This is a genomic window from Exiguobacterium sp. s95, from assembly GCF_018618655.1.
In the GTDB taxonomy this organism is placed as follows: Bacteria; Bacillota; Bacilli; order Exiguobacteriales; family Exiguobacteriaceae; genus Exiguobacterium_A; species Exiguobacterium_A oxidotolerans.
Map to the genome: position 1 here is coordinate 115,344 of NZ_JACSMM010000003.1, position 189,705 is coordinate 305,048.

Here is a 189,705-nt window from a genome sequence, read left to right on the forward strand (position 1 = left end):
ATTTCCAATCCATAAGACAAGTGCGGTTGCGATGGCAGCTGTTACACCTGCGTTGATGACATCACCCGTACCGACGAATAAAAAACCGGCTGTTTCCGTCCGTGTTGCGACACCTGAACCGACGACGGTCGCTAGACCAATCGAGGCGGTTTCGATTGGAGTCGTCTTGAATTGCATGGCGACGGCAACACCGATGACCATCGGTAGCAAGCGCATCGCAATCGTAGTCGAGTCGATGATGTGTTGAGCGGGCGCGAAGTAAGGTAATAATGCTTTGGCGAGTTCGCCGAGCAGAGCACCTGGGATTAGTGCAACTAAAATTCCGATACTGAGTCCGTTCAGTACATGGATACCGAACTGACGATTGATTCGTGTTGTAGAAGATTCGATGGGAATACACTCCTTATGTAATGCTTTTGTGCATAACAGCATAAAAGCTATGAATTGTTTTTTATCTTACGCGACAGGAAAGAACACGTCAAGAAGAAATAGGAATTTTCTGTGAATTGATGAGTGCATTCTGTTCGCACTCCGTGAAAAGGACTGGTAGAGTAAAAGGGTAAAAGATATTAGAGAGGATGAATGAAATGGCAGAACAACAAATCGTTTTAGCAGAAAGACCTGAAGGACGTCCGACGCGTGAAACGTTTCGGTATGAATCAATCGAACTAAACGCACCAGACGCGGGACAAGTCTTGCTCGAGACACTCTACATTTCAGTTGATCCATACATGCGCGGGCGGATGAATGATGCACGTTCATACTCGCAACCATTTGAGCTGGACGCACCGGTTCAAGGGGGTGTCGTCGCGAAAGTCATCGAGTCACGTAGTGATGCTCTTAAAGAAGGGGATATCGTCGTCGGAATGCTCGACTGGGCAACGAAACTTGTTGTCGATGCAAAAACTGTTCGGAAAATTGATGCGTCGCTCGCACCTGTATCGACAGCGCTCGGCGTACTCGGTATGACAGGGATGACGGCTTACTTTGGTTTACTGGATATCGGTAACCCGCAGCCAGGTGAAACGGTTGTCGTGTCGGCTGCGGCCGGGGCTGTCGGATCAATCGTCGGTCAAATCGCCAAAATCAAAGGTGCTCGTGTCGTTGGAATCGCGGGAAGCGATGAAAAGACGACCTACCTAAAAGAGCAACTTGGTTTTGATGAAGTCATCAACTACAAAACGGAAGACGTCGGCGAAGCGCTCGACCGCGCATGTCCGAGTGGGGTCGATGTTTATTTTGAGAATGTCGGAGGCGAGATTGGGGACGCGGTCATTGACCGTTTGAATCCGTTTGCCCGTATTCCGGTCTGTGGCGCGATTTCTGGATATAATGAAAAAGAGAACATCGGACCTCGCGTACAATCAAAATTGATTGCTTCACGGGCACGGATGCAAGGCTTCTTAGTCGGGGATTATGGAAAACGTTTCAAGGAAGCGGCAGAACAGTTAGGGAAATGGGTCAGTGCCGGTGAATTGAAATATGAAGAAACGATTTTTGAAGGTTTCGATAACGTTCCGGATGCATTCCTAGGTCTGTTCGATGGTTCGAACACAGGAAAGTTACTCGTGAAACTGTAAAGTGTAGACTTTGTATGTAAAAACGTACTATCTAAAAGAAGCGTCGGACGATTCGTAATTGAATCGTCCGACGCTTCTTTTTTTAGGTACGACGTGTAACGTCGATCATGATTTTTTTTGATCGTCTTTCAATTCTTCTAAATCTGGATCGGGGTGTTGTGTCTCAGCAGGCTTGATGCCGGGGTCTGATGTTTCAGCCGGTTCAGGATCTGGGTGAAGACCGACGTCTGCCTGTTCATTTGGTAAATTCTCTTTTTTTTCATTCATGGTAAAATTCATTCCTTTCTCTTTTTCGAATCTTCTTAAGATTTACCCGTCTATCTGATTCTGAAACTAATGAAGTGCTCATCATATTTTATTGCCTAATTATTCAAAAGTAAGTCACGAACAAACTACAGTCCATGCCAATCTGTCATCTTCTCAACTGGAATGTAAGGAAATACTGGAGAACATTCATCAACTCTTTACAAAAACCTTGCAAGGGATTTAAGTGCCCTTTGAACTGCTCTCGTAGACTGAAAAGAGATCAAGCAGGAAGGGTGTTTTGAACGTGAATGGACAACAGTGGAAAAGAAAAGTAACGCAACAGCTAAGTTGGGTCCGTGCTGAACAACAGCGATTGAAGACGGAACCAGCAGCGAGTTCGACTGCGTTCGAGACATTACAACGGTTAGGATCGTTGGGAACGGCTAAGACGATTCGTCCGTCAAACAAGCCGGTTGAAACAAAAACGAAGCGCTATCAAGAAGAGAGTAATCAACAATTACTCGATACGATTGACTACCAATCGATTCCGCTTCGGAGTCAGTCACGTTACTATGAGCCGCGACCGCTTGAAGTAGCTGTCGTCTGTTCCGAGTTCATGCATGCCTATTATCAAGATGCGTTCCATCTCCATTATGTGAATGCAGACACGTTTGAGGATGTCTTTAGTCGTAAAATCGATCTCTTTTTAGTCATCACGTCATGGAAAGGCTTGCAGGGGGGTGACTGGAAAGGGGTCGCGACACCGAAATCGAAAAAAAGAACATTACTCCTCCAGATGATGCGAGAGGTGAAACAGCAAGGGATTCCGGTCGTCTTCCAGTCAACGGAAGACCCGAGTAACTTCGACCGTTTCAGTGAGCTGGCAAAACAAGCCGATTATGTGCTGACATCGGACGAAGCGATGCTTCCGGAATATCAAGTGCTTTGTGGCCATGACCGGATTGAAGCGGTCTCGTTCGGTGTGAATCCGCTGATCCATAATCCGCTTGGCGCGACCCGAAGCCGGAAAAATCATGTGTTGTTCGCCGGGAGCTGGATGGCGAAGTATCCAGAACGTGTCAAGGATACGGAAGTGCTGTTCGATGGGGTGATGAGCTCATCGCATCAGCTTGATATCGTCGACCGCAACTATCACCTCGGCTTACCGGACTATCATTTCCCGGACCGGTACGTCAAACGGGTTGCCCCTGCGATTCCGTATGATGCGCTTCAGCAGGTGAGCAAATGTTACGACTGGGTGTTGAATCTCAATAGCATCAAATACAGTAAAACGATGTGTGCGCGCCGGATTTTTGAATCGCAGGCACTTGGGAATCTAATCATTTCGAATTATAGTATCGCCGTCAACAATCTGTTTCCAAACGTATTTACAGTTCACGATCAACAGGAAATCAAAGCAATCGTCGAACGGACATCTGAAGAAGACATTGAGCGATTGCGTGCTGAAGGAATTCGTTCCGTCATGTCGAGTCACACGGTGTTTGACCGGGTCGATCAATTGGCGCGGATGTTGAAACTCAATCAACAACAACCGGCGCGTCGCCTGCTCGTCGTCTTACGCAATCCGACACCGGCTCTTGAACAGCAGATTGCCAAGCAATCGATTGAAGCGGATGCTATTTGTCACCTGTCCGAGTTGACGGAAAGGGAATATGGAAAAGCCGATCTTGTTGCCCTGCTCGACGGCGGCGAGTCGTACGGGGAATATTACCTCGAAGATTTACGCAACGGCTTTAAGTTTGCCGATGCCGATATCGTCCGGAAATCGCTCAGCGGACAAGCCGCTTATGAAGTCTTTGAGACGTCAGGCGCAGATACCGGAGCGATGGTCTGGCGGGAGCATGTCCCGTTTGAACAGTTTGTCAGCGGAACGTTATCCGGACGGACGCTCATGCTGGATCGCTTCGAGTGGAATGAACAGTATCAAACGAAGCCGCTCCTTGCGCCGGTCTTGTCAGTCGTCGTGCCGATTTATAACAACGGCCCTCATTTGATGTATAAGTGTTTTGCGAGCTTGAAGCGGATGAATCGTTTTGACGAAACGGAAATCGTGCTTGTCGACGACGGGTCGACGGATTTCGGGACGATTCAAGCCGTCGAACGAATTGGACGGCGACACGGGAACGTGACGACTTACTTCTTTGAAACAGGCGGGAGCGGAAGTGCATCACGTCCTCGTAACAAAGGTGTCGAACTGGCGCGTGCCGACCGGGTGGCCTTTTTAGATCCGGACAATGAAGTGCTCAGTGACCGTTATGCGGAGTTGTTAGATGAGCTTGATCAAAATCCGACGCTCGATTTTGCAGTCGGTCATATGAAAAAGTTAGCGGAGAAGACGAGCATCATCGCCTTGCCGACGATTCGGAAAAAGGGACGAACCGTTTGTGAAGACCCCCGTGCCTATCTGCTTGAACATCGTTTTGCCGTGCAAAGCATTCAAGCATTGGTCGTCAAGCGCGATTTCCTCGTCAAACATCAGCTGGAACAGGTCGTCGGAGCCGTCGGTCAAGACTCGTTATTTTTCCAAGAGATGATGTTACGGGCGGAGCGTGTTCTGCTTGTGAACCGCGTCGTGCATTATTATTACGCGGCAGTCGCCGGCTCGACGGTTAACTCGTTGACGGTCCGCTTCTTTGAGCGCAGTGTCCTCCGTGAACGGGCACGAGCAGAGAAGTTTGCAAAATATGGTGTGCTCGACCAATACAAGACGAAACGTTTTGAGCATTTCTTCGAACACTGGTATTTGGTCAAGCTGCGCCAATGCAGCGATAAGGACTTTGGACCAAGTGTTGCCTTATTACGGACGATTGTCGGGTTTTACGAACCGATTCAACTAACGGCACCGTTAGTCCGACAGTTTGTTGAATTAGCGGATGCGGGTAAGACGGATGCGATTCAAGAATTATTATTAGAGGAGGTCACGGCATGACGAGCACAGCAGGAATGAAACGACCAAAGGATCAAGTCCGCGCCGCCTATTATGACCAGTTAGGGGTCGCGTTCGGAAAAAAGGTCCGGGCGCGCATCCACTGGATAGTACGTGAGGCGAAGGGAGAAGACATCCTTGATGTCGGGTGCTCAGGGGGACTCGTCCCGATTTTACTCGGACGCGAAGGGAAACGTGTCACAGGAATCGACGTCTCTCCGGAAGCAATCGCTGAAGCAACGTCTGCGTTAAAAGAAGAAGCGGCATCTGTCCAATCCGTCGTCATGTTCAGTGAAGCGAACATCATGTCTTTTTCAGCAAACCGGCAATTCGATACGGTTTTGATGACGGAAGTACTCGAGCACATCGGTGAACCGGAACGGGTGATTCAGCAGGCATATACACTCGTCAAACCAGGTGGACGTCTTGTCGTGACCGTTCCGTTCGGCGTTAATGATTATGCCGATCATAAGCGGACCTATTATTTGAAACGACTTGTCGAACAAGTAACACCTTATGGCACGATTGAAAAAATCGAACGGTTCGATAAGTGGCTTGGCGTGACGCTTGTCGTTCAAGAAGATGTACAACCGGCCCGGATGTTGTCTGCAGAAGAAGTCGACTGGCTCGAAGATTCGTTTGAGACTGTCGAGCGGATGCACCTAGCGGAAGTCATCCGTCTAAAACAAGTCAACAAGCGGCTGGAACAAAAAGTGCAACACGTAGCGGAAATTGAATTGCGGATGGTGGAACAATCGAATGAACAGGTGAAACTGGAACACCAAGTAAGCGAGATGAATCAACAGCTGGAACAACTTGCGCACCAATATACGTTAGTGCTCAAACGTTACGAGGAGGCACTCGTTTCGAACATGGAAGTGCTGGAGGCGAATGAAGCATGGAAATCAAAATACCGGTCACTCGCAAATTCAAAATTAGGAAAAGTCATCGTCCGTTACTGGAAGCTCAGACGAAAACTATCACGAAGACAGGCAAGGCGTCGATGAACGTGTTGATGATTTGTCAAAACTTCTATCCGGAAATCGGAAGTGCTGCGAATCGGATGAAAAATATTTTTAAACGGATGGAACAACGGGGCAGTGACGTCCATGTCTTGACGTCGGAGCCGCTTTATCCGACGGCGGAACTCTATACGGATGCGATGTTTTGGGACGAACCGACGCTTGACGCCGCGCACATCACACGGATTCAACCACGCGATGTCCGGGCGACGACTAATTTGTGGAAACGACTCCACCTCTTCATCGAACAGTTTTTCTTAGCGATCAAAGAAGTGCGGCAAGATCCAAAACAGTACGAATATATCTATGCGACAACACCTTCGATTTTTATGGGACTGGTCGGTGTCGTCGCGAAACATGTCAAACAGGCACCGCTGATTTTAGATGTCCGTGATTTATGGCCGGAATCACTCGTCGGTGTCGGCATCACGAAATCACGCCTGTTATTGAGACCATTGTACTGGCTTGAAAAATGGATGTATCATCAAGCGGATCAAATCGTCATCAACAGCGAAGGGTTTCGGTCCTATATCGAACAGAAGGGGATTGACGCATCGCGTATTCACTACATTCCGAATTCGATTGAAGAAAATGAGTGGTTGATTAAACGGCGTCATGTCTCGGAACAGGTCCGCGTTGTCTACACGGGAAACATCGGACTGGCGCAAGATGTCTTTTTATTACTTGATGTGGCTGAACGGTTGATGGTCGACAGAAACATTGAATTCCATGTCGTTGGTTACGGATACCATAAGGAAAAATTCGAGAAGTTGATTGCGGAGCGGAAACTGACGAACATCCACTTCATGAACGCGATGCCGCGTTGGGACGCATTGAAACAGCTCGCTAAAAGTGACATCGCCTTTGCGACGCTTGTCGAGAGCACGGCATTTGACACGGTCACACCAGGGAAAATCATCGATTATATGGCGATGGGATGTGCCATCGTCGGCGCTGTTTCCGGACATGCCGCAAAAGTGATTGAAGCATCGGGTGCTGGTGTCGTATCGCGTGACCGCAGCCGGGACGAGATCGTCCGGCAGATTCGTCATCTCGCAAACAATCCGGAAGAACGGGCATTGATGGGACGCTCTGGCGTCTCCTACGTCCAAACACATTTTGACTGGGAACAAAATGAAGAGCGACTGTTTGAAGCGATTCGTCAAACTTGTCAACAGACAGTGGAGGTGAAGGGATGAAACGTGTCGGAATGTTTGTTTGGAACACTTTTACGAACGATGCCCGTGTGTTAAGGGAATGTACCGCCCTTGCTGATGCTGCGTATCAGGTCGACTTGTACTGTTTAAATGACGGAACGTTACCGAAAATCGAGCAGCATCCAGCAGGTTTCCGCATTCTTCGGATTGATCGCACACCACCACTTGCCGGTGTGCTGTCGCGTTTTCGGAAACGGTCACCGGTTACGCTAGTCGCGGCTATCGGAGTGTTGGTACTGATTCCGTGGTTGATTCCCGTCTTGCTCATGCTCTATCTGTTACAAAAAAGCCGCTTTTTACGCTATGCGCTTTATAACAGCTTTGGCATCATCCGGATGACGCGCGCCGCAAGACAGCGTCAATACGATGTCATGCACGCCAATGATTTAAATACGTTACCGCAAGCGATTTTAGCAAAACGTCAGGCAAAAGTCGTCTATGATTCACACGAAGTGCAAACCGACCGGACAGGATACGGAAAGGGACAAGGAATCCTTGAGCGTATCCTGTTGCGTTTCGTTGATTGGACGATGGTCGAAAATGATACAAGAGCGGATTATCACCAGCAACTGTACGGAAGCCGGCCGACGGTTCTTCATAATTATCCGTTTTATCAGGAAACGATCCCGGCGGCACGTTCGCTGCACACAGAACTCGGTCTCGACCGTGCGGAACCGATTTTGCTTTATCAAGGCGGGATTCAAGAAGGGCGCGGACTGGAACGATTGATTGAGGCGATGCCATCCGTGACGAACGGAACTTTATTATTTGTTGGCGATGGTAAAATCAAAACACATTTGCAACGCTTAGCCGCGGAATCTTCAGCGCGTGAGCGGATTTATTTCATCGATAAAGTACCACTAAATCAGTTGCCGAGTTATACAGCGGCAGCGACGATTGGGTTCCAAGTCTTACAAAACGTCTGCTTTAACCATTATTCAGCCTCATCGAATAAATTATTCGAATATATGGCAGCACTTGTCCCGGTCGTCGCGGCAGACTTACCAGAAATTCGCCGGGTCGTCGAAACGGAACAGGTCGGTTTGATTGTCGATGTCGAGTCGCCGGAGTCGATTGCGCAAGCCGTCAATCGCTTGATAGCGGATGATTCGTTACGCAATCAGATGAAAAGCCGAGCGGAAGAGGCGAGAAGACGGTACAACTGGGACGAGGAAAAACAACATCTCTTAGCGGTATATGCGGCTGTTTCAGCGGGAACAGCACCTGAAGTCAATTAAAGTTACAGCTAATACCAAGTGAAACCACACAAATGGAGAACGTTTGATGTGGATATGGTCGGTATCATACAAGGTTCGTCAACGTGTTCGTCGATTCTTTACAACCTTTACGTAAAGTACAGAAAATACGGCGAATGTAAGGTCTGTGAAGAATGGTTTAAGAGATGGTTAGAACCATTGGAAACACTAGGAATTGTCGGTATGGTCTAGGTACAGCCACGTCATGTTCGATGCAAGGTTTGGCGTGAACTACACACTAGATGGAGGAATGACAAAATGAAACTTTGTACAATCGGACTTGGATATATTGGATTACCTTCTTCTGCGATGTTCGCAGATCACGGCACAGAAGTAGTCGGTGTCGATATCGACCCGCGAATCGTTCAAATGTTGAATGCAGGAGATATCCATATTGAAGAACCAGGCTTAGAAGACGTCATCAAACGAGTCGTCGCGAACGGTACGTTCCGTGCGACATTAACGCCGGAACAAGCTGATGTCTTTCTGGTTGCCGTTCCGACGCCGAACCTTGACGATACGTACAAATCATGTGACTTGAAATATGTCATTTCAGCAGTACGCAATCTGCTGCCACACTTAGAAAAAGGGAACGTCGTCATCGTCGAATCAACAATCGCACCACGGACGATGGATGACCATGTACGACCATTGATTGAAGAAGCGGGCTTTAAGATTGGCGAAGACGTGTTCGTCGTCCATTGTCCGGAACGGGTTTTACCGGGACAAATTCTTCATGAATTGATTCATAACAACCGGATTGTTGGGGGACTGACGGAAGCGTGTGCCAAGGCCGGGGCCGCTGTCTACCGGACTTTCGTCCAGGGAGAAATCGTCCAAACGGATGCGAAGACGGCAGAGATGTCAAAGTTGATGGAAAATACATTCCGTGACGTCAACATCGCCCTTGCGAACGAATTAACACAAGTGTGTCACCAACTTAAAATTAACGTCCTCGATGTCATTGAGATGGCAAACATGCACCCACGCGTTAACTTGCATCATCCGGGACCGGGTGTCGGAGGACATTGTCTTGCCGTCGATCCGTACTTCATCGTCGCGAAGGCGCCGTCGCTTGCACGAATCATCCATACGGCGCGTGATACGAATGTCAACATGCCCCGTTTCGTTGCGGATCAAGCAGAACGCCTCGTCGCCAACCGTGTCCGTCCGAAAATTGCTGTCTTCGGTGTCACGTATAAAGGAAACGTTGATGATATGCGGGAAAGTCCGGCAGTCGAAGTCATCGAACAATTACTAGATCGTGGACTCGATGTCGCAGTCTGTGATCCGCACGTCGAACGCTCGATTTCGTCACGGTTTACATTAGTCGACGAGATTGAAGCAATCCAAGGAGCCGATCTTGCCCTGGTCCTTGTCGATCACGATGAATTCAAGGCATTTGATTCACGTCGTCTGAAAAACCAAATGCGGACACCGGTCTTATTCGATACGAAAGGCGTCGTCGGAGAGCTTGAAGATATCATGGTCCTCAACTTTGGTAACTTGCATACACATAACACGATGAAAGTAGACGCTGAAGCGATATGAAGAGCGTCCGTACCGTCCTCAATGAGTTGAAAGATCATCTTTACCTGATCGTACGCCTTTCACTCTATGAGACAAAAAGCCAATACAGCATGCAATACCTCGGGTGGTTTTGGGAAATCATGACGCCGCTGTTGCAAATCGGTGTCTACTGGGTCGTCTTCGGTTTTGGCATTCGAGGTGGACACCCGGTTGACGGGATTCCGTTTGTCTTATGGTTAGTCAGTGGATTGATTGCCTGGTTCTTTATCGGAAGTACGATTCCGAGTGGGTCCCGTTCCATCTATGGACGGGTCGCGCTCGTCTCAAAGATGCATTTCCCGTTGAGTACGATTCCGGCCTATGTCATTTTGGCACAATTTTATCGGCACATTGCGATGGTCCTCCTGACAATCATTCTTGGAGCTGCCTTTAGTTATTTTCCGGGATGGCATACGTTCGAACTGTTGTACATCATACCGGCAGGAATCATTTTCTTATATGCGGTCTCGCTCCTGTTGTCGGCGCTCGCGACGATGGTCCGGGATGTCCAAAACATGGTCACATCAGGCATGCGGATGTTGATGTATTTGACGCCAATCATGTGGGTCCCACCCGATCATTCCATCTTTAAGACGTTGTTGATGATCAATCCACTCGTCTATTTGATCGAAGGGTATCGTTCAGCCTTAATCGGAACGGGGTATTTGATGGAGCATCTTTGGTACGGCTGTTATTTTTGGAGCATTACCGCAGTGATTTTAATGACAGGTGCAACCGTCCATATCCGATTCCGTCGTTATTTCATTGATTATGTGTAGGAGGAACGAAGATGAGTCATGTCGTGTTTGAAAATGTCTCGAAGCGATACGTCTTGTATTCGCGTCCGATTGATAAGTTAAAAGAGGTTTTATTTGGCAAGATGAGCGGAAAGCCGTTCTATGCCTTAAAAAATGTATCGTTTTCAGTCGAACAAGGTGAAATCGTTGGTGTCGTCGGCATCAACGGAAGCGGGAAATCGACGTTGTCACATCTCCTTGCGAACGTCACGCCTCCGACGTACGGGCAGGTGACGTTGCGTGGTAAGTCAGCCTTAATTGCCATCTCGAGCGGATTGAACAATCAGTTGACGGGGCGCGACAATATCGAGCTCAAGGGGCTGATGATGGGACTGAACAAAAAACAAATCCGAATGATCACTCCAGACATTTTAGAATTCGCCGACATCGGGGAATTCATCGACCAGCCGGTCAAAACGTATTCGAGCGGGATGCGGGCCCGCTTAGGGTTTGCGATTTCCATCAACATCAATCCAGATATCTTGATTATCGACGAAGCCTTATCGGTCGGCGATCAGACGTTTACGGAAAAATGCTTGGATAAGATGCGCGAGTTTCGTGATCAAGGGAAAACGATTTTCTTCATCAGTCATTCGCTCAGTCAGGTCAAAAGTTTTTGTTCAAAAGTCTTATGGCTCGAATACGGCGAAGTCCGGATGTTCGGACCAACCGCAGAGACGATGGCGGAGTACAACAAGTATCTCTACTGGCATAAACAGTTATCGAAAAAGCAAGTTGCCCATTACGTGGCAAAAAAACGGACAGGACGAAGTGATGAAATCGAACGGTCCGTCCGTGGCGAGACGATTGAATTGTCATCATGAATAAGGAATAGGGGATGGAATGTATGAAAAAAGTCATGCTTGTATTTGGAACGAGACCGGAAGCGATTAAAATGGCGCCCGTCGTCAAAGCACTTGAGGCGCGCGAAGGTGTCGAGCCGATCGTCGTCGTCACGGCGCAACATCGTGAGATGCTTGATCAAGTCTTGGAGTTGTTCCAGATTGTTCCCGATCACGATTTAGATTTGATGCGTCCACGGCAAACACTCGAAGAAATGACGGCACGGATTTTGAATGCGATGCGTCGTGTCCTCGAAAAGGAGCAACCCGATCTCGTGTTAGTCCATGGGGATACGACAACGACGTTCGCTGCTTCGCTCGCTGCTTTTTACCAACAAATTCCGGTCGGACATGTCGAGGCGGGATTACGGACCTACCAAAAATATGCACCATTCCCGGAAGAGATGAATCGTCAATTGACAGGTGTGCTGGCTGATTTTCATTTTGCACCGACAGATCAAGCAGCGGAAAATCTCCGACGCGAGCATAAACAGACACCGATCATCGTGACCGGGAACACCGTCATCGATGCGCTCAAGACAACCGTCTCGTCCGACTATACGCACCCAGTCTTAACGGACTTAGAGGCGAGCGGACGCAAGTTAATTTTACTGACCGTCCACCGGCGCGAAAATCACCTCCAGCTGTCGCACATCTTTGATGCCATCGAACGGTTGGCAGAGACGCATGCAGATATTGAAATCGTCTACCCCGTCCATCCGAACCCAATCGTGCTCGAAGCGGCGGAGCAATTGAAACACCATCCGCGCGTTCACTTGATTGACCCACTCGATGTGTTTGATTTTCATAACTTAGCGGCCCGGGCAACGTTTATTTTGACAGACTCCGGCGGTATCCAAGAAGAAGCGCCATCGCTCGGTGTACCAGTACTTGTTCTGCGGGAGACGACAGAACGGCCGGAAGGTGTTGCAGCCGGGACATTAAAACTTGTCGGGACAAATCCGGAACGTATTTTTGAGATGAGTCATCGCTTATTGACGGATGAAGAAATGTATCAGGGGATGGCACAGGCCGCGAATCCTTACGGTGACGGTCATGCGGCGGAACGTATCGTTGACGCGATCATGAGCGAGGTCCCGGTATGAGAACAGCACGTACGTTTCATTTAGCAAGTTATCATTTTTTTCCGCAGGGAAGTCAAGAAAAGATTCTGTTAGAAGACGAAGCGGTTGGTGTGTTGTTCGATTTCCAGGCGGCGACGGATGCGGATAAATTGTATATCCAATTGTTTGATCAAGGTTTCCAGTATCCGCCGTCAAAGCTGTACCGCCAAGATGCCGCTTTCGGACAGGCGGACGTCATTCATGTGACGTGTCGTTTTGAAACCGATGTTCCTTGTCAAGTCCAACTCTTTAAGATGCAATACGGAAATAAAAAACGCATGGGGTCGGAGTCGGAGTTCGTCATGCTCGACGGGGCAACTGATCTTCAGATTCAACTGGAGCGGATGAAAGGGGCACAGTATTTTAAAATTGCCTTTAAGTTTCTCGTAGCAGGTGACGTCCGGATCCAACTGACCGAGTTGAAGATCGCTGAACGTATTCAACTGAAACAGGAGGATCCTCACTATGCTGTTTAGTTCGACGATTTTCTTATTTGTGTTTTTACCGGTCGTCCTGCTTGTCTATCATCTAGTGCCACGATTTTTTCGTAACGGCTGGCTCCTTGTAGCGAGCCTTTTCTTTTACGCTTGGGGAGAACCGAAGTTCGTTTTACTGATGTTCGCGAGTATCCTGATCAACTATTTGTTTGCCCTGATGGTCGATACGTACCGGCACCGTGTCGGCATCAAACCTGTCATGGCGAGTATGGTCATCACGAACCTCGCTTTACTCGGGTGGTTCAAGTACAGTGGCTTTTTCATGGCGTCTTTGAATCAAACGTTTCAGGTGGAACTGTTTGTTCCGGAAGTCGTGTTACCGATCGGGATTTCCTTCTTTACGTTTCAGGCGATGAGTTACGTCATCGATGTCTACCGGGAAGCGGGGAAAGTCCAAAAAAACCCGCTTGATTTAGCTTTGTATATCGCGTTATTTCCGCAATTGATTGCCGGGCCAATCGTCCGCTACGAGACGGTCGCAAATGAAATCAACGATCGGCAAGAGATATTACCTGATTTCGCACTTGGTGTCCGCCGCTTTATTATCGGGTTGTCGAAAAAATTGATTTTAGCGAATGGCTGCGGGCAAGTGGCAGATGCCGTCTTCAAGATGAATGATTTGTCGATGGGTCTGGCATGGATCGGCATCATCGCCTATGCGCTACAAATTTACTTTGATTTTTCGGGATATAGCGACATGGCGATTGGACTCGGACTGATGTTCGGATTTCATTTTTTGGAAAACTTCAACTATCCCTACATCGCGAAGTCCGTCTCGGAGTTTTGGCGACGTTGGCATATCTCACTCGGCTCATGGTTCCGTGATTACGTCTATATCCCGCTTGGCGGCAATCGTGTCTCACCGCTCAAACAGTATCGAAATCTTGCAGTCGTCTGGATGCTGACGGGCCTCTGGCATGGTGCGAGTTGGACGTTCGTCGCCTGGGGTGCGTACTACGGGATATGGATTATGCTCGAGAAAGCATTTCTCGGGAAATTATTACGCCGTGTCCCCGTCATTTCGACGATTTGGACATTCATTCTTGTGTTAGTCGGCTGGGTCTTTTTCCGTGCAACGACATTTCCGGACGCACTCGAGTACTTGCGTGCGATGTTTATCCCGACAGAAGTGTGGGATGAACGTGCCAGTTACCAGCTCGTCCAAAATGGTGTCATCTTACTGCTTGCCGCGTTTGCTGCGACACCGCTACCAAAAATACTGGGTCAGTGGATCGTCGAACGGCTCGGGAAAGTCGGCCAGACGATTCAGTATGGCTATGCGATGTTGTTACTGTTTCTTGCGACATCTGCCCTCGTCGCGAGTACCTTCAATCCGTTCATTTATTTCCGTTTTTAAGTAAGGAGGAATCAGCATGGCACATGCGCCACTCAGACCAGACAAAGACCAGAGGCCACGAAAGAAGTACTCGTTCGAACGACTGATGATGGCGGCGACGGCAGTCAGTTTCATGGTCATCCTGACGATGGTTGGTCTTGGGACGGTCTTGAAACAGGACCGTGTCATGTCACAACTTGAAAATCGTTCGCTCGCAAAATTGACGCCACCAACGACAGCAACAGTCGTCAGTGGGGCATACATGGGAGAACTCGAAAAGTATTTTACCGATCAATTGTTGCTTCGTGGGACACTCGTCGAAACACAAGCCCGCTTGTCAAAAAACGTCTTACGCCAACCGTTTCGAAATGGCATTTATACGGCCCCGAATGACTACATGATTGAGTCGAGTCAGGCACAGGTGACACCGATTCCGGACGGTTTTAAGAAATTTGTTCAAGCCGTTGATCGACCTGTCTACATGGCACTAGCTCCTTCAAAGACGGTCGTCGCTGAGAAGAACGGGATTTTACCCGACTATGTCGCGTCGAACGCGACAGTCCGGTACAAAAAGATGGTAGAAGGGTTTGATCAGGCAGGGATGACGAACATTTCGCTCGACCAGTTGAAGCTGTCCGATTATTTTAAAACGGATCATCACTGGAACATTGACGGAGCTTATTTTGCCTATCAGCAAATCGTTCGTCAGTTGCAAGCGGACAAGGTATCGATTAAAGAAGTACCGGTCGCGTCAAACGCCCGGAAAGTATCCGGGCACGAATATTATGGATCACTTGCCCGGAAAACGACCCTCGCCTATGCAACGACCGGCGATACACTTGCCTATTACGATGGAAGCCAGTTCGACGGGATTGATGTGTGCTACGACAACACGTGCCAGCAACCGGTCATCGATGAAAGCTATATCAAGGAAGCAGGTGATTATGCCGACCGGTATGAAGTCTTTTTACGGGGCAACCATGGCATCATGTCGATGCGGTCGGACGTAAAGGGACCAAAACTGCTTGTCCTGAAGGATTCCTTTGCGAATCCTGTCCTGCCGTTTCTCGCCCGAAGTGCGAATCTCGAAGTCGTTGATATCCGGTATGTCAATGCAACATTTGATGTGTCAGAATTCGCAAAACAACAACAAGTCGACGGTGTACTCTTCTTGCATAACTCGAATATCACCGGTCTGATGAAGACGTATCAACAGAAACTGTGAGGAGGTTAATGATGGAATCACGGATGAAGAAAAAGCGACCGAATCCGTTCTTGCGAGTCGCGAGTGTGCTTTTGTTACTAGTCGTCTTGATTGCGAGTGCGACGACCGGATACGCATTTTTAAAGCTCCAACAAACTGCTGATGCATTGATTACTCCACTAAAAGGTGAGCAAAAATTACCACTTGAAGTCATGCAACCTGTCCATGTTTTGTTGATTGGTGTCGATGAACGGAAAAATGATCCGGGTCGGGCCGATGCAATCATGTTGTTATCGTTTAATCCGAAAACAAAACAAGCGAGTTCACTTTCGATTCCGCGCGATATGCAAGTCACGTTAGCAGATGGACAGACGACAAAAATTAATCATACGTATGCCTATGGTGGAGTCGAAGAGACGCTTCAGACGGTCGAAAAGACGTTTGACGTCGAGATTCCGTATTACGCTAAAATCAACATGGATGGACTGATTGAACTCGTTGACGCCGTTGATGGTGTGACGGTTGATAATCCGTCTGCCTTTAGTTGGAACGACCGTCGGCTTCAAAAAGAGTACAAGAAAGGACAGATTGAACTGGACGGTCTCGAAGCGAGTGGTTACGCCCGGATGCGGAAACAGGATCCGCTCGGGGATATGGGACGGCAAATCCGGCAACGGCAAGTTCTTGAGTCTGTCGGAATGAAACTTGCAGGTCCGAACATTTTAACGAAGCTCGAACAACTCAGTCAGGTCTTAGAGGATAATTTCAGTACGAACATTACGTTTTCTGAAGCGACCCAACTGGCACAAGAGAATCAAACCGGTTTCAAACACTTACAATCCTTGAAAATCGACGGCGAAGGGTATATCGCAAGTGACGGCATTTGGTATTTCTTCGCCTCGGATGCGTCGATGCGGGAAACGAAACAAGCACTCGAAGCATTGATGAAGGGATAACACAGACTGTGGAGTTGTCGTTTTCTTCACTTTGTAGACAAAGTGGCGAGAATTAAAAGCGTCTTCCGTCTTGAATCGCTTCCAAAGCGGCGCGTAAGGTTGCCGCTTTGAAGACGAGTCGAGACAGGGAAATGTGACAGAACAGCCTACCCATGCAGGTTTTTTAAGTTTCATAAGCATTTGATCGATATAGGATTGATTTTGGACTGACTTATGAGTCAGCCCTTTTTTGTTCTGGTCCGAAAGGCTTATTTTCTTTAGTTAACTAAAATATACTTTGACAGTATGGGAATTCGTGTGGAAAATGGAAATGAAAACGATTACATACATTCAAGGAGGATGGAACATGAATCGATGGAAATCAGTCTGGGCAGTTGTGCTAACGTTTGCACTAATTTTCAGTTTACTCCCAGTGAACGGATTAGCGCTCGAAAAAGGCAAATCGACGCTCGTCATCATTCACTACAAAGAAGATAAAACGTCAGAAAAAGATTGGAATCTCTGGCTCTGGGCGAATGGACCGGATTACTTCCCGAACAAGGCGCACGCCTTTAACGGAGAAGATGCATACGGAAAGGTTGCCGCTTATGAATTCCCGGTCGACCAACCAGAAAAAATCGGCTTTATTGTCCGTGATGATAACTGGAACAAAGATTCCGGTTCTGAAAATGACCGATTCATCACAAAAGACATGATTAAAGATGGTGTCGCGGAAGTGTGGATTGCATCCGGAAGTAAAGACGTCTCACCGGTCAATCCGACAGACGGGGCGGACGTCGAATCAATCAAAACGAACGTCCATTATTATCGTTATGACAACGATTATGAAAAATATGGAGTCTGGGCATGGCCGAATGCGGCAGATGGACAACGGGTTGAATTTAATCAACAAGATGAGTTTGGTGCTGTCACAACCGTGTCGCTTGCGAACCCAACGAAACAACGACTCGTCGGGATCATTCCGCATATCGAAGGCTGGTCTGAAAAAGACGGGGCGGATCGTTTCTTCTATGCCGGAGCAAAAGACATCTGGTTAATCGAAGGGGATCAAACAATCTACTACGGAAAACCGGAAATTGACCGGACACCTAAGATTACGAGTTTCCTCGCAGATGACTTTAAGAAGCTGACGCTCAAAACGAACGCGCCCGTCTCAGCAGACGATATCGGACAATTTTCGTTCACGGGACTCGTCAATCCGGTCGTCACACAACTTGACGCGAAGACACTTGAAGTAACGGTTTCGTCCGACATCGATTTAGCAAAGATCGTGACTGTGACACATCCTGTCTTCGGTGAAGGTGTGCTTGAAGCAGGACAGGTCTTACGTTCTGATGCCTTTGATCAAAAGTATGCCTATGACGGTAAGTTAGGTGTGACGTATAAAAAATCAAAAACGACGTTCCGTTTGTGGGCACCAACCGCTCAAACGGTCGAGCTCGAGTTATACAAGTTACCAAAACAAGCAGCAGCAACAACAAAGGACATCACACAAGAAATCGAGATGAAACGTGGTGATCGTGGCGTCTTTACCGTCACTGTAAAAGGTGACCTCGACGGGACAGGCTACACATATGAAGTGAAACATGCAAAAGATACGACGCGTGCCGTCGATCCATATGCGACAGCTGTTGCTGTCAATGGGGATCAAGGTGTTGTCGTTGATTTAAAGGAGACGGATCCGAAACGCTGGACGAAATCAAAGATGCCGCTTAAACAAGCGACAGATGCCATCATCTATGAAACCCACGTCCGTGATTTGTCGATGTTTGATGTGACCGGTTCAAGATATGATTCAGGAATTAAGCAAAAGGGGAAGTACCTCGGAGTAGTTGAACGTGGAACACGTTTAATGAAAGATGGCAAGAAAACGAAGACGAAAACAGGACTTGATCATCTCAAAGAACTTGGCATCACACATGTTCAGTTCATTCCAGTGTACGACTTCAATACGGCTTCCGTCGATGAGACGAATCCGCTAAAATCATACAACTGGGGATATGACCCGAAAAACTACAATGCACCAGAAGGTTCATATGCGACGAATCCATATGACCCGAAAGTCAGAATCACAGAGATGAAACAGATGATTCAAGGTCTTCATGACAATGGGCTACGTGCCGTCATGGATGTCGTCTACAACCATATGTTCGACGCCAAAGCATCGAACCTCGATAAAATCGTCCCGGGTTACTATTACCGTTACACAGCGGGTGGCGATTTAGCGAACGGGACGGGTGTCGGGAATGATACAGCGTCAGAACGCCAGATGATGCATAAGTTGATCGTCGACTCCGTCGGATACTGGGCAAAAGAGTACCACTGGGACGGTTTCCGGTTTGATTTGATGGGGATCCATGACGTCAAGACGATGAATGCCGTCAAAAAGACGACAACTAAAATCGATCCATCAATCCTTGTTTTTGGCGAAGGGTGGAGCTTGAACACACCACTTCCTGAAACAGAAAAAGCGAATCAGACAAATGCAAAACAAATGCCGGGCGTCGCTCACTTCAACGATAACTTGCGTGATGCGCTTAAAGGAAGTGTCTTTGAAGATACGGATGCAGGATTCATTAACGGGAAAACAGGTCTTGAAACACGCATTAAACGCGGAATCGTCGGTGAGATTGCGTATAACCAAGACATCACAGGATTTGCAGCAGAGCCGAATCAAACCATCACGTATGTGGAAGCACACGACAACCATACGTTATGGGATAAGTTGAACTTAACGAACCCGAACGATACGGATGCGACGAAAACGAAAATGCACCGCCTGGCGTCAAGCATCCTGTTGACGTCACAAGGGACGACGTTCATTCATGCCGGTCAAGATTTCATGCGGACAAAGGGCGGCGACCATAATTCGTATAAATCACCGGATTCCGTCAACCAACTCGACTGGAAACGGAAGATGGATCGTCAACAAGACGTCGATTATATGAATGGCTTGATTGAAGTCCGGAAAGCAAATCCGGCACTTCACCTCGGATCAGCGAAAGACATCAGACGGTATTTGACGTTTGTCGATACGATGGAGCAAGTCGTCGCGTATCAACTTTCAGAAGATGCACCACATCAAAAAGCAGAGTTGTTCGTTGTCCATAACGCAAAACGCGCTGCGGTGAAGCTGACGCTTCCGAAAGGAAAGTGGAAGTTGATTGTCGATGGTAAAACAGCAGGGACGAAAACACTTCGAAACGTTTCAGGCAGCATCACGGTGGATCCACTCAGTTCATTTGTTCTAAAAAAATAACAAGATACAAAAAGGTCGTCCTACCATGAGTGATTCACGGTAGGGACGACCTTTTTTCATCAAGCGGAAAACTTACGCGTAGCGCTCGTCTTCGACTTCCTTATCTTTTAAGTTACCTTCTTCCGATTTCGCTACGATGACGGCACAAGCAGCGTCACCAGTGACGTTGACGGCAGTCCGCATCATGTCGAGTAGACGATCGACCCCGATGATTAAGGCGATTCCTTCGACGGGAAGGTTGACCGACTGGAGGACCATCGTCAGCATGACGAGGCCGACCCCAGGCACACCAGCTGTTCCGACAGACGCGAGAACGGCAGTCAAGACGACCGTCGCGAGTTGTCCTGGTGTTAAATCGACATTATAGACTTGCGCGATGAAAACGGTCGCGACCCCTTGCATGATTGCTGTTCCGTCCATGTTGATCGTCGCACCAAGCGGTTGAACGAAACTTGAGACAGACCGTGGTACTTTAAGTTCACGTTGCGCCGTTTGCATCGCGACCGGAAGTGTTGCGTTCGACGAAGATGTCGAGAAGGCGAACATCATGACGGGTGCAAACTTCTTGAAGAAGAAGATCGGATTCATTTTTCCGATCAAAGAGACGGCAGAACCATATGTGAATAATGAATGAACGATTAATGATAAGACGACGATCGACATATACGCGAACATTGCTTGTAATGATTTAAGACCTAATGAACCAACGGCTGAAGCGATCAAGGCGAAAGCTCCGAGCGGCGCCATTTTCATGACGAGTGTGATTAAGTACGTCATCAAGTCATTGCCTTGTTCGATGAACGAACGAAGCGTTGCTGCTTTCTTACCTAAGAAAGTAATTCCGAACCCGACGAACACACTGAAGACGATGATTTGGAGCATGTTACCTTCCGCCATCGCCGTGATCGGGTTTGTCGGGAACATCCCGACGATCGTATTGATGATACTTGTATCAGGAATCTCACCGGTTGCCTTTGAGAGTCCTTCCGTCGAGAAAGTACCACGTTCGCCCGGTTTGATTAATAAGGCAAGACCAAGTGCGATGATGATTGCAACTGCTGTCGTCGATAAGAAAAACCCGATGGCTTTTCCGCCGACACGACCCAATTCTTTTGGGTTCCCGAGACCCATGACACCGAGGGAAATGGAGAAGAAGACGATCGGTACAACAAGCATTTTAATCAGGTTCAAGAAAATCGTCCCGATTGGTTGTAAGGCATACATATTTAATTTTTCGTAAATCGTCTTGTCAGGTAGAGCGGCTAGGACAAGTCCTAAGGCGATACCGATGAGAAGACCCCAGATGACTCGTTTTGCTTCTTTCATAAATAATACCAACTCCTTTTTCAGATAACTGTTTATATTTTGACACATCATTCACTGTTTTGACAAAACATTTTAATGATTTTAAGAAAGCGCTTACAAAAAGTGCCGCGTTTTTTTAGGTAAAACAGATGAATCTGTTGTAAATAATGGGACGACATGAGACTATAGAAAGGAACAAAAAGGAACATATCAAGGATGTAATGAGAACATGTCAATCAACTATTGACCATTCTGTACATTCCTACTATAATGTTATATGACGTGTCTGACACGTTTCCTTTAGTCGGTAATATCGGAGGGAGGGAAAACTAGTGGAAACTCGTGTACGTAAAAATGAATCACTTGAAGACGCACTTCGTCGCTTCAAACGTGGTGTTTCAAAAGATGGTACGCTTGCTGAAGTTCGTAAACGTAAACACTACGAAAAGCCAAGTGTAAAACGTAAGCTTAAATCGGAGGCTGCGCGTAAGCGTAAGAAGTTCTAACGTTAGAGAGGGTGTATCCTCATGAGTCTTCAAGAGCGTTTGACAGCGGATATGAAGGAAGCCATGCGTTCGCGTGAGAAAGATCGTCTGACGACGATTCGGATGGTGAAGTCGTCCCTGCAAAATGAAGCGATTAAACTCGGTAAGCAAGAATTAACTGATGAGGAAGAGCTAACTATACTCTCACGTGAGATGAAACAGCGCAACGACTCCCTCCGAGAATTCGAAAGCGCTGATCGTCACGACCTCGTCGAGAAGATTCAAGCAGAGATTATCGTGCTCGAAGCTTATATGCCAAAACAACTTTCTCAAGAAGAAGTTCAGGAAATCGTTGATGCAGCTATTGCACAGACGGGTGCCTCTGCTCCTTCTGATATGGGGAAAGTAATGGGTGTCGTCATGCCGCAGCTTAAGGGCAAGGCGGACGGTGCTTTGATTAATCGACTTGTTAAACAACAATTAAATTGATCAATTTTGAAGGTATCCCTTGGGATACCTTTTTTATTTGTTTTTTTGACACATATTATCGGAATAATTAGAAATTAAAAGAGTTGTGAAACCTTTTAATGGGTGAAAGCGTATATAATAAGAGTAACAAAGAAATGTGTTTCAAAAGGGGAGAAGCGTCTGATTCTGATAAAAAGGGGTGAACGGAGTAATGTCTTTTAGCTTAGGGATGATTTTAGCGGTCTTCTTGGTCGGTGTCGTCATGTTGCTGATCGAAATATTCGTCACAGGATTCGGTATCTTTGGAGTTGTGGGTATCGGTGCTGTCCTCGCGAGCCTGATCATGGCGGGTGCGACGGTCGGTCAAGTCGGCCTTGCGATAGGTCTATCCGTATTTTTGTCGCTGGCGGCAGGATACTGGGCATACCGAAGAATCAAATCCAACCAGTCATTGTTATGGAGAGGTTTGATTTTGACGGATTCGACATCGTCGGAAAAAGGGTATTTGTCACATGAAGAGAAAGTTCAACTCAATGGCAAGGAAGGTATCAGTTTGACGCCTTTACGACCTGCTGGAACGATTGAAATCGATGGGAATCGGATCGATGCAGTGACTGAAGGGAATTTTATCGGCTCTGGTGAGCGAATTATCGTCAAAGAAGTGACACACGGACGCGTCGTCGTTCGAGTCCAAACTACGAAGGAGGAGTCAATCACATGACACCTGAACTGTTAACGGTCCTACTCATATCCGGAGGAGTCTTAATCTTCCTCGCAATTTTCTTTACGCTCGTTCCAATCCCACTGTGGATTAGTTCTTTGGCGGCCGGCGTCCGCGTCTCGATTTTCACACTCGTTGGAATGCGTTTACGTCGCGTCACACCATCTAAAATCGTCAATCCGTTAATTAAAGCCGTCAAAGCTGGCTTAAACTTGAATACGAACCAACTTGAAAGTCATTTTCTTGCCGGTGGTAACGTTGATCGTGTTGTCAATGCGTTGATTGCCGCGCATCGTGCAAACATCGAACTTAGTTTCGAACGTGCGGCCGCGATTGATTTGGCAGGACGAAACGTGCTTGAAGCAGTACAGATGTCAGTTAATCCAAAAGTCATCGAAACACCATTCATCGCAGGTGTTGCGATGAACGGGATTGAAGTAAAAGCAAAAGCAAGAATCACAGTCCGGGCTAACATTGACCGTCTTGTCGGTGGTGCGGGTGAAGAAACAGTCATCGCCCGTGTCGGCGAAGGTGTCATTTCGACAATCGGTTCGTGTCACGATCAAAAAGAAGTGCTTGAAAATCCGGAAATGATTTCACGAACGGTTCTTGCGAAAGGCCTTGATTCCGGTACGGCGTTCGAAATTCTATCAATCGATATCGCGGACATCGATATCGGGAAAAATATCGGTGCTGTTCTTCAAACGGATCAAGCGGAAGCGGATAAAAACATCGCCCAAGCGAAAGCGGAAGAGCGTCGTGCGATGGCGATTGCGAGCGAACAAGAAATGAAATCACGTGTCGAAGAAATGCGAGCGAAAGTTGTTGCAGCCGAAGCGGAAGTCCCGCTTGCGATTTCGGAAGCGCTTCGTGACGGAAACTTCAGCGTGATGGATTATGCGAATTACCTCAACGTGACAGCAGATACGAAGATGCGCCAGGCAATTGGTGGTCAGTCTTCGCCGAATGACTCACAATAAAGGATGATGTAGGATGGGAAGTTTAATCTGGGTCGGTTTAATGGTGGCATTTGGCGTCATCTCTGTCATTTCTAAAGCGGCAGATAAAAGTAAAGCTAACCAACCGACAAGGACGCCATCAAAAGAGTTTGGGGATTATGTGAAGAACATGGTGGGGCAGGCGGAAGCGATGACGAAGGATGATGCACCGCCGGCTGTAAAAAAGAAACAGCAACGTCCGCTGTTAGAAGATCGTCGAACGGACATGCAACGGCATACGGATCGTCAGCTGGTTTCTAAAACGAGTACGAATATCGGAGAAATCAAGGGGTCAATCGCCGAAGGAGCAATCGGGACGAAAGCGGTCAAGAAAACAGGGATGCAAACGACGCAAGAAGAAGCACGTCGTGCCATCATCTGGAGCGAAGTCCTCGGTCCACCCGTTTCAAAACGTAAAACAAAAACACCCCATTCATAAGAACAGGTCAGCTTCCTAATTTTAAGGGGAGCTGACCTTTTTAGGTGTTTCAACAAGATGGGTTTTTCTTTCCATCTATTATTAGGAAATGCTAAAGTAGAAGAGAATAGATTTGTGGCGATGACATACTGTTGTCCATCATTAGGAGGCCAATCATAACGTGATATTTAATGAAAGAATTCCATTCGCATTCTCGAATTCAGATCAGACGCAAGCATTCGTTGGACCGAATGATGCGGTGCTTAAAACAATGGAGGCAGAACTTGATGTTCAGCTCGTTCATCGAGGTGATGAATTGATTGTTCAAGCAGAAATGGAGGACTCGATTAGACTGGCGACACAAGTCATCGGCGTTCTCACGCAGCTCGTGAATCGTGGGGCAGTTTTAACGGAGCGTGACGCAACAAGTGCAATTCAATTGGCACGACAAAATCGAGTCGATGAATTACTTGAATTATATGACACCGTCGTTCATACGAATCATAAAGGCAAACCATTACGTGCAAAAACACTAGGTCAAGCACGTTATGTACGCGGGATTGAGAAATACGATTTAACGTTCGGAATCGGACCTGCTGGGACAGGGAAAACGTATTTAGCTGTCGTCATGGCGGCGAAAGCCCTGAAAGAGGGGCATGTGAAACGGCTTGTCCTTACACGTCCTGCTGTTGAAGCTGGTGAAAGTCTAGGTTTCTTACCGGGGGACTTAAAAGAAAAAGTCGATCCTTACCTTCGCCCGTTATACGATGCGCTCCATGATGTGTTAGGTGTCGAACATACGGCGCGCTTATTAGAGCGCGGTGTGATTGAAATTGCTCCACTTGCCTACATGCGTGGACGAACGCTCGAACATGCCTTCGTCATCTTGGATGAAGCTCAAAATACGACAAAAGAACAAATGAAAATGTTTTTGACGCGACTCGGATTTCATTCGAAAATGATTGTTACAGGAGATTTGACGCAAGTCGACTTGCCTCGGGGAAAAGCCTCTGGATTGCAAGAAGCCTTGAATTTGTTAGGTGATGTTCGAGGCATTCATTTTGAACACTTCAGTTCTGCTGATGTCGTTCGTCATCCACTTGTCCGGAAAATCATTGATGCGTACAGCCAAGAAATCGGCTGAAACTCAACCATGAAAGTAAGGGGAAGGGGACTAAGACATGCGGAAAATAGGACTGTGGATCAGCTTGCTGACGATTGGATTTTACATCATCGTGTCAACGATGATGTATGTGTCCGTTCGTCCGGAAGCTTTGGCGGCAGAAGCCTTCTCTATCGCGGAAGAAGATATCCGATCTCCTTTGACCATCGAAGACCGTGAAGCGACCAGACAGATTAAAGAAAATACCGTAGCTGCGATTGACAGTCAGTATACGGTCAAAAAAGAATATGCATCGCAACAAATTGATAAGGTGGAACAACTCTTTGCGAGCTTAAAAGGTATAACGAAGGCAGAAGACATCGGACGTATTAAGCAGCGGCTTCGAAATACAGAGGCGGCTGATTTATTGAAAGATGATGAATTGCGTTTGCTTGCGACGTCTTCTTCGTCCGTTCGAAGCACGACACGTGACGCGGTGATTACGGCAATTGAAGAAGCAATGAAACAGCGGATTTCTTCTGAGGACGGAGAGTTAGCAGAAGCGCGTGAGAATGCACGGCTCGACATCGACCGAACACCATTATCTTTTTCATTAAAAGCGGTCAGTAAGGCATTGACCGATCAATTGATTGTCACGAACTACGTGTATGACCCTGAGAAGACGGAGCAATTACGAAATCAAACGAGCGATAAAGTCGAACCTGTCATCATTTCTGAAGGGGAGGTTATCGTTAAGCGTGGTGAAGTGATTTCGCAAGATGAATACCGTCAGCTTAAGCTTGTCGGATTGATCTCTGACCGGAAGTCGTTCAAACCATTGTTAGGAACGTTACTTTTGAGTGGTTTAATGACGTTGCTGTTATATGGATTCATCGCTCGTTCAAATCTTCGATACGCGAAGATGGGTAAAGTACGTTTGTTCGGTCTTGTCTATCTTGTCGTGATTTTGCAACTTGTCGTGACATACGGAATGGCGTTTTTGGCAGAGGATATCAATCCTGTACTGTACTTGTTGACACCGACGGCATTCGCGGCACTCGTTTTACGAAATTTGCTGAATGAACGAATCGCCTTGTCCAGCACACTCTTTATGGCGCTTGCCGGCACATTTTTCTATAGCACGAACCAAAACTTTAGTTTTAACATTGCGATTTACTTAGTGGTAGGCGGACTCGTCGCGACATTCTTTTTACAATCGAGTTTGTCACGACGACGGATTTTCTTGAGTAGTTTAATGATTTCTGCTGCGAACATCGTTGTCTTCTTTACCTTCTTATTGATGCGCAGTGGGCAACTTGAACTTCAGGAAACGCTAACGTTAACGGCGTTTGCGATCGCGAGCGGCGTATTGAGTGCTATCTTCGCGATTGGTTTGTTACCATTTTTAGAAATGACTTTCGGAATCTTGGCTCCGACACGGTTATTAGAACTGTTAAATCCTACACATCCGTTATTAAAGAAATTACTGGTCGAAGCACCAGGAACGTATCATCATAGTATGATGGTCGCGAATTTAGCTGAAACGGCATGTGAAGCAATCGGGGCAGATGGGTTACTTGCGCGAGTTGGTGCTTATTATCATGACCTTGGGAAAACCCGCCGTCCGCTTTATTTCATCGAAAATCAACATGGCCGTAATCCGCACGATCGATTGACACCAATTGAGTCGGCGCGTGTTATTTTAGCGCATACGGATGATGGAGTAGAACTCTTACAAGAAGCAAAAATCCCGGGGGCAATCGTCGCGATTTGCCAAGAGCACCACGGTACGTCGTTACTCCGCTACTTCTATGTAAAAGCAACGGAGCAAGGTGAAGTCAACGAAGCGGAATTCCGTTACAGTGGACCGAAACCACAGACACGAGAAGCGGCAGTCATCATGATTGTGGATTCGATTGAAGCAGCTGTCCGCTCGATGAAGTCTCCGACTGAAGAGGGGATTCGTGATCTTGTCTCGAAAATCATTCGAGAGAAGATGCTCGACGATCAATTCGCGGAATGTGACATTACGACACGTGACATTTATCGTGTCGGGGAAAGTGCGTGTCATACGCTTTCGGGATTGTTCCACGAACGGATTGAATATCCTGAATTAAAGAAAGAGGAAACGAAATGAATACTTATATGACAGACGAGGGAAACTTATTGAGCGAGGAACAGCAGCGCTTAGTCGAATCGATTCTTATTTATACTGCGAAACAAGAAGAAGTCGAAGTCAATAGTGAGCTGTCCGTCACATTCGTGACGAATGAAGAAATCAGAGAAATCAATCGCGACTGGCGTGGGAAAGATCAAGCGACGGACGTCATTTCATTTGCGATGGATGAGCTCGGAGAAGATGAAATTGACTTTCAATTACTAGAAGACGAACCCGTTGTACTGGGTGATTTAATCATTTCCGTCGAACGGTGTCGGGAACAAGCGGCTGAATATGGAAATCGGTTTGAGCGGGAACTTGGTTTTCTAGCCGTCCATGGTTTTTTACATCTGTTAGGGTATGACCACATCGAAAAGGCAGATGAAGAAGTCATGACAAAACGTCAGGAGGAAATTCTACATCACTTCGAGTTGTATCGAGGCGAGTTGTGAAGTCCTGGTGGGTTCCGTTTGTCCATGCGCTAGCGGGCATCCGACAAGCCGTTCGAGAAGAACGACATATGAAAGTTCATTTTGTTCTCGGACTAGTCGTCACGATTGCATCATTTTATTTCCCACTTTCGTCCGTTGAACGTGCCATCTTATTTTTAACGATCGGTACCGTTCTAGGTGCGGAAATGCTGAATACAGCTTTTGAAAGAACGGTCGATTTAGTGACGAAAGAGTGGCATCCGTTAGCCAAGGCGGCAAAAGACATCGCGAGCGGTGCAGTTTTAGTGTTGGCGCTTACATCAATTGTGATTGCACTATGCATCTTCGTCCCATATTTGGTACAATAAGAATCCGGCCTTTTTTGGCCAACAAAGTTGCTAAAAGGGGAAAAATGACATGAAAACAGAACAATTACTCGAACAAGCTAAAATTGCACGCGAAAAAGCGTACGTTCCATATTCGAAGTTCCAAGTCGGAGCTGCTCTCTTAACAAAAGACGGACAAGTGTTCCACGGGTGTAACATCGAAAACGCTGCTTACGGTCTCTGCAACTGTGCAGAGCGGACAGCCGTCTTCTCAGCATGGGCACAAGATGCACGTGAATATGCAGCGATGGCTGTCGTAGCTGACACGGAAGGTCCAGTAGCACCATGCGGACAATGCCGCCAAGTCCTGTTCGAAATGTGTGATGCAGATATGCCAATCTATTTGACGAACTTAACAGGTGATGTCACAGAAACAACCGTTGGCGCATTGTTACCAGGTGCGTTCACGAAGGGAGATCTCAATGTTTAAAGAAGGATTTAAATCGGGATTCGTCTCGATCATCGGTCGTCCGAATGTCGGGAAATCGACGTTTTTGAACCGTGTCATCGGTCAAAAAATTGCAATCATGTCAGATAAGCCACAGACGACACGAAACAAGATTCAAGGTGTTTACACAACGGATGATGTGCAGACGGTCTTCATCGATACGCCAGGAATTCATAAACCAAAGCATAAGCTCGGTGACTTCATGATGAAAGTTGCGACAAACGCTTTGCGTGAAGTCGATGCGATTCTCTTCATGATCAACGTGACGGAGCCAAAAGGAAAAGGCGACGACTTCATCATCGAGAAGTTGAAAGGCCTTGATACGCCAATCATTCTCGTCATGAACAAGGTCGACTTGATTCATCCGAATGACATTCCGCCAATCATTGAGTCGTATAAAGACGAATTAGAGTTTGCAGCGGTCGTGCCGATTTCTGCTCTTCAAGGTAATAATGTTGAACCGCTCCTCGGTGAGGTTGCGAAACTTTTACCAGAAGGACCGATGTATTATCCGGCCGATCAAGTAACGGATCATCCGGAACGCTTTATTATCTCGGAAATGATTCGCGAAAAAGTCTTACAAAAAACACGAGACGAAGTACCGCATTCGATCGCAGTTGCGATTGATCAAATCAAAACACGTGAGGACGGCAATATGGTCGACGTCCACGCGACGATTTTAATCGAACGTGATTCGCAAAAAGGCATCATCATCGGGAAACGTGGGGCACTCCTCAAGGAAATCGGGTCTGAAGCACGGACGGACATCGAAATGCTTCTCGGAACGAAAGTCTATTTGAACCTATGGGTCAAAGTGCAAAAAGACTGGCGTAACAAAGCCGGACAATTGCGTGAACTCGGCTTCCGCGACGATGAGTATTAAGCGATGATTGATAAGGCGGAAGGGCTCGTATTACGAACGGTCGTGTATGGTGAATCGAATAAAATCATCACGTTGCTGACGCGTGAATACGGAAAGCTCGCCGTCATGGCTCGTGGTGCGAAGAAACCGGGTAGCCGGTTTAATGCAGCAAGTCAGCCGTTTATTCGGGCGGTCTATGTCTACCCGAGGTCACGTGGACTCGGTCAATTAAAATCAGCGGATGTCATCACCGGGTATTCACATATCCGGCAAGATGTCCTCTTGATGTCATATGCGATGTACCTGCTCGAACTTGCGGATAAGGCACTTGACGAACGCGTCGCCTATCCGACGCTCTATGATTTATTCGTCGACGGACTGGAGGCGATGGACGAAGGACTTGATCCGGATGTCGTATCGTTCATTGTTGAACTACGCTTGTTGCGTCATCTTGGTATCGCTCCGCACTTAAACGGCTGTACGATTTGCGGGAGTACGGAAGCACCTTTCGCCTTTTCGCTGAACCATGGCGGACTGCTCTGTAAGCGCCATCGTCATGAAGATGAGTATGCCGTATTCTTGCAGGAGTCAGTTGCAAAGATGCTCTATGTCTTTTCCGTCTATGATTTTTCACGGATCGGTACGGTCACGGTCAAGCCGGAAACGAAACGATTACTGCGTCAAATCATGGATGCCTACATGGAACGTTATAGTGGACTTCGGTTACGATCGAAGCGCGTTCTCGATCAATTGCTCAACCTTGAGAATGATTGACAGACTACGCGTACGTTCGGTAGAATAAGTGCGGAAGAACTAACTAAACGAACACGATGAGAAAAAGGAGTAGCACCTCCTCTTCATTCAAGCGATTCCAGGATAGTGTGAGCTGGATATGAAACGGGTGTGAACGGCATTTTTGAGTGTTCCCGTAAAAGAGTGGCATGCTACGCATGCAAGTAGGGTGGAACCGCGGGCTTGTCTCGTCCCTATGTACAACCATGTTGTACATAGGGACGTTTTTGTGTTTCCTTATAAATTTTGGAGGTGGATCTCTTGAAAATGACAGTACAAGACATGATTTTGACGTTACAGAAATTTTGGGCGGAACAAGGTTGTTTGACGATGCAAGCATATGATGTAGAAAAAGGTGCCGGGACGATGAACCCGATGACATTCTTACGGAGCTTAGGACCAGAACCGTGGAACGTTTGTTATACAGAGCCGTCACGTCGCCCGGCTGACGGACGATACGGGGAAAACCCGAACCGGTTGTATCAACATCATCAATTCCAAGTCATCATGAAACCGTCTCCTGACAACATTCAGGAACTCTACTTACAAAGTCTAGAACTCCTCGGCATCAATCCGCTTGAACACGACATTCGTTTTGTCGAAGACAACTGGGAAAACCCGACGTTTGGTGCAGCAGGTCTTGGCTGGGAAGTCTGGTTGAACGGGATGGAAATCACGCAATTCACATATTTCCAGCAAGTTGGTGGAATTGAGTGTAATCCGATTGCAGTGGAAATCACGTATGGTATCGAGCGTCTCGCGTCGTATATTCAAGATGTCGAAAGTGTCTTTGACTTAGTCTGGACGGACGGGTTCCGCTATGGCGATATCTTCTATCAACCAGAATTCGAACATTCCAAATATACGTTCGAGACATCAGATGTTGATTTATTGTTCACATTGTTTGATCAGTATGAAAAAGAAGCGAACCGGGCGCTCGACGAAAACCTTGTGTTCCCGGCGTATGACTACATCTTAAAATGCTCACATACCTTTAATTTGCTCGATGCAAAAGGAGCGATTTCCGTCACGGAACGAACAGGATTCATCCACCGTGTCCGGAACATGTCGCGCCGTTGTGCTCAAAGTTTCATCGAAGAGCGGGAACGTTTAGGTTTCCCATTGATTAAATCGAAAGCTGGTGAATCACATGCATGAATTATTACTTGAAATCGGTCTCGAAGAAATGCCGGCACGCTTCGTCTTGCAGTCTGAAACACAACTGAAGGAACGTGTAACGACATTTTTGACAGAAGCACGGATTACATTTGATACAGTCGAAGCCTTTTCAACACCGCGCCGTCTCGCTGTTCTCGTTAAAGGAATCGCGGAACGCCAAACGGATTTGGAAGAAACGTTAAAAGGACCAGCTAAACGAATCGCGCAAGATGCGGACGGGAGCTGGACGAAAGCGGCGGAAGGATTTGCTCGTGGAAAAGGATTGACGACAGATGATCTATTCCTTGGTGAAGAAAAAGGAGTCGAATACATCTATGCGACGCGTAAGGAAGCAGGACAAGAAACAGCGACGTTATTGACGGGGCTAAAACAAGTGATCGAGGCGATGAACTTCCCGAAAAACATGCGCTGGAGTACACAACCGCTCCGTTACATGCGTCCGATCCGTTGGTTGATTGCCTTACTTGACGATCAAGTCATTCCGTTCGAAGTCGCATCAGTCGAAACAGGACGGACGTCACGTGGCCATCGTTTCCTTGGTCAAGACATCACGATTTTACGTCCGAATGCGTATGTCGAAGCATTGGCTGGTGAGCATGTCATCGTCAGTTATGCAGCACGCCGCCAAATGATTGAAGAACAAATCGAAGCACTAGCACAATCAGAACAATTCGAAGTACCGATCGATGCGTCACTGCTTGAAGAAGTCACGAACCTCGTCGAATATCCAACTGCCTTATTCGGTGCGTTTGACGAAGCGTACCTTGAATTGCCGGAAGAAGTCTTAATCACGACGATGAAAGAGCACCAACGCTACTTCCCTGTAAAACGTAATGGTACGTTACTGCATTATTTCGTGACGGTGCGTAACGGGAACGCGCAACACATCGAGAACGTCGCCCGCGGAAATGAAAAAGTCATTCGTGCCCGTCTTGCCGATGCGCAATTCTTCTACGAAGAAGATAAGAAAGCGGATATCGACGCACAAGCAGCCCGTCTCGACAAAATCGTCTTCCATGAAAAACTTGGAACGACGGGTGAAAAAGTTCGCCGCGTACGTGAGATGGCGCTTGCGCTTGCAGACCGCTTCTCAGCCGACAGAACGAAAGTCGATCGTGCCGGTCATATCTATAAATTCGATCTCGTCAGTCAGATGGTCTATGAGTTCACGGAGCTCCAAGGTTTGATGGGCGAGCGTTATGCAAACATGAAACAAGAAGACAAGGAAGTCGCAGCGGCGATCCGCGAGCACTACATGCCACGCTTCGCTGGGGATGAAAGTCCGGCGACACCAACCGGGACGCTACTTGCCGTCGTCGATAAGTTGGACAGCGTCGCTGGCTTCTTCGGTGTTGGTATGATTCCAAGCGGTTCTGCCGATCCTTATGCGTTACGCCGCCAGGCTCAGGGAATCGTCCAAGTCTTAGCGGATCGCAATATCCAAATGACACTCGTTGAACTGATTGATTTCGTAGTGACAGCTCAAATTAAAGCAGGTCTTTATCAGACAGATGCAGAATCAGTAAAAGTGGCGATGCAAGAATTCTTCAGTCAACGCCTCAAGTTCCGTTTATCGGAAAAAGGGTATCGTCATGACGTCGTTGAAGCAGCACTTCAACTTGATATGACGGTCGGAGCGAATGAAAAACGAGCAGCAATGCTTGAAGCGGCGACGCAACGGGACACATTCAAGAAAACAGTCGAACAGTTGAGCCGTGTACTCAACATCTCGAAAAAAGCGGAAACGGTCGTTACTATCAATCCGGAGCTCTTTGAAAATGAAGCGGAACGTACTTTACATGAACGAATCGAACAGGTCATTCCACAAGTCGCAGCGGCAGTAGAGCAATCTGATTTCGAAACAGCGATGGGCGCACTTGAATCAACGGTTCCAGCCATTACAGCCTATTTTGATGGGACGATGATCATGGCAGAAGACGATGCGATTCGATCGAACCGTTTAAGCGAAATGAAACGTTTCGCGGACGCGATTCAAGCGGTCGCACGATTCAATGCACTCACTTTAGTGTAAACAAAGGACGGATGAGCCGATGAAGTTAAATGAACGGCAGAAAAAGATACTCCAAATCGTCAAAGAAAATGGTCCGATCACAGGAGAGCAAATTGCGTCCGAGCTCTCCTTGACGCGGGCGACATTACGACCAGATCTCTCGATTTTGACGATGACAGGAATGCTCGAAGCGCGTCCGCGCGTCGGGTATATGTATGTTGGTAAAAAGAACGCCTCGATGCTTCATGAGAAACTCGACACGTTGACAGTCGGCGAGTTCATGTCTTCTGCCAAGGTGATTCATGAGAGTATGACCGTTTACGACGCAATCGTTCACTTATTCTTAGAAGATGTCGGTTCGCTCTTCGTCGTTGGCAATGATCATGCACTCGTTGGTGTCTTATCACGAAAAGACTTTTTACGAGCTGCAATCGGGAACCAAGAACTCGATTCATTGCCCGTTAATATCATCATGACGCGGATGCCGAACTTGACAGTGTGTGAGAAAACGGAAACATTGATCGGGGCCGGGATGAAGTTGATCGAAAAACAAATCGACTCGATGCCTGTCGTTGAAAACAGTGATGGCATCCTGAAAGTCGTCGGACGGATGACGAAGACGAACATGACGAAAGTACTGGTCGCGTTAGCAAGAGATGAAGAAATTTAAGAGGAGGCTCACAGATGAGACAACGTATTTATGTAGTCAGTGATTCAGTGGGTGAAACGTGTGAACTTGTTGTTCGTGCAGCAGCGATTCAATTTCCGGAGCGGGCGATTGAAACAGTCCGGATCCCATTCGTCGATGACGATCAAGTGATTTATGATCTCGTTTTGCATGCGAAAGAAGAGCGGGCGACGATTGTTTATACGATCGTCCATGCGAAGCACCGTCGTTTGCTTGCGGAGACGGCGAAGGCTCACGAAGTCGAAGCAATCGACTTACTTGGACCGTTGCTTGATACGATGGAAGATCGACTCGGGATGCAACCTAAAGAAGAGCCAGGGCTAATTTATCGTTTGGATGAGGAATACTTCCGGAAAATCGAAGCAGTCGAATTTGCCGTCAAGTATGATGATGGACGCGATCCGCGTGGTATCAAACGGGCTGATATCGTCTTGATTGGTGTCTCACGAACGTCGAAGACTCCTCTCTCACAATACCTTGCTTTGAAACGGTACAAAGTTGCGAATGTTCCTCTCGTTCCGGAATCTGTACCACCAGAAGAACTTTTCGATATTCCGAAAGAAAAGTGTTTCGGATTATTGATTTCTCCTGAGAAGTTGATTGATATCCGGATGGAACGGTTACGTTCGCTTGGTTTGAAACCGGAAGCTGCCTACGCACAAATCGATCGCATCAATCGTGAACTTGATTATGCGAAAAAATTGTATGAGCGGATTGGCTGTCAAATCATCGATGTGACAAATAAGGCAGTTGAAGAAACAGCGAACTTGATTTTGACTGGAATTTCAGGAAAGGCACATGACTAGTCAAGAAAGTACTTGCGTAGTATACTAGTCTAGCTGATAAATGAGATGATGCAATTTTTCCAATGAAACGGAACGAGTATTCGTTCCGTTTCATTGCGGGTATATATATAAGAGTTGAGAAGAGGAGGTGGGACGATTGAAAAGAATTCCGGATGAACTGGTCGATCAGGTTCGCCAAGCGACGGATATCGTTGAACTAATCTCTGAACGTGTAGAATTAAAAAAACAAGGGAATCGGTATTCAGGGTTATGTCCATTCCATTCAGAAAAATCCCCCTCTTTTTCGGTCTCGCCTGATAAAGGAATGTATTATTGTTTTGGTTGTGGAGCGGGCGGAAACGCCATCACCTTCGTCATGGAAACGGAAGGGATGAGTTTTCCGGAAGCCGTCTCGAAACTCGCTGATCGAACGGACGTGACATTACCGGAGTTCGAGCGATCTGATCAGACTGAATCGACACCAGATCAAGAAAAGAAATACCGGATGCGTGAAGCGCATCGAATCGTTGCTGATTTGTACCATGAAGTCATGTTACAGACAGCCGCTGGTGACGCCGGTCGTGAATATCTTGAAAAACGGGGAATTGGCGAATCGGCGATGCGTGAATTTAAACTCGGCTATGCTCCAGACCAAGAACGTTTTACAGTCGACTCCTTGACCCGGCGTAATTTTGACTTGGATGAAATGGTGGAAGCTGGATTGATTTCTGTAGGTAGAGATGGCGATTATCGCGATCGATTTAACGGCAGGGTCGTCTTTCCGATTTCAGATCGTGATGGCACGGTTGTTGGATTCAGTGGACGCTCCATTGATGGAAGAGACCCGAAGTACGTCAATACGGCAGAAACACCGCTCTTCAATAAAAGTGAATTACTGTTCGGTTTTGCACAAGCACGGGGCGCGATGCGTAAAAATAAACAAGTTGTGCTCGTAGAAGGCAATTTAGATGTTGTACGAGTCGCTCAAGCGGGTATATCCTATACCGTAGCCTCTTTAGGAACGGCCTTAACTCCTGTCCATGCACAAAATCTTGGACGGATCGTCGATGAAGTCATTATTTGCTATGACGGAGACAAAGCCGGTCGGGCAGCGACGATTAAAGCATTACGTCTTCTTGAAGATGTTGCGGTAGATTGTTCCGTCATTCGGCTACCGGATGAAGAAGATCCGGATTCGTACATCGGAACTCATTCCGAAGAAACATTTATTCGTCTAGTGGAACAAGAACGGGTTTCAAGTCTTGAATTCAAATCTTTTTATTTTCGTCAAGGAAAAAACTTGCGATTAGAAGGAGAACGCGTTCGATATATTGAAACTATGCTTGAGGAGATTAATCGGACAACGAATCCTCTGCTTCGAGATATTTATCTTGGTAAGCTAGCGGAAGAATTCCAGTTATCGAAAGAATCGTTATTGTCACAAGTGAAACCGTTACAAGCACCTAAAGTAAAGCAGGAACGTCGCGTCGAACGACAAACGAACGTCGCAGCACCTCAAGACCGAACATTTACGAACTGGAAGCGGGCAGAACGTTTTTTACTTGCTTACATGATTCGGTCAGAGGAGGTTGGAATGGAAGTCCGAGATCAACTCGGAGTCGATTTTAATGATCCGGCGCATCAGCTGATCGCCGGTAAATTATATGAGTTTTATGGAGCAGGTGCTCCGGCAAATCCGGACCGCTTCTTGACGATGTTACAAGATGCATCGCTTCAACGAATCGTCGCCGATTTAGAGTTTATGCTCATGCCGGAGTACGATCCGGATTTGTTGAGTCATTATATACGCGCCGTTCAAAATGAACGACAACGACGGACACTCGATGAAGAGAAGTCACGTTTGAATCAACAAACAGATATCCGTGCTCAAGCGGAACTAATGCAGGCAATCATCGAACGGAAACGACGCTTAAAAGATCGATGACCTGTTGCATGATGTGGAAGGAGTGTATGGTTCGATGGCAGAAAAAGCAAGATCAGAAGCAGAAATACTCCGTCTCGCGAAGGATGAACTAATCGCGCTCGGACATAAAAATGGGGAACTATCGCATCAAAAAATCGAAGATAAGCTCAGCTCATTTGAATCGATGGATGCGCAACAATTTGAAGAGTTTCTTCAATTGTTAGAGACTGAAGGTATCAAAGTAAACAACGATGGTACGGGTGACGATAAAGAAGAGGCGGATTTAAACGATCTCTCTGTCCCACCAGGTGTTAAAATCAATGACCCTGTCCGGATGTACCTGAAAGAAATCGGTCGTGTCGATCTCTTGAATGCAGAGGACGAAGTCGAACTTGCAAAACGAATTGAACAAAACGATGAAGAAGCGAAAAAGCGTCTTGCTGAAGCGAACTTACGTCTTGTCGTCTCGATTGCAAAACGTTACGTCGGACGTGGTATGTTGTTCCTCGACTTGATTCAAGAAGGAAACATGGGATTAATCAAAGCGGTCGAGAAATTCGATTATACAAAAGGATACAAATTCTCGACCTACGCAACATGGTGGATTCGTCAGGCGATTACCCGTGCGATTGCTGACCAAGCACGTACAATCCGGATTCCGGTTCATATGGTCGAGACGATCAATAAATTGATTCGTGTTCAACGTCAGCTCCTACAAGACTTAGGACGTGAACCGACGCCTGAAGAAATTTCAAAAGAGATGGAAATCACACCTGAGAAAGTACGTGAGATTTTAAAAATCGCTCAAGAACCGGTGTCACTCGAAACACCAATCGGGGAAGAGGACGATTCGCATCTCGGTGATTTCATTGAAGATCAAGACGCAACGGCGCCTCAAGACGCAGCTGCGTATGAATTATTGAAAGAACAACTTGAAGATGTCCTCGATACATTGACGGACCGGGAAGAAAACGTGTTACGTCTTCGTTTTGGTCTTGATGATGGTCGGACACGGACGCTTGAAGAAGTCGGTAAAGTATTTGGTGTTACGCGCGAGCGGATTCGTCAAATTGAAGCGAAAGCTTTACGTAAACTTCGCCACCCGAGTCGTTCAAAACGTCTGAAAGACTTCTTGGATTGATTTTAAAAGTGTGAAGAAAATATGAAAATTTGGTGAGAAGGAAGAAAAAGTTTTGTTTTTTTCTTCCTTCTCTGTTTTTTTTACAGTAGAATAGTAACGGGGAATACCATTCAGTCACCAACTTGGTTGGGTATAGAATATGGGGGGAAATCCAAATGCGTAATCCATTAGTACCGTTCGCAGCGATTGCGATCATCGCAATCATTGCCATGATTTCATTGTCATACTTTGGCGTAGATCAGGCGAAAGAAGCTGAAAAGGGTCCATCAACAGCTGAAATGAAGCCAGAAGATCTATTTGCATCAAAAGGATGTACAGGATGTCACGGCGGCAATCTCGAAGGCGGAGCAGGTCCGAACTTAACTAAAGTCGGTGCGAAGCTGAAAGAAGAAGAAATCAAAGACATCGCTATGAATGGTAAAGGGCAAATGCCTGGGGGTCTTGCTAACGACGAAGAAGCCACTGTTTTAGCGAAATGGCTTGCAGAAAAGAAATAAGTCAAAAACATCTGTCTCTTCTCCGAGATAGGTGTTTTTTTCTTGTACGAATTTGGGAAAAGCCATACAGCACGGTATTTCTTTTTTGGGCTAAGTCAGCTATTTTAAAAAGAGATGGATTAGAAAGAGGAAGGATGACATACATTGCAAACACACGTCACATTAGATCAACGATTAAAAAAAGTAGTCTCATATATTCCACAAGGAGCAGTCCTCGCGGATATTGGTTCCGATCACGCATTCGTCCCGTGTTATTGTATCCAACAAGGCTTAGTCGAACGTGCCATCGCAGGCGAAGTCAATGTGGGGCCGATGGAAGCGGCACAAGGGCAAGTCGCGCTTGTTCAATTAGACGAACAGATTGAAGTACGTCTCGGGAGTGGTTTGACGGTTCTCACTCCAGGAGAAGTAACGGCTGTGACGATTGCCGGCATGGGTGGAACGCTCATCGCAACGATTTTAGAGGAAGGGAAGGCGCATTTATCGGGCGAAGAACGCTTGATTCTTCAACCGAACGTCGATGCTGTCGATGTTCGAAAATGGTTACTTGAACATGGATATGCGTTACTATCGGAAGCCATCGTTAAAGAGAATGGAAAGATTTACGAGATTCTCGTTGCAGAAAAAGGAGAAGAAATGATTTACGCAGAGGACGCGGACATCCGGAAGTGGGAATTGTTATTTGGACCGCAACTCATGCGAGAAAAAGCACCTGCTTTCATTGAAAAATGGCAAGCAGAACAACAAAAGCGTCAATTTATTTTAGAACAAATGCAGCGTGGGAATGACTCGGAGCTCCTCCAAGAAAAAATCACGACAATCCGCCGCTTGATTGAAAAAATGGAAGAGGTGACGAGCTGATGGCGAACGGTCAATTCATTATCGAACAGTTCGAAGCATTTTCACCGAAAAAATTTGCGATGCCGGGGGATCCGATCGGTCTACAAATCGGAACGCTGAATAAAGACGTGAAGCGTGTCATGGTGACGCTTGACGTCTTGGAGTCGGTCGTCGATGAAGCAATTGAAAAAGGCATCGATTTAATCATTGCCCATCACCCGCCGATTTTTAGTAAATTAGCGCAAGTCAACGATCAATCGGCGACTGGAAGAATCGTCATGAAGTGTATCGAACATAAGATTGCCGTTTACGCGGCACATACGAATCTCGACGTAACACAAGGCGGTGTTAATGATTTGATGGCAGAAGCCATCGGACTGACCGACACAACGGTTTTGTCACCTACATTTGAAAACGCGGTCTATAAGCTTGTTGTCTTCGTTCCGCAAGAAGCCGTACAACAGGTATCAGAAGCGCTTACGAAGGCAGGAGCGGGACAAATCGGTGCTTACAGCGCCTGTCAGTTTCATAGTGTAGGGACTGGGCAATTTAAACCTGAGACTGGGACAGTACCTTACATTGGCAATGTCGGACAAGTCGAACGAGTTTCTGAAGTCCGAATTGAGACGATCGTTACGGAACTGAATCAAAAACAAGTGATTCGTGCGATGAAAAAAGCGCACCCCTATGAAGAAGTCGCTTATGATATCATGCGCCAGGAGCGGACAGCTGAGCCGTTAGGGCTTGGCAGAATCGGTTACCTCGAACGACCAGTGTCGTTACGTCAGTTCGCAGAACATGTCCGTGATGTGTTCGGTGTTGAAAACCTGCGTTTTGTGGGAGAATCGGACCGCCTCATAAAAAAAGTCGCCGTACTCGGTGGAGACGGCAATAAACATGTTTCAACAGCGGCGTTTGCCGGGGCAGATGTCCTCGTGACGGGCGATCTGTACTTCCACGTCGCCCATGATGCAATGGCGTTCGGCTTGGCAGTCGTCGATCCTGGACATCACGTCGAGTCAGTCATGAAACAAGGCGTCGTCAATGAGCTGAAGAAACGTTTTGAGGAACGAAAAATCCGCGACGTCGAATTGGTCGTCTCGACGACAAATACGAATCCATTCAAATTTTTATGAACGCAAAAAACCGTACTGCACTTTAAAGTGCAGTACGGTTTTTTGCGTGTAGACAAAGTGATATCGGAAGATAAAAGCGTCTTTTTTCGTTGCTTTCCTCGGGAGAGGCGTAAGCCGTTGCTCCTTAGTCCTCACGGCCGACGAGCAGGGTCTTGCCTGCCTCTGAAAGTGCGTTGAAAACGCACTTTTCCCGTAGGAGTCAACGAAACATGAAGCTTTTTAGGTAATACCGTGACGGAAATCCAGGCATGCTGACGGTTTAAAGTGAAATCCGTCTTGAATCGCTTTAGAACCGCGAAAAGCAATCGGTCGCGACCCTGCAGCTTTGCTGTAACGGCGCGGAACATTGCCGCTTTGAAGACGAGGCGAGACAGGGAAGCGCGAACTGATAACATCTCGCTATAGAATTTTAGTTCTTCATAAGAGTTTGTCTACATTTAAAAACCGTACGGAACCTTAAAGTTCCGTACGGTTTTTAAATGTCTATTACAAGATTTTTACTTTTGGTAAAATCCGACGCAATTCAAGAAATGGTGTTTTATCATGTGTGCTGATATCAGCTGGGTCATACTGCTGTAAGAAATCGATGACTTTTTTCGTGATTGGTGTTGGTGTAGAAGCACCTGAAGTGACACCGACTTGATTCACGCCTTCGAGCCATGTTAAATCAAGTTCAGTCAAATCACCGATACGATGAGCTGGGGTACCTGCGATATCAAATGAAACTTGTGCCAAGCGATTCGAGTTGTTCGAACGTGGATCGCCGACGACGATCACAAGATCACAATCGCCCGCTTGATCGGCGACAGCTTCTTGACGGACTTGCGTCGCGTTACAAATTTCATTATGGACTTCGACGTGCGGGTACTTTTTACGGACATGTTCCATTAAGGCCTGGACATCCCATTGGCTCATCGTCGTTTGATTCGTGACGATGATTTTTTTGGTTGATAAGTGGGCAGGCAATGCTTCGATGTCTTCGACTTTTTCAATCAAATGGACATGTTCCGGAGCGACGCCAACTGCACCTTCTGGTTCCGGGTGTCCGTGTTTTCCGACGTAGATGACTTCATAGTCATCAGCGACGACAGTCCGGATTAAATCATGTGTGCGCGTGACATCAGGACATGTCGCATCGACGACTGTTAATTTTTTTTCAGCAGCGCGCGCATAGACGGCAGGTGAAATTCCGTGCGCTGTAAAGATGACCGTTCCTTCTTTAATGGTTTCGAGTGCTTCAAGACGATCAGGACCATCAACTGTCAAAACACCCATTCGTTCAAATTCATGTGTAACGTGAGCATTATGGACGATCATACCGAGAATATGGATAGGTCGTGGCAAGTTTTCATTCATTGCGGCTTGTTGCGCTAACTTCATCGCGTCAACGACACCATAACAATAACCACGAGGGCTGATTTTTTTTACTAACATAAGTGTTGATTCTCCTTTAGCGTAGAAAGAATGATTAGTTAGAGTGTACCATTGATTGCAGATGATTGAAAATAGAGGAGTCTATTCAAGAGTGATAACATGATATACTAATTGAGTTGTAAAAATCATGGAGAAGGAGGCAATACGTTGGAGACAAAAAAGATGATGCGGTCTTATTTCTTTCAAATCACCGCTGTTTTGTTTATTCTAATTTGTCTGGTCATCGCGGCACTTGCTTTCACAGCTGACCGTGTGACGATTTCACGGGTTGAACAGCAAACGGAAAAACAAAGTGAAAACAGTGTTGAGGTCTCGAGCAACGCACTCCGTGATAGTATCGGGAATTTACATGAAGAAATCATGGGTCTGCAATTGAATGTCGACAATATGAATGAATTAGAACGAGTCGTTCGCGAAACGAACTTACTCGATATCGATACGGGTTTTAAGAGTTTCTTCTACTATGATTTAAAGACTAAAAAATTCACATGGTTTTCTAGTGAAGATCGACGCATCCGAAATTCAAAGATTCTAGAAGATGATGATTTTCTTCAGGCCTTGACGAGTACAGACTTTCATATGAGTAAACGATATCCGTTACAGTCGGATTATCTCACGTATATGTATGTTCCGGTTCGTAACGGCAGTGAACGGGTTGGAATTTTTGGTGGTGGATTAAGTCTGATGAATTCACTTGTCTTTCGAAATTCACTCGAATCGTTCGACGACGAAACGATGGCCTATCTTTTTAACAGTAAAGGAGAGCCACTCGCGACTTCGCGAAACCTCGTGACCGACAAAGAACGTGTCTTGACTCAAAGTGTCGTCGACCGGGCATTTCAAACGGTAGAACCATACGATATCTTCAGTACGAACAAAGACATGTATTATTTTGCACGTGATTTAAAAGTGACGGATTGGAAAATTCTTGTTCGGACACCCCGGAGTGTCTTTTACGAACCCGTGTATACGACACGGCAACAATATCTTGTCATCGCAGCGTTGACGCTCGTCCTCAGTCTAATCGTCGGGTACCTCATGTCACGTCAACTGACAGCACCCTTACTCGAGCTCGTACAAAAAATCGAAAAAAGCACGACGCCACAACCGATTGAATTGGAACGATCGGGGTCGAACGAAGTAAAAACATTAGTGTCTGCTTACAATGAGTATGCCCAGCGGATGGAAAACGCGCGAGTCGAACAATTGAGTCAACAACAAGCGATGTTACACCAAGAAAAATTAGCCTCGCTCGGTCAGCTCGCGGCAGGAATCGCGCATGAAATCCGCAATCCATTGACGCCAGTCAAAATGACGCTCCAACTTTTGACGGAGCAAGAGAACAATAGTCCGGAAATGTTGGCGTTAGCCTTATCAGAATTAGATCGTGCCAATGCAATGATTGAGACGATGCTCGACCTCTCTAAAGGTGGCGGCGAGGTATTAAAGATGTCGATGATTGACATGAACGAATTCATGAAAAAATTTAAATTCATCATGGAAGCAGAAGCGCGTTTACACGCCGAGACATACGCAGAAGCAGCAGATTGTAAAATTTATACGCCGGCGCATATGCCGAATCTCTATGCCTCTGAAAACGGTTTGTCACAAATCTTGTCGAACTGTGTTCGTAATGCCTTACAAGCAGTGCAGTCGCGTGGTGCAGATGGGATTTGTCATTTGCATCTACACGTCTACACGAATCAATTCGTCTTCATTGTTCAAGATAATGGTGTCGGCATGACAGAACCCCAACTCGAAACGATTGGGCAAGCTTTTAAGACATCAAAAGCGGATGGCAATGGTTTAGGTCTCTATATGTCAAGTCGCATCGTTCGTGAGCATAATGGAAAAATTGAGTTCGACAGCAAGGTTGGTGTCGGTACGACAGTCCAAATTCATTTACCGCGAGGAGGAGACCAGGATGAAGTTTAATAAGTCATGGTTGCTCGTCCTCTTTGTTTGGACGGCCTCAATCCTGCTGATTTCAAATCTGTTCGTAGGTCAGGAGGAAAATCCTGACCGTGACGTTGTCGCCTTTACGATCGTCAACGATAAACATGAATTCGCCCAACGGTTGATTACAGCATTTAAAGCCGAGGCAAAAGCAAATAAGTATGAAGCCGTCGTGGCGACGTCACATAACTCCCGCATCAGTGAACGAGAGCAAATTCGTGAATTCATCAAATTGAAGGTCGACGCGATATTTATCACGACGTTTGACGATGTTTATATTACGAGCGCATTAGAAGAAGCAGAAAAAAATGGGATTCCCGTTTTTGCGATTGACCGATTGATTCGATCTGATGCAGTCGTCAGCTCGGTGACGTCGAACAATCAGATGATTGGTGAACAACTTGCTTCATATGTCAAAAACGAACTGATTAGACGAAATGGAACTGCAACAGGAAAAGTCGTTGAAATTACGGGGACGACGAACATACACACGACGAATGAACGGCATACCGGATTCGTTAAAGGAATCGTGACAGAACCCGGGATATCGATTGTCAATTCAGCAAGTGGTGACTATGATCCGGTGACATCAGAACGCGTCATGCGTCGGATCATCGAGTCCGGTACGGAATTCGATGCGGTCTACTGTCACAATGACGATATTGCGTTAGGTGTGCTCGAAGCCTTGAAAAAAGCAGACATTTCCGGAAAAATAGTTGTCGGAATCGACGGGAATCGTGCTATATTAGAAGCTGTTGACATGAAATCGATGGATGCGACGGTTGTCCAGTCCGCTGAAGAGATGATGCAAGTCGCCTTCAGCGCGTTGAAGCTTCATACGAAAAATAAAAAAATTCCAGATCGTTTCTATACGTATTCTTATCTGTATGACGGTAGTAGACCCATACCCATGTTGAACTAAGTAAATAGATGATAAAAGTGACACAATCACTTTTAGTTGTTTAAGCAGGAGAAAGGAAGGTGACGAAGATGAATGGATTTACCCATTTTGATTTGCACCCGTTCGTCGTCGAAGCACTCGAAGACGCACGTATTAAAAAACCAACGGATATTCAATCACGGATTATTCCGGCTGCCCTTAAGGGTCGCGATATCATTGGTCAATCACAAACTGGAACAGGGAAGACCTTGTCATTCCTCTTACCGATGGTTCAAAACATCAATCCAGAATTACAAGAAATGCAAGCAATCATCGTTGCACCGACACGTGAATTAGCATGGCAAATCCACGAAGAATTAAAATCAATTCTCGTGAAGAACCCAGACTATATCAAAACGAGCCTCATCACAGGTGGGATGGATCGTGAACGTCAAATCGGGCGCGTCAAAGTTTCACCACAAATCGTCATCGGGACGCCAGGTCGCATTTTAGACCTCTTTAAAGAGCAAGCGTTAAAACCGCACTTCGTCAAAAACTATGTCATCGATGAAGCCGATCAGATGCTTGACATGGGCTTCTTACCAGAAGTGGACCGGATTGCCCAAGCACTTCCTGAGAAACTTCAGATGATGGTCTTCTCAGCGACGATTCCTGAGAAACTTCAACCGTTTCTCAAGAAGTATATGAACAACCCACGTTATGCACATGTTGATCCAAAACAACAGACGGCGAAAAAAATCGTCCATCATACGGTTCCCGTCAAGCACCGTGATCGTTCAGACTTAGCGTTGAAATTAGCGAAAGCACTCAACCCGTACATCTGTCTCGTCTTTACAAACACGAAAACAGAAGCGATTGAACTTGAAGCATCGTTCCTTGAAGCAGGCTTAAATGTCGGTTCACTTCACGGTGACCTACCCGCACGACGCCGGAAACAAGCAATCAAAGAAATCAACGAAGCGAAATTCCAATACGTTATCGTAACGGATTTAGCAGCACGCGGCATCGATATTTCGGGTGTCTCACATGTCATCAACCACGGCATTCCGAAAGATCTTGATTTCTACGTGCACCGTGTCGGACGGACGGGTCGAGTCGACCAAGAAGGACTTGCGTACACGTTGTTTGAAGATCATGAGAATGGTTCAATCAACCGTCTTGAAGACCGTGGCATCGAATTCATCAATGTCGATGTCAAGAGTGGTCAAGTCAGCGAAGTCAAAGAGCGTCGTCGTGCGAAACCACACATGAAGACGGCTGTCTCGAAAACGGCACATAGCCGTTTATCAGGTGAAGCGGCTAAAGCGAAAAAACGCGTCAAACCTGGCTATAAAAAGAAACACCAGTATAAGTTAAAAGAAACAGCAAAACGTGAGCGGATTAAAGAACAGCGTGGCGTCGGACGTGCAGAACGTAAGGCGAATGCGAGTAAATCAAAATAAGTCACGTTTCCCTACGGATGAGAAGAAGCTTCTCGTCCTAGGGATTTTTTGTTTTTTTTCCGACGTTTGGTACACTGTAAGTAGAGCGAAAGGTGGAATACAGGATGAAAATTGGTTCACACGTCTCCTTATCGGGGAAAAAGATGTTACTTGGTGCAAGTGAGGAAGCGGCGTCATATGGCGCGACAACGATGATGGTGTATACAGGAGCACCTCAAAATACACGAAGAAAACCGATTGAGGAATTACGGATTGCAGAAGGATTATTGCACATGGAGGCAAATGGGATTGAAGAGATTGTCGTCCATGCCCCTTATATCATCAATCTTGGCAATACGACGAAACCGGAAACCTTTGAATTAGCCGTATCATTCTTGGCAGAAGAAATTCGACGCGCGGAAGCACTTGAAAAGGCGCAACATATCGTCTTACACCCTGGTGCCCATGTCGGTGCCGGTGAGGATATCGGAATTAAACGAATCATCGAAGGATTGAACGAAGTCTTATCTGGAAATGAAAAAGTAAAAATCGCACTCGAAACGATGGCAGGGAAAGGGTCTGAAATCGGGAAGACGTTTGAAGAATTGGCACAAATCATTGATGGGGTCACACACAACGACCGCTTGTCGATTTGCCTCGATACGTGTCACGTCCATGATGCAGGATATGACATCGTCCACGATTTAGACGGGGTACTCGAACGGTTTGACCGGGTCGTCGGTCTCGATCGCCTTGGTGTCATCCACGTTAATGACTCGAAAAACGTCCGTGGTGCGAAAAAAGACCGTCATGAAAACATCGGTTTTGGTGAAATTGGATTTGACACATTACATCGGATCGTCCATCATCAAGCGCTTGCTCATTTACCAAAAATTTTAGAGACACCGTATATCGGGCTTGATCCGAAAAAGAAAGTGGCACCCTATAAAGAAGAAATCGCGATGTTGCGGTCAGGGAACTTTGATGCAGAGTGGCGATTACCGCTCATCGGAACATCCATTTAAACGAGAGAGGTGTAAGGACGTGTGCCATCTACTAGTCGTTGATGAATCAGATTTTGCTTTACGGCAGGCGGTCGTTCATTATTATGAAACGAAGGAACCCTTTTATTTACCAGCAGATTTAGAAGCGGGTGAAGAAGTTTTTTTAGCGACAAAAATGGGGATAATCGCTTATGCGGAAACGTTGTTCAGTGAATATACGACACGCCCATCTGATCCTCACTGGCGAGTAGAGGCAGACGGAGTCGAGCGGACATACGCGTGTCTTGATTTAATTAGCGTCGACTTACATCATCCGTTACTTGGCACACCACTGACAGATTTGAAGGTTGAATCGGGGATGGTTCAGGTGAGTGTTCGTCAACGCTTTGTCGAAGCGTGGCAGTACGGGTATTTCGAAACCGACGTTACGACGATTGAGGAAGCGAAGCAACGCAGGCAGGAGAAATTTCATGAGCGGAATCATATCGGTCAGTTAGCGGAAGCTTGCGAACATTGTGGACAAAAAAACCAGTCCATTTTAGAGTGGCATCAGGAAAACAATCAGTTCCTGACGCTCTGTCCTTCATGCCATCGTTTAGCTCATCAAAGGTCTGAGTCCTTGATCGATGTTGCGGCAACCTCAGATGAACCGTAAGAAAGTTGATAGTGACAAGATGTTCACACATCGAATCACTACCAGCTTTTTTTTATTATAGAAAAACGTGTTATAATCAACAATGATAATTGTTATCAATGAAAAATGTATCAGATGGGGGAACCATAATGATTGATTTAGCAACGATTCCAATCAACAAACCCGTTGTTATGACCAACTTAAATAAAATCGAGGATCGATTACGAAGACGCTTACTCGCGCTTGGTTTTTATGAAGGTTGTCCAGTCGTCGTCAAGAGACGGGCGAGCTTTCAAGGTCCTTTGACAATAGAACAAAGAGATCATCATCAAATGATTGCGATTCGGCGCAGCGATGCAAAAAAGATTGAGGTGTATTCACCATGACGCAACGGATTGCTTTACTCGGTAACCCGAACACGGGGAAGACGTCATTATTTAACCGCTTGACCGGATCATATGCCCATGTCGGCAACTGGTCGGGGGTAACGGTTGATAAAAAAATCGGGAAATTACACGGTGGGGGGGGACAGCTAGTCGATTTGCCCGGCGTCTACGATTTGGACCCGCTATCGGCCGATGAAGCGGTCGTCGCCCGTTTTTTAATGGAAGAACAATTCGACGCCATGATTAATATCATCGATGCATCGCAGTTAGAGCGGAACTTGCAATTGACGGCACAGCTGCTTGAGATTGGAAAACCACTTCAAATTGGATTGAATATGATTGACGTCGCGACTAATCGGGGAACACAGATTGATGCGAGGGCACTCGCGACGGCACTTGGGGTAGAAGTATTTCCGATTGTCGCTCGGACTGGAGACGGCTGTGATGTCTTATTAACATCACTCAAGACAGAAGCCGTTACTCCACTGCATATTGACTACGGAGAGGCAACGGAACAGGCGATTACAGAAATTATGGAACAAGCATTGCTGCAATTGAACGAACGCTGGATGGCTGTTCAATACTTGGCTGGGAATCGTGTTTTTGTCGAACACCTGGAGCGACGTTCGTCTTCAATTATCGAAATTCGAAAACAACTCGAAGCTCAACTCGGTCGTTTCATTCATGCCCACATTACAGAGTGTCGCCGAAACTGGGCAATCGCGATGCGAGCGAGTGCTGTCGTCGAGGAAAAGACGGATCAAAAATCGTGGACCGACCGGATTGATGCAGTCGTTACGCATCCGATTTTCGGGTTACCAATCTTTTTCGCCGTATTGTATGGATTATTTCATATCACGTTTAATTGGGTCGGCTCTCCGTTATCGGACCTCTTATCGGCCTTCATCGAAGGACCGCTCTCAGCAGGTGTTGTATGGATACTAAGTGCAATCGGGGCATCTGGATTCATTCAAGATTTATTAATTGATGGCGTCATTGCAGGGGTCGGCGGTGTATTAGTGTTTGTCCCGCAAATCTTCGTCTTGTTTTTCTTCATCTCGTTTCTCGAAGATTCAGGGTACATGGCCCGCGTCGCGATCGTCATGGACCGTTTCATGCAAATGGTTGGCTTGAACGGGAAAAGTTTTATTCCGATGATCATCGGCTTCGGCTGTAACGTTCCTGGTATCATGGCAGCACGTTCGGTCGAAGAAGAGCGGGAACGACTTGTGACGATTTTCATCTCACCGTTCATGTCTTGCTCGGCCCGACTGCCGATTTATGCCGTATTCGCCGGTAGCTTTTTTGCGAGTAATCAAGCATTGATTGTCTTATCACTTTATATTTTAGGAATCGTACTTGCGCTGATTGCGGCAAAAGTATTTTCAAAAATCCTAGCGGCCGAAGATGCGACAAGTCTCTTCATGGTCGAACAACCACCATACCGGGTACCGCAATGGTTGACGTTATGGCGGAGTACATGGCAAAAAGGAAAAGGGTTTGTTCGAAAAGCCGGTACGTTCATCTTTGGGGGATCAGTCGTCATTTGGTTGCTCGCTTATACGGGACCAGCTGGATTCGATGTCAATATGAATGATAGTTTTCTCGCGATGATTGGTGGAGTGATTGCAATGCTCCTCGTTCCAATCGGCTTTGGGACATGGCAGGCAGGTGCTGCCTTAATTACCGGATTTTTGGCGAAGGAAGTCGTTGTTTCAACGATGGCAATCATCTATGCCGTCAATGAATCAGAACTCGGTCGTCAGTTGTCAGGGCAGTTCACGCCACTCAGTGCCTATAGTTTCATGGCATTCGTATTACTGTATGTTCCGTGTCTCGCGACCGTCGCCGTCATTCGACGTGAAGTCGGAAGCGCGAAGCTGACGTGGGTTGCAAGTCTCTATGGATTGTTCGTCGCCTATGGTGTCTCCTTCGTCATTTATCAAACAGGGCTACTACTCGGTTTTTCATAAGCTTGGAGGGAATTACATGCATCTTGTCGATATTTTGATTGGATTGATAATCTTTGGATACGCAGGTTATTCTTTAGTTCGTTTTACGAAAAAGGCGAAAAAGGGAAAATGTGCGACGTGTGAAGTAGAACCAACGTGTAAAACAGCTTGTGATGATGTGAACTGGGATCATGTCATCGCCGAAGCATTGAAGAAATAAAAAAACGTTCGTCTCGTCCTAAAAAAGGGATGAGGCGAACGTTTTTTTGTTTCATTAAAACGGCCAACGATCGGCAACGAATAGAAATACTTTCATTCCGAGGAAGACACCAAAAATTCCGACGATTGCGGGGAAGACAGGTGGTGCCGGGATTGGTAATTTAAGAGCGGTAAAGACGACACCACAAATGATGCCGGCAAGTAGTGATAATAAAATTTGTTGTAGCATGAGTTCCAGTCCTTTCTTCATATAAAAAAACGCTTACACTTTCATTATATGAAGATGTCTGACGTTAAACAACATTTATTTTTGAGGTGATTGTGGCTCGAACGAGATTTTATCTTCCTTTCGTTCAATGGCAATCCATTTGTGTTCGAGTGGGTTTTCGAATGATGGTTTTGATTTTAATTTGTCGTTCGTATAATGTTGAATCAAGATTTGCGATTCACATGCTTGTTTACCACGCGTGACGTAAGCGTATTCTCCATCCGCCCCTTGTTCCCGTGCTTTGATATTGTCCGCCAGTGTCATCGCGAGGCAATCCTTCAAATACTCTTTATGATCTTCATCGATGATCGGGAATAAGATTTCAATGCGTTTGCGCATATTTCGTGTCATCCAGTCGGCACTCGAACAGTAAATCAGTTCTTCTCCGTTATGGTGGAAATAAAAGATTCGTGAGTGCTCCAAGTATCGATCGACGACAGACGTGACTCTGATGTTTTCTGAAACACCTTTGATTTGTGGACGGAGACAACAGACGCCACGGACAATCAGTTCGATGCGGACGCCGGCACGTGATGCTTGATAGAGCTTCGTGATGATTTCTTTTTCCGTCAAACTGTTCATCTTCGCGACGATTCGACCGTTGCCATGTTTTTTATGAAATTTGATTTCGTCATCAATCAATGATAAGAATTTTTCAAGCATCGAATTAGGGGACGTGTGGATCGCATTCCATTTCGGCTGTTCCCCGTATCCGGATAACCAGTTGAAGAAGTTTGTCGCATCTTCCGCTAATTGTTCGCGGACGGTCAATAGACCGATGTCGGTATAGAGTTTCGCCGTTGAATCGTTATAATTCCCCGTCCCGAGATGGACGAAGCGTTGAATTCGTCCTTCTTGAAGGCGGACGATCAAGGTGATTTTGGAGTGCGTCTTTAAGTCACTATACCCATAGATGACGTGAGCACCGACTTTTTCAAGTTGTTTTGCCCACTCGATGTTCTTCGCTTCGTCAAACCGGGCTTTCAGCTCGACGAGAACGGTAACCTGTTTCCCATTTTCGACGGCTGTCTTTAAAGCTTTAATGATAGGGGAATCCCCTGAGACACGGTAAAGCGTTTGTTTGATTGCGAGTACGTTCGGATCATTAGCTGCCTGACCAATCAGACGGACGATTGGATCGAACGTATGGTACGGGTGATGTAACAAATAATCGCGTTGTAAAATCTGATCGAATAAGTTTTTCGATTGTTCGAGCGCAGGTGGTTCGACTGGCATGATCGTTTGATAGATCAAGTGGTCGTACTCGACACCGATTTGACTATAAAAGGCGAAAGCGAACGTTAAATCGATTGGACCGTCGACGGCGAAAATATCGCGATCTTGTAAGTCGAGCACGTCGCGCAACATGTTGAGTAGTTCTGTATTGATGGCATTTTTTTGAATCTCGAGACGAATCCCTACCCCCCACCGGCGTTTTTTTAATTCCTTTTCAATCAGTTTTAAAATGTCATGTGTCCCTTCTTCATGAAACGGGAGGTCGGCATTTCGCGTGATGCGAAATGGCATCGCAGACAGGACACGATAACCTTTAAAGAGCGAATCGATGAAGGAGATAATGACATCTTCGAGTAAGATGACGGCCGTCGTCTCTTCATCGTCGACCGGTAAATCGACGAAACGCGGTAAGACGGCAGGGACTTGGACGAGCGCTAAGTTCCGCTTTGAACCATCCTCTGCTTCGAGTGCAGTCGCGATATTGAGCGACTTCGATGATAACATCGGAAAGGGGCGATAGGCATCGACTGCGACCGGTGTCAGTACAGGGAAAACTTGATCACGGAAAAACGCCTTCACATATTCGGACTGAACTTCGTTTAATTCCTCGTGCTTTAAAAAGAAAATCGACTCTTTCTTTAAAGCAGTACTAATTTCCTTGAATGCCTCATATTGCTGTTCGACGAGCTCTTTTGTTTTCGCGGCAATTGCGCGCAGTTGCTGCTTCGGCGTCAACTGCTGTTTGTTTTCCGGCTTGTTGAACCCGGCCAGGACCTCATCCTTTAATCCACCGACACGTACCATATAAAATTCGTCCAAGTTGGAGCTGAAGATTCCTAAAAACTTCAATCGTTCCATCAACGGATTTCGTGTATCTAAGACTTCTCCGAGCACACGTTCATTAAACTGGAGCCAACTGATTTCGCGATTATTAAAGTAGTCTGGAGAATCGAATTTCATGAAGTAAGACTTCCTTTCGTTTGCAGTTCAATCGACTGGTCGATGACGCGTTCGAGATGTTTCTTTTGTTTTTCGGCTTTTTCGACTTCAAATCCATAATCATGATCACCCGTATCGAGCGTCAGGAGCAGGGCCTCGTTTTCAATGTGCAGTTCGACACTGTCGACGGCGCGACGCTCCGTCACGTCGAGTGCATCGGCAAGCTTAAGAAGTGATCCAAGCAAATCGAACCGCTCGATTGATTTATCGGAAAACCAATCTTTAAATGGTTTCAAGAGTTGTTGCATCCGTTTGGACGATGAATAAGAGCTGACGAGCGCGAGCGCAAGCCGATCTTTATGCGTCATGCCTTTCAAGTCCGTATTCGTCAATAAATAAAAGGTCTGGTTCGACCGCGTATCTGGATTGATATACTGTCCGCAGTAAAGCAGACGACTCGCTGAATCAAGTAATCGTAAATCGGCGGCGCGTTCCGGAATGATGTCGAGTGAGACGAGTTGACGATATAGTGATTTAGCGAGCGTGCCGAGGTAATTCATCCGATCGCGATTGACTTTATAATCACTTTCGAGTTGAAACAGACTTTCTTCGCGGACGTTTTCAACACGGCGTTGGTTACCTTCGTGTAAGTCGTACTCATAGACGAGTCCTTCGCGCAAACCATAGTTACTCATCACGAATTGGTCGGCCTCGATATGTAACGCGAGTTCGTGAATCGCAATCAGGGCAGGTAGGAAGATATCGACTCGATCTTTTGATAACCCTTCAATTTTCCCAAGGTGTTTTGGTGACTTGTCTTCAAGCTCGTCAACGAGTTTTCCGAGTTCTTTTGTCCGGACTTGATATTGATGGATCCCGTGAAGTGGATAATCGAGAGTCGACTGATGGATGCGGACGAAGTTTCGGGCAGAACCACCAACACCGATCAACGGCAATTTTTTTTCTTTAAGCCAAGGAATTTCAGCGAACTGCTCTTTTAAGAATTTAATCAATTTCTTTTGTTCACTTGAGGTCATCGTCTCACCGGAGATGAACTGGCGTGTCAACGTGACGGCTCCGAACGAAAAACTGTGATAGGCGACCATCTCGCGATTTTCGATCAACGTCACTTCCATCGAACCGCCGCCGATATCGACGGAATAACCATCTGTCAAGAAGGTCGAGTTAATGATGGCGAAATAGCCATAGTAGGCTTCTTGCTCGTCGGATAGGATACGCATCGAAAATGGAGTCGTCTGGTCAACAGTCTCAACGATCTCCTGGCGATTCGTGGCATTTCGAATGGCAGCTGTCGCGACGCAGAACGTTTCTTCGACGTTATGCGTCAAACCGATTTCATGAAACCGTTGGAGTGTGTCAGATAAGATGTCGATTCCCGCTTGATCGAGTGCTCCGTCTTGATCGATATGAGCGGATAGTCGAGCGACCACCTTCACGTTAATTTTTTCGATGTAGCGACCTGAATCGATTGGGTGGAAGATGACGTAACGGATCGAGTTCGATCCGATGTCGATGACTGCTAATTCGTTTTTCAAAGATATCCCGACTCCTTTCACATATAGTAAACTGTTCCCGAAACGATACGGTGAGAAACGGGAGTGTATCTTTCTTTATTGTACCTTGTGACTAACTGAAAAAACGATAACGTTTAAAAAAGTTACATCAGTTGCGTCAGTCAGGGAGCGGGGCTATAATGGAAAAGTTGATAAGACGTAATTATTCCGTTTTAAAAAACGGAAGGAGTGAAGACAAATGAATGAACCGATTATTGAGATTAATCAAGTAACGTACGATTACCCGGATCGCCGTGTATTGAACAATGTGTCATTCACAGTTGAGCAAGGACAATTTCTCGCCATCGTTGGCGAAAATGGATCCGGGAAGTCGACGTTAATTAAATGTATGCTTGGGCTGTTGAATCCGAAAGGATCGATTCGCCTGTTCGGACAAAATCAGTCGAATTTCAATGACTGGTGGCGGATCAGTTATGTCTCGCAAAAGGCGGCTTCGTTTAACTCCGGTTTTCCTGTGACGGTCGCTGAAGTCGTCGAAATGGGGCTGTACGCGAAAAAAGGGTTATTTCGCCGTGTAACGAAACACGATCGTGAAAAAGTGAAAACGGCGCTTGAGACAGTCGGTATGTGGGAGCGGCGCGACTCGAAGGTCGGTGATTTATCGGGGGGGCAACAACAACGCGTCTTTATCGCGCGTGCACTCGTCAATGATCCGGACTTGATGATTCTCGATGAACCGACAGTCGGTGTCGACCAGCGGTATGTCAAAGAATTTTATGAAATTTTAGAAGAACTACGACGTGATAAGAAGCGGACGTTTGTCCTCGTCACCCATGATATTCATTTTGTCAGTAAGCTCGTCACGGACGTCATTCATCTCGTGGACGGACGTCTTGGTTGCAACTGTGGTATTAAGGAATACTGGGAACTTGATGAGCAGACGATTCGTTCGCTTTACCCGGTACCGGGACGCGTGCTTATCCATGAAGGGGAGGGCGTCCAGTGATTGAAGCCTTTATGACATTAAAATTTTTACAGTACGCACTCGTCGCAGCAGTCTTGATTGGGTTTACGGCCCCGTTGATTGGGTCGTTCGTCGTCGTACGCCGGATGAGTCTCATCGCCGATGCCTTGTCTCACGTCACACTTGCTGGAATTGCACTCAGTCTGTTGATTTCAGGAATGGTCGCAAGTTTATCCAGTTTGAACCCTCTTTACTTAGGGATTGTGACGGCCGTCATCGCGGCGTTGACGATTGACTGGTTGCGCGCGAAATATAAACATTTTCAAGAACTTGCGATTCCGATCATCATGGCGACCGGGATGGGACTTGGGGCAATTTTTATCAGCTTGGCGAATGGATTTTCAATGGACTTAGTGTCCTTTTTGTTCGGAACGGTCTCGGCTGTCACATTGACGGATGTCTATACCATTTTAATCGTGACGGGAATCGTTATCTTGTTCGTCATCGCTTTTTATAAGGAATTACTTTTTTTATCCTTTGATGAAGAACAGGCGCGTGTCTCGGGTATTCGTTTACGTCTTGTGCATATCTTATTTATGATTGTCGTAGCGCTCGTCATTGCAATCAGTATGCGCGTCGTCGGCATTTTACTCGTCTCTAGTTTAATCACATTACCCGTCGCAGCGGCGCTTCGTTTTGCAAAAAGTTTCAAGACGACGATTTTGTTTGCGATCATCTTTGGTGAAGTCGCGACGGTCGCCGGGTTGATTCTTGCCTATCAATTCGATTTAGCACCTGGCGGAATGATTGTCATGCTTGCTGTTGCTGAACTCATCATCGTGATGTTAGTGGAACGGTTTTGGATTGGAGGAAAAACGCATGCAGAAACAGATCGAACAAGCGCGTGAACAAATGAAAGCTTCCGGATTCAAAGCGACGCCAAAGCGGCTTGATTTACTGGCGTATCTCTTTGAAGCGAACCGGTATGTCAGTGCTCGAGAAATCGCGGAAGAATTACGAACCTCTCATCCGTCGCTAAGTTACGATACGATTTACCGTAACTTAAACGACTTTGCGGAAATCAATATTTTAGAAACGACGGAACTCGACGGTGAAATGAAATATCGTGCTGCTTGTCAGTCGGGACAACATCATCATCATTTAATTTGTCGCGCTTGTGGAAAGACGCAAACGCTGAACGTGTGCCCGATGGAATTAATGTCACCAATCAAAGCGTCTGGTTTTGAGGTTGAAGATCATAAGTTTGAAATCTATGGTCGGTGTGCCGATTGCCAATCTGTCTGACTCAGAATAACTTCTTCTAGAGGATCATATGAGGATGAAGGGGAACAAGTTGATTTTGAACAAAACAATCAAGAAAAAGGGATTGCCATACTTAAGTGGGCAATCCCTTTTTTGGTTTCAGGATCGACTGCCTTTGTTGCATAGTTCGGTGGAAAACGGGAATAGGACGAACAGAGGTGATTGGAATGATCTATGATGCAAATGAAGCAAGACAAATTGATGAATGGGCACGGACGTCGGGGCTGCCGGTCGAAGTGCTGATGGAACGGGCCGGGCAACATGTCGCGGCCGAGATGAAGCAACGGCATACCAAGACGGACCGAATTTTAATCATTTGTGGGACAGGCAACAATGGAGGGGATGGATACGTCATCGCCCGTGAGCTGATTCGAGACGACTATGACGTGACGGTCCAAGCTCCGCTTGGTCCAACCAAGACGGAGACGGCACGGCTCCATGAAACGTATGCTGAAAAATTTGGTGTCATCGCAGAGCCACCTTGTGGACAATATGATGTGATTATCGATGCGCTCTTCGGAACAGGGTTTGATCCGAAACGAATCAATGAGGTGACGGAAAAAACCTTTGACTTGGTGAAAGAACAGCGTCAGCAAGGAGCAATCGTTTATGCGATCGATGTACCAAGCGGAGTACCGTCTGATGCGGCAACCGATTTTTCTTTGGAAGCGGTTCAAGCGATGCAGACGTTTTGCCTCCACGCCTATAAACGGTCCGCCTTTTTACTGAAGACCGCACCGTTTTATGGAGATGTCGAGCTCGTCGATATCGGATTACCGAACGCAGCGGAATGGGAACTGTTCGAGGAACCGATCGACAGTTTGTTTGAACGGCAACACGATGGACATAAAGGGACCTATGGCACGGCACTTTTGATTGGCGGAAGCGAGACGATGCCGGGTTCGATTCAACTCGCGGCACGGGCGGCTTTACGAACCGGTGTCGGAAAGTTACAGGTCGCAACAGTCGATTCAGCAAAAATTGGATTATTAATCAACGCGCCGGAAGCGATGGTGCTCAATCAGACGACGGAAACGATTCAAGCGATGCTTGATCAAGTGACGGCTGTCGGAATCGGACCGGGACTGACTTCGGATAAAGTAGCGGACTGGATTGAACTGGCTTTTACTAAAGATATTCCCGTTGTCCTCGATGCGGCGGCACTGATTCGCGAAGAGTATCCAGAACGGCGAGCCCCAATCGTTGTAACCCCACATATCGGTGAGTTTGCCCGAATGACGAACAAAGCGGTCGCAGACATTCAAGATGATTTATTTGGAGCAGCGTCGGACTATGCGATGCTCCATCAAGTGACGGTTGTTTTGAAATTGCATGTCATTTTGGTCGCTAAACCGGACGGGGGAGGATACGTCATTTCCGGGGCATCGAGTGGACTTGCAAAAGGCGGCAGTGGCGATACGTTATTTGGCTTGATAACCAGTCTGCTCGCCCAACGTGACTACCACGATCAAGGATCGGTTGAGCATTTAATCGCCATGGGAGTCGCTTGGTATGCACGGGCTTCTAAGCGGATCGAACAACGCATCCATCCAAGTAGTATCGTTGCGACGGATTTGATTGATGAATTGGCACGACGAACCTAACCTTTTCTTAGCGTAGACAAAGTGATGGCGGGAGATAAAAGCGTCTATCTTTTTCGTTGCGTTCTTCGGGCGAGACGGACAAACACGTACTTTTCCCATAGGAGTCAACGAAAACGAAGCCTTTCAAACTGTGACGCAGTGAAAGACAAGTCATGCAAAGATTTAGAGCGCGTACCCGCTTCCAAAGCGAAAGGCAACATTCCGCGACCCTGCAGTGAAGCGAAGCGGTGCGGAATGTTGCCGCTTTGAAGACGAGTCAAGACAGGGAAGCGCGACATGCCTTCATACCCATCCGACTCCTCAAGTTTGTTTACACCCTAAAATCACTTCGAAAAAGAAGTGATTTTTTTTATTGACCTATGACTGTATTACAAGTATCATACAGTCATAAGGTGTATTAGTGTTTTAATACAGTATAACGATGGAGGTGGCAACATGCCGATGCAATTCGATCAACGGAGTCCTGTCTACCTACAAGTCATCCGGTGGTTTAAAGAACGAATCGCGACGGAAGAGTTGAAACGTGGTCAGGAGATTCCTTCACGACGCGAAATCGCTGCTCAACTAGGAATCAATCCGAACACTGCTCAAAAAGCATATAAGGAAATGGAGGAACAACACTTGATTACGACTGAACGAAATGTCCCGAGTAAAATTACGATGGATCCGGAAGTTGTCTCGAAGGTCCGGGCGGAATTGTTAAATGAAGCAGTCGAACAGTTTGTGCATTCAATCCAGGCGATTCAAGTCCCGCTTGATGAAGTCGTCATGAAAATCGAACACCTATACGAAACGAAAGAACGGGGGAAAATCGATGCTTGAGGTACATGGTCTAAAAAAACGCTTTGGACGAAAACGTCCCGTCTTAAACGGTGTATCGTTTTCTGTCAAACCGGATACGTTAACGTGTTTAATCGGTTTAAACGGGGAAGGGAAATCGACGATTCTTAAAGGCATCGTCGGTCTGATTCCGATGGACGCCGGCAGTATCATCGTCGACGGGACGACGTCGCGCGAAAAAATCGCTTTTGTGCCGGACGTCCAGACGATGCCGAGCTATATGACCATCGGGGATACGCTTACATACATGAACGATTATTATCCGGACTGGAACGAGCAGACGGCAGATGAATTGATGGCGACGTTCAAACTGCTGTCGACGGATAAAATTAATGAGCTCTCAAAAGGAAATCAGGCAAAGGTCAATTTATTACTCGGTTTTGCCCTCGATCGGCCGTATCTGTTGCTGGACGAACCGTTTGCCGGGATTGATTTGTTTACGAAAGAACAGATTGCCTGGATTTTTTCGAGTCATTATATGGAAGGGCGCGGCATCTTGATGACGACGCATGAAATCGTCGAAGTCGAGCATTTGATTGACCGTGTGATTTTTTTACAGGACGGACAAATCATTGATGAACACGATACGGAAGAAATGCGGGAAATTCACGGGAAATCCGTCCAAGACCGGATGCGGGAGGTGTATCAGCGATGAAAAAGTATTTGATGTTAACGAATGAAGAAATCAAACGGAGCAGTAAATTGTATTTAATCGTAGTCGGTGCATTAATCGTGCTTGAACTACTGTCAGTCGTCGTCAAGACGATGTTATACGAACGAAGCATCGAGACGTTCATGCGGATGAACCAAGCCTCCGAACTCGAAGCGGTCAATTCGTATGGAAAATTTTCTTTTGCGGCAGCGACCTCGATTTTTGATTACATCATGATGATTGGTGTCGCATATATCTTAGTACTCGCCTTGCAAATTTGGTACCGTGAATGGATTGGGGAATCAAAACATATCTATCGACTCTTACTTTTACCGGGCAGTCGGGTGTCAATCTACTTTGCGAAGCTGACGACGGTCCTGCTCGTGACGGTGAGTTTAATCGGTTTGCAGTGGCTGACGGTTATCGCAAGTTACGGTCTGTTTGATTGGTTGTTACCAGAATCACATAAATTACCAACCGGTCTTATTAAAGATGGGAGTCTGTTGCAAGTGTTTTATTCGATGAATATCGAGGATGTCTTCATCTTATTGATGATGTCCTGTGCCGTCATCAATCTGTTGTTTTTCATCGTCCTGATTGAGCGGTCGTTCCGAAAATCACGGGCGATGATCCAGCTGATAGCCGAAGCGATGATTTTAATCCTGCCATTCGGACTCGTGATGTATATCACAGAAGGTCCACTGTCCGGTTTATTGTTAAGAGTAGAATACGTGACGTTGTATCTTGTCTTATTATCAATCGGCTTCTTTTATGTCGGCTTTAGAAGCATTCGCTTAGTCCAAAACAAACTATCCGTTTAAGGGGGGAACATGATGCGACGCTTTCAATACTTAGTGGTGTTACTCGTTATATGTCTAGTGAGTTTGACGAGTTATTACGGTTACACGGCAACAATTCAAACGGCAGACTACACTGTCGAGCACATAACAGGAGACGTAAAGGGAACGAACCTTGCGAAACTGCATCTGATTCTGCAGTCGACAGCGAAAGGTAAAAACGTCTATTCCGATGTATCGTTAGATGGGACAGTCAAAAAAAATGGCGACAATTATCTTGAAGGAATATTTGGGAACAGAGAGTTTAACCCGATTCTAAAAACAGACGCCAAGGATTTTTTACGGGCGGATGAAACGCTCAGTGAAGATGACGACTACCTGTACGGGATCCGTACGGCTGAACAAGAACTGGAATTAAAGATGTGGGATAAACAGACGAAACGGCTGACGGAAATGACGCTCCCGTTTCCGTCTACCGTCAAGACAGGGTATGGCACAGGCAGCGTACGCGTCATCGACCGGATGGACAAGACACTTTATATCCAAGTCGATGCGTACAGAAAAAATCACGAGACCAATCAATTGATGCAAGTGGACTATCAACAGAAAAAAATCAAGCCAATCCGACTCGCTTCACCGGCAATCAAAAAGAACGAATTCAGAAACTACTTAACGGCCGGGCCGGATCGCGTCATCTATGTGCAACAATTCATTGATGAAAATAACGATTCGGAAATTCAGGAAACGTATCTTGAAGATGACGGGAAACACGTCCGACCAATCGAGAAGTTAAATAAAACGAATCAATCCTTCATTGCGATGGGTAACGGTGAACGATTGATCGCTTATAATGAAAATGAAGAAACAAACGAACTGCAATGGACCGTCTATGACACTGCAACGAAGCAAGTGACAAAGGATGCAATCAAGCTTGAAGCGGCGGAGAAAAAGATGGAATCGATTAACGAAGCATTTGCAGACAACCAGTTTTATTTCGTCTCCAAGATGAACGCGTCTGATTATCAAATTCGTGTCGTCGATATCTTGTCAGGGGACGTCATCTATGTCGGACAGATTCGCGATAAAAATCAAGTGAAGTCAAGCGCCATCATCACCAGCTTTTTTGGATATTAAATCAAATCAGACATGTTCAGCTGTGTAAAAACAGAAGAACATGTCTTTTTAAGTAAAAAATTGACACATAACGTAAGACAGGAGTATCATCAAGCGATGTCGAATAAAAAAATGACTACCTCAATGACAATCGGAAATGAAAGGAGGAGACGTATGCCGCTTAGCACGACGACTGATACCACTATCGCACAACAACACTGGATGGGAAATTTTGCGTTGTTCATGATGACAGCAGGAGCTTTGATTTTTTTAGAGACGACGGATGATGTATTACAAAATGCGTATCTTAATCGATCAACGATCATCATACTGCTTTTAGTGATCGGGATAACGACGTTTATCATTAGTCGAAGTCATATCGCGTCAAAATATCAATCGCATCTCCTCTCCATCATGTTACTGATTGTGCCGATCATCTCGATTAATTTGTTACCATATGCTGCCGTCACAGCTTGGGCAAGTTGTTTTTTATTTTTAATGATTGCCTTGATCTCGTACAACCGGATTGTGATGTGGTATACGATTGTCGTCGTACTAGCGACGAATCTGTTTATCATGTTCAATACAACGACGACTCTGGTGGAAATCGACTCTTCAGATCATGTCGCACGGCTCGGGATGGTTACGATTGGAATTTGCATTGCGCTAATCATCAATCATTTACATATACGAAATTTAAGTCAATTGCACTCGCTTGCTAATCAACTTGATGAGGCCGCAAAACGTGATCCGCAAACAGAATTATTGAATATGCGTGGATTAGAAGATTTTTTTGATGATGCTAACCGTCAACATTTACTGCTCATCGGTATTCACCTTGAGAATTATTATGAATTGGCACGCTATTTTGGAGAAGACATACAAGCTCGTGTCTTGTTTGAATGTATCGAACGACTCCAATCATTACTTCCACCTTACTTAGCACTTGTGCGGATTGAAGGAGGGACGCTTGCTGTCGTCATGGAAAAACCTGAAGGTGTTTCCTGTCATGATGAGATGGAGTTACTTAGTCAAAAAATGTCTGCGCCCTATCAGATCGACCTCCATCAAATTTATGTCAATCTGTATATCGTAATTGATGACGGCGATACGTTGCAAAAAAGTTGGATGAAACGAGTTCAACAAGTGAATTCTGCGCTACAAGAATCCGTTCAAAATGATAAAAAAGTCATGTGTATCGATCAAACATGGCGCTGTGAACAAACATTACGTGTCGAAGCTGCGCGCGCCTTATCACTTGCTGAAGTCAATCGAGATTTTTATTTAGTCTATCAGCTACAGTACGATTCGAATCAACAGACCTTTGTTGGACTTGAAGCACTCGTTCGCTGGAAAACGGAGTTGTCTAAAGCGAATCAACCATCCGTCTTCATCCCGATTGCTGAAAAAAGTGACTTAATCATTCGTCTAGGCGAATGGATTTTTGAAGAAGGCTGTAAGACAAGAAAACGATTGATCGGTCTTGTGCCAGAGAATTTTACGGTATCAGTGAATGTGTCACCACGCCAATTGACGAACGAATCGTTCATGCCCTTTATTGAACGGATGCTACTTAAGTATTCGCTTAAACCGCAACAAATCAAAATCGAGATTACGGAAAGTCAGTCGCTCGATTTTGAGAGCCAGCCGATTCTTCGGGCATTACGGCGGATAAAAACACTTGATTTTCCAGTGTCGTTAGATGACTTTGGAACAGGTCATGCCTCTTACCATGTATTGGAACGGTTGTTACCTTTGCGCCAATTAAAAATACCGAAACAGTTCATTGAACAAATTGAAGAATCAGCAAAACGCCAGTCCATCCTTGAATCGATTTTCCAATTGACACGTTCGATGAATGTCGAGTGTATCGTCGAAGGGGTAGAGACAGGAGAAGAAGTTCAAATTGCGAAAGATATTGGGATTCATCTTTTTCAAGGTTACTTTTTTGCAAAACCAGTTTCGCTAACAGATATCATTCTTTTATTAGAAAGCAAAAATAAGGAAGCGATGGATTAAGTCCATGCTTCCTTATTTATCGTATAACATGAACTGGTTACGGCCGTTGTCTTTTGCAGCATAGAGCGCGGTGTCCGCTTGTTTAAAAACGATTCCGGCTGCCTGATTTTTCGCGTAGGCGACACCGGCAGAAACAGTAATCGTCAAGGCGTGGTCTTGCATGACGAACGGTGTATCGGTGACGGATTGAACGAGTTGTCTTGCGAGTCGCGTCGGTGAAACCGTAAATGTATTCGGAATGACGACGATAAACTCTTCGCCACCATAGCGGCCGACCGTGATACTATCCGGGCACTCCTGTGTTAGTAAAACGGAGAAGTGGCGTAATACAGCATCTCCGACAGCATGACCATATTGATCATTGACTGCCTTAAAGTGGTCAAGATCGAAGATGATCACACCCCAAGGTGCCTTCGCTTCTACAAGAGCCTGTACTTTTTCCATGATAACGTGACGGTTCGCGAGGCGCGTCAGTTCATCGGTCGAAGCCAAATAGGACTGGTACGCGTAAAGAACGAAGTGTCCTTGTAACATATATGAAAGATGATAAAAAAGAATCGAGGCGCCAATTGTGATTAAGAAATAAGGCAAAAAAATCGTCTGCCATGCATGAGGATGTGAAGGGCCGAGCAACATGCGTAAGAGAACTAAGGTAGAGCCTATTGTCACAATAACAGTGAAGAGTCGCCCTTTATGTTTGATGAGTTGAGCACAGAGGATGATAAGCACGGTAAATCCGGTCAGCATCATTAGAGAATTTTGTAAGGCACTAACGGATTCACCCCCGCTGATGAGGACACGATACAGCAGTAAAATAATTCCTGTCGTCACAATGCTGACTGGCCCCCCGTATAGAGCGGATAGAGCGAGCGGCAGCAGTCGTAAATCAATCAATGATCCATTGATTGAGATGGAGTTATGCATCAGTAAAATGCCGGTTAAACCATTTGCTAAACCAAAATACAAGCGCGTTGAATGCTTGGAGTCATACTGGATCGGGAGTCGATTTCGCATCAAATAAAATGTGACAGATAGTATTAAAAATATAATGCATATGTTCGTGAAAAAAATATTCAACGTCGATAACATAAAAAAATCCTTTCAGCTAATAGAAGATGACTCGAGACAAAACGTAACGAATTCATGATAATTGTACGATAACGTAGACGGATTATGTATAAAAAATGGAAAAAAAACAGCCGGATAAGGCTGTTTTTTAACGGATTGGAGCGAATTTATAAATCGTTTGAACGGCTTCATCCCAAGAAGAAACACGAATGATGTTCTCTGGAAGTGCTTTTCGATTGTAAGGAGCATCGAACAAAATAACTGGAATTGACGTATCTTCCGCAATTTGTAACGCATTCTCTAATCGATCCTCCATGAATAAATCGAGTGATAGATCACGTACAACTTGAACCTTGTCATGCGACCCGGTCATGATGAGCGAGTCGAGTGGTAACTCATGGCGCGCAATCCATTCTTCCGTAACCGGTCGAACGATTTCTGAGCGTGCCGTTACGTAGTGCAAATCAAAATGTTGACGTAATTCCCATAAATGTTTTTGGACAAATGCCTGAGGCGTAGATTCTCGATAAATACCGAGCTCATGACCAGACTTGACCATGAATTCCCAAAACTCGATTTGTCCCATATCCGTATACGTATGCAATTCATATTCGGATGCCATTTCGAAGTCAATCGAAGTTCCTAAATACTTGTTCATATAGTTAAAACATGAAGACGGGTGCGTAATCGTCCCATCGATATCGATGCCGATTTTCAATTGGATCACCTGCGTTCCTTAAATTTCTGTCATTAGTATAACATAGTCGAAAAACGGATATGAAAAGAACCCTCTTCAATTAAAAAGAGGGCTCTTCAACAATTAAACTTGGTTGGCTTTCGCCGCTTCTTTTTCAGCTTCTTTTTCAAGAACGATTGCATCGATTTCTTTTTTCAATTCTTCGACCATCGTCGCTTCAGGTACTTTACGGATAATTTCTCCGTGGCGGAACAGAAGCCCTTCGTTACGTGCTCCGGCAATTCCGATATCCGCTTCACGTGCTTCACCAGGACCGTTGACGGCACAGCCGAGTACAGCAACTTTGATGTTGACTTGAATCTTATCGATATAATCCTCGATTTCTGCCGCAATCGCCATCAAGTCGATTTCAATCCGACCGCATGTTGGGCAAGAAATCAATGTTGCTGCGTTTGCTGCGAGACCAAATGATTTCAAGACTTCTTTTGCGACTTTCACTTCTTCGACCGGATCAGCTGATAGTGAGACACGGACCGTGTTCCCGATACCGCGTGAAAGAATCGCACCAAGACCAGCAGCGGATTTTAATGAACCAGTACGTAAAGGACCTGACTCTGTAATACCGACATGAAGTGGGTAGTCAAATGATTCAGATGCTAACTGATAAGCTTCAAGCGCAAGCTGAACGTCAGATGCTTTAAGCGAAACAATGATGTCATGGAAGTCAAGGTCTTCAAGAATCTTAATGTGGTGTAAGGCACTTTCGACCATACCACGTGCTGTTGGGTATCCGTATTTCTCAAGAATGTGTTTCTCGAGTGAACCAGCGTTGACACCAATCCGGATTGGAATATTTTTAGCTTTTGCAGCTGTGACGACCGCTTCAACTTTTTCGCGACGACCGATGTTACCCGGGTTGATCCGGATTTTGTCGACGCCTGCTTCGATTGCCATGAGCGCAAGTTTATAGTTGAAATGAATGTCGACGACAAGCGGAATGTTGATTCGGCTTTTGATTTCAGCGAGCGCAAGTGCGTCACGTTCTTCTGGACAAGCAACGCGGACGATTTGGCATCCGGCTTCTTCAAGTCGTAAGATTTCAGCGACAGTCGCTTCGACGTCGTGTGTTTTTGTTGTTGTCATACTTTGAATGATGACTTCATTATTTCCACCAATGACAAGGTCCCCAACACGAACGGGACGAGTCTTAGAGCGATGGACCATTTTCGGCATATCGAAAATCTCCTTTTGTGGCATAGCGCCATATTGTGTAAGTTTACCTTCTCTATCATATCGAACTATTCCCTAAAAATCGAGAAACAAGAACGAAATTCGAACATTTACAATTCTTTAATAGAAATAAGCAACTGTCAATCCGCCGGTAGACGGAGCTGAGACGAAGAAGTAAGGCAGAATCACGACTTTGGACGAGTATTTTTTTTTCGCTTCCGCGCTGAGAAAACGGGCAGTAAAGAATAAATGAAGTGACCGACTAATAGGAGCGTCACCCCAAGTGCTGTGAATCCGAGCTGATAACAGAGGACACCGACTGGAAAGCTCCATAAGTTAGCAGCAACCGTATACGGAAAAACTTGCCGGTACGCCCATGGTCTTTTGAGTATCCAATCAATCAACCAACGATTCAAATACGACATCAATAGAAGAAACAGTAAAAGCGCGATGGCGACGAAAATGAAATGGAGCATAAACCAGACGATGAATGGAACCGTTTTGATGATAAATATACTATCGATGACTGTCGTCCAAAATGAAATCCACGCTAATCCACAAAAATAAAGGGAGACATCGGCAAGGCGAGTCTTTAAAAAAGATCGGTTTGGAACTAAGGTGGTTTGTAAATAATTAATAAATTGTCTTAAAAAAACCATGATAACACTCTTTTCTCTGTTTCATAACAGTGGTGTAGTGAGCGTAGGAACGCTTGTAATAAAGGGTTTTCTCTGTTTTGGTACAGGTTAATAAAACCTTAACATTCAAATGTTGATAAAACTATTTACAAGTTCAACGGACCTTTACATAATAGGAGAGGTTGAAACAATAAAATCTTAACAAAAAATCAATCCCACTTTTTTAGATATGAGGAGATGAAACGATGAATTATGATTTGCAGGAAATGATTTTCACTTTTATTGGTGGACTCGGTATTTTCCTATTCGGTATTAAGTATATGGGAGATGGGCTCCAAAAAACAGCAGGGGACCGACTTCGTTACATTTTAGACAAATACACATCGAACCCATTACTCGGAATTCTTGCCGGTATTGTCGTCACGGTCTTGATTCAATCATCGTCAGGTACGACCGTTATCGTCGTTGGACTCGTCAGCGCGGGTCTGATGAATTTACGTCAAGCAATCGGTGTCGTCATGGGGGCGAATATCGGAACGACGATCACGGCCTTCATCATCGGCTTTAACGTCAAGGAAGCAGCCCTTCCTGCAATCGCGCTTGGTGCGTTTCTCATCTTCTTCTTCAATAAAGAACGGATTCAATACATCGGACAAATCTTCTTCGGTTTCGGTGCCTTGTTCTATGGTTTGACATTGATGGGTGACGGCATGAAACCACTTCAATCAAGTGAGTGGTTCCGTGAACTGACGATTTCGATGTCAGATAATCCGTTACTCGGTGTGTTCGTCGGGACGGTCTTTACGTTCCTTGTCCAGTCGTCCTCTGCGACGATTGGTATTTTGCAGGAGCTATACTCTGGTGGCATGATTGATATCAAAGCAGCCCTCCCGATTTTATTCGGGGATAATATCGGAACAACGATCACGGCAGTACTCGCAGCACTCGGTGCATCGATTGCCGCAAAACGGACAGCAGCAGCACACGTCATCTTCAATATCGTCGGTACGATTATTTTCTTAGTCGCCTTACCTTTGTTCTCGACGTTCATCGCTTGGATCACAGGTGTACTCAATCTTGAACCGAAAATGCAAATTGCCTTTGCACATGGTACGTTCAATGTCGTCAACACATTGATTCAATGTTGGTTCATCGCACAAATCGCATGGCTTGTTAAAAAGGTCGTTCCGGGAACAGACACGACAGTCGATTCAAAACCACGTCATTTGGATCAAAACATCTTGAATCAATCGTCTTCACTTGCGCTTAACCAAGCAAAAATGGAAGTCTTACGGATGGGTGAGTTCTCGAAAGAAGCACTCGGTAAAGCACATCGCTACACGCAATCCCATGATAAAAAAGATGTTTCTGACGCTGGTCAGATTGAATATGCAATCAACCATTTGAACACGGAAGTCACGAACTACCTTGTCAAAGTGGCGGCGAACGATCTTTCTGAACGTGAATCGAATGACCATTCGCTCTTAATGCATGCGGTCAATGACTTCGAACGGATTGGTGATCATGTCGAAAACGTAATCGAACTCGTTGACTTCCAAATCGTCAACCGGATTGAATTTACGCCAAAAGCGAAAAAAGAGTTGGATGAAATGTACGTTCTAACACAAAAAATCGTCGATACGGCAATCAAAGCAGTTGAACGTGATGATGTTTCGTTAGCACGCCAAGTCCTTGAATTAGAAGGGAAACTCGATTCACTCGAGCGTTCATTCCGTAAACACCACGTCTTACGCGTCAATGCCGGGGAGTGTACAGGTCAAGCGGGTATGATTTTTGTTGATCTGTTATCGAACCTCGAACGGATTGGCGATCACGCCGTCAATATTACAGATTTAGTACTCGAACAACGTTCGGGAACGGCTTGAATGAAATGAATATAAGCGGGAGGGACTTCTGTAAAGAAGTCTCTCTTTATTTTTGTGAAATAATTTATTGACATTTTAGATGCTTTCCATTAATCTAATTGTAGTTGTTTTAATTCATTATGGCGGTGTAGCTCAGCTGGCTAGAGCGTACGGTTCATACCCGTGAGGTCGTGGGTTCGACTCCCTCCGCCGCTACTATTTACTTTAGGACCCTTAGCTCAGCTGGTTAGAGCTGACGGCTCATAACCGTCCGGTCGCAGGTTCGAGTCCTGCAGGGTCCATTTAAGAAACGCACACTCCTGTTTAGGGGTGTGCGTTTATTTTTGTTCGCTTGGGGAATATTAAAGATATTGTAATAATATTCATACTATAGTAATTGAGGGAGAGCGAAGAGAGATGGAACGTAACCATACAATGATGCAGTTTTTCGAGTGGCATGTAGAAAATGATGGGAAGCATTGGCAACGTTTAAAAGAGAGAGCGCCGGAGCTTCGTGCTGCAGGCATCACATCTGTTTGGATTCCACCAGCTTCTAAGGGGCAATCAGATGAAGACACAGGGTATGGGATATACGATGTTTATGATTTAGGTGAGTTCGATCAAAAAGGAACGGTTCGGACGAAATACGGGACGAAAGACGAACTACTTGAAGCAATTCAAGTGGCACATGAAAATGATATCGCTGTTTATGCCGATGTCGTCATGAACCATAAGGCGGCAGCAGATGAACTGGAGACGATTAATGTCGTCGAAGTTAACCCAGAAGATCGGTCGAAAGAAATTTCAGAAGAATTCGAAATCGATGCATGGACAAAATTTACTTTCCCAGGACGTGACGGGAAGTATTCTGATTTTGTTTGGAATCATGAATTCTTTAACGGAACGGATTTTGATGCGCGAGAAGAAAGAACCGGCGTCTTCAAAATTTCCGGAAAAAATAAAGACTGGAACAACCAAGTCGATAGCGAATTCGGGAACTATGATTACTTGATGTTTGCGAACATCGATTACAATCATCCTGAAGTCCGCAAGGAAATGATCGACTGGGGGCATTGGTTCAAGGATACACTCGATTGCCAAGGATTCCGACTCGATGCAATCAAGCATATCAATTACGAATTCGTCAATGAATTCGCGAAATCAATGATGGGTGAAAATCCAGAAGATTTTTATATGGTCGGTGAATTTTGGAAATCTGACTTAGATGATTGTCGTCACTTCTTAGATAGCGTCGACTATACAATTGATTTATTCGATGTTCCGCTTCATTATAAGTTCCACGAAGCATCAGAACAGGGGAAAAAATTTGATTTGACGATGCTCTTCGCAGATACACTTGTTGAGTCGCACCCGACGAATGCTGTTACATTCGTTGACAACCATGATTCGCAACCAGGCGAATCGCTTGAGTCGTGGGTCGATGATTGGTTTAAACAACATGCTTACGCATCCGTTCTCCTTCGTAAAGACGGTTATCCGTGTGTCTTTTACGGCGATTATTACGGTGTACAAGGACCACATCCAGTCGAAGGTAAAAAAGAGATGATCGATGCATTGCTGTACGCCCGCTACCATAAAGCATACGGGAAACAAGAAGATTATCTCGATGATCCACACTGTGTCGGTTGGGTCCGTCACGGAGTCGAAGAGTTCCCGAACTCGGGTTGTGCCGTACTATTGTCAAATGCAGACATGTGTGAAAAACGGATGTTCGTCGGAGAAGATCGTGCTGGTGAAGAATGGTTCGATTACACAAATCACCAAGATGAGCCTGTCGTCATCGATGAAGAAGGATTTGGTGTTTTCCCTGTTCCGGGTGGTGGTGTCTCTGTATTCGCACCACGCGATGAACAATAAAATGTAAGGGTCATTACTTGCGTTATACCCGTCATTTTTGCTAGTCTTAAAAGGTATTGAAGTTCCGAAAATAGGATAAAGGGGGACATGAAAATGTCAAAATTTGAATTACCAGAACTCGGCTACGCTTATGATGCGCTTGAGCCACATATCGATGCTCGTACGATGGAGATTCACCACTCGAAACACCATAATGCTTACGTCACGAACGTCAACGCGGCGCTCGAAGGCTCGGAACACGAAGGGAAATCATTAGAAGAGTTGCTTCAAAACCTTGATGCGCTTCCTGCTGACATTCAAACAGCAGTTCGCAACAACGGTGGCGGTCATTGGAACCACTCATTCTTCTGGAAATTGCTTAAAAAGAACGACGGTGCTGCACCATCAGGCGAACTCGCTTCAGCAATCGATGAAGCATTCGGTTCATTCGATGCATTCAAAGATGCTTTCGCTAAAGCAGCTACAACACGCTTTGGATCTGGTTGGGCATGGCTCATCGTCGAAGGTGGCAAACTTGCTGTCGTTTCGACACCGAACCAAGATACACCAGTCATGGAAGGTAAAACGCCAATTCTCGGACTTGATGTTTGGGAGCATGCATATTACCTGAACTACCAAAACCGTCGTCCGGATTACATCAATGCATTCTTCAATGTCATTGATTGGGATCACGTTGCCAAGCTTTACGCTGACGCAAAATAATCGTTTTTAAATGCTAGAACCGTGTCCCCGGTAAGAGGGCACGGTTCTTTTTTTAATGCGGAAAATGATGGGATAGGTTGTTATGGATTGTTTCCTTCTATATAATGAACAAAGATGACTTTTTGAACGATAGGGGAGTACGCCATGGCGAAACGAATCACGGTAAGAGGAAGACGGCGTAACCACTTGCCGCTTCGATTAAATTTAATGTTCTTTGTTGTTTTTTTATTATTTGCGATTTTGATTTTCCGACTTGGTGTCGTCCAAATTGTCAATGGTGAAAAAATCTCACGAGAAGTTCAAAAAACAGAGATGATCGCTTCAAAGTATGAAGTACCACGCGGGAAAATTTATGACCGCGATGGACGATTGCTCGTCGATACGATTTCAAAATATTCAATTGTCTACCGACGCTCGCAAAATACAAAGGTCGATGAGCGGATTGAAACAGCTTCACGTCTCGCTGCCATCATCAATTTACCGAAAGATGATTGGAAGGTAACGGAACGTGACTTAAAAGATTACTGGATCGCGACCAATACAGAAGAGTCGAAACGTCGTTTTGATGCTGTCATGAAAGAAAAGTATCCGACATTGGAAGAACGAAAAAAGTTATCGATTGCTGAAGAGAATCAAGTCATGCTCGATACAATTACAGAGAAAGATATTGATTATGATGATAAAACAATGGAAATCGTCGCAATCAAACACAATATGGAAGTCGGGTATGCGCTTGATCCACAACTCGTCAAGCTTGGTGCGACGGCAAAAGAGATGGCGATCATTGACGAAAATCTCGAAGACCTAAAAGGTGTTTCTGTGGAACCGTTCTATGAACGATCTTATCCATATGAAGGAACGCTCCGGAACATTTTCGGAAAGTACTCGAAGATTCCTGCTGAGCAACAAGCGGAATACAAGGCAAAAGGGTACAGTTTAAACGATCGGGTCGGAACATCGTTTTTAGAACAACAATATGAAGATTTACTACGCGGTAAACCGGCATATGATGTGTATGAGACGTTTAACGGCGAACCAGTCGGTGAGCCGAACCGCGAAGAAGGAGAGTCTGGAAAAGACCTCGTTCTGACGGTTGACGCGGAATACAACAAACAGGTCGATCAAATCCTCCAACAAGCGATCAAGATGGGTCGCGGCATGGGAAGCGGCTATCTTAAAGAAGGTTATGCGGTCGTGATGAACCCGCAAACGGGTGAAGTTTTAGCGATGTCGGGACAAAAACTCGATACGGCGACGAATAAATTCAGTGACGTCGCAATCAATAATGTTCTGACCTCACTCCAAATCGGATCGACGATTAAAGGGGCGACGGTTGCAATGGGACTTGAAGAAGGCGTCATTCGTCAAAATGAAGTCATCAATGATGCGCCGATTACAATCGGTGGGACGAAGAAGGCTTCTTACGTCAACATGGGGCCGATTACGGATTTGACGGCGCTCGAACGCTCGTCAAACGTATATATGTTCAACATCGCAATGCGGATGGCAAATTATCCGAGTAATGGGATTGCAGGGGCGAGCGTCGATGCTGCTGCAGCCATCATGCAAAACTATTACAGCCAGTTCGGGCTCGGCGTGACGACTGGGATTGATTTACCGTACGAAGCGAAAGGTGTGCAAGGGACACCGGACCGCGTCACGCTCTTGATGGACCGTGTCATCGGGCAATATGACGCGTTCACTCCGTTACAAGTCGCGCAGTATATCTCCACACTCGCGAACGGCGGCTATCGTGTTCAACCGCATTTCTTAAAAGAAGTGCTCGCATCGAATTCAATTGAAGAAGATACAAAACAAGTCGAGTATAGCTTCGAAACAAATTACTTGAACCGAATCGAAGTCAGCCAAGACAACATTGATCACGTCCGCGAAGGATTGCATCGAGTCGTCAAAGGAGAGCGCGGGACTTCTAAAGTAATTGCGCTGACAGGAATCGATGCGGCGGCTAAGACAGGTACGGCACAGGTAAGCGTATATGGTGAAGACGGGATTGCATTACGTGACAGCAGTGGTCAGCCGGTTCGTTCATTAAACTCGAACCTTGTCGGTTGGGCACCATACGATAATCCAGAGATTGCATGGGCCGTATTCCTTCCATATATGGAGCAAGAAACGGTCAACTCGAAAATTGGGCATGATTTAGTGAAGGCGTACTTCACTGTAAAAGATATTCCGTGGCAGACTAAGCCAAATTAACTAGAAGAGCGAAGGTGAGGAAACTCATCTTCGTTTTTTTTATTTGGATTGACCTTTTTTTATAATGTATTTTGAATTGTAAACTGCAAAAAACAAGCCTTTACAATTCTTTTACGTTGGATTCATTTCGTTTTAATAGTTCATCCGTATTATAAGTCTTGTAAGGGAAACGGATAAAAAGTCGTATTGGTATAAGCGACATACTTCGAGGAGGAAATTTAATCATGTCTTGGATGAAAAAAACAGCACTTATCACAACAGTAGCTTCAATCGCAGTAGTCGGTGCAGCATGCGGAAATGACGAAGGAAGCTCTTCGAGTTCGTCGGATCTTTCAGGAAAGATTGCAATTGATGGATCGTCAACAGTTTTTCCAATCATGGAAGCAGTCGGAGAAGAATATTCGATTGAACAGCCAGATGTAAACGTAACGGTCGGTGTGTCTGGGACAGGTGGCGGATTTAAACGCTTCGTCGTCGGTGAAACAGATCTTTCGAACGCTTCACGTGAAATCAAAGAAGAAGAAGCAGCAGAAGCAGAAAAAAATGGAATTGAATATACACGAATGGCACTAGCGCTTGACGGATTAACAGTTGCAGTAAGTAAAGAAAACACATGGGTCAAGGAATTGACGATTGACCAGCTCAATAAAATGTGGCAGGATCCGAACGTCAAAACATGGAAAGATGTCGATTCATCTTACCCAGCAGAACCAATCAAATTCTTCAGCCCTGGTAAAGACTCAGGTACATTCGATTACTTCAATGAGGAAGTAATGGATGAAAAAGATATGCGTAAAGACGTCCAGCTTTCTGAAGATGATAACGTCCTCGTTAAAGGTGTCGAAGGAACAAAAGGCGCAATCGGCTACTTTGGTTATGCGTACTATGCTGAAAACAAAGATAAGTTAAAAGAAGTACCGTTATCGGCTGAAGGAAAAGATGCTGTTGATCCAACACCAGAAACAATCAACGATCTTTCATATCCGTTATCACGTGAAATCTACACGTATGTAAACAACAAATCACTCACTGATAAAAAACAAGTCGCTGACTTCGTGAAATTTACGAATGAAAATGCCGGTGATTTAGCGGAAGAAGTCGGTTACGTCAAAATGAAGCAAGAGCGTTATGACGAAAATGCAAAAGCAATCGAAGATGCAATGAAATAAACATCCGAATAGGAGGGTGACTTAAAAAGGGGGGAATCTCTCCCTTTTTAAGTCCCGTTCTTATGTAGGAATGATGAAGTAGGGAGCGAAGAAGGATGAATTCATCATCAAAAAACTCGGTTCGCGAGCTGATTCAACAGAACCGAAAACAAAAATTCAGTATGAAAAACATCATGGAACGAATTATGCCAATCATCTTATTTTTATGTGCGTTTGCTTCGGTCGTTACGACCATTGGCATCATTCTCACGTTAGTCATCGAAACGGAACATTTCTTTGAAGTCGTCTCAATCAAAGAATTTTTCGGTAGTACGAGCTGGTACCCGTTGAACTCGGTTCCAGAGTACGGAATCTGGCCGCTCGTCGTCGGAACACTTGAGATTACCGTGATTGCGATGCTAGTTGCCGTGCCGATCGGACTCACATCTGCTATTTATTTAAGTGAGTATGCGTCAGAGCGCGCACGTCGTGTGTTAAAACCAATTCTTGAAGTCTTAGCAGGTGTCCCGACAATCGTCTTCGGTTTCTTCGCGTTGACGTTCGTTACACCTCTACTCGTAAAGTTAATTCCCGGTCTTGCGATTTACAACGCACTCAGCCCAGGGATTGTCGTCGGAATCATGATCATCCCGATGATTGCCTCGATTTCTGAGGATGCGATGAGTTCTGTCCCGAAAAAAATCCGTGACGGTGCACTCGCACTTGGTTCGACACGCCTTGAAGTGGCTTTAAAAGTCGTAGTTCCGGCAGCACTTTCAGGTATCATCGCGTCGATCGTCCTAGGGATGTCTCGTGCGATTGGTGAAACAATGATTGTGACGATTGCCGGGGGATCAAATCCTACTGCAACCGTCAATCCGCTTGAACCTGTCCAAACGATGACAGCTTATATCGTTCAAGTCGCGCTTGGTGATGCGGGATATGGAACCGTTGAATATTATAGTATCTACGCTGTTGGTACGCTGTTGTTCGTCTTTACACTTGTGATGAACCTCCTCGCGAACTGGATTACGCGTCGTTTCAGAGAGGAGTATTAAGATGGCCTTACCAGAAAAACAACCTGTACAAAAAAAGTTCATTGATCCAGTTGCAGTAAAAAAATCAATCAGTCAGCGTCTTGTCGTCAACAATGTGACGAAAGTGATTTTCTTGATTGGTCTCCTATTTGGTCTCGTCGTTCTTGGTATTCTTCTTGTCGGCGTACTCCGTGATGGTGCTGCATGGTTATCGCTTGATTTCCTTCAGAATGGCCCATCACGACGTCCAGAACGCGCTGGAATCTATCCTGCACTGATGGGTACGATCTTCCTAATGCTTTTAATCGTTCCAATGATTTTCATCATGGGTGTCGGAGCTGCGATTTATTTAGAGGAATACGCGAAAAAAGGGCGGATGACATCGTTCATCGAAGTCAACATCTCGAACTTGGCAGGCGTACCTTCAATCGTTTTCGGTTTGCTCGGTTTAACATTCTTTGTCCGGAATATGGGCTTCGGTTCAACATTGATCGCTGGAGCGTTGACGCTCGCGTTAATGAGCTTACCGGTCGTCATCGTATCGTCGCAAGAGGCGATTCGTTCCGTGCCGCAAGCGATGCGTCATGCTTCACTGGCACTTGGTGCCTCGAAATGGCAGACGACGTTCAAAGTCGTTTTACCGGCGTCACTTCCAGGTGTCATTACGGGAATCATCTTAGCTGTCTCACGTGCGATTGGTGAAACAGCACCGCTTATCATGGTCGGAGCAGCCATCTTCATCGCCCGTGCACCAGAAGGGATCTTTTCAGAGTTTACGGCGTTGCCGATTCAAATTTATAACTGGACAAGCCGTCCGCAAGCTGATTTCCAAGGTCTTGCTGCAGCAGGAATCATTGTCTTGATGGTGATTTTATTGACAATGAACTCACTTGCAATCTGGATTCGAAATCGTTTTTCTAAACGTTATTAATCGTAGGAGTGTGCTGAATCGTTTTTAAGGAGGAACACAGATGATGGATACGAAGCTGACGACAAAAACAGCCGAGAAAGAAGGGGCAACAACTATGAATCAACCAGTAGCTGCGCAAGACAGTGTATACCGTGTCGACAATTTAAACTTATGGTACGGCGATGACCACGCCTTAAAAGATGTCAACTTAGATATTAAACAAAACGAAGTCACGGCAATCATCGGACCGTCTGGGTGCGGGAAATCGACATTCATCAAAACCTTGAACCGGATGGTCGAGCTCGTGCCAATCGTACGGACGAACGGTGTCATCGAATATAACGGCCGGAACATCTTCGATAAAGAATATGAAGTGGAAGAATTACGGACGTCCGTCGGAATGGTTTTTCAGCAACCGAACCCGTTCCCGAAATCGATTTACGATAACATCGCGTACGGACCACGTGTCCACGGTGTCAAAAACAAAAAGATTTTAGATGAAATCGTGGAACGTAGCTTGCGAGGTGCGGCGATTTGGGATGAAGTCAAAGATCGTCTGAATGAAAATGCCTACGGATTATCAGGTGGGCAACAACAACGTCTTTGTATCGCGCGGTGCCTTGCAATCGAACCGGATGTCATCTTAATGGATGAGCCAACTTCAGCACTCGACCCGATTTCGACACTCAAAGTCGAGGAACTCGTCCAGGAGTTGAAAAAAGAGTACTCGATCATCATCGTGACGCATAATATGCAACAGGCAGCACGTGTCTCGGATAAGACGGCATTCTTCTTGAACGGAGAAGTAGTGGAGTTTGATCAAACGGATCGTATCTTCTCGAATCCGAGTGATAAGCGGACAGAGGATTATATTTCAGGACGATTCGGATAATTAGGAGGAACTTTCAATGGCAGCTCACCGTACGATTTTTGGAGAAAATCTAGCAGTACTCGATCAAAAAGTCTTTCTTCTTGCCCGCAAGACGATGCAACAGATTGCGACGACAGCAGAAGCACTTGAAAAATACGATCTCGACATCGCGCGTACAGTGATTGAAAATGATAACGAACTCGATGCGCTGGAACTTGAAATCAATGATGATGCGATTCTTTTGATTGCGAAACAACAACCAGTGGCAACGGATTTACGTCGACTCGTGACAGCGATGAAAATCGCAACAGACTTAGAGCGGATTGCCGATTATGCCGGAAACATCTCGAAAGCGGTTTTACGTGTCGAAACATTTCCTTATGTCATCGACATCTCGCTTCTAAAAGAAGCGTTTGAAACATTGCTTGATATGACGGAAACAGCCATCGTCGCCTATCGCGATGGCGATATCGAAAAAGCAAAAGCGTTATCCGATCTCGACAACATCATTGATGAGACGACATATAAAGCGCTTCGCCAATACATGCGCCATATGTCATTGCAACCGATTGTTGTCGATGAAATCATGCAGTTTACGAACATCTGTCGCTACATCGAACGGATGGGCGACCATTTGACGAACGTCGGGGAGCACCTCATCTATCTCGAAAAAGGGAAACACTACGACTTAAATAACTAACTTGAGTAGGTACGAGGAAAATCCTCGACCTACTTTTTTTCGTAAAGGAATTTGAAACAAGTTTGTAGAATAGGAAAGAAGTGAATAAAGATAAAGAGGTGATAGGTAATGCTTGATAAAATCATAAAATTAAAAGAACAAGGACTGACGACAAAACAAATCGCTGAGAAATTAGAGTCGACGGAAGGGAAAGTGAAATATGCGTGGAGTAAGTACCGAAAATCACTTTCAGAACCAACGGACAAAAAAACAGCAGCTCCTAAAAAACAACAGAAAGCCACTCCATCGATGAAAGTGGCTGCGAATGAAATCGTTCCTGCTGTCATCGCCATACCATCGCTTGAACGGGATGCATTCGGGATGGCGACGCACTATGAAGATGACATCATGCATGCCATCGTTCAATCGCCGACGGCATTGTACGTGTACTGGGAGCTCTCGGAGTTATCTCGTAAAATGTTAGAGACGCATTACCATGCAGCGTTCGATTCATTCCGTAAAGAACTTCGAATCATTGATGTGACGTTAGTCGAGTATGAAAAAGGTGAAGCGAACCGGACGTATCAATTTGAACTGCCGGAAATGACGAACTCTTGGTTCGTTCGTCCGTTATCCCCAAACACTACATACATCATCGAATGGGGAATTCAAACGATTGATGGTGACTTTGTTCCGGTACTACGTTCGAAGCCGGTCGAGACGCCGCGTGACGAACCTGTCGTTGAAGGGCGATTCGCTGAAGTCGTCGCTCGTTGGCAAAATGGAGAAGTCGAGCAACCGGAATGGGTAGAAGTTTTACGACCGTATTCTTATTTCGACCGAATTCGTTGAGCTAAAAGATAGAAAGAAGGAGAGGAAGAGAAAACATGCGCAAAGGCTATTTTTCACTCGTTTTACATGCCCATTTACCTTATATTCGTCATCAGGAAGCTCATCGTCTAGAAGAGCGTTGGATGTACGAAGCGATTTCAGAAACGTATATTCCGTTATTATGGGAAATTGATCGTCTGGAGCGTCCGCTCGGATGGACGATTAGTATTTCTCCACCCGTCATTGAAATGCTTGCGGATTCACTGATTCAAGAACGTTATGTAGAGCATTTAGATGATACATTACGCTTAATTGATCAAGAACTTGACCGCGATTTAGTGGCGGAAGAACGGGATGCCCTGCTTTTCTACAAAGAACGGTACCGTGACTTAAAAAATACATTCGAACATTGGGGTCGCGATTTAAACTATGCCTTCCGTCATTATAAAGAAGCGGGTTACCTTGAATTGATGACCTGTACGGCAACGCATGGTTTCAGTCCGCATATGTTATCAGAGCAAGCTGCCCGGTCAGAGATTCAAACTGGATTAAACTGTTTCGAACGTCATTATGGATTCCGTCCGACGGGGCTATGGATGCCGGAATGTGCCTACACACCAGGTCTTGATAAAATCATGTACGAAGAGGGGATTCGTTATACATTCGTAGACGAACATTCCATCTTAAACGCTGATCCTGCTCCGAAACACGGCATCGGCGCACCGGTCTATTCGCCACATGGTGTTGCACTGTTTCCGCGCGATCAAATCATTTCTGGACGCATTTGGAGTTCTGTCATTGGTTATCCGGGACACCCGAACTATCGTGAATTTTACCGCGATCTTGCCTATGATCGGGAGTGGGACCAAATTGCAGAATTCATGCATCCTGAAGGACTCCGCTACGATACGGGCTTAAAATTACATCGTGTTACAGGAGAGTCCGATCAAAAGGCTTTTTATGTCCGCGACTGGGCTTGGAAACAAACGGATGAGCATGCAGCTGACTTTGCGGAAGCATTGGCGGAGCATCTTGACCAGCACAGTGGACAAGATTTCCCACCCTTCCTCGTCACGGCGCCATTCGATGCAGAACTGTTTGGACATTGGTGGTTTGAGGGACCGGACTTCCTTGGTAAAGCCATGGAACGACTTGAAGATGTTGGGGTCGAATCGATTTCACCTACAATGTTCCTCGAGCGTCATTTTGGCGACATCGAGACGGTGCACGTCGCAATGGGGACATGGGGCCGGAAAGGGTATGCGGATGTGTGGATCAATGAACGGAACGACTGGATGATTCGTCACTTGCATCAACTTGAAAAACGATTAGCCGGTGTCATGGCGCGTAATCGTCATCAAGATGGTTTGACGGTCAAAGCAAAACGTCAATTGATTCGTGAATACTTGCTCGCGGTTTCGAGCGACTGGCCGTTCATTCTCGATGGACAGACGACGGCACAATATGCGGCGAATCGATTCCGTGAACATATTAAGCGATTTGAAGAAACGGAGCGGTTACTTGACGCTGGAGAATTAACGACCGACTGGCTTGAAACGCGTTATGCCGAATATCCCTTCTTAGCGGATACAGACATCGAACCAGACGTCTATTTGACGACGCATGACTACTATGTTGCGGTGCAACGTGAAACGTCATGGAACGATGCTGCGATTTTACTCGTCGCAAAAGATTACCAAGATTCGAACCGACCAATTGCTGAGTTTGCGAAGCGATTGGCAGGAGCGGGAGAAAATGTCTATGTCATCACAGAAAATGAGACGGCTTATCGATTTGAAGATGGCGTTCATATTTACGGCGTCCGCATGACGGGCCTACCGCTCGTTCAGACTTACAATCAGTTGGCCGGATTAAATCTTGCCGTGTTGCGTCAAGCGCAAGCCCTGCATAAAATCTTAGAATTCCGCCTTGTCCATAACTTTACGATGGAGACGGCGTCGGCTGCTCAATCGTTTGCTGAGATCAATCAGTTGCCGCTTGTCAGCAATGTGTACAATCTTGAGAGTGAACGTTCTCCAGCGAGTAGCGGTGGTTTAGTTGTTGCGATTAAACGATTAGAGGGCGAAGCACTTCGTCATTCACAATTGATTTATTTAGAACGTGAAGAAGCGAGACAAGGAATCGAAAATGATTATCATGTTGCTCAAAAACCGCTTGAATTCCAAGTGAACCTTGAAAAACCATACGAACAATTGGCGATTCAGAAAAAGAACGGATGAACAGTTGCAATTCCGTTCCTTTCTTGGTACGATACTTGAGTATGCTTAACCTTATGTAAAGCAAAAACACTTGATACATTGAGAGCTAGATAGGAGGGAATCCCATGCGCGTTAAAATTACTTTGGCTTGCACTGAAACTGGTGACCGTACTTATATCACTAAAAAGAACAAGCGTAACAACCCAGAGCGTCTTGAGTTGAAGAAATACAACCCACGTCTCCGTAAGCACACACTTCACCGTGAAGTAAAATAATTGAGATGGAAGCCGTCACCTTGTGTGATGGCTTTTTTTGTGAATGGGGGAATACTATATGAATAAAAAAGCAGCGCGACGGGTAATCGGTGAGCGACTGAACGAGTTGGAAAACCGGCAGGAGCGGGAACGACGAATTGCAGAGCAGTTATTTGTATTGCCAGAATGGATGAGTGCGACATCAATTGCGGTGACCCTCTCGTTTCGAAACGAATGTTCAACGGATCGAGTCATTCAACAAGCATGGGCGGATGGAAAACGTGTCGTCATTCCGAAGGTCATCGGTCAAGAAATGAGATTTTTTGAACATTCGCCAAGCAGTCGACTGATTGAGAATTCGATGGGGATTTTTGAACCGGATGCAACTGCTTTTGAAATTGCATTGCCGACGATTGATCTTTGTATCGTACCGGGTCGTGCCTATATGCGTAATGGCTATCGCTTAGGATGGGGTGGTGGGTTTTATGATCGTGCGTTGATTGATTTTTCAGGTCCGACGCTTTCGATTGCATTTGCCGTTCAAGTCGTGGAACGATTCGAAGTAGAATCATTTGATCGCCCGGTTGATACAATTGTCACTGAAGATGAGGTCATTCAATGTCATTAACTGTTCTTCTATTCATCTGCTTAGCTCTCGGATATGCTGGCTATCAATTTGGATTATTAACGAAAAGCGGTGCATTGTTGACGATACTTGTCGGCAGCACGGTCGTCTATGCGCTCGATTATGAAGGATTAGTCCTGTTACTGTTATTCTTCGGTAGCTCTAGCCTGTTATCAAAACTCGGTAAGGCACGCAAGCAGTCCGTCGATCAAATCGTCGAGAAGGATGGTGCACGAGATGGTTGGCAAGTACTTGCCAACGGTGGAACCGCTATGCTTGCTTCGATAGGCGTTGTACTGACAAATGAATTTGATTTTTTATTAGTTTTCTTGATTGTCATTGCTGCTTCGAATGCAGATACATGGGCATCCGAGATTGGTCCGCTTTCTAAAAAAGAACCGATTTCAATCCGGACGTTTAAACCGGTCTTACGAGGAACGAGCGGCGGGGTATCTTTACTCGGGACACTCGCGACAATCATCGGTGCATTATTTATCGCGACAGCGGGTGACATTCTATTCGATTTGTCCGTAAAGCAATGGTTGATCGTCGCGGCCGGAGGTGTCCTTGGCAGTATTCTCGATACGGTGTTAGGCGCTACCGTTCAACGAAAGTATCGTTGTCAGATTTGTGGCAAAGAAACCGAGAAAAAAATCCATCATGGTACTACGACACAATATGTCCGAGGGTGGAAGTGGCTAGGGAATGACGCCGTTAATTATTTGTCCAGTACGCTAGCGGGGCTGATTGGTTTCATGTTGTATCGATTGTGGTAATGGAAGGTGAAGTACCTGACTTCCTTATGTTAGGATATTGTTGACACAAATTAGACAAAATGTGACCGTTTACACAGTCTTTTATAGTTTGTGAAAGATGTTACAATCTAATTGTGATATAGTTAACAAACTTTTAGTTTGTTTGGAAGGGTGGACATATCGGATGGAATTACATGCTAAAGTTACACGCGTTGCGTTAATTGGTGCGGGGGCAGTAGGATCAAGTTTTGCGTATCAAATGACGACAGCTGGACTTTGTGAAGAACTTGTCATCATTGATGTGAATAAAGCAAAAGCTGAAGGGGAAGCGATGGATTTAAATCACGGGACGCCATTCAGTTCTTCGCCGATGCGGATATGGGCAGGGGATTACGTGGATTGTAAAGATGCCGAAGTCATCGTGATCACGGCCGGTGCACCACAAAAACCGGGTGAGACACGACTTGACCTCGTTGCGAAAAATGCTTTAATCATGAAAGAAATGATGCGCCAAATCATGGAATCAGGATTTGACGGCATCATCGTCGTTGCATCAAATCCCGTTGACATCATGGCACATTTAGCATGGAAATATTCTGGTTTACCAAAGTCACGCGTCTTCGGATCAGGAACGGTACTCGATACGGCACGCTTGCGCCAAATGTTAGGAGAATACTTTAATATCGATTCACGAAACGCCCACGCCTATATTTTAGGTGAGCATGGCGACACGGAATTCGCTGCCTGGAGCAACTCAAGAATCTATGGAAAAACGATTGATGAACTGCTTGCAGAAGACGATCGTTATTCTCAAAAAGATTTAGATCAAATCTATATCAATGTACGCGATGCAGCCTATCATATCATTGAACGAAAAGGTGCAACATACTATGCGATTGGACTTGGTCTCGTTCGGATCGTCCGTGCGATTCTCGGGAACGAGAACTGTTTGTTGACTGTAGGAGCGCACGTTGACGGACAGTACGGGATTTCTGGTATTCATATCGGTGTACCTGCCGTGATTAACCGACAAGGTGTGCGCGAAGTCATCGAGGTGTCGCTGACGGATGAGGAATTAAAAAAATTCCATCATTCGGCGGAAGTTTTACGTCAAACGATGGAACCTGTCTTACGTTAAATCGGAAGCGTCAATCGTACCCACTGAACTCGGGCAAACGGAGTTTCAGTGGGTACGATTTTTTGATTAGAAAAAAGGACGCGATAAAAAATCTGAAAACTAGGTTTTATTTTACTAGAAAAAGGTTATGTTAGGGATAGAAGAGTTTTTCATGTCTTAAGAAACATTAGAAAACTCACAAAGGGGAGAAACGATAGTCATGTATACATTTCGAACGTTAACAAAGGAAGATGCAGAACAGTATTGGCGCTTACGCCTCGAAGGGCTAAAAAATCATCCGGATGCATTTGGTCATTCTTTTGACGATGAGCAACAAACGCCGCTCGAAGAAGTTCAAGAGGGGCTAGAAGGAGATCCGGAGTCGGATGAAGTTTGGATCGGGATATTCGATGAAGATACATTGTTTGGATTTGGTCAGGTCAAACCGTACGAACTGTCACGGGAATCACATAAGGCGATGATTTCTGGTGTCTATATCTCACCGGATTATCGTGGGGGCACGGGGCGCGCCCTGATGGAGGCCTTGATTGAAGAGGCGAAACAAATTCCGGAAGTCGAACAAGTCATTCTAGCCGTCTTGTCAGGAAATGAAGCTGCTCAAAAACTCTATGAATCACTTGGTTTCGAAGTATATGCAGAAGACCCTGATTCGGTCAAACTAGAGGATGGGACGTATCGAGATGACATTTGGATGAAAAAATACGTCTAAATGAAAGAGTTAAGAAGTCATTTAAAGGATGAAAGTCGTAGCGCAACTGTTGCTATGGCTTTTTTTCATAGCAGGTGGTCGCTTTTTTTGATTGTGCATTCTTTTTCGACTGGAGAGAGATATTTGGTATCATAAGAAGGAAACGATTTCATTAAAATAAGCCGTCCTTTCTTAAAAAGGACGTCAAACGAGGAGCGAACAAGATGAAAGCTGTGATTGAGACGATTCGTGAATTAGTAGAAATCCCAAGTCCGACTGGATTTACCGCGCATGCTCTTACATATGTAGAAAATCGATTTAAAGCAGAAGGAATTACGTATAAAAAGTTAGAAAAAGGAGCATTGATCGCTACGTTGCCCGGACAGTCTTCACGGATTCGTTTGTTGACAGCACACGTCGATACGCTCGGGGCGATGGTCAAAGAAATTTTGCCGACAGGTCGACTGACGTTATCACAACTTGGCGGTTATGCGTGGACGGCAATCGAAGGTGAAAATTGTCTCGTCCATAAAATGGACGGACAGACCGTCTCAGGAACGATTTTGTTCCATCACTCAAGCGTCCATACGTCACGCGTGACGAACACGGAAGAGCGAAATGCGACGAACATCGAAGTGAGACTCGACATCCGGTCAACGACGGCAGAGGAAACACGGGTAGCAGGGATCGAAGTCGGTGACATCGTGACGTTCGATCCGCGATTTATTCATACCGAAACAGGTTTCGTCAAATCACGTCATCTGGACGATAAAGCATCCGTCGCCCTGTTGCTTGAACTGATCAAGGAGTGGAAAAACGAGACATTACCGCATACGACGCAAATTCTGATTTCGAATTATGAAGAAGTCGGATTTGGTGGGAATGCCGGTTTTTCTGAAGACGTCGCAGAATACATCGCTGTCGATATGGGCGCATTAGGAGAAGGACAACACTCGGATGAATATACGGTATCAATCTGTGCGAAAGATAGCTCAGGACCGTATGACCTTGCATTACGTCATCAGTTCACACGTCTTGCCCAAAGCCATTCGATTCCGTATAAGGTCGATATCTATCCCTATTACAGTTCTGACGCTTCAGCAGCCGTCAGTGCGGGGCACGACGTCCGTCATGGACTGCTTGGTCCAGGAATCGAATCGAGTCACTCGTATGAACGGACGCATGAAGCGTCACTTCAAGCGACGTATGATTTACTGAATGTGTTCGTGAAGGAGAAAATGAATGATGAAAACACTTTATGATGTGCAGCAGTTATTGAAAACGTACGGGACGATCGTCTATTTAGGCGATCGCGAGTCGGATATAGCAATGATGATGCTCGAACTCGATGAGCTCGAGCAAGCCGGTGTGTTAGAAAAAAAGCAATATGATTCAGCGAAGGTGATTTTGGCACATGAATTCAAAAAATCACGACATTTGTAAGAGAAAAATCTTGTGCAACCCTTTGCACAAGATTGCCGTTCAGCTAAACTAATAGAGATGAAATCATTTACGAATAAGGGAGCTATGCAGATGAAATGGTTACTCGGGATTGATATTGGTGGAACGACAGTCAAGATGGCAATTCTTGATTTACAAGGCATCATCGTTGAAAAATGGGAGATCGAGACGGTTATCCTGAATGATGGGGAACAGATTCCAGGCGACATCGCGACATCTTTTTTTGAGAAATGTAAAGAGAGTAATAAACGTCCGGAAGACTTCGTTGGTGCCGGAATCGGTGCACCAGGCTTCATCGACTTTAATACCGGTGTCGTCGAACGTGCCGTAAACATCGGTTGGAATAACTTTGAGTTGATTGGTGAATTTGAACGATTGACGGGTTTACCGGCTGTTATTGAAAATGATGCGAATGCAGCGGCAATTGGTGAGATGTGGAAAGGTGCCGGTAGTGGAGCGACGGAGTTACTTGCTGTGACACTCGGGACAGGCGTCGGTGGTGGATTGATTACGAACGGTCAAATCGTTCACGGGACAGTCGGGATGGCAGGAGAAATCGGGCATATCACGATGTTAGCAGAAGGCGGCGTCCTGTGCGGTTGTGGACGAAAAGGATGTCTTGAAACGATCGCCTCTGCGACAGGTGTGGCACGTCTCGGGCTCGAAAAACGAAAAGGACAGCAAACGGTTCTGAACGATATTCAAGCCGTGACGGCGAAGGATGTCTTCGATGCCTATACGAAAGGCGACCGGGTTGCGACGGAAGTCATCGAGGAAGTGACGTTCCATCTCGGATTAGCAATCTCGAATCTCGCGAACAGCATCAATCCGGAAATGATCGTTATCGGTGGTGGGGTTTCAAAAGCAGGGGATGCTTTGATGGTACCGCTCAAAAAACAATTTGAACGCTTCGCGTTACCGCGTGTGTTTGAGTCGACGACTTTCAAAATTGCTGAACTTGAGAATGACGCAGGTGTCATCGGTTGTGCATGGCTTGCGAAACAAATGTTCTTGAAAAAATGATTTCATTAAATTTCAGAAAAAGGTTCGCTTTTGCGAATCTTTTTTTTGTTTACAAACGTAAGGAAAGTATGTGATTGTTAAGTATCTGCTTTGTTCAGGTTGCATTTTTGTAAAAGTAAGCGTAAAATTTTCACGTGATACGGGTATAAATAGAATATGGATTGACGTGTAAAAGTTCCAGGTCAAGAACACACGTATATTAGGAGGCAGGTTTTTATGCAGCAAGACTCTGGCATTTGGTCGCGCATGCGACTAAAGGTAGGCCAAGGTGTGAAAAGCACCTACACAGAACATAAACTTTTTTGGATTGCGACATTGTTAATTTGGTTAAAAACGTATGTAGCATACACGCTGTTTTTCGATGTTCCGATTACGAATTCAGCACAAGCATTCATCTTACTGATTAATCCAATCAGTTCGGCGCTCTTCATGTTTGGATTTAGTTTCTTCTTCCGTGGTAACGTTCAAAAATGGTTCATCTACGGAATACTCGTCCTGGCGACGCTCGTTCTTTATGCGGACATCATTTTCTTCCGCTTCTTCAATGACTACTTGACGTTACCGGTCTTGTTCCAAACATCAAATGCTGAGACGGTCTCAGCATCGCTTACATCATTGTTGACATGGGCAGACTTATTGATTGTCGGCGATCTATTGATTCTTCCATTCTTCTTACGGAAAATGGACATGTCTAAAAATGTCGCGTCACGAGGACGCGCGATTTTAGCGTTCGTCGCAGCAACTGCTGTCTTCCTTGGAAACTTGGCACTTGCGGAAACGGAACGTCCGGAACTATTGACACGGGCATTTGATCGCGAACTACTCGTCAAAAATATCGGAACGTTTAACTTCCATATGTATGACGCGTTGATTCAATCAAAAACATCAGCACAAAAAGCTCTTGCGGACAGTTCTGAATTGTCGGAAGTTCAAAACTTCGTTGCGTCGAAGTATGCTGAGCCGAACCCGGTCATGTTCGGCAAGTACGAAGGTAAAAACGTCATCGTGATGTCATTCGAATCGGCCCAATCATTTGCGGTTGGCCTGAAAGCGCCGAATGGCCAAGAAATCACACCGAACTTAAACAAATTAATTAAAGAGTCACATTCATGGGATAACTTCTACCATAATACGGGACAAGGGAAGACATCGGATGCTGAATTCATCTTAGAGAATTCAATCTATCCACTTGGGCGTGGTTCTGCGTTCTTTACGAATGGGGAAAATGAATTCCGGGCAACACCAGAGATGTTAAAAGAAGACGGCTATTATTCTGCCGTGTTCCATGCGAACAATAAATCATTCTGGAATCGTGACATCGTCTACAATAGTTTTGGTGTCGATCGTTTCTTCTCGGAGACCGATTATGATCTCGGTAACCCGGATGATTTAACGGAGTGGGGTTTACTCGACGACAAGTTCTTTGAACAGTCGTTACCAATGTTAAAAGATCTTCCACGTCCGTTTTATTCGAAGTTCATCACATTGACGAACCACTATCCGTTCGAAATGCCGAAACCGGAAGATGAACTTGTCCCACCGCTTGAGACGAGCTCGACGACATTGAATCATTATGTCCAAGCCCTCGCATACCAAGACATGGCACTCGGTAAGTTCATCGATGGTCTGAAAGAGGATGGTACATGGGACGATACAATCTTCATGTTGTATGGTGACCATTACGGAATCTCGACGAACCATAACGCGGCGATGGCGGAACTCCTCGAAAAAGATGAGTTGACGGCATATGACGTCGCTCAGTTGCAACGTGTTCCGTTCGTCATTCACTTACCAGGACAAACTAAAGGTGTGAAGCACGAAGAAGTGGCGAGTCAAATCGACATGAAACCAACGTTGCTCCACCTATTAGGAAAAGACTTTAAGGATGAAGTCTTATTCGGAACAGACTTGTTCTCAAAAGAACATAAAGATTACGCCTTGTTCCGTGATGGGTCTATCATTACCGATAAAACCGTTTATACACAAGAAACGTGTTATGACCGGAAAACAGGTGAAGAAGTGACGGATGAAGAAAATGGAGCCATCTGTAAAGAGGCAGTCAAACAGTCTGAAAAAGAACTCGGTCTGTCGGACAAAGTCATTTACGGTGACTTGCTACGTTTCTTACAAAAGTCTAAATAAGTCGTGATAAACACTAAAATAGCCGAAATCCCTCTACGTCTTAAGGGATTTCGGCTTTCTTTTGTTCGTACGATCCGTTTCGCAAGACTTATGACGACAAAAAAAGGTGAGCCTTCTCGACGAGAAAGCTCACCTTTTTAATGTTTATCCAACGATTACGATGGGATTCCACCGAAAATCAGCGTCGCAATACCGAACCAGCCGAATAGTACAACAGTCAGTCCAGCAAATACGAGTGGAAACATTTGGCGTTTCTTAAGTGAACGGACGACGGCCCAAACACCGACGAGTGCTACGATGAAGAAAAGCCAACCGATTGGTTGATCCAAATGCATGACGTACTCCCCCTTAAAAATCACGTTATGAAGTTCACGAAGATTTCACTTAAATCTCACTTTTTAGTTTAGCTGACTATCCGCCTAAAGTCGAGAGGGGGAAGAGGGAAGTTTCGACAATTTCGTGTATAGTAGAAAAGAATGATGTTTAAAAGGAGTCTGATCATATGGAAATCGTAAGTATTACTTCAGGTATCGCCTCGGAAAACGGATACCTTCTTTTTCGAGATGGGAAATGTCTCGTCATTGATCCGGGAACGGAAGATATGCGTTTCTTTGACGAAATCGAGCAGCGGAACGCGCAAGTCGAAGCAATCCTCTTAACACACGCTCATTTTGATCACATCGGTGGCGTTGACATGTTGAGACGATTCACATCGGCTCCAGTCTATCTTCATCAAAAAGAAGCAAAATGGTTGGCGAATCCCGATTTAAATGGATCGTCGAAGTTTGGTGTGCCGCCGGTCAAAGTCAAACCGGCTGAGCATCGGTTAGAGCCTGGACCACTCTCAATCGGTAGTTTTAACATGCATGTTCTCGAGACGCCTGGGCATTCGCCTGGTAGCGTTACGTTCTACTTCAAAAATGAACGGGTTGCCTTTGCCGGCGATTTGTTGTTTAAGCAGAGTGTTGGGCGGACGGACTTACATGGTGGCGACCAAGACACGTTGATGCGCTCGATTGATCGAATCATCGCTGAGTTGCCGCATGACACGACGTTTTACCCTGGACATGGTCCGACGACAACATTGCGTCAAGAAGTTAAGAACAACCCGTTCTTTTGATTACGTGTAAAAAAACGCCTTCTCTTCGATTGAAGAGAAGGCGTTTTTTTATTTTACATCTGGAAGTTGGACCAATACGTGAAGACGATAAAGAATACTGTTAAGTAAGCTGCAAAGATGTAGACATACGTTTTTTCAGTTAGGCGAAGATAGCCTAATGCTGCAAAGAAGACAGTTTGTGCCAAGAAGACAAAGCCCATAACTAAAAATGAATCCGTATGCTCACTTGAGCTCGCGTCGCCGCCGAGTGCGCCGATAAATGCCATGACTGCAATGATTCCAGTCCAAAATCCGAGTACGCGGTACATTCTCCCCATTCATATAACCCCCTAAATCCGACAGATAGTCAATATACGTACTTATTTTACCAAGCAAACAATCATCCGTCCATCATGTTCTAGTGTTTGTTAAGGAATAACTGTGAACAAAAGATGAAGTTTAATAAAAAGTTGTACAATAGTTGTACAAAAGGTGTACAAAGTAAAAAAACCGTGGTATAGTTTCTGTAATGAGAAGCGCATATTTTGAGAGGAGGAGCAACAATGGCAAATGAGTTGATATTTTTCACGTATCCGAGCTGTACATCTTGTCGTAAAACGAAATCATGGTTAAAAGAGGAACATGTTGATGTAGAAGAACGCCATCTGTTCAGAAATGCTCCGACAGTGGACGAATTGATGGAATTGTTGAAATTATCGACAGACGGCATCGAAAGTTTACTCGCAACACGCAGCCAAGCTTTCAAAGATCTTGGGATTGATGTAGAGGATATGAAATTAAGCGAACTACTCCGATTGATGAGTGATAATCCGAAACTGTTACGTCGTCCAATCATTACTGATGGCAAACAACTCGTAATCGGGTATGATAAACCAGGTCTTGAAACACTAGCGAAGCGCAAAGCACGCTTAATCGCCCAAGTATCTTAAAGAAGCCGAGTTGTTCGGGCTTCTTTTTTTTTGTACTTTTTTAAGTAAGGAGGTGTCATGTTGAGAGAACTTGTCAGTCAATTGATTCAGCGATTTGCAAAAGGTGGTGTCACCGATGTGCATTTTGTTCCAGATGAACAGATGGCGCGTGTCATTTGTAGGACGGCCGACGGATTAAAGGAACAAGAAGCAATCCCTTTTAGTCAATACAGTTCAATCGTTAGTCATATTCGCTATGAATCCAACTTGAAAGAACAAAATGAACGGATTCCGCAAAGTGGTGTCTATCCGGTTGACCAAAGCGGGATGCGGGTCTCGATTTTACCAAGTCGTCACGGGGACGCGATGTCATGGCGCTTCTACCGGGCGGTTGTCTCGAGTGAGATTGCATCGACGCTTCTCAATCCGATTGAGGATTTAGAATGGCTTCAACAACAAAGTCACGGTTGTATCATCATTTCTGGGACGACGGGGGCAGGTAAGACGACGATGCTCTATTCCTTGATGGCATCGATGGAAGGTAAGCGGATCATCTCTGTCGAGGACCCCGTCGAATGTACGGTGCCTGGTGTCTTACAGCTTGAGTTAAATGAAAAGGCCGGTTTTGACGCGACACGTTGTTTTGAGGAAATTCTTCGGGCAGACCCGGACTGGATTGCTTTTGGGGAAGTTCGAACTGCTGAAGCGGCACGACTCTCGATCAATGCTGCTCTTAGTGGGCACGTCGTCGTATTTACTTTACATGCCGGAACAGTCAATGAAGTGTTGTTACGCTTAAAATCGCTAGGGATTTCAGGGGAGGAGTTAGCGGTCTGTAAAAAAATCATTCATCTTTACCGGGAGGAGGGGCATGTCCACTGTACAGTAGAAAACTTAACACGAACAGCAAATGTCGCTTTTTAAACCGATTTCATCGACTATTGTCAAAAGGCATTTCGACGAAAGAAACGTTAGAAATCTTACAACGATTCGAAGAGCCGATCCTTCTGCCGGTCATTGAAGAAATCAAACGTCGGTTAGAGAGCGGAAATCCGTTATCCATCGCATTAGAACCACTCGCCTTGTCCCCTTCGCTCCAACGTCTGCTTCAGGTGGGTGATCAAACGGAACGCCCCTTGATGATTTTACAACAGGTCATTCGCTTGCTGGAGTTAGAAAATCAAATGAAAAAGAAATTTTGGAAAATGGCGCGGTATCCACTCGTCCTCGCCTCAAGCTTGATGTTACTTTTCATGTTTTATGCCCTCTACGTGTTTCCTTCCCTACTCGAGATGTCGAGTCCAGAAAGTCTTCCGCGCTTTTTAGTCTTGATTTTACATCCTTCAGCCAAGTACGTCCTTGCAGCGACTCCGATTCTGTTACTTTCAATCCTCCTTCTCACCTTTCGTCTGATTCCGGTCAAACGGCTATTACAGTTTAAAATCATTCAGAAACTCCTTCAGTTGTATTACAGTTACTTGTTTACGATTGAGATTGGTTCCTTTATTGACGCAGGTTTCTCGTTAGAAGAGGCTTTCCGCTCGCTTGAACAGGGGCAGACGGGAAAGAAACAACAAATGTACGCGATGCTTCACCAACATCAACAAGCGGGCACCTCGTTATCTGAAGCCATCTTACAAGAACAAATCATTGATGTTGAAACCGTTGGGCTCGTTCACCTTGCTCGAGAAAGTGGTGACTTAGGTCCATTATTGCTAGCACAAGCCAGTTTGTTGCATGAATCGATTGAAGAAGAGTTAGAGAAAAAACTGCTGTTGATTGAACCGGTCTTGTATGGAGGCTTGACGATCATGACAGGCAGCTTATTTTTTATTTTGTACTACCCGATCCAACTGGCGATTCAACAACTTCCATTTTGAAGAAAGAAGGAGTTTTGATTATGAGACGATTCTTGAAAAACGAACGTGGATTCACTTTACTTGAAATGGCTGCTGTCTTATTAATTATTTCGCTATTGCTGCTCGTATTAATTCCGACGATGACGAGCGGGAAAGATCAAGCGAAAGGTGTTAGTTGTGAAGCGAACATCCGTGTCATTCGTTCCGAGGTCAACCTTTATTATGCGAAAGAAAAAAAATATCCGGAAACATTGCAGACGATTAACCGTGGTACTGCTGAAAAACCAAATGAACTGCTCTGCGATCAGGAGACGTATACCTATGATTCAAAAACAGGCGAACTTACGAAGTGACGGGTTTACATTGATTGAAATGAGTGGAGTCTTAATGATTACAGGTCTGTTGTGCTTATTGTTATTGCCGACTGTTATTGATCGGCGCCCGGCAATTTATTTACTCGAACAAGACATTGCGATGATGCGGCAAGATTTTCAGACGTTACGGTTACTGCAATACTCCAAAACGGATAATCAAAATACCATTCAATTTCGATGGCGTGCAGATGGAACGGGATATTTTATCATGGTGAACGATCGAATCCTGTGGCAGAGAACGTTTCAACCTGGTCATAGTTGTATCATCCCGACGACCGGGCGAGTGATTTACTTTAAAAGTTATCATTCGACCTATGCCTCGACCTGGTACTGCCGTTCAGCAAAACAAGAATATGAAATAAAATTCCTCCTCGGAAATTATCAAATGTTGATTCAACAAATGAGGTGAAATGGCATGCGGTCAAAGGTAAAAAGAGTTGTTTGCTCGGAGGAAGAGCGTGGATTCACTCTCCTTGAAGTGATGCTCTCACTTGTCGCCATCAGTTTGTTCTTAGTATTAGCGATTGATCCTTACTTGAATTTCGAAAAACAAAAAACACAGTTAATTGTTGAGACACGGCGCTTGGACGAGATGGCATCGAAGCAAGTGGCGGGTGATTCGACGGGGTATCGTGTCGAGGAAGGGAAGTGGTGTCTTGAAACGTTATGCCTTGCGAGCCGAATCCGGAACGACCCTCCTCGAAATTTCAATGGTCCTTTGGTTGAGTCCTCTATTACTCCTTGGATTATTGACGATGACACAACTCGTTAGCAACGCCAACCAAACAGAATGGATGGAAGAGGACCTGTTTTTTCATACCGTCGAACGATTGATGTGGCGCAGCATTGAGTGTGGATTAGTAGGAGAAGAGCTGAGGGGGCGGGATGTCGATCCAGGAGAGGAGCCGATTAAATGGCGGCTCGTTCGTGTACAAAATCAAATACGGCTCAAAAAAGAGTTTGGAGGCGAACTGACGTATGCCCACGACGTGACGCATTATCGAATCAAAGAAGACGGTGCCCGAATCGTAATCGAACTCAATCAGCGGTCTCGAACTTACGCCTGCAAGAAACCGGGTTCATCCTGATTCAAACCTTATTGATTCTGATAGGAATTGGTGCCATGATGCTACTAGGTTGTATGCGGATGGATGAGACCATCAAACAGTATAAGCTAGAGCAAGAGGCGCTTCAACTCGAGTCCCTTGTCAGAGCGGCATCACATGACTGTCGCCAAGATGAGACGATCCGTTATCAGATTGGACGAGTTACTTGTATCCGAACGGATAAAGGCTTTAAAATGGAAGCAATCTTAGATAATGGACAAAGAATCGAGGCGGTCGTTTCGGATGGATAAGGTTTATGTAATTGGCTTTATGGGAACTGGTAAAACAGCGATTGGTCGGAAGTTAAGCGAACGATATGACGTAGATGAACTGGATGAACGTTTTGTTCAAGAGTATGGTCAATCAATTGCTGATTTTTTTGCAGCACATGGTGAGGCAGGGTTTCGAGCGCGCGAAAGCGAATTGTTACGAAACAGTCAATCTCAAATTGTCATCACAGGTGGTGGAATCATTGAACGACCCGAAAATCGTACATGGATGAAGGAAACGGGTACGGTAATCTGGATTGATACACCATTCGATTCGATTTGGAGACGAATTGAGTCGGACCGAAATCGTCCCTTAGTGGGGAAGTACGAGACTGTGAAGTCTTTGTATATGCGCAGACGTCCTATCTATGCAGACGGTGCGGATCTTCGTTTAGAGGGAATGAAATCGATTCGGGAGCTAACGGCAGAAATAGAATCGGTATTGGAGGAAAAGTCATGATTTGGATTAACCTTGGAATCATTGTAGTAGCGGTCCTCGGCTTAGTTGCTTATGGATTTGTGCTTTATAAAAAGAAGATTTCACAAGACTTACGGCTTGTAAAACAGTTGTTGGAGCGATTTACGATCCGTCAGCAAACGTTGCAGGCAGGCGTCGACCATACGACGAATCGGATTGATCAAATTAAAGGAAATGTCGATCATCTTGTGAGTGAAGGGAAGCGTGTTGAGCAAGGGGCGCGTCAACTAATGGTTGAAGGGCAACGACTTTCAACAGAAGTTCAACATACAGCTGGACTCAAGCAATTTTGAAATGGCTTTCATTGAGCGAATGTGAAACAATAGGAGAGAAGGGACTTCGTCCTTTCTCTCTTTAGTTTTGTTCAATTTCCGAATAAACCTAGAAAAATAGGTTTGAAGTTGATAGAATGTAAATGAAAGTTGAACATTAAAGAGAAAAGGAACATAAAATGTTCGTAAATAGGGGGATATGTATGAGTCAGACGACATTGAAGAGAACGCCATTGTTTGAAACGATCGCACCGATGGGGAAAATGGTCGATTTTGCAGGGTTTGAAATGCCGGTTCTGTTTTCATCAATCAAGGAAGAACACATTGCAGTACGTGAACAAGTAGGGATGTTCGATGTATCTCATATGGGAGAATTGTTAGTGACAGGTCCTGAAGCATTAGCGTTTCTTCAAAAGACGCTGTCGAATGATATCTCTAAGATCGCTATTGGACAGGCTCAATACAATGTTTTATGTCAAGAAGATGGTGGGACGGTCGATGACTTGCTTGTATATCGACTGGAAGAGGAAAAATATTTACTAGTCGTCAACGCCTCGAATATCGAGAAAGATGAAGCGCATCTTCGTTCGTATCTAGAAGGAAACGTGTTACTTGAAAACCAATCGGATGCGTATGGGCAGATTGCCGTCCAAGGTCCTAAAGCAGAAGAAGTCCTGTCGGCGATGACGGAGCTCGCATTAAATGAAATTAAATTTTTCCGGTTCGTTTACGGGAAAGTGGCAGGCATCGACATGTTAGTTTCGCGCAGTGGTTATACGGGAGAAGATGGATTCGAGTTATATATGCCGGCAGCAGATGCAGAACATGTCTTTAAGACACTACTTGAAGCAGGTGTCGTTCCATGTGGTCTTGGCGCGCGTGATACTTTACGTTTTGAAGCGTGTTTACCACTCTATGGTCATGAGTTATCGGCGACGATTTCACCGATCGAAGCAGGGATGGGGTTTGCCGTCAAACCACAAGCGAAAAAATTCATCGGGTCAGATGTGCTCGCACAACAAAAAGAACAAGGCGCACCACGCCGTTTGATTGGACTTGAACTCGTCGATAAAGGGATTGTCCGTCAGGATGCTCCGGTTTTACTGAATGGAGAGACTGTTGGTTTTGTGACGACAGGGACGTTGCCGCCGACAATCGGTAAAGCCATTGCCTTGGCGCTCGTGCCAGCAGAATATGCGACAGAGGACCAGTTCGAAGTGGAAGTACGTGGAAAGAAACTAGCCGCAAAACGTGTGAACACACCGTTTTATCGTCGAGCCAACTAAGGGGGACTTATAGATGGATTTTCGTTATTTACCGATGACGCAAGAAGATGAAAAAGAGATGTTACAGACGATTGGTGCAAATTCGATTGAAGATTTACTAGCAGATATTCCAGCCGCTGTCCGCGACCAAGGGACGTTAGAAGAAGTCGGGATTCCGCTACCGGAAACAGATTTGATTCGGACACTCTCGAAGCTTGCTGACCAAAATATGAATACGAAGCAATATCCATCGTTCCTCGGTGCAGGCATTTACGATCACTATGCACCGGCTGTCGTCAATCATATGTTGTTGCGTTCAGAATTCTATACGGCGTATACACCCTATCAACCTGAAATCTCACAAGGGGAACTGCAAGCGATTTTCGAGTTTCAGACGATGATTTGTGAATTGACAGGAATGGATGTCGCGAACTCATCGATGTACGACGGCATTACAGCACTAGCGGAAGCGGCAATGCTTGCCTGTGCCCATAAAAAGAAAAAGACGATCGTCTTGTCGGATGGGGTTCATCCGGAAGCACATGATGTCGTTCGGACGTATGCGAAAGGGCCGGGGCTCGATGTCGAGACGCTTGCGTTACGGGACGGCGAGACGGCAATCGAACAATTAGACGGACTTGATGATATCGCATGTGTCATCGTCCAATACCCGAACTTTTATGGACGCGTCGAAGATTTACAAGCGTTAGCAGATGCAACACATGCAAAAGGCGGTTTATTTATCGTCTCGGCCAATCCGCTTGCCCTCGGACTGCTTGAAGCACCTGGGAAACTCGGTGCGGATATTACGATTGGCGATTGCCAACCGTTCGGGATTCCCCAAAGTTTTGGTGGACCGACGTGTGGCTACTTCACGACGACAAAAGCCTTAATGCGTAAAATTCCGGGTCGTCTCGTCGGTCAGACAATGGATGAGGATGGCAAACGCGGTTTCGTCTTGACGCTCCAAGCTCGCGAACAGCACATTCGTCGTGATAAAGCGACATCAAATATTTGTTCCAACCAAGCGTTGAACGCATTGGCGGCATCGATCGCGATGAGCGCGTTCGGAAAACAAGGGATTCGTGATTTAGCGGTCCGCAACTTGCAAACGGCACATGCCTTGAAAAAATCATTGAAAGCAGCCGGCTTCCGCATCGTCGATGATGGACCGAGCTTTAATGAATTCGTCGTCGAATTACCGATTGATGCGGAAGAAGCAAGTCGTCAATTGCTTAAAGCGGGAATTATCGGTGGATTGCCGCTCGGCACATACGACGCAAAACGAAGTCGTGAAATGCTTGTCTGTGCAACAGAATTACGGACGAAAGAAGAGCTCGATCAATTCGTGTCAGCGTTAGGGGGATTAACTCATGCATAAATCAAGTGAACAAACATTGATTTTTGAAATCTCAAAACCCGGTCGTGTCGCATATGCGTTACCACTCGCGACGGTCGAAGAAGAAGCAATCGAAGACATGTTGCCAGCTTCTTTTGTACGAAAAGAAGATGTCGCGTTACCGGAAGTTTCGGAACTGGATCTTGTCCGTCACTACACGGCACTTTCAAACCGAAACCACGGTGTGGATTCCGGGTTCTATCCGCTCGGTTCATGCACGATGAAATACAATCCTAAAATCAATGAAGATATGGCACGACTTCCCGGGTTTGCCCACATTCATCCGCTTCAACCGGTTGAGAGCATTCAAGGAGCGCTCGGTTTGATGTATGACTTACAAGAAAAGTTAGCAGTCATCACGGGAATGGATGAAGTGACGCTTCAACCAGCAGCAGGGGCACACGGAGAGTGGACTGGATTGATGTTGATCAAAGCCTATCATCATGCGCGCGGCGACTTCAAACGGACGAAAGTACTCGTTCCAGACTCGGCACACGGCACGAACCCGGCATCGGCGTCTGTCGCAGGATTTGATACCGTGACGGTCTTGTCAGATGAACGAGGTCTTGTTGACTTAGAAGACTTAAAGAGCAAAGTGGGAGACGATACAGCGGCTTTAATGTTGACGAACCCGAACACGCTCGGATTGTTTGAATCGGATATCGTCGAGATCGCAAAAGCAGTCCATGAAGCAGGCGGGAAATTGTATTACGATGGAGCAAACTCGAATGCCATCATGGGGATTGCACGTCCCGGCGATATGGGCTTCGATGTTGTTCACTTGAACCTCCACAAAACGTTTACCGGCCCTCACGGTGGTGGTGGTCCTGGTTCAGGTCCGGTCGGTGTCAAACAAGACTTAATCCCTTATTTACCGAAACCGATCGTCGCAAAAACAGACGAAGGATTCATCCTTGATTATGATCGCAAAGATGCAATCGGACGTGTCAAACCATTCTACGGAAACTTCGGGATTAATGTCCGCGCCTACAGCTACATTCGGACGATGGGCGGAGAAGGTCTCGCCCGTGTCTCGAAAGAAGCTGTCTTGAACGCAAACTATATGTTAGCACGCCTCAAAGGCGCATATGACGCACCGTATGATGTCTATTGTAAACATGAGTTCGTCTTGTCGGGTCGTCGCCAAAAGGCACTTGGCGTGCGGACGCTTGATATCGCAAAACGACTGCTTGATTTCGGTTACCATCCACCGACAATCTATTTCCCGTTGAATGTCGAAGAGTGTATCATGATTGAGCCGACGGAAACGGAATCGAAAGAAACACTCGATGCGTTCTGTGACGCGATGCTCCAAATCGCACGTGAAGTCGAAGAAACGCCAGACGTCGTCCTGAACGCACCGCATACAACGGTCGTCAAACGGATGGACGAGACGTTGGCAGCGCGTAAACCGGTGTTGCGTTATGAGCCGAAACAGGAAGTCCATGCATAACGGTTACTGAAAACGAACTGACTCGTAAGTCAGACTAAGATCGATTCCTATGACGGACGTTTCCGGTCGACATTAATTAAATGACCGATGATTCCATTTTTACTGGATCATCGGTCATTTCTATGCCTATTTTTGTCGTTCACGACCTTTTTAATCAGAGCGTCTCGTCAATGAGTCGACAAGCGAAAAACCCTTCCTGAGCCTGAGGCGTAGGAAGGGTTTTTCGCTTGAATAGTGAATTAGCTACGTTTGACTTTTCCAGTCCACTGTTTGAAACCGCCTTTAAGCTGGTACAAGTTCGTGTAGCCGGCTTTTTTCAAGACTTTAGCTGCTTGTGAAGAGCGCATGCTGCCTTGGCAATACAAGTAGATCGGCATATCTTTACGAAGCTCTTTCGAACGCATCTTCATTTGGCTAACCGGAATGTTACGCGCGCCAACGATATGACCGCCTTTAAATTCTTGTGTTTCCCGGACGTCGACGATTTGTGCCTTACGGTAGTTCGCGCGGAATTCCTCTTGCGAGAGTTTTGTGATGCCTTTGACTGGCATGAAACGCCAGACGACATAAGCAATCAATGCCACCCATAAGACGATTGTGATGATTGTGCCTGTTTCCATATTCAACTTCCAACCCCTTCGTTCATATAACATCTCTATCATTATAGTAAACGAAATCGATTTCGGCAATCGACTCGTCGTTGCGCAGGATAGAAAGGGTCTGATACACTTATACGGAAACGTTTTGGGGGTGTTCGCTTGGTAAAGAAATGGCAAGTATTGACGACCGAAGCATTAGAGCCGGCAATGAACATGGCAATTGATGAAGCATTGATTGCTTTTGTCGGGCGAGGAGAGATTGCGCCTACGCTTCGTTTTTACTCATGGGAACCACGCGGACTCAGTGTCGGTCATTTCCAGCGTGCGACACGTGATATCGATCGAAAGCGAATTGAAGAACTCGGTATCCCAATCGTTCGACGGATGACTGGTGGTCGAGCGGTTTTACATGCGGATGAACTCACATATAGTGTCGTCATTCAAGAGGCGACAGAAGGACTACCACGAACTGTAATCGAAAGTTATCGCCTGTTGACGGAAGGAATCCGGAAAGGCTATCATCACCTCGGTATTCCCGTTGAATTTTCAGTTCCGATGACGGAAGAAGAAAAGGAAGAGTTACGAAAGCCGAAATCGGCCGTTTGTTTTGATGCAGCCTCTTACTATGAATTGGCAGTCGGAAAACGGAAAGTCGCGGGGAGTGCTCAAGTTCGTCATCAAGGCGTTGTGCTTCAGCATGGATCAGTGCCTCTATCGGTTGATGAAGGTGAATTGTTTGACTGCTTCCTTTATGAAGATGAAACGATGCGTCAACGGATGAAGTCACGCTTTGCAGGGAAAGCGGTTGCCTTGAATGAACTCGCGGGCCGGAAAGTGTCATTCGAGGAAGTTCGTGATGCGTTTACACGTGGTTTTGAGGATGCGCTTCAATTGGAATTCGTTCCGCTTGAATTCAATGAGCGGCAATGGCAGGAAATTGAACAGTTAGCCGAGAAGTATCGTAGTGATGAATGGAACTGGAAACGTTAAAGCGAAAGATTGGAAGGTGATGTCGTGCCGACTCCGAGTATGGAAGATTATTTAGAGCAAATTTATATCTTGATCGAAGAAAAAGGATATGCCCGTGTATCGGATATCGCAGAACTATTAGGCGTACACCCTTCTTCTGTAACGAAGATGGTGCAAAAGTTAGACCGTGAAGAGTACCTCGTCTACGAAAAGTATCGTGGTCTCATGTTGACTGCAAAAGGTAGAAAGATTGGGAAACGACTTGTCGAACGGCATGCGCTGTTAGAAGATTTCTTGCGCCTTGTCGGCGTAGAAGAGTCACTAATCTATAAAGATGTCGAGGGAATTGAACATCACTTGAGTATCGAAGCACTTGATAAAATCAATGGGATGATTCAATTTTTCGCTGAACGCCCGGCTTTACAGGAAGAACTTCATAATTATCAACAAGCACACCCAGAAGACTGAGTGGGCTTGTTTTTTTACGTTAAACGCCTTATAAACGAACATTTGGTTATAAAATAATAAAAAAGTACGTGAATTGAACGGATTATGCTATACTGACGATGAAAATGACCGAAGGGGGTGACGGGTGGAAATTCACCCGGATACTATGGAAATCGTCATCAAAGAAAAATTGGTTTCAGAAACTGATTTAGCTAAAAAAGTGAGTGAACTCGCAATCGAGATTGAACGGGATGCGGCCGGGCGTCAAATTGTCCTTGTCGTCGTGTTGAAAGGGTCGATGGTTTTTGCAGCGGACTTGATGCGGCAAATTAAAGGAAGTGTTCAAATCGATACCGTTGCCTGTTCATCATATGGTGCGAAGACGGTCTCTTCTGGACGCGTTCAATTGAAAAAAGATTTAGACCTGGATGTCGAAGGGAAGTATGTTGTTGTTGTCGAGGACATTATTGATACGGGACATACACTGAGCTTTTTGTGCGAGCATATGAAATTGCATAAGCCGGGTGTCTTAAAGATTTGTACGTTACTTGATAAACCTGCGCGTCGTGAAGTCGAGTTGACGGCAGATTATGTTGGATTTGAGATTCCGGATTACTTCGTCGTCGGCTATGGCATTGATTGTGCAGAAGAGTATCGCAATTTGCCGTACATTGGTTGGGTCGAGACAGAATAAAAAACCGTCAGCAGACACGAGTCGCTGACGGTCGAACGATAGAAGGGGGCTGCGTTTAGCAGCTCTCTCTTTTTAATATTAAAAAGCACGTTTTTTCTTTTTACCTTTTTTACCTTCGATGACGGTCAAATTAGGACCTTTCGACCGATCGCGAAGTGGGCGTACTTTGTTCGAAGTCGAAGATTTCGTCGCCGTTTTGATTTGTTTTTTCTTAAAATCTGTTCGACGCGGACCTTGATCTCGTTTACCGTGCAATTTTTTCGATTGCGCGACTGATTTTCGATATTGTGCGTTTCCGCCGCTTGCAGCGCCGCTATTGCGCGTCATGAACTTAAAGATCAAGAAAATGATTCCCGCCACAACTGCAACGAACAGTAATTGTGAAAACAGACCGCCAGGATCATTGATAAGCTTATATCCAAAGCCGACGAAAGCAAACAGTAACACGATAAGTGCGAATGTAGAGCCGATCCGTTGTCTAATCATATTATCACCCCTGTTATCGATTAACCCAGTGCATTCTCATGTATGTTATCTTCCTGTTTTTCGAGTGCTTCAAACGCATAAATCGCAACCTCAATCTGTGAATCGTCTGGTTCTTTTGTCGTCAAGTACTGTAACCATAGGCCTGGCAAGGCGATGACACGTAATCCCTTGATATTTTGGGCTTTATTTGTTAATTGAAGAACTTCAAAAGACAGACCGATGACAACGGGAAGTAAAGCGATTCGGAAGGCGAGTCGAACCCATAATGGATCGGTCGGGACGATTAAATAAACGAAGAAACCGACGATGACTGTGAAGATCAGGAAGCTTGAACCGCAACGATAATGGAGGCGGCTACTTCTTCTGACGTTTTCGACGGTCAGTGGATGACCGGATTCGACACAATTGATGACTTTATGTTCCGCCCCGTGGTATTGAAACAATCGTTTGACGAGTGGTGTCAATGAAATCAAGTACAAATATCCAAACAGTAGGGTCAGCTTAATCAACGCCTCGATGACGTTTTGGACGAAGTGGCCGGATAATGCTGGGAAAGAACTGAATAGTGAGGCTAAGAATGCCGGCAACAGCGTAAACAGTAACTTTCCGAAAAAGAATGATAAAACGCCAAGTAAAGCGACGCCGAGCCATTTTGTCAATTGCCCTTGATTCGCTTCTTCGGGTTCTTCCTCTCCGGGATTAACGCCGTAACGATCACTTGCGAAGTTCATGTGGCTTGCTCCATTCGCAGATGATTCGACAAGAGCGAACAGTCCGCGGAGAAGCGGGATTCGTTTACCAATCGCAATCCGTGGACGAATCGGCTTTTTCTGTTCAAATGTCTCAATCGTCGCATCATTTCGACGAATTGCAGAAACAGCATGTGTCGCATTTTGGAACATTACGCCTTCGACGATGGCTTGTCCACCGACGGGAGCTTTTGCGGTTTTCATATTTAAACGCATCCTATCTCAAATAAAATATCGTGTATCGTCAGTTTACTAGATTCTATTCAAAAAAACTATGGGGGACTGCTTGATGACGGGTGAATCTTTAGGAGACGGAAAACGTCTTATGATACAATCAGAAGGACGAATGGAGGTGATGATGTGCGCGTATTGGTTTTAAATGGACCGAATTTGAATTTACTTGGAACGCGTGAGCCGGAAACATACGGTGCAAAGACGTTGAATGATTTAGAAACGTTGATGATGGAACGTTTTCCGGAAGTTGAGTTTACGTTTGAACAATCGAACCATGAAGGAACGCTGATTGATTCTCTACATGCAGCGCGGGGGTATGATGGCATTGTGTTGAATGCAGCTGCATACACACATACGAGTATCGCCTTACGTGACGCGATCGCAGCGATTGAAGTGCCGACAATCGAAGTGCACCTATCGAATGTTCATGCGCGAGAAGAGTTTCGACATCGCTCACTCATCGCACCGGTCTGTCGTGGTGTCATCAGTGGACTTGGGATGACGGGGTATATACTCGCTACTGAAGCGTTACTTCATCCGGACGCTACATAACTTAAAGGGGGAAACAGACATGCAACATCGTATTGAAGCATTACAATCCGCTTTAAAAGAACGTGACTTACCAGGACTTATCGTGACGAAGTCAGAAAATATTCGCTACATTTCAGGATTCACCGGTTCAAGTGGCGCGTGTCTCGTTACGGCAGAACATGCTTATTTCGTGACGGATTTCCGCTATACGGAGCAAGCTGCTGATCAAGTCAAAGGAATGGAAATCGTTCAAATCGATCGGTCGATTCCGGCGACGATGGGTGAACTCATCGCAGGCGCACGCGTGCGAGCGGTTGGGGTCGAAAAAGATACGATGACACTTGGTTTATTCGAAGCATATGATGAAGCTTCTGCAATCGAACTGATTCCAACGACCGGAATCGTCGAAAACCTACGCTTGATTAAGGATTCATCAGAGATTAAGATGGTTAAGGAAGCGGTAAAACTAGCAGACGCTACCTTTGAACACATTTTGACGTACATCCAGCCGGGGAAAACAGAACTCGAAGTGTCGAACGAACTCGAATTCTTCATGCGTAAGCATGGAGCGACGTCGTCTTCATTCGATACGATTGTCGCATCTGGTTACCGCTCAGCGTTACCGCACGGTGTCGCGAGCCAAAAAGTGATTGAAACGGGTGAGCTCGTAACACTCGACTTTGGTGCATTGTTGAACGGTTACGTCTCTGACATTACGCGAACGATTGCGGTCGGTCCAATTAATTCCGAGTTACAAAAAATCTACGATACGGTCTTACAAGCACAACTTGCGGGTGTAGACGGACTTCGTCCAGGGATTACTGGAATCGAAGCAGACGCGTTAACACGTGACATCATCAAAGAAGCTGGTTATGGCGAATACTTCGGTCACTCGACTGGTCACGGCATTGGTCTTGAGGTGCATGAAGGACCGGGACTTTCGTTCCGTTCGGAAACGAAGCTCGAACCAGGGATGATCGTGACAGTCGAACCAGGAATCTATGTGCCACAAGTTGGTGGATGCCGAATTGAGGATGATGTCTTGATTACCGAATCAGGGCGCGAAATTCTTTCGTCTTCATCGAAAGAACTCATTACACTCTAAGTAAGATGAACATTTAGGAGGAACCAGTATGGTATCAGTAAACGATTTAAAAACAGGCTTGACGATTAAAACTTCAGACGGAATGATTTGGCAAGTCCTTGAGTTCCAACACGTAAAACCTGGTAAAGGTGCAGCATTCGTGCGGACAAAAATGCGTAACATCCGTAACGGGAACATCCAAGAGATGACATTCCGTGGTGGCGAGCGCGTCGAACGTGCCCACATCGAGCGTAACAAAATGCAATACCTCTACCCAATGGGTGAAACGTATGTCTTCATGGACACGGAGTCGTATGAGCAGCTTGAATTGACGACAGCACAAGTTGAAGCAGCACTTCCATATCTCCTTGAGAACATGGAAGTTCAAATCGCAGTCTACAACGGCGAAATCCTCGGACTCGAACTTCCGAACACGATCGTTATGACGATTGTTGAAGCAGAGCCAGGCGTCAAAGGCGATACAGCTTCTAACGTCAAGAAAAATGCGACAGTTGAAACGGGTCACATCATCCATGTGCCGCTTTTCATCGAAGCAGGAGAAAAAGTAACAGTTGATACGCGGACAGGTGATTTCACAGGACGCTACAACGGATAATACAGATATGCCAATGCCCCTTCGTACTCGTTTCCGAGTCAAGGGGTATTTTTTCACTCGCCGGCACTTGCATCCTCTGGTATGACCAGTTAAACTTAATATTTGAGTAGGCATTAGCACCTGGTATAATATTAAGAATGAATGTTTAGATGGGGGATGGAAAGAAGATGAAAATCGATCAGTTGAAACAAGTGTTAGAAATGCTTGATCAATCAAACGTAAATGAACTTTCTCTAGAAACAGACACGTATAAATTAAAGCTTAAAAAACAAGGGGACGGTGTCGTAGTATCTCAGCACGACGCGGTCGCAGCGGCACCTGTCCAGCAAAAAGTAGTGGAAACAGCACAAAAGCCGGCCGTTGTACCTGAAGTCATGGAAGAGAAGGATGATACGGTCACAATTAACGCGCTAATGGTCGGTACGTTTTATTCACGTGCAAATCCTGAAAAACCTGCTTTCGTCAAAGTCGGCGATCAAATCGAAGTGGGTCAAGTCGTCTGCATTTTAGAAGCGATGAAACTATTCAATAACTTAAATTCGGAAATTGCCGGAACTGTCGTCGAAATTCTCGTCGCAGATGGAGACCTTGTTGAATTTGGTCAGCCACTCTTCCGGATTCGTCCTTGAGCGGGGTGATGGGAATGGAAAAACTACTAATCGCGAACCGTGGAGAAATCGCCGTTCGGATTATTCGTGCGGCTAAGGAACTTGGGATCCAGACGGTTGCTGTCTATTCGACAGCGGATCGAGAAGCACTTCATGTCCGAATGGCAGACGAAGCATATTGCATCGGCGATGTCAGTTCGACGTCTTCTTATTTGAATGTGACGAATATTCTCGCCGTTGCGACAAATCGAAACGTAACGATGATTCACCCGGGATACGGATTCCTGGCTGAAAACGTTGACTTCGCGGAGATGTGTGAAGCATGTGGTATTCAATTCGTCGGTCCGACGTCGCAAGCGATTCGCCAGATGGGCATTAAAGATGTCGCGAAAAAAACGATGATTGAATGTGGTGTCCCGGTCGTGCCGGGCTCTGACGGAACGGTGACGGATCAAGAAGCAATTGGTCTCGCTGAAGAAATCGGTTATCCGGTCATCATTAAAGCGACGGCAGGTGGCGGAGGGCGCGGGATTCGTGTTGCCCGGACAAAACAAGAACTGATTGATGGACTGGAAGAAACACGTCGCGAGGCAAAACAAGCATTTGGCAATAGCGATGTTTATTTAGAGCGTTTCATCGAAGAATTCCGTCACGTCGAAGTTCAAGTGCTTGCCGATCGACATGGGAACGTCATTCACCTCGGAGAACGAGATTGTACGGTGCAACGGCGGATGCAGAAGTTGATTGAAGAAGCTCCTTCGCCAGCCGTCAGCGCAGCGACACGGTTGAAAATGGGAGAAGCAGCTGTCAAAGCGGCAAAAGCCATCAACTATACGGGTGCCGGAACAATCGAATTCATTTTTGTCGAAGAAACAGAAGAATTTTTCTTTATGGAAATGAATACTCGGATTCAAGTCGAGCATCCGGTGACAGAAATGATTACAGGATTTGATCTTGTTCAAGCACAACTCCAAGTCGCGCTCGACCACCCGTTAGCAGTTCAACAAGAGGATATCGAGTTCCGTGGGCATTCAATCGAGTGCCGGATTAACGCAGAAGATCCAGATCACGATTTCCGACCACATGCGGGTCGCGTCACACAATACGTCGCGCCAGGTGGTATGGGTGTCCGAATCGATAGTGCCGTTTATCCAGGTTACATGATTCCTCCGTACTATGACTCGATGGTTGCGAAATTGATTGTCCATGCAGAGACGCGCGAGGAAGCTTGTGCGAAAATGGAGCGTGCTTTGGCTGAATTTTGGATTGAGGGTGTCAAAACGACAATTCCGTTCCATCAAAAGGTCTTACAGCACCCTGTATTCCGCCGGGGAACCTTCACGACGAAGTTTGCGGAACGTGAGTTAAAAGCAGCAATCGTAAAATGAACGATGACGGGAGTCGATGGATTTTACTCCCGTCTTTTTGGCGTTCACTATGTTTTTTAAAAGGGGAATGTGCTAAACTAATTGATTGAGAACGACAAAAAAAGGAGCACGTGAAATCATGATGAAACGACACATGGCACGCGAACTCGCAGTACAATCTTTGTTCCAAATGGAACTTTCTGACTTGTCTGCACAAGAGGCCATTGAATTCGCAGTAGAAGGCAAAGAATATGATACATTTGTAGAGCAATTAGTAGTTGGTGTAGAGACGAACAAGGATGAGATTGATCAACATTTACGGGCAGCGCTCGTCAACTGGTCATTTGAGCGTCTTGGTAACATCGAACGGACGATTCTTCGTCTTGCCGTCTATGAATTGATGTTCGAACCGAAAATTCCAATCCGCGTTACAATCAACGAAGCAATCGAATTAACAAAAGCGTTCGCAGACGAAGAAGCAACGAAAATCGTCAATGGTGTGCTTGGTAAGGTCGCACAACAAGCAGTCAAAGAAAATTCATAAGTAGATAAAGATAACCTTTTTCAAGGTGCAGAGTGAAACGAATTTTTTGGGGGAGTGGACAAATCATGGCAGTAGTAATCGATGGGAAAGAAATCGCAAAATCGTATCGTTTGAAGCTGAAAGAAGAAGTCGCACGTCTGAAAGAACAACGTATTCAACCGAAATTGACCGTTGTATTAATCGGTGAAGACCCAGCAAGCCAATCGTATGTCCGCGGGAAAGAAAAAGCGGCACAAGAAATTGGCATGGAGTCGGATTTGATTCGTTTACCGGCAGAAACATCAGAATCGGAGTTACTCCAGTTGATTGAACGACTAAACGCAGACGCGAGTGTCCACGGAATTCTCGTTCAACTGCCGCTGCCGGAACAAATCGACGAGAGTAAAGTCATCTTCGCTATTTCACCGGACAAAGACGTCGATGGGTTCCATCCGGTCTCAGTCGGGAAAATGATGATCGGTGAACCAACGTTCTTACCATGTACCCCAAATGGAATTCTGCACCTCGTCAAAGAAATGAATGTTCCGATCCAAGGCAGCCACGTCGTCGTCGTCGGTCGGAGTCAAATCGTCGGCAAACCGGTCGGGATGTTATTTTTAAATGAATCCGCGACAGTCAGCTACTGCCACTCGAAGACGGCAAACCTTTCTGAGGTGACGCGTCAAGCGGATATCTTGATTGTCGCTGTTGGTGTCCCAAAATTGATTACGGCAGATATGGTCAAGCCGGATGCTGTCGTCATCGATGTCGGTGTCAACCGTGTTGATGGTAAACTTGTCGGGGACGTCGAATTTGATTCGGTCAAAGAGGTCGCCTCGATGATCACACCCGTTCCTGGCGGTGTCGGTCCGATGACGATCACGATGTTGCTCCATAATACAATCGAGGCAGCACGATGAATGACCCACTTCAAGTTTCCGAGCTCGTTGGGTATGTGAAACGTGAACTTGAAAGTGATTCGCTGTTACAGCAAGTGCAGGTGGTGGGAGAAGTGTCGAACTTTAAACGACACTCTTCCGGTCACCTTTATTTTACGTTGAAGGACGACCAGTCACGGATGAAGGCGGTCATGTTCGCACGTGACGCAAGTCGCCTGAAATCACCGATCAAAGACGGGATGCGTGTCGTCATGACGGCGCGGTTATCCGTGTATCTCGCTTCCGGCGAGATGCAACTCTACGTCGAGCGGATGACGGAAGATGGCGTCGGCGCCCTGTATGAAGCTTTCGTCCGTTTGAAAGAACAACTCGAAGAACGTGGGTGGTTCGATCCAGCGTTAAAAAAAGTGCTCCCAGCATTTCCGCAACGTGTCGGAATCATCACATCACCAAAAGGTGCGGCACTTCACGATATCGCGACGACACTACGGAGACGGTATCCGCAAGCGGCAATCGTCTTCGCGCCAGTGCTCGTTCAAGGGAAAGAGGCGGCACCGCAAATTACTCGTGCCATCGAACAGATGAATGCGCGTCAGGCGTGTGACGTGTTAATCATTGGTCGCGGTGGCGGCTCGATCGAAGAACTTTGGGCGTTCAATGAAATGAACGTCGTGACGGCGATTTATGAGTCGCAGATCCCGATTGTTTCTGCAGTCGGTCATGAAACGGACTTTACCATCAGTGATTTCGTCGCGGATGTCCGGGCAGCGACACCGACTGCTGCAGCCGAACTCGTAACACCAGAGGCGGCCGAACTGGAAAAACGAGTCGGTGAACTGAGTCGACGTTTGACACGAAACTATGACTATTTCGTCAAGAGCCGACGGGAACAAGTGACCCGGCTTGCGATGAGTTATGGATTAAAGTCTCCCCGCATTTTGCTTGGATTAAAACAGGAGCGCCTTGACCGGGCCGATATGAACTTGAATCGAATCGGAAAACAACTCATTTTAACGAAACAGCAAGGCGTGTTGGACCTATCGAACCGTTTAGCACGGATTCCGGTTCGGGAGCGTCTTGAAGAACAGTCGCGTGAAGTTGAGCGGATGCGTAAACAGTTGGAACGGATTCGCCCGTACATGAAGATGAAGCATGAGCGATTGCACCAAATGGTGGCACGCCTTGACTCGGTTAGTCCGACCCGTGTCTTATTACGTGGTTATACGTATGTCGAACAAAACGGAGAGGTCGTTCGATCGGTAAAACAAGTGACGGATGACGCCTTCCGGATTCAGTTTCATGACGGAAGTATTCTAGCGAAACGAGAGGATGAGTGAGATGGACACGGAACAATCATTTGAAGCGGCGTTAGAACGCTTAGAAGAAATCGTCGAATTGCTTGAAGAAGGGGAAGCCCCACTTGAGCAAGCGATGACGTTGTATGAGGAAGGTGTAAAACTGACTGCTCTTTGCCAGGGGAAACTATCGACAGCTGAAAAGAAACTCGATTTAATCTTGGAACAAGATGGAACGTTACGTGAAAAAGGGGGAGCACAATGATTGCCTTGATGGAATGGAAAGCTCAAGTCGAGCGTGCGCTCGAATCATTTATGACCCGACTCGATGCACCAGAACAATTACGTGCTTCGATGCGCTATTCACTCGATGCTGGAGGAAAGCGTGTCCGCCCGGCGTTGATTTATGCTGTCCTTGATGCATACGGTGTCTCGCGGACAAAAGGGGACGCGACGGCAGCAGCGCTTGAGATGATTCATACATATTCTTTAATCCATGACGATTTACCAGCAATGGACGATGATGACATGCGTCGTGGGCGTAAGACGAACCATATCGAGTTTGACGAAGCAACAGCGATTTTAGCAGGCGATGCGTTGTTGACGAATGCCTTTACCTGTTTACTCGAGACGGACGCGTCGGCAGACATCAAGGTTCAGTTGCTCGAGCGTCTCGCCATGGCAGCTGGAGCGGCCGGGATGGTCGGTGGACAGCTTGACGATATGCTCGGTGAACGTGGTGGCATTGATGACGTCGAGGCTCTTGAATCGATTCATCGGCGCAAGACGGGGGCATTACTCGTGTTTGCTGTTGAGGCAGGAGGAATTCTTGCTGGAGCAAACGAAGATGATGTAGTCCACTTACAACGTTACGGACGTCATCTTGGAATCGCCTTCCAAATTCAAGATGATATTTTAGATGTAACGGGAGATGCTGAAAAGATTGGTAAGCCGGTCGGGAGTGACGAAGGAAACGACAAAGCGACCTATCCGAAACTACTTGGTCTAGAGGGTGCGAAGACGGCTCTTGCGGCACAAGTACAAGCTGCTGAGGAAGCGATTGATGCGTTATCGGTCGAAGCGACGACACTTAAGGACTTGCTCGACTTCGTCGTCAAGCGTGACCATTGAGATCGACGACGCCTGGCGTCGTCTTTTTTATGTGCCAGTTATGTGGCGTTCATTAGATTGTTCTAGTACAATGTAGGGTACAAACGATATAAGAATGTAAGGAAAAGAGGCGGTAAGGTATGAAGTTGACAGAAATACAGGATCCGTCATTTTTAAAGCGTATGTCAGTCTCAGAACTCGATGTGTTCGCAGGCGACATCCGACGCTTTTTGATTGAAGAATTGGCTACGACGGGTGGTCACTTAGCACCGAATCTAGGTGTCGTCGAATTGACATTAGCACTTCACCGAGAATTTGATAGTCCGAACGATAAATTTGTTTGGGATGTCGGTCACCAGGCATACGTGCATAAAATCTTGACGGGACGTGCGGGACAGTTTGATACGTTACGCAAACACAAAGGATTATGCGGATTCCCGAAACGAAATGAAAGCATTCATGACGTTTGGGAAACTGGGCATAGTTCGACCTCGTTGTCGGCAGCGATGGGTATTGCCGTCTCAAACGAGTTAAAAGGAAATGACGACCGCGCGATTGCGATCATCGGAGATGGTGCATTGACTGGTGGAATGGCACTTGAAGCTTTAAACCACATCGGTGCGGAACAACAAAATGTCATCGTCATCCTTAATGATAACGAGATGTCGATTGCACCGAACGTCGGTGCGATGCATCAGATGTTAGGTCGTATTCGTTCTTCACGTAAAGTCCGTTATGCGCAAGATGAACTTGAGACATTAATCAAGAAAATCCCGCTGATCGGTGGAAGTCTTGAAAAAGGTAGTGAAAAACTAAAAGAAGCCGTCAAAGGCGCACTTGTTCCAGGAATGTTCTTTGAAGAACTCGGTTTTAACTACTACGGTCCAGTCGATGGACATGACTTGACGGATTTGATTGAACAGTTGAATTACGTCAAAAAAGAGCAAGGGCCTGTCCTGCTTCATGTCATCACGAAAAAAGGAAAAGGGTATCGCCCAGCTGAATATGATGGAGTTGGAACCTGGCACGGTCTCGGACCATACAAGATGGAGTCTGGTGAAGTCATCAAAGGTAAATCGAAAGCGCCGAGTTATTCATTCACGGTCGCGAATACGTTGACGAAGATGGCACGAGATGATGAAAAATTAACATTGATTACACCGGCAATGAGCGTCGGTTCAAAACTCGATTGCTTTGAGAAGGAGTTCCCAAACCGAATGTTTGATGTCGGGATTGCGGAACAACATGCCGTCACGTTCGCGGCGGGTCAAGCGACGCAAGGGATGAAACCCGTCGTTTCCATTTATTCGACCTTCTTCCAGCGAGCTTACGATCAACTTGTCCACGATGTCGCGCGTCAAAATCTTGACGTGACGTTTACGATTGACCGGTCAGGTCTTGTCGGAGCAGACGGAGAAACACACCAAGGCGTCTTCGATATCGCGTTCATGCGCCACGTTCCGAATATCCGGATCGTCATGGCGAAAGACGAGAACGAACTGCAACATTTACTTTATTCGGCTGTGAAGTATGAAGGACCAATTGCTGTCCGTTTCCCAAGAGGGGAAGGAATCGGTGTAACGATGGATGAGACGTTACACGAAATTTCGCTCGATACATGGGAAGTCGAACGTGAAGGAACGGATGTTGCAATCATGGCATTCGGACCACAAGTCCAAGATGCGTTGAAAATCGCAGATCTGCTCGAGGGAGAACTGTCTGTTCGTGTCATCAATGCGCGGACAATCAAGCCACTCGACGGGAAGATGTTGGATGCACTGTATGCGGAAGGTATTCCACTCGTCACGCTGGAGGAAGCAGTCTTAAAAGGCGGCTTCGGTTCTGCAGTTCTTGAACATGCGAATGAGCAGGAAGCGTTCCCGCGCGTCAAACGATTCGGTATTCCAGATTGGTATATCGAGCACGGTGGCGTCAACGAGCTACTTGAAGAAATCGGATTATTGCCTGGACAAATCGCGGAAGAAGTACGTGCTTTTGTCAATCAAGGAAAGAAACAGAGTGTGTAACGATTAATGGAAAATGTTAAAAAAATCCGCCTCGACGTGTTACTCGTCGAGCGCGGTTTATGCGAAACACGTGAAAAAGCGAAGCGGACGATCATGGCCGGGCTCGTCTTCAGTGGAACGGAACGATTAGAGAAGGCAGGAGAAAAAGTGAAGTCCGACATCGACTTGGCCGTTAAAGGACAAGTGATGCCATACGTCGGGCGCGGTGGTTTTAAGATGGAGAAGGCACTTGAGGTCTTTGACATCGACGTGACGGACCGGACAGGGCTCGATATCGGTTCATCAACAGGTGGTTTTACGGACTGTGCCCTTCAAAATGGTGCGGCACATATGTACGCCCTTGATGTTGGATCAAATCAACTCGATTGGAAACTTCGGTCAGATCCTCGTGTGACGGCGATGGAGAAAACGAATTTCCGTCATGCGACACGAGACATGTTTCCCGTTCAGCCAAGTTTCGCGACAATCGATGTCTCCTTTATTTCACTTCGTCTCATCATTCCACCACTGAAAACGATTTTAGCTGAGGAGGGCGACGTCATTGCCCTCGTCAAACCACAGTTTGAAGCGGGACGGGACGATGTCGGGAAAAAAGGAATCGTTCGGGATGAACGTGTTCACGGACGAGTTCTTGATGAGATGGTCGAATTCTTCATTCGTGAAGGGTTCCATGTGAAGCAACTTGATTTTTCACCGATTACAGGTGGTGAAGGAAATATCGAGTTTCTCTTACATGCGCAGCTGACAACACCCGGCATGGAAACAATCGTTGACCCAGCGGATACGGTTCGTCTGGCACATCAAGCGTTGTAAAAAAAGAAAACTATCATGGAAGCAGACTTCGTCATGTTGGAGTCTGCTTCTTTTTTCGACCCGTACGAAAAATGGCAAACGTGGACTTTTCATGATTTATTGGATTACAATAGTAACAGCGAAGAATATAGCGAGGTGCAAGGATGACAAAGGGGCAACGGTTGATTAAGATTCGGGAAATCATTACGCAATCTGAAATCGAGACTCAAGATGAATTGGTCGAAGAACTTCGGAATGCTGGATACAAAGTGACGCAAGCGACTGTATCGCGAGACATTAAGGAGCTACATCTTGTAAAGGTGCCGTTAAACGATGGCCGTTATAAGTATAGTTTGCCTGCCGATCAGCGTTTTAATCCATTAGGGAAATTACGCCGTTTACTAGGTGATAGCTTTATTTCGATTGATTTTGCTCAAAATTTGATTGTCATGCATGTCTTACCGGGTAACGCCAATGCAATCGGTGTCCTACTCGATCACTTAGGCTGGTCGGAACTGCTCGGGACGGTTTGTGGCGATGATACGATTTTAATGATTGCTCGAAGTGAAGATACAGCAAAAGAAGTGACGGAACGAATTTTAGGGATGCTTTAAGGAGTTGACAAGATGTTAGCTGAATTATCGATCAAACAATTCGCGATCATTGACCAGCTGCAGATTCATTTCAAAAAAGGAATGACTGTCTTGACTGGAGAAACGGGTGCTGGTAAATCCATCGTCCTCGATGCAATCGGTTTATTGATTGGCGGACGGGGTTCTGCTGAATTTGTTCGTTACGGCGAAGATAAGGCGGAACTCGAAGGACTGTTCATGATTGAGGACGGGCATATGGTCTACACATTAGCTGAGGAATATGGCATCGACGTCGAAGATGGATCCATCATTTTACGCCGAGACTTATTTGCTTCTGGTAAAAGTGTTTGTCGTGTCAATAATAAGCTCGTCACGCTGACGATTTTACGTGAGTTCGGTCGTGTGCTCGTGGACCTCCATGGTCAACATGAACACCAACACTTGATGGAAAATATGTACCACCAATCGATTCTTGATGATTTTGGTCATGAGACGATTTCCTCGCGTCTGCACGAGTATCAAAAAAAGTTCGGGCTGTACGAGGAAAAACGGATGGCATTACAATCACTGGCACAGAGTGAGCAGGAACTTGCACAACGGATTGATTTATTATCATTTCAGACAGAAGAAATCACGAGTGCGAACCTTCGTCAAGGAGAAGAAGATGAACTGTTGAGTGAACGGAACCGACTCGCGAACTTCGAAAAGTTGCACGATTCGTTAAAAGCCGCCTACGATGCGCTTCATGATGAAATGCGCGGGATTGATTCAGTTGGGGATGCGATGCGGGAGCTGCAACAAGCATCGAGCATCGATGATCAGTTCGCGAATCAAAGTGATGCCATCGCGAGCGCTTTTTACGGTCTTGAAGAAGTCGGGTACGCGATTCGTGATCAACTTGAGACATTAGAGTTTGATTCGAACCGGTTAGACGAAATTGAACAGCGTTTATCTGTTTTCCAACAGCTGAAGCGGAAATATGGTGCGACAATCGAGGAAGTCATCGCCTATGGTGAAAAAATTGGGATTGAGCTTGATACGATGACGAATCGTGATGAACGCATTGAAAAGCTAAAGGCAGAAGTCGAGTTGCTTGAAAGTGAGCTGTTTGAGATTGGCAATAAGCTATCGAAGGCACGCCGAAAAGCGGCACAGTTGCTTGGCGAGGCGATTCATTTAGAACTGCGTGAACTCTACATGGAAAAAGCACGGTTCGAAATTCGGTTCATGCAAGATGGAAAAACGCCGGCCTTACGAAAAAATGGAATCGATCAAATTGAATTTTATATCATGACCAATGCGGGTGAACCGTTTAAATCGCTCGGGAAAGTCGCTTCCGGAGGGGAGCTATCTCGGATCATGCTCGGACTCAAGTCAATCTTCTCGCGTTCGCTCGGCGTCGCATCAATTATTTTTGATGAAGTCGATACGGGGGTATCGGGACGGGTCGCGCAAGCAATGGCGGAGAAAATCTATCGTTTATCGATTGAAGGACAAGTGCTCTGTATTACACACTTGCCGCAAGTCGCCTCGATGGCGGATCAGCATCTCTATATTCGTAAAGTCGAAGAGACGGACCGGACGACGACACAGGTCAACGTCTTGACGGAAGCAGACCGTGGAAATGAGCTTGGACGGATGATTTCCGGAACACATATGACGGACTTGACGCTTCGTCATGCGGAAGAATTGATGGACCAAGCAATGAGTATGAAGGAATCGCTTAAAAATGGGGTGTAAGGATTGATTAGAGTCGGGATCGCAGATGACAACCGAGAGATGGTCGAATTGATTCGCCAGCATCTCGCTACTCAAGAGGATATGGAAGTCGTATGTGTCGCATATGATGGGGAGAAGTGTCTTGAGAAATTAAAAGAAGTCGAGACCGATGTGTTGTTGCTAGACATCATCATGCCGCACCTGGATGGATTAGGGGTCCTCGAAGAATTGATGAAACAAAAAAATAATCCGGCTGTCATCATGTTGAGTGCCTTCGGTAAAGATGAGGTATCACAACAGGCAGTGACGTTAGGTGCTGCTTATTTCTTGCTGAAACCGTTCAGCATGAATCAGTTAGTCAACAAAATTCGCCTTGTGACGAACAATAATCCAACGATTCAACCGGAAACGATGGATTCGAAAATAGCGACCGTTTTACGAGAAGTCGGGATTGCGCCGCATATTAAAGGATTTACTTATTTAAAAGATGCGGTTGGGCTCGTTTTAGAACGTGAAGAGCTGCTCGGATTAATCACAAAAGAGTTATATCCGACGATTGCCCGCACCCATAAAACGACATCTTCCCGTGTGGAACGGGCGATGCGCCATGCCATCAAATCGGCCTGGAAAGAAGGGATGAGTGATCATACCCTGTTCACAGGCCGGATTGAACAAGAAAAGAGTCCGAAAAATTCCGAGTTCATCTCGTACGTCTCAAATTATATGAAACCGTCTTGAAATTGACCACTCGATCCGTGAGATCGAGTGGTCTTTACTGTGGATCAAAATGATTTTTGCTAGAAAGAGTACCTTGTAAAGCTGATAGCTCGTCCGTGAGAACGAAGAGGGGGAGATGTGAGAGGCGCGAGTGACGAAGTAATAAAAGAAATTATTTATATTTATTAGAATATTCAATAAAAAAACATTGCATAAACTGAAATGTTTGTTATAATAAAGGTACCAAATCATTTGGAAAGACGTCAGATGAACGTCGAGTCGAATCGGTTTCCGGAGAACCCATTCTACAAGCCTCATCTCAGGACGCTACCTGTAAATAGCTCAAGAATGATGGACAACATTCTCTTGATAGATGTTTTATCAAGACCTTTCGTATCATTTCTAGATGAGAATCTCGAAGTGATAGGGACTTCCATGATTTCAAAGCAAGGGGAAAGTGGAAGGTAACGTAAATGTCCGAGATACAAGTACAGTTCGTGAAAAGGAGTGTTGTCTAGCAGTGATTGTTAGCAACCGAAAGTGTTACTGCTCGAAGCGGATGACATTAAGCTTCACCTAGGTCCAAGTACAGTCAGATAATGGAGTAGTATCACCATTCTATCGATCGCTCGATAGCCAGATCTGATTTCTTTCAACCTCTTCATTAAGAGGACAACCTATGGTATTGAAGTACACGAATAGTTCTACTATGAGAGGAGTTCATCCGTACGTGAATCCAACTTTATATGAGTAAAAGGTCCCGCGCTTGAAATGAGTTCAAGAGATGGGGACCTTTTTCTGTGTTCACTTTTTTTGATACCGTTCGGAGACTTTTCCACGTTTCTTATCACGATAAAAAACATACCCTGCGACAAAACCAATCCCACCCATCGCTAAGGCGAGTCCGACAACCCCCTGTAAAACATATACATAGGCCGAGTCCCCAAGGTATGCAAACGGGAACTGGGCAATTAAAAAGACACTGTCACGCATAAGTTTGATTCCGATGGCTCCAATGATGCCAGGAATCAATAAAGTTAGTAGTCCGATGATTCGCATAGAAGTGACCCCTTTCCAAGCGTATTGTATCAAAAATCAGGTAAGACTGCGAATCGGGTTTGCCCTCTTGTTTTATTATAGGTAGGATAAAGATGTAAGCAGTTTCAAAGGGGGAATAACGATGCACCATCTTCTGATTGTTGGTGCCGGACAAGGCGGGACGGAAGTGCTACATGCCTTCCAACGTTCACCGCTCTTGACGGTCATCGGAGTCGTTGATTCAAATGAACAAGCACCAGGTCTTCAGCTGGCAAGACGCGGAGAAATTCGTGTTGAGACATCTTGGACGGCCTTTGAAGGAACGACGGTCGACTTCATCATCGATGCGACGGGAAAACGTGGCGTATTCGAACAGTTGATTCAATTCTTTCCCGAAGCAGCCGTTCTGCCGGGGGAATTCGTACGTGTTCTGATTGAACGGCTGACGGAAAAAGAACGAATGCTTGAAGCCATCATCCATTGTACAAGTGAGGCAATTTCGGTTGCCGATCAAGACGGTCAAACGATGTTAATCAATCCGGCCTATACACGAATGACGGGGTACAGTGGACAGGACGTCATCGGTAAACCAGCAAGCGCTGACATCGGGATGCAGGAGTCGGTTCACCTGCGCGTCCTTGAGACGGGTGAAAGTGTTCGTGATGCGCGGATGAAGATTGGTCACGATCGACGTGATATCATCGTCAATGCGGAACCGGTCGTCGTGGATGGGCAAGTTCGGGGGTCGGTTGGTGTCATTCGTGATATTTCTGAAATGAAGGCGCTCGCGAAAGAATTGAAGGCGGCACGTCAAAAAATTCGGACACTCGAGGCGAAATATACCTTTGACGATATCATCGCTGAAAGTGAAGCGATGCGTTTCGTCGTCGATCAAGCAAAGCTTGCTGCAACGATGCCGGTTAATGTCTTGATTCGGGGAGAGTCAGGAACAGGCAAAGAATTGTTTGCGCATGCGATTCACGCTGCGAGTGAGCGGCGATACGAACAGCTTGTCCGTGTTAACTGTGCAGCAATCGCTCCAAGTCTGTTAGAGAGTGAGCTGTTTGGTTATGAAGAAGGAGCGTTCTCGGGAGCGCGCCGTGGTGGAAAGCGTGGTTATTTTGAAGAGGCGCATGGCGGATCACTTTTTCTTGATGAAATTGGAGAACTGCCGCTCGATGTACAAGTGAAGTTATTACGGGTCTTACAAGAAAATGAAGTCGTTCGCGTCGGTGGGACGAAATCGGTACCGGTCGATGTAAGAATCATTGCAGCGACAAATGCGAACCTGGAGCAAAAAATCATTACCGGTGAGTTTCGCGAAGATCTTTACTACCGGATCAATCGACTTCCGATTCACATACCAGCCTTGCGTGAACGCCCGGATGATCTTTTGCCGCTATCAACGCACTTGCTACGGAAGTTAAATCAAAGTTATGGCCGGTCCGTCGCCCGGATTTCGGAAGATGCACTGGAAGTGATTCGAAAGCAGGAGTGGAAAGGAAATGTCCGTGAGCTTGAGAATGTCATCGGTCGTGCGTTGATCTTTACGGACAAGACGGAAGATGTTTTACGAAAAGGCCACCTCCAGCTCGATTATCCGGTCGCTAAAAAACAAGTTGAACGTCCTAAAAAAGAAATTAAGCATCTGTCTGACGAGATGTCTTATGTCGAGGAACGTTTGATTCGCGAAGCTCTCGAGGCTTTTGATGGCAATAAAACAGAAGCCGCAAAACAACTCGGCATTTCCTTGCGTGCTTTGTATTATAAAGTGGAGCGATTTAATATTTATCAATAATTTGCAGTTTTTTGCGTGCAACATATTGCATTAAATGCAATTAAATGCAAAATTAAGAAAGGGTTCATGCCGGAAAGATAGCGTTTTCATTATGGCACGAAAATTGCTATTAAATAATTGAATGACAGGTTAGGGGGAAACAAAGTGAAGTTTGATCAAATGCTAAAACAAGCTGCTCAGCTTGAGGATTCAATCGTTGCGATTGCTTCCGCGGATGACGAAGAAGTCATGGACGCCGTCGCACTTGCGATTGAACATGATTTAGCTCGCTTTCATTTATTTGGGGATGCGACCCGGATTCAACAGATGATCCATGCGCGTGGATTGTCAGAGTCGCAATTTGTGATCACACACACTGCGACTGCTCAAGAGGCAGCAGAACGTGCAGCTTACGCTGTACGTAAAGGGGATGCGAGCGTCTTGATGAAAGGACTTGTTCCGACAGCAACGTTCATGAAAGCCGTTCTGAACAAAGAGATGGGATTACGTTCGGGGAACGTCTTATCTCATGTCGCATTGTTTGAAGTAGCAGGTCGCGAATCGGCAATTGGTTTGACGGATGCTGCAATCCATATCGCACCGACGCTTGAAGATAAGGTCCACATCATTGAAAACGGGGTATCGGCACTTCGCGCAATCGGCTATATACTTCCGAAAGTAGCCGTCCTCGCAGCAGTCGAGGTCGTTAATCCGACAATGCAGGCGACGATCGACGCCGCCTTATTGACACAGATGAACCGCCGCGGTCAAATCAAGGATTGCCTTGTCGATGGACCACTCGCGCTTGATAACGCCGTCAATCTAGACGCAGCCAAACAAAAAGGACTGACAGGTGACGTTGCGGGGGCAGCAGATCTTCTTGTCGTGCCACAAATTGAAGTCGGGAACGTCATTTATAAATCACTGATGTATTTTGCACATGCTTCAGTCGCGGCCATTTTAGTTGGAGCGAAAGCACCCGTCGTATTGACAAGTCGGGCAGATACGGCAGAAGCGAAACTCTATTCATTAGCCTTTGCTTTACTTAATGCGCAACAAACGAAAAAAATCAAACAAACAATCTGAGGAGGAACTTAAAATGGTTGAAACAAATGTAGAAACACGCTTTAGTATCTTTGAAACAATGGAAATGGAAGATTATGAACAAGTCGTGTTCTGTCATGATAAAGTTTCGGGGTTAAAAGCCATCATCGCCATCCACGATACGACGCTCGGTCCAGCGCTTGGCGGTCTTCGTATGTGGAACTATGCATCTGACGAGGAAGCATTAGTTGATGCTCTTCGTTTATCAAAAGGGATGACGTATAAAAATGCAGCAGCGGGCCTCAACCTCGGTGGCGGGAAAGCCGTCATCATCGGTGATGCAAAAACTCAAAAATCAGAAGCATTATTCCGTGCGTTCGGCCGTTATGTCCAGTCATTGAACGGGCGTTACATCACAGCGGAGGATGTCAATACGACGGTCGCTGACATGGATTACATTCACATGGAAACAGATTTCGTGACAGGTGTCAGTCCAGCCTTCGGTTCAAGCGGAAACCCGTCACCGGTCACAGCGTACGGTGTTTACCGTGGGATGAAAGCAGCAGCCAAAGAAGTCTACGGAACAGATTCGCTTGGTGGAAAAACAATTGCCATCCAAGGTGTCGGGAACGTGGCATTCAATCTTTGCCGTCATCTCCATGAAGAAGGAGCAAAATTAATCGTCACGGACATCAATCAAGATGCCTTACGTCGTGCGGAAGAAGCATTCGGTGCTTTAATTGTCGGACCAGATGAAATTTACAGCGTTGACGCCGATATCTTCGCACCATGTGCGCTTGGGGCAACATTGAACGACGAAACGATTCCTCAACTGAAAGTCAAAGTCATCGCCGGTGCGGCAAACAACCAGCTGAAAGAAGATCGCCACGGTGACATGCTCGAAGAACGCGGTATTCTGTACGCGCCAGACTTCGTCATCAATGCAGGTGGTGTCATCAACGTCGCGGACGAACTGGATGGATACAACCGTGACCGGGCAATGAAAAAAGTTGAACTTGTGTATGACGCTGTCGCAAAAGTCATCGAGATTTCAAAACGTGACCACTTGCCGACGTATCGTGCAGCTGAAAAAATGGCAGAAGAGCGGATTGCGACGATGCGCAGTGCACGCAGTCAATTCTTACGTCGTGATAAAAATATCTTAGGGTCACGCGGATAAGAGGAGGATTCAGATGAGCGAACGTATTTTAACGATCAATCCAGGCTCGACTTCGACGAAGATTGGAATCTTCGAAGGAACGGAGCAGTTGTTTGCGAAGACGTTACGCCACCCAGCTGAAGCGGTCGGAGGACCGCTTCACGCTCAGCTGGAAATACGGCGTCAAGTGGTGTTGGATGTATTGGCACAAGAAAAGATTGAATTGAAAGCGCTTACTGCGGTTGTTGGACGCGGCGGCCTGCTTCGTCCGCTCGTCAGTGGGACGTATGCCGTCAACCAGGAAATGCGTGAAGATTTATTGAGTGGCATTTTTGGGGTCCATGCATCGAATCTCGGAGGTCTACTAGCAGACGAAATCGCTCGCACGTTATCGATTCCATCGTTCATCGTCGATCCGGTCGTCGTAGATGAACTTGAGCCGATTGCCCGACTTACGGGATTACCTGAACTTGAACGCAAAAGCATTTTTCATGCCTTGAATCAAAAAGCAGTCGCGAAACGATATGCGAAACAAGCGGAGATGCCGTATGAGGAAATGCGTCTGATCGTTGCACACATGGGGGGCGGGATTACCGTCGGTGCACATCTCGACGGACGGGTCATCGATGTCAATAATGGTCTTGACGGGGAAGGCTCATTTTCGCCGGAACGAAGTGGGTCCCTTCCTGTTGGTCAACTAATAGAACTATGTTATAGTACCAAGTATAAACTCGAGGAAATGAAGCGTCTGGTCGTAGGGTCAGGCGGACTTGTCGCGCACCTAGGGACATTTGACGCAATCGAAATTGAACGTCGAATCGATGCCGGGGACGAGAAGGCTGCCTTACTGTACGACGCGATGGCTTACCGGATTGCAAAAGAAATTGCTGCCCAAAGTGCAGTCTTATATGGTCAAATCGATGCCATCATTTTAACAGGTGGCTTAGCATACAGCGACCGGTTGACGAGTGCAATCGAAGAACGCGTCGCACACCTCGGACAAGTGATCCGGATTCCGGGTGAAGATGAGTTACGTGCACTTGCGGAAGGTGTAATACGCGTTTTACGTGGAGAAGAAGAAGTTAAGGAATATGGAGGCGAACCAACATGGCTAGAGAATTCGACGTCGTTGTCTTAGGTGGCGGACCGGGCGGTTATGTCGCAGCAATTCGCGCTGCACAAGCCGGCAAGACGGTTGCAATCGTAGAACAAGGAAAACTCGGGGGAACCTGTTTACACCGTGGTTGTATCCCTTCAAAGGCACTCTTGAAATCAGCAGCGGTCTATCAGACAGTCAAACACGCCGCTACATATGGCGTCGACGTACCGGAGTCGTTTTTACGATTCGAACAGGTCAAACAACGGAAACAAGACATCATCGATGGACTGGAATCCGGGATTCAACATTTGATGAAAAAAGGCAAGATCGAAGTCTTCCATGGTCGGGGATCGATTCTTGGACCAAGCATCTTTTCACCGATGCCGGGGACAATCAGTGTCGAACCGGAAGAAGGGGAAGGGGAATTGATTTTACCGCGCCAATTGATTGTCGCGACAGGATCACGTCCGCGTCCGCTAGCCGGTCTGTCGTTTGATTCCGAATATGTCCTCAGCTCGGATGAAGCACTCGACATGAATGCGTTACCTGACTCGATCGTCATCATCGGCGGGGGGGTCATCGGAATCGAGTGGGCATCGATGTTGACGGACTTTGATGTCAATGTCACGGTCGTCGAGTTCAGCGACCGGATTTTACCGACTGAAGATCAGGCGGTCAGTCGTGAAGTCGCTCGTCAGTTGAAAAAACGCGGGGTCAAGATTTTGACGAGCGCGGCTGCGCAAAGTGACAGCTTCAAGATGACGGAGTCCGGTGTGACGATCGACGTCGATCGAAATGGTGACATCACGACGCTTGCGGCGGACAAGTTGCTTGTCGCGATCGGACGGATGGCGAACGTCGAAGGGATTGGGCTTGAGAATACGAACATCATCGTCGAAAATGGGTTTATTCAAGTCGATGATGATTTCCGGACAAAAGACAATCATATCTATGCGATTGGCGATGTCATCGGACGTCTGCAACTGGCACACGTTGCATCTGCTGAAGGCGCAAAAGCGGTCGAAGCAATCGTCAATGGATCGACGACGCCACTCAATTACGCGTTTGTCCCACGCTGTATCTACAGTGTACCGGAAGCTGCTTCGGTCGGTCTGACGGAAGCAGAAGCAAAAAATGCCGGCATGGACATCAAAACGGGGATGTTTTCGTTTAACGGACTCGGTAAGGCACGCATCGAAGGTGAAGCCGCCGGGTTCATCAAGCTGGTCTCTGATGCCGAAACGGACGATTTAGTCGGTGTCCATATCGTCGGACCAAAAGCAACGGAACTGATTAGCGAAGGCGGGCTGGCGCTTGTCTTGAATGCGACGGCATGGGAAGTCGGGCAGCTCGTTCACCCGCACCCGGCCCTGTCAGAAGCATTCGGTGAAGCAGCATTAGCAGTTGACGGATTAGCGGTTCACGCATAAGGAGGAATAACAGATGGAAAAAATAGAATTTAAAGAACTCGTTGAGCTCGGACTGACGGAGCAGGATGCAATCCAGATGTTCGAGACGATGGTACGGGCACGAAAAATCGATGAGCGGATGTGGAAATTGAACCGGGCAGGTAAGATTCCGTTCCTCGTTTCTTGCCAGGGGCAAGAGGCGGCGCAAGTCGGTGCGGCATTCGCACTCGAAAAAGGAACGGATTATATTTTACCGTACTACCGTGATTTAGGGGTCGTCCTTCATTTTGGTCAAACATCGCGTGACATCATGTTGTCTGCGTTCGCGAAAGCGGAAGATCCAAACTCAGGTGGACGTCAAATGCCGGGACACTATGGCTCACGTGCTTTAAACATCGTCACGGGATCGAGTCCTGTCACGACACAAGTCCCGCATGCGGTCGGGATCGCCCTGGCTGCGAAAATGCGTAAGGAACCACTTGTTGCGTACGTTTCGTTTGGTGAAGGATCATCGAACCAAGGGGATTTCCACGAAGGAGCAAACTTTGCCGGGATTCATAAATTACCGGTCATTCTATTCTGTGAGAACAATAAATATGCGATTTCAACACCCCTCTCGAAACAATTGTCAGCGAAACATGTCGCAGACCGCGCAATCGGCTATGGCATGCCGGGTGTGACGATTGACGGGATTGATCCACTCGCCGTCTATAAAGCAGTCAAGGAAGCACGTGACCGTGGCATTCGTGGGGAAGGTCCGACGTTAATCGAAGTCGAAGTTGAACGTCTTGTCCCCCACTCGTCAGACGATGATGACAAATCATACCGTTCGGCAGAAGAACTGGCAGAACTGAAAACACGTGACGGCATCAAGATTTTCCGTGCGAAATTGATTGATATGGGTGTCTTGACGGAGGAGTCAGCGACAGAAATCGAGACGACGCTCGAACGTGAAGTCGAAGAAGCGACGGCTTATGCAGAAGCAGCGGCGTATGACTTACCGGAAAACGCACTTCGTTACGTGTACGACGAGGAGGAAACGAAATGACGACATTAAGTTTAATTGAAGCCATCAATAGCGCAATCAAAGAAGAAATGGAACGGGATGATTCCGTCTTTATCTTAGGAGAAGACGTCGGTGTCCGTGGTGGAGTATTCCGGGCGACACAAGGATTGCTCGAGCAGTTCGGGGAAGAACGTGTCATCGATGCACCACTCGCTGAGAGTGCGATTGCAGGTGTTGGAATCGGAGCCGCCATGTATGGCATGCGTCCGATTGCTGAGATGCAGTTCGCCGACTTCATCATGCCGGCCGTCAACCAAATCGTCAGTGAAGCGGCAAAAATCCGGTACCGTTCGAACAATGACTGGATTTGTCCAATCGTCATCCGCGCACCCTTTGGCGGCGGCATTCATGGTGCGTTGTACCATTCACAATCGGTCGAAGCGATGTTCAATTCGACGCCGGGTCTAAAAATCGTCATTCCGTCAAACCCATACGATGCCAAAGGGTTATTGAAGGCTGCGATTCGCTCGAATGATCCTGTGCTGTTCTTTGAACATAAACGGGGCTACCGGTTGTTAAAAGGTGAAGTTCCGGAAGAAGATTACACGGTTGAAATCGGGAAGGCCGATGTCAAACGGGACGGAGAAGACGTCACCGTCATCTCATACGGACTTTGTGTCCAAATGGCGCTTGACGCAGCAGTACGTCTTGAAAAAGACGGCATCGACGTCCATATCCTTGATCTTCGGACGGTCTATCCGATTGACCGGGCGGCAGTCGTCGCAGCGGCACAAAAAACGGGTAAAGTCTTGCTCGTGACGGAAGACAATAAAGAAGGCAGTGTCATGAGTGAAGTCTCGGCGATTATCGCGGAAGAAGCGTTGTTCGATCTTGATGCACCAGTCGAACGATTGTGCGGACCCGATGTACCGGCGATGCCATATGCACCGACGATGGAGAAATTCTTTAATATCTCAAGCGAAAAAATTGAAGATAAAATCCGGACGCTCTACGCGTACTGAGGGGGACCCGTCAATGAAGACAGAAACATTAACGATGCCACAACTTGGTGAGAGCGTGACGGAAGGAACGATTTCGTTATGGCTCGTCAAACCAGGAGACACTGTCAAAAAATATGATCCGATTGCTGAAGTCATCACCGATAAAGTGACAGCCGAAGTACCATCATCGTTTGATGGTGTCATCGACAAGCTGCTCGCTGAAGAAGGGGACACGCTCCAAGTCGGGGAAGCAATCGTCACGTTACAAGTCAGTGGTGGATCGACGGAAGTCGCAGCGACCGAAGAAGAAATCCCGGCTGTAAAAGAGCAGACGGTAGAAACGGATCAGTCGATGAAAAAACGCTATTCACCAGCTGTGCTGAAGTTATCAGCAGAACACGGCATCAATCTCGATCACGTCAACGGGACGGGAGCGGGTGGTCGGATTACACGCAAAGACTTGCTGAAACTCGTTGAATCCGGTCAGGTCAATCAACCGGATGTTGTCGAGGCACCAACGATTGAGACCGTACCGACAAAAGCGGAAGCGGCAGTCGAGGCACCGGCACCGAAGTCTGCGCCAAAACCGACGATGAGTACGACGGAAGACGGCGATATTGAAATTCCGACGGCAGGTGTCCGTCAAGCGATCGCGAGTAACATGGTGCGCTCGAAACAAGAAGCACCGCACGCCTGGTTGATGGTTGAAGTCGACGTGACGAATCTGGTCGAAGCACGGAATCGTCATAAAGATCAGTTCTTCAAACAAGAAGGCGTCAAATTGACGTTTTTACCGTTCTTCATGAAAGCGACAGTCGAAGGACTGAAGAAACACCCAATCATGAACTCGCAGTGGGCAGGCGATAAAATCATTCAAAAACGGGCAATCAACTTATCACTCGCCGTCGCGACGCAAGAAGCGTTATTCGTCCCGGTCGTCAAACATGCGGATGAACTGAGCATTAAAGGACTCGCTCGGGCAATCGATGACTTCGGTAAACGGGCGCAGGCCGGTAAGTTATCGTCAAGCGAGATGCAAGGTGGTACGTTTACCGTCAATAACACGGGTTCGTTCGGTTCGATCCAATCGGCACCGATCTTGAACTTCCCGCAAGCGGCGATTTTATCCGTCGAATCAATCGTCAAGCGCCCGGTTTGGGTCAACGGCATGTTCGCAGCACGTGACATGGTCAACTTATGTATGTCGATTGATCACCGTGTACTTGACGGGTTAGTGGCCGGTCAATTCCTGCAGACCGTCAAGCAGGCGCTCGAATCGATTGACCCGGATCAACTCGCTTTATACTAAATAGTTGACAGGTCGCCCGAAGCGACGTAATATAATAAACAATTGAACAACATAACGCTACGACGAAGAAGAGTAGCCCGTGAAACGATTGAAGAGAGCTGATGGGTGGTGCGAATCAGTATCGGGAAACAGGTGAATGGGCTTTTGAGCATCAGACCGAACTTGAAGTAGGCTCTGACGGTGACCTCCCGTTATCGAGGACGACGAATCAGGTGCGCCGGTTCGTTCGAGGGGACTATTGGATAGTCAACGAAGGTGGTACCGCGGGTTTTCCCGTCCTTCATGTGAATGATCACATGAATGGACAGGAAGACCCTTTTCGTATACAACAACATAAAAAAATCGATGAATGAGTTAAGTAGTTAAACACATCACTGTTTCAGAGAGCCGGAGAAAGGTGGGATTTCGGCACAGGGAGGTTTAATGAATGGTCTCATGAGAGCATGGCTGAATTTACAGTAGGTCATGACGGAAGCCCCCGTTATCGCAGGCTACGGTGTCCTTGAAATGAGGAAGCACCGGAAAAGTGGGAACGCAACAACCGTTCCAATCGAGGTGGCACCGCGAGTTAATCGTCCTCCATGTAGCAATTGCTATGTGGAGGACTTTTTTTATACCAGGAGGCGAAATCAGGATGATTCAGACAGAAGAATTAGTAATCGAACGACTTGAGATGAACGGGGACGAGCTGACACCAATTTCGATTTTTCGACGGATCGACGGGAATCGAAAGTGTTTACTCGAAAGTTCGACCCAGTCCGGGAATGCACGTTACTCAATCATCGGGGTCGACCCAGTCGCTTTGCTACGGGCAGAGGGGAATCAAGTCACGCGGCATGATTTAAAGACGGACGAATCGGTTACGACGATCGGCGATCCGGTCCATTTACTGCAACACTACATCACACGACCAACAAGTGAACTGGACTTACCCTTTTTAAGTGGGGCGATCGGTTACGTCGGCTATGACACGATTCGCGCCTATGAAAACATCGGAGTGATGCCAAAGATTGACCGGAACCTACCGGATGCGTTACTCGCCGTCTATGATGAAATCATTTTATACGATCATCTTGAACATCGCGTCCACTTGGTCCATACGTCACTCGGTGGTGTGACGGACCGCAGTGAAATGATGGAGCGGTTAGAACAAAGAAAGCAACAACTCGAACGGACAGGGGAGCAAACCTTACTGGAACGTCCCCTTGAAAACATTTCATATCAGCCGCAGATGGAGAAGGAAGATTTTATCCAGCTCGTGGAACAAGCGAAACAACATATTCGGCAAGGAGACGTCTTCCAACTGGTGTTATCGCAACGACTCGATGCGACCTTCGCGGGGGATCCGTTTCACTTCTACCGGAAGTTACGGCAAGACAACCCGAGCCCTTATCTCTTTTATATCGACCTCGGCGAGTTGATTGTCCTTGGGGCATCGCCGGAAAGTCTCGTTCAGGTCAAGGGAAGACGCGTGACGACGAATCCGATCGCCGGGACACGGCGCAGAGGACAAACGAAACAAGAAGACGAACGGTTGGCAGCTGAGCTCGTTGCAGACGAGAAGGAGCGTGCCGAACATCGGATGCTCGTCGATCTTGGCCGCAACGATCTCGGCAAGGTCTGTCAGGTCGGAAGCATTAACGTATCGCGCTACATGGAAATCGAACGTTTCAAAAACGTGATGCATCTTGTCTCCGTCGTCGAAGGGACGTTAGCGAACGGGCAGACAGGAGCCGACGCCTTGATTTCTTGTTTACCCGCTGGAACGGTCTCCGGGGCGCCGAAAATTCGGGCGATGCAATTGATTGAACAGTATGAAACGTTGAAGCGGGAAGTGTATGCGGGCGCCGTCGGTTACTTCGATGTCAGTGGAAATCTTGATTTTGCACTCGCAATCCGGACGATGGTCATCAAGGACGGTACGGCCTATGTCCAAGCCGGTGCCGGAATCGTCTATGACTCGGACCCGACGCTCGAATATGAAGAGACATTGCATAAAGCGAAGTCGTTACTGGAGGTTTGGAAATGATTTTATTGATTGATAACTATGATTCCTTTACCTATAACCTGTATCAATATGCGGCGGAACATACCGCCGTACAAGTCGTCCGTAACGATGCGATGACAATCGAAGGCATTCAAGACTTGCAACCGGACGGAATCATTTTATCGCCGGGACCAGGTAATCCGAATGATGCCGGGATTTGTCTAGATGTCATCAAACAACTGTCCGGTTCGATTCCAATCCTTGGCGTCTGTCTTGGTCACCAAGCAATCGGACAAGCCTTCGGGGGACAAGTCGTCCAGGCAACGGACATCATGCACGGCAAGACATCGATGATTCGACAGAACGGGAACTTATTTAAGGGACTCGCAGAACAATTCGAAGTCATGCGGTATCATTCACTGATTGTCGACCGGCAGACCGCACCCGACGTGTTACGCATTACGGCGGAAACAGTAGACGGGACGATCATGGCATTTGAACATATCGAACACCCGACGTACGGGATTCAGTTTCACCCAGAGTCGGTCGGAACGATCGACGGAAAACAAATCGTTAAACGATTCATTGAACTGACAGGGGAGTGACAAGACATGAAAGAGATATTAACGAAACTAGCAGCTGCGAAGCATTTACGATACGAAGAGATGCAACAAGCAGCACGACAACTGTTTGAACCGAACGTGACGGACAGCGAAATCGCCGCCTTCCTCGTCGCCTTAAAAGCAAAAGGCGAAACAGCGGATGAACTGGCGGGACTCGCCTCAATCATGCGGGAAGTCGCACTCGACATTCCCGTCACAGGAACGGACTTCATCGACAACTGTGGGACGGGTGGCGATGGCTCACAGTCATTCAACATCAGTACGACAGCCGCCTTCGTTCTCGCAGGTGCAGGCTCGAAAGTCGCCAAGCACGGTAACCGGAGTATCTCGAGTAAAACGGGCAGTACCGATGTCCTCGAGGCATTAGGTGTTAAACTGGATGAAACACCCGAGCAACTCGCAAACCGACTCGAAGAAAACGGGATTGCGTTCTTATTCGCTCAGCGGATGCACCCGCGTGTCAAACAAATCATGAAGGTCCGGAGCGATTTACGGATCCCGACGATCTTCAACTTGATTGGTCCGTTAACGAACCCGGTCTCTTTAAAAACACAATTGCTCGGGATTTACCGGGAAGATTTACTCGAGACGATGGCGTTGACGTTACACCGTCTCGGACGCAAACGGGCAATCGTCTTACACGGAGCGAATGGAATGGATGAAGCGTCTCTCGCCGGAACGAACCAACTTGTGTTACTCGACGACGGAGAACTGATTCGCTTCAGTCTTCACCCGGAAGAAGTCGGATTGACCGTCGCCCCACTCGAAGCAATCCGTGGCGGGTCGGCACAAGAAAATGCCGACATCTTACTACGTGTCCTTGACGGGGAAGCGGGACCCTACCGGGATACGGTCTTACTCAACGCCGGCATCGCCCTGTTCGCGGAAGGACGGGTCAAAACGATTCGGGAAGGAATCGATTGTGCGATCGTCAGTATCGATTCCGGACAAGCACGAGAAAAACTGCGACAATTGCAACAGACGAAACGACAGGAGGCAATCGGATGAATATTTTAGACCGCATCATTGAAACGAAGAAACGCGAAGTAGCTGAACTCAAGGTGGCAGGAGTCAAGCAAATCGAACGGTCACCGTTACACCGTTCGATTCACGAACGACTCGGCCAAGACGACCTGTCGGTCATCGCGGAAATTAAACGGGCATCTCCTTCAAAAGGCGACATCTCGCTCGACGTCGACCCTGTCGCTCAAGCAAAACGGTATGCAGCAAGCGGGGCAACGGTCATCTCGGTTTTGACGGATACGACGTATTTCAAAGGAAGCATGGCAGACCTTGAGGCAGTCGCAAATGCAGTCGATGTGCCCATCCTGTGTAAAGATTTTATGATTGACCGGATTCAAATCGACCTTGCGAAAGCGCATGGAGCGAGCTTAATCCTGTTGATCGTCGCGGCACTTGACGAAGCGACACTGGAAGACTTGTATCACTATGCCTACGCAAACGGTCTCGAAGTTTTAGTGGAAGTCCATGATGAAGCGGAACTGAAGCAAGCAGAACAGCTCGGTGCACGCATCATCGGCATCAACAACCGAAACTTAAAAAAGTTCGCCGTCGACTTAGCGACATCGACACGGCTGTTGCAGACGAAGCGCCCGGGCGTCCGGTATATCAGTGAAAGCGGGATTCAGACGGTCGAGCAGGCACGTCAGCTCCATCAGGACGGGGCAGACGGCATTTTAGTCGGTGAAACGCTGATGCGCGCAGAGGATCCCACCGCCTTCATCCAAGCAGTCAACGGACCGGTCTATGACACGCATTAAATTTTGCGGGTTACGGCGCGCCGATGATGTGGTGGTCGCGAGCCGACTCGCCGACTACATCGGTTTCGTGTTCGCGCCGAGTAAACGTCAGGTCACGCTCGAACAAGCAGCTAAATTGCGGCAATTGGTTCCGGCAACGGTCCAAGTCGTCGGTGTGTTCGTCTCGCCGACCTTACAAGAAGTCGAAGCGGCGATTGAAACGGTTGGACTGGATTTGATTCAAATTCACGGTATGGTGGACGAAGCGATTCGTACACAAACGAAAGTTCCGATCATTCAGGCACTCGTCGCGGGCGCCACTTCAATCGATACGGAAGCGGATTACATTCTCTATGACGCGCCCCAAGCTGGAAGCGGACAACCGTTCGATTGGTCGACGGATTTAACAAGTACACGACCGATGTTCGTCGCAGGTGGTTTGACACCATCGAACGTCGCAGCAGCAATCGCGCGCTATCAACCGTTCGCAGTGGATGTCTCGAGCGGAATCGAAACGGAGTTTCAAAAAGATCAACAAAAAATGCTGGCATTCGCACATGCCGTAAAGGGGAGATGAGCACGATGGGTTATTCACAACCAGATGCACTTGGTCAATATGGGGTTTATGGTGGACGCTACATTCCGGAAACATTGATGCAAGCCGTCCTTGAACTGGAACAGGCCTATGCCGAAGTCAAAGAGGACCCGGCGTTTTATGAACGGATGAACGATCTCTTAAAAAATTACGTCGGGCGTGAGACGCCACTCTACTTCGCGGAACACTTGACGCGGGAAATCGGTGGCGCGAAGATTTACTTGAAACGGGAAGACCTGAACCATACGGGCGCTCATAAAATCAATAATACGATTGGACAAGCTCTACTCGCAGAGCGGATGGGGAAACGAAAAATCGTCGCCGAGACCGGTGCCGGACAACACGGTGTTGCCACGGCGACCGTCTGTGCCCTACTTGATTTAGAATGTGTCATCTTCATGGGGGAAGAGGATGTCCGGCGTCAAGAATTGAACGTCTTCCGGATGGAACTGCTTGGGGCGAAGGTCATCCCGGTCACACAGGGCAGTCGGACCCTGAAGGATGCCGTCAATGAAGCGTTACGTTACTGGGTCAAACATGTTGAGGATACACACTATTTGATGGGATCGGTTCTCGGACCGCATCCGTTCCCGGAGCTCGTCCGTGATTTCCAATCCGTCATCGGGAAAGAGACGCGGGCGCAAATCCTTGAAAAAGAGGGTGTCTTGCCGGACGCGATCGTCGCTTGTGTCGGTGGCGGGAGTAACGCGATTGGTATGTTCCATCCGTTCATCGATGATGAAACGGTTGCGCTGTACGGAATTGAAGCAGCAGGAGACGGGATTGAGACGGACAAACACGCAGCGACGATGACGAAAGGTGAAGTCGGTGTCTTACACGGGTCGATGATGTACTTGCTACAGGATGCACACGGTCAAGTCACGGAAGCCCATTCGATTTCAGCCGGGCTCGATTATCCAGGCGTCGGACCGGAACATAGTCTCTTAAAAGACATCGGTCGTGTCCAGTATGAAGCCGTCACCGATCAAGAAGCACTCGATGCGCTCCAGTTGTTATGCCAAAAAGAAGGCATCATTCCGGCGCTCGAAACAGCACATGCCGTCGCCTATGCGACGAAGCTTGCGAAAGACATGTCGGAAGACGAGATTCTCGTCATCTGTTTATCCGGTCGCGGTGATAAAGATGTCATGACGGTCAGATCGGCCTTAAAGGGGGAAGCGTGATGCGATTAGAACAAGCAATCCGAACAGTCAATGACCGCGGTGAAAAAGCGTTTATCCCGTATGTCATGGGAGGTGACGGCGGAATCGACCGTCTGCCGGACATTTTGGCATTCCTCGAACGGAGTGGGGCCACAGCAATCGAAGTCGGTGTCCCGTTCTCGGACCCTGTTGCGGACGGTCCGGTCATTCAAGAAGCCGGTCTTCGCGCGCTTGCACACGAAGTCAGCTTACACGACGTCCTCGAGGCGATTCGGGTCGCCCGTCAAGAAACGACGGTCCCGATCGTCGTCATGACCTACTTGAATCCGATTTTCCGCTTTGGCATCGATGCCTTTCTTGCGACCTGTCGTGAAGTCGGGGTCGATGGCTTAATCATTCCGGACTTACCACTCGAACAGAGTGCGCAGTTTTTTGCGAAGCATGACAAACAAGACATCGCCCTCGTCCAACTCGTTTCACTGACGAGTCCGATCGAACGGATTCAAAAAATCGCGAATCAAAGTGAAGGGTTCCTCTATGCCGTCACCGTCAACGGGACGACAGGAGGGCAGACGACGTTCGGCGAGTCGCTCGAAGCGCATCTTGCAAATGTCGCGGAACTGAGTCCTGTTCCGGTCCTCGCCGGGTTTGGAATCAGTACGCCGGCACACGTCAAACAGTTAGGGGCTTCGGTCGCAGGTGTCATCGTCGGTAGTAAAATCGTTGAGTTGTTACAACAAGAAGATACATCAGCGATTGAGCAATTGATGGCAGCCCGGTTACCCGATCTTCACGTCTAACTAAAAAAGATCTGACGCATCCGTCAGACCGACATCAATCAAATGGCCGATGATTCCACTTTTTACGGAATCATCGGCCATTTTACGTTTCTTCATAAAAAGCGGTGACGGGCGACCCTGCAGCAAACATCAGCTGAAATCGCACCCTTGACCAATCGCTTTACTTGGCCTCTTTCAAGACTTCGGCGACGAGACCGGAAACATACGGACTGCCCCGGTCTTCCTGCTCGACCGATTCAATCATCATCGCGACGAGTAGCGTCGGGTCATCGTTGTCATAACCAACGAAAAAGCCATTTTCCTTCCCCTTTGTTTCTCCAGCTTGCTTAAGTTCAGCCGTTCCCGTCTTACCGGCAACGGCGACTTCCTGTATGTCGGCAGGTAAGTCATATCCGGCATGGACGACATCATACAAGTCTTTCCGGATCATCGAGGCGTCGTTCTTAGAGATTAAATCCTGTTTCCAGATCTGTTTTGTTTTTTCATCCGCCCGTAACGTTGGCTGATAGATGATTCCGTCCGTCAAAAAGATTTCGTACATCGAAGCGAGGTGGACGATGTTCGTCAACATCTGACCTTGTCCGTACGATGTATCCATTAATTGACCGTCAGATGAAATGGTCCCGTCGTTTGAAATCTGTGAAGCCCGCATCGGATAGGCGAACGGAATTTTTTCACCGTAACCGAGTGCCTCCAGTCCATTCGTAAAGGTGTCAGCACCTACTTCAAGTGTCGATTGCGCGAAATAAATATTATCCGAGTAGACTAGCGCATTGTGTAAATCGACAGGGTCCGGTGTCTCGTGGATCCGGGTGACATTGAAGCCATCCTTTTTCCACTTTAAGCCGTCAATCGAATAGGCTTTATCGGGATTTAACTTTCCGGCGTTTAGACCGATGGAAGCCGTCAACGGTTTTTGTGTCGATCCGGGTGCAAAGGCACTCGTAAAACGATTGAGTAACGGTTGATCTGAATCATTCGTCAATGTGTCGAGTCGGTCTTGCGAGATGCCGAGTGTGAACTCACTCGGATCAAAACCGGGGGAGCTGACGAGGGTCCGTGTTTCACCGGTCCTTGGATCAAGTGCAGTTGCGACACCCGGTTCACCGTTCATCGTCTCGTACGTCGATTGTTGGAGCGCACCATCGATCGTCAGCGTAATGTCTTTCCCGTCTTTGACCTTCGTCTCGGCGACGGTTACCGGTTCGTCCTGGTCCGACTTCACGATTTCGATGCTCGTTCCGGACTGGCCACGAAGTTCATCATCGAAAACCTGTTCAAGTCCGCGTTTACCAACCTGTTCACCAGCTTGGATTTTATTGTTCGATTGTTCGACGTCTTCAGCGGTCGCCGATCCAACATAGCCGATTAAGTGGGACGTCGCTTCACCGTATGGGTAAGTCCGCACTTCTGTTTCCTTGGCGCTGACCCCTTTAAGTGCCGTCAAGCGCTTAACGGTTGCTTCGTCAGACGGATCAAATATTTTTAACGGAACGAACTGACCGTCCTTGACCCAAGATGCCGATAGAGCGTCGTCAATCGAATTCGTCGACCGGTCGAGGAGAGAAGCGACTTTCTTTTTGGTCGTGTCATCCAGCTGGCCAGCTGTCACACCGACTTCAAAGCCTTGACCGGTCGTCGCGAGCGGTTTTTCATTCCGGTCAATTAAATCACCGCGTTTTGCGGTAAGCGTGTTCAATTTGATTTGATCCGCTTGTTCAAAGTCTTCGAACAGGAAGGAAGGATCCCAGTCGACGTACCAATTGTCTGTGTCTTTGTTTGTCTCGTAGACGAGCGGGACCTCTTTCTTGAACGATACAGGTCCCGCGACCGTATCGAATTTGACGGTGACAGGCAATAGTTGTTTCTTCTCATCATCTGTGTCGGGTGCTTTTCCCGGTGTAATGGAAATATTTTTGATTTCAAGCGTATCGTTCAATTTTTTCGTTCGTTCGATGAACTGACTTTCTCCGTACTCTTTTTGTGTCGTTTGACTGACATAATCGGCATACATCTTGTCATAGTCTTGTTTTTCCCAAAGCTTTGAATAGGAAGCGAGTCGTTCTTCTGCTGTCGGCTGATCTTGACAGCCGACAAGAATTCCGATGCTCGCAGCACTTGTTGCGGCAAGCAAAAGTGAGCGTGATTTCAAGGTGAATCCCTCCTTAAAAGCATTTATTTAATCACCGTACCATTGTTTTGTCTAACTTTCACCTAAGACACCCTTGACGCACGAGAAACGTAAGGCACAAAAAAACCACTGACGAATTTAAGTCAGTGGTGGTTGAGTTAATTGAAGTAGTTTAATGGATTGATACTGCTTGCAGCAGATGACGCACTGTAGACGTATGAACCACGGTGTAGTTCAAAGTGAAGATGGGCGCCGAAGGCGTTTCCGGTTGCACCGACCGTCCCGATTTTTGCTCCTTTTGCAATCGTTTGACCGGCATATACCGAGCGACTGTTCAAGTGAGCGTAGACCGTCGTGTAAGCAAGTCCATTGATTGTGTGCGTCATCATAACGTAATTGCCATAAGCACCGTAATTACGGGACGTGATGACTTTACCGGCAGCAGAAGCATAGACGGGCGTTCCTGTTGCAGCGCCGATATCGATTCCGTTATGGAACGTATAACCGTAAACGCCGCTCGCTGCACCGTATCCTTGTGTGATTGGACCACTTGTCGGTCGCGAAAAGCCACTCGATGCTTTTGTTGCCGTCGTTGTTGTGACTTTATACTTTTTGACATACTTGGAAGCGACATAACGGGAAGAACCTGAGTATGAAATTTTCGTCCATGATCCGGATACGCCGAGGTACTTGTATGTTTTTCCTTTATTGACGGTTCCGACTGCTTTATAGGCAGTCGAAGGACCCGTTCGAACACGGAGACCGTCAGCCATTACTTTTACTTTATATGTAGTTGCTGCTTCGACTTTTTCGATGCCTGTCGTAGCGAAGCCTGAAACCATTAGTGCTGTCATTGTCATTGTTGTTAACATACGCTTCATATGTGAGTTCCTCCTAATTGGGAAAAGGCGACGGACGTCAGTAAAACTAAGTCTTTCAATATTGTAAGGTGAAGGTTCTATGTAGTTAAGGTAGAAAATGTTTTCTTGATAGAATGATTATAGCATCGGAAATAAAGGGGAAATATTTCAGTTTTGTTTCAAAGTTATCACTCTATAACATATATTGTAATGGTCATTTTTGGTTTATTTTGTCCATGCTAAAAAGCCCACCGATTCTATGCAGCTTGGTGGGCTTATTTTCATAAAGGATAGTACTTAGGACGTGGGAGCGATGACGTTTAAGTGCTGACCAAGAACTTGGACCGTAATCGGAAGTTTGCCTGCCGTATCGCCATCAGCATTAATCGGAAGTGTTTCCGAAGATTCGATTTTGACTTCCTTCGTTGTAAAGTACTCGACTTGATCTGCTTCAGATAAATCACCTTTCAATAGTTTAGGTAGCGCTTGTAAGGCGTCTAAAATACCAAGTTGTTTTACAAGAAAAACATGAAGTAATCCGTCATCGACACGCGCCTCTTGCGCAAATGATTCGAAACCGCCGACGGAATTCGTCAACGAAACGATAAGTAACGGTGTTTCGCCGTCGAAAGATTTTTCTCTGGCTGTTAACTGGAGCGGGTAGGGACTATGATCCTTGAAGGCTTTTAATCCTTCAATGAAATATGCGATAGAACCGAGTGATGTCTTCTGTTCGACACTCACTTCTTCGACGGCATCGGCAATCAGCCCAATCGCAATCACGTTCATGAAATAGTGTGATCCATACTTACCGATGTCAAAAGGACGAATCGGAGCATCTTCGAGAACGTTGATCGCGTCGCGGGCATCCGTCGGAATATGGAGCGCACGTGCTAAATCGTTGACCGTCCCGAGTGGAACGATGCCGAGCGTCGGACGGTGGTCTTGTTCTGCGATTCCCGTGATGACTTCATTGACCGTTCCGTCACCGCCCATTGCGATGACGGCGTCATACTGCTCAGTCGAAGCAGTACGTGCAAATTCTGTTGCGTCGAGTTCTTTTTCAGTGAACCGGACATCGACCGTTGCAAAGCGCTGAGCGAGTGTACCTTCTGCAAATTCTGCGTATTTTTTACCTAATTCTTTCCCGGATGAGGGATTAATAATTAACATGGCCTTCGACACATTCAATTCCTCCTTAGTGACTCTCTGTTCCTATTTTCCCAACTCACGACCAAGATAATCCTAGCGCAGCAAAAAAACCTTGGAGGCGATTACACGCGCCTCCAAGGTTTTTAGTAGAAAAGAAATGTTTACCGTCGTGCGACAGGTGGTGCTTCACCAGCAGCTGGACGCGCTTCTTCTTCATCGTCCCAACATTCGGTATTTTCGATACCTAATGCTTTAGCAGAGAAGACAGGATCAAGACCTTGCTTACGTTGGTTTTGGTAGTCATTGATGACTTTGATTGCGACTCCACCTAAGAGCGAGATGGCTGTTAAGTTGATTAATGTCATACCGGCCATGAAGAGGTCGGCGAAACTCCAAACCATTCCGAGGCTGAGGAGCGATCCGATGAAGACGAATGCCATCGTAGCAATTCGGAAGCCAAAGACAGTTGATTTACTTTTCTTGATGAATTCAATGTTCGTTTCACCGTAGTAGTAGCTACCGACAATTGAACTGAAAGCGAACAAGAAGACACTGATTGCGATAAAGGCTGGTGCGACGGCACCGAGTTGCTCAGAAAGCGCATTTTGTAACATGGCGATACCTTCACCATTACCGGCAGCGTAGCTGTCACTGAGTAAGATGATTGTCGCTGTTGCTGTACAGACGATCAACGTATCAAGGAAAACACCAAGTGTTTGTAAGAATCCTTGTTTTGCTGGGTGAGAAACTTCAGCGGCAGCAGCAGCGTTCGGAGCAGAACCCATACCGGCTTCGTTCGAGAAGAGACCACGTTTAACACCGAGCGAGATTGCAGCACCGACAGATCCACCAACAGCCTGGTCGATACCGAATGCACTCTTAAAGATCATTGCGAAAACCCCTGGAAGTTCAGTGATGTTCGTGATGACAACAAAGATGGCAGCAATCAAGTAGAGTGACGCCATGATTGGTACAACGATTGCTGAAACTTTCGCGACACGGTGGACACCACCGAAGATGACGAGACCTGTAAGAACGACTAAGATCCCACCGACGATCATTTTGTCGATTCCAAAGGCGTTGTCAAAAGCAGCGGCAATCGTGTTCGATTGAACCGAGTTAAAAATAAGACCAAATGTGACGGCGATTAAGATTGCAAAAATGATTCCGAGGACGCGGTTGTTCAATCCTTTTGCGATGTAGTAAGCAGGACCACCGCGGTAAGCGTTATTGCCTGTATCACGTACTTTATACACTTGAGCAAGCGTACTTTCAATAAGGGCTGTTGCTCCACCAAGGAGGGCGACCATCCACATCCAGAAGACCGCTCCGGGTCCACCAAGTGTAACAGCGATCGTAACACCGGCCAAATTCCCTGTACCGATTCGAGTCGCGGCACCGATGAAGAATGATTGAAGGGATGTAATACTCTGACCTTCATCATCTGTTGTCTTTTCATTTTTATCGAGTGTGACACGGAACATCTCTTTCAAGTAACGGAATTGGATGAACTTCGTTTTAATGGTGAAGTAGATGCCGACTCCGATTAAAGCGGCGATTAAGATATAAGACCATAAGATGTTGTTGGCGAAATCGACGCCCGATTGTACAGCTTGTTGAAATGCATCCATGTGATAGTTCCTCCCAAAGTGTTTTTGCTAAAAACTGATAATAGCTATAAGTTGAATTATACGAATTTTCAGACAACTTGCAAGCTTTTTTTCGAAACTTTCTTTTAAAATATTTAAAATATATTTTTTCGGGTTCAGAAAAACAGATCGTCATCAAAGCATTTTTAATTTAAAAAACCACCGCACTTAATGAAGCAGCGGTGGTGAAATGATGCGTTTTTTGATTAGTGATCGACTGCCAACAATTTTTCATAGAAGTCATCAATTTGACTAACGAGCTGTTCTCGTTCTGAGAATAATGTCGTGAGGACTTCATAATCATGTGTCGCCGCGAGTGATGTATCGAGTAAAGCCACCTCATCCTCTAGCTGTTGAATCTGCTGTTCGAGTTCGCCTGCATTTAAAGCCGGATGTTTCCCGGCTACCGGCGTCCGGGTAGCGCGGGGCGTGGGTGCCGCTGATTCGACGATTGACCGGGCATGTCGTTTTTCGGCAGCATATTGGTAAGAACCGTGAAAGATTTCTGTCGTGTCATCTAGCCAATAGGTTTTCGAGAAGAGTCGGTTCAAGAAATAACGGTCGTGCGATACGGCAATCAGCGTTCCGTCAAAGTGCTCGAGTGCTTCTTCAAGCGCCTCGCGGGATTCAATGTCGAGGTGATTCGTCGGTTCGTCAAGAATCAGGACATTAAGCGGCGAATGGACAAGAATCGCGAGCATCAAGCGCATCTTTTCCCCGCCGCTTAACGCAGTAATCGGTAAGAAGACACGTGGACCGAAAAAGAGGAAACGGGCCAACAGGGAGCGAGCTGTTCCTTCGTCCGCCGAAACGTGTGAGCGGAAGTAATCGATCAGTCGCTCTTCACCCGGCATATCGACGTGTTGCGATAAAAATCCGACCTGATTTGACGGACCACGCGTGACACGTCCGTTCGTCGGCTGGAGTTGTCCAAGTAAGACACGTAATAACGTCGTTTTCCCACTTCCGTTCGCACCGACGATTCCAATCCGGTCACGTGCCGCGGCTTCGAAATCGAGCGACGCGAACAACTTCCGGCCGGCGACGGAAAGCGTGACATCCTCAAGACGGTAAACGATTTGACTGAGTTGCCCTTGCGACGAAAAGCGGATGTCAGGCACCGCTTTTTCCAGGAGCGGCCGTTTGAGTCGCTCAATCCGTTCGAGTGCCCGTTCCATGGCTTTTGCTTTTCGGAACAGTTTTTCGCTTGGCGGAGAGGCTTCATTTGCCCACTGGCGCAAGCGCCGAATCGCATCCTTCATCTGTTTGATTTTCTTTTGTTGTTCCGTGTAGGCGTGGAATTGTTCGAGGAGCAGGCGTTCTTTCGCGACCGTGTACGCCGAATAATTTCCTGGGTAGATTGTCAGTTCACCATCTTCAAGTTCAGCGATCAAGTTGACACTTGCGTCAAGAAACACGCGATCATGCGAGACGATGATGACAGCGCCCGGATAACTGTTTAAAAATTGTTCGAGCCATTCGATTGCTGCGAGATCGAGGTGATTCGTCGGTTCGTCGAGAATCAACAAGTCTGGTTCCACCAGCAGCATCCGGCCGAGGCAGATTTTCGTTTGTTCGCCACCACTTAATTGAGAAAAGGGACGTGTCAGCAAGGCATCGAGGTGGAGTCCGTTAATCATGCGCTGGATTTTCGAGTCGAGCAGGTAACCGTCCTGTTGTTCGAATTGTTCGGTCACACGCGTATACTCATTTAGCACATCGTCCAGGTGGTCAGCACTTGCCATTTGTTGTTCAAGCTGATGCATCGTCGTCCGTAAGGCGACGATTTGGGCAAATGCGGTCCAGAGAACATCAAGGCCCGTCAATTCTTCTGCGAACTGTGGAATTTGAGCCAAATAACCGATGGAAAGTCCTTTTTTGAGATAAAGGGTTCCGCTGTCCGCTGTTTCGAGTTGCGCGATTAAACGCAGTAACGTGGTTTTTCCGGTTCCGTTTCGACCGATCAATCCGATGCGGTCAGCTTGTTTAAGATAGAGCGAGACATCGGTTAAGACGGATGCTCCCCCAAATTGTTTTGTCAGGTGTTGGATGTCGCAAATCATGATCAGTAACTTCCTTTCATGCGCATCAAAAAACGGAGAACGCAAATAGCGCTCTCCGTTTACCGTAAAAGGTGCGCTTTGCTTTATTTTTCAGATGGATGTTCCTAAGAAAAGGGCAGACTCGTCCTTTAGAACGCCATTTCATGAAAAATCGCGCGCAACAGATAAAGTTGTTCCATCAACCATTGCTTACACGCAGCAAAACCCATCTTTTACACCACCTTTTCGTTTCGATAAAGTTAGTTTACCATGTTTTGAACTGAAAATGAAATCGTTTTCAGTTACTTGAACAGTCCGGAAATCGAGTTAAAGAACTTACTTAAGCCGTCAAACAGTTTTGCAAAAAATCCTTTCGTTTCTTCGGAGGTCGCGAACGCGTGGATATCTTGCCCGGCACCCTTTAATCCGGTCTCGATTTGTCCCCAGTTCAAGTCAGCTTTCTCCATTTGACTGAACAATGACGTCAACCGCTCCATTTGGGCGTCCGACAACTGGATGTTGTTATTTTGAATGACTTGGATGATGACATTCTCGATATCGACTTTGGTTTTCGGCTTTTGTTTGGCGATCTCTGCTTTGATTTCATTCATCAGTTCGGCGACTTTGTCCGTCCCGACCGTTTTTCCGACATCGGAAGTGACCGATAACTCTTGTTGGGCTAAATCTTTTCGTTCATCCGTCAATTTAATGCCGGTCTCAGCCGACGTTTGATCGTATGCTTTCATGATCCCCGTCAAAGCAGAGGTCCCGGTGACTTTATAAGGGGAAGTGATTGTGATGTCGGCGTCCGTTACGCCTGCAGTGACGAGCGCGTTCAAGTACATGTCTTTTGTTACCCAGGTAATGTTTTCGGTCGCGACAGATAAACCGTCGCCTTTTTCAGCGAGTTCGATTTTTGCGGAAGAGTACATATTGCCGCCGAGTTGCGATTGGGGAACGTTTTTCCCTAAATATTTTTCTTCATCCGCTGCCGTGGCGATGACGGGCGTAATGCCTTCCGGCGCATTCAATCGGGCGAGTACCCAGGCTTTATCCTTTGCCCCGAGCGATTCACCAAGCGTGATGATTGTTTTATCGACGACTTGCTCTGCTGAAGCAGCAGTCGGTAGAAGTAAACTTGTCGCTAAAAGCGTCGTGGTCATGATTTTTGTTGCTTTATTCATAGTATAAATCCTCCGAGTATAGTAGGTAGTATCAGGTGCTAATTTCATTGTAAGTGACGTCTTCCAGAACGGAATCGGTCTTGAGGCGGAATGAACCGCCCACCTCGTGTCCCTAATCCTATACTACATTTCATTATAAAATCCTGATCATGTGACTGAAAAAATGATATAGTGAAGAGGAATTAAATAATGACCACTAGGGGAGTCGGTAGGCCGACTGAGACGACGAAGACGTTCGGACCCTTTGAACCTGATTAAGTTTGGACTTACGGAGGGAAGTGGCGTGAATATCTCTCTTGTTGTCTCTTCACGTCATGCCCTGTTCGTAGGGTGTGGCGTTTTTTGATTCAACAAAAGGGGGAATTAGGTTGAAATTCAGTCAAGAAATTCGGCAAGCCGCAAAAACATATTGGGACAGCAGTTTTTCCCATCCATTCGTCACAGGCATTGGTGACGGGACGTTACCGCTCGAAAAATTTCGACATTATGTCATGCAGGATGCGTATTACTTAAAACATTTCGCAAAAATTCAAGCCCGGGCCGCCTCAAAGGCAACGGATTTTGCGATGATCGCGGAACTCGCGGAACATGCGACATCGACCTATGCGGCTGAGCTATCACTCCATCAATCGTTTTTTGAACCGCTCGCTATTACGGAAGCGGATTTAGCAGCGTTCGAACCGGCACCGACTGCGTATGCCTATGTCTCACATATGCATCATGCGAGCGAGGGGACACTCGGGGAAACGATTGCAGCGATTTTACCGTGTTACTGGCTTTATTATGAAGTCGGACAACAACTGTTGACGAAGTCACCGGCGTCACCGATTTATCAACAGTGGATTGCAACATACAGCTCGGAATGGTTCGAACGGGTCGTCTTTGAACAGGTCGACCGGCTGGATGCTTTGGCGGCGCAAGCGACTGAAGCAGAACGGGAACGGATGAAACACCATTTCGTCAGAAGCTGTTATTACGAATTGATGTTTTGGGAAATGGGCTGGACGGAAGAAACGTTTGAACGTCTCTTTACACAAGTTACGCGTCAACCAAAAGTAACGAAACGATAAGTACAGCTTTAGCCGCTGTTGATCAGCGCGATCAGACGGCAGACTGCACAAAACCTGAGCAATTTTCAGCTTTCGTAAAGAAAGTCATGGCAATCGCTCAGTTTTTTTTGTTGGTGGATTACAGGCATGATGAAAATTCTGGTAAGGAAATCAGCTGTACCGTTCAATCAAATCGTTTAATTGTTGTTTGACGGCGTTTCGGTCCATCAAATCGTGGTTCGATAAGGATAGCTTCGTCATCGTCTCATCCGCACCCGCCATCTCACTGAAGAGCGAACCTAAGTCGTGGGCACGACGGTCGATTTGCAAGACGATGTCGATGCCGGTACGGTCTTGGAGCATGATGAGTTCGACTTCATCGAGTTTATGGGCGAAGTACGTATTGCGTGCCGAATACTCGAGTTCCTGGGCGATCGGTAAATCCTTCCGGTAACGCCCGGGAAGTTTTTCCGTGTCCGCTTTCTTGAGTCGGAAACCAAGTTCTTCCATCGCTTCTAAGATAACGGATTGGAGGTCATTGGCTTGGACGATGATGGCGTCCCGGTCTGACGGATCGACCGCCTGGGCGATATCGAGACCCGTTTCAATCCATGACTTCGATTGACTGACCGAGAGCGGCGTATTGAATGGTACTTGAAGCGTAAACGGAATTTCGCGTTCGACACCTGCTTCAATCGTAAAGGCGGCTTCGTTTAGCGAAAAACGATCGAGTGTGAACGTCGTAAATGTCGTGCTGTCCCTGACTTCTTCTTTATATTGTGTATTAAACGCTAAATAAATCCGATCGATTTCTTGGTCGACATTGCCGCCTTTAATATGGACGGTTCCGTGAATCTGTCCGCCTGGCTCACAGCGTTCGCTGTCGAGTCGTGTATCGACTGTGGCGGCACCGATTCCGATTTGTGATAAAAGTTTTTTGAACATCGTTCGTTCCTCCTTTAATGATGAAGCTACCTTACTTGTCGAATAGGGTGGAATTTGCTACAGTTTCGAAAGAACAATCAGAAAAGGACGGGACTACAGTGGAATTACACCAAGTAAAAGAATTACTCACTCAAAAGCTCGAGGCTGCTGCTCTCGTGCATGCAACGATTAGTGGTCCGCGCCAAAAGTCGAATGATCTTCGAAGAATCAAACTAAAACCGATTCTATTGAAAGATACGTATGCAATCCAGTTAGAGTTTCAATATGAACGGATAATTAAACACGAAAATTTGTCGGTTGATGAATTTTTAGAACGACTCGACGGATTGATGGAGGAATTCCGTCAATTTTTATTCCGTTTCGAGACGGAAGAAGTTCAGTTCCAGTTATCCAAAAAAATGAAAGTATCGTTAAAAACAACGCAACAGTCACCCCTGCAAGCAGAACTGTCACATAACCGTAAAAAAAGTCATCTCCTTGAAGATGGTGTCGTCGTTCCGTTTTTAGTCCGACTCGGTGTCATGACGGAAGACGGACAAGTCAAACGGCAAAAGTACGATAAATTTAAACAAATCAATCGGTTCCTGGAGTTCGTCGAAGATAGTATTTCCGCGTTACCGACAGACCGAACGTTACGGATTCTTGATTTCGGTTGTGGAAAATCGTACTTGACGTTTGCCTTGTATCATTATTTAAGTGTCGTCAAAGGCTTCGACTTGAAAGTGACCGGACTTGATCTCAAAAAAGAAGTCATCGAAGAATGTACAGCGATTGCGCGCGATCTCGACTATACGAATCTCGAGTTTCGTGTCGGGGACGTCCATGATTATAACGAAGATACAGAGGTTGACTTAATGGTGACGCTTCATGCCTGTGACGTCGCAACGGATGTTGCACTTGCCCGCGCCGTTGATTGGAATGCGTCTGTCATCTTAAGTGTCCCGTGTTGTCAAAAAGAACTCAATCGTCAACTCGACTGTTCACCACTCGACGTCATGTTGCAACACGGGCTGATTCAAGAGAAGTTCGCTTCGCTTGCGACGGATTCGATCCGTGCCGAAATCTTGACGCTCGTCGGTTACGAGACACAATTGCTTGAATTCATTGATTTAGAGCATACACCAAAAAATGTCTTGATTCGTGCGTATAAAAATGACCGTCAGCCGTCGGAAGAAAAAATTGACCGTTACGTCGCCTTCCGTGATCTACTACATGCGAAACCATATTTGGCGCAAGAATTAAGCGGCAGACTTGGACAGATTTCATCTAAACTCGTACAATAAGGAAGAGAACGAATAAGGGAGGAATTAGACCGATGGATTTCCAAATGTATTTTGAAGACGTCGTCCAGACAGCACGTAAAGAAGCGGCAGCTGCTGGTTTTGAAGAATTAACGACAGCTGAAAGCGTCGATGACGCGATGAAGCGTGAAGGATTGACACTTGTCCTTGTCAACTCAGTATGTGGATGTGCAGGTGGGATTGCTCGCCCGGCAGCTGCTTACGTCAATCGAATGGAAGGCGTGAAGCCAGATCATTTCGTAACGGTGTTTGCGGGACAAGACCGTGAAGCAACGGACCGGGCACGCGAGTACTTTGAAGGGTATCCACCTTCATCACCATCATTCGCTTTGATGCAAGATGGCAACATTCTTTCGATGGTTGAACGTTTCGACATCGAATCGTTTACTGCAGAAGAAGTTGTTGAAAAATTAGAGTCATTGATTGAAATTTACGCATAAGTGAATCAACTGGAGCCGTGTTTCTTAATTGAAACACGGCTCCAGCATGTATACAAACGCTTATGAAGAGTGAACATGCGACATCTAGGTGCGATCCATTCGCTTTTCGCGGTTCTAAAGCGATTCAAGACAGATTGCGCTCTAAACCGTCTGCATGTCTGGATTTCCTTCACGGTATTTCCTAAAGAGCGTCACGTTTCGTTGACTCCTACGGGAAAAAGTGCGTTTTTAACGCACTTTCAGAGGCAGGCAAGACCCTGCTCGTTGTCCATTAGGACCAAGGAGCAACGGCTTGCGCCTCGTCCGAGGAAAGCAACGAAAAAAACGCTTTTATCGCCCAATGGCACTTTGACTACAGTCTAGAGCCGTGTTTCTTAATTGAAACACGGTTTTAATTTGTCGTGAAAGTGAGTGTGCGCGAAAGAGATGTTTTTTTAGCAGTCCCCCTGAAGCAGAGGCCGACTTATTGAAAGAGCAATGAAAAAAGAAAGACGAATCGAATCAATAGCATCCCCTTTTTCGAGTTAAAAAGTACCCATGATTAAAATCCGAGGATAGCAATAAAAATGTAAGCGGATTCAAAAGTGGTTATTTACTCATGTTTTGTATAAAAAGAATCGATTTATGCATTATTACGAGATAATTATACTTTACAATGAATAAATATTCGTATATCCTAAAAGTAATAAATCGGATCAGAGCTATTTAGTATTGAATTAGAAAAAAACATAAGTCATACTATTGTTAAAGTTCTGACAATTGAGCGTTGGAAGGGGAATTTATTCATGAAAAAATTAGTAGCAACGGCAATGGCAGGCATTCTCGCACTTACGATGGCAGCATGTGGTGCATCAGATGATTCATCAGGCGGTTCAAGTGATGACAGTAAAGTATTAACGATGGGAACGTCAGCAGATTACTTCCCGTTTGAATACATCGATACGGCGAAAGGGGACGACATCGTTGGATTTGATGTCGCAATCGCAAAAGAAGTTACAAAAAACCTCGGTTATGATTTGAAAATTGAAGACATGGAGTTCGGTAGCTTACTCGGAGCACTCAGCTCAGGTCGGGTTGATTTTGTCATGGCAGGAATGACACCGACAGACGAGCGGAAGAAAAACGCTGATTTCACAGATGTTTACTTCGAATCAAAGAACCTCGTCATGACAAAAGACGAAGCGATTAGTTCGGAAGATGAACTGAAAGGTAAAAAAATCGGCGTCCAACTTGGATCGATTCAAGAAGGCATTGCAAAAGATCGTTATAAAGACAGCGAAGCCGTCTCGTTGAATAAAATTCCGGAAATCATTCAAGAACTCAATACGGGTCGGATTGATGCGCTCATCATCGAAGATGCTGTAGCGGTCAAATACATGGATCAAGACGAATCGTTAAAAACGTATGAAATTAAAGAAGACGGACCGACGGGTTCAGCCGCCGCTTTCAAAAAAGGCGACAAGATGCGTGACGAGTTCAACAAAGAGTTGAAAAAGATGATCGATGCGGGTGAAATCGACAAACTTGCAGAAGAATGGTTCCAAAAAGAAGCAAAATAAGAGAAGCACATAGGGGTGGGGGTAAACCCATCCCTTTTGCGCGACGTTAGGAGTTTGGTTATGATAGACTTTACAAAGATTCAAGATTCAATCCCATATATTCTGCAAGGGATTCCAGTTCTGTTCCAAGTCGTGCTCGTCGCTGCCGTCGCAGGGATGTTGATCGGAATCATCGTGGCAGCCCTTAAAATTACGAAAAGCAAATTCATTCGCTTCATTGGACACGCGTATACGGCAGTCTTTCGTGGAACACCCTTGATTTTGCAACTGGCAATCATTCACTTCGGTTTACCGCAACTGACAGGTTACGTCACGACAGGCTATCAATCCGCTGTCATCGCCTTTTCATTAAACTCGGGTGCTTACATCTCGGAAATCATCCGGGCAGGAATTCAAGCAGTCGATCGTGGACAATGGGAAGCAGCGGATGCACTCGGTATCCCATACATGAAACAATTGCGGTCAATCATCTTACCGCAAGCGTTCAAAAACATTTTACCAGCCATCATGAATGAAATGATTACGTTAACAAAAGAGTCGGCACTCGTCTCGACAGTCGGTGTTCTCGATATTATGCGCCGAGCGCAAGTCGTCGGTGGAGAAAAAGCATTGTACTTCGAACCCTTGTTATTTGCGGGACTCGTCTATTTCGTCCTTGTCATGGGATTGTCCTTGATTGGTCAACAAGTCGAAAAAGCTATGAGAAAGAGTGGGTAATCAGATGGAACCTATGATTCAAGTCACCGATCTGTACAAACAGTTCGGAAAGTTAGAAGTATTAAAAGGCATCACGACGACAGTCGGCCGTGGGGAAGTCGTCGCAGTTATCGGACCGTCGGGTTCAGGGAAGTCGACGTTCTTACGTTGTATCAACCTTTTGGAGCAACCGACAGGTGGAATGATTAATGTCGACGGCTTCGAATTGACAAAACCGAAAGCGAATATCGCGAAAGCGCGTCAAAACATCGGGATGGTGTTTCAACAGTTTAACCTGTTCCCTCATAAGTCAGTGCTCGATAACTTAATTTATGCCCCAATCAATGTCCTCGGTTTATCAAAAGAGGACGCAATCAAACGTGGCGAAGTATTACTTGAACGCGTGGGTCTCGCTGAAAAACGGGATAATTTCCCGAACCAGCTATCCGGTGGTCAAAAGCAACGTGTTGCGATCGCGCGTGCCCTCGCGATGGAGCCGAACGTCATGTTGTTCGATGAACCAACATCAGCACTCGACCCGGAAATGGTCAATGAAGTCCTCGATGTCATGAAGCAACTCGCGGAAAGTGGGATGACGATGGTCATCGTCACGCACGAGATGGGTTTTGCAAAAGAAGTCGCCGACCGTGTCCTGTTCCTCGACGAAGGCATTTTGATGGAAGAAGGAACACCGGTCGAGTTGTTTGATCATCCAAAAACGGATCGTGCGAAAAAATTCTTGGAAAAAGTCTTATAACACATAACCGCCATCTCTTTCATCAAAGGGGTGGCGTTTTTTGAGGAGGATGAATGAAGTGAAGTTACTAGAGGGGAAAGGCATCCGGCTGACACGTTTCCAAGCGGCAGATACGGACGTCTATCGGGGCTTTCTTGACGATGCGACGTTTGCACGAAACTTGAGTGCGACACCATATCGCTTCTTGTCAGATGAAAAAATCAACGGGATGCTTGCGAGTGATGCCCATGAGACGTTTCGGTTCGCCGTTCGTCGGACGGATGCCGAGCGTCTGATTGGTATCGTCTCCCTCGAAGATATCTTATGGTCGAACGGGACGGCTTGGTTGATGATTGGAATCGACCCAAGTGAAACCGGGAAAGGGTATGGGCGAAAAGCATTACAGCTATTACTGCGATACGCCTTTTATGAGCTCAACCTCGAGCGGATCCAGTTGACGGTCTTTGCCTATAATGAGCGTGCGATTGCATTATACGAACGACTCGGCTTCGTCCACGAAGGTACGTACCGGCAATTTTTAAAACGGGATGGTAAGCGGCATGACATGTTGCTTTACGGATTGTTGCAGACGGAGTGGGAGGATTTTTATGATTAACGAAACGGAACAGTTCGTCCGTGCCTTTCACGCGACGGATTTTTCAGGACATGACTATGCCCATATCGAACGGGTCCGGAAGATGGCTTTACAGATTGCTGCGACGGAAGGCGGGGATTTGCTGACGATTGAACTGGCGGCACTCCTGCATGATGTCGCGGACGAGAAACTCGGCGGAACACTTTCTTCCGTCGATGCGTTTTTATCCGGGAAAGTCTCAGACACTCGGAAACAGAAAATCCTTCAAATCATTGATGGGATGTCATTTAAAGGGGGGGACCGTCCACCACTTGAGACGCTGGAAGGGAAAATCGTCCAGGACGCAGATCGGTTAGATGCAATCGGTGCCATCGGGGTCGCCCGGACCTTCCAGTATGGAGCATTGACCCAAGCACCGATGCATGTACCCGGTTTAAGACCACGCAAGCCGGGAGACCGGACGAGTCCTTCGAGCACAATCAATCATTTTTATGAGAAGTTACTTTTGTTAAAGGATTTGATGAATACCGAAACGGCAAAAGGCATCGCAGAGGAACGGCATGCGTTCATGGTTGAATTTTTGGAACGTTTTCAGACGGAGTGGGAGTTGTGAAAAACGAACACAAGAGTTGATTCAAGACTCAATCCGTCCGCGCTCTCTGTTCCGATAGTTCCGTCCTGTGCGCAAAAAGTGCCGGTGAATCCGTAAATGATGCGGATTCACCGGCACTTTCTAGCTCGGTCCTTATCGTCAAGCTCTTTTAAAATCACCGAGCTTCAGCTAAGGATGATGGCAGTGATGAGACCGAGTGAGGCGAGTAGTCCGACGATCGTGCCACCTTCCTCATGCGCCTCCGGCATCATCGTCGAAGCGAGCATCGCGATGATGCCACCGCTTGCGAAGGCGCCGATCATCGCAAATTGCATATCGGGTAGGTTAGCAAGCACGGAATAGCCGGCGAGCGAGGCGAGGGCAGAAATCAACCAGACGACACCCCACATGATTAAGATTTTTTTCTTCGAAAATCCGTCTTTTTGAAGTCCGGTCGTACTCGAGAGACCTTCCGGAATATTGCTGACGAAAATCGCCGCAACGAGTGCCGCACTGACATTCCCCGACAATAAGCTTGCCCCAATCATGATCGATTCCGGAATCGCATCTAAAATCGTTCCGAAAAAGATGGCGGTGCCGGTCCCTTCGTTTCCGCCGCCTGAACGTTTCCGTTTACTCGCACCTCGCGAAGAAACAAAAAAATCAAATCCTGTAAAGACGAGAGAACCGACGATGAACGAGATAGCGACGATGAACGTCGTTGATTTATTCAAGGCTTCGTCGAGCAGTTCGAACGTCGCTGCCCCAATCAAGATCCCCGTACCGAATGACATGACATATCCGATGTACCGTTGCTTCATCGGTAAAAATAAACCAATCAATGCTCCGATGACGACTGCGCCCCCGGCGAGTGCGCCCCAACCTAAAGCCATCCACATAACTGATTCCTCCCTTATTCCATTGTTCTTTTTTTCCTTTCGATAATGATTTATAAACATAGTTAATTTTTAGAGGAGAAACGAAATGAAAAAATCACCTCCCGCTTTGGAAGGTGATTGTGATAGTCAGAACGGTTGTTTGTTCAGCCAGTGACCGCCGTCCAGTGCGATGCATTCTCCATTTAAGTAGCTTGCTTGATCGGAGACCATCCAGACGGCGAGTCCAGCGATTTCTTCCGGTGTCCCGAACCGTCCGAGTGGTACATTGCGACGAATTCGTTCCGCGTGTTCCGGTGACATCGCCAGTTTATCGGCACCACCCGTCCGTTCGATCGGCCCCGGACTGATCGCATTGATGCGGGCATGATACTTATACCCCCACTCGACGGCAAGCGTCCGCGTCAAATTCAAGACTCCGGCTTTTGCGGCAGCACTCGGAGCGACACCGGCTCCAGCTTGCCACGCGTAAGAAGCGACGATGTTTAAAATCTGTCCACCTTTGACGTCATCTTCTTGCCAGCCTTTGACAAGCGCGTGTGAACAATTGAATGTCCCATTGAGGACAATGTCGATGACCGTCTTCCATCCGTTCGGAGACAGCTCATCCGTCGGACAGATGAAATTTCCGGCCGCATTGTTCACGAGTGCCTCTAAGCGACCGAACGTTTCCCGTGCTTGATTGACAGCCGCGATACAGGCATCGGTATCACGAACATCCATTTGAATGGTCAGATGCTCCCCCTCAATCTGCTTTAGTTCATGATCCGTTTGTTGTAACCGTTCCAAGTCACGTCCTGTGACGACGACGTTCCAGCCGGCTTCTTTTAAGGCGAGTGCCATTGCTTTCCCCATACCGCTCGTACCGCCTGTCACCATGATCGTTTGTGCCATTAACTTTTCCCCCTTTAGTCTGAATGAACAACCATTCATTATTAGTATACAAAAAAGAAGGAGTGAACTCCTTCTTTTTTGTAGTCGATTATTTTGAACTAACGGCAGTATCTGTCAGGATTGGAACAACTTGTTTCTTCCGTGAAACGACACCTTCGAGGTAAACGAGGTGGTTGGTTGCTTCAATTCCATAAGCTTGTTCGACGAGTGGTGCTTGTTGTCCGAGTACGAGCGCAACTGAATTATTTGTTAAGATGTCAGTCACGAGGAACACGAACAGATCGAGTTCTTTTTCGAGAATGATCGTATTGATTTGCTCTTCAAGCTCAGCTTGACGAAGTAACACTTCAGCTGTATCGACCGTATTGACCTGAGCAATCTCGACTTTGTGTGCGCCCATCGAAAACTCTTTTGCGTCAAGTGAAATCAATTCTGTGATTGATTTTTTCGATAAGTCAGCACCTGCTTTGAGCATGTTCAAACCGTAGACGTTTGCATCGACACCGGCGATTTCTGCAAGTTCACGTGCAGCGACGATGTCTTCTTCCGTACATGTCGGTGACTTGAACAACAATGAATCGGAAACGATTGCCGATAACATCAAACCTGCGATTTCCGGTTTGATCGCGACACCATGTTCTTTATAAAGTTTGTTCAAAATCGTTGCCGTACAACCGACGGGCTCAGCGCGGTAGTAGATCGGATCTGATGTCTCAAAGTTCGCAATCCGGTGGTGATCGATGACTTCTGTGACCGTGACGTCAGCGATGTCGTCGGCACTTTGTTGACGTTCGTTGTGGTCGACGAGAATGACGTGTGATGCTTCGGCAGCGACTGCCGTAACAAGACGCGGTGCAGCGATTTTAAATTGATCGAGTGCGAATTGTGTTTCATCATTGATTTCGCCTAAACGTATCGCTTCGGCATTCACACCTAATGCTTTCTTCAGTTCAGCGTACGCGATTGCTGACGTAATCGTATCCGTATCCGGATTTTTATGACCAAAAATCAATACTTTTTCCATGCTGAATCACTCCTCAATGGTTAATGTCTCGCCCATTAGTGTATCATATCTCGGAATTAGAAGGCGTCCATTTTGTACAGGATACCAGCGATTTTTTCGCTCCAGTAAGGATCCGATGCATAAAAAACGTTCATTCCTTTTGCTTTATTTCCGAGGAACGGTCCACGGTGGTACTTACCATCCGTCGCGAGGTAGTCGCGGGCGATAAACTGACCCGTTTTTCGAATCGAGTCGTCAAGCGATTTATAAGCCGTTGCATTTTGACCAGGTGCAATATCCGTCGCATTGACGCCAAACAGATTGAATTTTTCACGGGCAATCGTCGACCGACCGTAATTTGATTCATGAATCGCATGAGCGAGGAAATAGGCGGCATTGATATCAAAATCACGCTCGACTTTTTTGAACGTCTTCCCAGTACCGATCAACGGACTATCGGGCGCATTGTTTTTGATGAAGGCATCAAGCTCTTTTGCGGACAAAGGAGTCGGTTTCCGTAAATCTTTCGTCAATGTCGTCACTTCGACATAGTCGGTCGTCCGCTTCGAAATGTCTTTTGGGGCACGTCCGACGGTAATCCAGCCGCCGAGTCCGGCGTTCGCGACGATGTAGTGACGTAACGTATCACCCGTTCGTTCGTAAAACGATCGGTTCGTCGATCGTTCAAGGGGATACAAGGTCAACCGATCCGACGCAACGAAGCCGCGGACACCGGCAATTTCAATCCGACTGACGTCTGGACCGAAGTCGCGCAGTGTTAAACGGCTACCGGACGCGACATATGTCAACCGTTTTTTTAACGATTCGTCTTGATAGATGTTGAGCGTACCACCTTCGTCGACGATCCCGATACCGGGACCAGTCAAGTAGAGATAACGGTCATCCTCGGTTCGTTTAACGGCACCACGGTCGTCACCAAGGTAGGTTTTCGCTTCGCTGAACGTATCGAATTCTTGTTCCGTCGCGACTTGACCTTCTTGATATTTTTCAGCGATGTACGGAGCAGCCGGTTTTAAGACGGACGGTGGATCGTCCTTCAACAAATAGAATAGAACGATCCCGAGCAAAAAGAAAAATAACAGTCCTTTCAGGGATCCCGCTTTTTTTGCGGGACGGCCGGGACGAATCGTGCGTGTACTCAAAAAATCACGTCCTTCAAAAAATCGATAGACAACTTGGGTAAAGGATAGGTAGTCTAACAAAGAATAGGGGGGAACTCGATGTTCATTGGATATCGGACTTTAAAAACGGCCGTCGCAGCCGCACTTGCGATGTGGATTGCAGAGCAGATGCAACTCGACTACTATGTTTTCGCCGCCATCATCGCCATCTTGAGTATTCAAGCGACGCGGAAAAAATCAATTCGTTCATCGTACGAACGCATCATGGCGTCGATTCTTGCCATCGGAATCGGTTTCCTGATTTTCGAAATCATCGGTTATCGGCCAGTTGCTTTAGCACTTTATTTCATTATATTCCTTCCGTTGACGCAACGCCTCCGTCTACAGGACGGTTTTATTACGAGTGTCGTCATCTTGACGCATCTTTACACGGCACGACAACTCAACCTTGCGATTTTTTTAAATGAAGTCTACTTGATTTTGATTGGCGTCGGTGTCGGATTACTCGTCAATATGTATATGCCGAGCCTTGACCGTGTCATCACGGAGCGCCGTCAGCAAATCGATAAACGGATTGCTGCTTTGTTCTTTGAAGTCGCCGCGGCGATCGAGACGGGGCGGATCAATCATCATTCGCTGACGCTCGAAGAAACGGAACGCTTGTTGCGGGAAGGAAAGGACGCTTCGTTAAAACGGATGGGCAATGCCATCGGTCGTCGAAATGATGACGAGGACTACAGCTATTTCCGGATGCGGGAGCAACAGTTCGAACTGCTCCGCGGAATCGTCCGTAATGTTGATGATTTGGTGTTAATCGTCGAAGAAGGCAAAAAAGTCGCCGACCTGTTTCGGACGATTGGTGACAATGTCCGTCCGGAGGCCGACGCAAGTTTATTTTTACAAGAACTGGCGGACTTACTCGCGACCTTCCGTGCTTCGCCGTTACCGACGACACGTGAAGAGTTCGAAGTCCGGTCCGCGCTGTTGCACATGTTGCAAGAAACGGAGCAATATTTACAATTAAAGCAGCGTTTCGTCGCGAGATCAGAAGAAATAAAACATCGTCGAGGCAAAAGTACCAAGTAAGAAGATTGCTAAGATCGCAATCGTCGTCCACTTGATGAGACGTTGTTGTTTGGATGGGCGTGACATGACAGGTGCAACTCCTTTCTAAAATGCAAACGTAATTACTGTTATTGTACAAACAACCCTTCTGAAGTGCAAATCAGTCAGTTGATGGTATACTGAAAAAGCGCTAGTCGAATAGTACTTACATGAGGAGGAATCTAGCATGGTCAATGAGAAACGTGTACTTGATACATTTTTAGAGTTAGTCCAAATCGATTCAGAATCAAAAGAAGAGGCACAAATTTGTGCCCATTTGAAAAAAACGTTCACAGAACTCGGATGTGACGTCTTTGAAGATGATGCATCATCGAAAACGGAACATAAAGGAAATAACTTAATCGTCACACTTCCAGCAACAAAAGACGGGGTCGATAAAATTTATTTCACGTCACATATGGATACGGTATTCCCGGGACAAGGGATTAAACCGATCATCGAGGATGGGTATGTCAAAACGGATGGTACGACAATCCTCGGGGCAGATGATAAAGCGGGTCTTGCATCAATCATCGAGCTGGTCCACGTCTTGAATGAAACGAAGCAACCGCACGGACAGATTCAATTCGTCATCACAGTTGGCGAAGAATCAGGTCTTGTCGGGGCGATGGTCCTCGATCCATCAAAAATCGATGCAGACTATGGGTTTGCCCTTGATTCAGACGGTAAAGTGGGCGATATCATCACGGCTGCCCCGACACAAGCGAAAGTGAATGCTAAAATCTATGGCAAAACGGCACATGCTGGGGTTGCGCCTGAAAAAGGTGTCTCTGCCATTACGATTGCTGCAAAAGCCATCGCGAAAATGCCGCTTGGTCGAATTGATGAAGAGACGACAGCAAATGTCGGCCGATTCAGTGGTGGTGGTCCATCGACGAACATCGTCTGCGATTATGTAGAAATCTTCGCAGAAGCACGTTCACTCGTTGCACCGAAGATGGAAGCCCAGACAGAAAAAATGAAAGCTGCCTTTGAAGAAGCAGCCGCTGAACTCGGCGGACGTGCTGAAGTCGAAGTCAAAGTCATGTATCCTGGCTTCAAGTTCGAAGACGGAGATCAAGTCGTCGAAGTTGCGAAAGCTGCAATTGCGCAACTTGGGCGGACACCACGTTTACTTCATTCAGGTGGCGGTTCAGATGCGAACGTCATCGCTGGTTTCGGTATTCCGACAGTCAACTTAGCAGTCGGATACGAAGACATCCATACGACGAATGAAAGAATGCCGATCGAAGAACTCGTCAAGACGGCAGAACTATGTGTTACGCTCGTCGATTACATCACAAATAAGTGAGAAGATAATGAAAAGAGTGTACCGCTATATTGCGGTACACTCTTTGTTCGTTTACGATTAAGTTAATTGAGGACGTTCGACGAACTCCATTGACTCAAGAACAAATTCTTCAGTACATAATAAGGTCGTCGCGATTTCTTGAATCTGAATCGACTTGCCGTACTTTTGCCGATAGTTCTCGTTCAGCATCCGGGCTTCGTGTACGATTCGTGCATAGGTCCGTTCGATTTTGGTCATGGAAAAACCCACCTTTCGAATCAGTATGGGTACAGTTTACCATGATTCATTGTGTGAAAGATGTATTTTGTGTATGAAAAATGCTAATTTTACGAAAAGGGGAAAAAGATGGAATTTTATTTTTTAGGTACAGGAGCAGGTATGCCTTCAAAACAACGCAACGTGTCGTCAATCGCCTTGATGCACCCGAAGATGACGTGGTTGTTTGATTGTGGTGAGGCGACGCAACACCAAATCTTATACAGTCCGATTAAACCACGAAAAGTCAGCACGATTTTCATCACTCATCTTCACGGGGATCATATTTTTGGTTTGCCCGGTTTCATCAGTACGCGGGCAGCGCTTGAAGGAACGACACGATTGACGATTTATGGACCGAAGGGGTTACAGGAATGGCTCGATGCGACACTTCGTGTCACAGGGACATATTTACGCTATCCGCTAGACGTGATTGAAGTCGAAGCGGGTCAAACGTACGAACATGAAGGTTTTACGATTACGGTCGCCGCACTTGAGCATCGTTTTTTAGCGTATGGGTACCGGATCGAAGGGCATCAAGAAAAAGGGATGTTGCTCGTCGATCGCTTAAAGGAGCACGGTATTCCGTCCGGTCCACTCTATAAACAAATTAAACAAAGCGATTCGTTCGAGTTTGAGGGAACGCTTTACGAGTCATCAGATTTTTTAGGGCAACCGAAACCAGGCGTGAAGTTGGCCGTCTTAGGCGATACGACACCTTGCGAAGCGAGCATCCGCTTAGCGCGGGGAGTCGATGTGTTGATTCATGAGGCGACGTTCGCCGATACCGAAACAGAACATGCGGGACGTTTCGGACACTCGACAGCACGTCAGGCGGCGGGAATTGCAAAACAAGCGGAAGCGAAAAAATTATTATTGACACATGTCTCAGCCCGTTATGTCGAGCAAGAGGATCACTTAGAACGTGAAGCACGGGAAGTATTCCCTGAATCGTATCTCATGGTGGATCATCAATCCGTCCAAGTGAAGGCGTAAGTGATGGACGTATTGATTCGGTGGGCACTCTTTTTATTAGCAGCCGTCCTACTCGCATTCTTACTAGAAAAAAGGACGGAAAAAGAACGTTATCTCTACATGAAACTTGTCTTTTATGCCTGCTTAGGTTCCGTTTCATTTCCAGTCTATGATATTCAGTTACCACTTGGAATCATTCTATTTTTAATCGTGCTTCATCCGCAAAAAAACTCACGCTACAAACGGTATATGGCCTTGTTCGGATTTTTATTTTTTTTATTGCAATTATTCGCCGGTCCGTTTGATACGTTTACAGTCCGTGAAGAAACACAACAGATTGGGCGAGTGATGATTACGGATCAGTCGTTCAATCACTTGTTGAACCAAATTGAGAAGCGGGTCGGAGATGAGTCGTTACGGCTCGAGCAAAGCGAACTATTATTTGACCAGGGTGGCAATTTGCGGAATGCGACGTTCGAAGTGATTGCTAAAAGCCCGAAGCGGTTCGTCCGCTATGACATTTCCTATCAAGAAATCACAGGCACAATCACGTATCGACCACGTGAAGAAGTGCTGGAACGATCGCTCGAATCGTATTACCAGAAACTGATTGATGCGTCTCGTTCGTTTGATACGTTACGCCAGCTGTCGATTAAACAAATATTACATGAATCAAAGACACCGTATGTCGAGATGGATATGGATGGTCTTTATGAAACGTTTAGTCTACAAGATGCGACCGTGTTATTAATTGATGATCAAGGGGAGTTGATCCCTTATGTCAATACAGGAGAAGACGTCCTCGCGAACGCAATTCGCTTGACCTATTTGCGGGCGGACGGACAATCCCTTCGTGAGAAAAAGATTTTGTTGTACAATTACAGCTTTGAGACATCAAGGCGAAAGGGAGTCGTTCGATGAAACAGTGGATATTAGCGGGAAGTTTACTTATCTTAGCAGGGTGTTCTGAGGAAGCGGAGCCTAAGAGTTCGAAAACAGAGGCCTGCGACGTGAAGGTTGACGTCTCGGTCGTCAACCATGCAAAGGACAAGACGTTGTTTGAGGAAGCAATGTGTTTTGATCAAGAAGAGACGGCGCTGGATGCGCTCGAAGAAACGAAGTTAGATGTCGTCAAAACAGGAAAAGGTGAGATGGCTTATGTCACAGCCGTCGAGGGAGTTCGAGAAAAGTCAGCTGGAGCAAGCAGCGGCTGGGTATTCGGCGTCAATGAAAAACCGGGTGAGGTCGGAGCGGGAAGTTACGAACTTCAAGACGGAGATCGCCTTGAATGGCGATTTGAAAAAGATGCAATGGCTTATTTTCAGTAAGACAGAACGGGAGCGACTTCATCCATTGAATGTTGCTCTTTTTTTGATGGTGATGCTATCGGTCCCGTTCGTCTTGCAGGATCATATAGGAATGCTCGCGCTCGTCCATCTCATCTTTTTCATTACCATTCGTCAGTTCGAGGTCTTTCGTTATCTCATGTTACCGCTACTCTATACATTGATGATGATGGTTCCACTTCTCTATGGCGCATCGATTGATGTGATTGGGATTCTGGCGGTCAGCGTACAAATCACCTTATTTATCACGTCAAGTCAACTCGTGTTCACGCTTGTTCGTCTCGAACAGATGGGACCTTTGTTTCGGATGTTACCACGACTGACGCGACTAACCGGGCTCGTGCTTGCACTAATTCCGTCTTTGCTCCGGACATGGCCGGAAGTGAAGATGAGCCATCGGCATCATTCATTATCGGAGCAGTTAGAACGAATGGCGATGTATCATTTATTACCGATTGACGCCGTACCGAGCAGACTTCGAAAACTAACGCTGCGTGACATTCGGACGGGTGTGATTTTGCTTAGTGTCAGCAGTCTGTTGTTGACCTCGTATGCTTATGTTGGTGCAGTCGTATTGCCGATGATTTTACTCTGTTCGAAAGGAGCTTTTCGTGATGCCAACGATTATTTCAAACGACAGCAAAGCGACCGGACAGCTTGAGCGTCTCGCGGCCGAAGCGGGACAGCCCATCATCTATCCGGAACGACTGCTACATGGGCGAGTCCGTGATTTACTAGCGACAACAAGTCTGTTTGTCGCGGGAGAACTTACGACACTCCTCGGACTAGAACCGTTCTTTGAGCGAGAGGTAAGTGAGTTATCATCCGGAGAGCAGCAACTCGTTTCAGTTGGATATGCGCTCGCTTCGTTACCGCCAAGTCTTTTCTTAGACAATCCCTTCCTGTTTTTAGATCACGTGCGAAAACGGCGATTGGTCGATTTGCTGAGTGAGATGGAACGTCGTTTTACATGTCGTATCTATTATTCAGTCACTGATCAAGCGGATTTAGAACAGATTGTGTTCGAGCAAGCAACTCAAGGAGACATCTATGATGAGATGTGGGCCGTCGAACATCGTTATCCGATGCAGACGCGCTATGCGTTAGACGTATCCCGCCTCAGTTTAGCGGCAGGGGAACGAGTGGTGCTCGTCGGTGCCAACGGGAGTGGGAAGTCGACGTTGCTACGGCTCCTACTCGGCGTCGAGCGTCCCTTGTATGGAAAAGTGAAACGACGCGGGCGAAAGAATTACTTGCCTGCGCATCCGGCCCTTGCGCCTCAAGTTGACAGTCGACCGGGCACGTTCGCTTCACAAAAACAACGATTGTTGGAACGGCTTGACTGGAGCGACGATGCTTATTATTTTGACGAACCGACAGCAGGATTAACGGACGCACAACGGCAGCGATTCGTCGAAACACTCGTCGAACAACCAATGAAGTTAGTCGTGATGGCGACGCATGACGACTTTTTAATCCGTCACGCGACACGTGTCCTTTATCTCGTTCAAGGTGAAATTGCGTTTGATGGTCCGGCGGCTACTTTTTTAGAACAAAGTAGGTTATATGGATGGGACTGATTCTCCTCGCTTGTCTGTCCATTTTGATTCTGTTTATCCGTTTTGAGCGTCGATCGCTGTCAGAAGCGATGTTACGCTTCATCGCGCTCGTCACTGCGGCGGCGATTGTCGGACGGATTCTTTTTTCGAGTCTGCCGAACATTCAACCGGCCACGGCACTCGTTCTGTTACTTGCCGTCTACGTCAGTCCGGTCGTCGGTGCAGTCGCGGGTTTGTTGGTCGTCGTCCTGTCGAGTTTATTCTTAGGGAGCGGACCGTTCGTTTTATTTCAAGCGCTTGCTTACATGGCAATCAGTCTCGTCGGACTCGTACCGCTATTGAAATCGAAATGGCTGTTAGCCTGTTACGGGCTCCTCGCCGGATTTTTGTATGGCTGGATCAGCAACCTCGGCTTTTTAATTTTTACAGCATTTTCACGAGAAGCTTTTTTGACACTTGTCGTCACAGGCGGGGTATTTGATTTAGTACATGGAATCGGAAATGTTTGCTTTATTTTATTACTTCATCCGACTTTTTTACGGATTTTGCACTCAATCGACCGAAAGGCGGGTAAAGAACATTAACCTGATTCGATTGGAGTGAAAAAAGATGCTTAGTTCATCCGTGTCACTACCATATGTCGTCTTATTGTTACTTATGTCGAGTTGTTGTTTACTGTTTGGCAGTATTCTGTTGTTAAAACACACTGTTCGTGGACGCTATGCGGGCTTTTATTTACTGGCTGCAGCAATTTTTCCGGCAGCGATGCTCATCACGTCCGCTGAAGGAGCATTGATGTCACAACTTTACTTTGAAGCGGGTCTCTTTTTAGGATGTGTTGCGTGGTTACTCGTATTAGCGACGGGGTATATGCTCATGGTGACGAGTGCCGTCACGTTTCGTTATCTGTACCGCTATACTTCGTTACCGAAGACGCTCCGGACACAATTTGTGAGTCGGTTTGAGCGAAAAAAACAAATACACTAAACCTTTTAAAAAAGTCTCCTCTATAAAACAAGTCCCGCTAGCCGAGCTAGCGGGACTTGTTTTAGGAAAGCATCGATTAATTGGAGTACGCGAGATCTTCTTCCGTTGTGTCTTGATCTTGACGAGCAGGATCCTGGATGCGACCTGTTAATTCTGTCAAGAGACGGCGAGGTAAGAATTTAGCCAGTGAAACCATTGCCTGATTGCTCGCGCCTGGAACGATTACACGTTTCCCTTTAAGCGTACCGCGGTAACCTGCGAAGGCGACGAGGTGTGACGGCATGCTTTGGAAAGGCAAGGTGATGTTCGCCCGATTAAAGAAGTTTGTATCCGTCGGTCCCGGGCAGAGGCATGAGACCGTAACACCTGAACCATCAAGTTCAGAAGCGAGTGCTTCAGAGAAGGACAGGACGTAGGCTTTTGTTGCGTAATAGACGCTCATGTATGGACCCGGCATGAAAGCAGCGACGGAAGCGACGTTCAAGATACGTCCGAAGCCACGATCGACCATACCTGGTAACAAACGTTTCGTCAGTTCCGTTAAAGCGACGACATTCACATGAATCGAGTCGATGTCTTCCGATGGATCGATTTCCGCGAAACGGCCGGATGTCGCAAAACCAGCGTTGTTGAATAACAAATCAACAGTCAATTCTTGTTCATCGAGGTACGTCAGAACACGTGAGACGCTGTCGGCCTGTGATAAATCTGCTGCGAACGTATAGGCTTTGATTTGATAACGTTTTTCAAGAACATTTTTAAGTTCCGTTAATTTTTTTTCGTTTCGGGCGATCAAGACACAATCAAACCCGTCGCGCGCTGCGAGCACGGCAAGATCAAGTCCGATTCCGCCAGAAGCCCCTGTAATTAAAGCTGTTTTTCGTAACATAACAAAATCCTCCATTCACATAATTGAATCATTTTCTAATTGTACCATTCCCTATTGTTCCCTTGAATCCTGCCGAGTAAGCATTTACTTTCGAAACAAGGGGCAGAACCGGTATGATAAGAAAGAGAAAGGAAGTGCGGAAGCATGAGAAAAAATGTCACGATTGCGCTGTTGTTAGCAACTTTTTTAGCGGCAATCGAAGGAACGATTGTCGCGACGGCAACACCCGTCATGGCAAGTGAATTAAATGGGGCGAAGCTCGTCAGTTGGATTTTTGCAGGATTTCTCTTATTTATGGCAGTATCGACGCCGATTTACGGGAAGATGGCTGATTTATACGGTCGGAAACGCGTCTTGTTATTTGGAATTGGCGTTTTTACACTCGCTTCGTTAGCGTGTGGGCTTGCGCAGTCGATGGAGACACTAATCATTTTCCGCGCGGTCCAAGGAATCGGAGCAGGAGCGGTTCTGCCGATTGCCATGACGATCATCGGCGATTTATATACATATGAAGAACGTGGAAAAATTCAGGGAATCTTGAGTGCCGTTTGGGGGATATCCGGCGTTGCTGGACCACTCCTCGGTGGATTTTTAGTCGAATCGTTATCCTGGCGGTATATTTTCCTGTTGAACGTTCCGTTTGCGCTTGTGTCGTTCATCATGATTGTCGTCTTCTACAAGGAAACCGTGAAGGAGACGTCGCGAAAAATCGATTATCGGGGAGCTCTCTTGTTTGCGGTCGGGATGAGTGCGTTACTATACGGTCTGTTATCAGGAAGTGAAGCGGAACAATTTTTACGTCCGACGGTCATCGGTAGTTTTTTGATCAGTGCGGTTTTATTATTCTTTTTCTATCAAGCCGAGAAAAAAGCGAGTGATCCACTCTTACCGCCGGCTGTTATCAAACATCCGGTCATTGCCGTGATCAATCTGGCAGTGTTCTTCTCCGCCTGGGTGCTTGTCTCGATGTCAGCCTATATCCCGATTTTCGCACAGGGCGTCCTCGGAAAAAGTCCGACTGAAGCCGGCTTCATGTTGATGCCGCTCTCGTTATTTTGGACGATTACGGCAATCATCGGTGGCCGATCGATTGGGACGGCGTCACCCCGTTATCGAACGATGACCGGAATGGGGTTACTCGTCGTCGGGATGCTGATTTTAGTCTTCATCTCACGTGAGACGAGTGATGTGTTCCTCTATCTTGCGGTTTCCTTGATTGGAATCGGGTTCGGTTTATCGCAACCGGTCTTCATCGTTGTCTTGCAAACATCAGTCGGTCGCTCGCTCCGTGGTTCAGCGACGGCCGTCAACTCCTTTTTGAGTACGACGGGACAAACGCTTGGTGTCGCCATCTTCGGGACGATTTTTAATCTATCAATCATTCAAGCGTTTAACGATTCGAAAATATTATCCGGTTATTCAATTGATCCATTTTTCCAAGCGACGACGGCGAACCGGTATGGAGATGCCGTCCATACGGCGGCGGAACTGGCCTTAGCAGACGGGTTACGGCTCGTCTTCATCGGCGGTGTATTGTGTGCGCTCGTCGCGTTCGCGATGACGTTCCGCTTACCAAAAGTTCGTCCGGACGATAAACCAAACTAAAAAAACCGCTGAACGTCCGACTCGCAGGTGAGAGGAGGACATTCAGCGGTTTGCTTATTCAGTAACAGAAGTCGCCGTTTCACGTGCGACGAGTTGCGCCCGGATGTCTTTTTCATTCCGGCGTAAGAACAGACCGATGCCGACAAGGAGTAGCGCGGCACCCGTGATTTGAATCCAAGTCAGCGATTCCTGGAATAAGAAGTACCCGAAAATCATTCCCCAGACCGCTTCACCGAGAATCGTGATGCTGACGATGCTCGCACTGACACGGGACAGCGCCCAGTTGAACAAGTTATGCCCGAGCAACGTCGGGAAGATGGCGAGCAATACATAAATCAACCAATCCGTTTGAAACGCCGAGACGAGATCGACGGACTGAATCAGTGAGAACAGCAGCAAAACGACGGACGCGACGGCATAGACGGCAAAGGAATATGTATTCGTCGAGACACTTGTCCGGACGTGTTGCCCGAGCAACCAGTATCCGGCGACTAAAATCGTCGCGAGTAGGGCCAGCCCGTCACCAATCAAGGCACGTGTTCCGACGGCGATATCACCGTATGCGACCAGTCCGCCGCCAATCAGGGCGACGCCGACGAAAAACAACGCTTTTCGCGACGGGTGTTGCTTAAAGAAGACGGCGTTCCCGACTAAGACGAAGATGGGACTGGCGGTTACGAAGAGCGTTGAGCTGGCAACTGTCGTATAATCAAGAGAGAGAAACCATAACCAAAAGTGCCCGGCTAACAGGACGCCACTTAAAATCATGTGGCGGATCGTTGAGGAACTGAGGCTGAACAATTCTTTAACTTGAATGAGCGGTAGTAAAAGAAACGTCGAGAATAACATTCGGAAAAAAGCGACGGCCTCGATTGGCGTGTCTGCCCATTTCACGAAAATAGCCGATGTCGAAATAAAGAATAACGCCATGAACAAAGTAAAATACGGCATGAGTACCTCCACGTGTCTGTAGTTAGGAAATGAGGGTGTAACAATGCAATTGATCATTGCGGAAAAACCAAAACAGGCTGAAAAGCTCGCAGCGCCGTATCCATCGGTCAAGCGGGACGGATACATCGAAATCAAACCGTGTGAGCGTTTCCCGAGTGGGGCGAAACTGGCTTACGCCGTCGGTCACCTTTGTGAATTACAGGAACCGGCCCATTATGATGCTAAATGGAAACGCTGGAACTATGACCATCTGCCAATCATTCCGGAACGGTTCGATTACCGGCTCGCTAAAGGGAAAAGCAAAGCGTTTCAAGTCATAAAAAAACTGTTGAACGAGCGGACGACGACTTCCATCATTATAGCATCTGATGCCGAGCGAGAGGGAGAGGCAATCGTCCGATTAATTCTTCGCCTGGCTAACAATGCAAAACCGATCGAGCGACTGTGGATTTCAAGTTTGACGCCGCAAGCCGTCGATCATGGATTTGCGAATCTACTGGACGGAAAAGCAACGGAAAATATTTTTCATGAGGCGATGAGCCGCGCTTGCGCCGATTGGCTGATCGGGATGAATGCATCGCGTGCCTATACGACGTTACTGAAGAAAAAAGGCATTGCCGATGTCTTTTCGCTTGGGCGTGTCCAGACACCGACACTTGCCTTGATCGTCGAACGTGAGAAACAAATCGAACAGTTCAAGCCGGAAACCTATTTTGAAGTCGAGGCTGACTTTTCGCTGTATAAAGGAAAATACATCGATCAAAAAAAACAGACGAAGCTGACCGATCGGGCACTCGCGGAAGCAATCAAGGCACGGACGAAGGGGGAAGGAATCGTTGCGTCCATCACGAAGACGGAACAAATCGAGAAACCGCCGTTCTGGTTCAGTTTATCGTTGTTGCAAACGGAAGCGAGTCGACGGTTCGGACTTGGCGCAAAAGAAACACTTGATATCGCTCAAAAACTCTACATTCGCGGTTGGATCAGTTATCCCCGGACGGATTCATCGTTCGTCTCAAAGGAAGAAGCGGGTCAGTTCCCGACGATTTTGAATCGACTGTTGAAGCAACCGGAATACGGTGGACTGAAGGAAATTTTGACGAAAGATCCCACACACGATAAACGGTATGTCAATTCTGCGAAAGTCAGTGATCACTATGCAATCATCCCGACAGAAGAAGCGGGAGCGGTCGCGAAGTTATCGGGGCGTGATGCACAAGTGTACGATTTAATCGTCCGGCGGTTTTTAGCAGCTTTTGCACCCCCCGCGCGCGCTGAAAAAACAGACATCATCACGACGAGGGAGCAGGATCGTTTCTTGACAAAAGGTAGCCGGACGATTGCGCGCGGTTTCAAAGAAGTCTTGCAAATTGAGGCGAAGGAAGTCGAACTGCCGGCAGTCGAACACGGACAACACGTCCCGATTAAAGGGGCAAAGTTACTTGAAAAACAAACGGAGCCACCGAAACGCTATACGGAAGGAACATTAATCCTCGGCATGAAGACAGCGGGGAAAGTCCTTGAAAATGAATTACAGGCGATCATGAAAGAAATCGAGGGACTTGGTACGGAGGCGACGCGTGCCGGAATCATCGACGGATTAAAGCGACGCGATTACATCCAGCTGAAGAAAAAAGAGATCCATCCGACAGCAAAAGGTCGGATTTTAATCGAGGCGGTCAGCGGGAGCATCTTGGCATCACCTGAGATGACGGCAAAGTGGGAAAGTCGGCTTGACCAAATCGGTAAAGGGGAAGCATCCGCTGCCCAGTTCGTCGAACAAGCGAAAAAACTGTCGCAACACCTCGTCGATGATGCGAAGTCGCGTGTCGAGCAACTGCACGTCGATCCGTCGCAAGTTAAATCAAAAACGCGTCACGCCGCCGCAACGAACCGCCCGGTCGGACCATGTCCGCTCTGTCAGGCGGAAGTGCTTGATCGTGGGAAGTTTTATGGCTGCAGCGGGTATCAAAAAACGAACTGCGGTTTTACATTACCGAAAACAATCCTCGGAGCGCGCGTGACACAGGCGGAAGTCAAAAAAATCTTAACGACTCAAAAAACAAAACCGCTCGAGATGAAGAAAAATGGCCGGACATTCAAGGCGATGTTGTATCTAGAGCGCGATCAATTAAAATTCGAGTTTATGAAAGGAGAGTCATGATGCATTACGATTTAATGGAGAACAGGGCGTTCATTCCGATATTCGAACGGTTTTTGAAGGAAGGAACAAAATTGACGGTTTGGTTTCCCGATGAAGTGACGATCGGACAAGCCGATGATTTGATTTTTGAAGCGGAAGAACTATTCGGTGTAGTGGCTGAAGTCATCGATGACCCCCAATCATTTGGCAAAGCACTGTTGTTGCCATATTTGAAAGAACAGCAAACGCGGGAAGACGGATTTGTTCAGTATGAGACGAGGATGACAGAAGAAGTCAAAGCGGTCTTACGGGAACTGACCTTACCGATGATGACAGAAGGCGATTTTTCCGTTTTGTATTCCTATCAGATTGATGGACCGGCCGGGTCATTGTTTGTCGAAGACTGGTTTAATGCGGAAGTTTTACTTGGAGATGGAAAGAACTAGAAACCTTTTGTGCGTCGTTTGCGTATGAACAGATATCAAACGAAATAGGGGGAAATCTTCATGTCAGGTAGTATTTCGGGTCCGTTCCTGTCGCTGCTGAAAGCGGGAGGAACGATGGCTTACGTCGAAGGAGAAAGTTTCTTTTCAGACATGCCGGTCTTCATGGTCATCTTTTTTATCGTAATCTTGTCTTTTATGGCTTTTGCCTTGATCAGTGCCGTCACGAAAGGCGTCTCGACAAGCAGTTTGACGAATCATTTGCGCCATCACGCTTCTGAGCTCGTTACACCGACGGAAGAAGGGGCACAAGCCTACGTCGCCTATCTCCGCTCCTTGTCGACGTTTCCGGTCGAGAAAACAAATTTAGAACCGGTCCGGTTGGTGAAAGGAATCTCAACGTTGATCAGCACGACAGATCAAATCACCGAGATGACGAAACAAGACATCACGGCACAGTATGCAAGGCTTGGTCTGTTCGACGGCGAAATCTTGGCAGATGAAGCACCTATCCATCATCATTCGACACACCATTCGCATCATGCATGAACAAGAATGTCCGGTCACGAGTATGTGGCGGGGCATTTTTTCTGACGAAAAAGGAGTGAATCCGAACCTTTTTGTCATGTTTTTGTAACATACAACTATTTTTATTAAAATTAGATGAAAAGTAAAAAAAAATGAGCATATTTAATGGAAAAGTATAAAAAACCTTTACAATAGAAAGGACAGGTATCTCCTATACGTATTATTCAACTAGAGGAGAAGGGGGAGGATCGATCGTTTATGAGAACATGGCTTAATCGAACAATCGGACGCCAAATCATGTCCGCTTTCTATATTATTTTAGCAATGTTATTGCTGACATCAGCAGGTGTATATTTCTATACGAAACAGCAGGTGCAAGAAGCTAAACAAGAACTAGCGACGTTAAACGAACACCGGACCAATGCGACGAATTTATATGAATCGTGGCAAAGTCTTCAATATGAGATGCGGGGATTCGTCTTACTTGGAGACGATGAAATGTTAGAGGAAATTAAAACGAAACAACAAAATATCGATCAACAAACGACGTGGTTCGAAAAAAATGCGGCATTTGCAGAAGAAGAGCAATACGCGAATGATGCACGGGAGCTGTATGACGCCTACACGACGCGCGTCATGCCGAGCCTGATTAATTATGTTGATGCTAAAAAAGACGGTGAAGTCGAAGAACCGTTCTTACAAATGGCGACGCTCGGTAAAGTCACGCAAACACCGAACCTGGATGAGGATCGGAAATTTAACATCGATACGAAAAGTGCTGCGGACATGAGTTCGAGTATCGTTGACATGGAGACCGTCTTTACGGATTATCGTAATTCATTAAATGAGAAGGAACTCGCTGCCCAAAATCGACTAGGGACACAAGTTAACTCATCTCAAGTTCTCGGCTTAATTAACTTAGCGGTTCTTTTATTCATCATCGTGTTATTCGTTCGACCATTTGTCGCGAAAATTACACGTCAATTGCGTCAATTGAACCGAGAGAGCAGTCGATTAGCAAAAGGTGAAGATGCTTCACCCATTGAGGTCTTAAATGCAAAAGACGAGATTGGCGAGTTGACGACGACATTTAATTTAATGGCTGCGTCGATTTCAAATCAAAAATCGCAACTCGTCTCAAGTAACGATGAATTACAAAGTCAACAAGAAGAGTTAGTTGCCCAACAAGAGGAGCTTCAAACACAACAAGAAGAACTCGAAGAAGCGCTTGATGTGACGTTACGCAATGAGACGCATCTGCGGTACCGGAATGAATTGACAGAAACGCTCGCTTCACGCGAGACGTTAACAGCTTATCCTGCCATCATCGAAAAATTAATCTCGATTACAGATGCCGAGTTCGGAGCGATTGTTTTTCTTGACGAGGACGAGTATACGGATATCGTCTCTTACGGCATGACGGTCGATCAAGAACGGAAACTTTTGACGTCATCACTTTCTCTACTTGAGCGAGCGCGCATGCATAAAAAAGCCGTACGTTCAACGAAACAAGTGACGAGTGATCATCCGTTGCCGTACCCTTATAGCATGTATGAAACGGTCGTACCCGTCATGGACCCATCGACGAACATGATGATTGCAAGCATCTATCTTGTCCGTTACCGTGATCAATTCAATGAAGACCAAACGGCTGAAATTTGGTCGTTCTCTCGTCAGCTCGCCTTGTCCTTACTACGGATGCGTGTATTCGATGAAATTGAGCGGGAACGTGAAAAAACATCGAAACTGCTACACTCGATTCGTGAGGCAGTCATGTATATCGAAGAAGACCGGATTTTTGCCAATCGTCCATTGCTTGCGTTGTTCCATCATCCAGCGCACGATCAGTTCAATGACGAGGGTTTGATGACGCTCGATGTCAAAATTGAAGAATTGGCGGTTCAAGTCGATCAACACGAGGCATTCCTTGAATACATGAATCAAGTCTGCAGTCATCAAGTACCGACGGAAAGTCTTTCGCTATCACTTAATAAAGAGGAGCGTTTCGTCACGCTCTATGCAGAAGGAATTCATTACGGTGGACGTTTCCGTGGGACGATGCTCGTCTTGCGTGACGTCACGGTCGAAACAGAAGTCGACCGGATGAAGTCGGAATTCGTCTCGACGGTGTCGCATGAGTTGCGGACACCACTCGCTTCGATTTTTGGCTACACGGAACTGATGTTAGCAAAAGAGTTGACACCTAACCGCCAACAACGCTATCTCGAAACGATTCATGCCGAGACTGAGCGATTGACGGGACTCGTCAATGACTTCCTCGACGTACAACGGATGGAATCCAGTCAGCAACACTATCATTTTAAAGAGCTTGACGTCGTAGCGATGATTCGTGAAATCGCTGAGTTCCAAGTCGGTTCGTCTCAAACTCATACTGTCTTGCTCGAGACGGATGACGCAGCAGTCGAAATGATTCAAGCCGATGAACAAAAAATGCGACAACTGTTCGGTAATTTAATCAACAACGCCATCAAGTATTCACCGGATGGCGGCGCGATTACGATTGGAATCGAACCTGCCGATGACTTATTGCGGATTCGGATTCAAGATGAAGGAATCGGTATTCCCCGTCACGCCTTGCCAGAGTTATTCAGCAAGTTTTACCGGGTCGATAATTCCGATAGCCGAAAAATTGGTGGAACAGGACTTGGACTTGCAATCTGTCAAGAAATCGTTCGTGCCCATGAAGGCATGATTCACGTCGATTCGACAGAAGGCGCCGGCTCAAGCTTTACAGTCGAATTGCCCATCATTCAAGAAAATCCGACAGCACTCTCACCAACACTGGAAATAACTGATTTTGAATGAAGGACACCCTCTGCGTCTATACGGCGTAGGGGGTTTGTCTATCTACGATATAATCACGGACATGGGATTAACTTGCTTGAAATCGGGAAATGGAAACTAACGGTTTTTTTAAAAAAATAAGAGAGGATGTTGACTGATGCGTATAATCCGCCCTCCTTGTTAAACGGCGATTCAAGCGAACGTCCGTAAATTATATATGATGCGTTTTGCAACAGCTTTCGTACCTGCTTATGTGATTGAGCGGTTGTTTTGGGAAGCGCGTGGAATGAGTGTTCTCGATGTGATTTACGCAGAAATTGTCTTCGCTTTGACTCAATTGTCGCTTGAGTTGCCGTTCGGACGAGCCACCGATCGCTTCGGGCGAAAGTGGTTTCTCGTCTTCGGGATGATGGCAGAATGTCTATCCTTCGCGATTCTATTAAACGCGTATACGTTGACTGCTTTTTTAGGTGCGATGGTACTCGCAGGGGTCGGGGCTGCTGCGATCAGCGGGACAGAAGAAGCCTTCTTATTTGAGACGCTTGAACAAGTCGGTCGAGTCGAGCGATTCGAACGGACAGTTGGTCGACTGAATGCAGTCAGCCTCATGACAGCTGGACTTGCTGCCCTCACCGGCAGTTGGTTGACGCAGTCCACTGCGTTTGAATTTCATTACAAGATTTCGCTCATCAGTTTAATGAGTGCGACACTGGTTAGCCTGACGTTACATGAAACGCGACTCGTGGTTGAAGAATCGACAGCCCGTCCACTTCGTCTCGTTTGGCGAGAACTGAGAACACGCCCCATGTTGATCCGGATTTTTCTATTTAGTGTCCTATTCGGGACGACGATTAATTTCATCGAAGAATTTTGGCAATTGTCAATGCGTGATCGTGGCATTCCCATGACTGGATTTGGTCTCGTGTTCATTTTAATTATGGTAGCGCAAGGCGTTGGCAACCTGTTGCCCGCATTGAAGAAGGGTTCGTTGAAGGTAAAGTTGAACGGGATATTAGTCGTCTTTTTCGTAAGTGTCATCAGCTTTTCCTTCACGGAAGCGGTGAGTCTCATCTTCCTGTTCGTGATGTTTCTGTTATACGGTCTGTCGGAGCCGATGACGAGCAGTCTCTTGCAAACTTATGCGTCAGCAAAAGAGCGGGCAACAATCGTTTCCATTGCTTCCTGGCTAGAGAGCGTGCTGATCATCATCGTCGGTCTCGGGTTCGGATTCATCAGTAAGCGGGCGAGTTTAGACATAGCGTATGTGTATCTGTGTCTCGTGTCGTTCGTCCTTTGGTTATACGTTGCGCGGTTAAGCAAACGATGGGAATGACGCCATCGTCGATTTGACGGCTACATGGGAAGGCCTGCTTAAAACATGGTGTTCGTCGTCATGGAAGATATCGAAAACGCCGCTGATTCCGTATGAAAAACGGAATCAGCGGCGTTTCATTGTGTGCAGAAAAACGTTTGGGAAAAACCAAGGAATCTCCAACACATCCCTTCAGCTCCACTTCTGTATAACGAACCGTTGCTTAAGAAATCTGTTGCGTCCGTTCGGTTTCTACTTGCTTGCGTAATTGCCGGGCCGGACGAATCATTAACAACGCGATTATACTCGCGATGAGATAGACGACTTCGATACTCAGCCAATCGGCGAGAAGACCGAACAGGAGACTCCCGAGACAAAAGCTGATTGTATAGACGGTCTGTTGAACACTGTAAACGTAAGGTAACCGTGCGATTGGGGTATCTGCTTGAAGCCGTGTATTTAATTCTATCGCCCGGAGTTGACTGGCGTAGCCCTGGACGACGCAAGCAATCAAGGCGACTACAACATGCGGAGCGAGACCAAACAGAAGCGTCGCGGCAATCGAGAGCAACACACTGAACTGTAGCAGTGAACGTTGCTTTCGGCGTCGGAGCATCTGGTAACTCCCGACAATCATGCTGAGAAGATAAAATGCATTCAAGATGCCCCACCAACTGTCCGATACATGCAGGTGCGTAGCGATGTAGACGAGGAATAACGCAGAAATCCAGGCGGTACTCGCGAAAGCATCGATGCCAAGCAATGCCGTATTCAAACGGGCAGGTATGTTAGTCCGGGTATACTGCAAACTTGAACGAAACGTCGGTTCCTCGTCCGCTTCTTCCACAGACCCTTGAAGGGAGCGCACTTGATAACGAAATAACGCCGTTCCGATACTTGCAACAAGAAAAAGCAGCAATGAGACGAATAAGACGGACTGGGGCGACCCTGTACTGACTAAAATCGCGCCGAGCGGCCACATGATCAGTTGGACGACTTGATTCGTTCCTTGGACGATGCTGTTTGCTTTTTGGAAATCGGTCGTGATTTGCGGAATAAAGGCACTTTCAATCGGTCGGGCAAAGCCGTCGAGAAAGGCAATCCAAACCACGAGAAGGAGCAACGCCACGAGTGGTAAATCAAGCAGGACGATCAAGACGAGCGAGAGGGTCTTCATGAGCTGGCTGAGCAACAAAAGCGTTGCATGGGGCATCTGCTTCGCAAGGCGGGCGAAAAAGAAGCCGCTGACCGTCATGCCTGCCGTTACGGCAATCGGAAAGAGCGCAGCTGTGCTCGCCTGTCCTGTTTGTTGATACAAGGTAGCGATGAGGGCGACGATGTAGAGCGCGTCCCCCGCATTCGCCATCCACTGGCTGACCAGTAAAGTCGTAAAACGGTTCATCTAAAAAACCTCCACATCAATCATATTTAGTTAGTGGTTAGGAGTTTAGATGAATTTACATTGGACGGCCTCATTTCAGTCAATTTTGACTAAAGTATATAAGGAAAATAATGGATTGTCAATTCCCTTTGTACGAAGTGCCCTTACACCGGCCGCTGTTTCCGTAAGGCACGCATGTTCAGGAGGACGAAGACAAGCATAAATCCGGCAAGGACCACAAGGTCGAGCCAAATTTCACGGAAACCGTACCCGCGAATCATGATGTTTTGCAGGGCATCGGCGGCATAGGTCAACGGCATCAGCCGATTGATGACTTCGACCCAGGTCGGGGCATCCGTCAAATCAAATAGACCGCTGAAAAAGATTTGCGGGACGATTGCGAGCGGGATGAACTGAATCAATTGGAATTCCGTCCGTGCGAAACTCGACAGCAGGAGTCCGAGTGACAGGGCGACGCTTGCCGTCAATAAATTGACGAAGAGTAACAGAAAATAGTTGCCTTGTTGTGTCACGTTCAAGATATTAACGATGAATAGTTGAATAAGGACAGTTTGAATCGTGACGAACAAGAAAAAGCCAACGAAGTATCCGAAGACGATGCTCGACCGTTTGAGCGGAGTAGCGAGTGTCCGTTCGAGTGTCCCGCTGGACCGCTCACGTAGAAAGCTGACCCCGGCGATGATGAAGACAAATAAAAAGATGAAAAATCCCATCAAGGCAGGTGCAATTTGATCAAACAGTTCTGCATCTTTATCTCCATATAAAAAGCGGATATCTGGTTCCGTCATTGATCGTGAGGCGGTAGGGGGAACGGTCAATTTTTGATTCGTCAATTGTTCGAGCCGTTGTTGCAGTTGATTAACGGTTTCGCGTAACTGTGCATTCGCTGTCGTCGCCTGCTTCATCTCGATTGCCGTTAACGTTTCGCGGATGACCTGGATGGCGTGGGCATTTTTAGAGACGTCGCCGCCTTCAATCAAAATCTCCGGGGCATCATCACGGTACGTGATCAATGCCTCGATGTGTTGATCTTCCATCGCCTGTTTTCCGTCCGCATAACTCGGATAGGTCGTCGTCGCCGTTTTCGATGCGAGAACCTCGTCAAACGTTTCGGGTAGGTCGACGGTGCCGATCGTGACTTCATCCGAACTCGAACCGAGGATTGATGATAATAAAAAGAGAACGAATAGGGGGGCGAGGAACATCATCGCAATGGTCCGTTTGTCCCGAAAAATTTGCGAGATGACACGTTCTGCTACGGTCAGTGTCTGCATCAGACTTGCTCCTTTCGGATGAAAGCTTCATCGATTGAGCCGAATCGTTGAATTAATTCCGCGGGCGTACCGGCGTCGATCAATCGCCCATGTTGAATCAATAATAAACGATCGCACCGCTCGGCTTCATCCATGACGTGTGTCGTGACGAGGATTGTGACGCCAGACTTCCGCAGTTGGTCGAACTCGTGCCAGAACGTTTTCTTGAGGGCGGGATCAATTCCGACGGTCGGTTCATCAAGCAGAAGCAAAGTCGGTTCATGAATCAAGGCGATCGCAAGACTGAGGCGGCGCTTCATCCCACCGGAAAATTGATGGGTCGGGCGGTCGGCATCCTGCTTTAAGTCGACGAACTGGAGGACGGATTCGATCCGGGCGCGGAGGCGGTCTTTTTTTAAACCGTACAGCTTGCCGAAATAGCGTAAATTGCCACGTGCCGTCAAATCCTCATACAAAGCATCGGCTTGCGCCATATAGCCGATTTTTTCTGCCTGACGTAACGACGGCTGCTGTGACCCGAGTACAGTGACGGTTCCGCTTGACGGGGTTTGGAGGCCAATCAGCGACTTGATTAATGTTGTTTTACCGGAACCGCTTGGTCCAATCAGCCCGACGATTTCACTTTGACCAATTAAAAAATTGACATCTGTCAACACGTCGGTTTTTCCGAAGCGTTGAGAGTAGTTCTTGACTTCAATCATCATTTTCACGTCCCTTCTCTCTTTCTATACCCGCAAAAGACCAAACGCTTGTTTTTTTAGAGGGATTAAGTAGTTTAAAAGAAATTAAGACATACTTAGCGCCGTCATATAAAAGAATACGACGGCGCTAAGTATATTTTACATAATTATTTCGTAATTGATGGTGAGACAGAATCAAACGGATTCGTCAAACGTGTCGTAGCGGCTTCTGCCTGTGCGACCGGTTCCGTGAAGATTAGCTGTTCACGTCGTAAGCGATAGGCACGCTCGAGACGACTCGTCAGCAAGTTCCCGAGGAAGACGAGCGCAGCGATGCTGATTGCCGGGATCAGGAACAGGTGATTGATCCAGGAAACGGCTGAAAACTGAAGGAAGTAGAAACCGAACTGGGAAGACCATTCAAAAATCGTCGGTGAAACATCGTTCGCAAAGCGTGAAAGTGTCCCGCCGAAAAATAACCCGAACAAGGACAGGTGAATCAAGACCATCAACGTTTGGACGAACTGTTGCATGAAAACAATGGCAAGCGTCGGTAAAAGATGCGGCCAAATGTGCTTTCTAAATTGGTAATGGGGACTGCCACCGAGTGTTCGGGCGACGACCATGAACTCTTGCGTCAACAAGTGACGCGTTTCACTGACTAAATACATCAGTAAGGCAGGTAACCCGAGTAAAATCAGTACGCCTGTCTCAAAGAGGACACGGGAAGACAAGGACGGAATGTCTTCTGGACTTGCAAAAAATAAGCCTGTCAACAAAATGAAATAGGCCAGTAAGGAAATCGGTAAAATTAAAAAGCCGTCAAGAACGGTACGAATTGCCGTATTTAATCTTTTACCCCTAAAGGCGAGCGGCACGCCGATCAACAGAGCGAGCAGGATGCGTCCGAAGGCGACGGCAAAGCAAATCCCGATCGTCCACTTGGCACCGGCAATCATGATTTGGAATAAATCGTTGCCCGCCCGGTCCGTTCCGAACCACTGCTCACGCGATGGTTCAAGTGGAGATGTCGCGAGGAACGTCCCATCCGCCGCGTACCGGTTCGAGATTTGGTCGACTTGTCCGTCACGAAATATGGTATGTCCGACACTAAGTAGGAGGAGCGTCGCAAAAATCAGGATACAGCCCCAAAAGAACGGATCACGCAATAAGACACGTCTCATACAGCACCACCTTTCCAAGCTTTTGGAATACAAAGCTCAGCAATCAAGTCAATCAAAAAGAACGGTAAGTAAATCAAGAGGAGCGTCACGAGCAGGACAGGAAGTTGCGGATTCATGATTACGAACCGAAACAGACCTTGGACATTGAATGTGTATTCGATGACGACGAGACTCGATAAAATCGTGATGACGTTGGCGCGGAAAAACAGATAGAACCGATAAAACAAGTTCGGAATCAAGTGTGACCAAAATAAATGATTCGCGTGTGTCCCTTTGGCGCGGGCAAGTTCGATATAGCTGGCTCCTTCCTCTTCTTGGATCTGCCCCGTCAACCATTTGATGAAGAAGAAGAGGGTCGTCAGCGACAGCGTCAGAATCGGAAGGAAACGGATCGAATCAGCAAAACCGCCGGCGACTTCGATTTGATCGAAACCGGTCGTCTTAAAAAGAACGATGATGATGTACTGTGAAAAAATCACCCAAAATAAATCCGGCACCATCTCGAGTACACGCGTCGTCTGCTTCAACAGGTTACGTGTCCGCAGACGCGCGCGATAAAAGAAAAACGCGTAGACAAGTGCGGCGATAAACGAACAGACAAGGGCACTACTGAAGATCAGCAGCGTCTCCTGGATGAACGGTTGTAAGTCCGGCAACAACGGACGAAGCTGTTGTGCGGTCACATTGTAATAAAGAATCGGTTCGACACCAGTCAAAAACAGGACTTGTTGTTTGAGCGCATCGGTGTAATTCGAAAAGTTCGGACGTAACTGGACGATCAATGCCGGTAAGGCGCTGATGCACAGTAAAACGACCAACGATACGATGAACTGAAGCGACTTTCGAATGACTAGGGAAACCATGATAAAACCTCCTTCTTTGATCGTCAGCCAATCGCCTGGATCCGGTCGTTCCCAACCAGGATCAGCTGACTGTTAAGATGTTTTCGACGCACGACATACCGTTCGAACTGTTTTGTTGCGATATAGGAATCCCGGTCGGATAACGTCGACAGGTGGACAAGGACGTGCTTCAAGTGCGGTTGTCCTTCACCTAACGCCAAGTGGGTCATGTGGTTCGCTTCGTTGAGACGGTTCAGGAACAATTCAACTTTACAGCCCTCCTTAATCAACTCACTGATTAAGAACGAAGCTTGTTCGATGAAGCGTTCCGATTGATTATGTAAGCCGTATCCACTTGGACCCGACAAATTGAGGGCGATGGTGAATGTGTCCTGATTACTCGTCTCATAGACTTTTGCTTGCAGACGGCCGGTTTTTGCTGTCGCGTACCAATCGATGTCCTTCGACGGTTCCGTCGTATACGCTTTTGATCCAAGCTGGACCAATTTGTTTTTTAATGGTGAATAGCGGTCCGGACGATCACCAATCCGTAAGCGGTTCAGCAGGAAAGGTGTCGCTTGTGCCGTTAACGAAGGCAGCACCGTGAACTGCGGATAACTGTCGAATGAAAATAAGTAAACGCCCATCCGCCAGGGCAGACGAATCGTTAAGATGATTTCGTCGAGTGCCGTCGGACCACGTTTGACGGTCTGGATTGGGATCGTAAACAATTCTTCCGTCAACACCAGTTCGGTATCATACGTGTGGGGATGGAGCGCGTCACTCGTCGTGAAAACAATCCCGTCAGCAGCATGGAGACGGAGGGAGGCCTTAAGGCCGAGTGACGAAAAAAGTTCGAGTCCGAAAAGTTGCAGCTGGAGGTCCGTTTGTTCTTGGTTGAACATCAATCGTTCATAGTGTTTCCATTCTAAAGCGACTTCCCGGCGGAGTTGCCGTTCTGTCCGGTTGACGACGACATGAATCGTCGCGAGTGCGGCAAAGAGAAACCCGAGTCCCGAGACGACGGGGAGGAATAAGAATAAAAATGTCAATATGCAATAGACGGGAAATAATTTTTGTTCGAGCCAAAAGGGGACGGAACGTTCGATTTTCATCCGCGTCACCCAATCTCGACAGGAACTGGAATGGCATCAAGGAGATGGTACAAGACTTGGGCCTTTGTCGTCTTGATGCCCCCTTCAAGTGTCAATGTCAGGCGGTGGGCCAAGACATGTTTTGCAAGGTGTTTGATGTCCTCCGGAATGATGAAGTCGCGTTGATTCAAGAAAGCATAGCTTTGGGACGCGCGAAGCAGGGCAATCGCACCACGTGGACTGACACCGACTTCAACGAGTTCATGATTCCGTGTCGCCTGAACGATATGCAGCAGATAATCGAGCACGTCTTGCGACGCATGGACACGTCGTGCTTCTTCCTGCCATGAAATCAAGTCCCCTCCTGACGCAATCCCGACGGCTGATCGGCGGACGTTCGTCAAAATCTCAGACAGCAAGCGGCGTTCGTTCTCAAAATCCGGATAACCGACTTCGATCGCGACCATGAACCGGTCGAGTTGGGCGTCCGGTAGCGGGAATGTTCCTGCTGACTCGATCGGATTTTGAGTTGCGATGACGAAGAATGGTGCCGGCATCTGATACGTTGTTCCGCCAATCGAGACTTGACGTTCTTCCATCGCTTCAAGCAATGCCGATTGTGTCCGCGGGACGGCGCGGTTGATCTCATCGATCAAGACGACGTTTGCAAACAACGGTCCGCGTTTATTCTCGAACTCCTGCGTCTTTAAGTTGAAGAAGTCTGAACCGATGACGTCGGACGGAAGCAAATCCGCCGTGAACTGAATCCGGGAGAAGGCACTCTCGAAGCTTTGGGCGAGTGCTTTCGCAAGCATCGTTTTCCCGGTCCCCGGTACATCTTCAAGCAGGATGTGACCTTCGGCGATGAGTGCCGTCAGACAGAGATCGATGACGTCTGGTTTGCCGAGATAAATCGAATTGAGTTGGTCTTTTAACTGTTGTAGCTTCATAGGAAATCCCTCCAAGGTTAAGGTGATGAGTAGCGTGATAATTGTTGTTCGAAGCGTAGAACCTCATCGTCCGTATTGAGATAGTGGAACATCATCCGTCACACCTCCAAAAGAAGGGCGCCGTTTTTTCACGCGACGTGACTGTACGAGTTTCCAAAGCATAAAGCAGAATAGACTGACTTCCTGTCTTTATCGAAGAAAAAAGATGGTCGTTCTTTTAATTAAGGAAAAAATATCCATATGTACTTAGGGAGATTTTAGCATACACTGTTAATAAATAAAAATAATTTTCTGAAAATAAGGGTGAGGGAAGACGATTCATTTTCAAGCGGTAAGGGTATCATTCAAACAGTGGATCTTGAAAGGGAAAGGATGTTATGCATGAAATTGATTATTTTTGGGGCTACGGGTCAAACCGGACAAGAACTCGTCAAACAGGCGATTGCGCATGACCATGAGGTGACGGCGTTCGTCCGTAATCCGGATAAGTTGGAACTAAAAGATGAACGACTTCATGTCGTCACGGGGGACGTCTTGAACCAAGAGGATGTCAATGCGGCGCTTGTCGGACAAGATGCTGTCTTGACGGCGTTAGGGACAGAAAGCCTTGCCTACAGTGGATTTTTAGAACGAAGTCTCGTCCGGATCATCAATGCGATGAAAGTCAGTGGTGTAACGCGGATTGGTTACGTCGCATCAGCAGGTGTTGATAAGGAATTACCGGGTGCACAAGGATTACTCGCACAGCAAATCTTAAAGAATCCATTACGTGATCACCGGCAAGCAATTGACTTGTTGAAACAGGCAGACGTCGACTATACGGTCGCACGACCACTCCGTTTGATGAATGGTCCGTTAACCGGGATGTACCGCCAAACAGCTGACGGTGTACCCGACCAAGCGAAACAAATCAATCGGGCCGATGTCGCCCATTTCCTGCTTGAAGCGATTGAACAGGAAGAATCGATTCGCGAAAGTGTCGGTCTCGCTGAATGAAAAGAAGCCCCCATCCACGAACCTTCCTGAAAAGGAAACGGTACCGGATGGGGGCTTTTAAATAGGACGAATTATTGTTGGCGGTAGATCGAGACAGAACCACCATTGACGAAAAATTGACCATACCCGTCTGCATTGATCGTGACGGAAGCTGAATTGTTACCGGTGATGTCTGTCCAGACTTCGCCTTTATTTTGCGTACCGACATACATCCACTTGCTCCCACCAGGGCCGTCAGACAGGATTGTCGCAAGCCCTGATTTTGAGCGGTCACTGACGCCTTCCCGTGTCCAACCGATGATGTCTTGGTTATCGAGGTAATCATTTTGTTTCCCGAACGCGAAGTCCTTCCGTGCTTTTAGAATCGGATCGATTTTTGACGCGAGGGCAGGGATTTCGCGGTTCGATGAGCCTTTTGTTCCGTAGTAGTCCCCGTAAAAGACAGATGGATACCCTTGTTCCCGCGTTAAAATCATCGCGTAAGCAAGGGGCTTGAACCAGGATTGAACGGTCGATTCGAGCGATTGACCAGGTTGAGAATCATGGTTTTCAACGAGTGTGACGGCAAGCGTCGGATTATCTTGGACGAGTGTGCCGTTAAAAATTGTGCGCATGTCATAAAAGCCGCCGCCTTTACTCGCTTGTTCGAATTTGTAATGAAGTGGAGCGTCAAAGACCGATTGTTTATAGTTCGTCTGACTTAAATAGTTTTTAAGTGTCCCGAGATCGTTCTGCCAGTACTCGGCGACTGTGAATAATTCCTTACCCGTCGTCTGACGAACATTCGTCAACCAATCTGCGAGATACGTATGTTTGATGTGTTTGACGGCATCAAGACGGAATCCATCGAGCCCGAGTTCATTGACGTACCATTTCCCCCAGTTTTTCATTTCCTGCTGCACTTCCGGGTGATCGAAATCAATGTCTGCATACATCAAGTAATCATAGTTTCCATTTTCAGAAGATACATTCGAGTCCCACGACTTACCTGTTCCTCGGAATTTATAGATGGCACTTTTTGAGCGGGATTGATCCCAATCCGTTCCGTCGAAGTGATACCATTTCCATTTGAAGTTTGAATAGGCGTTGCTCCGCGCCGCGAAGTTGAACCCGGTCCAGGCCTGGATTTGATAGTCGCCAGAGACTTCTTGATTACGGTTACCCGGATTGACTTCGACGGCCGTGACGGATTCCGTAAAGTCAGCACCACCCTTGTGGTTCATGACGACATCACCATACACATCGATTCCAGCCGTGTGCAATTGCCCGATGGCGGATTTCAATTGCGTTTTCGTGCCGTACTTCGTCCGGACTGTTCCTTTTTGATTAAACTCACCGAGGTCATATAGATCGTAGGCACCGTAGCCGACATCATTTTGAGTCGTTCCTTTGTAGGCAGGAGGAATCCAAACAGATGTAATTCCGAGTTGATCAAGCTTAGAAGCGTCGTTTCCTAGACGGTTCCAGTGGTTCCCGTCGTTTGGTAAATACCATTCAAAGTATTGCATCATCGTCCCGTTGTCTGCTGTTGCCCCTACTGCAATCGGTTGCGCAAGTGGCACTAAAAACGTCACGCTTGCAAGAGATGCGACAATCAAGCTTTTATGTTTCATCAAAAAGCCTCCTCTATCAAATTATGAAAACGCTTGCATTAATTATTATAGCAAGTTGAAACGTGGGGAGTATCATCCTCATACCTTATTTATGTATCCTTTATAATCATGACTTTTGCCTCTAGAATAGTTCTTCTAAATAATAATTCATCGTTTATTGATTCGTGATTCACTAAAAAACAGGACCTTCTAACCGTTGAACAATTGTGCTAACTCTGATTTCTGGATTCCTCTAAAAAGAAGAGGTCTTTCGTCCATCTTCCATAAGAAAGACAAGTGATGTGAAAATGGGAGTGTAATACGGTTTGACATTGCATGTCCATACTTAACCTGAGGGGGAAAAAGCATGAACTGGAAGTCGAAAATCAGTGGGGCACTTGTTGCGACACTCGCGTTAGGATCACTTGCCTTCACGCCGGTCATCGCCAAAACAGATTCAACAAAGGTAGTAGCGGGACCACAGGCGGTAACGTCACAATCAACAATCGATGCCTATTATCAGCCGGCAGCGGGGAAAACGGGTGCGGCATTAAAAGCATCACTGCATGACATCATCGATAATCATACGGAAGTCTCGTATGACACGGTTTGGACAGCATTAAAAGAAACCGATCAAGATCCAGGTAATGTGAACAACGTGATCGAATTGTACACGGGGAAGTCCATTTCAAAAAATAGCAACGGTGGGAATGTCGGTCAATGGAACCGAGAGCATGTCTGGGCAAAATCGCATGGAGACTTCGGAACAAGCATGGGACCAGGGACAGACTTGCATCACTTACGTCCGTCAGACGTCGTCGTCAATAGTGCTCGTGGGAACCTTGATTTTGACAATGGCGGAACGAAATATAGCGGATGCGATTGTAACCGAGATGGTGATTCATGGGAACCACCGACTCGCGTCAAAGGTGATATCGCGCGGATGATTTTCTATATGGCGGTTCGTTATGAAGGTGGCGGCGAAATCGACTTAGAGACGTCAGAAAACGTCAACAATGGCTCAAACCCACTTCACGGAAAATTATCGACGTTAAAAGCGTGGAACAAACTTGACCCGGTCGATGCATTTGAAAAGAAACGCAATGACATCATTTTTGAAAAATGGCAAAAAAACCGCAATCCATTCATTGATCATCCAGAATATGCGACAGCAATTTGGGGAAATTAATCTAGCAAAAGGGGTCTGAATCAGAAGTCGGACCAACATCAATCCGTGTGACGGACGTTTCCGTCCTCCATTTAATCAAATGACCGTTGCTCCCGCGATTCACGGGACCATCGGTCATTTCTATTGTTCAAGATAGTTTAGTGCTTGCCGGAGGTATGCATGAAAAAGTTCGGATTCCTTTTAATCGGGAGACATCCCCATTTTTGAGTCGCCCCTGTTTTGTGATTGAAACTTTTCTTAGAAAAACATCGTAGAAACGGATGTAATCGAAAATAGCAGTCTGAAAGGAATCATATGACTCATGGAACGGATCAAACAAGTTTTGAAAAGATATCGGCTTGTAGTGGCCGGAATCGTAGGTGGACTCGTCATTTTCTGGTTTAGTATCGGTTTATTTGTCGCAGAAGGGAAACGTCCCGCAGCGAACGGGAAACACTCGTTTGTCATCGTCCTCGGTGCAGGTGTCAGAGGGGAAACACCGTCACTGATATTGGAAAACCGGATTCAGGCTGCAGCTGCATACGGAAAAAAATATCCGCGAACGACTTTTATCTTGAGCGGTGGGCAGGGGCAGGGTGAAGCGATTTCAGAAGCAGAAGCGATGCGCCGTGGCATGATTGACGAAGGAATCTCTGAAAAACGTCTTGTGCTCGAAGACAAATCGACGTCGACCACTGAAAATTTACGTTTTTCAAAATCGTTATTACCAAAAGGTGAAAATCAAGTCTCGATCGTGACGTCAGATTTTCATTTGTATCGTGCTCGTACCGAAGCGAAGAAAGTAGGATTGAATAGTGATGCGATTCCTGCAAAAACACCGTTATCTGGTGTATTGCGATATGGTATGCGTGAACGTGTCGCAATCATCGTGAAATTTTTTGAGTAATGGATTGTTGTGACAACGTTAAAAGAAACCACCATGCCACAAGCATGATGGTTTTTGATAAAACGGTTTATTTATTTTGCTGTGAATTGTCTGATTGATTGTTTTGTGGGGCTTCTTCTTTTCCAAGCGCCACGTCTTTTGCTTCGACCACTTTTTCACTAATTGAAGACAGGTCACCCTTAGCTTCCGTTGCAGTATCTTTTACAGAAGAAGCATCCGATTTGACGGTATCAAGTTCATTGTTAACCTTGTCATACACATTTTGGACGTCACCAGCGACTTCTTGAATGATTCCTGAAGCGCTTTTTACTTGTTCGATGACTTGTGAAGCTTTTCCTGACGGATCTTCTTTAATAGTAGATGCTAATGATGAAACGGAATCTTTTGCGCCGCTAAGTCCTTGTTTTGTGTTTTGTCGATTCGTTGAGCTCAGCATTGTAAGCAATCCGCCGACGACAGCTCCTAGCAACATCCCCGTAAGTAAATTGACACGACGACCTGACGAAGCTTCTTGATCGAATTGACGATTTGGATGTTCTTGTTGAGCAGCATGTGGATCATTTTGTAGATTAGGTTCCATGAATAGACACTCCCTTAAGATAATAGTTGACCATGATAGATATGTACCCTCGTCATAAAAAAGGAAAACATGCACTTTTCATGCAACAAAAAAAGACCACCGATGTTAAAATGGTCTCAGACGGTCAAAGTTGTTTAGTTTTGCTTCTCTTCATCCTGCTTTTCAGTCAGTTTACGGTTGATTTCATCGTAGTCAATTTCGATATCGTCTTGATTGCCTTTATATCCGTAGCCTTTTGAAATGACGATGATTGAAGCAACTAAGACAAACACGATGATTAGAATGGAAACAACATAGAGCCACATGATCCATTCCTCCTTTCATTCTTCTCTTTTAGTATGACGGAAAACTGTCCGTTCGTCTAAACGAAAGTGGTCATGATGTGATAAACTATGTTCAGATTAACATGTTTAGGAACGAGGTGACGGTATGAGTATATTAGTCGTAGATGACGAATTTACGAATTTAATGATTTTGGAGCGACTGCTTGAAAATGAAGGATACGATGTCGTAAAAGCGATGAGTGGGGAAGAAGCGATTGAATTGATGGAGGACCCGGCCTTTATCGACAACTTAGATGTCGTATTACTGGATGTAGAGATGCCCGGCATTAGTGGGATTGATACAACACGGTTGATCCGAAAACGATTTGGTTTAGATGAACTGCCAATCGTCATCGTGTCCGGTCGTTCCAATGAAGAGGACATCGCGGATGGACTGGATGCGGGAGCATCAGACTATACGACAAAGCCAATTCGAAAAACGGAATTGCTTGCTCGTGTTCGAAATGCGATGTCATTAAAACAAGCGATAGATGCACGGAAACGATATGAAAAAGTCTTACAAGAAGATTTTGATCTTGCTCAAAAGCTCCAGCAAAGTGTTTTGAGTGCAAATATCGAAGATGAAGACATTCGAATCATGGCAACCTATATTCCTTCTAAAAAACTAGCGGGAGATATGTATGCCTGGTACCGCATCTCGCAAAATAAATATGGCATCATCTTGTTTGACGTCATGGGCCATGGTGTCTCGTCAGCGTTGATTACGATGGGGATGAGCTCGATCTTGTTTGAACTCGTGCATCGCATCGGTGATCCGGCAAAAGTACTTGAAGAACTGAACCGTCAGATGAGCCGCCTTTTCCCAGGGGATGAAACGGAAATTTATTTTACTGCCGTTTATTTGTACATCGACTTGGATGAGATGAAACTTAGTTATGCGAATGCGGGACACCCACCTGGTTTGTTACGGATGGGGGATCAAATCATCGCCCTCGAGAACACAGGATTGCCAGTCGGGATGTTTGAGGACTCACAATATACGAGTCGGACAATCGACTTGACGTCTCCTGGATGTATCTACCTCTATACGGATGGTTTCATGGAGCTGTATAGCAAAGGGATTGACGAAGGGATCAGTGCGATCCGTCAGTTGATCGAACAACAAGGACCAAACATTCACCACTTGATTCAGCCCGATCAAAGTGATGAGGCCGATGATTTATGTCTCGTCACGGTCGAAATCAATTAAAAAAGCCACTCGCTTTTGTACATTGAACTGAACCCTAAATGGTGGACACTTGATAAAAGACCCCATTCGGGGTTTTTTGTGTTCAGAGATATCGATATACTGTATCTATTCAATTCATACGGGAGGACTATTTATGAACAGACGTACCTTTAATCCAGATCAAATCAGACAACTTGAAGCGAATCCCCACG

General features: G+C 46.6%; 187 protein-coding genes, 2 tRNA genes, 1 riboswitch and 2 other annotated features (1 of these 192 cut by a window edge). Of the genes, 148 read left to right on the plus strand and 41 right to left on the minus strand.

What is annotated here, in order from left to right; genetic code table 11:
• On the minus strand, window positions 1-432 hold the 5' portion of the coding sequence (locus KNP99_RS07825) for a PTS sugar transporter subunit IIC (RefSeq protein WP_251131923.1). 672 nt of this gene lie to the left of the window's left edge; only the first 432 of its 1,104 coding nucleotides appear in the window; the start codon lies at window positions 430-432; the stop codon falls past the left edge of the window.
• A gap of 155 nt (window positions 433-587) precedes the next feature.
• On the opposite strand from KNP99_RS07825, the gene KNP99_RS07830 reads away from it, so the two are divergent.
• Window positions 588-1,580 carry an NADP-dependent oxidoreductase gene (locus KNP99_RS07830; protein ID WP_214765442.1) on the plus strand — a complete coding sequence of 331 codons (993 nt, stop codon included), beginning with the start codon at window positions 588-590 and terminating at the stop codon, window positions 1,578-1,580.
• A 105-nt stretch (window positions 1,581-1,685) separates the two neighbouring features.
• Here KNP99_RS07830 and KNP99_RS07835 read toward each other — a convergent pair whose 3' ends face one another.
• Window positions 1,686-1,847 (minus strand): hypothetical protein, encoded by a 162-nt coding sequence (locus KNP99_RS07835; protein WP_167331095.1) that lies wholly within the window; start codon window positions 1,845-1,847, stop codon window positions 1,686-1,688.
• Window positions 1,848-2,130: 283 nt separating this feature from the next.
• Here KNP99_RS07835 and KNP99_RS15510 point away from each other — a divergent pair, with 283 nt between their 5' ends.
• The 13 genes from KNP99_RS15510 to pulA all read left to right on the plus strand — a co-directional run bounded on the left by KNP99_RS15510 (window position 2,131) and on the right by pulA (window position 19,852).
• On the plus strand, window positions 2,131-4,776 hold the full coding sequence (locus tag KNP99_RS15510; RefSeq protein ID WP_214765440.1) for a glycosyltransferase: 2,646 nt from the start codon (window positions 2,131-2,133) through the stop codon (window positions 4,774-4,776).
• Window positions 4,773-5,780, plus strand: a complete 1,008-nt coding sequence (locus KNP99_RS07845; protein WP_215193151.1) for a class I SAM-dependent methyltransferase — start codon at window positions 4,773-4,775, stop codon at window positions 5,778-5,780. Before KNP99_RS15510 ends, KNP99_RS07845 begins: the two co-directional genes overlap by 4 nt.
• A complete protein-coding gene (locus KNP99_RS07850) occupies window positions 5,672-6,994 on the plus strand; it encodes a glycosyltransferase family 4 protein (RefSeq protein ID WP_239456843.1) in 1,323 nt (440 codons plus the stop codon). The genes KNP99_RS07845 and KNP99_RS07850 overlap by 109 nt, the downstream gene beginning before the upstream one ends.
• A complete protein-coding gene (locus tag KNP99_RS07855; protein WP_088836543.1) occupies window positions 6,991-8,250 on the plus strand; it encodes a glycosyltransferase in 1,260 nt (419 codons plus the stop codon). The genes KNP99_RS07850 and KNP99_RS07855 overlap by 4 nt, the downstream gene beginning before the upstream one ends.
• Window positions 8,251-8,526: 276 nt before the next feature.
• Complete coding sequence (locus KNP99_RS07860; protein WP_088836544.1) at window positions 8,527-9,819, plus strand: nucleotide sugar dehydrogenase; 1,293 nt, start codon at window positions 8,527-8,529, stop codon at window positions 9,817-9,819.
• Window positions 9,816-10,616: an ABC transporter permease gene (locus KNP99_RS07865; protein ID WP_088836545.1), complete on the plus strand. Its 801-nt coding sequence runs from the start codon at window positions 9,816-9,818 to the stop codon at window positions 10,614-10,616. The genes KNP99_RS07860 and KNP99_RS07865 overlap by 4 nt, the downstream gene beginning before the upstream one ends.
• 11 nt (window positions 10,617-10,627) lie before the next feature.
• The gene (locus KNP99_RS07870; RefSeq protein WP_088836546.1) at window positions 10,628-11,458 is read left to right on the plus strand and encodes an ABC transporter ATP-binding protein; all 831 of its coding nucleotides are present in this window, start codon (window positions 10,628-10,630) and stop codon (window positions 11,456-11,458) included.
• A 23-nt stretch (window positions 11,459-11,481) separates the two neighbouring features.
• Entirely contained in the window at window positions 11,482-12,582 is a 1,101-nt protein-coding gene (gene wecB / locus KNP99_RS07875) for a non-hydrolyzing UDP-N-acetylglucosamine 2-epimerase (protein WP_214800959.1), read from the plus strand.
• Window positions 12,579-13,076 carry a hypothetical protein gene (locus tag KNP99_RS07880; protein WP_088836548.1) on the plus strand — a complete coding sequence of 166 codons (498 nt, stop codon included), beginning with the start codon at window positions 12,579-12,581 and terminating at the stop codon, window positions 13,074-13,076. Before wecB ends, KNP99_RS07880 begins: the two co-directional genes overlap by 4 nt.
• Window positions 13,066-14,454 carry an MBOAT family O-acyltransferase gene (locus KNP99_RS07885; RefSeq protein ID WP_215193152.1) on the plus strand — a complete coding sequence of 463 codons (1,389 nt, stop codon included), beginning with the start codon at window positions 13,066-13,068 and terminating at the stop codon, window positions 14,452-14,454. Before KNP99_RS07880 ends, KNP99_RS07885 begins: the two co-directional genes overlap by 11 nt.
• 16 nt (window positions 14,455-14,470) lie before the next feature.
• Window positions 14,471-15,658: a DHHW family protein gene (locus KNP99_RS07890; RefSeq protein ID WP_214810715.1), complete on the plus strand. Its 1,188-nt coding sequence runs from the start codon at window positions 14,471-14,473 to the stop codon at window positions 15,656-15,658.
• An 11-nt stretch (window positions 15,659-15,669) separates the two neighbouring features.
• Window positions 15,670-16,593 carry an LCP family protein gene (locus KNP99_RS07895; RefSeq protein WP_088836551.1) on the plus strand — a complete coding sequence of 308 codons (924 nt, stop codon included), beginning with the start codon at window positions 15,670-15,672 and terminating at the stop codon, window positions 16,591-16,593.
• A gap of 346 nt (window positions 16,594-16,939) precedes the next feature.
• Complete coding sequence (pulA, locus tag KNP99_RS07900; RefSeq protein WP_215193153.1) at window positions 16,940-19,852, plus strand: type I pullulanase; 2,913 nt, start codon at window positions 16,940-16,942, stop codon at window positions 19,850-19,852.
• Window positions 19,853-19,924: 72 nt separating this feature from the next.
• On the opposite strand, the gene KNP99_RS07905 is transcribed toward pulA, so the two are convergent.
• Window positions 19,925-21,178 (minus strand): dicarboxylate/amino acid:cation symporter, encoded by a 1,254-nt coding sequence (locus KNP99_RS07905; protein WP_088836553.1) that lies wholly within the window; start codon window positions 21,176-21,178, stop codon window positions 19,925-19,927.
• A gap of 311 nt (window positions 21,179-21,489) precedes the next feature.
• On the opposite strand from KNP99_RS07905, the gene rpsU reads away from it, so the two are divergent.
• The 21 genes from rpsU to KNP99_RS08010 all read left to right on the plus strand — a co-directional run bounded on the left by rpsU (window position 21,490) and on the right by KNP99_RS08010 (window position 40,627).
• Window positions 21,490-21,663 carry a 30S ribosomal protein S21 gene (gene rpsU, locus KNP99_RS07910; protein WP_012369719.1) on the plus strand — a complete coding sequence of 58 codons (174 nt, stop codon included), beginning with the start codon at window positions 21,490-21,492 and terminating at the stop codon, window positions 21,661-21,663.
• A 21-nt stretch (window positions 21,664-21,684) separates the two neighbouring features.
• Window positions 21,685-22,131 (plus strand): GatB/YqeY domain-containing protein, encoded by a 447-nt coding sequence (locus KNP99_RS07915; protein WP_029332932.1) that lies wholly within the window; start codon window positions 21,685-21,687, stop codon window positions 22,129-22,131.
• A 190-nt stretch (window positions 22,132-22,321) separates the two neighbouring features.
• Window positions 22,322-22,831, plus strand: a complete 510-nt coding sequence (locus KNP99_RS07920) for an NfeD family protein (protein WP_034801219.1) — start codon at window positions 22,322-22,324, stop codon at window positions 22,829-22,831.
• Window positions 22,828-23,811 carry a flotillin-like protein FloA gene (gene floA, locus KNP99_RS07925; RefSeq protein WP_029332934.1) on the plus strand — a complete coding sequence of 328 codons (984 nt, stop codon included), beginning with the start codon at window positions 22,828-22,830 and terminating at the stop codon, window positions 23,809-23,811. The genes KNP99_RS07920 and floA overlap by 4 nt, the downstream gene beginning before the upstream one ends.
• 13 nt (window positions 23,812-23,824) lie before the next feature.
• Window positions 23,825-24,268 (plus strand): hypothetical protein, encoded by a 444-nt coding sequence (locus KNP99_RS07930; RefSeq protein ID WP_214765428.1) that lies wholly within the window; start codon window positions 23,825-23,827, stop codon window positions 24,266-24,268.
• Between the two features lie 160 nt (window positions 24,269-24,428).
• Window positions 24,429-25,391, plus strand: a complete 963-nt coding sequence (locus KNP99_RS07935; protein ID WP_214765426.1) for a PhoH family protein — start codon at window positions 24,429-24,431, stop codon at window positions 25,389-25,391.
• Between the two features lie 37 nt (window positions 25,392-25,428).
• Entirely contained in the window at window positions 25,429-27,486 is a 2,058-nt protein-coding gene (locus KNP99_RS07940) for an HD family phosphohydrolase (RefSeq protein ID WP_214765424.1), read from the plus strand.
• On the plus strand, window positions 27,483-27,959 hold the full coding sequence (ybeY, locus tag KNP99_RS07945) for an rRNA maturation RNase YbeY (protein WP_029332938.1): 477 nt from the start codon (window positions 27,483-27,485) through the stop codon (window positions 27,957-27,959). Before KNP99_RS07940 ends, ybeY begins: the two co-directional genes overlap by 4 nt.
• On the plus strand, window positions 27,956-28,306 hold the full coding sequence (locus KNP99_RS07950) for a diacylglycerol kinase family protein (protein WP_215193154.1): 351 nt from the start codon (window positions 27,956-27,958) through the stop codon (window positions 28,304-28,306). Before ybeY ends, KNP99_RS07950 begins: the two co-directional genes overlap by 4 nt.
• Before the next feature lie 49 nt (window positions 28,307-28,355).
• Window positions 28,356-28,754: a cytidine deaminase gene (locus tag KNP99_RS07955; RefSeq protein ID WP_029332940.1), complete on the plus strand. Its 399-nt coding sequence runs from the start codon at window positions 28,356-28,358 to the stop codon at window positions 28,752-28,754.
• Window positions 28,747-29,655 (plus strand): GTPase Era, encoded by a 909-nt coding sequence (gene era, locus KNP99_RS07960; RefSeq protein WP_029332941.1) that lies wholly within the window; start codon window positions 28,747-28,749, stop codon window positions 29,653-29,655. The genes KNP99_RS07955 and era overlap by 8 nt, the downstream gene beginning before the upstream one ends.
• A gap of 3 nt (window positions 29,656-29,658) precedes the next feature.
• On the plus strand, window positions 29,659-30,408 hold the full coding sequence (recO, locus tag KNP99_RS07965) for a DNA repair protein RecO (RefSeq protein ID WP_029332942.1): 750 nt from the start codon (window positions 29,659-29,661) through the stop codon (window positions 30,406-30,408).
• 285 nt (window positions 30,409-30,693) lie between these two features.
• The gene (gene glyQ, locus KNP99_RS07970) at window positions 30,694-31,584 is read left to right on the plus strand and encodes a glycine--tRNA ligase subunit alpha (protein ID WP_029332943.1); all 891 of its coding nucleotides are present in this window, start codon (window positions 30,694-30,696) and stop codon (window positions 31,582-31,584) included.
• Complete coding sequence (gene glyS / locus KNP99_RS07975) at window positions 31,577-33,637, plus strand: glycine--tRNA ligase subunit beta (protein ID WP_088836558.1); 2,061 nt, start codon at window positions 31,577-31,579, stop codon at window positions 33,635-33,637. Before glyQ ends, glyS begins: the two co-directional genes overlap by 8 nt.
• A gap of 19 nt (window positions 33,638-33,656) precedes the next feature.
• On the plus strand, window positions 33,657-34,286 hold the full coding sequence (gene ccpN, locus KNP99_RS07980) for a transcriptional regulator CcpN (protein WP_029332945.1): 630 nt from the start codon (window positions 33,657-33,659) through the stop codon (window positions 34,284-34,286).
• Between the two features lie 14 nt (window positions 34,287-34,300).
• Complete coding sequence (locus tag KNP99_RS07985) at window positions 34,301-35,110, plus strand: pyruvate, water dikinase regulatory protein (protein WP_029332946.1); 810 nt, start codon at window positions 34,301-34,303, stop codon at window positions 35,108-35,110.
• A 127-nt stretch (window positions 35,111-35,237) separates the two neighbouring features.
• Complete coding sequence (dnaG, locus tag KNP99_RS07990; RefSeq protein WP_353048324.1) at window positions 35,238-37,034, plus strand: DNA primase; 1,797 nt, start codon at window positions 35,238-35,240, stop codon at window positions 37,032-37,034.
• Between the two features lie 34 nt (window positions 37,035-37,068).
• Window positions 37,069-38,154, plus strand: coding sequence for an RNA polymerase sigma factor RpoD (gene rpoD, locus KNP99_RS07995; protein WP_012369736.1), 1,086 nt, complete (start codon window positions 37,069-37,071; stop codon window positions 38,152-38,154).
• A gap of 155 nt (window positions 38,155-38,309) precedes the next feature.
• Window positions 38,310-38,651, plus strand: a complete 342-nt coding sequence (cccA, locus tag KNP99_RS08000) for a cytochrome c550 (RefSeq protein WP_029332948.1) — start codon at window positions 38,310-38,312, stop codon at window positions 38,649-38,651.
• A 144-nt stretch (window positions 38,652-38,795) separates the two neighbouring features.
• Window positions 38,796-39,512, plus strand: a complete 717-nt coding sequence (locus tag KNP99_RS08005) for a tRNA (adenine(22)-N(1))-methyltransferase (RefSeq protein WP_088836560.1) — start codon at window positions 38,796-38,798, stop codon at window positions 39,510-39,512.
• Window positions 39,512-40,627: a Nif3-like dinuclear metal center hexameric protein gene (locus KNP99_RS08010; RefSeq protein ID WP_215193155.1), complete on the plus strand. Its 1,116-nt coding sequence runs from the start codon at window positions 39,512-39,514 to the stop codon at window positions 40,625-40,627. The genes KNP99_RS08005 and KNP99_RS08010 overlap by 1 nt, the downstream gene beginning before the upstream one ends.
• A gap of 486 nt (window positions 40,628-41,113) precedes the next feature.
• Here the strand turns inward: KNP99_RS08010 and KNP99_RS08015 are convergent, their stop codons facing one another.
• Window positions 41,114-42,061, minus strand: coding sequence for a 4-hydroxy-3-methylbut-2-enyl diphosphate reductase (locus KNP99_RS08015; protein ID WP_029332951.1), 948 nt, complete (start codon window positions 42,059-42,061; stop codon window positions 41,114-41,116).
• Window positions 42,062-42,208: 147 nt separating this feature from the next.
• Between KNP99_RS08015 and KNP99_RS08020 the strand changes: the two genes are divergently transcribed.
• From KNP99_RS08020 to KNP99_RS08055, 8 genes are all read left to right on the plus strand, one after another.
• Window positions 42,209-43,996, plus strand: a complete 1,788-nt coding sequence (locus tag KNP99_RS08020) for a two-component system sensor histidine kinase NtrB (protein WP_088836563.1) — start codon at window positions 42,209-42,211, stop codon at window positions 43,994-43,996.
• Complete coding sequence (locus KNP99_RS08025) at window positions 43,986-44,939, plus strand: sugar ABC transporter substrate-binding protein (protein WP_214807487.1); 954 nt, start codon at window positions 43,986-43,988, stop codon at window positions 44,937-44,939. Before KNP99_RS08020 ends, KNP99_RS08025 begins: the two co-directional genes overlap by 11 nt.
• Window positions 44,940-45,007: 68 nt before the next feature.
• Complete coding sequence (locus KNP99_RS08030; RefSeq protein WP_034801484.1) at window positions 45,008-46,360, plus strand: DEAD/DEAH box helicase; 1,353 nt, start codon at window positions 45,008-45,010, stop codon at window positions 46,358-46,360.
• A gap of 104 nt (window positions 46,361-46,464) precedes the next feature.
• Entirely contained in the window at window positions 46,465-47,364 is a 900-nt protein-coding gene (locus KNP99_RS08035) for a deoxyribonuclease IV (RefSeq protein WP_088836565.1), read from the plus strand.
• Between the two features lie 19 nt (window positions 47,365-47,383).
• Window positions 47,384-47,998 (plus strand): hypothetical protein, encoded by a 615-nt coding sequence (locus KNP99_RS08040; protein WP_215193156.1) that lies wholly within the window; start codon window positions 47,384-47,386, stop codon window positions 47,996-47,998.
• 128 nt (window positions 47,999-48,126) lie between these two features.
• Window positions 48,127-48,363: a FeoA family protein gene (locus tag KNP99_RS08045; protein ID WP_029332956.1), complete on the plus strand. Its 237-nt coding sequence runs from the start codon at window positions 48,127-48,129 to the stop codon at window positions 48,361-48,363.
• A complete protein-coding gene (gene feoB, locus KNP99_RS08050) occupies window positions 48,360-50,336 on the plus strand; it encodes a ferrous iron transport protein B (protein WP_215193157.1) in 1,977 nt (658 codons plus the stop codon). Before KNP99_RS08045 ends, feoB begins: the two co-directional genes overlap by 4 nt.
• A 16-nt stretch (window positions 50,337-50,352) precedes the next feature.
• Window positions 50,353-50,535: a FeoB-associated Cys-rich membrane protein gene (locus KNP99_RS08055; RefSeq protein ID WP_088836568.1), complete on the plus strand. Its 183-nt coding sequence runs from the start codon at window positions 50,353-50,355 to the stop codon at window positions 50,533-50,535.
• A 54-nt stretch (window positions 50,536-50,589) separates the two neighbouring features.
• On the opposite strand, the gene KNP99_RS08060 is transcribed toward KNP99_RS08055, so the two are convergent.
• The 3 genes from KNP99_RS08060 to KNP99_RS08070 all read right to left on the minus strand — a co-directional run bounded on the left by KNP99_RS08060 (window position 50,590) and on the right by KNP99_RS08070 (window position 54,533).
• Entirely contained in the window at window positions 50,590-50,763 is a 174-nt protein-coding gene (locus KNP99_RS08060; protein WP_014969827.1) for a XapX domain-containing protein, read from the minus strand.
• A 75-nt stretch (window positions 50,764-50,838) separates the two neighbouring features.
• Window positions 50,839-52,998 carry an RNA degradosome polyphosphate kinase gene (locus KNP99_RS08065; RefSeq protein WP_088836569.1) on the minus strand — a complete coding sequence of 720 codons (2,160 nt, stop codon included), beginning with the start codon at window positions 52,996-52,998 and terminating at the stop codon, window positions 50,839-50,841.
• The gene (locus tag KNP99_RS08070; RefSeq protein WP_214800976.1) at window positions 52,995-54,533 is read right to left on the minus strand and encodes a Ppx/GppA phosphatase family protein; all 1,539 of its coding nucleotides are present in this window, start codon (window positions 54,531-54,533) and stop codon (window positions 52,995-52,997) included. Before KNP99_RS08070 ends, KNP99_RS08065 begins: the two co-directional genes overlap by 4 nt.
• A 217-nt stretch (window positions 54,534-54,750) precedes the next feature.
• Here KNP99_RS08070 and KNP99_RS08075 point away from each other — a divergent pair, with 217 nt between their 5' ends.
• The 9 genes from KNP99_RS08075 to KNP99_RS08115 all read left to right on the plus strand — a co-directional run bounded on the left by KNP99_RS08075 (window position 54,751) and on the right by KNP99_RS08115 (window position 63,824).
• Window positions 54,751-55,518, plus strand: coding sequence for a metal ABC transporter ATP-binding protein (locus tag KNP99_RS08075; protein WP_214769919.1), 768 nt, complete (start codon window positions 54,751-54,753; stop codon window positions 55,516-55,518).
• A complete protein-coding gene (locus KNP99_RS08080; protein ID WP_353049628.1) occupies window positions 55,515-56,384 on the plus strand; it encodes a metal ABC transporter permease in 870 nt (289 codons plus the stop codon). Before KNP99_RS08075 ends, KNP99_RS08080 begins: the two co-directional genes overlap by 4 nt.
• The gene (locus tag KNP99_RS08085; RefSeq protein ID WP_029332963.1) at window positions 56,356-56,781 is read left to right on the plus strand and encodes a Fur family transcriptional regulator; all 426 of its coding nucleotides are present in this window, start codon (window positions 56,356-56,358) and stop codon (window positions 56,779-56,781) included. Before KNP99_RS08080 ends, KNP99_RS08085 begins: the two co-directional genes overlap by 29 nt.
• Window positions 56,782-56,966: 185 nt before the next feature.
• A complete protein-coding gene (locus KNP99_RS08090; RefSeq protein ID WP_215193174.1) occupies window positions 56,967-58,403 on the plus strand; it encodes an NAD(P)H-hydrate dehydratase in 1,437 nt (478 codons plus the stop codon).
• A 435-nt stretch (window positions 58,404-58,838) separates the two neighbouring features.
• Entirely contained in the window at window positions 58,839-59,225 is a 387-nt protein-coding gene (locus KNP99_RS08095) for a GntR family transcriptional regulator (protein ID WP_088836572.1), read from the plus strand.
• Window positions 59,218-59,898, plus strand: a complete 681-nt coding sequence (locus KNP99_RS08100; protein ID WP_214810724.1) for an ATP-binding cassette domain-containing protein — start codon at window positions 59,218-59,220, stop codon at window positions 59,896-59,898. The genes KNP99_RS08095 and KNP99_RS08100 overlap by 8 nt, the downstream gene beginning before the upstream one ends.
• Window positions 59,895-60,716, plus strand: a complete 822-nt coding sequence (locus KNP99_RS08105; RefSeq protein WP_214765411.1) for an ABC transporter permease — start codon at window positions 59,895-59,897, stop codon at window positions 60,714-60,716. The genes KNP99_RS08100 and KNP99_RS08105 overlap by 4 nt, the downstream gene beginning before the upstream one ends.
• A 12-nt stretch (window positions 60,717-60,728) precedes the next feature.
• Window positions 60,729-61,826 (plus strand): hypothetical protein, encoded by a 1,098-nt coding sequence (locus tag KNP99_RS08110; RefSeq protein ID WP_215193158.1) that lies wholly within the window; start codon window positions 60,729-60,731, stop codon window positions 61,824-61,826.
• Between the two features lie 153 nt (window positions 61,827-61,979).
• Window positions 61,980-63,824, plus strand: coding sequence for an EAL domain-containing protein (locus tag KNP99_RS08115; protein ID WP_215193159.1), 1,845 nt, complete (start codon window positions 61,980-61,982; stop codon window positions 63,822-63,824).
• A gap of 12 nt (window positions 63,825-63,836) precedes the next feature.
• Here the strand turns inward: KNP99_RS08115 and KNP99_RS08120 are convergent, their stop codons facing one another.
• The 4 genes from KNP99_RS08120 to KNP99_RS08135 form a co-directional block, all read right to left on the minus strand.
• Window positions 63,837-64,913, minus strand: a complete 1,077-nt coding sequence (locus tag KNP99_RS08120; RefSeq protein WP_353049629.1) for a GGDEF domain-containing protein — start codon at window positions 64,911-64,913, stop codon at window positions 63,837-63,839.
• A 127-nt stretch (window positions 64,914-65,040) separates the two neighbouring features.
• Window positions 65,041-65,619 (minus strand): 5' nucleotidase, NT5C type, encoded by a 579-nt coding sequence (locus KNP99_RS08125; RefSeq protein WP_235195212.1) that lies wholly within the window; start codon window positions 65,617-65,619, stop codon window positions 65,041-65,043.
• Between the two features lie 93 nt (window positions 65,620-65,712).
• Window positions 65,713-66,822: a flavodoxin-dependent (E)-4-hydroxy-3-methylbut-2-enyl-diphosphate synthase gene (gene ispG, locus KNP99_RS08130; RefSeq protein ID WP_029332972.1), complete on the minus strand. Its 1,110-nt coding sequence runs from the start codon at window positions 66,820-66,822 to the stop codon at window positions 65,713-65,715.
• A 182-nt stretch (window positions 66,823-67,004) separates the two neighbouring features.
• Window positions 67,005-67,478: a hypothetical protein gene (locus tag KNP99_RS08135; protein ID WP_214765403.1), complete on the minus strand. Its 474-nt coding sequence runs from the start codon at window positions 67,476-67,478 to the stop codon at window positions 67,005-67,007.
• 224 nt (window positions 67,479-67,702) lie between these two features.
• Here KNP99_RS08135 and KNP99_RS08140 point away from each other — a divergent pair, with 224 nt between their 5' ends.
• From KNP99_RS08140 to KNP99_RS08245, 22 genes are all read left to right on the plus strand, one after another.
• Window positions 67,703-69,343 carry a Na/Pi cotransporter family protein gene (locus tag KNP99_RS08140; protein ID WP_088836579.1) on the plus strand — a complete coding sequence of 547 codons (1,641 nt, stop codon included), beginning with the start codon at window positions 67,703-67,705 and terminating at the stop codon, window positions 69,341-69,343.
• A gap of 121 nt (window positions 69,344-69,464) precedes the next feature.
• Window positions 69,465-69,538: transfer RNA gene (locus KNP99_RS08145), tRNA-Met, on the plus strand.
• A 12-nt stretch (window positions 69,539-69,550) separates the two neighbouring features.
• Window positions 69,551-69,624: transfer RNA gene (locus tag KNP99_RS08150), tRNA-Ile, on the plus strand.
• A 115-nt stretch (window positions 69,625-69,739) separates the two neighbouring features.
• A complete protein-coding gene (locus KNP99_RS08155; RefSeq protein ID WP_088836580.1) occupies window positions 69,740-71,200 on the plus strand; it encodes an alpha-amylase in 1,461 nt (486 codons plus the stop codon).
• A gap of 93 nt (window positions 71,201-71,293) precedes the next feature.
• Window positions 71,294-71,902, plus strand: coding sequence for a superoxide dismutase (locus KNP99_RS08160; RefSeq protein ID WP_088836581.1), 609 nt, complete (start codon window positions 71,294-71,296; stop codon window positions 71,900-71,902).
• A 144-nt stretch (window positions 71,903-72,046) separates the two neighbouring features.
• Window positions 72,047-74,119 (plus strand): peptidoglycan D,D-transpeptidase FtsI family protein, encoded by a 2,073-nt coding sequence (locus KNP99_RS08165; protein WP_215193161.1) that lies wholly within the window; start codon window positions 72,047-72,049, stop codon window positions 74,117-74,119.
• A gap of 224 nt (window positions 74,120-74,343) precedes the next feature.
• Window positions 74,344-75,288 (plus strand): PstS family phosphate ABC transporter substrate-binding protein, encoded by a 945-nt coding sequence (locus tag KNP99_RS08170; RefSeq protein ID WP_088836583.1) that lies wholly within the window; start codon window positions 74,344-74,346, stop codon window positions 75,286-75,288.
• 95 nt (window positions 75,289-75,383) lie between these two features.
• Window positions 75,384-76,325, plus strand: a complete 942-nt coding sequence (gene pstC, locus KNP99_RS08175; RefSeq protein WP_088836584.1) for a phosphate ABC transporter permease subunit PstC — start codon at window positions 75,384-75,386, stop codon at window positions 76,323-76,325.
• Window position 76,326: 1 nt separating this feature from the next.
• The gene (gene pstA / locus KNP99_RS08180; RefSeq protein ID WP_088836585.1) at window positions 76,327-77,235 is read left to right on the plus strand and encodes a phosphate ABC transporter permease PstA; all 909 of its coding nucleotides are present in this window, start codon (window positions 76,327-76,329) and stop codon (window positions 77,233-77,235) included.
• Window positions 77,236-77,329: 94 nt separating this feature from the next.
• Entirely contained in the window at window positions 77,330-78,106 is a 777-nt protein-coding gene (gene pstB, locus KNP99_RS08185) for a phosphate ABC transporter ATP-binding protein PstB (RefSeq protein ID WP_239456901.1), read from the plus strand.
• A gap of 16 nt (window positions 78,107-78,122) precedes the next feature.
• Window positions 78,123-78,785 (plus strand): phosphate signaling complex protein PhoU, encoded by a 663-nt coding sequence (gene phoU, locus KNP99_RS08190; RefSeq protein ID WP_088836587.1) that lies wholly within the window; start codon window positions 78,123-78,125, stop codon window positions 78,783-78,785.
• Window positions 78,786-78,893: 108 nt separating this feature from the next.
• Window positions 78,894-79,616, plus strand: a complete 723-nt coding sequence (locus KNP99_RS08195; protein ID WP_088836588.1) for a DUF4912 domain-containing protein — start codon at window positions 78,894-78,896, stop codon at window positions 79,614-79,616.
• 35 nt (window positions 79,617-79,651) lie between these two features.
• Entirely contained in the window at window positions 79,652-81,835 is a 2,184-nt protein-coding gene (locus KNP99_RS08200) for a glycoside hydrolase family 57 protein (RefSeq protein WP_215193162.1), read from the plus strand.
• Between the two features lie 104 nt (window positions 81,836-81,939).
• Window positions 81,940-82,089 carry a 50S ribosomal protein L33 gene (gene rpmG / locus KNP99_RS08205; RefSeq protein WP_012369771.1) on the plus strand — a complete coding sequence of 50 codons (150 nt, stop codon included), beginning with the start codon at window positions 81,940-81,942 and terminating at the stop codon, window positions 82,087-82,089.
• A 58-nt stretch (window positions 82,090-82,147) separates the two neighbouring features.
• Window positions 82,148-82,696: a 5-formyltetrahydrofolate cyclo-ligase gene (locus KNP99_RS08210; RefSeq protein ID WP_088836590.1), complete on the plus strand. Its 549-nt coding sequence runs from the start codon at window positions 82,148-82,150 to the stop codon at window positions 82,694-82,696.
• Window positions 82,687-83,469 carry a DUF92 domain-containing protein gene (locus KNP99_RS08215; RefSeq protein ID WP_214765397.1) on the plus strand — a complete coding sequence of 261 codons (783 nt, stop codon included), beginning with the start codon at window positions 82,687-82,689 and terminating at the stop codon, window positions 83,467-83,469. Before KNP99_RS08210 ends, KNP99_RS08215 begins: the two co-directional genes overlap by 10 nt.
• A gap of 163 nt (window positions 83,470-83,632) precedes the next feature.
• Complete coding sequence (locus tag KNP99_RS08220; protein WP_088836592.1) at window positions 83,633-84,586, plus strand: L-lactate dehydrogenase; 954 nt, start codon at window positions 83,633-83,635, stop codon at window positions 84,584-84,586.
• A gap of 199 nt (window positions 84,587-84,785) precedes the next feature.
• Window positions 84,786-85,295, plus strand: coding sequence for a GNAT family N-acetyltransferase (locus KNP99_RS08225; RefSeq protein WP_088836593.1), 510 nt, complete (start codon window positions 84,786-84,788; stop codon window positions 85,293-85,295).
• 203 nt (window positions 85,296-85,498) lie between these two features.
• Entirely contained in the window at window positions 85,499-86,536 is a 1,038-nt protein-coding gene (locus KNP99_RS08230; protein WP_214800991.1) for a M42 family metallopeptidase, read from the plus strand.
• On the plus strand, window positions 86,520-86,717 hold the full coding sequence (locus KNP99_RS08235; protein ID WP_214801553.1) for a YqgQ family protein: 198 nt from the start codon (window positions 86,520-86,522) through the stop codon (window positions 86,715-86,717). The genes KNP99_RS08230 and KNP99_RS08235 overlap by 17 nt, the downstream gene beginning before the upstream one ends.
• A gap of 84 nt (window positions 86,718-86,801) precedes the next feature.
• A complete protein-coding gene (locus tag KNP99_RS08240) occupies window positions 86,802-87,758 on the plus strand; it encodes an ROK family glucokinase (RefSeq protein WP_215193163.1) in 957 nt (318 codons plus the stop codon).
• Between the two features lie 216 nt (window positions 87,759-87,974).
• Window positions 87,975-89,900, plus strand: a complete 1,926-nt coding sequence (locus tag KNP99_RS08245; RefSeq protein WP_034801229.1) for an LTA synthase family protein — start codon at window positions 87,975-87,977, stop codon at window positions 89,898-89,900.
• A gap of 155 nt (window positions 89,901-90,055) precedes the next feature.
• On the opposite strand, the gene KNP99_RS08250 is transcribed toward KNP99_RS08245, so the two are convergent.
• Complete coding sequence (locus KNP99_RS08250) at window positions 90,056-90,235, minus strand: DUF2759 domain-containing protein (protein WP_029332993.1); 180 nt, start codon at window positions 90,233-90,235, stop codon at window positions 90,056-90,058.
• 167 nt (window positions 90,236-90,402) lie between these two features.
• On the opposite strand from KNP99_RS08250, the gene KNP99_RS08255 reads away from it, so the two are divergent.
• On the plus strand, window positions 90,403-91,020 hold the full coding sequence (locus tag KNP99_RS08255) for an MBL fold metallo-hydrolase (protein ID WP_088836596.1): 618 nt from the start codon (window positions 90,403-90,405) through the stop codon (window positions 91,018-91,020).
• Between the two features lie 53 nt (window positions 91,021-91,073).
• On the opposite strand, the gene KNP99_RS08260 is transcribed toward KNP99_RS08255, so the two are convergent.
• Window positions 91,074-91,337 (minus strand): DUF2626 family protein, encoded by a 264-nt coding sequence (locus KNP99_RS08260; RefSeq protein WP_012369782.1) that lies wholly within the window; start codon window positions 91,335-91,337, stop codon window positions 91,074-91,076.
• 225 nt (window positions 91,338-91,562) lie between these two features.
• Between KNP99_RS08260 and KNP99_RS08265 the strand changes: the two genes are divergently transcribed.
• The 13 genes from KNP99_RS08265 to gcvPB all read left to right on the plus strand — a co-directional run bounded on the left by KNP99_RS08265 (window position 91,563) and on the right by gcvPB (window position 100,403).
• Window positions 91,563-91,949 carry a Spx/MgsR family RNA polymerase-binding regulatory protein gene (locus tag KNP99_RS08265; protein ID WP_029332995.1) on the plus strand — a complete coding sequence of 129 codons (387 nt, stop codon included), beginning with the start codon at window positions 91,563-91,565 and terminating at the stop codon, window positions 91,947-91,949.
• A 57-nt stretch (window positions 91,950-92,006) separates the two neighbouring features.
• Window positions 92,007-92,852 carry an ATPase, T2SS/T4P/T4SS family gene (locus KNP99_RS08270; protein ID WP_251133071.1) on the plus strand — a complete coding sequence of 282 codons (846 nt, stop codon included), beginning with the start codon at window positions 92,007-92,009 and terminating at the stop codon, window positions 92,850-92,852.
• Between the two features lie 17 nt (window positions 92,853-92,869).
• Window positions 92,870-93,808, plus strand: coding sequence for a type II secretion system F family protein (locus KNP99_RS08275; RefSeq protein ID WP_251132126.1), 939 nt, complete (start codon window positions 92,870-92,872; stop codon window positions 93,806-93,808).
• A 20-nt stretch (window positions 93,809-93,828) separates the two neighbouring features.
• A complete protein-coding gene (locus tag KNP99_RS08280) occupies window positions 93,829-94,140 on the plus strand; it encodes a competence type IV pilus major pilin ComGC (RefSeq protein WP_088836598.1) in 312 nt (103 codons plus the stop codon).
• On the plus strand, window positions 94,109-94,570 hold the full coding sequence (locus KNP99_RS08285; RefSeq protein ID WP_239456852.1) for a prepilin-type cleavage/methylation domain-containing protein: 462 nt from the start codon (window positions 94,109-94,111) through the stop codon (window positions 94,568-94,570). The genes KNP99_RS08280 and KNP99_RS08285 overlap by 32 nt, the downstream gene beginning before the upstream one ends.
• Before the next feature lie 6 nt (window positions 94,571-94,576).
• Complete coding sequence (locus KNP99_RS08290) at window positions 94,577-94,933, plus strand: type II secretion system protein (protein WP_214769941.1); 357 nt, start codon at window positions 94,577-94,579, stop codon at window positions 94,931-94,933.
• Window positions 94,818-95,249: a hypothetical protein gene (locus KNP99_RS08295; protein WP_251132500.1), complete on the plus strand. Its 432-nt coding sequence runs from the start codon at window positions 94,818-94,820 to the stop codon at window positions 95,247-95,249. Before KNP99_RS08290 ends, KNP99_RS08295 begins: the two co-directional genes overlap by 116 nt.
• Window positions 95,250-95,284: 35 nt before the next feature.
• Window positions 95,285-95,518, plus strand: a complete 234-nt coding sequence (locus KNP99_RS08300; protein WP_251133072.1) for a hypothetical protein — start codon at window positions 95,285-95,287, stop codon at window positions 95,516-95,518.
• Window positions 95,511-95,996, plus strand: a complete 486-nt coding sequence (locus tag KNP99_RS08305) for a shikimate kinase (protein ID WP_088836600.1) — start codon at window positions 95,511-95,513, stop codon at window positions 95,994-95,996. Before KNP99_RS08300 ends, KNP99_RS08305 begins: the two co-directional genes overlap by 8 nt.
• Complete coding sequence (locus tag KNP99_RS08310; protein ID WP_214805183.1) at window positions 95,993-96,307, plus strand: hypothetical protein; 315 nt, start codon at window positions 95,993-95,995, stop codon at window positions 96,305-96,307. Before KNP99_RS08305 ends, KNP99_RS08310 begins: the two co-directional genes overlap by 4 nt.
• Window positions 96,308-96,489: 182 nt before the next feature.
• The gene (gene gcvT / locus KNP99_RS08315; RefSeq protein WP_214805186.1) at window positions 96,490-97,572 is read left to right on the plus strand and encodes a glycine cleavage system aminomethyltransferase GcvT; all 1,083 of its coding nucleotides are present in this window, start codon (window positions 96,490-96,492) and stop codon (window positions 97,570-97,572) included.
• A 13-nt stretch (window positions 97,573-97,585) separates the two neighbouring features.
• A complete protein-coding gene (gcvPA, locus tag KNP99_RS08320; protein WP_215193164.1) occupies window positions 97,586-98,932 on the plus strand; it encodes an aminomethyl-transferring glycine dehydrogenase subunit GcvPA in 1,347 nt (448 codons plus the stop codon).
• Window positions 98,925-100,403: an aminomethyl-transferring glycine dehydrogenase subunit GcvPB gene (gene gcvPB / locus KNP99_RS08325; protein WP_088836604.1), complete on the plus strand. Its 1,479-nt coding sequence runs from the start codon at window positions 98,925-98,927 to the stop codon at window positions 100,401-100,403. Before gcvPA ends, gcvPB begins: the two co-directional genes overlap by 8 nt.
• Before the next feature lie 239 nt (window positions 100,404-100,642).
• Here gcvPB and KNP99_RS08330 read toward each other — a convergent pair whose 3' ends face one another.
• Window positions 100,643-101,023 carry a rhodanese-like domain-containing protein gene (locus KNP99_RS08330; RefSeq protein WP_029333057.1) on the minus strand — a complete coding sequence of 127 codons (381 nt, stop codon included), beginning with the start codon at window positions 101,021-101,023 and terminating at the stop codon, window positions 100,643-100,645.
• A 138-nt stretch (window positions 101,024-101,161) separates the two neighbouring features.
• On the opposite strand from KNP99_RS08330, the gene KNP99_RS08335 reads away from it, so the two are divergent.
• The 3 genes from KNP99_RS08335 (at window position 101,162) to hpt (ending at window position 103,112) form a co-directional block, all read left to right on the plus strand.
• Window positions 101,162-101,992, plus strand: coding sequence for a lipoate--protein ligase family protein (locus KNP99_RS08335; protein ID WP_029333058.1), 831 nt, complete (start codon window positions 101,162-101,164; stop codon window positions 101,990-101,992).
• Window positions 101,993-102,016: 24 nt separating this feature from the next.
• Entirely contained in the window at window positions 102,017-102,439 is a 423-nt protein-coding gene (mntR, locus tag KNP99_RS08340) for a transcriptional regulator MntR (RefSeq protein WP_029333059.1), read from the plus strand.
• 145 nt (window positions 102,440-102,584) lie between these two features.
• Window positions 102,585-103,112, plus strand: a complete 528-nt coding sequence (gene hpt / locus KNP99_RS08345; protein WP_088838449.1) for a hypoxanthine phosphoribosyltransferase — start codon at window positions 102,585-102,587, stop codon at window positions 103,110-103,112.
• Between the two features lie 78 nt (window positions 103,113-103,190).
• Here hpt and KNP99_RS08350 read toward each other — a convergent pair whose 3' ends face one another.
• Window positions 103,191-103,598, minus strand: coding sequence for an SA1362 family protein (locus KNP99_RS08350; protein WP_088836605.1), 408 nt, complete (start codon window positions 103,596-103,598; stop codon window positions 103,191-103,193).
• Between the two features lie 20 nt (window positions 103,599-103,618).
• A complete protein-coding gene (locus KNP99_RS08355) occupies window positions 103,619-104,551 on the minus strand; it encodes a DUF1385 domain-containing protein (RefSeq protein WP_029333062.1) in 933 nt (310 codons plus the stop codon).
• A 156-nt stretch (window positions 104,552-104,707) separates the two neighbouring features.
• Here KNP99_RS08355 and aroQ point away from each other — a divergent pair, with 156 nt between their 5' ends.
• The 15 genes from aroQ to spo0A all read left to right on the plus strand — a co-directional run bounded on the left by aroQ (window position 104,708) and on the right by spo0A (window position 118,483).
• Window positions 104,708-105,133 (plus strand): type II 3-dehydroquinate dehydratase, encoded by a 426-nt coding sequence (aroQ, locus tag KNP99_RS08360; RefSeq protein WP_088836607.1) that lies wholly within the window; start codon window positions 104,708-104,710, stop codon window positions 105,131-105,133.
• A 19-nt stretch (window positions 105,134-105,152) separates the two neighbouring features.
• On the plus strand, window positions 105,153-106,217 hold the full coding sequence (locus tag KNP99_RS08365; RefSeq protein WP_214765379.1) for a M24 family metallopeptidase: 1,065 nt from the start codon (window positions 105,153-105,155) through the stop codon (window positions 106,215-106,217).
• A 28-nt stretch (window positions 106,218-106,245) separates the two neighbouring features.
• A complete protein-coding gene (gene efp / locus KNP99_RS08370; RefSeq protein ID WP_088836608.1) occupies window positions 106,246-106,812 on the plus strand; it encodes an elongation factor P in 567 nt (188 codons plus the stop codon).
• Between the two features lie 167 nt (window positions 106,813-106,979).
• Complete coding sequence (gene accB / locus KNP99_RS08375; RefSeq protein ID WP_088836609.1) at window positions 106,980-107,441, plus strand: acetyl-CoA carboxylase biotin carboxyl carrier protein; 462 nt, start codon at window positions 106,980-106,982, stop codon at window positions 107,439-107,441.
• Between the two features lie 14 nt (window positions 107,442-107,455).
• On the plus strand, window positions 107,456-108,808 hold the full coding sequence (gene accC / locus KNP99_RS08380; RefSeq protein ID WP_239456856.1) for an acetyl-CoA carboxylase biotin carboxylase subunit: 1,353 nt from the start codon (window positions 107,456-107,458) through the stop codon (window positions 108,806-108,808).
• A 121-nt stretch (window positions 108,809-108,929) separates the two neighbouring features.
• Window positions 108,930-109,331, plus strand: a complete 402-nt coding sequence (gene nusB / locus KNP99_RS08385) for a transcription antitermination factor NusB (protein ID WP_239456902.1) — start codon at window positions 108,930-108,932, stop codon at window positions 109,329-109,331.
• Between the two features lie 65 nt (window positions 109,332-109,396).
• Window positions 109,397-110,230 carry a bifunctional methylenetetrahydrofolate dehydrogenase/methenyltetrahydrofolate cyclohydrolase FolD gene (gene folD / locus KNP99_RS08390; protein ID WP_214801000.1) on the plus strand — a complete coding sequence of 278 codons (834 nt, stop codon included), beginning with the start codon at window positions 109,397-109,399 and terminating at the stop codon, window positions 110,228-110,230.
• The gene (gene xseA / locus KNP99_RS08395; RefSeq protein ID WP_214801003.1) at window positions 110,227-111,546 is read left to right on the plus strand and encodes an exodeoxyribonuclease VII large subunit; all 1,320 of its coding nucleotides are present in this window, start codon (window positions 110,227-110,229) and stop codon (window positions 111,544-111,546) included. The genes folD and xseA overlap by 4 nt, the downstream gene beginning before the upstream one ends.
• A 1-nt stretch (window position 111,547) precedes the next feature.
• Entirely contained in the window at window positions 111,548-111,769 is a 222-nt protein-coding gene (locus tag KNP99_RS08400) for an exodeoxyribonuclease VII small subunit (RefSeq protein WP_029333071.1), read from the plus strand.
• Window positions 111,766-112,635, plus strand: a complete 870-nt coding sequence (locus KNP99_RS08405; RefSeq protein WP_214801006.1) for a polyprenyl synthetase family protein — start codon at window positions 111,766-111,768, stop codon at window positions 112,633-112,635. Before KNP99_RS08400 ends, KNP99_RS08405 begins: the two co-directional genes overlap by 4 nt.
• Before the next feature lie 119 nt (window positions 112,636-112,754).
• The gene (gene dxs, locus KNP99_RS08410; protein ID WP_029333073.1) at window positions 112,755-114,641 is read left to right on the plus strand and encodes a 1-deoxy-D-xylulose-5-phosphate synthase; all 1,887 of its coding nucleotides are present in this window, start codon (window positions 112,755-112,757) and stop codon (window positions 114,639-114,641) included.
• 6 nt (window positions 114,642-114,647) lie between these two features.
• Window positions 114,648-115,454, plus strand: coding sequence for a TlyA family RNA methyltransferase (locus tag KNP99_RS08415; protein ID WP_215193165.1), 807 nt, complete (start codon window positions 114,648-114,650; stop codon window positions 115,452-115,454).
• A gap of 143 nt (window positions 115,455-115,597) precedes the next feature.
• The gene (ahrC, locus tag KNP99_RS08420) at window positions 115,598-116,047 is read left to right on the plus strand and encodes a transcriptional regulator AhrC/ArgR (RefSeq protein ID WP_088836615.1); all 450 of its coding nucleotides are present in this window, start codon (window positions 115,598-115,600) and stop codon (window positions 116,045-116,047) included.
• Between the two features lie 12 nt (window positions 116,048-116,059).
• A complete protein-coding gene (gene recN / locus KNP99_RS08425) occupies window positions 116,060-117,766 on the plus strand; it encodes a DNA repair protein RecN (protein ID WP_214845833.1) in 1,707 nt (568 codons plus the stop codon).
• A gap of 3 nt (window positions 117,767-117,769) precedes the next feature.
• Window positions 117,770-118,483, plus strand: coding sequence for a sporulation transcription factor Spo0A (gene spo0A, locus KNP99_RS08430; RefSeq protein WP_029333077.1), 714 nt, complete (start codon window positions 117,770-117,772; stop codon window positions 118,481-118,483).
• Window positions 118,484-119,266: 783 nt separating this feature from the next.
• Here the strand turns inward: spo0A and KNP99_RS08435 are convergent.
• On the minus strand, window positions 119,267-119,521 hold the full coding sequence (locus KNP99_RS08435; RefSeq protein ID WP_029333078.1) for a DUF2627 family protein: 255 nt from the start codon (window positions 119,519-119,521) through the stop codon (window positions 119,267-119,269).
• A 121-nt stretch (window positions 119,522-119,642) separates the two neighbouring features.
• Here KNP99_RS08435 and KNP99_RS08440 point away from each other — a divergent pair, with 121 nt between their 5' ends.
• The 15 genes from KNP99_RS08440 (at window position 119,643) to trpA (ending at window position 136,232) form a co-directional block, all read left to right on the plus strand.
• Window positions 119,643-121,298, plus strand: coding sequence for a sigma-54 interaction domain-containing protein (locus KNP99_RS08440; RefSeq protein ID WP_214765375.1), 1,656 nt, complete (start codon window positions 119,643-119,645; stop codon window positions 121,296-121,298).
• A gap of 144 nt (window positions 121,299-121,442) precedes the next feature.
• The gene (gene yqiS / locus KNP99_RS08445; protein ID WP_214845834.1) at window positions 121,443-122,363 is read left to right on the plus strand and encodes a phosphate butyryltransferase; all 921 of its coding nucleotides are present in this window, start codon (window positions 121,443-121,445) and stop codon (window positions 122,361-122,363) included.
• Between the two features lie 13 nt (window positions 122,364-122,376).
• Complete coding sequence (locus KNP99_RS08450) at window positions 122,377-123,501, plus strand: Leu/Phe/Val dehydrogenase (RefSeq protein WP_088836620.1); 1,125 nt, start codon at window positions 122,377-122,379, stop codon at window positions 123,499-123,501.
• Between the two features lie 13 nt (window positions 123,502-123,514).
• Window positions 123,515-124,618 (plus strand): butyrate kinase, encoded by a 1,104-nt coding sequence (gene buk, locus KNP99_RS08455; RefSeq protein WP_214805189.1) that lies wholly within the window; start codon window positions 123,515-123,517, stop codon window positions 124,616-124,618.
• On the plus strand, window positions 124,588-126,009 hold the full coding sequence (gene lpdA, locus KNP99_RS08460; protein ID WP_214845837.1) for a dihydrolipoyl dehydrogenase: 1,422 nt from the start codon (window positions 124,588-124,590) through the stop codon (window positions 126,007-126,009). Before buk ends, lpdA begins: the two co-directional genes overlap by 31 nt.
• Window positions 126,010-126,022: 13 nt before the next feature.
• Window positions 126,023-127,036 carry a thiamine pyrophosphate-dependent dehydrogenase E1 component subunit alpha gene (locus KNP99_RS08465; RefSeq protein ID WP_029333083.1) on the plus strand — a complete coding sequence of 338 codons (1,014 nt, stop codon included), beginning with the start codon at window positions 126,023-126,025 and terminating at the stop codon, window positions 127,034-127,036.
• Entirely contained in the window at window positions 127,033-128,016 is a 984-nt protein-coding gene (locus KNP99_RS08470; protein WP_214769952.1) for an alpha-ketoacid dehydrogenase subunit beta, read from the plus strand. The genes KNP99_RS08465 and KNP99_RS08470 overlap by 4 nt, the downstream gene beginning before the upstream one ends.
• A 13-nt stretch (window positions 128,017-128,029) precedes the next feature.
• Window positions 128,030-129,304: a dihydrolipoamide acetyltransferase family protein gene (locus KNP99_RS08475; RefSeq protein WP_214769955.1), complete on the plus strand. Its 1,275-nt coding sequence runs from the start codon at window positions 128,030-128,032 to the stop codon at window positions 129,302-129,304.
• Window positions 129,305-129,354: 50 nt separating this feature from the next.
• Window positions 129,355-129,588, plus strand: a binding site (T-box leader).
• 52 nt (window positions 129,589-129,640) lie between these two features.
• Window positions 129,641-129,887 (plus strand) — a binding site (T-box leader).
• Window positions 129,888-129,938: 51 nt separating this feature from the next.
• Window positions 129,939-131,333, plus strand: a complete 1,395-nt coding sequence (trpE, locus tag KNP99_RS08480; protein WP_088836626.1) for an anthranilate synthase component I — start codon at window positions 129,939-129,941, stop codon at window positions 131,331-131,333.
• Window positions 131,330-131,896 (plus strand): anthranilate synthase component II, encoded by a 567-nt coding sequence (locus tag KNP99_RS08485; RefSeq protein WP_088836627.1) that lies wholly within the window; start codon window positions 131,330-131,332, stop codon window positions 131,894-131,896. Before trpE ends, KNP99_RS08485 begins: the two co-directional genes overlap by 4 nt.
• Window positions 131,897-131,902: 6 nt before the next feature.
• Entirely contained in the window at window positions 131,903-132,922 is a 1,020-nt protein-coding gene (gene trpD, locus KNP99_RS08490; RefSeq protein ID WP_215193166.1) for an anthranilate phosphoribosyltransferase, read from the plus strand.
• Window positions 132,919-133,695 (plus strand): indole-3-glycerol phosphate synthase TrpC, encoded by a 777-nt coding sequence (gene trpC / locus KNP99_RS08495; RefSeq protein ID WP_214765368.1) that lies wholly within the window; start codon window positions 132,919-132,921, stop codon window positions 133,693-133,695. Before trpD ends, trpC begins: the two co-directional genes overlap by 4 nt.
• Window positions 133,682-134,251 carry a phosphoribosylanthranilate isomerase gene (locus KNP99_RS08500; protein ID WP_088836630.1) on the plus strand — a complete coding sequence of 190 codons (570 nt, stop codon included), beginning with the start codon at window positions 133,682-133,684 and terminating at the stop codon, window positions 134,249-134,251. Before trpC ends, KNP99_RS08500 begins: the two co-directional genes overlap by 14 nt.
• Window positions 134,252-134,256: 5 nt before the next feature.
• On the plus strand, window positions 134,257-135,453 hold the full coding sequence (gene trpB / locus KNP99_RS08505; protein ID WP_088836631.1) for a tryptophan synthase subunit beta: 1,197 nt from the start codon (window positions 134,257-134,259) through the stop codon (window positions 135,451-135,453).
• On the plus strand, window positions 135,453-136,232 hold the full coding sequence (gene trpA / locus KNP99_RS08510; RefSeq protein ID WP_088836632.1) for a tryptophan synthase subunit alpha: 780 nt from the start codon (window positions 135,453-135,455) through the stop codon (window positions 136,230-136,232). Before trpB ends, trpA begins: the two co-directional genes overlap by 1 nt.
• A gap of 160 nt (window positions 136,233-136,392) precedes the next feature.
• Here trpA and KNP99_RS08515 read toward each other — a convergent pair whose 3' ends face one another.
• The 6 genes from KNP99_RS08515 to KNP99_RS08540 form a co-directional block, all read right to left on the minus strand.
• Window positions 136,393-138,384, minus strand: coding sequence for a penicillin-binding transpeptidase domain-containing protein (locus KNP99_RS08515; protein ID WP_214769961.1), 1,992 nt, complete (start codon window positions 138,382-138,384; stop codon window positions 136,393-136,395).
• 137 nt (window positions 138,385-138,521) lie between these two features.
• On the minus strand, window positions 138,522-139,244 hold the full coding sequence (locus tag KNP99_RS08520; RefSeq protein WP_088836634.1) for a M23 family metallopeptidase: 723 nt from the start codon (window positions 139,242-139,244) through the stop codon (window positions 138,522-138,524).
• Window positions 139,245-139,520: 276 nt separating this feature from the next.
• Window positions 139,521-140,408, minus strand: coding sequence for a diacylglycerol/lipid kinase family protein (locus tag KNP99_RS08525; RefSeq protein WP_088836635.1), 888 nt, complete (start codon window positions 140,406-140,408; stop codon window positions 139,521-139,523).
• Window positions 140,409-140,536: 128 nt separating this feature from the next.
• On the minus strand, window positions 140,537-142,006 hold the full coding sequence (locus KNP99_RS08530; protein ID WP_029333096.1) for an alanine/glycine:cation symporter family protein: 1,470 nt from the start codon (window positions 142,004-142,006) through the stop codon (window positions 140,537-140,539).
• Between the two features lie 224 nt (window positions 142,007-142,230).
• A complete protein-coding gene (gene abc-f / locus KNP99_RS08535; protein ID WP_251132128.1) occupies window positions 142,231-144,087 on the minus strand; it encodes a ribosomal protection-like ABC-F family protein in 1,857 nt (618 codons plus the stop codon).
• 281 nt (window positions 144,088-144,368) lie between these two features.
• Window positions 144,369-145,250 (minus strand): DUF1002 domain-containing protein, encoded by an 882-nt coding sequence (locus tag KNP99_RS08540; RefSeq protein WP_215193167.1) that lies wholly within the window; start codon window positions 145,248-145,250, stop codon window positions 144,369-144,371.
• 188 nt (window positions 145,251-145,438) lie between these two features.
• Window positions 145,439-145,544: riboswitch (TPP riboswitch) on the plus strand.
• Window positions 145,545-145,618: 74 nt separating this feature from the next.
• On the opposite strand from KNP99_RS08540, the gene tenA reads away from it, so the two are divergent.
• Window positions 145,619-146,320 carry a thiaminase II gene (tenA, locus tag KNP99_RS08545; RefSeq protein WP_215193168.1) on the plus strand — a complete coding sequence of 234 codons (702 nt, stop codon included), beginning with the start codon at window positions 145,619-145,621 and terminating at the stop codon, window positions 146,318-146,320.
• A 150-nt stretch (window positions 146,321-146,470) separates the two neighbouring features.
• On the opposite strand, the gene KNP99_RS08550 is transcribed toward tenA, so the two are convergent.
• Window positions 146,471-147,244 (minus strand): sporulation protein, encoded by a 774-nt coding sequence (locus KNP99_RS08550; RefSeq protein WP_088836638.1) that lies wholly within the window; start codon window positions 147,242-147,244, stop codon window positions 146,471-146,473.
• Between the two features lie 98 nt (window positions 147,245-147,342).
• Here KNP99_RS08550 and KNP99_RS08555 point away from each other — a divergent pair, with 98 nt between their 5' ends.
• From KNP99_RS08555 to KNP99_RS08585, 7 genes are all read left to right on the plus strand, one after another.
• Entirely contained in the window at window positions 147,343-148,527 is a 1,185-nt protein-coding gene (locus KNP99_RS08555) for a class I SAM-dependent methyltransferase (protein WP_088836639.1), read from the plus strand.
• Between the two features lie 32 nt (window positions 148,528-148,559).
• Window positions 148,560-148,985 (plus strand): BrxA/BrxB family bacilliredoxin, encoded by a 426-nt coding sequence (locus KNP99_RS08560; protein ID WP_029333102.1) that lies wholly within the window; start codon window positions 148,560-148,562, stop codon window positions 148,983-148,985.
• Window positions 148,986-149,770: 785 nt separating this feature from the next.
• Entirely contained in the window at window positions 149,771-150,544 is a 774-nt protein-coding gene (locus KNP99_RS08565) for a transporter substrate-binding domain-containing protein (RefSeq protein WP_088836640.1), read from the plus strand.
• A gap of 60 nt (window positions 150,545-150,604) precedes the next feature.
• The gene (locus KNP99_RS08570) at window positions 150,605-151,261 is read left to right on the plus strand and encodes an amino acid ABC transporter permease (protein ID WP_088836641.1); all 657 of its coding nucleotides are present in this window, start codon (window positions 150,605-150,607) and stop codon (window positions 151,259-151,261) included.
• 13 nt (window positions 151,262-151,274) lie between these two features.
• Window positions 151,275-151,997: an amino acid ABC transporter ATP-binding protein gene (locus KNP99_RS08575; protein ID WP_088838454.1), complete on the plus strand. Its 723-nt coding sequence runs from the start codon at window positions 151,275-151,277 to the stop codon at window positions 151,995-151,997.
• A gap of 58 nt (window positions 151,998-152,055) precedes the next feature.
• Window positions 152,056-152,592, plus strand: a complete 537-nt coding sequence (locus KNP99_RS08580; protein WP_239456859.1) for a GNAT family N-acetyltransferase — start codon at window positions 152,056-152,058, stop codon at window positions 152,590-152,592.
• Entirely contained in the window at window positions 152,585-153,184 is a 600-nt protein-coding gene (locus KNP99_RS08585) for an HD domain-containing protein (RefSeq protein WP_214765362.1), read from the plus strand. Before KNP99_RS08580 ends, KNP99_RS08585 begins: the two co-directional genes overlap by 8 nt.
• 164 nt (window positions 153,185-153,348) lie before the next feature.
• Here KNP99_RS08585 and KNP99_RS08590 read toward each other — a convergent pair whose 3' ends face one another.
• From KNP99_RS08590 to KNP99_RS08605, 4 genes are all read right to left on the minus strand, one after another.
• On the minus strand, window positions 153,349-154,062 hold the full coding sequence (locus tag KNP99_RS08590; RefSeq protein ID WP_088836644.1) for a ZIP family metal transporter: 714 nt from the start codon (window positions 154,060-154,062) through the stop codon (window positions 153,349-153,351).
• A 126-nt stretch (window positions 154,063-154,188) separates the two neighbouring features.
• Window positions 154,189-154,953, minus strand: coding sequence for a 2,4-dienoyl-CoA reductase (gene fadH, locus KNP99_RS08595; RefSeq protein ID WP_088836645.1), 765 nt, complete (start codon window positions 154,951-154,953; stop codon window positions 154,189-154,191).
• A gap of 88 nt (window positions 154,954-155,041) precedes the next feature.
• Window positions 155,042-155,977 carry a manganese-dependent inorganic pyrophosphatase gene (locus KNP99_RS08600; RefSeq protein WP_029333110.1) on the minus strand — a complete coding sequence of 312 codons (936 nt, stop codon included), beginning with the start codon at window positions 155,975-155,977 and terminating at the stop codon, window positions 155,042-155,044.
• Between the two features lie 56 nt (window positions 155,978-156,033).
• Window positions 156,034-157,119 carry an N-acetylglucosaminidase gene (locus KNP99_RS08605; protein ID WP_215193169.1) on the minus strand — a complete coding sequence of 362 codons (1,086 nt, stop codon included), beginning with the start codon at window positions 157,117-157,119 and terminating at the stop codon, window positions 156,034-156,036.
• A gap of 78 nt (window positions 157,120-157,197) precedes the next feature.
• Here KNP99_RS08605 and KNP99_RS08610 point away from each other — a divergent pair, with 78 nt between their 5' ends.
• Window positions 157,198-158,184: an aromatic acid exporter family protein gene (locus tag KNP99_RS08610; protein ID WP_088836647.1), complete on the plus strand. Its 987-nt coding sequence runs from the start codon at window positions 157,198-157,200 to the stop codon at window positions 158,182-158,184.
• Between the two features lie 205 nt (window positions 158,185-158,389).
• Complete coding sequence (locus tag KNP99_RS08615; RefSeq protein ID WP_088836648.1) at window positions 158,390-159,514, plus strand: M20/M25/M40 family metallo-hydrolase; 1,125 nt, start codon at window positions 158,390-158,392, stop codon at window positions 159,512-159,514.
• A gap of 57 nt (window positions 159,515-159,571) precedes the next feature.
• On the opposite strand, the gene KNP99_RS08620 is transcribed toward KNP99_RS08615, so the two are convergent.
• Window positions 159,572-159,751 (minus strand): hypothetical protein, encoded by a 180-nt coding sequence (locus KNP99_RS08620; RefSeq protein WP_029333114.1) that lies wholly within the window; start codon window positions 159,749-159,751, stop codon window positions 159,572-159,574.
• A gap of 108 nt (window positions 159,752-159,859) precedes the next feature.
• On the opposite strand from KNP99_RS08620, the gene rnz reads away from it, so the two are divergent.
• From rnz to KNP99_RS08655, 7 genes are read left to right on the plus strand one after another with little or no spacing between them, the layout of a single operon-like run.
• Entirely contained in the window at window positions 159,860-160,765 is a 906-nt protein-coding gene (gene rnz, locus KNP99_RS08625; protein ID WP_214765358.1) for a ribonuclease Z, read from the plus strand.
• Window positions 160,766-160,768: 3 nt separating this feature from the next.
• The gene (locus tag KNP99_RS08630) at window positions 160,769-161,665 is read left to right on the plus strand and encodes a hypothetical protein (RefSeq protein WP_088836650.1); all 897 of its coding nucleotides are present in this window, start codon (window positions 160,769-160,771) and stop codon (window positions 161,663-161,665) included.
• Window positions 161,662-162,072, plus strand: coding sequence for a DUF4430 domain-containing protein (locus KNP99_RS08635; protein WP_214765355.1), 411 nt, complete (start codon window positions 161,662-161,664; stop codon window positions 162,070-162,072). Before KNP99_RS08630 ends, KNP99_RS08635 begins: the two co-directional genes overlap by 4 nt.
• Window positions 162,050-162,751 carry a hypothetical protein gene (locus KNP99_RS08640; protein ID WP_214765353.1) on the plus strand — a complete coding sequence of 234 codons (702 nt, stop codon included), beginning with the start codon at window positions 162,050-162,052 and terminating at the stop codon, window positions 162,749-162,751. Before KNP99_RS08635 ends, KNP99_RS08640 begins: the two co-directional genes overlap by 23 nt.
• Complete coding sequence (locus KNP99_RS08645) at window positions 162,705-163,670, plus strand: ATP-binding cassette domain-containing protein (RefSeq protein ID WP_215193170.1); 966 nt, start codon at window positions 162,705-162,707, stop codon at window positions 163,668-163,670. The genes KNP99_RS08640 and KNP99_RS08645 overlap by 47 nt, the downstream gene beginning before the upstream one ends.
• Window positions 163,661-164,233 carry an ECF transporter S component gene (locus KNP99_RS08650; RefSeq protein ID WP_214801040.1) on the plus strand — a complete coding sequence of 191 codons (573 nt, stop codon included), beginning with the start codon at window positions 163,661-163,663 and terminating at the stop codon, window positions 164,231-164,233. Before KNP99_RS08645 ends, KNP99_RS08650 begins: the two co-directional genes overlap by 10 nt.
• A gap of 25 nt (window positions 164,234-164,258) precedes the next feature.
• Entirely contained in the window at window positions 164,259-164,636 is a 378-nt protein-coding gene (locus tag KNP99_RS08655; RefSeq protein ID WP_214765347.1) for a hypothetical protein, read from the plus strand.
• 76 nt (window positions 164,637-164,712) lie between these two features.
• Here the strand turns inward: KNP99_RS08655 and KNP99_RS08660 are convergent, their stop codons facing one another.
• A complete protein-coding gene (locus KNP99_RS08660; RefSeq protein ID WP_215193171.1) occupies window positions 164,713-165,525 on the minus strand; it encodes an SDR family NAD(P)-dependent oxidoreductase in 813 nt (270 codons plus the stop codon).
• Between the two features lie 144 nt (window positions 165,526-165,669).
• Between KNP99_RS08660 and KNP99_RS08665 the strand changes: the two genes are divergently transcribed.
• Entirely contained in the window at window positions 165,670-167,130 is a 1,461-nt protein-coding gene (locus KNP99_RS08665) for an MDR family MFS transporter (protein WP_088836657.1), read from the plus strand.
• Window positions 167,131-167,184: 54 nt separating this feature from the next.
• Here KNP99_RS08665 and KNP99_RS08670 read toward each other — a convergent pair whose 3' ends face one another.
• Window positions 167,185-168,081 carry a DMT family transporter gene (locus tag KNP99_RS08670; protein ID WP_088836658.1) on the minus strand — a complete coding sequence of 299 codons (897 nt, stop codon included), beginning with the start codon at window positions 168,079-168,081 and terminating at the stop codon, window positions 167,185-167,187.
• 43 nt (window positions 168,082-168,124) lie between these two features.
• Here KNP99_RS08670 and KNP99_RS08675 point away from each other — a divergent pair, with 43 nt between their 5' ends.
• The 5 genes from KNP99_RS08675 (at window position 168,125) to KNP99_RS08695 (ending at window position 175,333) form a co-directional block, all read left to right on the plus strand.
• The gene (locus KNP99_RS08675; protein ID WP_214805201.1) at window positions 168,125-170,245 is read left to right on the plus strand and encodes a type IA DNA topoisomerase; all 2,121 of its coding nucleotides are present in this window, start codon (window positions 168,125-168,127) and stop codon (window positions 170,243-170,245) included.
• Window positions 170,245-170,670: a hypothetical protein gene (locus KNP99_RS08680; RefSeq protein ID WP_214805203.1), complete on the plus strand. Its 426-nt coding sequence runs from the start codon at window positions 170,245-170,247 to the stop codon at window positions 170,668-170,670. The genes KNP99_RS08675 and KNP99_RS08680 overlap by 1 nt, the downstream gene beginning before the upstream one ends.
• Before the next feature lie 60 nt (window positions 170,671-170,730).
• Window positions 170,731-171,216, plus strand: a complete 486-nt coding sequence (locus KNP99_RS08685; protein WP_088836661.1) for a hypothetical protein — start codon at window positions 170,731-170,733, stop codon at window positions 171,214-171,216.
• Between the two features lie 237 nt (window positions 171,217-171,453).
• On the plus strand, window positions 171,454-174,021 hold the full coding sequence (locus KNP99_RS08690) for an ATP-binding protein (protein ID WP_088836662.1): 2,568 nt from the start codon (window positions 171,454-171,456) through the stop codon (window positions 174,019-174,021).
• A gap of 199 nt (window positions 174,022-174,220) precedes the next feature.
• The gene (locus tag KNP99_RS08695; RefSeq protein WP_285800498.1) at window positions 174,221-175,333 is read left to right on the plus strand and encodes an MFS transporter; all 1,113 of its coding nucleotides are present in this window, start codon (window positions 174,221-174,223) and stop codon (window positions 175,331-175,333) included.
• Between the two features lie 202 nt (window positions 175,334-175,535).
• On the opposite strand, the gene KNP99_RS08700 is transcribed toward KNP99_RS08695, so the two are convergent.
• The 7 genes from KNP99_RS08700 to KNP99_RS08730 form a co-directional block, all read right to left on the minus strand.
• The gene (locus KNP99_RS08700) at window positions 175,536-176,714 is read right to left on the minus strand and encodes an MFS transporter (protein ID WP_215193173.1); all 1,179 of its coding nucleotides are present in this window, start codon (window positions 176,712-176,714) and stop codon (window positions 175,536-175,538) included.
• A 143-nt stretch (window positions 176,715-176,857) separates the two neighbouring features.
• A complete protein-coding gene (locus tag KNP99_RS08705; protein WP_214771599.1) occupies window positions 176,858-177,988 on the minus strand; it encodes an ABC transporter permease in 1,131 nt (376 codons plus the stop codon).
• Window positions 177,988-178,689 (minus strand): ABC transporter ATP-binding protein, encoded by a 702-nt coding sequence (locus KNP99_RS08710; protein ID WP_088838456.1) that lies wholly within the window; start codon window positions 178,687-178,689, stop codon window positions 177,988-177,990. Before KNP99_RS08710 ends, KNP99_RS08705 begins: the two co-directional genes overlap by 1 nt.
• 146 nt (window positions 178,690-178,835) lie before the next feature.
• Window positions 178,836-179,852, minus strand: a complete 1,017-nt coding sequence (locus KNP99_RS08715) for an ABC transporter permease subunit (RefSeq protein ID WP_214771602.1) — start codon at window positions 179,850-179,852, stop codon at window positions 178,836-178,838.
• The gene (locus tag KNP99_RS08720) at window positions 179,849-180,715 is read right to left on the minus strand and encodes an ABC transporter permease subunit (protein ID WP_088836667.1); all 867 of its coding nucleotides are present in this window, start codon (window positions 180,713-180,715) and stop codon (window positions 179,849-179,851) included. Before KNP99_RS08720 ends, KNP99_RS08715 begins: the two co-directional genes overlap by 4 nt.
• Window positions 180,716-180,738: 23 nt before the next feature.
• Window positions 180,739-181,809 carry a DUF58 domain-containing protein gene (locus KNP99_RS08725; protein WP_029333137.1) on the minus strand — a complete coding sequence of 357 codons (1,071 nt, stop codon included), beginning with the start codon at window positions 181,807-181,809 and terminating at the stop codon, window positions 180,739-180,741.
• 5 nt (window positions 181,810-181,814) lie between these two features.
• Window positions 181,815-182,738, minus strand: a complete 924-nt coding sequence (locus KNP99_RS08730) for an AAA family ATPase (RefSeq protein ID WP_029333138.1) — start codon at window positions 182,736-182,738, stop codon at window positions 181,815-181,817.
• A gap of 381 nt (window positions 182,739-183,119) precedes the next feature.
• Here KNP99_RS08730 and KNP99_RS08735 point away from each other — a divergent pair, with 381 nt between their 5' ends.
• Window positions 183,120-183,734, plus strand: a complete 615-nt coding sequence (locus tag KNP99_RS08735; protein WP_088836669.1) for an NAD(P)-dependent oxidoreductase — start codon at window positions 183,120-183,122, stop codon at window positions 183,732-183,734.
• Between the two features lie 71 nt (window positions 183,735-183,805).
• Here the strand turns inward: KNP99_RS08735 and amyS are convergent, their stop codons facing one another.
• Complete coding sequence (amyS, locus tag KNP99_RS08740; RefSeq protein WP_214771611.1) at window positions 183,806-185,347, minus strand: alpha-amylase; 1,542 nt, start codon at window positions 185,345-185,347, stop codon at window positions 183,806-183,808.
• A 346-nt stretch (window positions 185,348-185,693) separates the two neighbouring features.
• On the opposite strand from amyS, the gene KNP99_RS08745 reads away from it, so the two are divergent.
• Window positions 185,694-186,515, plus strand: coding sequence for an endonuclease I family protein (locus tag KNP99_RS08745; protein ID WP_214801058.1), 822 nt, complete (start codon window positions 185,694-185,696; stop codon window positions 186,513-186,515).
• Window positions 186,516-186,816: 301 nt separating this feature from the next.
• Window positions 186,817-187,401, plus strand: coding sequence for a YdcF family protein (locus tag KNP99_RS08750; RefSeq protein WP_088836672.1), 585 nt, complete (start codon window positions 186,817-186,819; stop codon window positions 187,399-187,401).
• Between the two features lie 67 nt (window positions 187,402-187,468).
• Here KNP99_RS08750 and KNP99_RS08755 read toward each other — a convergent pair whose 3' ends face one another.
• Entirely contained in the window at window positions 187,469-187,981 is a 513-nt protein-coding gene (locus KNP99_RS08755; protein ID WP_088836673.1) for a YtxH domain-containing protein, read from the minus strand.
• Window positions 187,982-188,115: 134 nt separating this feature from the next.
• Window positions 188,116-188,286, minus strand: a complete 171-nt coding sequence (gene ytzI / locus KNP99_RS08760) for a YtzI protein (RefSeq protein ID WP_152638925.1) — start codon at window positions 188,284-188,286, stop codon at window positions 188,116-188,118.
• Between the two features lie 124 nt (window positions 188,287-188,410).
• On the opposite strand from ytzI, the gene KNP99_RS08765 reads away from it, so the two are divergent.
• Entirely contained in the window at window positions 188,411-189,514 is a 1,104-nt protein-coding gene (locus KNP99_RS08765) for a PP2C family protein-serine/threonine phosphatase (RefSeq protein ID WP_088836674.1), read from the plus strand.
• The last annotated feature ends 191 nt before the right edge of the window (window positions 189,515-189,705 follow it).

Bases quoted from the DNA above. Each gene is read 5' to 3' on its own strand.
- pstC (WP_088836584.1), top strand. From the start codon at position 75,384: ATGAATTCATCATCAAAAAACTCGGTTCGCGAGCTGATTCAACAGAAC.
- trpD (WP_215193166.1), top strand. From the start codon at position 131,903: ATGAAAGAGATATTAACGAAACTAGCAGCTGCGAAGCATTTACGATAC.
- KNP99_RS08015 (WP_029332951.1), bottom strand. From the start codon at position 42,061: ATGTTAGTAAAAAAAATCAGCCCTCGTGGTTATTGTTATGGTGTCGTT.
- KNP99_RS08705 (WP_214771599.1), bottom strand. From the start codon at position 177,988: ATGCAGACACTGACCGTAGCAGAACGTGTCATCTCGCAAATTTTTCGG.
- KNP99_RS08565 (WP_088836640.1), top strand. From the start codon at position 149,771: ATGAAAAAATTAGTAGCAACGGCAATGGCAGGCATTCTCGCACTTACG.
- KNP99_RS08090 (WP_215193174.1), top strand. From the start codon at position 56,967: ATGATCTATGATGCAAATGAAGCAAGACAAATTGATGAATGGGCACGG.
- KNP99_RS08140 (WP_088836579.1), top strand. From the start codon at position 67,703: ATGAATTATGATTTGCAGGAAATGATTTTCACTTTTATTGGTGGACTC.
- KNP99_RS08280 (WP_088836598.1), top strand. From the start codon at position 93,829: ATGAGACGATTCTTGAAAAACGAACGTGGATTCACTTTACTTGAAATG.
- KNP99_RS08035 (WP_088836565.1), top strand. From the start codon at position 46,465: ATGAAAATTGGTTCACACGTCTCCTTATCGGGGAAAAAGATGTTACTT.
- KNP99_RS08600 (WP_029333110.1), bottom strand. From the start codon at position 155,977: ATGGAAAAAGTATTGATTTTTGGTCATAAAAATCCGGATACGGATACG.
- xseA (WP_214801003.1), top strand. From the start codon at position 110,227: ATGAATGACCCACTTCAAGTTTCCGAGCTCGTTGGGTATGTGAAACGT.
- KNP99_RS08500 (WP_088836630.1), top strand. From the start codon at position 133,682: ATGACACGCATTAAATTTTGCGGGTTACGGCGCGCCGATGATGTGGTG.
- KNP99_RS08730 (WP_029333138.1), bottom strand. From the start codon at position 182,738: ATGAAGCTACAACAGTTAAAAGACCAACTCAATTCGATTTATCTCGGC.
- KNP99_RS08635 (WP_214765355.1), top strand. From the start codon at position 161,662: ATGAAACAGTGGATATTAGCGGGAAGTTTACTTATCTTAGCAGGGTGT.
- KNP99_RS07905 (WP_088836553.1), bottom strand. From the start codon at position 21,178: ATGAAAGAAGCAAAACGAGTCATCTGGGGTCTTCTCATCGGTATCGCC.
- KNP99_RS08690 (WP_088836662.1), top strand. From the start codon at position 171,454: ATGAGAACATGGCTTAATCGAACAATCGGACGCCAAATCATGTCCGCT.
- KNP99_RS08735 (WP_088836669.1), top strand. From the start codon at position 183,120: ATGAAATTGATTATTTTTGGGGCTACGGGTCAAACCGGACAAGAACTC.
- KNP99_RS07930 (WP_214765428.1), top strand. From the start codon at position 23,825: ATGGGAAGTTTAATCTGGGTCGGTTTAATGGTGGCATTTGGCGTCATC.
- KNP99_RS08700 (WP_215193173.1), bottom strand. From the start codon at position 176,714: ATGAACCGTTTTACGACTTTACTGGTCAGCCAGTGGATGGCGAATGCG.
- KNP99_RS08255 (WP_088836596.1), top strand. From the start codon at position 90,403: ATGGAAATCGTAAGTATTACTTCAGGTATCGCCTCGGAAAACGGATAC.
- ahrC (WP_088836615.1), top strand. From the start codon at position 115,598: ATGACAAAGGGGCAACGGTTGATTAAGATTCGGGAAATCATTACGCAA.
- KNP99_RS08170 (WP_088836583.1), top strand. From the start codon at position 74,344: ATGTCTTGGATGAAAAAAACAGCACTTATCACAACAGTAGCTTCAATC.
- wecB (WP_214800959.1), top strand. From the start codon at position 11,482: ATGAAAAAAGTCATGCTTGTATTTGGAACGAGACCGGAAGCGATTAAA.
- KNP99_RS08055 (WP_088836568.1), top strand. From the start codon at position 50,353: ATGCATCTTGTCGATATTTTGATTGGATTGATAATCTTTGGATACGCA.
- KNP99_RS08265 (WP_029332995.1), top strand. From the start codon at position 91,563: ATGGCAAATGAGTTGATATTTTTCACGTATCCGAGCTGTACATCTTGT.
- trpE (WP_088836626.1), top strand. From the start codon at position 129,939: ATGATTCAGACAGAAGAATTAGTAATCGAACGACTTGAGATGAACGGG.
- KNP99_RS08585 (WP_214765362.1), top strand. From the start codon at position 152,585: ATGATTAACGAAACGGAACAGTTCGTCCGTGCCTTTCACGCGACGGAT.
- ybeY (WP_029332938.1), top strand. From the start codon at position 27,483: ATGAATACTTATATGACAGACGAGGGAAACTTATTGAGCGAGGAACAG.
- KNP99_RS07915 (WP_029332932.1), top strand. From the start codon at position 21,685: ATGAGTCTTCAAGAGCGTTTGACAGCGGATATGAAGGAAGCCATGCGT.
- rpoD (WP_012369736.1), top strand. From the start codon at position 37,069: ATGGCAGAAAAAGCAAGATCAGAAGCAGAAATACTCCGTCTCGCGAAG.
- efp (WP_088836608.1), top strand. From the start codon at position 106,246: ATGGTATCAGTAAACGATTTAAAAACAGGCTTGACGATTAAAACTTCA.
- KNP99_RS07845 (WP_215193151.1), top strand. From the start codon at position 4,773: ATGACGAGCACAGCAGGAATGAAACGACCAAAGGATCAAGTCCGCGCC.
- KNP99_RS07850 (WP_239456843.1), top strand. From the start codon at position 5,672: ATGGAAATCAAAATACCGGTCACTCGCAAATTCAAAATTAGGAAAAGT.
- KNP99_RS08290 (WP_214769941.1), top strand. From the start codon at position 94,577: ATGCGGTCAAAGGTAAAAAGAGTTGTTTGCTCGGAGGAAGAGCGTGGA.
- KNP99_RS08245 (WP_034801229.1), top strand. From the start codon at position 87,975: ATGCAGCAAGACTCTGGCATTTGGTCGCGCATGCGACTAAAGGTAGGC.
- KNP99_RS08620 (WP_029333114.1), bottom strand. From the start codon at position 159,751: ATGACCAAAATCGAACGGACCTATGCACGAATCGTACACGAAGCCCGG.
- KNP99_RS08570 (WP_088836641.1), top strand. From the start codon at position 150,605: ATGATAGACTTTACAAAGATTCAAGATTCAATCCCATATATTCTGCAA.
- KNP99_RS08685 (WP_088836661.1), top strand. From the start codon at position 170,731: ATGTCAGGTAGTATTTCGGGTCCGTTCCTGTCGCTGCTGAAAGCGGGA.
- gcvPA (WP_215193164.1), top strand. From the start codon at position 97,586: ATGGATTTTCGTTATTTACCGATGACGCAAGAAGATGAAAAAGAGATG.
- rpmG (WP_012369771.1), top strand. From the start codon at position 81,940: ATGCGCGTTAAAATTACTTTGGCTTGCACTGAAACTGGTGACCGTACT.
- KNP99_RS08660 (WP_215193171.1), bottom strand. From the start codon at position 165,525: ATGTTACGAAAAACAGCTTTAATTACAGGGGCTTCTGGCGGAATCGGA.
- cccA (WP_029332948.1), top strand. From the start codon at position 38,310: ATGCGTAATCCATTAGTACCGTTCGCAGCGATTGCGATCATCGCAATC.
- KNP99_RS08650 (WP_214801040.1), top strand. From the start codon at position 163,661: ATGGGACTGATTCTCCTCGCTTGTCTGTCCATTTTGATTCTGTTTATC.
- phoU (WP_088836587.1), top strand. From the start codon at position 78,123: ATGGCAGCTCACCGTACGATTTTTGGAGAAAATCTAGCAGTACTCGAT.
- KNP99_RS08615 (WP_088836648.1), top strand. From the start codon at position 158,390: ATGGTCAATGAGAAACGTGTACTTGATACATTTTTAGAGTTAGTCCAA.
- KNP99_RS08560 (WP_029333102.1), top strand. From the start codon at position 148,560: ATGGATTTCCAAATGTATTTTGAAGACGTCGTCCAGACAGCACGTAAA.
- buk (WP_214805189.1), top strand. From the start codon at position 123,515: ATGAGCGAACGTATTTTAACGATCAATCCAGGCTCGACTTCGACGAAG.
- ytzI (WP_152638925.1), bottom strand. From the start codon at position 188,286: ATGTGGCTCTATGTTGTTTCCATTCTAATCATCGTGTTTGTCTTAGTT.
- KNP99_RS08095 (WP_088836572.1), top strand. From the start codon at position 58,839: ATGCCGATGCAATTCGATCAACGGAGTCCTGTCTACCTACAAGTCATC.
- KNP99_RS08720 (WP_088836667.1), bottom strand. From the start codon at position 180,715: ATGGTTTCCCTAGTCATTCGAAAGTCGCTTCAGTTCATCGTATCGTTG.
- floA (WP_029332934.1), top strand. From the start codon at position 22,828: ATGACACCTGAACTGTTAACGGTCCTACTCATATCCGGAGGAGTCTTA.
- KNP99_RS07830 (WP_214765442.1), top strand. From the start codon at position 588: ATGGCAGAACAACAAATCGTTTTAGCAGAAAGACCTGAAGGACGTCCG.
- nusB (WP_239456902.1), top strand. From the start codon at position 108,930: ATGAAACGACACATGGCACGCGAACTCGCAGTACAATCTTTGTTCCAA.
- KNP99_RS08310 (WP_214805183.1), top strand. From the start codon at position 95,993: ATGATTTGGATTAACCTTGGAATCATTGTAGTAGCGGTCCTCGGCTTA.
- pstB (WP_239456901.1), top strand. From the start codon at position 77,330: ATGAATCAACCAGTAGCTGCGCAAGACAGTGTATACCGTGTCGACAAT.
- KNP99_RS08195 (WP_088836588.1), top strand. From the start codon at position 78,894: ATGCTTGATAAAATCATAAAATTAAAAGAACAAGGACTGACGACAAAA.
- KNP99_RS08330 (WP_029333057.1), bottom strand. From the start codon at position 101,023: ATGGAAACAGGCACAATCATCACAATCGTCTTATGGGTGGCATTGATT.
- KNP99_RS08235 (WP_214801553.1), top strand. From the start codon at position 86,520: ATGAAAACACTTTATGATGTGCAGCAGTTATTGAAAACGTACGGGACG.
- KNP99_RS08415 (WP_215193165.1), top strand. From the start codon at position 114,648: ATGGAAAATGTTAAAAAAATCCGCCTCGACGTGTTACTCGTCGAGCGC.
- KNP99_RS08285 (WP_239456852.1), top strand. From the start codon at position 94,109: ATGATTCAAAAACAGGCGAACTTACGAAGTGACGGGTTTACATTGATT.
- era (WP_029332941.1), top strand. From the start codon at position 28,747: ATGTTTAAAGAAGGATTTAAATCGGGATTCGTCTCGATCATCGGTCGT.
- KNP99_RS08665 (WP_088836657.1), top strand. From the start codon at position 165,670: ATGAGAAAAAATGTCACGATTGCGCTGTTGTTAGCAACTTTTTTAGCG.
- KNP99_RS08755 (WP_088836673.1), bottom strand. From the start codon at position 187,981: ATGGAACCTAATCTACAAAATGATCCACATGCTGCTCAACAAGAACAT.
- KNP99_RS08640 (WP_214765353.1), top strand. From the start codon at position 162,050: ATGCAATGGCTTATTTTCAGTAAGACAGAACGGGAGCGACTTCATCCA.
- KNP99_RS08075 (WP_214769919.1), top strand. From the start codon at position 54,751: ATGAATGAACCGATTATTGAGATTAATCAAGTAACGTACGATTACCCG.
- KNP99_RS08225 (WP_088836593.1), top strand. From the start codon at position 84,786: ATGTATACATTTCGAACGTTAACAAAGGAAGATGCAGAACAGTATTGG.
- KNP99_RS08680 (WP_214805203.1), top strand. From the start codon at position 170,245: ATGCATTACGATTTAATGGAGAACAGGGCGTTCATTCCGATATTCGAA.
- KNP99_RS07835 (WP_167331095.1), bottom strand. From the start codon at position 1,847: ATGAATGAAAAAAAAGAGAATTTACCAAATGAACAGGCAGACGTCGGT.
- KNP99_RS08440 (WP_214765375.1), top strand. From the start codon at position 119,643: ATGCACCATCTTCTGATTGTTGGTGCCGGACAAGGCGGGACGGAAGTG.
- KNP99_RS08450 (WP_088836620.1), top strand. From the start codon at position 122,377: ATGGTTGAAACAAATGTAGAAACACGCTTTAGTATCTTTGAAACAATG.
- KNP99_RS08670 (WP_088836658.1), bottom strand. From the start codon at position 168,081: ATGCCGTATTTTACTTTGTTCATGGCGTTATTCTTTATTTCGACATCG.
- KNP99_RS08215 (WP_214765397.1), top strand. From the start codon at position 82,687: ATGTCATTAACTGTTCTTCTATTCATCTGCTTAGCTCTCGGATATGCT.
- folD (WP_214801000.1), top strand. From the start codon at position 109,397: ATGGCAGTAGTAATCGATGGGAAAGAAATCGCAAAATCGTATCGTTTG.
- lpdA (WP_214845837.1), top strand. From the start codon at position 124,588: ATGGCTAGAGAATTCGACGTCGTTGTCTTAGGTGGCGGACCGGGCGGT.
- recN (WP_214845833.1), top strand. From the start codon at position 116,060: ATGTTAGCTGAATTATCGATCAAACAATTCGCGATCATTGACCAGCTG.
- KNP99_RS08210 (WP_088836590.1), top strand. From the start codon at position 82,148: ATGAATAAAAAAGCAGCGCGACGGGTAATCGGTGAGCGACTGAACGAG.
- KNP99_RS07870 (WP_088836546.1), top strand. From the start codon at position 10,628: ATGAGTCATGTCGTGTTTGAAAATGTCTCGAAGCGATACGTCTTGTAT.
- KNP99_RS07880 (WP_088836548.1), top strand. From the start codon at position 12,579: ATGAGAACAGCACGTACGTTTCATTTAGCAAGTTATCATTTTTTTCCG.
- KNP99_RS08305 (WP_088836600.1), top strand. From the start codon at position 95,511: ATGGATAAGGTTTATGTAATTGGCTTTATGGGAACTGGTAAAACAGCG.
- trpC (WP_214765368.1), top strand. From the start codon at position 132,919: ATGAATATTTTAGACCGCATCATTGAAACGAAGAAACGCGAAGTAGCT.
- KNP99_RS07865 (WP_088836545.1), top strand. From the start codon at position 9,816: ATGAAGAGCGTCCGTACCGTCCTCAATGAGTTGAAAGATCATCTTTAC.
- KNP99_RS08240 (WP_215193163.1), top strand. From the start codon at position 86,802: ATGCAGATGAAATGGTTACTCGGGATTGATATTGGTGGAACGACAGTC.
- KNP99_RS08165 (WP_215193161.1), top strand. From the start codon at position 72,047: ATGGCGAAACGAATCACGGTAAGAGGAAGACGGCGTAACCACTTGCCG.
- KNP99_RS08135 (WP_214765403.1), bottom strand. From the start codon at position 67,478: ATGGTTTTTTTAAGACAATTTATTAATTATTTACAAACCACCTTAGTT.
- KNP99_RS08120 (WP_353049629.1), bottom strand. From the start codon at position 64,913: ATGTTATCGACGTTGAATATTTTTTTCACGAACATATGCATTATATTT.
- KNP99_RS08520 (WP_088836634.1), bottom strand. From the start codon at position 139,244: ATGAAGCGTATGTTAACAACAATGACAATGACAGCACTAATGGTTTCA.
- KNP99_RS08060 (WP_014969827.1), bottom strand. From the start codon at position 50,763: ATGCTACAACAAATTTTATTATCACTACTTGCCGGCATCATTTGTGGT.
- KNP99_RS08220 (WP_088836592.1), top strand. From the start codon at position 83,633: ATGGAATTACATGCTAAAGTTACACGCGTTGCGTTAATTGGTGCGGGG.
- KNP99_RS08765 (WP_088836674.1), top strand. From the start codon at position 188,411: ATGAGTATATTAGTCGTAGATGACGAATTTACGAATTTAATGATTTTG.
- KNP99_RS08550 (WP_088836638.1), bottom strand. From the start codon at position 147,244: ATGTTCAAAAAACTTTTATCACAAATCGGAATCGGTGCCGCCACAGTC.
- KNP99_RS08350 (WP_088836605.1), bottom strand. From the start codon at position 103,598: ATGATTAGACAACGGATCGGCTCTACATTCGCACTTATCGTGTTACTG.
- KNP99_RS08575 (WP_088838454.1), top strand. From the start codon at position 151,275: ATGATTCAAGTCACCGATCTGTACAAACAGTTCGGAAAGTTAGAAGTA.
- KNP99_RS08610 (WP_088836647.1), top strand. From the start codon at position 157,198: ATGTTCATTGGATATCGGACTTTAAAAACGGCCGTCGCAGCCGCACTT.
- KNP99_RS08355 (WP_029333062.1), bottom strand. From the start codon at position 104,551: ATGAAAACCGCAAAAGCTCCCGTCGGTGGACAAGCCATCGTCGAAGGC.
- KNP99_RS08715 (WP_214771602.1), bottom strand. From the start codon at position 179,852: ATGAGACGTGTCTTATTGCGTGATCCGTTCTTTTGGGGCTGTATCCTG.
- KNP99_RS08645 (WP_215193170.1), top strand. From the start codon at position 162,705: ATGCCAACGATTATTTCAAACGACAGCAAAGCGACCGGACAGCTTGAG.
- KNP99_RS07855 (WP_088836543.1), top strand. From the start codon at position 6,991: ATGAAACGTGTCGGAATGTTTGTTTGGAACACTTTTACGAACGATGCC.
- abc-f (WP_251132128.1), bottom strand. From the start codon at position 144,087: ATGATTTGCGACATCCAACACCTGACAAAACAATTTGGGGGAGCATCC.
- KNP99_RS08065 (WP_088836569.1), bottom strand. From the start codon at position 52,998: ATGAAATTCGATTCTCCAGACTACTTTAATAATCGCGAAATCAGTTGG.
- fadH (WP_088836645.1), bottom strand. From the start codon at position 154,953: ATGGCACAAACGATCATGGTGACAGGCGGTACGAGCGGTATGGGGAAA.
- KNP99_RS08110 (WP_215193158.1), top strand. From the start codon at position 60,729: ATGCGACGCTTTCAATACTTAGTGGTGTTACTCGTTATATGTCTAGTG.
- KNP99_RS07890 (WP_214810715.1), top strand. From the start codon at position 14,471: ATGGCACATGCGCCACTCAGACCAGACAAAGACCAGAGGCCACGAAAG.
- KNP99_RS08675 (WP_214805201.1), top strand. From the start codon at position 168,125: ATGCAATTGATCATTGCGGAAAAACCAAAACAGGCTGAAAAGCTCGCA.
- KNP99_RS08750 (WP_088836672.1), top strand. From the start codon at position 186,817: ATGGAACGGATCAAACAAGTTTTGAAAAGATATCGGCTTGTAGTGGCC.
- KNP99_RS08115 (WP_215193159.1), top strand. From the start codon at position 61,980: ATGCCGCTTAGCACGACGACTGATACCACTATCGCACAACAACACTGG.
- ispG (WP_029332972.1), bottom strand. From the start codon at position 66,822: ATGCCGAAAATGGTCCATCGCTCTAAGACTCGTCCCGTTCGTGTTGGG.
- KNP99_RS08435 (WP_029333078.1), bottom strand. From the start codon at position 119,521: ATGCGAATCATCGGACTACTAACTTTATTGATTCCTGGCATCATTGGA.
- KNP99_RS08630 (WP_088836650.1), top strand. From the start codon at position 160,769: ATGGACGTATTGATTCGGTGGGCACTCTTTTTATTAGCAGCCGTCCTA.
- KNP99_RS08400 (WP_029333071.1), top strand. From the start codon at position 111,548: ATGGACACGGAACAATCATTTGAAGCGGCGTTAGAACGCTTAGAAGAA.
- KNP99_RS07895 (WP_088836551.1), top strand. From the start codon at position 15,670: ATGGAATCACGGATGAAGAAAAAGCGACCGAATCCGTTCTTGCGAGTC.
- KNP99_RS08655 (WP_214765347.1), top strand. From the start codon at position 164,259: ATGCTTAGTTCATCCGTGTCACTACCATATGTCGTCTTATTGTTACTT.
- KNP99_RS08485 (WP_088836627.1), top strand. From the start codon at position 131,330: ATGATTTTATTGATTGATAACTATGATTCCTTTACCTATAACCTGTAT.
- KNP99_RS08695 (WP_285800498.1), top strand. From the start codon at position 174,221: ATGCGTTTTGCAACAGCTTTCGTACCTGCTTATGTGATTGAGCGGTTG.
- accB (WP_088836609.1), top strand. From the start codon at position 106,980: ATGAAAATCGATCAGTTGAAACAAGTGTTAGAAATGCTTGATCAATCA.
- KNP99_RS07860 (WP_088836544.1), top strand. From the start codon at position 8,527: ATGAAACTTTGTACAATCGGACTTGGATATATTGGATTACCTTCTTCT.
- KNP99_RS08475 (WP_214769955.1), top strand. From the start codon at position 128,030: ATGAAGACAGAAACATTAACGATGCCACAACTTGGTGAGAGCGTGACG.
- rnz (WP_214765358.1), top strand. From the start codon at position 159,860: ATGGAATTTTATTTTTTAGGTACAGGAGCAGGTATGCCTTCAAAACAA.
- KNP99_RS07920 (WP_034801219.1), top strand. From the start codon at position 22,322: ATGTCTTTTAGCTTAGGGATGATTTTAGCGGTCTTCTTGGTCGGTGTC.
- KNP99_RS08045 (WP_029332956.1), top strand. From the start codon at position 48,127: ATGATTGATTTAGCAACGATTCCAATCAACAAACCCGTTGTTATGACC.
- KNP99_RS08540 (WP_215193167.1), bottom strand. From the start codon at position 145,250: ATGAATAAAGCAACAAAAATCATGACCACGACGCTTTTAGCGACAAGT.
- amyS (WP_214771611.1), bottom strand. From the start codon at position 185,347: ATGAAACATAAAAGCTTGATTGTCGCATCTCTTGCAAGCGTGACGTTT.
- glyS (WP_088836558.1), top strand. From the start codon at position 31,577: ATGCATGAATTATTACTTGAAATCGGTCTCGAAGAAATGCCGGCACGC.
- KNP99_RS08025 (WP_214807487.1), top strand. From the start codon at position 43,986: ATGAAGTTTAATAAGTCATGGTTGCTCGTCCTCTTTGTTTGGACGGCC.
- KNP99_RS08260 (WP_012369782.1), bottom strand. From the start codon at position 91,337: ATGGGGAGAATGTACCGCGTACTCGGATTTTGGACTGGAATCATTGCA.
- KNP99_RS08160 (WP_088836581.1), top strand. From the start codon at position 71,294: ATGTCAAAATTTGAATTACCAGAACTCGGCTACGCTTATGATGCGCTT.
- KNP99_RS08270 (WP_251133071.1), top strand. From the start codon at position 92,007: ATGTTGAGAGAACTTGTCAGTCAATTGATTCAGCGATTTGCAAAAGGT.
- KNP99_RS08030 (WP_034801484.1), top strand. From the start codon at position 45,008: ATGAATGGATTTACCCATTTTGATTTGCACCCGTTCGTCGTCGAAGCA.
- KNP99_RS08100 (WP_214810724.1), top strand. From the start codon at position 59,218: ATGCTTGAGGTACATGGTCTAAAAAAACGCTTTGGACGAAAACGTCCC.
- KNP99_RS08300 (WP_251133072.1), top strand. From the start codon at position 95,285: ATGATGCTACTAGGTTGTATGCGGATGGATGAGACCATCAAACAGTAT.
- feoB (WP_215193157.1), top strand. From the start codon at position 48,360: ATGACGCAACGGATTGCTTTACTCGGTAACCCGAACACGGGGAAGACG.
- KNP99_RS07940 (WP_214765424.1), top strand. From the start codon at position 25,429: ATGCGGAAAATAGGACTGTGGATCAGCTTGCTGACGATTGGATTTTAC.
- gcvPB (WP_088836604.1), top strand. From the start codon at position 98,925: ATGCATAAATCAAGTGAACAAACATTGATTTTTGAAATCTCAAAACCC.
- KNP99_RS08405 (WP_214801006.1), top strand. From the start codon at position 111,766: ATGATTGCCTTGATGGAATGGAAAGCTCAAGTCGAGCGTGCGCTCGAA.
- KNP99_RS07885 (WP_215193152.1), top strand. From the start codon at position 13,066: ATGCTGTTTAGTTCGACGATTTTCTTATTTGTGTTTTTACCGGTCGTC.
- recO (WP_029332942.1), top strand. From the start codon at position 29,659: ATGATTGATAAGGCGGAAGGGCTCGTATTACGAACGGTCGTGTATGGT.
- KNP99_RS08085 (WP_029332963.1), top strand. From the start codon at position 56,356: ATGCAGAAACAGATCGAACAAGCGCGTGAACAAATGAAAGCTTCCGGA.
- glyQ (WP_029332943.1), top strand. From the start codon at position 30,694: ATGACAGTACAAGACATGATTTTGACGTTACAGAAATTTTGGGCGGAA.
- KNP99_RS08470 (WP_214769952.1), top strand. From the start codon at position 127,033: ATGACGACATTAAGTTTAATTGAAGCCATCAATAGCGCAATCAAAGAA.
- KNP99_RS08710 (WP_088838456.1), bottom strand. From the start codon at position 178,689: ATGATTGAAGTCAAGAACTACTCTCAACGCTTCGGAAAAACCGACGTG.
- ccpN (WP_029332945.1), top strand. From the start codon at position 33,657: ATGAAGTTAAATGAACGGCAGAAAAAGATACTCCAAATCGTCAAAGAA.
- KNP99_RS07955 (WP_029332940.1), top strand. From the start codon at position 28,356: ATGAAAACAGAACAATTACTCGAACAAGCTAAAATTGCACGCGAAAAA.
- dxs (WP_029333073.1), top strand. From the start codon at position 112,755: ATGAAGTTGACAGAAATACAGGATCCGTCATTTTTAAAGCGTATGTCA.
- KNP99_RS08365 (WP_214765379.1), top strand. From the start codon at position 105,153: ATGCAACATCGTATTGAAGCATTACAATCCGCTTTAAAAGAACGTGAC.
- KNP99_RS08725 (WP_029333137.1), bottom strand. From the start codon at position 181,809: ATGAAAATCGAACGTTCCGTCCCCTTTTGGCTCGAACAAAAATTATTT.
- trpB (WP_088836631.1), top strand. From the start codon at position 134,257: ATGGGTTATTCACAACCAGATGCACTTGGTCAATATGGGGTTTATGGT.
- trpA (WP_088836632.1), top strand. From the start codon at position 135,453: ATGCGATTAGAACAAGCAATCCGAACAGTCAATGACCGCGGTGAAAAA.
- KNP99_RS08200 (WP_215193162.1), top strand. From the start codon at position 79,652: ATGCGCAAAGGCTATTTTTCACTCGTTTTACATGCCCATTTACCTTAT.
- KNP99_RS08530 (WP_029333096.1), bottom strand. From the start codon at position 142,006: ATGGATGCATTTCAACAAGCTGTACAATCGGGCGTCGATTTCGCCAAC.
- KNP99_RS08010 (WP_215193155.1), top strand. From the start codon at position 39,512: ATGGCGAACGGTCAATTCATTATCGAACAGTTCGAAGCATTTTCACCG.
- KNP99_RS08250 (WP_029332993.1), bottom strand. From the start codon at position 90,235: ATGCATTTGGATCAACCAATCGGTTGGCTTTTCTTCATCGTAGCACTC.
- pulA (WP_215193153.1), top strand. From the start codon at position 16,940: ATGAATCGATGGAAATCAGTCTGGGCAGTTGTGCTAACGTTTGCACTA.
- KNP99_RS08745 (WP_214801058.1), top strand. From the start codon at position 185,694: ATGAACTGGAAGTCGAAAATCAGTGGGGCACTTGTTGCGACACTCGCG.
- accC (WP_239456856.1), top strand. From the start codon at position 107,456: ATGGAAAAACTACTAATCGCGAACCGTGGAGAAATCGCCGTTCGGATT.
- KNP99_RS08590 (WP_088836644.1), bottom strand. From the start codon at position 154,062: ATGTGGATGGCTTTAGGTTGGGGCGCACTCGCCGGGGGCGCAGTCGTC.
- gcvT (WP_214805186.1), top strand. From the start codon at position 96,490: ATGAGTCAGACGACATTGAAGAGAACGCCATTGTTTGAAACGATCGCA.
- KNP99_RS08155 (WP_088836580.1), top strand. From the start codon at position 69,740: ATGGAACGTAACCATACAATGATGCAGTTTTTCGAGTGGCATGTAGAA.
- KNP99_RS08105 (WP_214765411.1), top strand. From the start codon at position 59,895: ATGAAAAAGTATTTGATGTTAACGAATGAAGAAATCAAACGGAGCAGT.
- KNP99_RS07985 (WP_029332946.1), top strand. From the start codon at position 34,301: ATGAGACAACGTATTTATGTAGTCAGTGATTCAGTGGGTGAAACGTGT.
- pstA (WP_088836585.1), top strand. From the start codon at position 76,327: ATGGCCTTACCAGAAAAACAACCTGTACAAAAAAAGTTCATTGATCCA.
- hpt (WP_088838449.1), top strand. From the start codon at position 102,585: ATGGAAATCGTCATCAAAGAAAAATTGGTTTCAGAAACTGATTTAGCT.
- KNP99_RS08465 (WP_029333083.1), top strand. From the start codon at position 126,023: ATGGAAAAAATAGAATTTAAAGAACTCGTTGAGCTCGGACTGACGGAG.
- KNP99_RS08230 (WP_214800991.1), top strand. From the start codon at position 85,499: ATGAAAGCTGTGATTGAGACGATTCGTGAATTAGTAGAAATCCCAAGT.